At 62.5% G+C, this 228,167-nt stretch carries 211 protein-coding genes, 2 tRNA genes, 6 pseudogenes and 2 riboswitches (2 of these 221 running past the window's edge); of the genes and pseudogenes, 112 read left to right on the top strand and 107 right to left on the bottom strand.

Annotation, left to right across the window (positions count from 1 at the left end; genetic code table 11):
* The 5 genes from AB1286_RS16100 to AB1286_RS16120 form a co-directional block, all read left to right on the top strand.
* On the top strand, window positions 1-342 hold the 3' portion of the coding sequence (locus AB1286_RS16100) for a M23 family metallopeptidase (RefSeq protein ID WP_430364204.1). The gene continues 1,845 nt to the left of window position 1, outside the view; only the last 342 of its 2,187 coding nucleotides appear in the window; its start codon lies off the left edge, out of view; the stop codon is at window positions 340-342.
* A complete protein-coding gene (locus AB1286_RS16105) occupies window positions 342-911 on the top strand; it encodes a hypothetical protein (protein WP_430364205.1) in 570 nt (189 codons plus the stop codon). The genes AB1286_RS16100 and AB1286_RS16105 overlap by 1 nt, the downstream gene beginning before the upstream one ends.
* 66 nt (window positions 912-977) lie before the next feature.
* Window positions 978-1,253, top strand: coding sequence for a PAAR domain-containing protein (locus tag AB1286_RS16110; protein WP_430365088.1), 276 nt, complete (start codon window positions 978-980; stop codon window positions 1,251-1,253).
* Window positions 1,254-1,444: 191 nt separating this feature from the next.
* Window positions 1,445-1,975, top strand: coding sequence for a hypothetical protein (locus tag AB1286_RS16115; RefSeq protein ID WP_430364206.1), 531 nt, complete (start codon window positions 1,445-1,447; stop codon window positions 1,973-1,975).
* Between the two features lie 340 nt (window positions 1,976-2,315).
* On the top strand, window positions 2,316-2,822 hold the full coding sequence (locus tag AB1286_RS16120) for a hypothetical protein (protein WP_430364207.1): 507 nt from the start codon (window positions 2,316-2,318) through the stop codon (window positions 2,820-2,822).
* 340 nt (window positions 2,823-3,162) lie between these two features.
* Here the strand turns inward: AB1286_RS16120 and AB1286_RS16125 are convergent.
* From AB1286_RS16125 to ybgC, 8 genes are all read right to left on the bottom strand, one after another.
* A tRNA-Lys gene (locus tag AB1286_RS16125) sits at window positions 3,163-3,238 on the bottom strand.
* 71 nt (window positions 3,239-3,309) lie between these two features.
* A complete protein-coding gene (ybgF, locus tag AB1286_RS16130) occupies window positions 3,310-4,059 on the bottom strand; it encodes a tol-pal system protein YbgF (RefSeq protein ID WP_430364208.1) in 750 nt (249 codons plus the stop codon).
* A gap of 22 nt (window positions 4,060-4,081) precedes the next feature.
* The gene (pal, locus tag AB1286_RS16135; protein ID WP_430364209.1) at window positions 4,082-4,585 is read right to left on the bottom strand and encodes a peptidoglycan-associated lipoprotein Pal; all 504 of its coding nucleotides are present in this window, start codon (window positions 4,583-4,585) and stop codon (window positions 4,082-4,084) included.
* A 19-nt stretch (window positions 4,586-4,604) separates the two neighbouring features.
* On the bottom strand, window positions 4,605-5,897 hold the full coding sequence (gene tolB, locus AB1286_RS16140; RefSeq protein WP_430364210.1) for a Tol-Pal system beta propeller repeat protein TolB: 1,293 nt from the start codon (window positions 5,895-5,897) through the stop codon (window positions 4,605-4,607).
* A gap of 110 nt (window positions 5,898-6,007) precedes the next feature.
* Entirely contained in the window at window positions 6,008-7,003 is a 996-nt protein-coding gene (tolA, locus tag AB1286_RS16145; protein ID WP_430364211.1) for a cell envelope integrity protein TolA, read from the bottom strand.
* A complete protein-coding gene (tolR, locus tag AB1286_RS16150) occupies window positions 7,003-7,455 on the bottom strand; it encodes a protein TolR (protein ID WP_430364212.1) in 453 nt (150 codons plus the stop codon). Before tolR ends, tolA begins: the two co-directional genes overlap by 1 nt.
* 10 nt (window positions 7,456-7,465) lie before the next feature.
* Window positions 7,466-8,143 (bottom strand): protein TolQ, encoded by a 678-nt coding sequence (gene tolQ / locus AB1286_RS16155; RefSeq protein WP_102647856.1) that lies wholly within the window; start codon window positions 8,141-8,143, stop codon window positions 7,466-7,468.
* 153 nt (window positions 8,144-8,296) lie between these two features.
* Window positions 8,297-8,767: a tol-pal system-associated acyl-CoA thioesterase gene (ybgC, locus tag AB1286_RS16160; protein ID WP_430364213.1), complete on the bottom strand. Its 471-nt coding sequence runs from the start codon at window positions 8,765-8,767 to the stop codon at window positions 8,297-8,299.
* A gap of 174 nt (window positions 8,768-8,941) precedes the next feature.
* Window positions 8,942-9,041, top strand: a riboswitch (ZMP/ZTP riboswitch).
* Window positions 9,042-9,200: 159 nt separating this feature from the next.
* Here ybgC and glyA point away from each other — a divergent pair.
* From glyA to AB1286_RS16195, 7 genes are all read left to right on the top strand, one after another.
* Window positions 9,201-10,448 (top strand): serine hydroxymethyltransferase, encoded by a 1,248-nt coding sequence (glyA, locus tag AB1286_RS16165; protein ID WP_430364214.1) that lies wholly within the window; start codon window positions 9,201-9,203, stop codon window positions 10,446-10,448.
* A gap of 6 nt (window positions 10,449-10,454) precedes the next feature.
* Window positions 10,455-10,934: a transcriptional regulator NrdR gene (gene nrdR / locus AB1286_RS16170; RefSeq protein WP_430364215.1), complete on the top strand. Its 480-nt coding sequence runs from the start codon at window positions 10,455-10,457 to the stop codon at window positions 10,932-10,934.
* Window positions 10,935-11,213: 279 nt separating this feature from the next.
* Entirely contained in the window at window positions 11,214-11,717 is a 504-nt protein-coding gene (locus AB1286_RS16175) for a pilus assembly FimT family protein (RefSeq protein WP_430364216.1), read from the top strand.
* The gene (locus AB1286_RS16180) at window positions 11,714-12,139 is read left to right on the top strand and encodes a hypothetical protein (protein WP_430364217.1); all 426 of its coding nucleotides are present in this window, start codon (window positions 11,714-11,716) and stop codon (window positions 12,137-12,139) included. Before AB1286_RS16175 ends, AB1286_RS16180 begins: the two co-directional genes overlap by 4 nt.
* A complete protein-coding gene (locus AB1286_RS16185; protein WP_430364218.1) occupies window positions 12,136-13,008 on the top strand; it encodes a PilW family protein in 873 nt (290 codons plus the stop codon). The genes AB1286_RS16180 and AB1286_RS16185 overlap by 4 nt, the downstream gene beginning before the upstream one ends.
* Before the next feature lie 149 nt (window positions 13,009-13,157).
* Window positions 13,158-13,634: a pilus assembly PilX family protein gene (locus AB1286_RS16190; protein ID WP_430364219.1), complete on the top strand. Its 477-nt coding sequence runs from the start codon at window positions 13,158-13,160 to the stop codon at window positions 13,632-13,634.
* A 178-nt stretch (window positions 13,635-13,812) separates the two neighbouring features.
* A complete protein-coding gene (locus tag AB1286_RS16195) occupies window positions 13,813-14,259 on the top strand; it encodes a type IV pilin protein (protein WP_430364220.1) in 447 nt (148 codons plus the stop codon).
* A 40-nt stretch (window positions 14,260-14,299) separates the two neighbouring features.
* Here AB1286_RS16195 and AB1286_RS16200 read toward each other — a convergent pair whose 3' ends face one another.
* The 4 genes from AB1286_RS16200 to AB1286_RS16215 all read right to left on the bottom strand — a co-directional run bounded on the left by AB1286_RS16200 (window position 14,300) and on the right by AB1286_RS16215 (window position 17,169).
* On the bottom strand, window positions 14,300-14,749 hold the full coding sequence (locus AB1286_RS16200; protein ID WP_430364221.1) for a DUF3318 domain-containing protein: 450 nt from the start codon (window positions 14,747-14,749) through the stop codon (window positions 14,300-14,302).
* Window positions 14,750-14,845: 96 nt separating this feature from the next.
* Window positions 14,846-15,232, bottom strand: coding sequence for a phage holin family protein (locus AB1286_RS16205; protein WP_430364222.1), 387 nt, complete (start codon window positions 15,230-15,232; stop codon window positions 14,846-14,848).
* A gap of 137 nt (window positions 15,233-15,369) precedes the next feature.
* Window positions 15,370-15,672: a DUF883 family protein gene (locus tag AB1286_RS16210; RefSeq protein ID WP_430364223.1), complete on the bottom strand. Its 303-nt coding sequence runs from the start codon at window positions 15,670-15,672 to the stop codon at window positions 15,370-15,372.
* 306 nt (window positions 15,673-15,978) lie between these two features.
* Window positions 15,979-17,169, bottom strand: coding sequence for an acyl-CoA dehydrogenase (locus tag AB1286_RS16215; RefSeq protein ID WP_430364224.1), 1,191 nt, complete (start codon window positions 17,167-17,169; stop codon window positions 15,979-15,981).
* 83 nt (window positions 17,170-17,252) lie between these two features.
* Here AB1286_RS16215 and AB1286_RS16220 point away from each other — a divergent pair, with 83 nt between their 5' ends.
* A complete protein-coding gene (locus AB1286_RS16220; protein ID WP_430364225.1) occupies window positions 17,253-18,107 on the top strand; it encodes an IclR family transcriptional regulator in 855 nt (284 codons plus the stop codon).
* 53 nt (window positions 18,108-18,160) lie between these two features.
* Here the strand turns inward: AB1286_RS16220 and AB1286_RS16225 are convergent, their stop codons facing one another.
* Entirely contained in the window at window positions 18,161-18,976 is an 816-nt protein-coding gene (locus AB1286_RS16225) for an EAL domain-containing protein (protein ID WP_430365089.1), read from the bottom strand.
* Window positions 18,977-19,185: 209 nt separating this feature from the next.
* Between AB1286_RS16225 and AB1286_RS16230 the strand changes: the two genes are divergently transcribed.
* The 3 genes from AB1286_RS16230 to fahA are packed head-to-tail and all read left to right on the top strand — an operon-like array spanning window position 19,186 to window position 23,241.
* The gene (locus AB1286_RS16230) at window positions 19,186-20,541 is read left to right on the top strand and encodes an MFS transporter (protein ID WP_430364226.1); all 1,356 of its coding nucleotides are present in this window, start codon (window positions 19,186-19,188) and stop codon (window positions 20,539-20,541) included.
* Between the two features lie 49 nt (window positions 20,542-20,590).
* Entirely contained in the window at window positions 20,591-21,931 is a 1,341-nt protein-coding gene (hmgA, locus tag AB1286_RS16235) for a homogentisate 1,2-dioxygenase (RefSeq protein WP_430364227.1), read from the top strand.
* Between the two features lie 2 nt (window positions 21,932-21,933).
* The gene (gene fahA, locus AB1286_RS16240) at window positions 21,934-23,241 is read left to right on the top strand and encodes a fumarylacetoacetase (RefSeq protein ID WP_430364228.1); all 1,308 of its coding nucleotides are present in this window, start codon (window positions 21,934-21,936) and stop codon (window positions 23,239-23,241) included.
* Window positions 23,242-23,274: 33 nt separating this feature from the next.
* On the opposite strand, the gene AB1286_RS16245 is transcribed toward fahA, so the two are convergent.
* Entirely contained in the window at window positions 23,275-24,093 is an 819-nt protein-coding gene (locus AB1286_RS16245) for a crotonase/enoyl-CoA hydratase family protein (RefSeq protein WP_430364229.1), read from the bottom strand.
* Between the two features lie 167 nt (window positions 24,094-24,260).
* Here AB1286_RS16245 and AB1286_RS16250 point away from each other — a divergent pair, with 167 nt between their 5' ends.
* Both AB1286_RS16250 and AB1286_RS16255 read left to right on the top strand, forming a co-directional pair.
* Window positions 24,261-24,818 carry a plasmid fertility inhibition factor family protein gene (locus AB1286_RS16250; protein WP_430364230.1) on the top strand — a complete coding sequence of 186 codons (558 nt, stop codon included), beginning with the start codon at window positions 24,261-24,263 and terminating at the stop codon, window positions 24,816-24,818.
* A 109-nt stretch (window positions 24,819-24,927) separates the two neighbouring features.
* Entirely contained in the window at window positions 24,928-26,145 is a 1,218-nt protein-coding gene (locus AB1286_RS16255) for a pyridoxal-phosphate-dependent aminotransferase family protein (RefSeq protein WP_430364231.1), read from the top strand.
* Between the two features lie 29 nt (window positions 26,146-26,174).
* Here the strand turns inward: AB1286_RS16255 and AB1286_RS16260 are convergent, their stop codons facing one another.
* From AB1286_RS16260 to AB1286_RS16270, 3 genes are all read right to left on the bottom strand, one after another.
* Entirely contained in the window at window positions 26,175-26,798 is a 624-nt protein-coding gene (locus AB1286_RS16260; protein ID WP_430364232.1) for a hypothetical protein, read from the bottom strand.
* Window positions 26,799-26,865: 67 nt separating this feature from the next.
* The gene (locus AB1286_RS16265) at window positions 26,866-28,260 is read right to left on the bottom strand and encodes a selenium-binding family protein (RefSeq protein ID WP_430364233.1); all 1,395 of its coding nucleotides are present in this window, start codon (window positions 28,258-28,260) and stop codon (window positions 26,866-26,868) included.
* Between the two features lie 349 nt (window positions 28,261-28,609).
* Window positions 28,610-29,818 carry an MFS transporter gene (locus AB1286_RS16270; RefSeq protein WP_430364234.1) on the bottom strand — a complete coding sequence of 403 codons (1,209 nt, stop codon included), beginning with the start codon at window positions 29,816-29,818 and terminating at the stop codon, window positions 28,610-28,612.
* Window positions 29,819-30,089: 271 nt separating this feature from the next.
* Between AB1286_RS16270 and xdhA the strand changes: the two genes are divergently transcribed.
* The 7 genes from xdhA (at window position 30,090) to AB1286_RS16305 (ending at window position 39,357) form a co-directional block, all read left to right on the top strand.
* The gene (gene xdhA / locus AB1286_RS16275; protein WP_430364235.1) at window positions 30,090-31,637 is read left to right on the top strand and encodes a xanthine dehydrogenase small subunit; all 1,548 of its coding nucleotides are present in this window, start codon (window positions 30,090-30,092) and stop codon (window positions 31,635-31,637) included.
* 51 nt (window positions 31,638-31,688) lie between these two features.
* On the top strand, window positions 31,689-34,064 hold the full coding sequence (gene xdhB / locus AB1286_RS16280; protein ID WP_430364236.1) for a xanthine dehydrogenase molybdopterin binding subunit: 2,376 nt from the start codon (window positions 31,689-31,691) through the stop codon (window positions 34,062-34,064).
* Window positions 34,061-34,630 (top strand): xanthine dehydrogenase accessory protein XdhC, encoded by a 570-nt coding sequence (gene xdhC, locus AB1286_RS16285; RefSeq protein ID WP_430364237.1) that lies wholly within the window; start codon window positions 34,061-34,063, stop codon window positions 34,628-34,630. The genes xdhB and xdhC overlap by 4 nt, the downstream gene beginning before the upstream one ends.
* A 331-nt stretch (window positions 34,631-34,961) precedes the next feature.
* Window positions 34,962-36,077, top strand: coding sequence for an NADH:flavin oxidoreductase/NADH oxidase (locus tag AB1286_RS16290; protein WP_430364238.1), 1,116 nt, complete (start codon window positions 34,962-34,964; stop codon window positions 36,075-36,077).
* Between the two features lie 47 nt (window positions 36,078-36,124).
* Window positions 36,125-37,642, top strand: a complete 1,518-nt coding sequence (locus AB1286_RS16295; RefSeq protein ID WP_430365090.1) for a TAXI family TRAP transporter solute-binding subunit — start codon at window positions 36,125-36,127, stop codon at window positions 37,640-37,642.
* Window positions 37,643-37,726: 84 nt separating this feature from the next.
* The gene (locus AB1286_RS16300; protein ID WP_430364239.1) at window positions 37,727-38,368 is read left to right on the top strand and encodes a DsbA family protein; all 642 of its coding nucleotides are present in this window, start codon (window positions 37,727-37,729) and stop codon (window positions 38,366-38,368) included.
* 32 nt (window positions 38,369-38,400) lie between these two features.
* Window positions 38,401-39,357 carry a LysR family transcriptional regulator gene (locus AB1286_RS16305; protein ID WP_430365091.1) on the top strand — a complete coding sequence of 319 codons (957 nt, stop codon included), beginning with the start codon at window positions 38,401-38,403 and terminating at the stop codon, window positions 39,355-39,357.
* A gap of 41 nt (window positions 39,358-39,398) precedes the next feature.
* Here the strand turns inward: AB1286_RS16305 and AB1286_RS16310 are convergent, their stop codons facing one another.
* The 3 genes from AB1286_RS16310 to AB1286_RS16320 form a co-directional block, all read right to left on the bottom strand.
* Window positions 39,399-40,496 carry a helix-turn-helix domain-containing protein gene (locus AB1286_RS16310; RefSeq protein ID WP_430364240.1) on the bottom strand — a complete coding sequence of 366 codons (1,098 nt, stop codon included), beginning with the start codon at window positions 40,494-40,496 and terminating at the stop codon, window positions 39,399-39,401.
* Between the two features lie 127 nt (window positions 40,497-40,623).
* Complete coding sequence (locus AB1286_RS16315) at window positions 40,624-42,726, bottom strand: hypothetical protein (RefSeq protein WP_430364241.1); 2,103 nt, start codon at window positions 42,724-42,726, stop codon at window positions 40,624-40,626.
* 122 nt (window positions 42,727-42,848) lie between these two features.
* Window positions 42,849-44,885: a hypothetical protein gene (locus AB1286_RS16320; RefSeq protein WP_430364242.1), complete on the bottom strand. Its 2,037-nt coding sequence runs from the start codon at window positions 44,883-44,885 to the stop codon at window positions 42,849-42,851.
* A gap of 1,239 nt (window positions 44,886-46,124) precedes the next feature.
* Here AB1286_RS16320 and AB1286_RS16325 point away from each other — a divergent pair.
* The 9 genes from AB1286_RS16325 to AB1286_RS16365 all read left to right on the top strand — a co-directional run bounded on the left by AB1286_RS16325 (window position 46,125) and on the right by AB1286_RS16365 (window position 58,312).
* A complete protein-coding gene (locus AB1286_RS16325; RefSeq protein ID WP_430365092.1) occupies window positions 46,125-47,123 on the top strand; it encodes a GlxA family transcriptional regulator in 999 nt (332 codons plus the stop codon).
* A 63-nt stretch (window positions 47,124-47,186) separates the two neighbouring features.
* On the top strand, window positions 47,187-48,707 hold the full coding sequence (locus tag AB1286_RS16330) for a mannose-1-phosphate guanylyltransferase/mannose-6-phosphate isomerase (RefSeq protein ID WP_430365093.1): 1,521 nt from the start codon (window positions 47,187-47,189) through the stop codon (window positions 48,705-48,707).
* Between the two features lie 43 nt (window positions 48,708-48,750).
* Window positions 48,751-50,148: an undecaprenyl-phosphate glucose phosphotransferase gene (locus AB1286_RS16335; protein ID WP_430364243.1), complete on the top strand. Its 1,398-nt coding sequence runs from the start codon at window positions 48,751-48,753 to the stop codon at window positions 50,146-50,148.
* Between the two features lie 38 nt (window positions 50,149-50,186).
* Window positions 50,187-51,335, top strand: coding sequence for a polysaccharide biosynthesis/export family protein (locus tag AB1286_RS16340; protein WP_430364244.1), 1,149 nt, complete (start codon window positions 50,187-50,189; stop codon window positions 51,333-51,335).
* A 56-nt stretch (window positions 51,336-51,391) separates the two neighbouring features.
* Window positions 51,392-53,635 (top strand): polysaccharide biosynthesis tyrosine autokinase, encoded by a 2,244-nt coding sequence (locus AB1286_RS16345; RefSeq protein WP_430364245.1) that lies wholly within the window; start codon window positions 51,392-51,394, stop codon window positions 53,633-53,635.
* A 78-nt stretch (window positions 53,636-53,713) separates the two neighbouring features.
* A complete protein-coding gene (gmd, locus tag AB1286_RS16350; protein ID WP_430365094.1) occupies window positions 53,714-54,841 on the top strand; it encodes a GDP-mannose 4,6-dehydratase in 1,128 nt (375 codons plus the stop codon).
* Window positions 54,842-54,851: 10 nt separating this feature from the next.
* Window positions 54,852-55,805: a GDP-L-fucose synthase family protein gene (locus tag AB1286_RS16355; RefSeq protein ID WP_430364246.1), complete on the top strand. Its 954-nt coding sequence runs from the start codon at window positions 54,852-54,854 to the stop codon at window positions 55,803-55,805.
* Window positions 55,806-55,811: 6 nt separating this feature from the next.
* Window positions 55,812-57,002, top strand: a complete 1,191-nt coding sequence (locus AB1286_RS16360; protein WP_430364247.1) for a glycosyltransferase family 4 protein — start codon at window positions 55,812-55,814, stop codon at window positions 57,000-57,002.
* Entirely contained in the window at window positions 56,999-58,312 is a 1,314-nt protein-coding gene (locus AB1286_RS16365; RefSeq protein ID WP_430364248.1) for a glycosyltransferase WbuB, read from the top strand. Before AB1286_RS16360 ends, AB1286_RS16365 begins: the two co-directional genes overlap by 4 nt.
* A 7-nt stretch (window positions 58,313-58,319) precedes the next feature.
* Here AB1286_RS16365 and AB1286_RS16370 read toward each other — a convergent pair whose 3' ends face one another.
* Window positions 58,320-58,820, bottom strand: a complete 501-nt coding sequence (locus AB1286_RS16370) for a hypothetical protein (protein ID WP_430364249.1) — start codon at window positions 58,818-58,820, stop codon at window positions 58,320-58,322.
* 174 nt (window positions 58,821-58,994) lie between these two features.
* On the opposite strand from AB1286_RS16370, the gene AB1286_RS16375 reads away from it, so the two are divergent.
* Both AB1286_RS16375 and AB1286_RS16380 read left to right on the top strand, forming a co-directional pair.
* Window positions 58,995-59,570, top strand: coding sequence for a putative colanic acid biosynthesis acetyltransferase (locus tag AB1286_RS16375; RefSeq protein ID WP_430364250.1), 576 nt, complete (start codon window positions 58,995-58,997; stop codon window positions 59,568-59,570).
* 113 nt (window positions 59,571-59,683) lie between these two features.
* A complete protein-coding gene (locus AB1286_RS16380) occupies window positions 59,684-61,411 on the top strand; it encodes an FAD-dependent oxidoreductase (protein WP_430364251.1) in 1,728 nt (575 codons plus the stop codon).
* Here AB1286_RS16380 and AB1286_RS16385 read toward each other — a convergent pair.
* On the bottom strand, window positions 61,401-62,564 hold the full coding sequence (locus tag AB1286_RS16385) for a glycosyltransferase (protein ID WP_430364252.1): 1,164 nt from the start codon (window positions 62,562-62,564) through the stop codon (window positions 61,401-61,403). The two genes, AB1286_RS16380 and AB1286_RS16385, sit on opposite strands and share 11 nt — an antisense overlap.
* A complete protein-coding gene (locus AB1286_RS16390; RefSeq protein ID WP_430364253.1) occupies window positions 62,561-63,964 on the bottom strand; it encodes a hypothetical protein in 1,404 nt (467 codons plus the stop codon). The genes AB1286_RS16385 and AB1286_RS16390 overlap by 4 nt, the downstream gene beginning before the upstream one ends.
* 281 nt (window positions 63,965-64,245) lie before the next feature.
* Between AB1286_RS16390 and AB1286_RS16395 the strand changes: the two genes are divergently transcribed.
* Window positions 64,246-65,469 carry an acyltransferase family protein gene (locus tag AB1286_RS16395; protein ID WP_430364254.1) on the top strand — a complete coding sequence of 408 codons (1,224 nt, stop codon included), beginning with the start codon at window positions 64,246-64,248 and terminating at the stop codon, window positions 65,467-65,469.
* 6 nt (window positions 65,470-65,475) lie between these two features.
* Here AB1286_RS16395 and AB1286_RS16400 read toward each other — a convergent pair whose 3' ends face one another.
* A complete protein-coding gene (locus AB1286_RS16400) occupies window positions 65,476-66,798 on the bottom strand; it encodes a glycosyltransferase (protein WP_430364255.1) in 1,323 nt (440 codons plus the stop codon).
* A gap of 278 nt (window positions 66,799-67,076) precedes the next feature.
* On the opposite strand from AB1286_RS16400, the gene AB1286_RS16405 reads away from it, so the two are divergent.
* Together AB1286_RS16405 and AB1286_RS16410 are read left to right on the top strand one after the other, a co-directional pair.
* Window positions 67,077-68,291, top strand: coding sequence for an oligosaccharide flippase family protein (locus tag AB1286_RS16405; protein ID WP_430365095.1), 1,215 nt, complete (start codon window positions 67,077-67,079; stop codon window positions 68,289-68,291).
* Window positions 68,292-68,872: 581 nt separating this feature from the next.
* Window positions 68,873-70,609: a S10 family peptidase gene (locus AB1286_RS16410; protein WP_430365096.1), complete on the top strand. Its 1,737-nt coding sequence runs from the start codon at window positions 68,873-68,875 to the stop codon at window positions 70,607-70,609.
* 52 nt (window positions 70,610-70,661) lie between these two features.
* Here AB1286_RS16410 and AB1286_RS16415 read toward each other — a convergent pair whose 3' ends face one another.
* The gene (locus AB1286_RS16415) at window positions 70,662-71,444 is read right to left on the bottom strand and encodes a sulfite exporter TauE/SafE family protein (protein ID WP_430364256.1); all 783 of its coding nucleotides are present in this window, start codon (window positions 71,442-71,444) and stop codon (window positions 70,662-70,664) included.
* Between the two features lie 283 nt (window positions 71,445-71,727).
* On the opposite strand from AB1286_RS16415, the gene AB1286_RS16420 reads away from it, so the two are divergent.
* Entirely contained in the window at window positions 71,728-72,798 is a 1,071-nt protein-coding gene (locus AB1286_RS16420; protein WP_430364257.1) for a glycosyltransferase family 4 protein, read from the top strand.
* Window positions 72,799-72,801: 3 nt separating this feature from the next.
* On the opposite strand, the gene AB1286_RS16425 is transcribed toward AB1286_RS16420, so the two are convergent.
* The gene (locus AB1286_RS16425) at window positions 72,802-74,277 is read right to left on the bottom strand and encodes a sodium:solute symporter family protein (RefSeq protein ID WP_430364258.1); all 1,476 of its coding nucleotides are present in this window, start codon (window positions 74,275-74,277) and stop codon (window positions 72,802-72,804) included.
* Window positions 74,274-74,489 carry a DUF3311 domain-containing protein gene (locus AB1286_RS16430; protein ID WP_430364259.1) on the bottom strand — a complete coding sequence of 72 codons (216 nt, stop codon included), beginning with the start codon at window positions 74,487-74,489 and terminating at the stop codon, window positions 74,274-74,276. Before AB1286_RS16430 ends, AB1286_RS16425 begins: the two co-directional genes overlap by 4 nt.
* A gap of 411 nt (window positions 74,490-74,900) precedes the next feature.
* Here AB1286_RS16430 and AB1286_RS16435 point away from each other — a divergent pair, with 411 nt between their 5' ends.
* From AB1286_RS16435 to AB1286_RS16445, 3 genes are read left to right on the top strand one after another with little or no spacing between them, the layout of a single operon-like run.
* Window positions 74,901-75,494 carry an RNA polymerase sigma factor gene (locus AB1286_RS16435; protein ID WP_430364260.1) on the top strand — a complete coding sequence of 198 codons (594 nt, stop codon included), beginning with the start codon at window positions 74,901-74,903 and terminating at the stop codon, window positions 75,492-75,494.
* 29 nt (window positions 75,495-75,523) lie between these two features.
* Window positions 75,524-75,964: a hypothetical protein gene (locus tag AB1286_RS16440; RefSeq protein ID WP_430365097.1), complete on the top strand. Its 441-nt coding sequence runs from the start codon at window positions 75,524-75,526 to the stop codon at window positions 75,962-75,964.
* On the top strand, window positions 75,961-76,476 hold the full coding sequence (locus tag AB1286_RS16445) for a periplasmic heavy metal sensor (protein WP_430364261.1): 516 nt from the start codon (window positions 75,961-75,963) through the stop codon (window positions 76,474-76,476). The genes AB1286_RS16440 and AB1286_RS16445 overlap by 4 nt, the downstream gene beginning before the upstream one ends.
* Before the next feature lie 24 nt (window positions 76,477-76,500).
* Here the strand turns inward: AB1286_RS16445 and AB1286_RS16450 are convergent, their stop codons facing one another.
* Window positions 76,501-76,986 (bottom strand): aminoacyl-tRNA deacylase, encoded by a 486-nt coding sequence (locus AB1286_RS16450; protein ID WP_430364262.1) that lies wholly within the window; start codon window positions 76,984-76,986, stop codon window positions 76,501-76,503.
* 187 nt (window positions 76,987-77,173) lie between these two features.
* On the opposite strand from AB1286_RS16450, the gene AB1286_RS16455 reads away from it, so the two are divergent.
* From AB1286_RS16455 to AB1286_RS16470, 4 genes are all read left to right on the top strand, one after another.
* Complete coding sequence (locus AB1286_RS16455) at window positions 77,174-77,551, top strand: YbjQ family protein (RefSeq protein ID WP_430364263.1); 378 nt, start codon at window positions 77,174-77,176, stop codon at window positions 77,549-77,551.
* A gap of 127 nt (window positions 77,552-77,678) precedes the next feature.
* A complete protein-coding gene (locus AB1286_RS16460; RefSeq protein ID WP_430364264.1) occupies window positions 77,679-79,061 on the top strand; it encodes a DUF1800 domain-containing protein in 1,383 nt (460 codons plus the stop codon).
* A 3-nt stretch (window positions 79,062-79,064) separates the two neighbouring features.
* On the top strand, window positions 79,065-80,213 hold the full coding sequence (locus tag AB1286_RS16465) for a DUF1501 domain-containing protein (RefSeq protein ID WP_430364265.1): 1,149 nt from the start codon (window positions 79,065-79,067) through the stop codon (window positions 80,211-80,213).
* A gap of 71 nt (window positions 80,214-80,284) precedes the next feature.
* Window positions 80,285-80,518: a YXWGXW repeat-containing protein gene (locus tag AB1286_RS16470; protein ID WP_430364266.1), complete on the top strand. Its 234-nt coding sequence runs from the start codon at window positions 80,285-80,287 to the stop codon at window positions 80,516-80,518.
* A gap of 22 nt (window positions 80,519-80,540) precedes the next feature.
* Here the strand turns inward: AB1286_RS16470 and AB1286_RS16475 are convergent, their stop codons facing one another.
* From AB1286_RS16475 to AB1286_RS16490, 4 genes are all read right to left on the bottom strand, one after another.
* Complete coding sequence (locus tag AB1286_RS16475) at window positions 80,541-81,260, bottom strand: Crp/Fnr family transcriptional regulator (protein WP_430364267.1); 720 nt, start codon at window positions 81,258-81,260, stop codon at window positions 80,541-80,543.
* Complete coding sequence (locus AB1286_RS16480; RefSeq protein WP_430364268.1) at window positions 81,257-81,934, bottom strand: 2-hydroxychromene-2-carboxylate isomerase; 678 nt, start codon at window positions 81,932-81,934, stop codon at window positions 81,257-81,259. Before AB1286_RS16480 ends, AB1286_RS16475 begins: the two co-directional genes overlap by 4 nt.
* A gap of 47 nt (window positions 81,935-81,981) precedes the next feature.
* Window positions 81,982-82,662 (bottom strand): CoA-transferase, encoded by a 681-nt coding sequence (locus tag AB1286_RS16485; protein WP_430364269.1) that lies wholly within the window; start codon window positions 82,660-82,662, stop codon window positions 81,982-81,984.
* Window positions 82,663-82,744: 82 nt separating this feature from the next.
* A complete protein-coding gene (locus AB1286_RS16490; RefSeq protein WP_430364270.1) occupies window positions 82,745-83,521 on the bottom strand; it encodes a CoA transferase subunit A in 777 nt (258 codons plus the stop codon).
* A 316-nt stretch (window positions 83,522-83,837) separates the two neighbouring features.
* On the opposite strand from AB1286_RS16490, the gene AB1286_RS16495 reads away from it, so the two are divergent.
* The 4 genes from AB1286_RS16495 to AB1286_RS16510 all read left to right on the top strand — a co-directional run bounded on the left by AB1286_RS16495 (window position 83,838) and on the right by AB1286_RS16510 (window position 89,801).
* Window positions 83,838-85,043: a paraquat-inducible protein A gene (locus AB1286_RS16495; RefSeq protein WP_430364271.1), complete on the top strand. Its 1,206-nt coding sequence runs from the start codon at window positions 83,838-83,840 to the stop codon at window positions 85,041-85,043.
* The gene (locus tag AB1286_RS16500) at window positions 85,040-86,350 is read left to right on the top strand and encodes an MlaD family protein (protein ID WP_430364272.1); all 1,311 of its coding nucleotides are present in this window, start codon (window positions 85,040-85,042) and stop codon (window positions 86,348-86,350) included. The genes AB1286_RS16495 and AB1286_RS16500 overlap by 4 nt, the downstream gene beginning before the upstream one ends.
* Window positions 86,347-86,925 (top strand): PqiC family protein, encoded by a 579-nt coding sequence (locus tag AB1286_RS16505; protein ID WP_430364273.1) that lies wholly within the window; start codon window positions 86,347-86,349, stop codon window positions 86,923-86,925. The genes AB1286_RS16500 and AB1286_RS16505 overlap by 4 nt, the downstream gene beginning before the upstream one ends.
* A 179-nt stretch (window positions 86,926-87,104) precedes the next feature.
* Window positions 87,105-89,801: an ATP-binding protein gene (locus AB1286_RS16510; RefSeq protein WP_430364274.1), complete on the top strand. Its 2,697-nt coding sequence runs from the start codon at window positions 87,105-87,107 to the stop codon at window positions 89,799-89,801.
* 15 nt (window positions 89,802-89,816) lie between these two features.
* Here the strand turns inward: AB1286_RS16510 and AB1286_RS16515 are convergent, their stop codons facing one another.
* From AB1286_RS16515 to AB1286_RS16530, 4 genes are all read right to left on the bottom strand, one after another.
* Entirely contained in the window at window positions 89,817-90,782 is a 966-nt protein-coding gene (locus AB1286_RS16515; protein WP_430364275.1) for an anti-sigma factor family protein, read from the bottom strand.
* Complete coding sequence (locus AB1286_RS16520) at window positions 90,769-91,410, bottom strand: RNA polymerase sigma factor (protein WP_430364276.1); 642 nt, start codon at window positions 91,408-91,410, stop codon at window positions 90,769-90,771. The genes AB1286_RS16515 and AB1286_RS16520 overlap by 14 nt, the downstream gene beginning before the upstream one ends.
* A gap of 184 nt (window positions 91,411-91,594) precedes the next feature.
* Window positions 91,595-91,993: a cupredoxin domain-containing protein gene (locus AB1286_RS16525; protein WP_430364277.1), complete on the bottom strand. Its 399-nt coding sequence runs from the start codon at window positions 91,991-91,993 to the stop codon at window positions 91,595-91,597.
* A complete protein-coding gene (locus tag AB1286_RS16530) occupies window positions 91,990-92,955 on the bottom strand; it encodes a metallophosphoesterase family protein (RefSeq protein WP_430364278.1) in 966 nt (321 codons plus the stop codon). Before AB1286_RS16530 ends, AB1286_RS16525 begins: the two co-directional genes overlap by 4 nt.
* Before the next feature lie 228 nt (window positions 92,956-93,183).
* Between AB1286_RS16530 and AB1286_RS16535 the strand changes: the two genes are divergently transcribed.
* Window positions 93,184-93,849 (top strand): DUF2239 family protein, encoded by a 666-nt coding sequence (locus tag AB1286_RS16535; RefSeq protein WP_430364279.1) that lies wholly within the window; start codon window positions 93,184-93,186, stop codon window positions 93,847-93,849.
* Window positions 93,850-93,893: 44 nt separating this feature from the next.
* Here the strand turns inward: AB1286_RS16535 and AB1286_RS16540 are convergent, their stop codons facing one another.
* Window positions 93,894-94,151 (bottom strand): hypothetical protein, encoded by a 258-nt coding sequence (locus AB1286_RS16540; RefSeq protein ID WP_430364280.1) that lies wholly within the window; start codon window positions 94,149-94,151, stop codon window positions 93,894-93,896.
* A gap of 111 nt (window positions 94,152-94,262) precedes the next feature.
* On the bottom strand, window positions 94,263-95,255 hold the full coding sequence (locus AB1286_RS16545; protein ID WP_430365098.1) for an LLM class flavin-dependent oxidoreductase: 993 nt from the start codon (window positions 95,253-95,255) through the stop codon (window positions 94,263-94,265).
* A gap of 189 nt (window positions 95,256-95,444) precedes the next feature.
* On the opposite strand from AB1286_RS16545, the gene AB1286_RS16550 reads away from it, so the two are divergent.
* The 4 genes from AB1286_RS16550 to AB1286_RS16565 all read left to right on the top strand — a co-directional run bounded on the left by AB1286_RS16550 (window position 95,445) and on the right by AB1286_RS16565 (window position 97,958).
* On the top strand, window positions 95,445-95,861 hold the full coding sequence (locus AB1286_RS16550) for a MarR family winged helix-turn-helix transcriptional regulator (protein ID WP_430364281.1): 417 nt from the start codon (window positions 95,445-95,447) through the stop codon (window positions 95,859-95,861).
* Between the two features lie 56 nt (window positions 95,862-95,917).
* Window positions 95,918-96,169: a hypothetical protein gene (locus tag AB1286_RS16555; RefSeq protein WP_430364282.1), complete on the top strand. Its 252-nt coding sequence runs from the start codon at window positions 95,918-95,920 to the stop codon at window positions 96,167-96,169.
* Between the two features lie 175 nt (window positions 96,170-96,344).
* On the top strand, window positions 96,345-97,217 hold the full coding sequence (locus AB1286_RS16560; RefSeq protein ID WP_430364283.1) for a hypothetical protein: 873 nt from the start codon (window positions 96,345-96,347) through the stop codon (window positions 97,215-97,217).
* Window positions 97,218-97,565: 348 nt separating this feature from the next.
* Entirely contained in the window at window positions 97,566-97,958 is a 393-nt protein-coding gene (locus AB1286_RS16565; protein WP_430364284.1) for a hypothetical protein, read from the top strand.
* A gap of 199 nt (window positions 97,959-98,157) precedes the next feature.
* Here AB1286_RS16565 and AB1286_RS16570 read toward each other — a convergent pair whose 3' ends face one another.
* Window positions 98,158-99,132, bottom strand: coding sequence for an HNH endonuclease signature motif containing protein (locus AB1286_RS16570; RefSeq protein ID WP_430364285.1), 975 nt, complete (start codon window positions 99,130-99,132; stop codon window positions 98,158-98,160).
* A 1,435-nt stretch (window positions 99,133-100,567) separates the two neighbouring features.
* Between AB1286_RS16570 and AB1286_RS16575 the strand changes: the two genes are divergently transcribed.
* Together AB1286_RS16575 and AB1286_RS16580 are read left to right on the top strand one after the other, a co-directional pair.
* Window positions 100,568-100,921 carry a helix-turn-helix domain-containing protein gene (locus tag AB1286_RS16575; RefSeq protein WP_430364286.1) on the top strand — a complete coding sequence of 118 codons (354 nt, stop codon included), beginning with the start codon at window positions 100,568-100,570 and terminating at the stop codon, window positions 100,919-100,921.
* 116 nt (window positions 100,922-101,037) lie between these two features.
* The gene (locus AB1286_RS16580) at window positions 101,038-101,778 is read left to right on the top strand and encodes an ImmA/IrrE family metallo-endopeptidase (RefSeq protein WP_430365099.1); all 741 of its coding nucleotides are present in this window, start codon (window positions 101,038-101,040) and stop codon (window positions 101,776-101,778) included.
* Between the two features lie 427 nt (window positions 101,779-102,205).
* Here AB1286_RS16580 and AB1286_RS16585 read toward each other — a convergent pair whose 3' ends face one another.
* The 7 genes and pseudogenes from AB1286_RS16585 to AB1286_RS16615 form a co-directional block, all read right to left on the bottom strand.
* Window positions 102,206-103,300, bottom strand: a complete 1,095-nt coding sequence (locus AB1286_RS16585) for a Shedu immune nuclease family protein (protein ID WP_430364287.1) — start codon at window positions 103,298-103,300, stop codon at window positions 102,206-102,208.
* 93 nt (window positions 103,301-103,393) lie between these two features.
* Entirely contained in the window at window positions 103,394-104,335 is a 942-nt protein-coding gene (locus AB1286_RS16590) for a toll/interleukin-1 receptor domain-containing protein (RefSeq protein ID WP_430364288.1), read from the bottom strand.
* Between the two features lie 166 nt (window positions 104,336-104,501).
* Window positions 104,502-104,711: an antitoxin VbhA family protein gene (locus AB1286_RS16595; RefSeq protein WP_430364289.1), complete on the bottom strand. Its 210-nt coding sequence runs from the start codon at window positions 104,709-104,711 to the stop codon at window positions 104,502-104,504.
* A gap of 8 nt (window positions 104,712-104,719) precedes the next feature.
* Entirely contained in the window at window positions 104,720-105,553 is an 834-nt protein-coding gene (locus AB1286_RS16600; protein ID WP_430364290.1) for a TniQ family protein, read from the bottom strand.
* Window positions 105,546-106,037 carry a hypothetical protein gene (locus AB1286_RS16605; protein ID WP_430365144.1) on the bottom strand — a complete coding sequence of 164 codons (492 nt, stop codon included), beginning with the start codon at window positions 106,035-106,037 and terminating at the stop codon, window positions 105,546-105,548. The genes AB1286_RS16600 and AB1286_RS16605 overlap by 8 nt, the downstream gene beginning before the upstream one ends.
* Window positions 106,038-106,124: 87 nt before the next feature.
* Window positions 106,125-106,520, bottom strand: a pseudogene (locus AB1286_RS16610) (TniQ family protein); the annotation flags it as partial.
* Between the two features lie 309 nt (window positions 106,521-106,829).
* A pseudogene (locus AB1286_RS16615) lies at window positions 106,830-107,093 on the bottom strand (transposase); the annotation flags it as partial.
* A gap of 48 nt (window positions 107,094-107,141) precedes the next feature.
* On the opposite strand from AB1286_RS16615, the gene AB1286_RS16620 reads away from it, so the two are divergent.
* The gene (locus AB1286_RS16620; protein WP_430364291.1) at window positions 107,142-108,539 is read left to right on the top strand and encodes an IS30 family transposase; all 1,398 of its coding nucleotides are present in this window, start codon (window positions 107,142-107,144) and stop codon (window positions 108,537-108,539) included.
* Between the two features lie 55 nt (window positions 108,540-108,594).
* Here the strand turns inward: AB1286_RS16620 and AB1286_RS16625 are convergent.
* Together AB1286_RS16625 and AB1286_RS16630 are read right to left on the bottom strand one after the other, a co-directional pair.
* A pseudogene (locus tag AB1286_RS16625) lies at window positions 108,595-109,119 on the bottom strand (IS3 family transposase); the annotation flags it as partial.
* Window positions 109,116-109,430: a transposase gene (locus AB1286_RS16630; RefSeq protein ID WP_430364292.1), complete on the bottom strand. Its 315-nt coding sequence runs from the start codon at window positions 109,428-109,430 to the stop codon at window positions 109,116-109,118. The gene AB1286_RS16630 and the pseudogene AB1286_RS16625, both read right to left, overlap by 4 nt.
* A gap of 301 nt (window positions 109,431-109,731) precedes the next feature.
* Between AB1286_RS16630 and AB1286_RS16635 the strand changes: the two genes are divergently transcribed.
* The 4 genes from AB1286_RS16635 (at window position 109,732) to groL (ending at window position 118,330) form a co-directional block, all read left to right on the top strand.
* Window positions 109,732-114,399 (top strand): AAA domain-containing protein, encoded by a 4,668-nt coding sequence (locus tag AB1286_RS16635; protein ID WP_430364293.1) that lies wholly within the window; start codon window positions 109,732-109,734, stop codon window positions 114,397-114,399.
* A complete protein-coding gene (locus tag AB1286_RS16640) occupies window positions 114,396-115,769 on the top strand; it encodes a hypothetical protein (protein ID WP_430364294.1) in 1,374 nt (457 codons plus the stop codon). The genes AB1286_RS16635 and AB1286_RS16640 overlap by 4 nt, the downstream gene beginning before the upstream one ends.
* A gap of 583 nt (window positions 115,770-116,352) precedes the next feature.
* Window positions 116,353-116,643, top strand: a complete 291-nt coding sequence (gene groES / locus AB1286_RS16645; protein ID WP_102648303.1) for a co-chaperone GroES — start codon at window positions 116,353-116,355, stop codon at window positions 116,641-116,643.
* A 46-nt stretch (window positions 116,644-116,689) separates the two neighbouring features.
* Window positions 116,690-118,330, top strand: coding sequence for a chaperonin GroEL (gene groL / locus AB1286_RS16650; protein ID WP_430364295.1), 1,641 nt, complete (start codon window positions 116,690-116,692; stop codon window positions 118,328-118,330).
* Between the two features lie 126 nt (window positions 118,331-118,456).
* Here groL and AB1286_RS16655 read toward each other — a convergent pair whose 3' ends face one another.
* Window positions 118,457-119,323 (bottom strand): hydroxymethylpyrimidine/phosphomethylpyrimidine kinase, encoded by an 867-nt coding sequence (locus tag AB1286_RS16655; protein WP_430364296.1) that lies wholly within the window; start codon window positions 119,321-119,323, stop codon window positions 118,457-118,459.
* Between the two features lie 232 nt (window positions 119,324-119,555).
* On the opposite strand from AB1286_RS16655, the gene AB1286_RS16660 reads away from it, so the two are divergent.
* The 8 genes from AB1286_RS16660 to AB1286_RS16695 all read left to right on the top strand — a co-directional run bounded on the left by AB1286_RS16660 (window position 119,556) and on the right by AB1286_RS16695 (window position 126,302).
* On the top strand, window positions 119,556-119,726 hold the full coding sequence (locus AB1286_RS16660; protein WP_102648300.1) for a rubredoxin: 171 nt from the start codon (window positions 119,556-119,558) through the stop codon (window positions 119,724-119,726).
* A gap of 58 nt (window positions 119,727-119,784) precedes the next feature.
* Window positions 119,785-121,176 carry a hypothetical protein gene (locus tag AB1286_RS16665; RefSeq protein ID WP_430364297.1) on the top strand — a complete coding sequence of 464 codons (1,392 nt, stop codon included), beginning with the start codon at window positions 119,785-119,787 and terminating at the stop codon, window positions 121,174-121,176.
* Window positions 121,177-121,446: 270 nt separating this feature from the next.
* The gene (locus tag AB1286_RS16670) at window positions 121,447-122,025 is read left to right on the top strand and encodes a YqgE/AlgH family protein (protein WP_430364298.1); all 579 of its coding nucleotides are present in this window, start codon (window positions 121,447-121,449) and stop codon (window positions 122,023-122,025) included.
* Window positions 122,022-122,444, top strand: a complete 423-nt coding sequence (gene ruvX, locus AB1286_RS16675; RefSeq protein ID WP_430364299.1) for a Holliday junction resolvase RuvX — start codon at window positions 122,022-122,024, stop codon at window positions 122,442-122,444. The genes AB1286_RS16670 and ruvX overlap by 4 nt, the downstream gene beginning before the upstream one ends.
* Window positions 122,444-122,959: a bifunctional pyr operon transcriptional regulator/uracil phosphoribosyltransferase PyrR gene (pyrR, locus tag AB1286_RS16680; protein ID WP_430364300.1), complete on the top strand. Its 516-nt coding sequence runs from the start codon at window positions 122,444-122,446 to the stop codon at window positions 122,957-122,959. The genes ruvX and pyrR overlap by 1 nt, the downstream gene beginning before the upstream one ends.
* A gap of 83 nt (window positions 122,960-123,042) precedes the next feature.
* Window positions 123,043-124,074, top strand: a complete 1,032-nt coding sequence (locus AB1286_RS16685; protein ID WP_430364301.1) for an aspartate carbamoyltransferase catalytic subunit — start codon at window positions 123,043-123,045, stop codon at window positions 124,072-124,074.
* A 56-nt stretch (window positions 124,075-124,130) separates the two neighbouring features.
* The gene (locus AB1286_RS16690) at window positions 124,131-125,408 is read left to right on the top strand and encodes a dihydroorotase (protein WP_430364302.1); all 1,278 of its coding nucleotides are present in this window, start codon (window positions 124,131-124,133) and stop codon (window positions 125,406-125,408) included.
* 51 nt (window positions 125,409-125,459) lie between these two features.
* Window positions 125,460-126,302 (top strand): lysophospholipid acyltransferase family protein, encoded by an 843-nt coding sequence (locus AB1286_RS16695; protein ID WP_430364303.1) that lies wholly within the window; start codon window positions 125,460-125,462, stop codon window positions 126,300-126,302.
* 51 nt (window positions 126,303-126,353) lie between these two features.
* Here AB1286_RS16695 and AB1286_RS16700 read toward each other — a convergent pair whose 3' ends face one another.
* Complete coding sequence (locus AB1286_RS16700) at window positions 126,354-127,208, bottom strand: symmetrical bis(5'-nucleosyl)-tetraphosphatase (RefSeq protein WP_430364304.1); 855 nt, start codon at window positions 127,206-127,208, stop codon at window positions 126,354-126,356.
* A gap of 202 nt (window positions 127,209-127,410) precedes the next feature.
* Between AB1286_RS16700 and rfbB the strand changes: the two genes are divergently transcribed.
* The 16 genes from rfbB (at window position 127,411) to AB1286_RS16780 (ending at window position 148,443) form a co-directional block, all read left to right on the top strand.
* Window positions 127,411-128,472: a dTDP-glucose 4,6-dehydratase gene (rfbB, locus tag AB1286_RS16705; RefSeq protein ID WP_430364305.1), complete on the top strand. Its 1,062-nt coding sequence runs from the start codon at window positions 127,411-127,413 to the stop codon at window positions 128,470-128,472.
* A 12-nt stretch (window positions 128,473-128,484) separates the two neighbouring features.
* Complete coding sequence (gene rfbA / locus AB1286_RS16710) at window positions 128,485-129,366, top strand: glucose-1-phosphate thymidylyltransferase RfbA (RefSeq protein ID WP_430364306.1); 882 nt, start codon at window positions 128,485-128,487, stop codon at window positions 129,364-129,366.
* Entirely contained in the window at window positions 129,363-129,914 is a 552-nt protein-coding gene (gene rfbC, locus AB1286_RS16715; protein ID WP_430364307.1) for a dTDP-4-dehydrorhamnose 3,5-epimerase, read from the top strand. The genes rfbA and rfbC overlap by 4 nt, the downstream gene beginning before the upstream one ends.
* Complete coding sequence (rfbD, locus tag AB1286_RS16720) at window positions 129,911-130,822, top strand: dTDP-4-dehydrorhamnose reductase (RefSeq protein WP_430364308.1); 912 nt, start codon at window positions 129,911-129,913, stop codon at window positions 130,820-130,822. Before rfbC ends, rfbD begins: the two co-directional genes overlap by 4 nt.
* Before the next feature lie 439 nt (window positions 130,823-131,261).
* A complete protein-coding gene (gene tviB / locus AB1286_RS16725) occupies window positions 131,262-132,533 on the top strand; it encodes a Vi polysaccharide biosynthesis UDP-N-acetylglucosamine C-6 dehydrogenase TviB (RefSeq protein ID WP_430364309.1) in 1,272 nt (423 codons plus the stop codon).
* A 17-nt stretch (window positions 132,534-132,550) separates the two neighbouring features.
* Window positions 132,551-133,618 carry an SDR family oxidoreductase gene (locus AB1286_RS16730; protein WP_430364310.1) on the top strand — a complete coding sequence of 356 codons (1,068 nt, stop codon included), beginning with the start codon at window positions 132,551-132,553 and terminating at the stop codon, window positions 133,616-133,618.
* Between the two features lie 110 nt (window positions 133,619-133,728).
* On the top strand, window positions 133,729-135,162 hold the full coding sequence (gene murJ / locus AB1286_RS16735) for a murein biosynthesis integral membrane protein MurJ (RefSeq protein ID WP_430364311.1): 1,434 nt from the start codon (window positions 133,729-133,731) through the stop codon (window positions 135,160-135,162).
* Window positions 135,144-136,280: a glycosyltransferase family 4 protein gene (locus AB1286_RS16740; RefSeq protein ID WP_430364312.1), complete on the top strand. Its 1,137-nt coding sequence runs from the start codon at window positions 135,144-135,146 to the stop codon at window positions 136,278-136,280. Before murJ ends, AB1286_RS16740 begins: the two co-directional genes overlap by 19 nt.
* A gap of 23 nt (window positions 136,281-136,303) precedes the next feature.
* The gene (locus tag AB1286_RS16745; RefSeq protein ID WP_430364313.1) at window positions 136,304-137,464 is read left to right on the top strand and encodes a glycosyltransferase; all 1,161 of its coding nucleotides are present in this window, start codon (window positions 136,304-136,306) and stop codon (window positions 137,462-137,464) included.
* 120 nt (window positions 137,465-137,584) lie between these two features.
* A complete protein-coding gene (locus AB1286_RS16750; protein ID WP_430364314.1) occupies window positions 137,585-138,874 on the top strand; it encodes a hypothetical protein in 1,290 nt (429 codons plus the stop codon).
* Window positions 138,875-140,860, top strand: a complete 1,986-nt coding sequence (gene asnB / locus AB1286_RS16755) for an asparagine synthase (glutamine-hydrolyzing) (protein ID WP_430364315.1) — start codon at window positions 138,875-138,877, stop codon at window positions 140,858-140,860.
* 77 nt (window positions 140,861-140,937) lie between these two features.
* A complete protein-coding gene (locus AB1286_RS16760) occupies window positions 140,938-142,083 on the top strand; it encodes a glycosyltransferase family 4 protein (RefSeq protein ID WP_430364316.1) in 1,146 nt (381 codons plus the stop codon).
* A gap of 652 nt (window positions 142,084-142,735) precedes the next feature.
* Window positions 142,736-144,250 (top strand): hypothetical protein, encoded by a 1,515-nt coding sequence (locus tag AB1286_RS16765; protein WP_430364317.1) that lies wholly within the window; start codon window positions 142,736-142,738, stop codon window positions 144,248-144,250.
* 309 nt (window positions 144,251-144,559) lie between these two features.
* Entirely contained in the window at window positions 144,560-145,519 is a 960-nt protein-coding gene (locus AB1286_RS16770) for an NAD-dependent epimerase/dehydratase family protein (protein ID WP_430364318.1), read from the top strand.
* A gap of 4 nt (window positions 145,520-145,523) precedes the next feature.
* Window positions 145,524-146,540, top strand: a complete 1,017-nt coding sequence (locus AB1286_RS16775; RefSeq protein ID WP_430364319.1) for an MraY family glycosyltransferase — start codon at window positions 145,524-145,526, stop codon at window positions 146,538-146,540.
* A gap of 16 nt (window positions 146,541-146,556) precedes the next feature.
* A complete protein-coding gene (locus AB1286_RS16780) occupies window positions 146,557-148,443 on the top strand; it encodes a polysaccharide biosynthesis protein (protein ID WP_430364320.1) in 1,887 nt (628 codons plus the stop codon).
* 64 nt (window positions 148,444-148,507) lie between these two features.
* Here the strand turns inward: AB1286_RS16780 and AB1286_RS16785 are convergent, their stop codons facing one another.
* Window positions 148,508-149,611: an MraY family glycosyltransferase gene (locus AB1286_RS16785; RefSeq protein WP_430364321.1), complete on the bottom strand. Its 1,104-nt coding sequence runs from the start codon at window positions 149,609-149,611 to the stop codon at window positions 148,508-148,510.
* A gap of 247 nt (window positions 149,612-149,858) precedes the next feature.
* Between AB1286_RS16785 and AB1286_RS16790 the strand changes: the two genes are divergently transcribed.
* Window positions 149,859-150,695 carry a class I SAM-dependent methyltransferase gene (locus AB1286_RS16790; RefSeq protein ID WP_430364322.1) on the top strand — a complete coding sequence of 279 codons (837 nt, stop codon included), beginning with the start codon at window positions 149,859-149,861 and terminating at the stop codon, window positions 150,693-150,695.
* 17 nt (window positions 150,696-150,712) lie between these two features.
* Here AB1286_RS16790 and galE read toward each other — a convergent pair whose 3' ends face one another.
* The 4 genes from galE to AB1286_RS16810 are packed head-to-tail and all read right to left on the bottom strand — an operon-like array spanning window position 150,713 to window position 155,065.
* Window positions 150,713-151,750 (bottom strand): UDP-glucose 4-epimerase GalE, encoded by a 1,038-nt coding sequence (galE, locus tag AB1286_RS16795; RefSeq protein WP_430364323.1) that lies wholly within the window; start codon window positions 151,748-151,750, stop codon window positions 150,713-150,715.
* A gap of 39 nt (window positions 151,751-151,789) precedes the next feature.
* Window positions 151,790-152,974: a glycosyltransferase family 4 protein gene (locus AB1286_RS16800; RefSeq protein ID WP_430364324.1), complete on the bottom strand. Its 1,185-nt coding sequence runs from the start codon at window positions 152,972-152,974 to the stop codon at window positions 151,790-151,792.
* Between the two features lie 4 nt (window positions 152,975-152,978).
* Entirely contained in the window at window positions 152,979-153,812 is an 834-nt protein-coding gene (locus AB1286_RS16805) for a glycosyltransferase (RefSeq protein WP_430364325.1), read from the bottom strand.
* The gene (locus AB1286_RS16810) at window positions 153,809-155,065 is read right to left on the bottom strand and encodes an oligosaccharide flippase family protein (RefSeq protein ID WP_430365100.1); all 1,257 of its coding nucleotides are present in this window, start codon (window positions 155,063-155,065) and stop codon (window positions 153,809-153,811) included. The genes AB1286_RS16805 and AB1286_RS16810 overlap by 4 nt, the downstream gene beginning before the upstream one ends.
* A gap of 201 nt (window positions 155,066-155,266) precedes the next feature.
* Between AB1286_RS16810 and AB1286_RS16815 the strand changes: the two genes are divergently transcribed.
* Window positions 155,267-156,661, top strand: a complete 1,395-nt coding sequence (locus AB1286_RS16815; protein WP_430364326.1) for a phosphomannomutase/phosphoglucomutase — start codon at window positions 155,267-155,269, stop codon at window positions 156,659-156,661.
* 45 nt (window positions 156,662-156,706) lie between these two features.
* Here the strand turns inward: AB1286_RS16815 and AB1286_RS16820 are convergent, their stop codons facing one another.
* Window positions 156,707-157,624, bottom strand: a complete 918-nt coding sequence (locus tag AB1286_RS16820; RefSeq protein ID WP_430364327.1) for a DUF2242 domain-containing protein — start codon at window positions 157,622-157,624, stop codon at window positions 156,707-156,709.
* Between the two features lie 263 nt (window positions 157,625-157,887).
* Here AB1286_RS16820 and waaC point away from each other — a divergent pair, with 263 nt between their 5' ends.
* The 3 genes from waaC to waaA are packed head-to-tail and all read left to right on the top strand — an operon-like array spanning window position 157,888 to window position 161,162.
* Window positions 157,888-158,883 carry a lipopolysaccharide heptosyltransferase I gene (gene waaC / locus AB1286_RS16825; protein WP_430364328.1) on the top strand — a complete coding sequence of 332 codons (996 nt, stop codon included), beginning with the start codon at window positions 157,888-157,890 and terminating at the stop codon, window positions 158,881-158,883.
* 22 nt (window positions 158,884-158,905) lie between these two features.
* The gene (locus AB1286_RS16830) at window positions 158,906-159,790 is read left to right on the top strand and encodes a Kdo hydroxylase family protein (RefSeq protein ID WP_430364329.1); all 885 of its coding nucleotides are present in this window, start codon (window positions 158,906-158,908) and stop codon (window positions 159,788-159,790) included.
* Between the two features lie 49 nt (window positions 159,791-159,839).
* The gene (gene waaA, locus AB1286_RS16835; protein WP_430364330.1) at window positions 159,840-161,162 is read left to right on the top strand and encodes a lipid IV(A) 3-deoxy-D-manno-octulosonic acid transferase; all 1,323 of its coding nucleotides are present in this window, start codon (window positions 159,840-159,842) and stop codon (window positions 161,160-161,162) included.
* A gap of 13 nt (window positions 161,163-161,175) precedes the next feature.
* On the opposite strand, the gene ureG is transcribed toward waaA, so the two are convergent.
* From ureG to AB1286_RS16910, 15 genes are all read right to left on the bottom strand, one after another.
* Window positions 161,176-161,796, bottom strand: coding sequence for an urease accessory protein UreG (ureG, locus tag AB1286_RS16840; protein ID WP_430364331.1), 621 nt, complete (start codon window positions 161,794-161,796; stop codon window positions 161,176-161,178).
* 19 nt (window positions 161,797-161,815) lie between these two features.
* Window positions 161,816-162,496, bottom strand: coding sequence for an urease accessory protein UreF (locus tag AB1286_RS16845; RefSeq protein WP_430364332.1), 681 nt, complete (start codon window positions 162,494-162,496; stop codon window positions 161,816-161,818).
* A 3-nt stretch (window positions 162,497-162,499) separates the two neighbouring features.
* Entirely contained in the window at window positions 162,500-163,132 is a 633-nt protein-coding gene (gene ureE / locus AB1286_RS16850; RefSeq protein WP_430364333.1) for an urease accessory protein UreE, read from the bottom strand.
* A 50-nt stretch (window positions 163,133-163,182) separates the two neighbouring features.
* The gene (gene ureC / locus AB1286_RS16855; protein WP_430364334.1) at window positions 163,183-164,889 is read right to left on the bottom strand and encodes an urease subunit alpha; all 1,707 of its coding nucleotides are present in this window, start codon (window positions 164,887-164,889) and stop codon (window positions 163,183-163,185) included.
* Between the two features lie 48 nt (window positions 164,890-164,937).
* The gene (locus tag AB1286_RS16860) at window positions 164,938-165,243 is read right to left on the bottom strand and encodes an urease subunit beta (RefSeq protein WP_430364335.1); all 306 of its coding nucleotides are present in this window, start codon (window positions 165,241-165,243) and stop codon (window positions 164,938-164,940) included.
* A gap of 18 nt (window positions 165,244-165,261) precedes the next feature.
* Window positions 165,262-165,564 carry an urease subunit gamma gene (gene ureA / locus AB1286_RS16865; protein WP_430364336.1) on the bottom strand — a complete coding sequence of 101 codons (303 nt, stop codon included), beginning with the start codon at window positions 165,562-165,564 and terminating at the stop codon, window positions 165,262-165,264.
* 197 nt (window positions 165,565-165,761) lie between these two features.
* Window positions 165,762-166,664, bottom strand: coding sequence for an urease accessory protein UreD (locus AB1286_RS16870; protein WP_430364337.1), 903 nt, complete (start codon window positions 166,662-166,664; stop codon window positions 165,762-165,764).
* Window positions 166,665-166,726: 62 nt separating this feature from the next.
* Window positions 166,727-167,419, bottom strand: coding sequence for an urea ABC transporter ATP-binding subunit UrtE (gene urtE / locus AB1286_RS16875; RefSeq protein WP_430364338.1), 693 nt, complete (start codon window positions 167,417-167,419; stop codon window positions 166,727-166,729).
* Window positions 167,420-167,453: 34 nt separating this feature from the next.
* Complete coding sequence (gene urtD, locus AB1286_RS16880) at window positions 167,454-168,278, bottom strand: urea ABC transporter ATP-binding protein UrtD (RefSeq protein WP_430365101.1); 825 nt, start codon at window positions 168,276-168,278, stop codon at window positions 167,454-167,456.
* A gap of 23 nt (window positions 168,279-168,301) precedes the next feature.
* Window positions 168,302-169,492 carry an urea ABC transporter permease subunit UrtC gene (gene urtC, locus AB1286_RS16885; RefSeq protein WP_430364339.1) on the bottom strand — a complete coding sequence of 397 codons (1,191 nt, stop codon included), beginning with the start codon at window positions 169,490-169,492 and terminating at the stop codon, window positions 168,302-168,304.
* 8 nt (window positions 169,493-169,500) lie between these two features.
* Window positions 169,501-171,117, bottom strand: coding sequence for an urea ABC transporter permease subunit UrtB (urtB, locus tag AB1286_RS16890; RefSeq protein WP_430364340.1), 1,617 nt, complete (start codon window positions 171,115-171,117; stop codon window positions 169,501-169,503).
* 115 nt (window positions 171,118-171,232) lie between these two features.
* A complete protein-coding gene (gene urtA, locus AB1286_RS16895) occupies window positions 171,233-172,531 on the bottom strand; it encodes an urea ABC transporter substrate-binding protein (RefSeq protein ID WP_430364341.1) in 1,299 nt (432 codons plus the stop codon).
* Window positions 172,532-172,860: 329 nt separating this feature from the next.
* Window positions 172,861-173,184, bottom strand: a complete 324-nt coding sequence (locus AB1286_RS16900; RefSeq protein ID WP_430364342.1) for a rhodanese-like domain-containing protein — start codon at window positions 173,182-173,184, stop codon at window positions 172,861-172,863.
* 76 nt (window positions 173,185-173,260) lie between these two features.
* Window positions 173,261-173,914, bottom strand: coding sequence for a protein-L-isoaspartate O-methyltransferase family protein (locus tag AB1286_RS16905; RefSeq protein WP_430364343.1), 654 nt, complete (start codon window positions 173,912-173,914; stop codon window positions 173,261-173,263).
* An 89-nt stretch (window positions 173,915-174,003) separates the two neighbouring features.
* Window positions 174,004-174,261 (bottom strand): hypothetical protein, encoded by a 258-nt coding sequence (locus AB1286_RS16910; RefSeq protein WP_430364344.1) that lies wholly within the window; start codon window positions 174,259-174,261, stop codon window positions 174,004-174,006.
* 150 nt (window positions 174,262-174,411) lie between these two features.
* On the opposite strand from AB1286_RS16910, the gene AB1286_RS16915 reads away from it, so the two are divergent.
* The 3 genes from AB1286_RS16915 to AB1286_RS16925 all read left to right on the top strand — a co-directional run bounded on the left by AB1286_RS16915 (window position 174,412) and on the right by AB1286_RS16925 (window position 176,229).
* Window positions 174,412-174,723: a YkgJ family cysteine cluster protein gene (locus AB1286_RS16915; RefSeq protein ID WP_430365102.1), complete on the top strand. Its 312-nt coding sequence runs from the start codon at window positions 174,412-174,414 to the stop codon at window positions 174,721-174,723.
* Entirely contained in the window at window positions 174,720-175,313 is a 594-nt protein-coding gene (locus AB1286_RS16920) for a DUF1439 domain-containing protein (RefSeq protein ID WP_430364345.1), read from the top strand. The genes AB1286_RS16915 and AB1286_RS16920 overlap by 4 nt, the downstream gene beginning before the upstream one ends.
* A 79-nt stretch (window positions 175,314-175,392) precedes the next feature.
* A complete protein-coding gene (locus tag AB1286_RS16925) occupies window positions 175,393-176,229 on the top strand; it encodes an undecaprenyl-diphosphate phosphatase (protein WP_430364346.1) in 837 nt (278 codons plus the stop codon).
* A gap of 43 nt (window positions 176,230-176,272) precedes the next feature.
* Here AB1286_RS16925 and trmB read toward each other — a convergent pair whose 3' ends face one another.
* From trmB to AB1286_RS16945, 4 genes are all read right to left on the bottom strand, one after another.
* Window positions 176,273-177,004, bottom strand: coding sequence for a tRNA (guanosine(46)-N7)-methyltransferase TrmB (trmB, locus tag AB1286_RS16930; protein ID WP_430364347.1), 732 nt, complete (start codon window positions 177,002-177,004; stop codon window positions 176,273-176,275).
* A gap of 164 nt (window positions 177,005-177,168) precedes the next feature.
* Entirely contained in the window at window positions 177,169-177,375 is a 207-nt protein-coding gene (locus AB1286_RS16935; RefSeq protein ID WP_430364348.1) for a hypothetical protein, read from the bottom strand.
* 238 nt (window positions 177,376-177,613) lie between these two features.
* Window positions 177,614-178,048, bottom strand: coding sequence for a lysozyme inhibitor LprI family protein (locus AB1286_RS16940; protein WP_430364349.1), 435 nt, complete (start codon window positions 178,046-178,048; stop codon window positions 177,614-177,616).
* Between the two features lie 264 nt (window positions 178,049-178,312).
* Window positions 178,313-179,224, bottom strand: coding sequence for an AraC family transcriptional regulator (locus AB1286_RS16945; protein WP_430364350.1), 912 nt, complete (start codon window positions 179,222-179,224; stop codon window positions 178,313-178,315).
* Between AB1286_RS16945 and AB1286_RS16950 the strand changes: the two genes are divergently transcribed.
* Window positions 179,211-179,708, top strand: coding sequence for a DinB family protein (locus AB1286_RS16950; protein WP_430364351.1), 498 nt, complete (start codon window positions 179,211-179,213; stop codon window positions 179,706-179,708). The two genes, AB1286_RS16945 and AB1286_RS16950, sit on opposite strands and share 14 nt — an antisense overlap.
* A 285-nt stretch (window positions 179,709-179,993) precedes the next feature.
* Here AB1286_RS16950 and AB1286_RS16955 read toward each other — a convergent pair.
* The 9 genes and pseudogenes from AB1286_RS16955 to gstA form a co-directional block, all read right to left on the bottom strand.
* Window positions 179,994-180,068, bottom strand: a tRNA-Gly gene (locus AB1286_RS16955).
* Window positions 180,069-180,372: 304 nt separating this feature from the next.
* Complete coding sequence (locus AB1286_RS16960) at window positions 180,373-181,671, bottom strand: PD-(D/E)XK nuclease family protein (RefSeq protein ID WP_430364352.1); 1,299 nt, start codon at window positions 181,669-181,671, stop codon at window positions 180,373-180,375.
* A gap of 242 nt (window positions 181,672-181,913) precedes the next feature.
* Entirely contained in the window at window positions 181,914-182,279 is a 366-nt protein-coding gene (locus tag AB1286_RS16965; protein ID WP_430364353.1) for a DUF1493 family protein, read from the bottom strand.
* Window positions 182,279-182,425 (bottom strand): annotated as a pseudogene (locus tag AB1286_RS16970) (STM2901 family protein); the annotation flags it as partial. The gene AB1286_RS16965 and the pseudogene AB1286_RS16970, both read right to left, overlap by 1 nt.
* A gap of 94 nt (window positions 182,426-182,519) precedes the next feature.
* Complete coding sequence (locus tag AB1286_RS16975; RefSeq protein WP_430365103.1) at window positions 182,520-183,329, bottom strand: alpha/beta fold hydrolase; 810 nt, start codon at window positions 183,327-183,329, stop codon at window positions 182,520-182,522.
* A 249-nt stretch (window positions 183,330-183,578) separates the two neighbouring features.
* A complete protein-coding gene (locus AB1286_RS16980) occupies window positions 183,579-184,481 on the bottom strand; it encodes a hypothetical protein (RefSeq protein ID WP_430364354.1) in 903 nt (300 codons plus the stop codon).
* A 366-nt stretch (window positions 184,482-184,847) separates the two neighbouring features.
* Window positions 184,848-185,924, bottom strand: coding sequence for a hypothetical protein (locus AB1286_RS16985; RefSeq protein ID WP_430364355.1), 1,077 nt, complete (start codon window positions 185,922-185,924; stop codon window positions 184,848-184,850).
* Window positions 185,925-186,200: 276 nt separating this feature from the next.
* Window positions 186,201-186,887 (bottom strand): glutathione S-transferase family protein, encoded by a 687-nt coding sequence (locus AB1286_RS16990; protein ID WP_430364356.1) that lies wholly within the window; start codon window positions 186,885-186,887, stop codon window positions 186,201-186,203.
* Complete coding sequence (gene gstA, locus AB1286_RS16995; protein ID WP_430364357.1) at window positions 186,887-187,513, bottom strand: glutathione transferase GstA; 627 nt, start codon at window positions 187,511-187,513, stop codon at window positions 186,887-186,889. Before gstA ends, AB1286_RS16990 begins: the two co-directional genes overlap by 1 nt.
* 129 nt (window positions 187,514-187,642) lie before the next feature.
* On the opposite strand from gstA, the gene AB1286_RS17000 reads away from it, so the two are divergent.
* Window positions 187,643-188,563, top strand: coding sequence for a LysR family transcriptional regulator (locus AB1286_RS17000; protein ID WP_430364358.1), 921 nt, complete (start codon window positions 187,643-187,645; stop codon window positions 188,561-188,563).
* A gap of 50 nt (window positions 188,564-188,613) precedes the next feature.
* Here the strand turns inward: AB1286_RS17000 and AB1286_RS17005 are convergent, their stop codons facing one another.
* From AB1286_RS17005 to AB1286_RS17015, 3 genes are all read right to left on the bottom strand, one after another.
* Window positions 188,614-189,282 carry a PepSY-associated TM helix domain-containing protein gene (locus tag AB1286_RS17005; RefSeq protein ID WP_430365104.1) on the bottom strand — a complete coding sequence of 223 codons (669 nt, stop codon included), beginning with the start codon at window positions 189,280-189,282 and terminating at the stop codon, window positions 188,614-188,616.
* A 2-nt stretch (window positions 189,283-189,284) separates the two neighbouring features.
* Window positions 189,285-189,968 carry a Fe2+-dependent dioxygenase gene (locus AB1286_RS17010; protein ID WP_430364359.1) on the bottom strand — a complete coding sequence of 228 codons (684 nt, stop codon included), beginning with the start codon at window positions 189,966-189,968 and terminating at the stop codon, window positions 189,285-189,287.
* Window positions 189,969-190,048: 80 nt separating this feature from the next.
* Window positions 190,049-192,292, bottom strand: a complete 2,244-nt coding sequence (locus tag AB1286_RS17015; RefSeq protein ID WP_430364360.1) for a TonB-dependent receptor — start codon at window positions 192,290-192,292, stop codon at window positions 190,049-190,051.
* Between the two features lie 432 nt (window positions 192,293-192,724).
* Between AB1286_RS17015 and AB1286_RS17020 the strand changes: the two are divergent.
* The 4 genes and pseudogenes from AB1286_RS17020 to AB1286_RS17035 form a co-directional block, all read left to right on the top strand.
* Window positions 192,725-192,967, top strand: a pseudogene (locus AB1286_RS17020) (formate/nitrite transporter family protein); the annotation flags it as partial.
* Between the two features lie 141 nt (window positions 192,968-193,108).
* A complete protein-coding gene (locus AB1286_RS17025; protein ID WP_430365105.1) occupies window positions 193,109-193,804 on the top strand; it encodes a phosphatase PAP2 family protein in 696 nt (231 codons plus the stop codon).
* A gap of 88 nt (window positions 193,805-193,892) precedes the next feature.
* Window positions 193,893-193,956: riboswitch (Fluoride riboswitch) on the top strand.
* 84 nt (window positions 193,957-194,040) lie between these two features.
* The gene (gene crcB, locus AB1286_RS17030) at window positions 194,041-194,427 is read left to right on the top strand and encodes a fluoride efflux transporter CrcB (protein ID WP_430364361.1); all 387 of its coding nucleotides are present in this window, start codon (window positions 194,041-194,043) and stop codon (window positions 194,425-194,427) included.
* A 102-nt stretch (window positions 194,428-194,529) separates the two neighbouring features.
* Entirely contained in the window at window positions 194,530-194,862 is a 333-nt protein-coding gene (locus AB1286_RS17035; protein WP_430364362.1) for a DUF190 domain-containing protein, read from the top strand.
* A 33-nt stretch (window positions 194,863-194,895) separates the two neighbouring features.
* Here the strand turns inward: AB1286_RS17035 and AB1286_RS17040 are convergent, their stop codons facing one another.
* From AB1286_RS17040 to AB1286_RS17050, 3 genes are all read right to left on the bottom strand, one after another.
* Entirely contained in the window at window positions 194,896-195,459 is a 564-nt protein-coding gene (locus AB1286_RS17040) for a YggT family protein (protein WP_430364363.1), read from the bottom strand.
* 88 nt (window positions 195,460-195,547) lie between these two features.
* A complete protein-coding gene (locus AB1286_RS17045; RefSeq protein WP_430364364.1) occupies window positions 195,548-195,865 on the bottom strand; it encodes an EthD family reductase in 318 nt (105 codons plus the stop codon).
* Window positions 195,866-195,944: 79 nt separating this feature from the next.
* Entirely contained in the window at window positions 195,945-196,865 is a 921-nt protein-coding gene (locus AB1286_RS17050; protein WP_430365106.1) for a Rossmann-like and DUF2520 domain-containing protein, read from the bottom strand.
* A 258-nt stretch (window positions 196,866-197,123) separates the two neighbouring features.
* Here AB1286_RS17050 and AB1286_RS17055 point away from each other — a divergent pair, with 258 nt between their 5' ends.
* Window positions 197,124-197,285, top strand: coding sequence for a hypothetical protein (locus AB1286_RS17055; protein WP_430364365.1), 162 nt, complete (start codon window positions 197,124-197,126; stop codon window positions 197,283-197,285).
* 307 nt (window positions 197,286-197,592) lie between these two features.
* Window positions 197,593-197,880 carry a hypothetical protein gene (locus AB1286_RS17060; protein ID WP_430364366.1) on the top strand — a complete coding sequence of 96 codons (288 nt, stop codon included), beginning with the start codon at window positions 197,593-197,595 and terminating at the stop codon, window positions 197,878-197,880.
* A 131-nt stretch (window positions 197,881-198,011) separates the two neighbouring features.
* On the opposite strand, the gene AB1286_RS17065 is transcribed toward AB1286_RS17060, so the two are convergent.
* From AB1286_RS17065 to AB1286_RS17075, 3 genes are all read right to left on the bottom strand, one after another.
* On the bottom strand, window positions 198,012-198,677 hold the full coding sequence (locus tag AB1286_RS17065) for a LysE family translocator (protein WP_430364367.1): 666 nt from the start codon (window positions 198,675-198,677) through the stop codon (window positions 198,012-198,014).
* 63 nt (window positions 198,678-198,740) lie between these two features.
* Window positions 198,741-199,814 carry an asparaginase gene (locus AB1286_RS17070; protein WP_430364368.1) on the bottom strand — a complete coding sequence of 358 codons (1,074 nt, stop codon included), beginning with the start codon at window positions 199,812-199,814 and terminating at the stop codon, window positions 198,741-198,743.
* Window positions 199,815-199,861: 47 nt separating this feature from the next.
* Window positions 199,862-201,436 (bottom strand): UbiD family decarboxylase, encoded by a 1,575-nt coding sequence (locus AB1286_RS17075; RefSeq protein ID WP_430364369.1) that lies wholly within the window; start codon window positions 201,434-201,436, stop codon window positions 199,862-199,864.
* 606 nt (window positions 201,437-202,042) lie between these two features.
* Between AB1286_RS17075 and AB1286_RS17080 the strand changes: the two genes are divergently transcribed.
* Window positions 202,043-203,176 carry a transglycosylase SLT domain-containing protein gene (locus AB1286_RS17080; protein WP_430364370.1) on the top strand — a complete coding sequence of 378 codons (1,134 nt, stop codon included), beginning with the start codon at window positions 202,043-202,045 and terminating at the stop codon, window positions 203,174-203,176.
* Between the two features lie 110 nt (window positions 203,177-203,286).
* Here the strand turns inward: AB1286_RS17080 and AB1286_RS17085 are convergent, their stop codons facing one another.
* The 5 genes from AB1286_RS17085 to AB1286_RS17105 all read right to left on the bottom strand — a co-directional run bounded on the left by AB1286_RS17085 (window position 203,287) and on the right by AB1286_RS17105 (window position 207,744).
* Window positions 203,287-204,477 (bottom strand): pyridoxal phosphate-dependent aminotransferase, encoded by a 1,191-nt coding sequence (locus AB1286_RS17085; protein WP_430364371.1) that lies wholly within the window; start codon window positions 204,475-204,477, stop codon window positions 203,287-203,289.
* 77 nt (window positions 204,478-204,554) lie between these two features.
* The gene (gene nusB / locus AB1286_RS17090) at window positions 204,555-204,992 is read right to left on the bottom strand and encodes a transcription antitermination factor NusB (RefSeq protein ID WP_430364372.1); all 438 of its coding nucleotides are present in this window, start codon (window positions 204,990-204,992) and stop codon (window positions 204,555-204,557) included.
* Window positions 204,989-205,501: a 6,7-dimethyl-8-ribityllumazine synthase gene (gene ribH / locus AB1286_RS17095; protein ID WP_430364373.1), complete on the bottom strand. Its 513-nt coding sequence runs from the start codon at window positions 205,499-205,501 to the stop codon at window positions 204,989-204,991. Before ribH ends, nusB begins: the two co-directional genes overlap by 4 nt.
* A gap of 52 nt (window positions 205,502-205,553) precedes the next feature.
* The gene (gene ribBA / locus AB1286_RS17100; RefSeq protein WP_430364374.1) at window positions 205,554-206,684 is read right to left on the bottom strand and encodes a bifunctional 3,4-dihydroxy-2-butanone-4-phosphate synthase/GTP cyclohydrolase II; all 1,131 of its coding nucleotides are present in this window, start codon (window positions 206,682-206,684) and stop codon (window positions 205,554-205,556) included.
* A gap of 139 nt (window positions 206,685-206,823) precedes the next feature.
* Window positions 206,824-207,744: an alpha/beta fold hydrolase gene (locus AB1286_RS17105; RefSeq protein WP_430364375.1), complete on the bottom strand. Its 921-nt coding sequence runs from the start codon at window positions 207,742-207,744 to the stop codon at window positions 206,824-206,826.
* 203 nt (window positions 207,745-207,947) lie between these two features.
* Here AB1286_RS17105 and AB1286_RS17110 point away from each other — a divergent pair, with 203 nt between their 5' ends.
* Window positions 207,948-208,391 carry a winged helix-turn-helix transcriptional regulator gene (locus AB1286_RS17110; RefSeq protein WP_430364376.1) on the top strand — a complete coding sequence of 148 codons (444 nt, stop codon included), beginning with the start codon at window positions 207,948-207,950 and terminating at the stop codon, window positions 208,389-208,391.
* Between the two features lie 11 nt (window positions 208,392-208,402).
* Here AB1286_RS17110 and AB1286_RS17115 read toward each other — a convergent pair whose 3' ends face one another.
* The 4 genes and pseudogenes from AB1286_RS17115 to AB1286_RS17130 form a co-directional block, all read right to left on the bottom strand.
* Window positions 208,403-209,965: a tetratricopeptide repeat protein gene (locus AB1286_RS17115; RefSeq protein WP_430364377.1), complete on the bottom strand. Its 1,563-nt coding sequence runs from the start codon at window positions 209,963-209,965 to the stop codon at window positions 208,403-208,405.
* Between the two features lie 149 nt (window positions 209,966-210,114).
* A pseudogene (locus AB1286_RS17120) lies at window positions 210,115-210,264 on the bottom strand (multidrug transporter); the annotation flags it as partial.
* A 114-nt stretch (window positions 210,265-210,378) separates the two neighbouring features.
* Window positions 210,379-211,581 (bottom strand): ammonium transporter, encoded by a 1,203-nt coding sequence (locus AB1286_RS17125; RefSeq protein WP_430364378.1) that lies wholly within the window; start codon window positions 211,579-211,581, stop codon window positions 210,379-210,381.
* 216 nt (window positions 211,582-211,797) lie between these two features.
* Window positions 211,798-212,730 (bottom strand): DMT family transporter, encoded by a 933-nt coding sequence (locus AB1286_RS17130; protein WP_430364379.1) that lies wholly within the window; start codon window positions 212,728-212,730, stop codon window positions 211,798-211,800.
* A gap of 94 nt (window positions 212,731-212,824) precedes the next feature.
* On the opposite strand from AB1286_RS17130, the gene AB1286_RS17135 reads away from it, so the two are divergent.
* The 3 genes from AB1286_RS17135 to AB1286_RS17145 all read left to right on the top strand — a co-directional run bounded on the left by AB1286_RS17135 (window position 212,825) and on the right by AB1286_RS17145 (window position 217,869).
* The gene (locus AB1286_RS17135) at window positions 212,825-213,703 is read left to right on the top strand and encodes a LysR family transcriptional regulator (protein ID WP_430364380.1); all 879 of its coding nucleotides are present in this window, start codon (window positions 212,825-212,827) and stop codon (window positions 213,701-213,703) included.
* A gap of 243 nt (window positions 213,704-213,946) precedes the next feature.
* Window positions 213,947-215,635, top strand: coding sequence for a purple acid phosphatase family protein (locus AB1286_RS17140; RefSeq protein WP_430364381.1), 1,689 nt, complete (start codon window positions 213,947-213,949; stop codon window positions 215,633-215,635).
* A gap of 686 nt (window positions 215,636-216,321) precedes the next feature.
* On the top strand, window positions 216,322-217,869 hold the full coding sequence (locus AB1286_RS17145) for an alpha-L-arabinofuranosidase B (protein ID WP_430364382.1): 1,548 nt from the start codon (window positions 216,322-216,324) through the stop codon (window positions 217,867-217,869).
* 83 nt (window positions 217,870-217,952) lie between these two features.
* Here the strand turns inward: AB1286_RS17145 and AB1286_RS17150 are convergent, their stop codons facing one another.
* Window positions 217,953-218,840, bottom strand: coding sequence for a LysR family transcriptional regulator (locus AB1286_RS17150; protein ID WP_430364383.1), 888 nt, complete (start codon window positions 218,838-218,840; stop codon window positions 217,953-217,955).
* A gap of 102 nt (window positions 218,841-218,942) precedes the next feature.
* Between AB1286_RS17150 and AB1286_RS17155 the strand changes: the two genes are divergently transcribed.
* Entirely contained in the window at window positions 218,943-219,920 is a 978-nt protein-coding gene (locus tag AB1286_RS17155; protein ID WP_430364384.1) for a zinc-binding dehydrogenase, read from the top strand.
* Between the two features lie 57 nt (window positions 219,921-219,977).
* Here AB1286_RS17155 and AB1286_RS17160 read toward each other — a convergent pair whose 3' ends face one another.
* The 3 genes from AB1286_RS17160 to AB1286_RS17170 all read right to left on the bottom strand — a co-directional run bounded on the left by AB1286_RS17160 (window position 219,978) and on the right by AB1286_RS17170 (window position 222,631).
* Window positions 219,978-220,274 (bottom strand): cupin domain-containing protein, encoded by a 297-nt coding sequence (locus tag AB1286_RS17160; protein ID WP_430364385.1) that lies wholly within the window; start codon window positions 220,272-220,274, stop codon window positions 219,978-219,980.
* A gap of 276 nt (window positions 220,275-220,550) precedes the next feature.
* On the bottom strand, window positions 220,551-221,372 hold the full coding sequence (locus tag AB1286_RS17165) for a hypothetical protein (protein ID WP_430364386.1): 822 nt from the start codon (window positions 221,370-221,372) through the stop codon (window positions 220,551-220,553).
* Window positions 221,373-221,425: 53 nt separating this feature from the next.
* Complete coding sequence (locus AB1286_RS17170) at window positions 221,426-222,631, bottom strand: MFS transporter (protein WP_430364387.1); 1,206 nt, start codon at window positions 222,629-222,631, stop codon at window positions 221,426-221,428.
* A 95-nt stretch (window positions 222,632-222,726) separates the two neighbouring features.
* On the opposite strand from AB1286_RS17170, the gene AB1286_RS17175 reads away from it, so the two are divergent.
* The gene (locus tag AB1286_RS17175; RefSeq protein ID WP_430364388.1) at window positions 222,727-223,614 is read left to right on the top strand and encodes a LysR family transcriptional regulator; all 888 of its coding nucleotides are present in this window, start codon (window positions 222,727-222,729) and stop codon (window positions 223,612-223,614) included.
* 58 nt (window positions 223,615-223,672) lie between these two features.
* Here AB1286_RS17175 and AB1286_RS17180 read toward each other — a convergent pair whose 3' ends face one another.
* Window positions 223,673-225,373, bottom strand: coding sequence for an amidohydrolase (locus AB1286_RS17180; RefSeq protein WP_430364389.1), 1,701 nt, complete (start codon window positions 225,371-225,373; stop codon window positions 223,673-223,675).
* A 654-nt stretch (window positions 225,374-226,027) separates the two neighbouring features.
* Between AB1286_RS17180 and AB1286_RS17185 the strand changes: the two genes are divergently transcribed.
* Window positions 226,028-227,074 carry a methyltransferase domain-containing protein gene (locus AB1286_RS17185; protein ID WP_430364390.1) on the top strand — a complete coding sequence of 349 codons (1,047 nt, stop codon included), beginning with the start codon at window positions 226,028-226,030 and terminating at the stop codon, window positions 227,072-227,074.
* Between the two features lie 327 nt (window positions 227,075-227,401).
* Window positions 227,402-228,167, top strand: partial view of an FkbM family methyltransferase gene (locus AB1286_RS17190; RefSeq protein WP_430364391.1) — the 5' portion only. 62 nt of this gene lie beyond the right edge of the window; the window shows 766 of its 828 coding nt (coding positions 1-766); it begins with the start codon at window positions 227,402-227,404; the stop codon falls past the right edge of the window.

The following is a 228,167-nucleotide window of genomic DNA, read 5'->3' on the forward strand; positions in this document are numbered from 1 at the left end:
TATAACTACGTCGAGTATTGGGTCTATAGGGGATGGCTGGCGAGAAGCTCTTTCACCCCATTCTGGTGGAGTCGTTCGCATCCGATCAGGCCAAATATACCGAAGCCGGATATCCTCTTAACCGTTCCTTACAACACGATAGATGCCGGGGCGTGGTATTGGGAGGCTAGTCCGAATCGAGGTTTGCCGCATCTTAGGAGTACGATAAATATTGACGCAGACTACGGCGTGAATGAGGAGGTTGTTAAAGGAGTTACCAGGGCAATCAATGGTGGACTTCATGGGGAAGAGAATCGGATCTATCATACCTTGCGACTTTATAAGTTGTTGGGAGATGATTGATGTACAAAATTAATCGAGTTTTTTTGGATTTTATGTTCGTCGCCATTTGCGTGAACTGCGGGGAGAGCAGTGCTCAGGGGGCTTGCAAAGCGTTCTCCGATGAATACGTGTTATTTTATTATCCGGAAAATAGGTATTCGAAGGTGCAATTTGGAGGGGTAACTGAAGAAGGGTTTTATGCCTACTACTTGAAAGTGAAGGGTTCAGATGCAGAGGATATCCTAACTGTTTGCAAGGCGAGCCTTGATCACTGCGGTTTGGATACTGGTTCAGTCAAACCTTATTGGTATAGCGATGATGGATCCTTGATGCTGTTTAGCGCGACAACGACTGTGAAGAAAAAGGAGGTCGGTTCTGGTAAGGTTGCATACGAGGCTTTTCCTGCATGCCCGGCAACTGACAGTGAGGGACCGTCAGCCTATGGTGGCGATTGCTATGAATTGGTTGAGGCGGGGCGCAATGAGACGTTATCTATCACTTATTGGATTGGGCCAAAATCACTTCATCGATCGAAAGAAAATGCCGTCAAACGTGCGACGGTAATTTTAAAATCAGTTGTGGTGAAGTAAATTTTGTGTACTTGTAGGTATTTTAAGGTAATCATTAATTTGAAAAGGATCTTCAGATTTTCATCGGTGAGTAAAGCATCTGTCTGCCACGGTGATCCGACCACCACGGGTGGGGAGGTCATTGCAACTGCATCAACTATGTTTGATGGTGACCGGCGTATAGCGCTCGATCAAGAAATGGCTACGTGTCGTAATTGCCCCGGTGAGCACCCAATCCAAGGGACCGGCACGGACATGGAAGTGGACGGGAGAGCCAGTGTGCTAGACAATGATCCCGTACAGTGTGCATGCGGCGAAAATTACGTCAGAGCCGGCTCGGATGCTGGATGCTCGGCCAGCTGACGTTCTATGATTATCGATACCCCCTTCCTTTTCTGCGGTACAGCCACAGCAGAACGATGTGATGGCGACTGCGGACACCGGCAATTCAGTTATGCATATGGCGATGTATGCACATCAAATATGCTTGAGTGCGCCCCAGCAACAGGGCCTATCCGGTCAGCTTCAACTTTGGCTGGCATAGGGGCGCACATTTGATCGCGCTGACCGACGGCAACCAATCAGCTCCCGTACGTGCGATTGCGAATGGCAAGGCCATGCATGTGTGCGCAATTTGTTTCATCGCGTTGATGGCATTGATCGTGATGTCATCTTCGGTTCATGCTGCGGATGATGCGATTGAAATAGATCGTATCCCAGAAATTAAAGACGCCTCGCCGCGACTGATAAGGGCACTTCGCTCTTTGCACGAGCGCGTTAAGTCTGATGCGAAACGATGCATAGAAAATGTGGAAGGTATGGATAGCTCGGGGAGCTATATGGCGTCGATAGAGAAAACTATCGAAACAAAAGAAATTTTTTCTTTGCGGGTTTCCGGTGCGATGATTTGCGATAGCGTACATTCCTCTAGTTATCATTACGCCGTCGTATTTGAAAAGAAGGCCGGGGTGCGAATCGATCTGAATCGAGTTTGCGACATTGTTACGCGTCCGGGTGATCAATTATTTTTTCGAGGGAGCTTCTTGAATTTGCTAAGAAAACTTATGCTTAAAAAGCATAAATAATGCATCGTGTCGTGAGGGTGTGGAGTTGTTGGCGGGATTAATTGATTTTCCGTTGACCTTCTCGCCTAGGTCAGATGGGGCGCTTGTTCTGTATTATGCGGTGCCGGATATATCTGTGGGATGTTTCCCTGCATTGATTTTAACTGCGCGGGACATTGTGTTATATCGAAATGATAGGAGGGAAAAAATGTATGGTTTGCCGTGAAAAATATTAATTTGTTGCGCCAGATTCTGAGAGGTAGATTGACGAGTTGCCGGCATACTGCGAGAGTTGTTTTTGCCGCCGGACGGGTATAAACCAATGGAATGATTGCTCGTCCTAGCGTGGGATCGAATTTAGATGATAAAAAGTAGCTTCGGTGTGGCAACTATGCTCGCATCCTGTGTTGGATGGGCGATGCCGCCGAGCGAGAACCTGATCAGAAGTTGCCTTCGGGCGCAGTCAATTGTGCAGGCAGTCACCATCCAAAATATTGATGTGAGCGAAGTTTATCAAGAAGATGGCTACGCGGATGGATTCAATGCAAGCTATTTTTTTAAACATAACGGCGTTGATATTGGTTATGCCGAGAGAAAATTAGATCGGGCATTGATTTATCGTGAAAAGCTGTATGGGCTGTATGAGTCCGTGCCTATTGGCGATAACAGAGGGTATAAGCCAGCTGATTTCAGTCCGGCGTTGGCGCAATGGAGTCTGGCCAAGGATGGAAGTCAGCAATATTTGTGTGTTAGCTTTAATTTTGACGGAGTTGGGAGAAGTGGATCATTTCAAAGTGTGGTCGGGGGGTATATTTTGAACGAACAAACAAAAAGCCTGTATTTTGTTGTGCGGGATACTGAGAAGTGATCTGAATTCATCGACAGGTGGGCCGAGTTGTCTTACGTGCAGCCGCAAAGCTTTCCGTAGAAGTGCCGCGCCGGCTGGGATGTTAGCGGCTACTTTCATCGTTCCTGGGGCTGTTTCCCGATCGATTTCGCCGGGCCCGTGCTCTTGCTACCGAACTTGAGGATGCAGGCCAGGCCGAGGCCATGCGTCGCGGAAGATGGGATACCGCCGACATCGAGGCGACCGCGAACAGTGCCAATTGAAGTGGGACACGGCTCGCCGGTGTGTCAACGCTGTCGACACGCCATCGACAGCCGAAAAAGAAAAAGGGGTTGCGCTCACACGCAACCCCTCACTTTCTTGGTAGGCCGTACGTGACTCGAACACGTGACCAACGGATTAAAAGTCCGCTGCTCTACCAACTGAGCTAACGACCCGAAGAGGCGAGATTATAGCGACCCTTGAAAAGCTCGTCAACGCCGAGCTTCAAGATGTCCTCGACCGATCTCTACTTCGTCTGCGCAAGCTTTTGTTGCGCGGTCTGCGCAACGTCCGACCCGCTGTACTGCGAAACGATCTGCTGCAACGTCTTGCGAGCGGCCGCCTTCTGGCCTTGCTCGAGCTGGTTGTTCGCGATCGCCAGCAGCGCCTCGGGTGCGCGCGGATGCTGCGGATAGTTCTTTACGATGCCTTGCCAAATCGCCGTCGAGCCCTTGTAGTCGTGCAACGCATACAGCGCGTTGCCCAGCCAGTACTGCGCCGTCGGCTGGTAGGGACTCTGCGGATACTTGGCGACGAAGCTGCGGAATGCCGCCGCCGCGCCTTTGAAATCGCCGCTTCGAAACTGCTGCGATGCCGCGTTGAACGCATCCGTTTCACCGGGCTGCACCGTGCCTTGGACCCCGTCCACCGTCTCCGACTGCGGCTCGAGCTTCTTCAGCCGCCCATCCAGATCGGTGTAGTAGTCCTTTTGCTGCTTCTGCAAGGTGGAGACCTGGTTCGCCAGATCCTCGTTTTGTCCGCGCAGCGTCGCAATCTGCTGATTGAGCTGATCGAGGCGCCCCTGTTGATCGATCAAGGAGCGCTGCGCCGCCGACAATTGACTCGTGAGGTTGTCCGTCTTCGCTCGCAAGTCGAGGATGGCCTGTCGTGCCTGGTCGTCATCGAACAGACCGGCGTGCGCCTGCCCCGCGACGAGCGCCGAGGCGGCCACGCATACGGCTGCGGTACCGCGCAGCCAGGAGAAACGGTGCGTCATACGCGTTGTCACCTAAGACGAATTACTGATAGATGATGTCCGCGCGGCGGTTTTGCGCCCACGAAGCTTCATCATGACCCTGTGCCATCGGCTTTTCCTTACCGAGGCTCACGGCTTCCATTTGCGATGCCGGCACGCCGTCGGCTTCCAGCGCTTGCATCACAGCTTGCGCACGCTTTTGGCCCAGCGCGAGGTTGTACTCGGCCGTGCCGCGCTCATCCGTGTTCCCTTGGATCAGGATGTGGCGTTGCGGATGGCTTTGCAGATACTGCGCATGCGCTTGCAGCAGCGACGTGTATTGGCTCGAGACGTCGTACTTGTCGAAGTCGAAGTACACGCTACGCTTGGCCAGCGGGCTGTTCGGGTTGTTCAACTCGTCAACCGTGACCGGCGTAACCGTGTTGGCGCTCGGCTGCGTGCTAACCGCACCTTGCGTCGGGTTTTCGTTCAGCTTCGTGCCCGAATGGCACGCTGCCAACGCACCGACCAGCGCCACGGCACATGCGATACGAAGTTTGGACATCATTTTTTACTCTCCTTGTGTGTCATTGCATAAAAGGACCCCAAGACGGCTCGGTCACGACGCCGCCCCGAACGGACAGGATTTGCCGCGTCCGACCATCGGTCGAAACAGCAGCCAGCACGCCACGGCCGTTCACCTGTGTGGCGTAAAGAACGTACTGACCATTCGCCGCGAAGCTCGGCGATTCGTCATGTGCGGTATCGGTCAGCGCCGTCGCGACGCCGGTCTCGAGATCCTGGATATAGAGCTTGAAGGCCCCGCCCACACGCGAAATGTAGGCGAGTTCCTTGCCGTCCGGGCTCACGCGCGGGCTCGTGTTGTAGTTCCCCGTGAACGTCACGCGCTGTGCAGCGCCTGCGCTCTCGCCCTGTGCGGGCATTTTATAGATTTGCGGTTGACCGCCCCGGTCGCTCGTGAAGTAAATCCACTGGCCGTCAGGCGAATAGAAGGGCTCGGTATCGATCGACGTGCTATGCGATAGACGACGCAGACCGCCACCGTTCGCGTTGACGGAATAGATCTGCGTATTGCCCGTCAACGTCAGCGCAACGGCGACCGTGCGGCCGTCCGGCGACCACGTCGGCGCGCTGTTGCTGCCCTTCTGATCGGAGATCACGACGCGGCGCCCCGTGGGCAAGTCGTGGATATAGACGATCGGCTTGCGCTTTTCGAACGAGACGTACGCCACCTTCGTGCCGTCGGGCGACCACGCAGGCGAGATGATCGGCTCGGGGCTGGAGAGCGCAACGTGCGCGTCCTGGCCGTCCGAATCGGAAATCTGCAACTGATACCGGTTGCCGACCTTGACGACATAGGACAGCCGCGTCGCGAATGCGCCGCGCGTACCGAGCAACTTCCAGTAGATGTAATCGGCGATCTTGTGCGCCGTCAGCCGTAAGCTGTCGGCGGGCGTCGTGAACGACAAACCGCCGAGGCTTTGCCCCTTGACCGTGTCGTAGAGCCGGAAACGCACGTCGTACTGGCCGTTCGCATTGCGCTGCACGCTACCCGCGACGAACGCGTTCGCGCCTTTGACCTTCCATGCGCCCAAATCGACGGAATCGGTTTCGGAGATCGGCGACGAACCGGCGTCGATCAACGAAAACTTGCCGCTGTGCTGCAAGTCCTGGCGCACGATTTCACTGACGGATTGCGGCGCGCCGGTTTCGCCGGCGAAGTTGGCCGTGGCGATCGGAAATTGCGTCGAGCCGACGCCCGTCACAAGGACGTTGAGCTGCGCATGCGCCGAAGCGGCCGACGCGATAAGGCATGACGCCAACAAAGTCCGCAAGCCTAGTTTCGTCATCAAACTCATGCTGAAAATCCCAAAAAACGAAAAAATGGCACGACAGCCAAGAGACTCTCGGACGCACGAATCGTTCCTGACGGGGTCGGGTTCATCGAAACGTGCATCCGCGCTGCCGGTCAGCCCGCCGGCCGCAGCGTGATCAGGAACGACGCGGGCGCGCGTCCGTTCGTGTCGAGCGGCATCGGATTGGACGCATTCACGGCGTTCAACGCGGCCTGATCCCATTGGGCATTGCCGCTACCCTTTTGAATCGAAGCCGACAACACTTGACCGTCCGGCGCGCAGTGAACCGAGACGACTGTCTCGAGGCCCGCCGTTTCGCCGCCCCAAACAACGTTTGGCCGCACACGCCGGCGTACCTTGTCCGAATAGCCGGGGGACGCCGCCGTACCGCCCGAACCGCTGCCCGTGCCGCTCTTCGCGAGGCCGTTGCCGCCTTCGCTTTGACCGGCCATACCCTGCAATTGCGCGAGCCGCGCGCGCCGCTCCTGTTCGAGCTGCTGCTTTTGCTTGGCCTGCTGCTGAGCGGCCGCCTTAGCCTTCGCGGCCTTGTCCGCATCGGCCTTTTGCTGGGCCTCGAGCTGCTGTTGCTTGAGCTGGGCTTGCTTCTCCTGTTCCTGCTGCTTTTTCAGCTGCGCTTGCTTTTGCTGTTCCTGTTGCTCGCGCTGCTTTTCGGCCTGCTCTTGCTTGAGCTTTTGCGCGGCGGCCTTTTGCGCCGCGAGTTGCTCGGCCTGGCGCCGCTCCTGCTCCTGCTGCTCCTGTAGCGCCTTCTGGCGCTGCGCTTGTTCCAGTTCTGCGGCCCGTGCCGCGGCCTCTTGCTGCTTACGCTTCTTTTCTTGCAGCGCGATGTCGGCTTGTTGCTGGTCGACGGGCGGCGTCGGTTCGACGCGCACGGGCGGCGCGGGAGGAGGGGGCGGCGTCGGTGTCGGCGTGGGCGAAATATCGGTCCAGATTTCAGCCTCGGCGCCGGCCGGCGTGCTGTTTTGCCAGTGGATGCCGTGATAGAGGAACAGCCCGAGCAGCACGTGCATCACGAGCGCGAGGGCGAACGCGCGCCACGTCCCGCGCTCGCGAGGCGGTTGAAGCGGATAGACGGACTTCTTGGGGTTCATTATTGCGATTTGACGAGCAAGCCCACACGCTTGACGCCGCGCGCCTTCAAGTCGGACATCACTTTCATGACCGCGTCGTACTGCACGGTCTTGTCGGCGGCGATCACGACCGGTTGATCGGGATGCGATGCCTCGCGCTCCGTCACGAAGGTGCCCAGATCCGCGCGCGTCATCTGCTGCTCTTGCTCGGCGCCGCCCGCTTCATCCTTGTAGCGCACGGTCATCTTGCCGTCCGCGCGAATGTTGACGACGACGGGGGGCGTTTGCTGCTGGGGCGCCGCGCCGCCGACCGTAGGCAAATTCACGATCGAAGGGGCGACGAGCGGCGCCGTCACCATAAAGATGACGAGCAGTACCAGCATAACGTCGATGTACGGCACGACGTTGATGTCGGCCATCGCGCGCCGGGAACGGCCGCCGCGCATGCTGGATCGGTTGGTGGAGCCGGCCATCGCGTGCTCCTTAATGCGCCTGGCGCTGCAAGATGTTCGAGAACTCTTCGATGAACGTTTCGAAGCGGATCGCTAGGCGATCGATGTCGTGCGCGTAGCGGTTGTAGGCGACCACGGCGGGAATCGCCGCGAACAGGCCGATCGCGGTCGCCGTCAGCGCCTCGGCGATGCCGGGCGCCACGTTCGCAAGCGTCGCTTGCTGCACGTTGGCCAGACCGCGGAACGCGTTCATGATCCCCCACACCGTACCGAACAACCCGATATATGGGCTGACCGAACCCACCGATGCGAGAAAGGCGAGGTTGGCCTCGAGCACGTCCATCTCGCGCTGGAAGGCGGCGCGCATCGCGCGGCGCGCACCGTCGAGGATGGCGCCCGGATCGTTGATCCGCCGCTCCTTGCCTTTCAAGAACTCACGCATGCCCGACTCGAAAATCCGCTCGAGCCCGCCGATCGTATGCCGGTTGTTGGCTGCGCTTTGATAGAGCGCCTGCAAATCGCCGCCCGACCAGAAATCCCGCTCGAATTGTTCAGTTTGCGCTCGCGCCCGCCGGATGGCAAACCACTTGCGGAAGATGAACGTCCACGACATCAGCGAGAGCAGCAGCAGCAGCCCCATCACCGCTTGCGCGAGCACGCTCGCGTTCAGGACGAGGGAAATGATCGACAAATCTTGTGCGTTATTCATAAAAAGTGTGCTTATGCGTCAGAACGGCGAGGTCCCTGCAAGGTACGCAAAGGCTAATAGTCGGCCACTTGAAAGCGTTGATGCATCAAGGCGGAACCCCGTTTGGTATCGAGCGGCACGATACTAGTTCATCGACGTAGTCCTCAACGGAAATTAGGCGTTTGCCGTTGACACGCCCTCTGCAAATGCTCGCGGATCGCGGCGCAGCGCATCGGCAACCGAAACAGGCAACGCGACAGGCTTGAGCGTGGCGAGCTCGACGCAGCCGACCCGAATCGTGCCGACGGCGAGCGTTACGCCGTCGCGCCGCGCCTCCTGCACGAATTCGACGCTCGCCTTGCCCAGACGCTCGATGCGGTTCGCGATCGTCAGAACGTCGTCGAGCCGCGCCGGCGCGCGGTACTGCACGGCCGTCTGACTCACGATGAAGACGATGCCGTGCTCCTCGGCGAGCCTGCGTTGATCGATGCCGCACGCACGCAGCCATTCGGTGCGCGCCCGCTCGAAAAACTTCAGATAGTTCGCGAAAAAGACGATGCCGCCCGCATCGGTGTCTTCGTAATAGACGCGGATCGGCCAATCGAAGCTGAATTGCACGCCGCGATGGCTGGTTGGCTGGTTCATGGCCCGGCATTTTACCGGATGTGCCAACCGGACTCGAAATTGCTTGGACAGCCCCGCCAATCGGGCGTTTGCGTGGTGCCGCCCCGGCCGACCCGAGCGATAGACGGGCTGAGCGCGGTGCATCTCAAAGGGAGCCAATTGCCTATTGGGTGCGCTTCACATAAACTAACGCGCTCATCCCTGCGTGACTGGCGATAAAGCCCTTCGGGGTCAAGGTGGAGCGACCCACCGTGAAGCGCAGGGTGCCGTTTTGCCGTTCGCCTGGGCAGCCGAAAGATGGTGCGCCGTTGTTTGCGTCGCCAGCGGTTGTCTCGCCCACGCAACGGAATCTTCCGCCACGTCTGGGCTGGCCCACCGCCAGCAGCGCAAGCGTACGACCTGTACGTGTCCCGCGCACGATTCGGCCAACCTGTACACCCTTAACGGAACGCGTATGTTTGACAGAGCCCAAAGCACCATCGCTAACGTCGATCCTGAAATCTGGAACGCCATCCAGCAGGAAAACCACCGCCAGGAAGAGCACATCGAGCTCATCGCGTCGGAAAACTACACGAGCCCGGCCGTGATGGCCGCCCAAGGCTCGCAATTGACGAACAAGTACGCCGAGGGCTATCCCGGCAAGCGCTATTACGGCGGCTGCGAATATGTCGACGTCGTCGAACAGCTCGCGATCGATCGCGTGAAGGCGCTGTTCGGCGCCGACGCCGCGAACGTACAGCCGAATTCGGGCTCGCAGGCTAACCAAGGCGTGTTCTTCGCGATGCTCAAGCCCGGCGACACGATCATGGGGATGAGCCTGGCCGAAGGCGGCCACTTGACGCACGGCTCGCCCGTGAACATGTCGGGCAAGTGGTTCAACGTGGTCAGCTACGGGCTGAACGAGGCCGAAGACATCGATTACGACGCCGCCGAGAAGCTGGCGCAAGAACACAAGCCGAAGCTGATCGTCGCGGGCGCTTCCGCATTCGCGCTGAAGATCGACTTCGAGCGTCTGGCCAAGATCGCGAAGTCGGTCGGTGCGTATCTGATGGTCGACATGGCGCACTATGCCGGCTTGATCGCAGCGGGCGTGTACCCGAACCCGGTGCCGCACGCGGATTTCGTCACGACGACCACGCACAAGAGCCTGCGCGGCCCGCGCGGCGGCGTGATCCTGATGAAGGCCGAGTACGAAAAGCAGATCAATTCGGCCATCTTCCCGGGCATCCAAGGCGGCCCGTTGATGCACGTGATCGCCGGCAAGGCGGTGGCGTTCAAGGAAGCGGCCTCGCCGGAATTCAAGACGTATCAGCAGCAGGTCGTGGAAAACGCGCGCGTGCTGGCCGAAACGCTCGTCAAGCGCGGTTTGCGTATCGTGTCGGGCCGCACGGAAAGCCACGTGATGCTCGTCGATCTGCGCGCGAAGAAGATCACGGGCAAGGCCGCCGAGGCAGCGCTCGGCGCCGCGCACATCACCGTCAACAAGAACGCGATCCCGAACGATCCGGAAAAGCCGTTCGTGACGAGCGGTATTCGTCTGGGCTCGCCTGCAATGACGACGCGCGGCTTCGGCCCGAAGGAAGCCGAGCAAGTGGGCAACCTGATTGCCGACGTGCTCGAGAACCCGGAAGACGCGGCTACGATCGAGCGTGTGCGTGCTCAGGTGAGCGAGCTCACGAAGCGGTTCCCCGTTTACGGCTAATCGGCTATGCGCTGCCCCTTCTGCCGGCACGAAGATACGCAAGTCGTCGACTCCCGCGTATCCGAGGACGGCGCCGCCATTCGGCGGCGCCGGCGTTGCCCAGCCTGCGACAAGCGTTTTACGACGTACGAACGGGTTGAGCTGACGTTGCCGGCGGTGGTGAAGAAGGATGGCAGCCGCAGCGAGTTCGACCGCCGCAAAATTGCCGCGAGCATGCGGCTCGCATTGCGCAAGCGTCCCGTTTCCGCCGAGGCGATCGATGCGGCGGTGGCCCGCATCGAATACCAATTGCTCGGCAGCGGAGAGCGAGAGGTTCGCAGCGAGCGGCTTGGCGAACTTGTGATGAACGAGTTGCTTGCGCTCGATAAGATCGCCTACGTGCGGTTTGCTTCCGTGTACCGGCGCTTCGAAGACGTATCCGATTTCGAGGATGTGATCGAGGAGTTTCGCCGGCCGAAGCAAGACAAGCCCACGCGCAAGCGCTGATCCGTTTTCCGTTGTCCGTTTCACACACGCTCCACACGCTCATATTCCCGTTGCGAACGATGAATGCGCCATTGTCGGCCGCAGGCGCTTTCGCGCGCCATTAGGCCGAACGGACGATGGTGCGTCGATTTGAGACCCGTTAGATTGGCATGGTGCCGATGACGGGAGCGACGCAAGATGCAAGACGTATTCGGGCGTGGACGCGGGGGCGGACTTCGCTTAACGTGGCCATGCTCAACAATCCGCTGCGGCGGGTTTTCGTTTGTCGAACTTCTCGTCGTGACGGTACTCGCGGCAGCGTCCGCGATGGTTGCCGCGCCGATGTTCTCTGCTTGGCAGGCGCGCGATCGCGTGGACGGTGCGGCTAGAGCGCTGCTCGCGAGCCTCACGTTAGCGCGGGGCGAGGCGATCGCCCACGGCGGCCGCGTCGTGGTGTGTCCCGTCGACGCTACCGCTCGCTGCGTGCCGAATGCACATCCGTGCGCGCGGGGACCGCAAGGTTGGTCGTGCGGTTGGGCCGTCGTCTCGGAGCGTGGGCGCTCGGGCCGAGCGCTACGCGTCTACCCGCGTGTGTCGGGCGTGTCCATTGCCGCCGGATCGGGCCACGTCGAATTCACGCCGCCTGCGGGTCAGGTAATCGGTGGCTTCCGCAAGTTTGAACTTGCGGCGGCCGGCAACATCGCGCCAAACGATGGCGAAGGCTTGCGCCGGTGCATCCGCATCGCGGCCGGTGGGCGAGCGCGACTCGAGCGAGGAAGCTGTGACGGGCGGCGCGGCGCATGAACGCGATTCGTCGATATACACATGGCAGCACCGGGGCATCGTTGCTGGAGGTGCTCGTCGCGTTGTCGCTACTCGCCGTATCCCTGCTCGGCGTCGCCGCGGCGCAACTTGCCGCCTTGCGTGACGTCGATGCGCAGATGCGGTATGCCCATGCTACGTGGCTGACCGCATCGATCGCCGAAGGTATGCGCTTGCCCGAGGGGTCTTCGACTTTGTTCGAGTATTCCCGAGCGCAAGCAGCACAGGCCCTGAAGGGAGGGCAGGTGGACATTATCGATGAGGCTCGCGATGTCCGCGCGATCGTCGTGCATTGGCGGGAGGGCGCGTCGCAGGAGCGGCTGCCCACGGCCGGTCCCTGCGCAAAGGGCGGGGAGCAAGCGTCGACGCGCTGCGTCGCGTTTCCGTTCGTGGGCGACGAATGATCGGCGCCTCGCTCGGCCGTTCGATACACTCGCCGGGAGCGAGGCGATGCGGGTCCTGCGCGCAAGCGGGCCATGCGCTGCTGGAATGGCTGATCGCGGCTGCGCTCGGGTTGAGCGTACTGGCCGGCGCTTTGACGCTCTATCGAGGCCAGCGCGAATCGTTCGAGCGCGCGGTAGACGCTGCGCGGATGGTTGAGGCCGGAGCGACCGCGCTGCTACTTCTCGGACAGCAAATCCAAATGGCCGGGTATGCGCCTGCCGACCAGAGCGCGCTGCGCGGGCGCGTGACGCCGGGCGTATTCGGTTGTCGGTCCGCGCGGCTTGTCGTCGGGAGCGCACCCGACGAATTGGGCTGCGTGCCGGATAGCGGCGTTCGCGCCAACTCGGACGGCATCGTCGTGCGTTACGTCGACGATGCGGTGGCCACCTGGCGCGGGGCGTCGGGCGAGCCGACCGATTGTCTTGGACAAGCGGTGGCACGACAGGGGGACCACGCGACGATCGTCAATCAGTTCTATGTGGCGCAGCCGCCGCGTCGCGGCGAGCCGGAACTGTATTGCGCCGGCAACGGAGGCGCGCGTCCGCCGCAACCGGTCGTCGAAGGAATCGATCGAATCGAGATCGGCTATTGGCTGCCGGGGGCCGATGGGCCTGTGCGGGCCGGCACCGTCGCCCTCGCCCTCGCGCCGATGCAATGGTCCACTGTGGTCGCGGTCGAGCTATGTGTCGTCGCGCGCGGCCGGCGTGTAGCGGGCGCCAGGGGGTTCGTCGGCTGCGACGGCCAGTACGTGCCGAGCTACGACGGGCGGCAGAGGTTGGCCCTGACGCGCCGCGTCGTCGTGCGCAATCATCCCGAAGCGGCGCTATGACGATCGAACGAAGGCCGGCGCAACGGCGATGCAACGCGCGCGTCGAGCGCGAGGTGAAGCGCACCACCTTCGCAACAATCGCCAGCTCACGTTTATGTATCGATCCCGGCGTCGCGGCTAGTCATCGCTCGTGTGCCCGCGATCGTGGCATGGCATTGCCGAGCGCACTCATGCTTGTCTCGATGATGCTGACGACGGCGGCGGTATGGCTCGAGGCGTCGATGGCGCTAAGCCGTTTCGATGCCAACATCCATGAGCATCTGCGGGCGACACAGGCGGCGGACGGCGCACTCGTGCTATGCGTACGCGACTGGCGGGCGGGCATCGCGCCGGTGCTGCCGGCCCGATACGGAGCGCGGGCGCACTGGACGGAGAGCCGGGCCTTCGAGCACGGCGCCGCATATGAACCTGTGCCGTCTTGGCCCGGCTCGGCTCGAACGCCGCAATGCCTAATCGAAGCCGCAGCGCTAGAAAATCCTGCCGACAGGCAAGCGTATTGGATTACCGCGCGCGGATTCGGCGCGCTCGAATCGACGCAAGCGTGGCTTCAATTGACGATCGTGCAGGACGCGGGCCGCGAGGGGCAGGCTTGGCGGCGCATCGTGTCGCCGCCGGCCGTGAACTAGTACGAATAGCCGCCGACGGTATCGGCTATGAACCGATGACCGATGACCGATGACCGGCGACTAGAGTAAATGGATCAGGACGGAAATGCATAGAACGACAATCTCAGGCGCGCGATCGCCTTGCGCTGCGTATGTGCCTGTATCGAGCGCTGTCCGGCGAGCTCTGCGATCGCCGTCGATGCCGATAAACCGCACTCGGGCGAGCGGCTTCTCGATGCTGGAACTGGTTGTCGCGCTCGCAATGGTGGCCGTGCTGGCTTCCTATGCGGTACCTTCCTATCGCGCCTATGCGGCCCGAGGCCACCGGACCGACGCGGTCGTCGCTTTGCATCGCGCCGCGCAATATATCGTCGCTCGTCCGCTCTCGTTATCGACGCCCCCTCGTTTGCCACCCGTCCTCGAGCGCGTTCCAGCGCACGGGAAGGCCGTTTATCGATTGGAACTCTCGTTAGAGGGCGAAGCGAGTGGGGGATATGAACTCAAAGCGATTCCGCAAGCCGATGGCCCAATGCGAGGCGACGCTTGCGGGACGTTCGTGCTCGATGGGCTCGGCATCCGCTCGAACTTGAGCCCAGCGCTCGGAGGCGCGGCCGTCGAGCGCTGTTGGGCGGGCCGCGCGCTCTAGCACGCGGCCCAAACCAAACCTAAAGTTCCGACGCCTACGTTCAATCGTTTGCTTCGTCAGCGCCTTCGTGCTTCCGCGAGAAGTGGCTCCATGCGCGCAATCCCGCGTATGCGGCGGCGCCGAGGGCCCCCCATTTGAACAACGGCTTGGCGCCGGCCGCGACCGTCGCGCGCAACGGTTTGCGCAATAGCAGCGACGCGAGCGAGGTGGCAAGCGGATGCTGGAAGAGCCAATCGCTGATCGAGGCGTTCGCGCCACGCCCCGGTCGTTTGGCGCGCATAGCGCCCAGTCCCGGGATGAACAGCTTGATCCAACTGAGGTTCGCGAATTTCTGGTGCAACTCCGCGCGCGCTTGGATGAATTCTGCACGCTCGACCTCGGCGCGCAGCAACAGCAACTCCTTACGGACCGCGCGCATCTGCGGGGTGCTCGGGTTCCGCACGGGCGAGCGCTTGCGGTGTGCCGAGCTTGACGAGGTGGTTTGGTTCATAGGGGCGCAGTCTCTTTCATCGCAAAGGGCCGGGAATCGTCACGAGGCGCGCGGCGCGATCGGGCAGGTGAAGTCCGCTTCGCGGCACGGCATTCGTCACGGTTCGCGGAACATATCGCGGTCCTTCTCGAATTCGTGCAACGTGGCTTCGAACACGATCGGCGCCGCGTGCAATCCGCTACGTGCGCGTAGGGCGCAGATCAACGCGCCGATCGCGTACACGCCGGTAATGCCGGCAAGCACTTGCCAGCGGTAGGTGTCCCAAAAGGCAACGGCGATGAGGGCGGTCAAGCTGATGAGCGCCATCATCGCGAACATCGCGGCGACGAGCCCGAGGAAGATCACGGCGATGATGCGCTCGCGCTCCTCGGCCAGTTCGATGCCGATCAGCTCGAGGCGCGCATGAAACAGGGCGACCACCGATGCGATCATGCGGCGCAGCGGCCCATGGCCGGCATGCTGCGAATGCGTATCGTTTGGCATGGATTGGCGAAAAAGCATGCAATGCGACGGCCGGCATTGGCGGTGCCGAGCCGAGCGCTGCTTGCTCGGCCCCGACCATGCTCGGCAAAAGCCCGCTGGAAAGAAGGACGCGGGCCGCCCTTCGCGCGCGGGCGCGGTTACTTGCGGTTGATGAGCAGTCCGACCACCACGCCCACGCCCGCGGCGATGCCGATGGCCGTCCACGGATGCTCGTGGACGTAGTCGTCGGTGGCGCGAACGGCCTTCTTGCCTTTTTCGACGACGACGACTTGGACGTCGGCCGCTTTTTCCTTCGCTTGTTTCAAGCGGCCCAGCGCGGTTTCGCGCAACTCGGAAGCGCGTTCGCCTGTCGCGCTCGCCGCTTGCTTCAAAAGGTCCTCGGCGTCTGCGAGGACGGTTCTGATATCGGACATCAATCTCTCCTTGTTGACTTCTGACATTAGAGCCCCCTTGTATCGTGCACGCGTGCATCGTACCAAAGATAGGTCGATCGGCGGTGCGCCGCGGTATAGTTCGCGCTCCGCACGAATCGTTCCTGGTGTCGCGCTCATAGTATGCAGGCGCGAAGCTCCGGCAATTCGACGTAGGTCAAGAGATCGAAAGTGTCTTGGGCGCAACGCGAAATTACAAAAGCGCCACGCTCGGCTTGCCGAGGTGGCCCACTGCGGCCCAATGCGAAACCGGCCGCGCACCGATGGGGTACGCGGCCGGTCGACGCTCGATACGCGGCGTTTCGTCTGACGTGATTAGAAGAAGGCCTGAATCCCCGTTTGCGCTCGGCCGAGGATCAGCGCATGGATGTCGTGCGTGCCTTCGTAGGTGTTCACGACTTCGAGATTGACGAGATGGCGCGCAACGCCGAACTCGTCCGAAATGCCGTTACCGCCGAGCATATCGCGCGCGAGTCGCGCAATGTCGAGCGCCTTGCCGCACGAGTTGCGCTTCATGATCGAGGTGATTTCGCTCGCCGCGGTGCCTTCGTCCTTCATACGTCCAAGGCGCAGCACGCCTTGCAAGCCGAGCGTGATTTCGGTTTGCATATCGGCCAGCTTCTTTTGAATCAACTGGTTGGCCGCCAACGGCCGGCCGAATTGCTTGCGATCGAGCACGTACTGGCGCGACGTGTGCCAGCACGACTCGGCTGCTCCGAGTGCGCCCCAAGCGATCCCGTAGCGAGCCGAGTTCAAGCAAGTGAACGGGCCGCGCAGACCGCTTACGTTGGGCAGCATGTTCTCTTGCGGCACGAAGACTTCATCAAGGACGATCTCGCCCGTGATCGATGCGCGCAAGCCGACCTTGCCGTGGATGGCCGGTGCGGTGAGCCCCTTCCAGCCTTTTTCGAGGATGAAGCCTCGAATCGAATCGGTGCCGTTTTCTTCGAGCTTGGCCCAGACCACGAACACGTCGGCAATCGGCGAATTCGTGATCCACATCTTCGCGCCCGAGAGCGAGTAACCCCCGTCGACCTTACGCGCGCGCGTCACCATGCTGCCCGGATCGGAACCGTGATTCGGCTCGGTCAGCCCGAAGCAGCCGATCCATTCGCCCGTCGCCAGCTTTGGCAGATATTTCGCCTTTTGCGCCTCGGAGCCGAATTCGAAGATCGGCACCATGACGAGCGAAGACTGCACCGACATCATCGAGCGATAGCCGGAGTCGACACGTTCGACTTCGCGCGCGATCAAGCCGTAGCTGACGTAGTTCAATCCCGGACCGCCGTAGGCCTCGGGGATCGTCGGGCCGAGCAGACCGAGTTCGCCCATTTCGCGAAAGATCTCGATGTCGGTCCGCTCGTGACGGAATGCTTCAGTGACGCGCGGCAGCAATTTGTCTTGCGCATACGCGCGCGCGGCGTCGCGCACCATCCGTTCGTCTTCGCTCAACTGCTGATCGAGCAGCAGCGGGTCGTCCCATTGAAACCGGGCGGCGTCGGCCATCGTCATCTCCTTTCCACGCTTGACTAAAGTTCCGCTATGCGGAACACTGTTTTGCAATCGACGACCGAGTTTAACACCCACCGATGCGCGCATCCACCGCTGTCTCCTCTCCCGTTTCCGCCGTCGAGGTGCAACCGCTCTCGGCGGACATCGACGACCGCAAATTCGTCGTCGCGCTGGCTCGCGGGCTCGAACTGCTGCGCGCGTTCCGGCCGGGCGACACCTTGCTCGGCAATCGCGACTTCGTCGCGCGGACGGGCCTGCCCAAGGCAACCGTCAATCGGCTCGCCTATACGTTGACGGTGCTCGGTTACTTGCGTCTCGACGAAACGCTCGGCAAGTACGCGCTCGATGCGGGCGTGCTGTCGCTCGGCTTCGGTTTGCTGGCCGGCACCGATACGCTCGAGTTGGCGCGGCCGCACATGCGCGCGCTGGCGCGCGAGGTGGGGGCGGCGGTCTCGCTGGGCTGCCGCGACGGCCTCGATATGATTTATCTGGAGACGATTCGCAGCGAAACCGCGCTGACGCTGGGGCTCGCGTCGGGTTCTCGGCTCTCGATGCTCACGAGTTCGATGGGGCGCGCCTATCTGGCCGTGATCGGCGAAGAGGAGCGCGAGGCGCTGCTCGCTGAATTGCAAACGAGCGGCGCCGGGGGTGGGGCAGATGCGAGGTCCGATGCGGGCGAATCCGGGGCGCAAGCGCTAGCGGCGGCAAGGCGCGAGATCGCGGCGTTCGACCGAGATGGGTGCTGCTATTCGTTCCGTGACTGGCACGACGACGTCAACGCCGTGGCTGTGCCGTTTCGCGATCCGCGCGATGGGCGCTGGCTCGTGCTGAGTTGCAGCGGGCCGGCTTCATCGATGGGGGAGGACGTGTTTCGCGAGCGGGTCGGCCCGCGTTTGCGCGCATTGGCGCGGCGCTTGGGTCAGGCGCGCTGACACGAGCCGCACCGCGACGATCCCGTATCAATCGGAATCGATAACCGACGCCGTCAACGCGCGACGCAAGCCTTCTTCGGCTCGAACAGCGGGCCTTGCACGAAGCGGGCGCCGAATTGGGACAGCGCGTCGAATTGCGCCCCGGTCGCCACGCGATCGAAGATCAATGGAATCCCGAGCCGGTTGGCATAGGCAATCAACGGCTTGGCCATCGCATCGCGCAGCACCGCGCCGCCGTCGATCTTGATGAAGTCGAGCCGGGCCATGTCCGATACCGACAAGATGTGCCCCGCATTGGGCAGATTGCCCGCCACCTTGAAGCCATAGCGCTGGTAGCTGTTGGTCAGGTAGCCGAGGAACGTGCGATGCGCGACCGCGGCGCTCGGCAACTCGATGATCACGCGCGTCGGATTGAGCCCGAACGACATCAGCACCGACGAGAAATGCTGCCCATGATCGTACTTGACGCTCTTGAGCAGCCGCTCGTGCACGCGCAGAAACAGCATGCCGTGACGCTGGGCACCGAAGAAATTGACGGCGTGCAGCGTACGCGCGAGGCGATCGAGCGTGACGAGTTCGTGGTCGTCGCAAACGGTGTCGAACGGATCGAAAGCCTCACCGTCCGCGCGCTCGGTCAAGGCCTGAAAACCGAGTTCGTCGCCGAACCGATCGGCCTCGTCGGGGGAACTCCAAAGCGTCTGCATGCCGCTCATGCTGACATCGAAGATCGGCTGATAGGCGCTTTGAAGCCGCACGTCACGGAAGCATGCGAACGCCACCTGCTCGCGCTCGTCGAGCGACAGGTGCTCGCGCAAGGCGGGGTGATCGGCGGCTCGCGCAACGAGCGCGGGAATGGTTGGCGGGATCATCGAGGGGGAAGAAGGCACGCAGACGATAGTACCAGGCTGCGCGTCATCGGCATCAGCTCGTTACTTATATCGACAGTACCGGCCATTGTTCTATCGGGGTTTACGTTGATTTAACGATGCGTAATCCGTTTTACTATTCGTAAATTCCGTCGCGCGACGGATCGACGCGCGGCGATATCGACGCAAATACGAAAAAGGAGACGGAAACGATGAGCAGCGAGCCGGCGCAAGCCGACATCATCGAGGTCGAACGGGTGCTCGACGGGAAGCACCACCCGGGTTTTCATTTCATGCTGCTGGCCTTGACGGCGCTCGCGCTCGTCATCGACGGCTTCGACGCGCAAGCAATGGGCTATGTGGCGCCGAGCGTGATCGCCGAATGGCATGTTTCGAAGGCGGCGCTCGGGCCGGTCTTCAGCGCTAGCCTGTTCGGCATGCTGCTGGGGGCGCTCGGCTTGTCGGTGCTCGCCGATCGTATCGGCCGCCGGCCCGTACTAATTGGGGCGACGCTCGCATTTGCCGCGCTGATGCTGGCCACGCCGTTCGTCACGACGATCCCGCAGTTGATCGGGCTGCGCTTCGTCACGGGTCTGGGGCTCGGTTGCATCATGCCGAACGCGATGGCGCTCGTCGGCGAGTTTTCGCCGCAGGCGCACCGCGTGAAGCGGATGATGTTGATTTCGTGCGGATTTACAGTCGGGGCCGCACTCGGCGGATTCGTCAGCGCCGCGTTGATTCCGGGCTACGGCTGGCGATCGGTGTTCTATGTCGGCGGCGCCGTGCCGCTCGCGCTCGGCATTGCGATGCTGTTCGCGCTGCCCGAGTCGTTGCAGTTCCTCGTGCTCAAGGGACGCATGCAGCAAGCCAAGGCGTGGCTCGCGGCCTTCGATCCCGCATTGTCCATCGGGCCGGCCACACGGCTCGTCGTACTCGAACGTAACGATGGCGGCGCGCCCGTGGCGGAACTCTTTCGCGCCGGCCGCGCGCCGGTCACGCTGCTGCTGTGGGCGATCAGTTTCATGAACCTGATCGATCTGTATTTCCTCTCGAACTGGCTGCCGACCGTCATGCGCGCCGCGGGTTATAGCCCCGGCACGGCCGTGCTCGTCGGTACGACGCTGCAAACGGGCGGCGTCATCGGCACGCTGCTTTTGGGCTGGTTCATCGAGCGCTACGGTTTCGTGCGCGTGCTGTTCGTCTCGTTCGCTTGCGCCGCCGTATCGGTCGGCCTCATCGGCAGCGCGGCGCACGTGCTGCCATGGCTGCTCGTCGCGGTCTTCGCCGGCGGCTTTTGCGTCGTCGGCGGCCAGCCCGCGGTCAATGCGCTCGCGGGTCAGTATTACCCCACGGCACTGCGCTCGACAGGCATCGGGTGGAGCCTCGGCATCGGCCGCGTGGGCTCGGTACTCGGGCCGCTCGTGGGCGGGCAACTGATTGCGCTGCAATGGACGGATGCCGCGCTGTTCCGCGCCGCCGCCGTGCCCGTGCTGTGCTCCGCTTTGTTCGTCATCGCGCTTGCGGGTGCGACGCGCGCTCGGCGCGCCGGTTCGCCGGCCGCCGTCTAACCGCCGCGCGGTACTCGCATCGATTCATCGTTTAACGGAGAACCCTGTCATGCAAGACGTCTCTCGCCGCGACGCGCAGCCCGGCTATCAGTCGGGTTTCGCGAACGAATTCGCCACCGAGGCGCTGCCCGGTGCGCTGCCGGTCGGCCGCAATTCGCCGCAGCGCGCGCCTTATGGGCTTTACGCCGAGCAGCTCTCGGGCACAGCTTTTACGGCGCCGCGCGCGCATAACCGCCGCACGTGGCTCTATCGCATCCGGCCCGCCGCCGTGCATCGGCCGTTCGAGCCGTTCGTCGCGCGCAGCGGTGCGGCGCAGTCGCGGCTCGTCGCGAACTTCGCCGAGACGCCGGCCACGCCGCCCAACCAATTGCGCTGGGATCCGCTCTTGATGCCGGCCGAGCCGACCGACTTCGTCGAAGGCCTCGTCACGATGGCCGGTAACGGAGCGGCCGAGGCGATGTCCGGCTGCGCGATTCACTTGTATGCGGCGAATCGGTCGATGGTCGATCGCTTCTTCTACAACTCCGACGGCGAACTGTTGATCGTGCCGCAGGAAGGGCGGTTGCGGATCGCCACCGAAATGGGCGTGCTCGAGGTCGAGCCGTGCGAGATCGCCGTGGTGCCGCGCGGCGTGCGCTTCTCGGTGACGCTCCTCGACGGTCAGGCGCGCGGGTATGTCTGCGAGAACTTCGGTGCGTTGTTGCGGCTGCCCGATCTCGGTCCGATCGGCTCGAACGGGCTCGCCAATCCACGCGACTTCCTCACGCCGCATGCGGCCTACGAGGATCGGGAGGGGGCGTTCGAACTCGTCACGAAGCTGAACGGCAATCTGTGGCGCGCCGACATCGGCCACTCGCCGCTCGACGTCGTCGCATGGCACGGCAACTATGCGCCGTACAAGTACGATCTGCGCCGCTTCAATACGATCGGCTCGATCAGCTTCGACCATCCGGATCCGTCGATCTTTCTCGTGCTGCAATCGCAAAGCGATACGCCGGGCGTCGATGCCATCGACTTCGTGATCTTTCCGCCGCGCTGGCTCGCCGGCGAGGATACGTTCCGTCCGCCTTGGTTCCACCGCAACGTCGCGAGCGAATTCATGGGACTCGTGCACGGCTTGTACGACGCCAAGGCCGAAGGGTTCGTGCCCGGCGGCGCGAGCCTGCACAACTGCATGTCGGGACACGGCCCCGATGCCGGTACGTTCGAGAAGGCGTCGGCGATCGATACGAGCAAGCCGCAAAAGGTCGGCGATACGCTCGCATTCATGTTCGAAACGCGTGCATTGCTCAAACCTACACGCTTCGCGCTCGGCAGCGCCGAGTTGCAAGCGAACTATTTCGAGTGCTGGCAAGGCTTGGCTAAGCATTTCAATCCGGAGCGGCCATAAGCATGACCCAAGATTTTTCTAAAGCGCTCGCGCAAACGCGCGACCCCGCCAAGCGCAGTTGGCTCGAGTCGGCAAACGCCCCGGCCTGCGATTTCTCGATCCAGAATCTGCCGTTCGGCATCTTCAGCGACGTGCGTAATCCGAGGCCGCGCGCGGGCGTCGCGATCGGCGATTGGATCGTCGATCTGACGGCGCTGCGCGCAGCCGGCCGGCTCGAGATCGATGCCGACGAAGACGTCTTCTCCCGCGCATCGCTCAATGCGTTCATCGCGCTCGGGCGCGACGCCTGGCGTAGCGTACGGATCCAATTGAGCCAGTTGCTCGATGCGGCATGTCCGACGCTGCGTGACGACGCGGCGTTGCGCGAGCGCGTGTTCGTGCCGATGCAAAGTGCGACGATGCATTTGCCGGTCGACATTCCCGGCTACACCGACTTCTATTCGTCGAAGGAGCATGCGACGAACGTCGGCACGATGTTTCGCGATCCGAAGAATGCGTTGCTGCCGAATTGGTCCGAGATGCCGATCGGCTACAACGGCCGCGCTTCGTCGGTCGTCGTCAGCGGCACGAGCGTGCGCCGGCCGATGGGGCAATTGAAGCTGCCCGATGCGGAGCGTCCCGTCTTCGGCGCCTGCCGCAAGCTCGACATCGAACTCGAGACCGGTTTCATCGTGGGATGCGGCAACGCGCTGGGCGAGGCGATCGCCTGCGAAGAGGCCGAAGACCACATCTTCGGCATGGTGCTGCTCAACGATTGGAGCGCGCGCGACATCCAGCAGTGGGAGTACGTGCCGCTCGGGCCATTTAACGCCAAGACGTTCGCCACGACGATCTCGCCGTGGATCGTGACGCTCGACGCGCTCGAGCCGTTCCGCGTCGCGCAGCCCGAGCAGACGCCGGAGCCGTTGCCTTATCTCCGGCACGCCGGGGCACACGCATTCGACGTTTCGCTCGAAGTGAAGCTGCGCCCGGACGGCGCGGACGAAGCGACGACGATCGCTCGCACGAACTTCAAGCATATGTACTGGACGATGGCTCAGCAGCTTGCGCATCACACGGTGTCGGGATGCAACACGCGCGTGGGCGATCTGATGGGCTCGGGTACGATCAGCGGGCCCACACCCGATTCGTTCGGTTCGCTGCTCGAACTCACGTGGAACGGTACGCGGCCGCTGACGCTCGAGGACGGTGACACTCGCACCTTCATCGTCGACGGCGACGAACTCACGCTCGCGGGCTGGTGCCAGGGCGACGGCTATCGTGTGGGCTTCGGTACCTGCGTCGGCAAGATCCTGCCGGCCCGGGGTTAAGCGAGCGCCGAGGGCAGCGCGGCGTCTAGGCAGCTACGGTTGGCCGGCGCCGTTGCCGCCGGCCGGCTCGCCGTGGCGTCCCGCGCCCGCGGTGAAGCGGGCCGCGCCGGCGATCCCTTCGTCGACGACCGCGCGATAGCCGCCGGCGCCCTCGCGGCGCAGCGCTTCGGCCAAATCGTCCAGCGGGCTGTATTCGATGGCCGAGCGCCGGTCGGCGAGCAGCGCCGCTTGCGGCAACGCGGCCAATTGGGCGGCCAATGCCTCGGCTGCCGCGCGCGCTTCGCCTTTGCCGACCACGCGATTGGCAAGCCCGATCACAAGCGCTTCCTCGGCCTGCACGGGCCGCCCCGTCAAAATCAAATCGAGCGCGCGCGAAAGTCCGATCAAGCGCGGCAAGCGAATCGTCCCGCCGTCGATCAGCGGCACGCCGAAGCGCCGGCAAAACACGCCGAGCACGGCATCTTCCTCCACCACGCGCAGGTCGCACATGGCCGCGAGCTCTAAGCCGCCCGCCACCGCGTGACCGGCAATCGCGGCCACGACGGGCTTGGACAACATCATCCGGGTCGGCCCCATCGGGCCTGGGCCGCCGCCGTCCTCACGCACCGCGTTGCGGCGGCCTTCGTCGTTCATGGCCGTCAAATCCGCCCCTGCGCAGAACGTGCCGCCCGCGCCGAACAATACCCCGGCGCGCCATGCGGACTCGGACTCGAAACGCGCGAACGCGTCGGCGAGCGCCGCGGCGGTCGGACCGTCTACGGCGTTCTTCCGATCGGGCCGGTCGAGCACGATTGTTGCGACACCCCCGTCAGATGCTTCGATTCGGACATGTGAGCCAAAGCTTTCTCGCATCGTACTTCTCCCTTTTTGGGACCCGGGGCGGCCTAAGTTCAGACCGAAGTGTCACATTTGTCACGGCACTGTCATCATCCGAGGATAGGCTCGCGGGTTTCCTCGGCGAAACGAACGCCGATGGGGCTGGCGCCAGCGCCAGGAATGCAAACAATCATACGTTCGTCATGTCCACGTCCGCATCGATCCATGCGGTTGCTCTCGCACCTTCGGCCGGCGCCGGTCCCGTCTGGCTCGTCTCGCTTGTCAACCACCCCCACTACGATCACGCGCGGTTGAAACGCGTCTTCGAGGACGATCAGAGCCGCCACCGCGTTGTCATCGTCGACGCGCAAAAACTGCTCGAATGCGCCGCGCGCGACGATACCGATTATGTGCTGCCGCCCGTCGGCAATTGGCATAGCGGCAAGGTTAAGGGCATCCGCGATTTCCTCGACCCCGAGAACGAACGTATCCCGGCGATGCCGTACGTCACCATCGAGGCGCGCCGTGCACGCGGTATCCTCGGCTGGCTGCGGCTTAAGCGCGAGGGCGTCGTGGGATTCCGCAACGGGCAGCATCGAGCGCGATACCTGGCCCACGCGGGCGCCGTCGCGTTTCCGGTCGAGGTCCACGAGCGCGAGGCGGCCTTGCTCGAGAGCTTGTGCGGCTACGTCGCTCCGCCGGCACCGGCCGTGGACGGCTTCTCCGCGCGTCCGCCCGAATCGCCGCCGAGCATGGCCTGAGCACGAGGAGGCTGGACGGCCGGCTCGGTAGAAAATACTTGCGGCTGGTGCGAAATGAGGCAATGATCGGTTTTCTCTTCGCCGCATTGCACCAATCGAACCCAGAGCCATGTCCAGCCACGAACCCTCGATTCCTTGCCCCGACGTCGTCTCGCTCGACGCGATCCTCCCCGAAGAACCGCTATTGATGATGGGCGCCGGCCCGGTGCCGATTCCGGCGGCCGTCGCCAAAGCCAACGCCATCGTCATCAATCACCTCGGGGCGACGATGTCGAAGGTGATCGGGCAAGTGAAGGACATGGCGCGCTACGTTTTCCAAACCCGCTCCAAATGGGTCTTGGGCGTAGCCGGCCCCGGCTCGGCGGCGATGGAAATGGCGATTTCCAATCTCGCTTGGCCGGGCACGCGCGTGCTCTCGATCAAGAACGGTTTCTTCAGTGCACGGATGGCCGAAATGGCCAAGCGCTGCGGCGCGCAGGTTGCCACGCTCGAAGTGGCCGACGGTGCCGTGGCCAGTCTCGCGGACGTGGCCGATGCGCTCGCGCGCGAGCGGCCCGAGATCGTGACGATCGTTCAAGGCGAGACGTCGAATACAGTCTGGAATCACGAATTGAAGGAGATCGCGGCGCTGGCGAAGGCGGCAGGCGCGCTCGTCGTCGTGGACGCTGTCTGTACGCTGAGCACGATGCCGCTGGAAATGGACGCTTGGGGTATCGATGCGGTGATCACGGGCGGGCAAAAGGGGCTGTCGTCGATCCCCGGCGTTTCCCTCATCGCGTTTTCGGACGCGGCTTGGCACCGCATGAAGACGCGCACGCAGCCGAACGCGCACTGGTGCCTCGATGCGTCGCTCGCCGAGAATTTCTGGCATAACGCCGGCTATCACTACACGGCGCCGGTCTCGGGCGTACTGGCATTGCACGAGGCGTTGCGGCTCGTTTGCGCCGAGACGCTCGAAAAGCGCTTCGCGCGCCATCTGAAGTGTTCGCTGGCGCTGCAAGCGGGCGTGTCGGCGATGGGACTGTCGCTGTTCGCCCCCGAGCCGTGCCGATTGAATTCGGTCGTGGGTATCTCGACGCCGGCTCAACTGAGCCCGGCCGACGTCTGCGGCCACATTTCGCGCCATCACCAGGTGGAGATCTCGGGTTCGTTCGGGTTGCCGATCGTGCGAATCGGGCAAATGGGCGAGCAGTGCCGCGAGCACAACCTGTTCCGAACGCTGCACGCGCTGGGCCGCACGATGCTCGAATTGGGCGCGCGCGTGGACCTGCCGGCCGGCGTCGCGGCGCTCGAACACTCGCTGTCGGAAAACGCGCGCGGCCGTTGAACCGGGGCCGGTCGAGGTAGCGGCGCGCGCTACGCGAGTGCGAGCAGCGCCGTACCCGTCAGTGCGAGCGCGCCCGACCAGATCCAATCGAAGTTGATCCAGCCTCGCCGCAGCATACCGAGGCCCAAATACTCGTAGGCGGCGAATGCGATCGCGGCGCTCGTGACGGACGCCACGAGCGTATGAACTAGCGTGACGAGCGCCGCGGGGCCTAGCGTGCCCGTGAGGCTCGCTTGGGCCGCGGCGCCGCAGATCGGCATCAATGCGGGCACGAGCATGAGCCCCGCGCCATGCACGGTGGCGGTGGCCGCCGACCACAACGCGAGGCCGGCCGCGCCTGCCGTCATGCCGACCCGCACACGATGCCGATGGCCGTAGAGCAAGTGATAGGCGGCCCATCCGAGCAGCACGAGTCCCGCGGCGATCTTCAGCGGCCCGGCATGCACCGCGAGCCCGAGCGCCAAGGCGGACGACGTGACGACGAAGATCGAGGCGGCATGCCCGAGCGCGAGCGGCGGCAATGCCGCCACGAGTGCGGAGCGGCTTTTTCGCTGCAAGCCGAGCGCCGTGGCGAACAGCCAGCCCATGGCGGGATTCACGCCATGAAAGATGCCGCTGCCGACGACCGCGAGCCACGGCGCGGCAGCGCTCACTTGCGCGCTCCAACTCATCGTCGCGACCGGCCGGCCGTCGCGCGGCGTATCTGCTGAGTCATCGTCCTCATGGGTAGCAATACGAGTCGGACGACGCGTCGCCGCCTTCGAGGCGAATCTGATGCGGTCGATGGGATTTCGGCCATTCCAGATAAAACTCGCGATCGAACGATAGGCCGCTGCCGTCGGGGGCGTCGAGCTTGACCATCCAGCCGTCGATGCCATCCGGGTAGAACTGCTCGTCGATGGCGCCGTAAAGCGAATTGGTGAAGTAGACGCGGCGGCCGTCGCGGCTCACTTCGACCATCTGCGGGCCGCCGTTCAGGGGCTGATTGCCGCTGCGCGGATGCGGCGTGCGCTCGGCGATGCCGCCGACCCTCACTGAGCCGACGAGTTCGGGGTGATGCGGATCGGACACGTCGTAGCGGCGCATCTCGCCCGTTCCCCAACAGGCGACGTACAGGAAGCGATCGTCGAGCGAGAGCGCGATATCGGTCACGAGCGGCGGGACGGCGCTGAAGCGTTTGAGCATCGGCGGCAGCACCGCGGGATCGGCGGGTTCCGCCGGGATTTCGATCACTTTGCGCGCCGCCCAGCGATCGCCTTCGCGATACCACGTCCAGATCGATGCCGACAGGTCTTTCAAGCTGATCACGGAGTTGACGAAGCCGTGCGCTTTGGTCGGATCGTGCGCCGGCCGCAATTCGAAGACGAGTTGATTCTCTTCGCCGAAGTCGATCGTCTGTTTGTGCTTGCGCGTGTTCAAGTCCCAGAAATGCAGGCGGTGGCCGTATTTGCCGCCGAGCAGCAACTCGGGTACGAGACCGTTCTCGAACGTAGCCGGCAGGCCCCATTCGCTCGAAACGAGCGTGTCGAAGCCTAGATGCCACCAGGCGTCGTAGGCAAGCTGCTGCGGGCCGCGGTCGATTTCCCATTGCCCGCGGATGTCGAAGGTGTCGTGGTCCATCAGGAAAATGCCGCCCGGCGCATCGCCTTCGGCGTTCGCGAGGGACACGACGAAGATGCCTTGCGGACCGCAGTGGATCGTGTGCGGTCGCGTGTAGCCGGACTTGCGGGCGACCTCATCGGGTTCGAGCACGCGCACGATCTTCGGGCGGCGCGGGTCGGGTTTCGTATCGAGCACGTGAATGCGCGAGCTGCGCAATCCGGGCACGATCAGATAACGGCGTTCGGAATGCGGATGCGGCGCATTGGGACAAAGATGGGAGCTACAGGCGTTCCAGCCGAAATGATGCAATTCGTCGCCCGTATTGGGCATTGCGACGCGTTCTACGATTTTGCCGTAGTCGGGCGAACCGGGATCGAGATCGACGACCGCCAACTCGTCCGGCGCGCGCCGGGTGGGATCGAAACTCGCCACGTAGGCAAGCGTTTCCCTCGGGGCCTGCGCGGCAAGGCGCGCGGAAGGGTAGAACGTCGGATCGGGTTTCCAGGACGACATAGCCCTTTTCCTCACTTTTTGGGTTGAGGCGCATATCGTAGGAGTCGATCGAAGGAAAAAGCAAGAAAGGAATAGCAATAAGAATAAAAGAGTGGGGGTGTAATTATTTCACGTGGTTTTACCTATCAATTATGGTGGTTGTTATTTAATGAGCGCCGTGAATCGGTAGAGAATAACTGGGCGGACTCTTTTGTATTCAGAAAAAGGAAAAAGGGAAAAGGCAAAGTCGGGGGTTGGCGGCGCGATGCGCGAGCGAGTGGGTGCTGCTTCGTTGGAGCCGGATCGGGTGTGCCGGGGCCGTGCGCCGGCTACACCGATCGGAGATTGCTGGTGCGGGCCGGCGCCGGGCTCAGGCCGTAGCGGCGAGCCGCCGCCCGCGCGCGTGGCGCAGATAGAGACTCAGTGAGAGCAGCGCCGCCGCGGCTGCGGCAATCGCCGCCATGAGGAACACCGAGGGGTAGCCGAACGCCCCTGCCACATAGCCGGCGAGCGGGCCCATGATGCCGAGCGAGAGATCGAAGAACACCGAGTAAGCGGCCAGCGCGGCGCCGCGGCTAGCCGGCGGGACGAGTTCGACGGCTTCGACGCCGAGCGACGGAAAGACGAGCGCGAAGCCGAATCCCGTGACGGCCGCGCCTACGAGCGCGGCATGCGGGGCCGCCGCGAGCCAGAGGGTGAGCAGGCCCGCGCATTCGAACGCGAAGGAGACGAGGGCGACGCGGAAGCCGCCGTAAGTGCGGATCGCGTTGGCGAACAGTAGCCGGGCGCCGACGAAGCACGAGCCGAACAGGGTCAGTGCGAGCGCTGCGTGGGACCAGCCGCGCGCCGCGTAGTAAAGCGCGATGAAGGTCGCGATGGACCCGAAGCCCGCGGTACCGAGCGCGAGCCCGACGCCGTGCGGCAGCACGCGCACGAACACGCTCGCGTACCCCATCCGCTCGCCGTGCACGAGCGGGACGCCCTCGAGCCTACGCGCCAGTAGGTAGCCGATCGCGGCGAGCGCGATCGTCGCCGCGCCGAGGGCCCAGGGCCCGATCGCATGGTCGAGCGCGGCGCCCACCGGCGCGCCGATCGCGAGCGCCCCGTAGGTGGCGATGCCGTTCCACGAGATGACGCGCGCGTTATGCCCGGCGCCGACGCGCCCGATGCCCCAGAGAATCGCCCCCGTGCCGACGCAGCTTTCGCCGAAACCAAGCGCGAACCGGCTAGCGACGAGCACGATGAGGCTCACGGCCGGCCAGGCCTTGCACGCCACCGCCAGCGCCAGTAGGGCGCCGCTGCCGCAGCAGGCCATGAGTCCGATGCCCACCGTGCGCTTGGGCCCGAGCGTGTCCGAGAAGCGCCCCGCATGCGCCCGAGAAAATAGGGTCGCCGCATACTGCACGCTGACCGCCGCGCCGGCGAGGACCGAGCCCAGGCCGAGCTGGCTTTGGACGAAGCCGGGGAGCACGGGCAGCGGCAACCCGATGATTAGGTAGCAGATGAACGTGAAAGAGACGATGGGTACGATCTGGGCGGTGGCGGCGCGATCGGACAAAGCGGGCGAGGCGGCGGACATGGGCGAGCGAAATGACGACGGGGCGGCGGCGATGGTAAGGGAAAACCAGGGTTGAAGCCAAGCCGACAGTATGAAACGAAGCGAGATTGTGACATGGAACCGGTTTCTTCGCTGAACGCCGAAATCAAAGCGGCGCAAGCTGTCACCGGACATATCGGTGCAAGAGTATGAGCGGCATGCGATCCCACCTATGGGTTGCGCATATTGGCAGTGTTAGTTTTCGATCAAACGACAAACAAGCGTCTCTTTCGGTTTTTCGCATCCCACGACCATGAGCCAATCGATCCGTTTCTATCACCGCAACGCCATCCGCGAAGTCAGCGACGTGCCCGTCACGCGTACGGTTTTGCAATACCTGCGCGAAGACGTGCAATGCACCGGCACGAAAGAGGGCTGCGCCGAGGGTGACTGCGGCGCATGCACCGTCGTCGTCGCCGAGCCCGACGGGGCGGGCAGCCTGCGGTTCTCGGCCGTCAACGCCTGCATCCAGTTCTTGCCGACGCTCGACGGCAAGGCCTTGTTTACGGTCGAAGACCTGCGCCAGCCCGATGGGTCGTTGCACCCCGTGCAGCAGGCGATGGTCGATTGCCATGGTTCGCAATGCGGGTTCTGTACGCCCGGTTTCATCATGTCGATGTGGGCGCTGTACCGCAAACACGGCGGCGAAGGCGAGGCGCCGGCATGCGCCGCCAACGGCAATGCGGGCTGCGCGGGCGGTTGCGCGCCTTCACGCACGGAGATCGCCGACGCGCTAACCGGTAATCTGTGCCGCTGCACGGGCTATCGGCCGATCATCGACGCAGGCGAACGGATGTTCGAGCTGCCGGCGCCAAAAGCACCGATCGACATTCCCGCGCTCGCCCGGACCTTGGCGAGCTTGCAGCGCGACGAAACCTTCCATTACGAGCACGGCGGCGACGCGTTCGATGCGCCCCGTACGCTCGATGCCCTGGCGGCGCTCAAGGTTGAGCGGCCGGCCGCGCGCCTGCTCGCCGGCAGTACCGACGTCGGTCTGTGGGTCACCAAGCAGATGCGTGCATTGGGCGATATCGTCTATATCGGCCGCGTGGCCGAGTTGCAGCGCATCCAGACCTCGGCCGATTGGATCGAGATCGGCGCCGGCGTCACGGTGGAGCGCGCTTATGCCGAACTCGCCGGCCATTACCCCGAACTCACCGAGATGTGGAAGCGTTTCGCATCGCTGCCGATCCGCAACGCGGGCACCCTCGGCGGCAATGTCGCGAACGGTTCGCCGATCGGCGATTCGATGCCGGGCCTCATCGCGCTGGGCGCGCGTGTCGTGCTGCGCGGCGGCGAGATCGAGCGCGAGTTGGCGCTGGAAGACCTCTACCTCGCTTATCAAAAGAAGGATATGGCCGAGCACGAGTTCGTGGCCGCGCTGAAGGTGCCGACGCGCACCGGTGCGCGCGAGGCGCTGCGCTTTAGGACGTACAAGCTGTCCAAGCGATTCGATTCCGATATTTCGGCCGTGTGCGCCGCCTTCTCGTTCATCGCGGACGGCGACACCGTCCGTTCGCCGCGCATCGCATTCGGCGGCATGGCTGCCACCCCGAAGCGCGCGACGCACGCGGAAAGCGTGCTCTCCGATGCGACCTGGCACGAAGCGACGGCCCAAGCGGCAATGCAGGCGCTCGCACGCGACTATGCGCCCTTGAGCGACATGCGGGCCACGAGCGATTACCGTCTGCAAACCGCGCAAAACGTGCTTTATCGCTTCTGGCTCGAGACGCGTCCCAACGACCCGCTGCCGCCGCAAGCGCTGAACGTGCGACTGGTCGATCTCGAGACGCCCGCCTAAGCGCCAAGCGCCCTATCACGCCAGCAAGAACGACAAAAGACAGAGACAGCAATGAACCAGCAAGCCGAACCGTTTTTGACCGAGCTCGCCGAGCAAGAGCGCGATCGCGCGGCATTTCGCCAAGTGCACGTGTCGCGTCCGCATGAGTCCGCGCACTTGCACGTGAGCGGCCGCGCCACCTACACCGACGACATTCCGCTGGTAGCCGGAACGTTGCATGCCGCGCTCGGGATGTCGCCGAAGGCGCATGCCAAGATCGTATCGATGAACTTCGACGCCGTGCGCGCGACACCTGGCGTCGTCGCGATCTTCACGGCCGACGACATCCCCGGCGAAAACGAGTGCGGGCCGATCATTCACGACGACCCGGTGCTGGCCGAGGGCATCGTCCAGTACGTCGGGCAACCGATGTTCATCGTCGTCGCCACCTCGCACGATACGGCGCGCCTTGCCGCGCGGCGCGCGCAAGTCGAGTTCGAGGAATTGCCCGCGGTACTGACCGCGCAGGCGGCGCGCGCGGCCAATCAGTCCGTGCTTCCGCCGATGAAGCTTGCGCGCGGCGAGCCGGCAGCCAAGATGTCGCGCGCGGCGCATCGCGTGAGCGGCGAGCTCACGCTCGGCGGCCAGGAACAGTTTTACCTCGAAGGGCAGATCGCCTACGCGGTGCCGAAGGACGACGACGGCATGCACGTCTGGTGCTCGACGCAGCACCCCACCGAGATGCAACACCACGTCGCGCACGTGCTCGGCGTCGCCTCGCACAACGTGCTCATCGAATGCCGCCGGATGGGCGGCGGTTTCGGCGGCAAGGAATCGCAGTCGGCGTTGTTCGCCTGCTGTGCGGCGCTTGCAGCTTGGAAGCTGCTATGCCCCGTGAAGCTGCGTCCGGACCGCGACGACGACATGATGATCACGGGCAAGCGCCACGACTTCCACTACCGCTACGACGTCGGGTATAGCGACGACGGCGTCATCGACGGCGTCGCCGTCGACATGACGTCGCGCTGCGGCTTCTCGGCCGATCTGTCGGGCCCGGTGATGACGCGCGCGATCTGTCATTTCGATAACGCCTACTGGCTTCCCGATGTCGACATCGCGGGCTTTTGCGGCAAGACGAATACGCAGTCGAACACCGCGTTTCGCGGCTTCGGCGGCCCGCAAGGGGCGTTCGCCATCGAATACATCATGGATAGCGTCGCGCGCTCGCTCGGACTCGATCCGCTGGACGTGCGCCGACGCAATTTCTACGGCAAGACCGAGCGCAACGTGACGCCCTACGGGCAGACGATCGAAGACAACGTCATTCAGGAGCTCGTCGACGAACTCGTCGCCACGAGCGACTACCATCGCCGCCGCGAGCAGGCACGGGCCTTCAACGCGACGAGCCCCGTGCTCAAGAAGGGCATTGCGATTACGCCCGTGAAGTTCGGCATCGCCTTCAACGTCGCGCACTTCAATCAGGCCGGCGCGCTCGTGCATATCTACACGGACGGCTCGGTGCTCGTGAATCACGGCGGCACCGAGATGGGCCAAGGCTTGAACACGAAGGTCGCGCAAGTGGTCGCACACGAACTCGGCGTCGGCTTTGCGCGCGTTCGCGTGACGGCGACCGATACGAGCAAGGTGGCCAACACCTCGGCCACCGCGGCCTCGACCGGCTCGGATTTGAACGGCAAGGCTGCCCAAGACGCCGCACGCCAACTGCGCGAGCGTTTGGCCACGTTCGCCGCCGATCGCTTCGGCGAGGGCAACGTCAAACCGGGCGACGTCGTGTTCGCGAACGACACGATCTACGTCGGCGAGGTCGCGCTGCGGTTCGAGGAGGTCATCGCGAAGGCCTATCTCGCGCGCGTGCAGTTGTGGTCCGACGGCTTTTACGCCACCCCGAAGATCTACTGGGACCAGCAAAAGCTCCAAGGCCGCCCGTTTTACTACTACTCGTACGGCGCAGCCGTGTCCGAAGTGGTGATCGACACCCTCACGGGCGAGATGCGCGTCGTGCGCGCCGACGCCTTGCACGACGTCGGCGCCTCGCTCAATCCGGCCCTCGACATCGGTCAAGTCGAAGGGGGGTTCATCCAAGGCATGGGATGGCTTACGACCGAGGAGCTCTGGTGGAACGCGGGCGGCAAGCTCATGACGCACGCGCCCTCGACCTACAAGATCCCGACGGTCAACGACTGTCCGCCCGATTTGCGCGTGCGTCTGTTTGCCAACCGCAACGCCGAGGACAGCATTCACCGTTCGAAAGCGGTCGGCGAGCCGCCGTTGCTGTTGCCGTTCTCCGTGTTCTTCGCGATTCGCGATGCCGTCGCGAGCGTGGCCGATTACAAGGTCAACCCGCCGTTGAACGCGCCGGCCACGGCCGAAGAAATCCTAAAGGCGGTGGCGGCCGTGAGAGCGGCTCGCGTGGGGAGCGCCGCATGAAACCGTGTTCGTTCGCGCCGGGGTCCGGGCCGAGCGCGCCGCCGCTGCACGTCGTGCTGTTCGGCGCCGGCCACGTCGGCCATGCGCTCGTGACCCTATTCGGCACGCTGCCGTGCGTCGTGCAATGGGTCGACGCGCGCGACGAATGCTTTCCCGACGAGGTGCCGGCGAACGTGCAGATCGAGGCGACCGACACGCCCGAGGCCGTGATCGATGCCGCGCCGGCGGGCGCCTGTTTTCTCGTCCTGACCCACAACCACGCGCTCGACTTCGCGTTGGCCGAACAGATCATGCGCCGTCGAGACTTCACTTACTTCGGCATGATCGGCTCGAAAACCAAACGCGTGAAATTCGAGCGACGCTTGATCCAGCGCGGCGTCGAGCCGGAGCGCCTGCATCAAATGGTGTGCCCGATCGGCGTGCCGGGCATCGTCGACAAGGCGCCGTCCTCGATCGCGGTAGCCGTCTGCGCGCAACTGATGCAGGTGTATTCGAGCCGGCAACGGGCGAACGCCTCGAGCCCGGACGCCATGCCGGCACGAACCCGGCTGTCGGCAAACGCTTAGCGGTAAGCCCCACGGGCACTTAACCGCAGAACCGCAGGCTGCCTGCTGCCCGCGCGGCCGGTACCGCCTCGACGGGCCTTTATTCCGAGCGACTAGGCCGTATGCCACGCGCTGCGCCCGTGCTCGGGCCCTTTTTGCTATCGGTTTTCGATACCGTTAGCCGAGGCGAAAGGGCATCCCCGCAGCATTTTCCTTCGGCATCCCTTATGCTGCTCGGCGATGCGCTGTGCAGCGGAGTTCCGTTTGCGCCCCCGGCAGCCGGGAGCGCCGCGTCGTTCCGTGCGCCGCTTAAGCGCGTATGTCGCGCGCCGAATCGATCGAGGAACTCGCCATGAGCCGTTTGTTTGAGCCGATGACCATCGGCAAGCTTGCTTTGTCCAACCGCATCGTCATCGCCCCGATGTGCCAATACTCCGCCGAAGGGGGGAGCGCCACCGATTGGCACATGATCCACCTCGGCCAGCTTGCGCTCTCGGGCGCCGGTATGCTGATCCTCGAGGCGACCGCCGTGTCGCCCGAGGGCCGGATCTCCTCGGGCGATCTCGGTCTTTATTCGGATGAGAACGAAACGGCGCTCGCCCATGTGCTCAAAGCCGTGCGCACGTATTCGCCGATCGCGGTGGCCGTGCAACTCGGCCACGCGGGCCGCAAGGGATCGAGCCGTTCGCCGTGGGAGGGCGGTGCCCAGATCCGCTCGGACGAACCGCTCGGCTGGAAGACCGTCGCGCCGTCGCCCGTCCCGCACGCCAGCGACGAAGAAGCGCCCGTCATGCTCGACCGGGCCGGCATGGATAAGGTGCGCGACGATTTCGTGGCCGCCGCGAAGCGGGCGGCGCGACTCGGTATCGACGGTATCGAAATCCACGCCGCCCATGGCTACTTGCTGCACCAGTTCCTGTCGCCGATCGCGAATCACCGGGACGACGAGTATGGCGGCAGCCTGGAAAACCGGATGCGCTTTCCGATCGAGGTGTTCGAGGCCGTACGGGCTGCGTTTCCGGCCGATCGCCCCGTCTGGGCCCGGATCTCGGCGACGGATTGGGTGCCGGGCGGATGGGACGTCGAAGGGACCGTCGCGCTGTCGAACGCGTTGAAGGCGCGTGGCTGCGCCGCGATCCACGTGACGACGGGCGGCGTCTCGCCCGAGCAGGCGATCAAGCTCGGTCCGGGCTATCAAGTGCCGTACGCCCAGCGCGTGAAGGCCGAGGTGGGCTTGCCGACGATCGCCGTCGGCCTCATCACGGAAGCCGAGCAGGCCGAGGCGATCATCGCGAACGGCGAAGCCGACGCCGTCTCGCTCGCCCGCGCGATGCTCTACGATCCGCGTTGGCCGTGGCACGCGGCGGCCAAGCTCGGTGCCCAAGTGCATGCGCCGAAGCAGTATTGGCGTTCGCAGCCGCGCGAGCACAAGGATCTGTTCGCCGGGGCGGCCTTCGGTAAGCGATAACGATGCGGGAAGATCAAGACCCGTCGCGCAAGCCGCGACTGCCACGGATGCCGAAGGTGCTGCGCGCGCCGCGCCCGCCGCGCTTCGTCGCGCGCGTGATCGCCATCTCTTGGCGCGATCTGGCCGTCTCGATGGGGCCCATCCTCTTGATCTCGGCTGCCGCGATCTGGCTCGCCATTCGGCTGATCCAGCCCGCTCCGCCCAATACGCTCGCGATCTCGGCCGGGCCGGTCGGAAGTTCCTTCTGGAACGCCGCGCAGCAATACAAAGCGATTCTCGCGCGCAACGGGATCACGCTCGAGGTGTTGCCGTCGGCCGGGTCGCTACAGAACCTCGAACGGTTATCCGATCCGAAGCAAGCCGTCGACGTCGGGTTCGTGCAAAGCGGCGTCTCGCTGGCGTCCGCGGGCGCGCCGGCGGCGGCGAGCGCGGCGCAGGCCGAGGCGGCTTCGGCGGCGCCGTCGCGCGAGGCAAGTCCGGCGAACGCTACGAGCGCCGCAAGCGTGGCGGCCGGTTCGGGTTCGGCGGCCGGCGAGGCCCCGTCCGAGCATCTGGTCTCGCTCGGCAGCGTGTCCTATGTGCCGCTCGTCATTTTCTACGAGGGACGCGAGCGTTCGCGTCTGTCGGGGTTCGCCGGCGACAGGATCGCCATCGGCCCCGAGGGCAGCGGGACGCGCGCGTTGGCGCTCGCGCTGCTACGCGCCAACGGCATCGTGCCGGACCATGGCACGACGCTGCTGCCGCTGACGGGCGAAGCGGCGGCCCGCGCGTTGACGGAGCATCAAATCGATGCCGCCTTCCTGGCGGGCGATTCGGCGCAGCCGCCCGTCATGGCCAAATTGCTGCGTACGCCGGGCGTGCGGCTCTTTTCGTTCGCGCAGGCCCGCGCCTATGCGCGCCGCTTCCCGTATCTGACCGACATCGAATTGCCGATGGGGGCGTTCGATCTCGGCAAGAACTTGCCGCCTGCGCCGGTGCACACGGTCGCGCCGACGGCCGAGCTCGTCGCGCGCGATTCGCTGCATCCGGCGCTGTCGGATCTCTTGATCGAGGCGGCCAAGCAAGTGCATTCGCGCGCCAATCTCCTGCAAAATGCCGGCGAGTTTCCGTCGCCGGTCATGCACGATTTTCCGATCAGCGACGATGCCGCCCGCTACTACAAATCGGGGAAGAGCTTCCTCTATCGCCTGCTGCCGTTTTGGCTGGCCAGTCTCGTCGATCGCTTGATCGTGCTGATCGTGCCGATCATCGTCGTCTTGATTCCGGGCGTGAGATTGATTCCATCCTTGTACGCCTGGCGCGTGAAATCGCGCATTTACCGGTGGTACGGCGCATTGATCGCCATCGAACGCTCGGCCCTCGATGAGACGGCCAGCGAGGAGGAGCGCACCGCCTCGCTGGCCAAGCTCGTGGAGATCGAAGCGGCCGTCAATCGGCTGAAGATGCCGCTTGCGTATGCCGATCAGTTCTACGTGCTGCGCGAACACATCGGATTCGTGCGTGCACGGCTCGCGCAAGCGTGGGGCGAGCGCGCGCATACGGACACGGACGCGGGCGGCGCGTAATATGCATCAGATGCGACACAAGGCCGGCTTGCGTCCTAGGCGACGTTGCCCCACAAGCAGCAACCGGATCAACCGGAGATTGTCATGACTCAACCGATCGACGCGGCGTCGCCGCTGTGGTTCTACGATTTCGTGTCGCCGTTCTCGTACTTGCTGCTGGAGCAGCACGACAAATGGCCGAGCATGCCGTTTTCGCTCGTGCCCGTCTCCGTCTACTCGCTTTATCGGCATTGGGGCCAGCGTCCCACGAACGAGGTGCCGCAAAAGAGAACGTTCGTTTATCGGCATGCCCTGTTTCGCGCCGAACAGCTCGGCATTCCGTTCAAGATGCCGCCCGTTCATCCGTTCGATTCGACGAAGGCGTTGCTGCTCGCAGCCGCGATCGAGGCGGATGTGCCCACCGTCTGTTCGATCTTTCGATTCATTTGGCGCGACGGCCGCGACCCGTCCACGCCGGACGGCTTCGCCGATCTGTGCCAATTGCTGAACGTTCCGCACGGCGAACGGCTCATCGAGCACCCCGATACGAAAGCCCGCCTTCAGCGCAACTTCGACGACGCGCTCGCGCTCGGCGTCTTCGGCGTGCCCACGTTCCGGCTTCATCGGCAATTGTTCTGGGGTGAGGATGCGCTGCCGATGGTGCTCTATTGCGCACGCTCGCCGGGCTGGCTCGAATCGCCCGAAGTCAAACGCATCAGCGCGTTGCCGAGCGGGATGGCGACGTGATCCAATCGACGCGTCGCGAAACCGGCATCGAATTGTCGCCGAGCGAGGGGCGCGGCACCGACGCGCTCGATATCTGGCTGCTGCGCGTGTTGCGGACCTTGCTGACCGAGCGCAGCGTCACGCAGACCGCGCTGCGATTGAATCAGACGCAACCCGCGATCAGTACGGCGCTGCGCAAACTGCGCGAGACGCTGAACGATCCGATTTTGGTGCGCGGCAAAACGGGCATGGTGCCGACCGAGTTCGGTGCATCGTTGCTCGGGCCGACGCAGCGCGCGTTGCGCGACGTCGATTTCGTCGCCACGCCGCACGGCAACTTCGACCCGGTCGCGACGCGGCGCACGTTTCGGATTGCCGCGCCCGATTACTTGAACGACTTCTTCATGCCCACGCTGATCGCGCGGTTTCGCGAGGCGGCGCCGCAAGCGCGGCTCGAGATCGATTCGCTCAATCCCGGGCTCGATCACGGCGCGGCACTCGAGGCGGGCGAGCTCGATCTTGTGGTCGGCAATTGGCCGAAACCGGATGCGCGTTTCGCCCGTAGCGATTTGTTCAGCGATACCGTCGTGTGCATGATGCGGGCCGATCATCCGCTTGCTCATGAGCCGCTCACGCTCGAGCGTTATCTCACCGCGGCGCATCTCGCGCCCACGCCTTATAGCGGCGCGCGGCGCAATGCGATCGAGATCGGGCTCGCGCGAGCCGGGGCTTCGCGGCGAGTCGTGACGACGCTGCCGTACTTCGGTCTCGTGCCGCAGGTGCTGCTGCATTCCGATCTGATTTTTACGACCACGCGTCGCTTTGCGTTGCATTACGCGCGGATGCTGCCGCTTGCCGTTTGCGAGGCGCCGATTCCGTTTCCGCGCATCAAGTGCTACCAGATGTGGCACCCGCAGCCCGACCGGCCGCATGACCTCACATGGCTACGTGCGCTCGTGGACGAGGTGTCGGCTCAATTGACCGTGCGCTCGCGCAAGAGCGAAGCGTAAGCGAGGCCGGCTGCGCGGGCCGAGCGCACCGCATCGCGCATTCAGCGCTGCCTCGCGCGCCGCCGTTCGACGATCCGATACTCGGTCGGCGAAATCGACAGCCGTTTGCGGAACATCTTGGCCAAGCCGTCGCCGCTGCCTACCCCGCAGCGCCGCGCAATCTTATCGACGGGTAGATCCGTGCTGACGAGCAGCACGCAACTCGCGTCGAGCCGCGCGCGCACCAAATACTCCGACGGCGTGATGCCGATCTGCGACTTGAACCGCCGCAAAAAACTGCGTTCGCTCATCGCGGCCACCTCGGCGGCTTTGGCCACCGAAATCGGTTGGCCGTAGTTTTCACGCATCCAACGCGCCGCCGTATCGATCTTCTCGCGTGTGCCCCCGTCCTCGAGTTCGCCCAGCACGGCGCCGAGCCGGCGCCAGGCGCCCGGTACGGCCCGGTCCGCGATCGCGCGGGCGGCCTGCGCCCCGCGATCGCGTTTGACGATCGATAGCGCGCAGGCAACCGGACCTAACGGATCGTCGAGCGCGCTGGGCTGCTCCGCATGCGTGGCCGGGTGGGTCGCCTGCTTGGCGCCCAGCGCGAACGATCCATTCGATGGCTCGAGAGGCGCGATGCTTGCGGCTGCGGCGAGGATCGCGGCGCCTTCGCCGATCGCCTTCACCGTTTGCGTATGCTGCATGAGCGCACGCAAGCGGCGGATGAACGATTCGTCGGACGCGAGCCGGGCCGCGCCGCGACCGCCCGGGATGAACAGCGCGTGCAAGCCGTTCGCCGCGTGCGCGTCGAGATTGTCGGACCAGACGCGCATCGTGGCGCTGCTCGCGATGCTGCCGCCCGTATTCGACATGACGATGAGGACATAGGGATCCGCCGCCATGGCCGATGGCGGCGATGGCGGCGCTAGTATCGAGGCCGTGCCTCTCGACGACGCGCTCGATGACGCGCTCGATGACGCGCTCGCCGGCGCGGGCGCCTCGTCGACGCGCATGCGTTCGCCTTCGAGATCGTCTGCGAGCCGGAACACTTCCGCGATGGAACTCGCCTCGACGAGTGAAAACCCGTCGAACACGAGGATAGCGATGCGCTTGGCCATGTGGGGGCAGGCGTGACATGCCGCGTGCACGCGAGGCATGCGGCGCGAGTCCAATGCGTCGCATGGTATGCGCGAGCGGCGCCGGCACCATGCGCTAGTCGGAAAAACGCGAGATGTTGTCAGATGCCTTCGATACCGCGATGAGGGCCGCATCGTCCACCACCGCTCATTGACCGACGTAGCCCGCCGGCGGCGTGACGCTCGCCTTGATCGCCGGCGCGTTCGTCGAGACGACGTAGATCGGCGATTCGGTCAGCGTAAGGGCGACGCGGCCGTTGCGGTACGGTAAGCGAGCAGCGTTGCCCATCGTATCGAATACGCTGACTTGTCCCGACGTGCCGGGATCGTCGATTCGAAGCGTATACGCGACGCCGTAGCTCTCGCTGAACCCGGACGTCGCATTCCAATGCGCGTTGTCGTGCGCCCAGAGCGCCGTGACGATTTTGCCGCCGTTCAATCGCTGAAAGGCGTAGCCGTAGATCCCGGCGGGCAGATCGTTGAGATGGCCGAGCGTGGTCGTGCCGTCGATCAAGCGCGTCATCGCGCAAATGGCCAGGGCCGCCGGCTTGGGGCTGATCTCGCGTGCGCCATAGGCGCCTCTCGCATGTTCCAGATCGAAGAACAGGCCGTAGCCGGGCGGCGACTCGGGTATGTCGGACGAATAGAAAACGTAGGTCATATCGACTCCTTCGCCAAGCAAGATCAGATGCGTCCGCGCCACGACGGCGCTTTGAGCGAACAGGACGTTTTGCGTCGGAAAGTCGTTGCCGTACTGCGTGCCGATGTCGTAGCTGATCCCGGTTTCGGTGGCGAACAGCTTCGCCCCGCGCGCAAGCGTATGCGCCATCCATGCCCGCAATTGGCGTAGCGAGGCGGGCAGTGCGTTGGCGGCGACGGCCGGATCGGCGTCGGTCGCAAGACGCTCGGGCGGATGTGAGGGCGACGTGCCCGCATCGTAGTAGCCGTGAATCGTCACGCCGTCCAAGTAGCGGCCGATGTGAAGCGGCGCGAGGCGTGCGAGCCAGCGTACGTTTTCGCGCACGGAAGCATTGGTCGGACCCATCACGACGGCGTGCGGATCGGCCGCATGGATCGCCTCGTAGGTCATGCGGTACAAGTCGACGAAATGGGCATCGGTGTCGCGCCACGGCAGGCCGCCGTCGTAATCGGGTTCCCAGGTGACCTGGTAGTAGTCGTACGCTTGATTGGGAAAATAGACGGCGCGGATTCGGGCCGAATCCTCGCCGACGCGACTCAAATAGCCGGTGTAGGCGGCCTCCGACGACGGCGCGTAACTGTGCGTTGCGGCGCCGGTTGGGCTCGCCCAGCCGGGGATGCCGTCGAGTTGGATCAAGCGCATGATGTCGCCCGCCCTGAAATACGACGCGAGGGTCGCGACTCCCGGCTTGAACGTATTGGGGTGCTCGGGCTCTTCGATGTACCAATTGCGCGTGTCGTTGGCCCACGACAGTCCGAGCGCCGGATAGAGCGGACGATAGCCGTCGCCCTCGCAACATCGCTGCCCCGGGTGCAGATAGTTCGCGCCTTGGCCGCCGAACCGGTGCTGATCTTCGTGCGCAAACGAAACGGGCGGCAGCACGGACGACACGTCCGGCAACACGCCGAACGTGGCGATACCGGCCGGGCGCGTGCCGCGCCGAGGCAGCCGCTGGCCGCCGTGCACGAGCGAAGCCATCAGCGCGAAGTAACCGGCCCGCGTCGACGTGCAGCTTAGCGAGACGTGCTGGTTCCCGGCGTCTACGCGCAGATGTCCGGCGGCGCGTACGACGTTCCATGCGTCGCGAATTTGCCATTCGATCGTATCGGCTTTCGCGCTTCGCGAGGCGAGCGTGATCGCGAACGGCGCGCCGAGCGTGACGAGTCGCGTCCCGTCGCCCCCCGCTAAATCGGCGTCGATGCCGTCGCCAAGTATGCGCGCTTGCGTGTCCGAATCGGACGATACGGACGATTCGGACGCGTTCTGCGTGCAGGTCATCTGGCCCGGTGTGACCAGCGCACCCGAAACGGCGGGGGCTTCCTCGGCGCCGGCCGGCGCGGGATCGGCTCGATTGGCTTCGGGATCGGACCGTCCGCATGCCGCGAGCGAGATACACAACAGCATGAGCGCGGCGATCGCGGGGCGGGTATAGGCGCCGCGGATGCGGCAGTCTCCCCTCACGCCGGCGGCGCTCGAGCATTTCGCTGCAAGCCCCGCCGAATCGGCACCGGGAGCGTTCCGTACGTGAGCGATAGGGGCAGCGAGATGCATGAGTCGCCTCGGGCCGGTGACCCTAGAGTGCATCACGCAACGGGGCGCATCTCTGTGCTCGATCGAACGAAATCGAGCGGAACGTAGCCGGCTACCTTTGCGTTCCGCTCAGGGGCGTCTCGTCACGGGCCGACGTAGCCTGCCGGTACGGTCACGTTCGCTTTCATCGCCGTTGCATTGACGGACACGACGTAGATTGGCGATTCGGTCAGTGTCAGCGCGACCTGGCCGTTGGAGTACGGCATGGCGGCGGCATTGCCCATCGCATCGAGCACCGTGACTTGCCCGGAGGTCCCGGCGCTGTCGACTTGCAGCGTATACGGCACGCTATAGGTCGTGCTGAAGCCCGACGTCGTGTTCCAATGCGCGTTGTCGTGAGTCCAGAGCGCGGTCACGATCTGGCCGCCGCCGAGTCTTTGAAACGCGTAGCCGTAGACGCCGGCCGGCACCCCGTTCAGATAGCCGAGCGTGCGCGTACCGTCGAGGATACGCGTCATGGCCGCGACTTCCATGGCCGCCGGCTTCGGGCTGATATTGCTTGCGCCATAGGTGCCGTTCGCATCGTTCAGATCGAAGAACATGCCGTACCCGGGCGGCGAATCGGGTGTGTCCGACGAATAGAAGATGTAGCTCATATCGGCGCCTTCGCCGAGCAAGATCAGGTGCGTGCGTGCGACGACCGCACCGTGCGCGAACAGGACATTCGGCGTCGGATAACTCGGGCCGTACGCGGTCCCTTGGTCGTAGCTGATCCCCGTTTCCGTCACGAACAGCTTCGCGCCGGGATGAAGCAGGCTCGTCATCGTGCCGCGCAATTCGCGCATCGATGCCGGCAACGCGTTCGCGGCCGTCGCCGGATCGGGATCGGTCGCTAGGCGCTCGGGCGGATGCGAAGGCGAGGTGCCGGCATCGTAGTACCCGTGTATCGTCAAACCGTCGAGATACTGCGCGATGCCGAGCGGTGCGAGCCGCTTGAGCCACGCGGTGTTCGAGCGCACCATCGCCGCCGTCACGCCCATCACCACGGCATTCGGATCGGTCGAATGCAGGCCGTTGTAGGCGGCTTGATACATGGCGACGAGATTCGCGTCCGTGTCGAGCCATTGCGTCGGACCGCCGCCGTCCGGCTCCCAAGTGATCTGGTAGTAGTCGTTCGCCTGATTCGGGAAGTAGGCGGCGCGGATCTGCGCCGAATCGGTCCCGACACGGCTCGCATAGTTTTGGAAGGCCGATTCCGAGGCGGGGGCGTAGCCCTCGGTTTGCGCACCCGTGGGGCTGGCCCAGCCCGGAATGCCGTCGAGCTGAATCAGCCGCATGATGTCGCCCGCCTTCAAGTACGGCGCAAGCGTGTTCGTGCCGGGAACGAACGTATTCGGTCCGTTCGGTTCTTCGACGTACCAACTGCGCGTGTCGTTGGCCCACGACAAGCCGAGATCGGTGTCGAGCGGCCGATAGCCGTCGCCGCTGCAACAGGTTTGGCCCGGCTGCAAATAGTCGGTGCCCTGGCCGCCGAAGCGATGCTGATCTTCGCGGGCGTAGACGGGCGCCGGTAGCGAGGCCGACACGTCGGGGCGTACGCCGAACGTCGCGATGCCGCTCGGGCGCGTGCCGAGCGAGGGCAGGGCGTTCGCGGACGTCACGAGCGACGCCGCCACCGAGAAGTAACCGGCAAGCGTCGACGTACAGCTCAGCGTCACGGTTTGCGCGCCGGCGTTCACGGCGAAATGCCCGCTTGCGCGTACGACGTTCCAATCGTCGAGCACTTGCCAAGATACTGTGTCGCCGCTTGCGGCGCGAGTCGTGATGGCGAGATTGAACGCGCTGCCGAGCGCGAATGTGCGGGTGCCGTCGCTGCCGGGCGTATCGGCCTCGATCGTGGGCCCCGTGCCGGCCGCGTTCACCGGCGCCGACGGTTGGCCGCAACTGAGCGCCTGGCCGCCCGCCGCTACGATCGGCGTGACGGTACGCGATTGGCCGGCGGGCGTCGCGCCTTGCACATTGCCGCCGCTCGACGCGGAATTGGTGCTGCTTGCGGCGTTGGATGAGGGTCCGGCGCTTCCGCCCGAGCCGCCGCAGGCGGTCAACAGCGAGAGCGCGGCGGCAGCCGCGCAGCGATGCAGGTAGGCGCGGCGCGCGCGGGTGGGCAAATAATGCGTCATCGATCGTCGTATCGTGTTCGGTGCGCCGATGCTTCGCGCAGGCAAAGCGCGGCGCCGCGCATCGACGAGCGCGATGCGCGTGGTTTCGCCGAGGGCGAGGTCAATGGGGACATTGCGCGTTGCGCCCGCGCCTGTCGGCGCGATCGGTCGGCGCCGGATCGCGAGAGCGAACGGTCGGAGTCTCGTGCGAAGAATAGGGTTCTGCGCCGGCACGTTAGGTCGGACGAAAGCCTGATTTCACACGAATCGCTGCCGAGAGACTACAAGCTTTGCCGCCGTTTTAGGAGCATTCGATCTAGTCGATTTGCGCAACGTGCGGTGGCGGATTAGTACGCACGTGTAGTGCGCCGCAACGCGCCAGCATGCGCCATACGTCATATCGACCGACGTATTCGGATAGGCGCTAGGGGTAACCATTACCGCTTCGTCGCGCGTATCGAACCGTATCCGCGAAGGCCGGAAGGGACCCCACGGCGGCGTCTGCAAGCGCGAGCGTACCGTTGCGGCGAGGTCATGCTGCGCTGCGTAAGGGCGGCACCGTCCGTTCTCGAATGACCATCGGACGAAAAATCGAAATACGAACGATTGGAAATGCAATGACGCATTGATTGCGATTTTCAATCGAGCCGAATGAATCACGAATGAAACATGCGATGCAAAGATTTCAATGATTTTTTCGACGATCGGAAAAGCGAAACGAGCAATGCGACGGCGTGCCGATCGGCACCGGTATGGTTGCCAATGTGGTCTCAACAACACAGCGATCCAAACGCAACCTTTATCGTCTCCTTATGCGTTTGCGCACGCTTCGGGTCCGCTTGGTGCGTGCGCGTCGCATCCAGATAGTATCGGTGCGCAGTTGCCGTGCACCTCGCTCGATCGGCTCAATCGAAGCCGGCGTCTTCACGTAACATCCCGGCCGCACAAAACAACATCGGGGACCTTAAGCGTCGAAAGCGCGCGTCGTTCGGCATGGCTTTTGCCGGGACGGCGTGGCGTTTTTCGGCTAAATGCTGGGCAATTGAAACGGCTATCCGGGCGATTTGTCCGATTCGCCTAGACATGCGAGATGGTCTGTCGAGATCGGATAAATCGCTAGGCGGTATCCGCCGGAGCCTATCCGACAAGATGTCGCCGAATTACGTCACGCGATCCACGCTGCGTCCTGGCACTGTCTACGATGCACTGCACTACGAGGGGATCCGGGCCATGCCGGCGATGATTCGTGAGGGAAATGTCATGCCTTACGCGAGTACCGAACCCGCACTAACAGGTTGGTGGCGCGCCAGCGCGCAAAACGCCCCGAGCGCCAGCCGGCGTATCGCGATCGTCTTGTTCGACGGCTTTTCGCTGCTCGGCACCGGCCTCGTCGCCGAAGTCTTTCATGTGGCGAATGAGTTGGCCTGTACGAGTCCGCATCATTTGCAGGTCTACGACATCGCTTTTCTGTCGGCCGAAGGCGGCAACGTGCGCTGCTCCTCGTCCGTACGCGTATGGACCGACGGCCTAGACGCTCGCCACTACACCGGCTTCGATGCGTTGTTTATCGCCGGCGGCAAGGGGGCGCGTGCGGCGGCGGCAGACGAGCGGTTGATCGGCTGGCTCCGGCACGTGCAGACGAAGACGGCCAATATCCGCTCGATCGGCGAGGGCAGCTTGTTGCTCGACGCAGCCGGAATCGGCGCAATCGACAAGGTCTATCACTTCGGCTCGTATCTGCGGCAAGCGGCGCGCGAGGAAGAATCGCTCGACATGGATGAGCGGCTCGAGCCGATGAAGGGCGCCTTGACGATGGTCAAGCGCGATCTCGGTCTCGAGCTCGCGCGGGCGGTGGCCGAGCGCTTGATGCCTGGATCGAGCGCGCGACTCGTGCCGCTCCTCGGCGACGGCTGCGCAGCCAGCGCGGGCGACAAGATCCGCTCGGCCGCGCGCTGGATCCAAGACAACTGCGAGCGGCCGATTTCGATTGCCGATGCCGCGCAAGTGGCCGCCATGAGCGAGCGCAATTTCTTGCGGCGTTTCAAGCTCGAACTCGGCATGACGCCGTCGGACTATTTATTGCAAGCGCGTCTGGCCATCACTTGCAGCCTGCTGATCGATTCGGAGCTGCCCGTCGACAAAATCGCACGCCGCAGCGGAATGGGTAACGGCGATCGGCTCGCGAAGATCTTCCGCAAACGGATGATGATTTCGCCGACGGAGTTTCGCTCGCAAAGCCGCCGCGGGAACGGCGGTTAAACGGGGAGCACCGCGATGCGATTCGAGCTGCGACGATACGAGCGCGCCGGCGCGGCACCCACTATGCCGCCGCCCGCCGCCGTCGCCATGGGCGAGGTATCGAGTCGGGCGCACACGCCGTGCCGGCGGCTGGTTCCCGTCGTCCTGGCGGGCGGGGCCGGGACGCGGTTGTGGCCGATGTCGCGCGAGCACTATCCGAAGCAGCTCATCGATATCGTCGGTGCCGACACCTTGCTGCAAGCGACCGCGCATCGCATGGACGGTTTCGCGCCGGGATGGGACGTGGCCGATGCGCCGCTCGTCGTGTGCGGCGACGAGCATGGCTTCATTATCGCGGAACAGCTACGCGCCGCCGGCGTGACGCCGCGTTTGATCGTCGAGCCCGCCCGTCGCGACACGGCGCCCGCTCTGACGCTGGCCGCGGCGCTCACGTGCGAGTGCGACCGCGATGCGATCCTCGTCGTCATGCCCGCCGATCACGCGATTGCCGACGTGCCCGCGTTGCAGCGCGCGATCGCATTGGCGGCGCAGCATGCCGAGCAAGGCGAGATCGCGGCGCTCGGCGTGCCGCCGACGCGCGCCGATACCGGCTTCGGCTATATCCGTATCGGCGACGCGCTCGGCGACGGCACACACCGGATCGATCGCTTCGTCGAAAAGCCGCCTGCCGAGCTTGCCGCGCAGTATGTCGCGAACGGCGGTTACTGGTGGAATAGCGGCATCTTCGTGCTGCGCGCATCGGTCTGGCTCGACGCGCTGCGACGCGTTCGGCCCGAGATGCACGCAGCTTGTCTGGCCGCCGTCGCGCGAGGCGCGAGGCGCGATGCGCGCTTCGAACCGGAGCCCGACGCATTCGCGCGGGCCCCGGCCGATTCCATCGACTATGCGGTGATGGAGCGGATCGGCGCGCCCGACTCGCCGTGTGCGGGCGCCGTCGTGCCGCTGCAAGCGGGCTGGTCCGACCTCGGTTCCTGGGATGCGGTGTGGGATGCCCTGCACAAAGACACCGACGGCAACGTCGCGCGCGGGCGCGTCGTACTCGAGGGTGCGGTTTGCACGTTCGCGCATGCCGAGAGCCGGCTGGTCGCTTGTGTCGGTACGACTGACGTCGTGGTCGTCGAAACGCCCGATGCGGTGCTCGTCGCTCACCGCTCTCACGTGCAGCGTATCAAAGGACTTGTCGCGCGCATTAAAGCCGAGCATGCGCCCGAGGCCGAGACCCATCGCAAAGTGCGCCGTCCGTGGGGGTTTTACGACTCGATCGATCATGGCGATCGCTTTCAAGTCAAGCGCATAGTCGTCGCGCCGGGCGCGCGGCTGTCGCTGCAAATGCACCATCACCGCGCCGAGCATTGGATCGTCGTGCGCGGCACGGCGCTTGTCACACGTGGTGACGAAGAGTTTTTGCTGAGCGAGAACGAATCGACGTTCATCCCGCTCGGCGTGCGGCATCGGCTCGGCAATCCGGGCAAGTTGCCGCTCGAAATCATCGAAGTGCAGTCGGGCGCCTATTTGGGCGAGGACGACATCGTACGCTTCGAGGACAACTACGGCCGCTGTAACGACGATAGAGCAGGCCCCTGAGCGCGAGGGCGACGGGCACAACGCTTCGTTGCGGAGAACGCACATGCGAGAGATACAGGGTTTCATGACACGGTTGTCCGATGCCGGCATCGTCTTGTTGGGTGCGGCACTGGCGTCGCGCGTGCGATTCGCCGATGGGGAGCCGCACGATTTCGTCGTGCCGTTCGTCGCATTGAGCGCCGCCTGCGTGCTCGTTCTATTTCCCGCGTTCGGCGTCTACGATTCGTGGCGGGGGCGCGCCAAGCGCATGCTCGCGGGCCAGGTTGCGCTCGCGTGGGTGGTCGCGCAAGCGTGCGCGTTGACGGCAATGTTTTCGCTGCGCGAGATCGACTACGTGTCGCGGTTGTGGTTCGTCTATTGGAGCGCGCTGGCGGGCGCGCTACTGATCGGCTATCGATTGGCCGCGCACGCCGTGCTCGCGCGCTTGCGTCACGCCGGAATCAATTTGCACCGGGTCGCCATTGTCGGCGCGGGCGAGCATTGCGAGGCGATCGTACAACGCATCGAGGCCGCGCCTGCCACGGGCTTTCGCGCGACGGCCGTGTTCGATGCCCATCCTCGCGCGACCGTGCGCTTGCGTCGACCGCCGGGCGACGGCGTGCGTCGCTTCGACGACCTCGACGCATTTGCGCGTTACGTGCGGAGCAGCGATTTACACGAGGTCTGGCTCGTGCTGCCGCTCTCCGAGGAGCGCACGATTTTTCGTATCGTCGAGGAGTTTCGCGACGACTTGGTCAACATCCGCTTCATGCCCGACGTGCGCTCGCTGGCCTTGTTCGACAGCGGCGGCGTGATCGATCTGCTCGGCGTGCCGGCGATCAATCTCGTCGCCTCGCCGCTATCGCCTAGTGCATTGCTCGCGAAAGACGTCTTCGACCGCGCCTTCGCGGCCTGCGCCCTTATCGGACTCGTACCGCTGCTGGCCGTCATCGCCGCAGCCGTCAAACTGTCCTCGCCGGGACCCGTGCTGTTCAAGCAAAGACGCAAAGGCGCGGACGGGCGCGTCTTCACGATGTACAAGTTCCGCACCATGCGCGTCCATACCGAGGCGCCCGGCGTTTTGCATCAGGCGGTCCGCCATGACCCGCGCGTGACGAAGCTCGGTGCGTTCTTGAGGCACACGAGTCTCGACGAGCTGCCGCAGTTCTTCAACGTGCTCTGCGGCGACATGTCCGTTGTCGGTCCGCGCCCGCATGCGCTCGAACACGACGATCTCTATCGAAAAGTCGTGGCCGGCTATATCCATCGATATCGCATCAAGCCTGGGATCACGGGCTGGGCGCAAATCAACGGCTGCCGCGGCGAAACCGATCGCATCGAGAAGATGGAGCGGCGCGTCGCGCACGATTTGTATTACCTCGGACATTGGTCCTTCGGTCTCGATATGCGGATTATCGCGGCGACGATCGTCAAGGGATTCGTTCACGCCAACGCGTACTAAAAAGCGCTACGTCAAGCATAGCCTGCACGGAGGACGTCATGTCAGGTTCGAACCCGCGCACCCCGATAGCGGTGTCGTTAGGACTCCTTATCACGATCGCAATGCTTCCTGCCTGTTCCTTGGTGCCGGGGCAGCGCATGATAACGCCGCCCGTCGTGGCCGAATCGGGCGGCGAATACAGCACCGAGCCCAGCCAAGGCGTGCAGGTTCCGATCACCGATATCAACCTGAAGCTCATTCGCTCGATGAACGAACAGGCGCAGCAGCATCCGATCTCGGATCAAACGCAAGCGCTGTTCGGCAAGCCCACGCCCTATCGCGTCGGTCCCGGCGACGTGCTGCAAATCACGGTGTGGGACCATCCTGAGCTGGCCGCCGCGCTCGGGCAGCCGACGCCGACGACACGCACCGACGACGCGGCGCCCGGTTTCGTCGTCGACGAGGCGGGCAATCTGCAATTTCCCTATGCGGGTTCGGTGCACGTCGCGGGCGACAGCGTCGATCAAGTCCAGCGCAAGATCGTCTCGCGCATCAGCAAGGTTTTTAGAAAGCCGGAGGTGACCGTGCGTGTCGCCTCGTTCCGGGCGAAGGAAATCTATATCGACGGCGACGTGGGCAAGCCCGGTTCGATGCAGATCAACGACATTCCGATGACGCTGACGGAGGCGATCGGCCGCGCGGGCGGCTTCACGGGCGCGGCCGACCAGAGCCGCGTGACGCTCGTTCGGGACGGCAAGCGCTATCCGATCAGCTTCGCCGAGCTCGTGCGAGGGGGACATAGCCCCGCGGAAATCGTGCTGCGGCCGGGCGACATGGTGCATATCGGCTCGCGCGACGAGAACGGCGTCTACGTCATGGGCGAGGTCAACAAGCCCGCCACCGTCATGCCGATGCGCGACGGCCGCCTGACGCTGGCCGAAGCGCTTTCGCAAGCCGGCAGCCTCAATCCCGGGACGGCCGAGGCGAAGCAGTTGTTCGTGATCCGCGATTCGACGGGCGCGAACCCGCAGATCTATCACCTCGACGCCACCTCGCCCGTCTCGATGGTGCTCGCGAATCAATTCGAGCTCGAGCCGAAGGACGTCGTCTATGTCGATAACGGGGCGCTCGTGAAGTTCAACCGCGTGCTGAACCTGTTCCTGCCGGCGATCAACGCCGCGATCACGGGCGTCGTCGTGACGAAGTGATCCACCCGTGCGCCGCTGCGCAAGCGGGCGGCGCGCCTATGAGGCGAGCAACCACCATGGCTATCGATTTCGAGCATCGCTACAACGATTTCGTACCCGGCGACGAATTGCGCCTTTCCGATTATTTGCATGCGATTGCGACGAACTGGCGGCTCGTCGCGACGATTACGCTGGCGGTGACGCTGCTCGGCTCGGCCTACGCGTTCCTGGCAAGGCCCGTCTATCGGACCGACGCGATCATCCAGGTCGAGGAGAACCCGAATGCCGGCAACGGCGCGGCGAACGAGTTGCGCCAGCAGATCGAGCCGCTCTCGCGAATGTTCGAAACCAAGGCGACGACGGCCGCCCAGATCGAGTTGCTCAAGTCGCGCCTCGTCACCGAAGGCACCGTGCGCGATCTGCGCTTGGATATCGCCGCGCAACCGCGCACGCTGCCTATCGTCGGCTACTTTTCTACGGCGCTGACCACCGGCAAGTTCGGCTTTACCGTCCATCCCTTCATGAACCTCGGCGGCTTTGCCTGGGGCAACGAGCGCATCGACGTTTCGCGCTTGGATACGCCGAGTGCGCTCTTCGGCAAGACGTTCACGTTGACGGCGGGCGAGGGTGGGACCTTCACGTTGAGCGATCCCGATGGCATCGCGATCGCAAGCGGTCGCGTCGGCGAGGACGTGACAGGTGCGACGGCGGCAGGCCCTGTGCGGGTGCGCGTCGATCGACTGACGGGGCGCCCCGGCACGCGCTTCGACTTGGCGCGCGCTTCCACGCTCGACACCGTCGAACGATTGCAAAAGGCGCTAAGCGTGAAAGAGACCGCGCTGCAATCGGGCGTCATCGCGCTCACGTTGCAGGGCGCGAATCCCGTCTTGACGGCCGACGTCGTCAACGGCATTGCGCGGCACTTCATTCAGCAAGACGTCGACCGGCGTTCGGCGGAAGCGGAACATACGCTCGCCTTTCTCGATCAGCAATTGCCGCAGCTGCGACGCGAACTGGACGCGGCCGAACAGCGCTACAACACGTTCCGCAACAATCACGGCACCGTCGATTTGAGCGAGGAGAGCCGCCTGCTATTGCAACAGGTGGTGGACAACAAGACCAAGCTTGCTGACCTGCAACGCCAACGCGCGGATCTCTCGCAACGCTTCACGTCGAACCATCCGGCCGTCGCCGCGCTCGATGCGCAAATCGCTCAACTCAAAAGCGAGCAAGCGCAGATGACCAAGAGCGTGGCCGTATTGCCCGATACCGAACAGACGGCGTTGCGGTTGCTGCGCGATGTGCGCGTCGATACCGAGCTCTATACGAACATGCTGAACAGCGCGCAGCAATTGCGCGTGGCCAAGGCGGGGCAAATCGGCAATGTGCGCGTCGTGGATTTCGCGGAGGTGCCGGACAAGCCCGTCTGGCCCAAGCGTGGGATCGTGATCCTGATCGCATTCGGCGGCGGGATCGTTCTCGGCATCGTCGCGGCCTTCGTGCGCAAGTCGCTATACGGCGGCGTGGAGCGCGCCGACGAAATCGAAAGTGCGCTCGGGGTGCCGGTCTTCGCGGTGGTGCCGCGCAGCGGGTTGCAACTACGCCTTCAACAGAACGTCGTGATGCGTCGGCAAGGGCTACACGTGCTGGCCGCGCATTCGCCCGAGGATATCGCCGTGGAAGGCGTGCGCAGTCTGCGCACCTCGCTGCAAGGCTCGCTCGATCAGGCGCCGAACAACATCGTCATGCTGACGGGCTCGCGTCCCGATGCGGGCAAGTCGTTTCTGTCGGTCAATCTCGCGGCGCTGGTCGCGTCGGCGGGCAAGCGCGTATTGGTGATCGACGGCGATATGCGCCGCGGCGAAGTGCATTCGCATTTCGGCGTGCGGCACCAGCCGGGCTTATCCGATGTGCTGCGCGGCGGCGATCTCGAGAGTGCGATCCAGCGCGAGTTGCTGCCCGGTCTCGACGTTTTGACCAAGGGCTCGCTGCCGGCCCATCCGTCGGAGCTCTTGATGAGCGATCGATTCCGCGATCTCTTGCAAACGCTGGCGCGCGGATACGACCTGGTCATCATCGATACGCCGCCCGTGCTTGCCGTCACGGATTCGACGCTGATCGGCAAGCACGCGGGGACGACGTTGCTCGTCGTGCGCTACGGCCGCCATCCGATTGGCGAGATCGCCGAGACGGCCAAGCGGCTCGAGACGGGCGGCGTGAATCTGCAAGGCGTATTGCTGACCGACGTGCCTCCGGCCATGCCGCTGCTCGGCGGTTCTTATAAAGGCGGTTACTACGGCTACGAAAGTATTGCGGAGTGATTGGCCGTGTTCGACGAAAGCGACGAAAGCGACGAAAGCCGCGAAAGCGACGACAACAACCATAGCGAGGATCCGAGCATGAACCGCAAGGTTGCATTGATCACGGGCGTGACGGGGCAAGACGGTGCCTACCTAGCCGAGTTGCTGCTGGATAAGGGCTACGAAGTGCATGGGCTCAAGCGCCGCACGTCGCTCTTCAACACCGATCGCATCGACCATCTTTACCACGATCCGCACGAGATGGCCGACGGCGATCGGCAGTTGCATCTGCATCATGGCGATCTCACCGATTCGACGAGCCTCGTGCGCGTGATTCAACTCGTCGAGCCCGATGAGATCTACAACTTGGCCGCGCAAAGCCATGTCGCCGTTTCGTTCGACGAGCCCGAGTACACGGCCAATGCCGACGGGCTCGGCGCATTGCGCATCCTCGAGTCGATTCGTATGCTCGGCTGGCAGCGGCGCACGCGGTTTTACCAAGCCTCGACGTCGGAGTTGTACGGCCTCGTGCAGGAGAGCCCGCAGCGCGAGAGCACGCCGTTTTACCCGCGCAGCCCATACGCGGTGGCCAAACTGTTCGCCTATTGGACCACCGTCAACTACCGGGAGGCGCACGGCATTTACGCCTGCAACGGCATTTTGTTCAACCACGAGTCGCCGGTGCGGGGCGAGACGTTCGTCACGCGCAAGATCACGCGAGCCCTGGCGAGGATCGCAGTGGGCTTGCAGCGCGAGTTGTATCTGGGCAACTTGTCGGCGCGGCGCGACTGGGGGCATGCGCGCGACTACGTCGAGATGCAGTGGCTCATGCTGCAACAAGAGGCGCCCGACGATTTCGTCATTGCCACGGGCGAGCAATACAGCGTGCGCGAGTTCGTGCAGCGTGCGGCAGCCGAGCTCGGCATCGAGATTCGATTCGAAGGCAGCGGGCTCGACGAGGTCGGCATCGTCGAGCATGTGCACGGCCGGGAGGCGCGCATCTCGAACGGAGACGTCATCGTGCGCGTGGATCCGCGCTATTTCAGGCCGACCGAAGTCGAGACGCTGCTCGGCGATTGCTCGAAGGCACGCGAGAAGCTCGGATGGCAGCCGCGTACGTCCTTTGAGACGCTCGTGCGCGAAATGGCGCTGGCCGACTACCAAATCGCACGGCGCGACGCTCTCGTGACGATGGCCGGGTTCAAGGCGCTCGAGCATCACGAGTGAGCGTGCGACGATGAACCGGCAGCCACGCATTTTCGTCGCGGGTCATCGGGGCATGGTGGGCTCGGCGCTCGTGCGCGAGTTCGAGGCCCACGGCTACCCCGATCTCGTCACGCGAGGGCACGATGCGCTCGACTTGACCGACCAGCGCGCCGTACGCGCGTTCTTTGCCGCTGAGCATATCGATATCGTGCTGCTGGCCGCCGCGCGCGTCGGCGGGATTCTGGCGAATTCGATGTGCCCCGCCACGTTTATCTACGAGAACTTGGCGATCGAGACGAACGTGATCGATGCGGCTTATCGGGCCGGCGTCACGCGGCTTGTGTTCTTCGGCTCGTCGTGCATTTACCCCAAGCACTGTGCGCAGCCGATTCGCGAATCGGAGCTTCTGAGCGGTCCGTTGGAGCCGACGAACGAGCCTTATGCCATCGCGAAGATCGCCGGGCTCAAACTGTGCGAAGCCTATAACCGGCAGTACGGCACGCGCTATATCGCGTTGATGCCGACCAACTTATACGGCCCGAACGACAACTACGACCTATCGGGCTCCCACGTGTTGCCCGCGCTGATCCGCAAGGCATACGAGGCCGTCGTGTCCGATGCGGCCACGCTGACGGTTTGGGGCACCGGCGAGCCGCGCCGCGAGTTTTTGCACGTGGACGACCTGGCGAGTGCGACGCGTTTCGTCGTCGAACACGATCTCCTCGATGGTGTTTACAACGTCGGCATCGGCGCCGATTTGACGATCCGCGAGTTGGCTCAATGTGTCGCGACGGTGGCGGGGTTTCGCGGCGAACTCGTATTCGACCGTTCGAAGCCTGACGGCACGCCGCGCAAGTTGCTCGATGTATCGCGGCTGGCAGGGTTGGGCTGGCACGCGAAGATCGGCCTGAGCGAGGGCATTCGCTCGACCTACGCGCAATACGCCGCTCGGCCGCGCGTGCCGGATGCGGCCTCTCATGGATGAGCGAGCATGACCTGCACAGTGACGATCTTTCACAACGTCGTCTGGTCGCGCCATAAGGGAGCAGTGTTCTCGGCGCTCTACAACCTATCGGCCTCGGGCACGATCCGTTATGCGATGGTCCAGATCGCCGACACGGAGACCGACCGCATCGGCTTTTCCGACGTCGATTACTCGTTCCATCGCTACCCGATGCGCAAGCTATTCGACGGCTGTTACGAGGACGTGCCCGCTTGGAAGATGATCGTGCGGCTCACCTCGGAGGTGCTCAACAGCAAGTCCGAGCTTGTCGTATTGCCCGGCTACCATCGGCCCGAGTATTGGGCCATGCTGGCGGCGTGCATCGTGACGCGCAAGCGGCGCGCGGTTTTTTGCGATTCGACGGCGCTCGATCGTCCGCGCCGGTTGATGACGTCGATTCCGAAGCGGATTTTTTTCTCGCTGTGCGACGGCTACTTCGGCTTCGGCGAGCGTAGCCGCGAGTATTTGATGTCGCTCGGCGCCAAGCGCGAACGCATTTTCGTGCCTTGCCAAGCGGCTGCGTTGCCGCGTTCGTTCGCAGCCGGACGGGCGCTCGGCGAGCGGTTGAATGCGCGCAGACGGAGCAAGCCGGTGTTTCTTTATGTAGGCCGGTTATCGGAGGAGAAAGCGATCGATACGTTGCTCGATGCGTTTGAGCAAGCGCGTGGCGCGCTGCCTGACGCGCAGTTGCGCATCGTCGGCACGGGCGTGCTTCACGATGCGCTCGTGGCACGGGTAGCCGCGCTGACGATAGCCGATGCCGTTCGCTTTATCGGCAGCTTGCAGGACGAACCGCTCTCGCAAGAGTATTTCGGCGCGAGCTGTCTCGTGCTGCCGAGTCATAGCGAGCCCTGGGGGCTCGTGGTCAACGAGGCGTTGAGCCATGGGTGTCCTGCGGTGGTCAGCGACCGCTGCGGCTGTGTTCCGGAGCTGATCGTCGAGGGGGAGACGGGGCTGTCGTTTCCAGCGGGCGACGTCGATGCGCTCGCCGACGCGCTGACGACAGCCACGCGCGCTTTCGTCGACGTCGAACGTACGGCTCGCGCCTGCATGGCTCGGATCGCGCGGTTCGACCCGCGTTCGGCGGCGCTCAACATCGAGCGCGGCTGCGTGACGATGCTGCGCGAAGGAGGCGATAGCGGCCGCACCGCATCGACGGCGGGCGGTGCCCGGCAATGAAGCTGCTCATCTACGGTCTCAACTACGCGCCCGAGTTGACCGGCACCGGTAAATACACCGCGCAGATGGCGGAGGCGCTGGCCGCCCGGGGCCACGAGGTGCGCGTGGTTTGCGCGCCGCCTTACTACCCGGCTTGGCGCATTGCACCGGGTTGGTCGGCGTGGCGATACTCGCGGGAGACACGCGAAGGCGTGGGCGTGCGCCGCGCGCCGCTCTGGGTGCCGGCGCATCCGCGCGGCGCGACGCGCGTGGTGCATTTGGCTTCGTTCGCATTGACGTCGATTGCGCCGATGCTGGCGCAGTGGCGCTGGCGCCCCACGGTCGTCATGGCGATTGCGCCGACGCTTTTATGTGCGCCCACCGCACTGGCGCTTGCACGCGCGACGGGCGCGACCGCTTGGCTGCATGTGCAGGATTTTGAAGTGGATGCGGCGTTCGAGCTTGGGTTGCTCAAGAATGGATATGCCGCGCGTCTTGCGCATGCGTTCGAGCGAGCGATGCTGACTCGGTTCGACGTCGCGTCGTCGATTTCGCCGCGGATGGTGGAGCGGTTGATCGCGCTCGGTGTCGACCGGGCGCGCGCGCTGTGCCTGCCGAATTGGGTCGATGTGCAGACGTTGCATCCGATGGGGCGGGCGAGCCGGTATCGGGAAGAATTGGCGATCGGCGCGGGCGAGAAGGTCGTCTTATACGCGGGCAATATGGGCGCGAAGCAGGGGCTCGAGTTCCTGGTGTCGGCTGCGGCGCGGCTCGTCGGGCGTGCCGATATCCGATTCGTGTTTTGCGGCGATGGGGTGCTGCGCGAGGCGTTGGCCGCGCAATGCGCACGGCTGCCGAACTGCTCGATGATGGCGTTGCAGCCGGCGCAGCGGCTGAACGAATTGCTGAATCTGGCCGATGTTCACGTCTTGCCTCAGCGCGCCGATGCGGCGGATCTCGTGATGCCCTCGAAGTTGACGGGCATGATGGCGAGCGGGCGAGCGATCGTGGCGACGGCGTGCGAGGGAACGCAGCTTCATCGTATGCTGCGCGGGCGAGGCCTGGTGGTTCCGCCTGAAGACGAGGTCGCACTGGCGAGGGCGATCGAGAGATTGATCGGCGATGAGCGGCTGCGCGCACGACTTGGCGCGGCCGCCAGACGCTATGCGGTAAGGGAGCTGTCTCCCGACGCGGTGATCGAGCGGCTCGAGCGGCGGCTGGTTGTGGGCGCGGAACCCGCTAGGTCGGCGCCCGAGGTTGAAGCGACGCAGACCGCTGGCCCGGTGGGCGACGTCGCCGCGTCGAGCCGGGGCGTGCATCTGACCCAATAGCCCCGGGCTACCAAGGCATCCGATAAACCTGCCCCACGGCTTTGCCGACGTCGCCGGGACCGTGATAAATCGATAGCGCCGATTGCGTCGGCGATTGCGTGCCGGGGTCGGCTCGGTTCTTGTTCGCATCGCGCGCGGGCTGTGCGCCGGCGATGCCGGGCTGCGCTTCGCGCGGTCGTTGAACAGGTTGCAATGGTCGCTGCGGCTCGCGGTCGTTGCCGTCATCGCCGCCGCCGGCCAGTCCACCGCGCGGCACGCGTTGCGTGTTGCTCAACACGCGCTCTGCGGCTCGGGCCGAGTTGCCTGCCGTGCCGTAAAGGTCGCCTGGCGGCGCCGGCCCGCCCAGGAGTCCTTCCGCATCGCCGCCCAACGTCTCGACGCGATTCGTCGCCGTCGCCGTCTGCGCCCATCCATGCTCGCTTTCTTGCGCTTGACCATGCGCCGCTGCGACGACGCAGAGCCCTGCGCCGAAGCACGCGACATCTCGCCATCGACAACCGATACGCACGGCCGCCTCCGCAGTCGCATTGACATGCTTGTCATCGTCGCCCCGGCAATGGCACGCGCTCCGCCAAAACACTGGCGGCCACCGCCATCCGCTGCCGTCCGGATACGACTCGCAATCGGCCGCGCACGATAATCATGGATGCAACAGGCCTAATGCTTCGCAGTACGAATCGACATGGACCGTCCTACGCACGACATCCCGGTCATCGACCTCGGTCTGGCCGGCAAAGGCAACTACGTCGCCAAGCGCGGCGTATTCGTGCAAGCGCTGTGGTTCGTCCTCGAAGCGTGCGTCGTGAACAACAAGCTGAACCCGAGCTCCGCATTGCGCGTCGCGCTATTGCGCGCGTTCGGCGCGAAAATCGGCCGTGGTTGCCGCTTCGTCCATCCGGTGCGCGTCAAGGCCCCTTGGAACCTTGAAATCGGCGATCACTGCTGGGTCGGTGTCGACGTATGGTTCTACAACCAGGCGCCGATTCGCATCGGCTCCCATGTCTGCCTATCGCAAGGCACGTTCCTGACGACAGGCTCGCACGACGCCGCGGGGACGATGGCCTTGCGCGTCGCGCCGATCGTCATCGACGACGGCGTCTGGATCACCTCCAAATGCGTGATTCAAATGGGCGTGCACATCGGCCGCTCGGCGCTCGTCACGCCGCTTTCGGTCGTTCATCGATCGCTCCCGCCCGGTGGCATCTACGGCGGCAACCCGTGCCGCTTCTTGCGCCCTCGTTTCGCTATGCAACGTTGATCCACCGATCGCCGCGGCTTTGCGCGCTGTCGTCCGCGCGTGGCGGTAGGCGCAGACATCTTGTCGGGAAGAGGCGGCCCGTAGGCCTGAAGATTAGAGAAAAGGGAGCAGCCATGTTCATCGATACGCGTGGCATCGACGACGGCCGAGAGATCGAAACGACGGTTTGCATCGTCGGCGCGGGCGTCGCCGGGATTACGCTCGCGCTCGAACTCGACCGGTGCGGCATCGACACCTGCCTGCTCGAAAGCGGCGGCTATCGGCCCGACGACGATACGCGCGATCTGTATCGAGGCGAGAACGCCGGGTTGCCCTATGCGTTTGCCGACGGCAGCCGCAGCCGCTACTTCGGCGGCAGCAGCAATTGCTGGGGCGGCTGGTGCAGACCGCTCGACCCGTGGGATTTCGACAAACGCAGCTGGGTGCCGGGCAGCGGTTGGCCGTTCGGCCTCGACGAGCTCACGCCTTACTATGCGCGTACCCACGCGCTGCTCAAGCTCGGGCCGAACAACTTCGACCCACCGTTTTGGGAGAAAGCGATCGGGCGCGCCGACGTCAGACGCATCCCGCTCGTGACCGGTACCGTGCGCGACACGATCGCGCAATTCAGCCCGCCCGCGCGCTTCGGCAAACTCTATCGTCTCGATCTCGAGCGCTCGCCGCATATCCGCGTCTTCCTGCATGCGAATGCGGTGCATATCGATACCGATGCCGACGCGCGTCGCGTCGAACGCGTACAAGTCGCCACGCTCACGGGCCGGCACATGACCATCGTGGCCAAGCGTTTCGTGCTGGCGGCGGGCGGTATCGAGAACGCGAGGCTGCTCCTTGCATCCAATCGCGTGCAGGCGGCCGGTCTCGGCAATGCGTTCGACAACGTGGGACGGTATTTCATGGACCACCCTCGCATCATGTCGGCGAGCGTGCGCTTTGCCCCGGGATGGTCGCGCAACAAGCTTTACGACATCAAATATCACTATCAAAACGCGGCCGTCGCCGCCTACAGTACGCCCATTTCGTCGCAGTTCGCGCTCGCACCCGAGGTGCTGCGGCGAGAAAAGCTGCTCAACTCCCGCGTCTGGTTTTTTTCGGTGTTTTACGGCGAGGCCAGCGAGGGCGCGCAGGCGCTGATCCGCTGCAAGCAAGCGCTGCTGCATAAAGAGCAGCCCGGTTGGCGTTTCGGCGACGACTTGGCGACGATGCTTAGCCATCCGATCGATACCGCGGGGTTCGGATTGACGCGCCTCTTGCAGCCGCGCGTATTGATCCGCGACGTCAAATTGCAAGCGATCGTCGAACCGCAGCCGAACCGAGAGAGCCGCGTGACACTGAGCGAGCAGCGCGATCGACTCGGCATGCCGCGCGTGAAAGTCGCATGGCGGCTCACCGAGCTTGCACAGCGTACGTTCGATCGTACGTTCGAGTTGTTGGCCGCGGAGTTGCGCGCCAGCGCGGTTGCCGACGTTCGGCTCGACGGGCCGCTTGAGGGCCGTGCGTGGCCGCCGTCGCTCGAAGGCACGTGGCATCACATGGGCACGACGCGCATGCACGATTCGGCGCGGGAGGGCGTCGTCGATCGGCATTGCAAAGTCTTCGGTATCGACAATCTGTTCGTTGCCGGCAGTTCGGTGTTTCCGACGGTAGGTGCCAATTTCCCGACGATCACGATCGCCGCGCTTGCACTACGTCTTGCCGGCCATCTCGTCAAAACGCTGCATACGCCCGACGCGGTGGCCGCGCCGGCCCTGCCGTGCAACGCGGGGGAGGGTGGTTCGGCCGACGCCGCGGTGCCCGTCGCCGTGCCGTTTGCATCGGCGCTGATGCGATTCGTTAGGCATTGACGTCGCGATCCGATGCGAGGACGTCGAGCAGTCTGCGCACATGCGCATCGATTGTGAACCGCGTGGCGAAGGCGAGCCGCGCTTGTTCGCGCATCCGCTCTGTGCGAGCGCGATCGAGCGAGAGCCAGCGGCGCAAGTTTGCGGTGGTGCCGTCGACCGTATCCGCTGCGACGAACCCCGCCTCATCGGCGTCGACTTCGCGCCAGATGTTGATTTTGTCGGAGATCAGCACAGGTGTGCCGCTAGCCAGTGCCTCGGTCACGGCGATGCCGAAGTTCTCCTGATGCGAGGGGAGGACGAAGGCATCGCTCGCGGCGAAGGCGCCCCACTTGAGATCGTGTTGAAGCAAGCCCGTCCACGTGACGCGCGTGGCGACGTTCAACTCGCGCGCAAGCGTTTGCAAGTGCGACACGATTTCCGCTTCGCCCGTGCCGGCCATGACGAGGTGAAGCCGAGGGTCGGTTTGCGCCACACGAGCGAATGCCGTGAGCAGGAGGTCGCAGCCCTTTTTCGGATGAAGCCGCCCGAGAAACAGTATCAAACGCTGCGCGGCGAGCGTGGGGTAGGCGCGTAAGAAGCCGGCCCGCAGGCTCGCCGCGTCGCCGGGCGGCGCCGGCGTGCCGCAAGGCACGATGCATTCGCGTGCGCGATAGAGCCAGAACGATTGCCGCGCGAGAAGGCGTTCTTCCTCCGTCGTGAAAAGAACGGCGCGCGCATCGCGCAGGACGCGATATTCGGCCCACGGCCAATAGAGCCATTTCTTCAGATGCTTCAGCGGATACGTGCGCTTGAACCAGGGGTCGAGCATGCCGTGCGCAAAGACATAGTAAGGGACCGAAAGGCCTTGCAAAGCATGTCGTGTGGCAAAGCTGTGGTATTGCCAAAGACCGTGGACGATTACCGCATCGAATCTCGGCGCCTGCTTGCGTAGCCGAATCGATGCTTGCGGTGCAAACCGATAGTTTCCTCGACCCGCGCCGAGCGGGGTGACGTGCGCAGGCGCATCGAGTAGGAACGGCGCACCGGGTTCGTCCAACGTTGCGATCTCGATCGCGTGCCCAAGTCTCGTCAACGCAAGAGTACTTTGCCGGACGGCCTGGGCGGGTCCGCCGCTGGCCGGATCGAGCGTGGGCAGGACGTGAAGCAGTCTCATGGAGCGAGCGCGTCGGCGTTCTCGGCCGAGGCTGGCGCTCGACGCGGTCCGGCGTACATTGGCGAACGGGCCTTGCGTTGCGCCAAGTGCCTGAGCTGCGCATGCATCGCGACCATGAGTCCGAGCCCGACGCCGAAGATGAGCCCCGAGAACCGAGGGCCGAGCGGATTGCCGCCGATCGACGCCGCGGGAAGCGCTGCCGTAAGCAAGATCGCACGGCCGAGCACGGGCAGTTGCGGCGTATGAGGGGCATAGGCCCGCCAGCGTCGATAGGTGATCGTGCAGCGCGCGAGCGCATAAAGCAGGACAAGCGGAAGCGCGAGACCGAACAACAAGCCGCCCGCGAAGAATTGGTAAACCCAGAAGTTGTGGCCGGCCGCCCAGTCGCGCTCCGCGTAGAAATCCTTCTTGCTCATCTGCCCCGCGAGATCGGGTAGATAGGCGGGCGAATAGCCGTAGTCGTGGCCGTAGCCTTTCCCGACGAGTAGGGAAACCGGCGACGATAGAACCTGATCGTATTGATCGCGCATCTCGGCGAGACGCGTGATCGTCGTCGGGTCTTCCCCGGTCTTCGTGCTCGATTGAGCGAAGTCGATGCGCTGGATCCAGTGCTCGGCTACGCCGGGGAACCAGGCGGCCGCCGTGAGCGCCATGCCCGCGAGCACGCCGGCGACGAGAAGCGCGCGTACGCCCGCGTGCGCAAGCGTGCGTGTTCCGGCCGCACTCATCCAGACCGCGAGTGCGAATAGCAGGGCGGTCCCGACCAGCAGCGAGCGCGTCACGCTCAACAGTTCGATGACGACGGTTGCCATGAAGAGAACGAGCGTCAGTGCCGTATAGCGCTTGGCGACGACGAATTCGTGCAACAGGACGCCTTGCAATGCGAGGAACGTGACCGACACGATTCGATAGCGCACCTGCTCGAGGGAGCCGGCGACGATGAGCCCATAGAGGCACGTGAAAGCGAGGCTGACGACGTTCGCCCAAAAAAGCGTCTTCTCGAATTGCTCCAGGCGTGCCGCTTGCCAGGGCCTGCATGCGACGGCGAACCCGAGTTGAAACAGCAGGAAGGGAAGCAGGACGCGCACGTATTGGCCGATGCTGTTCTCTTGCAGCCACTCGGTCAGCAGGCTCGCCGGCACGGCCAATATCAGCGAACCGGTGACCCACGCGCGCAACGCGGACCGGTCCCGAACGCGCGGACCGATCAGCATGAGCGCCGCGCCCGCGATCAAGACGGGAACGACGAGGGCGATTTGCGCCCAATGGCTGTCGCTCGTCGTTGCCGCCTTGTAATCCATCGCGAGCGGAAAGACGAAGAGCGCAATCCATGGACGTGCGAACGGGTTCGTCGCCATGCGGCGCACGCCCGGTGCGAATCGGTGTCGCGTCTGTCGCATGTCGAGGCTGTTCCTATTCGTTGACGGCTCCACGCCCGGATCACGAGCCGACTATACCGCCCGCATGCGCGCCGAGACCGCGCTTGGCGGCGCTCGCCTAGCGTTAGGCGGAAGCGGGCGAATGCATCGACGAACGACTCGTGCGCCTGTGCCACGGGTCCTTTCGACCATGGCGAAGTTGTCGGCTAATGGCGCGACATTGGCGGATGTCCACGCCTTGCGCGGCCGAAGATCGAAGGGCCGAATCGACCCCGGCCGTCGCGCCGGCGAGGGATGCCACGATGATCACGAATCTGTTCGGGGATGCTAAAGCGATCGTTCGCGATCGGGCCATCGAGCTCGACTTCTTGCGCGGCATCGCAATCATCGCTGTCATGGGGTATCACTTCAGATCGGTCGATCCCGGTTTGGCGCTCGTTTCGATCGCGCAGTATCCGTTCACGCACTTCGGCCGCGAAGGCGTGAACCTATTCTTCACCTTGAGCGGGTTTCTTGTCGGCGGACTGTTACTCAGGCAGTACGCCGAGGATGGTGCGATTGACGCTCGCCGATTCATCGTACGGCGGATCTTCAAGATCTGGCCGGCCTATTACGTACTGATCGCATTTCACGCGATGACCCGGCGGCATCCGCTGGACAGCTTTCTCGTGCAGAACCTCACGCACTTGCAAAACTACCTCGGCACGTCGATTTCGCAGACATGGAGCCTCGCCGTCGAGGAACATTTTTATCTGCTCCTGCCGGCAGTACTGCTCGTTTTCTCGCGCTGGCGGATCGGTGCGCGTGCGATGCTGGCCATGCTCGGCGCGGTTTGCCTATTCGTATTGGTCATACGTTCTATTGCTGTCGGCGAGGGCCGCCTGGAAGCGGCGTTCGCTTATACCCAGTACCGTATCGATAGCTTGCTGGCAGGTGTGATGCTGGCCGTGGTCTACTGGATGAGGCCCGAACTCTATCGACGCCTCGCGCGGTGCACCCCCATGCTCGTCGCAATGGTTTTGATGTTGGCGGCGTGGCTCGGATTCGGTACGCCCTATACCGCGCTCGACGAAAGCATCGGCTATACGATTCAATCGGTCGGTTTCGTTGCACTGATCGTGCTGATGCTCGAACACGCGGGCGCGATACGCCGAATGAGGTGGTTTCGGGCGGTGGCGTGGATCGGCGTGTATTCGTACGGCATCTACCTGTGGCATTCGATCGCGCTCGCCCCGGGCGCGATCTTTATCGCGAAGGCCACGGCGGCGGGCATGCCTCGTCCGATCGTTTGGGCCGGCGCACTGGCCATGCAAGCGACGATCGCGATCGGTGTCGGATACGTTACGACGAGGGCAATCGAATTTCCGTTCCTTAAGTTGCGCAATGCCCTGTTCCCGGCTATGCGGACAGGTCGACGTACGGTTGGCGACGAGGGTGCGCCGGTATCGCGTGCGCCGTGTGCCGTCGTGGTGAGCGCGAGTGCTGCGCCTTCGCTCGACGATATTCCGCCGCCGCTTAGCCGATAGCGTGGCTTACCCGGCGCGAACCATGGCGGCGTCGCGCAGCGTGCGCTTGAACGCATCTAGCGTGTGGTGCTCCAAGAGCGAGCCGCGCGGCCCCATCGTCGGGGCATCGACAGGTCTTTGCGTCGCAAACGCTCGATCTATTGCTGTGGCGATAGATGGCGGCGACAGGTCGTCGAGCACGGGCCCGAATGCGTCTTCGGCGCAAAACCAGCCGATCAATCCCTCGGATGTCGCGATCACGCGTTTGCCGAACCGGTAGGCCTGCACGAGTACGCCGCTCATTGCATAGTGCCCCTTGTACCCGAGCCACAGCACCTCGCACGCGGAGAATAGATCGAGCTCCGTCTCGTTGTCGATGAAGCGATCGATGACGACAGGGGCCGGTGCCAGGCGCGATCCGTGCGTACGCAAGAACGCGCGAGTCGCTTCGTCTTGCTGCCCCGCGACGACAAGTGTCGGCGGCGAGGCCATCGCTTCGAGCGCGACGATGAGTTCGCGGATTCCTTTGCGTTCGGTGATCGATCCGTAGACAAGGAGGTGTGGACCAAGCGCGAGCCTCAAGCGCGCGCGTGCCTGCGCCGCGTCTGGGGCGTGCAAATCGGGGAAGGGATCGGCTAGATAGGCGATCCTGGCACCTCGCTGCGCCTGTGGCGATGCTTGTTCGCTCCACTGCATCAACGTGGGATCGATCGAGAGCAGCGTACGCAGACCGGGCGTGCGCAGCGCGCGTTGAAATAGGGTTGCCTTGATTGCATTGATGAGCGGGCGATCGGGCGTTTTCACGCCGACGTGCCGGTGATGAAACGTCGTGCGCATGGTGATGCCGATCCAGGACGTGTCGTTAAACGGCGATCCGAGAAAGGGCAACGCGTAAAGGAAATAGTCGATATAAGGAACGAGCACGAACGATATCGACGTGCGCGCTGAAACGCTCGCATAAGCCTGCGCGAAATAGCGGTGATGGCCTACGTAGGGAATGTGCTCGACATAGGCGGCGCATGGGTTCGACGGCGGGCGCTCGTCGATCAATGCGAGGCCGATCCCCGGTAGCTGTTCGCTCGCGATCGATTGTGCGAGCGGATGATGCGCATTGGCCGAGGTCGTCGCGATCACGCATCGCCGCCCGGCTTCGGTGAACGCTTGCGCGGCCCATTGTGCATAGCGCCATCGATGACCGGTGAAATCGGGCTCGACGATGAGAACGACCGGATGGGCTCGATCGATCGCAGGGGCAGGCGCCGATCGATCGAGCCCGTCACGCGTGCGCATATCGATGGCTTCGTGCAAAGGCAGGCCGGCGAGTCGCTTTGATTCGGCTGATGTTTTCATTGAGAGAAGGATCCGCCGCCTAGCCTTCGATACGTTCGCGGCATGGCGCCTCAAAACCGTACCACCGCTTTATCGCGAAGAGCCGCCAACTTCTCGTCCGTTTGCGCATGTATAGGCCATGACGGTTTCGTTGGCGGATGGCGGCTACGAGATGGCGTTTTTCGGCTGCGTCGACGCGTTACTTTGTGATTCGAGCGACGCGGGGCCTATCTATCGTGAATACAGTACGCGGCAATCGAGCGGGATCGGCCAAATCGATAGGGCTCGTCTCGCCATCGATGCGCGCGCTTTTCGCTCCCGGCGCGCCCACTTGGGTGCTCGCGCAACAATTCGCGGTGCGCGGTCTCGTGGCCGTCAAGTTTCTCGCCATCGGCCGCATTCTCGGGCCGGCCGCGATCGGCAGCGTCAGCGTGGCGCTGCTCGCGGTGGCGATCGCCGAATCGCTGTCCGATACGGGGCTTGCGCAAGCCGTGGTGCAAGGCGAGAAGGCGCCTACCCGCGACCAGCTTGCCGCCGTGCTCAATACCTTGGTCGTGCGCGGATTATGCGTTGCGCTCGTGCTCATCGTCGCGGCGCCTTTCATGGCGAGCCAGTTTCATCTGGGGCGCTCGCTGTTGATTCAAATGGCCGCGGCTTTGCCGCTCGTGCGGGGGATCGCATCGCCGAGCTACTACGTCGCGCAGCGCGAGCGCCGCTTCTCGCGCGTCGCCGCGATCGAGATCGGCGCGGCGCTCGTCGACTGTTGCGTGGGACTTGCCTTCGCGCTCTCCGGGGTCGGCGTCTATGCGGTCTTGATCGGCATGCTGCTCGGCGAAAGCCTGAAGACCGCATTGACCTGGATCGCGTTTGCGCCGCGTCCGCCGCTCGCGTTGCATTGGTCCGGCATCGGCCACTACGTCGGTTTTTCTCGTTGGATCTGGGCCGGTAGCGTGGTCAATCTGATCCTCAATCAATTCGACAAAATCGTCGTAGGAAAAATGCTTGGACCCGCGCAACTCGGGGCATACCAGATGTCTTCCCGTCTCGCGCAGTTGCTGCTGGCCGATGCGGCCATTGCGCTTGCGCAATACCTGTTTCCGACGTTCGCCGCGCGCCATCGAGCCGATGCGAACGAGGCGGCTCGGCTCGTTAAGCGTTGGCTGGTCGTTGGCGCGTGCGTGCTCGCGCTGGTAGTGCTCGCATTACGCATGCTCGCCGCGCCGTTGTTCGCTTGGGTACTCGGGCCGCAATGGCAACCGGCCGTGCCGCTGTTTCGCATTTTCGCCGTCAACATGGGGCTCGGTGCGCTCATTGCGGTGCTCGTCGCTTACTTGCGCGCGCGGGGCGACGCCCGCGCGGCGACGCAAGCATCGGCGATGCAGGTCGTCGTTCTCGTGGCCGTGGTGCCGTGGGCCGTGCGTGGATGGGGGGCGACGGGCATTGCCTGGGCGATGACGGCGGGCCTCGCGACGGCGGGCCTTTGGATGATCTATCGAACGTTCGGCCCGCGCTAGTTGGCAGTCCTTACCTTACCAAGTGCGTTCCTACCGGTTCCGCATCGATTCCGGACTACGACGATTCGTGTTTTCTCAGACGCGCTCCGATTCATATAAATCAAGAATGACGGATCGGTATATTCGATAAGATAAAATATAAACCTTTCGAATTGTCAGCGTAGAATTATTTTTCCTTTTTTTGTTGATTTTGTGTCGGCGAAATACCCCGGTCGAAGATCTCTATGTGAGTTTGGAGGGGCGCGTATAGAGCTTCGTGCCGCGTAACGGCGGAATACATCATATTAAAGATAGATATTAGGTTTTATACGGAGCGCCTAGGCTTCGGGGATTCGTATTGCCTGAATCATCGATTATCAAAGAAAAGATTTAATGGCCCGTCGATTAACGCGGATTCGAGAGCGCATCGAGTCGTGTCGGCTATGTCGAAGTCGAGCTGCACAGGCCGCGCACGAAATCGATGCGGTTAGAGATCGGAACACGCGTTTCAGGCGGTGGTATCCGAGGTGGTTCTCATAGAGGCGGTAAAAACCATGAAGAAACTTGGGTTGTCGAGAAGCGACGCGGCGTCGAACGGCGCAATGCCCGGTACGTGGGCTCCTATCGCAGCCGCGGCCCTCGCGGCGGTCTTGCTGGCCGGCTGCGGCGGCGGCGATTCCTCGCCCGCGGGCGGTGGCGCCGCGGCCAATTCCGCGAATTCGCCGGCCGCGGGCGCCGGCGCGGCTTCGAGTCCGAGCGCGGCGACGCCGCAGGCCGATCAAGCCTTGACGGACACGGACGTCTACGGCACCGGTCCTAACGATTCCGTGGCAGATTCGACTGAGGGTGTTGCCGTTTCTCACCACTCGGTGACGATCGGCGGCAAGACGATCGCCTATACGGCGCGCGCGGGGCATTTGACGACGATCGATGCATCCACGTCGCAGCCCAATGCGAAGATGTTCTACGTCGCCTATACGGCCGACAACCCGGATCCCACGAAACCCCGCCCCGTTACGTTCTTCTACAACGGCGGCCCCGGCTCTTCGTCGGTCTATCTCTTGCTGGGTTCGTTCGGGCCGAAGCGGATCCAATCGTCGTTTCCGAATTTCACGCCGCCGGCCCCGTATAAGCTGCTCGACAACCCCGACAGCTTGCTCGACCACTCCGATCTCGTGTTCATCAATCCGGTCGGCACCGGGTATTCGGCGGCGATCGCGCCGTTCAAGAACAAGGATTTCTGGGGCGTCGACCAGGACGCTCACTCGATCGATCGCTTCATTCAGCGCTACTTGACGCTCTATAACCGCTGGAACTCGCCGAAGTTCCTGTTCGGCGAGTCGTACGGCACGGCCCGCAGCGCCGTGTTGTCGTGGGTTTTGCACGAGGACGGCGTCGAGCTGAACGGGATCACGTTGCAGTCGTCGATTCTCGACTACTCGAATGCGGAGAGCGCGGTGGGCCTGTTCCCGACGTTGGCCGCCGACGCCTTCTACTACAAGAAGGACAGCATCACGCCGCCGCCGACGGACCTGAACGCCTATATGGATCAGGTCATGCAGTATGCGACGAATACATTGATCCCCCTCGAGCAAGCGCCGAATCCGGCCGACAGCGGCTTCGTCAATACGCGGCTGAACATGACGTTGCCCGTCGCGCAGCAGATGCAGCAGTACCTAGGCGTCGATCCGATTACGCTGATCCAGGAGTACGGCAACCCGGCAGGCTTCGGCAACTTCTTCGGTACGCTCGTTCCGGGCATCGCGATCGGCCAGTACGACGGTCGCGCAACGTCGATCAATACGGGGATCGGGCCGTTCATTTTGCCGAACGCGGGCAGCAACGATCCGTCGATCACCAACGTCGCGGGCGTGTATACGGTGGAGTGGAACGACTACCTGCGTAACGGCTTGAAATACACGTCGACTTCGTCGTTCGTCGATTTGAACGATCAGGTGTTCAACGGCTGGGACTTCAGCCACATCGATCCGACGGGTGCGGCCAAGGGCGGCGGCAATACGCTCTACACGGCCGGCGATCTGGCCGCGACGATGACGCTGAATCCCGACTTGAAGGTGTTCTCGGCGAATGGGTATTTCGATGCGGTCACGCCGTTCTTCCAAACGGCGCTGACGCTTGCGAGCATGCCGGTCGATCCGTCGTTGCAATCGAACATCATGACCCGGCGCTATCCGTCGGGCCACATGATCTATCTCGACAACGGATCGCGTACGGCGATGAAGGGCGACTTGGCGAAGTTCTACGACACGGTCATGGCCAATCGTCCGGCGATGATGCGTGTGCTGAACCGTCAACACCCGCCGGCCGGCGCGAAGTAACGCCGCTGGGCGCGCGGCGGCGTGGCCGATCTTTCGGCTGCGGCGCCGCGCGTCATGCCCAAGCGAGTCGAGCGCCCACCAGCACGAGCACGGCGGCCAGCAGATTGCGCAGCAGTGACTCGGGCGCGCGGGCGGAGAGGTGGCTGCCGAGCGCGATGCCCGGCAGCGAGCCGATCAATAGCGAAAGCAGCATGGCCACGTCGACCGAGCCGAGCAGCCAGTGACCCATGCCGGCCACGAGCGTGAGCGGGACGGCGTGGGCGATATCGGAGCCCACGATGCGTGTAATTGCCAAGGCAGGATAAAGCAGCAGCAAGACGGTAACGCCGATCGCGCCTGCGCCGACCGAGGTCAGCGATACGAGCGCGCCGAGCACGGCACCTGTCGCCACGGTGAGCAGTATCGTTTGCCCGGGGCCGACGCCGCGCGGCGTGCGCGTAGCGAACGCGGCGAGTTTGGGCCGAAATACGAGGGCGATCGAGGTGATCAAAAGCGCGATGCCCAAGACATGTTGAATCAACGACATCGTCGCCTGCGAATGCAGGCCGTAGTGCTGCAATAGCCACAGCGTGGCCGCGGCGGCCGGGACGCTGCCGCACGCGAGACGACCCGTCACGCGCCAATCGATCGAGCCTTTCAATCCATGCACGAGCGTGCCCGTCGCCTTGGTCACGGCGGCGTAGAGCAAGTCGGTGCCGACCGCGGTTGCCGGATGGACGCCGAAAATCAACACGAGCAACGGGGTCATCAACGAGCCGCCGCCTACACCGGTCAATCCGACGAGAAAGCCGACGCCGAGGCCGGAAGCGGAGTACATGAGGTTGATGTGGGGCATGAGCGTCGCGCGATCGAAGGCGGCGCTTAAGGCCGCGGAAGACAAGTGCCCGATTGTATGCGTGAGGGGTAAGCTTCGTTAGAATCAAAGGCCATATCGTTAGAACATTTGGCGATAACCACGTCCTGTGCGGCCGAGCGGGGCGCGCCGGCCGATAGCGACTACAAGATGGCGTACGAGGACAAGCGGGAGCGCGATACCTTTCGCTTGTTGCTTTCGTCCGTTGCTTCGTCCATTGCCGCGCCGCTCGAGTCCTGCCACTCGCGTTGCGTGGCTCATCGTCATGCGCATCCTCCAATTGTTGCTCGCGCCGCGGCTCTCCGGCGCGGAAGTGCTCGTCAAGGGGCTCGCGATCGCGCATCGGCGCGATGGCCATGCCGTCGGCATCGCCTCGTTATTGCCCGCCGAGGACGATTTCGCCGACGCGGCGCGCGAACTCGCGGCCCATTGCGTGGTATGCCGGTTTCCGGCGCGCCGGCACGAACACTTGGCGCGGCTCGCGTTCCTATACAGAACCGTCCGGGAATTCGCGCCCGATATCGTGTTCGCGCATACGACGATCCCCGCGCTCTACGCGCGCGCGTTGCCGCTTCGCGTGCCGATCGTATTCGTCATGCACTCCGGTATGAACGACTTCACCGAGAACCGCTGGCTACGCTGCGCCGAGCAGCTGCTATCGCATCGAGCGAAGGCCCTGGTCGGTGTCTCGCAGCGCAACGTGGAGCAGTACGCGGCGACCATCGGCCTGCACGGCGCATCGTTCGTCGTGCCGAACGGCGTCGACGTCGGCCGGTTTCGGCGCGCGGCGGGCGCAAGCGGCAAGGCTTTGCAACGACGCGAGCGGCGCATCGTGCAGGTGGGTCGCTATATGCCCGAGAAGGGGCAGCTTCAGACCGTGCGCGCATTCGGCGAGATGCTTGCGCGGGCGCCGGACGTGGGCTTGCATTTATGCGGCGTCGTCGAGGACCGGGATTACTACGCGCGCCTCGTCTTGCTCGTGCATGAGCTCGGGATCGGCGCGCGCGTGGAACTGGAAGGCCCGCGTTCGGACGTACCCGATCTCCTTGCGCACGCCGATGTCTTCGCGATGCCCTCGCATTTCGAAGCGCACAGTATCGGCTTTCTCGAAGGTCTCGCGTCGGGCGTGCCGATCGTTGCAAACGCGATCGAGGCCTTTGCGTTCGCGCGCGGCTATCGGGGGGTGCGTCTAGTCGATACGACCGACGCCGCGCAATACGGATGCGCGCTTGTCGATGCGCTCGGCGAGCCGCGCTCGGTCCGTCCGCTCGATGGGTTGACGCTGGATGACACGGCTGCGCGATATCTGGAGATCGCGCAGCGCGTGCTTGCTTGAACGTTACAGCGTGCGGGCTTGGGAGTGCCCGGCGGGGCGAGGCTGCGTCAGGGCGCTGACCGCGACGAGCACGACGATGTTCAGGACCAGCGCGACGAGCCCGATGTTCACGTCCTTGAGCTTGTCGGGCAGGAACGGGAACCATTGGCCGATGCTGGCGTGCGTGAGCGTCGTATAAGCGACGACGGCCACCCCCGCGACGATGCCGGCGAATGCGCCTTGCTTGGTGACCCAATTGCGCGCGGCCAGGCTCGTCAGCACGGCCGGGAACAACTGCGTGACGAAGCTGTAGCCCATCAGCAGCAGGGCCACGATCGTCTCGCCTCCGCGCAGCGTGAAGAAGACGGCGATAAGCGCGATCACGGGCACGAGCAGACGAGCCAGTTTTGCCACCGTCGCATCGGTCGCCTGCCGGTCGACCGCGCCGCGATAGACGTCGTTCGCGAGCAGCGTGGCGGCGGCGTTCAGGATCATCGAGCCCGGCACGAGAGCCGTCAGTACGCCCGCCGCGCCGATCACGCCGATGAACCAGGGGTCGAACGCTTGCAGCGACAGATGGAACAGGGACAAGTCGATATCGCTGCCCTTCAGGCCCGGCACCTTCAGCGTGGCCGCGAAGCCGACGAAGAAGACGAAGAGCAAGATCAACTGATAGAGCGGCAAGACCGCAGCGTTGCGGCGGAAAATGCGATCGTCGCGCGCCGTATAGATCGAGCCGAACGTATGCGGCCACATGAAAAAGCCGAGCGCGGTGAGCAGTACGGTCGACTGGAACCATACGACGCTCGAGCCCTTCGCGGGGAACGTCAAGAAGCCGGGCTTGGCCGTATCGATGGCATGGAACATCGGCGAGAAGCCGCCGTAGAAGTGCAGCGGCAGGTAAACGCCGAGGAAGACGACGATCGCGAGAATCATCAAATCTTTCATGACCGAATTCCAGGCCGAGCCGCGCACGCCCGAGACCGTGACGTAAAGCGTCACGACGATCGCGCCGATCCAAATCGCGGCGCTCGGCGAGATTGCACCGTAGGACGCCGTGGTGACGATGATGCCGAGTCCCTTGAATTGCAGGACGAGGTAAGGCACGAGGGCGACGACGTCGACGATGGCCACGAGCACGCCGAGCGCGGGGCTCGCGTATTTGCTCGAGAGAAAGTGCGGCTGCGAAACGAGGCGATGCGCTTTCGCGTAGCGCCAAATCGGCGGCAGCAGCCAATACGAGAGGATGTAGGCGAGCGTCGCGTACGAGAGGATGTAGTAGGCTGCGGCGCCTTTGCCGTAGGCGAAGCCGCTGCCGCCGAGGAACGTGAAGGTCGTGTAGATCTCGCCGGCCATCAACAGAAAGACGAACGCGGTGCCGAAGCTGCGTCCGCCGACCGACCACTGCTCGAGGTTCATGTCGTGGCCGCGGCGGGCACGCACGCCGAGCCCGAGGGCGACGAGCGTGACGGCGGCGATGATGAGAAGCGCGCTACTCATGACCGAGCCTCCTCGGTGCCTTGCGTACCGGCGCGATTGGTCGGGTCGAGCTTATAGATCACGGCCATGATGACGGCGCTCATGACGACCCAAAATACGATCCAAGCCAGCACGAGCGGCATGCCCATCACGAGCGGCTCGACGCGATTGACGAACGGGACGCCGAGCAAGATGCCGACGAACGGCAGCACGGCGAGTAACCGAAGAACCATGAAAGACACTCCTTCCGAGGAAACGCCGGGCCGCCCCGCGTTTGCCTCGCCCTGTCGCCTTTCTCGAGGCGACAGATCTGGGGCGTTCGCCATGCGAGGCGGTGGTGGGACTGCGGTCTAGCGATCCGACTCTATGCCGTTTCCGAGCGCGCCGTAAACAATTTCAAAAAAATGTGCGATGAATGCCGCGCATGTTGCGGTAGCCTGCCGAGCAATGCGACGAGCGCGCGACGGATTTTTGCCGCAGCGCCCGTTTAAGGATTGAACCGGTGCCAAGGCGCCGGAAAACGAAGCGTGGACGAGAACGATGAGGACGGGCGTGCAGACGGTGGATGACGAGGGCGCGACGATTTTGCGGCGGCGCCGCATCGATTCGGCGGTCGCGTGCCGCGCGAACGGAGAAAGCCTGCGTTGAGCGAGCCCGACTTCGATCCCGATGCCGAACTGATTGCACGTGTGGGGCGCGACGATGCTTCGGCGGTTCGTCAATTGGTGGCGCGCAAGTTGCCGCGCGTGCTTGCGCTTGCCGCGCGCATGCTCGGCGACCGCATGGAAGCACAGGATGTGGCTCAGGAGACGTTCGTGCGCGTTTGGAAGCAAGCGCCGCATTGGCGCGAGGGCGAAGCGCGCTTCGATACCTGGTTGCACCGTGTGGCGATGAACTTGTGCTACGACCGGTTGCGGACGCGGCGTGACACCGTCGACGAAGAGGCGGCCGATCGGTTGACCGAGGAGGCCGTGCCGTCTGCCGGCGAACCCGAGGCGGCGCTCGAAGCACGCCAGCACGGCGAGCGGGTGCGCGCCGCGCTGGCGGCGTTGCCGCCGCGTCAGCGCGAGGCGCTCGTGCTGACCTATTACCAGGAGCTTTCGAATGCGCAAGCGGCCAGCCTCATGGGCTTGAGCGTGGATGCGCTCGAAAGCTTGCTGGTCCGCGCCCGGCGCGGCGTGCGCGCCCAGTTGGCGCCGCGCGAGCCCGAAACGGCTTCCGCCCGGCGCAAACGATGAACACTAGCAAGGATCGATCGATGACGACGATGACTTCCCAACGATTCGCGCAGATCGTCGAGGCATACGGCGCCGACCCGCGCCGCTGGCCCGACGACGAACGCGGTGCGGCATGTGCATTCGTACAGGCGCATCCGGCCGAGGCGCAGCCGCGCCTTGCGGCTGCTGCCGCCCTCGACGCGGCTTTGGCCGCCGATTCGCTCGAACCGGCGAGCCGTTCGCTGCAACGCCGCATCGTGGCGTCGGCAAATGCGCCGGGCGGCCGGTTCGCACTCGGATGGCGACCCGCATGGCGTTGGCTGCCGGGGGCCGCGTTGGCGGGCGTCGGCCTGGCGGGGCTCGTGGCCGGCGCCGTGGCGATGTCGTTCCTGATGCTGGGCGGCGAGCGGCCGAGCGCCGCCCACGAACCCTCGTATTTGTCGACGGCGTTCGGATTCGACGCCGCGGGTGCCGAAGGGAGCATCGAATGACGACACGCGCGGTCAAGGCGCTTTGCGTCGGCTCTCTCGTACTGAACGTGTTTCTCGTCGGAGCCATCGCCGGCGGCACCTACCGATGGTTCATCGGCCAACGCACGGAAAGCGCGGCGACGAGCGCGCGGCCCGCCGCCCCGCAGGCGCTGCGCTTCGCGGCGCAAGGGCTTTCGCCCGAGCGCCAGCAGCAGTTTTTCGACGCATTGAAGCAGGCGCGGCGCGACGCAAAGCCGCTCGCGCAGCAGGCGCGCGAGGACAGGCGCGACGTATTGCGGCTCGTGGCGGCGCCGCAACTCGATCGGCAGGCGCTCGACGGTGCGCTGGCGAGTACGCGCCGTGCCGACGGTGCGCTGCGCGAGCGCATCGAGGCGGCCGTCGCCGATTTCGTCGCGACGCTGACGCCGGCCGAGCGCGTCACGTTCGCGCAGGGTTTGACGCTGCGCGGGCAATGGCGGCAACCGCCCGAGAAGAAACCGCGCGTGCCCGGCGAAGCTTCGGATGCCCGCTAGGAGGCGATGGCGAATTCGCCGCAGCTAGAGCGAGATGCCCTGCATCCGATGGGCGAAGCGGGCGCGCTCGGCGCGATCCATCAAGGCGAGGAATTGATCGGTCTGCATATGAATCAATTCTTCGTGATCGCCCGCCTCGAAATAAACCTCGGGCTGCTGCGCAAGGGTTTCGTCGAGGTAGGTGATCATGCCGTACTCCGTACATACAGGCGGCACGGCCCCGGGCTCGCAGTCCTTGAACAGCTCGCGCATATCGGTTTCGCTCGCGAGCGTCAGATGGCGCCCCGTCATCTCCCAAATCTCCGAGAGCCGGACGGCATGCGTCGACGGCAGGACCGCCGCGACATAGCCTTGCTCGTCTTCGAGCAAAACCGTCTTGGCCAGACGCTCGCCCGGCACGTGCGCGGCCGAGGCCGTTTCGATACTGGAATGGCTGTACGGGTGATGTAGGACGTCGTAGCGGCAGCCCTTGTTCTGTAGGCATGCCTCGAGGGTGGCAGACATCGACATGGCGGACCTCCGTAGGAGGAAAGAGCGATCGAACCGCGCTCGGCGGGTGCAAGGCACGAGGCGAGGGCGGCGTTCTCATAGAATAGGCCGTTTGCGCGCGGCTGCCCAACCTGTCGTGACCCGATGACGCAATCGCACCATGGCGCGCCGGGCGAAACGGCGGCCGGAAAAAAGGAGAACAAGCAACATGAACGATTCGCTTTCGTCTTCGCACCGCTCGCAGCGCATCGCGCGCGAGTACGTCACGACGGCGCTCGAGGTGCCCGGTTGCCGGATCGAACGCTCGCTCGGTGTCGTACGCGGCATCGTCGTGCGCTCGCGCTCCGTGATCGGTGCCGTCGGCGCATCGTTGCAGACGCTCTTCGGGGGCAACATTTCGCTCTATACGTCGCTCTGCGAACGGGCGCGGTCCGATGCCTACGAGCACATGGTCGAACACGCGGCGGAACTCGGCGCGAACGCCGTCATCGCCATGCATTACGATGCCACTGAGATTGCCGCGGGCGTGACCGAAGTCCTCTGTTACGGCACGGCGGTGCGGGTGAGACCCACGAGCGCGGGATGACGCGCGAGCGGCGGCGCGCGGGTAAGTCGCCGTTTCGCGAAAATTTTTCCCTCGCTGCGACGGGTGATGGAGCGGCGCTGCGTTTAATCAGCGTACCGATGCCAAATCGATACCCAACGAGGGGAACATGACCGATTCACCGCATCTGAGCGAGGCGGCCATTGCGCTGAACCGCTTCGGCCTCGGCGCGCGCGCCGAAGAGCCGCCGCCGCCCGACGCCAAGGCGTGGCTGCTTGCCCAATTCGATCGATACGATCCGAAGCCTGCCGCGTGGGCGCGACAGCCGGACTCCGAGTCCGTCGCGCAGGAACTCGGCGCGGCGCGTCAGCAGGTGGCGAGCGGTGCCGATCAAGACGCCAAGCTCGCGGCCAGGAAAATGTTGCGCGAAGAGGTGCGCGACACCTATCGCGATGCCGTCGACGCACGCGTGCAAAGCGCGCTGGCGACCGATACCCCCTTCGTCGAACGGCTCGTCCATTTCTGGAGTAATCACTTCGCGATTTCGACGGAGAAGCCGCAAGTGGCCGCGCTCGCGGGCGACTTCGAGACGGAGGCGATTCGCCCGCACGTCTTGGGCCGCTTCGAGGATATGCTGCTCGCCGTCGAACGGCACCCGGCCATGCAGGTGTTTCTCGACCAGGCGAACTCGGTCGGACCCGACAGCCGCGCGGCGATGCGCGCGGAGGCGAAAGGGGCGAAGCGTGGGCTGAATGAAAATCTCGCACGCGAAATCATGGAGCTGCATACGCTCGGCGTACGCACGGGCTATACGCAAAGCGACGTAACCGAGTTCGCGCGCGCCTTGACGGGCTGGAGCATCGTGGGCCCCAAGGGTGTCGGCGGCGCGCCCGGCAGCTTCGTTTTTCGCGAGCCGATGCACGAGCCCGGCGAACGCACGATCATCGGCCGCACCTACGCGCAAGACGGCGAGGCCCAAGCGCGAGCGGTACTGCACGACCTCGCGGCGGCGCCGGCCACGTCCAAGCACATCGCCACCAAACTCGCGCGGCATTTCGCCGGCGATAACCCGAGCGCCGCGCTCGTCGGGCGATTGGCGCAGGCATTCTCATCCAGCGGAGGCGATTTACCCACCGTCTACCGGGCGCTCGTCGCCTCGCCCGAGCCGTGGGCGAGCCGGCCCGTCAAATTCAAAACGCCGTGGGACTGGACGCTGTCCACGCTGCGCGGTCTCGGCGCGAACGAGATCGGCGGTGCGAAGGCAGCACCGATCTTGACCCAGCTCGGGCAACCGGTTTGGCGCCCCGGTTCCCCGGCCGGCTACGACGACATTGCCGCCAGTTGGGCCGCACCCGATGCGCTGATGCGGCGCGTGGAACTCGCGCAGCGCATTGCGGCGCGCCTCGGCGACCGTGTCGATGCACGAGTGCTTGCTCCGAAACTGTTCGCGGACTCGCTCGATCCGGCCACGGCGCTCGCGATCGCGCGCGCCGAAAGCGCTCAGACCGCACTCGCGCTGCTACTCGTGTCACCCGATTTCCAACGGAGATGAGCGATGATGTCTCGCCGTCAATTTCTTAGCGCCACGGCCGCGGGTGCCGGCGCGCTGCTCGTCGCGCCGCGGATGGTGTTCGCGAGCGTTCAATCGGATCGCCGTTTCGTGTTCATCATCCAGCGCGGGGCCGCCGACGGTTTGCATATCGTCGTGCCGTACGCCGAGCCGGCTTATGCGACGTTGCGCGGTCCGATCGCCGTCGACGCGTCGAGCGCGACGCGGCTCGATGGGACCTTCGCACTGCATCCTTCGCTCCAGCGCACCGCCCAGTTCTATGCCCAAAAGCAGGCTATGTTCGTTCACGCGGTCGCCACGCCCTACCGCGACCGCTCGCATTTCGATGGACAAAACGTGTTGGAGACCGGCGGCAACGCGCCTTATAGCCTGCGCGACGGTTGGTTGAACCGGCTCGTCGCGCTCGTCGGCCCGAGCCGCGCGCAAGCGATCGCATTTGCGCCTACTGTCCCGCTCGCGTTGCGCGGCAAGCTCGACGTGGCGTCGTATGCGCCGTCGGCATTGCCGAACGCATCGGACGACTTGCTCATGCGCGTGGGGGCCCTCTACGAGCACGATGCGCAATTGGGTCCGTTATGGCAATCCGCGATGGCGGCCCGCGACATGGCGGGCGGCGAACGCGCGCGCGGCGATGCCGCCGGCATCGGCAAAGTCGCGGCCAGCTTTCTCGCACGGCCCGACGGCCCTCGCATCGCGATGATCGAGACGCTCGGCTGGGATACGCATAGCGGGCAAGACCCGCGCTTGAAAGCGCAACTCAAAGCGCTCGACGTAATGCTAGGCGCCTTGTGCGACGGCCTCGGCCCGGCGTGGGACAAGACGACGATCGTCGTGGCGACGGAGTTCGGCCGGACCGCGGCGGTCAACGGCACGGGCGGCACCGATCACGGCACCGGCACCGCGGCGATGCTCATGGGCGGCGCGGTGCGCGGCGGACGCGTGCTGGCCGATTGGCCCGGATTGCGTCCCGCCGATCTCTACCAAGGGCGCGACCTGCGCCCGACGCTCTCGCTCGACGACCTCATCGCCGGCGCCGCGAGCGAGACGTTCGGTCTCGATCCGCATCGCACGGCAGCGACGCTTTTCCCGGAGGCGAAGGGCGCGCGGCCGGTGACCGGACTCGTCACCGCCTAACGGCCGGTGAGGGCATTCGTTTTTTTCAACCCGTTGTATCGCGTGGTTTCGCGCGTTTGGAGATGTGTTACATGACGATTCGTTTTGCGTTCCTTCGCCCACGTGCGTCGTTGGTACTCGTTGCATCGGTCGCGGCCGTCTCGCTGTCGGCCTGTGTCGTCGAGCCCGCACGGCCGCCTCGGCCCGAGCCGCTCGTCGAGGTCGCGCCGGCGGCGCCTGCGCCGGGCTATTACTGGGTGAAGGGCCACTACGTTTGGCGCCATGCGCGCTGGGAGTGGATCCGCGGCCATTGGGCGCTGGATTGACGAGGAGCGGCAACGACGGCGCTTAGGCGCCGTAGTTGCGCAACCGTTCAAGGTCGACGACGGTGATGCCGCCATATTCGAGCCGGACGACACCGTCGCGCTGTAGCGCCTTTAGCGATTGATTCGCGACTTGGCGCGTGATGCCCGACAGCAAGCCCAATTCTTCCTGGGTGATCTCCAAGTGGTCGCCGCCGCCCGGATAGAGGACAGGATTGAAAAGGGATGCGACGCAGCGTGCCAGACGCGGCGTCGCGTCGAGCATCCGGTCGTACTCGAGTAGCGCCATGAAGTGGCCGAGGCGCTCGTTCAATTGGCGTACGAGGAAGCGATTGAATACGACGCTGTGCTCGACGAGCCACATGAACGTCGCGCGGTCCATGAAGGCCATGCGCGTGTTGCGCAGCGCGACGATGTCATAGCGTCGCGGCTCGTTCTTCAGTACGGTGCCTTCGCCGAACCAGCCGCCGGCCGGTACGCCCGTGAAGGTGACGCTGCGTCCTTCGCGCGAGACGGTGCCGACTTTCACAAGACCGGCGACCACCCCGGTCCAGCTCTCGAGCACGGTGTTTTTCGGGCAGATGCAAGCGCCGCGCGCGAACGTTCTCTCGACGATGCCCGCGCAGGCCCGCTCGGCTTCGTCCTCGGGCAAATCGATCGACCACGCCGCGATATGCGCGAGCCTTGCGCGGCCGATACCCGGGCGGCCGTCGTTAGCGTCGCAATCGGTGCGGCGCGACGTCATCGGTCCACGCTTGGCACGGCGGCCGATGAGCCGCGCTGCACACCGATGGGCAACTGGCTCACGCGCCGTGCCTCGGGCGATTCGAGCCAGGCGTTCGATCCGACGCACTCGACGAACAGCGCCGTAGCGTCTTCTCCCCAAAACAAGTCACCATCCAAGGCAAAGGTCGGCACCCCGAAGACGTCGAGCGAGATCGCTCGCTCGGTATTGCGCCTGAGCGTTTCCTTGACGCTCGGCGCCTCGACGGCCTGCACGCCTTCGGGAAAACCCATCGCCTCGCACAGCGCCGCGAACCCTTCCGGCGAAGCGACGTCTCGGCCGTCGCGCCAAATGTGGCGGAAGATGCCGCGGATCACCTCGAGGGAGCCGCCCATCGCAATCGCCAGCCGCAGCGCTTTGATCGGATTGAACGGATGCGCGGGCGGCATTCGATATTCGATCCCGAGCCGCTGCGCGCGATAAAGCGCTTGCCGATAGGTGAATACGCGCTTGGCCGCGATTTCCGCCGGACCTTTTTGGCCCCAGTGATTCAACAGCGCGCCGAGCACGATCGGCTTTGGCTCGACGGTCAACGTGGCGGGGAGCGTCTCGAACTGCTCGATTTGCAAATACGCGAACGGCGAGACGAAATCGAAGAACCATTCGGCGGTGCGCCCGAGCGCTGGCGTAGACATCGATGAAATCCTCACGAATCGGTGATGGGCGGATGGACCGACAGCGGTCAGGCCGCCACGGTGCGCAGCTCGGGCGAAACGGCGAACGGTGCGGCCGTCATTGCGCGCACGTCGTCGAGTGTCGCATGCGAAATGATTTCGCGCAGCATGAGTCCGCTTTCGGCGACGTCGAACACGGCGTGTTCGGTCACGATGATCTTGACGCAGCCGCGGCCGGTCAGCGGCAGCGTACAGCGGGGCAGGATCTTGGAGCGGCCGTGTTTGTCCGTGTGCGCAAGCGCTGCGATGACTTTGGGCGTGCCGTGGCACAAGTCCATCGCGCCGCCGATGCCGGGCCACCATTTGCCGTTGCGCTCGCAGGCCCAATTGGCGAGATTGCCGAGCGCATCGACTTGCAACGCGCCGAGGATCGTCACGTCGAGATAGCCGTTGCGCATCGCGCCGAGCGAGGTCGCCAAATCCATCAGCGCGGCGCCGGGCGGCAGCACGATCGGCTCCGTGCCGGCATTCGTCATGTCGCTATCGACGTCGGCAAGCTTGGCGGCCCCGGCGAAGCCGAATGCACCGTTTTCGGTGTGCAGGATGACGCCGGCGTCGGGGTCGAGATAGTGCGCCGTCAGCGTCGGAATGCCGAGGCCGAGATTGACGACTTCGCCCGCATGCAATTCCTGCGCGCAGCGGGCGGCGATGCGATGTTTCGCCGATGCGAGGGGGGCGGGGCTCAGCATGATGTCTGCTCCAAGGCGTTGGACGCGTTCGGGCTCGTTGGCGAATCGCGCCGTTCGAAGAGAGGTAGGAGGTCGAGGGCGGCTAGGCCGGCTCGGTTGCGTCGGCATCTCGCGGCAGGCGCCCGAGTTTGGCCCATTGCGCCTGATAGAGCGCGTGCTGTGCGTTAAGCGTGAGGCCTTGCACGACGGCGTCGACGAATACGCCCGGGCAGCCCACGCGTTCGGGTGCAATCGTGCCGACATCGACGATTTCATTGACTTCGACGACGGTATAGCGGCCCGCCATCGCGATATCGCGCTGGTTTTGCAGCGACGTGCCGCGAAACTCCACGTTGCCGAACGTATCGGCCCGCCAGCCTTTGATGATCGATACGTCGGCCGTCAACGGACGCTCGATGAAGAATGCTTGGCCGTCGAGCTCGATTTTTTCTTTTGGCGCGGAACGTGCCGGGAAAACGCCTGGTTGGTCGAGGATGCCGATCCCCACGGGAATGAGCACGCCGCCTAGGCCCATCGCGCCGGCGCGGACTTTTTCCGCCCATGTTCCCATCGGAAAGAACTCGGCGACGCGTATGGCATCGGCCAAGTAGGCCGCGGTCGATTCGTCCGTGGTGCCGACATGCGTGCCGATGAACTCGCTGAGCTGCCCCGACGTGAACAGTTGCGCCTTCAAAAAGCCGCCGCGCAATCCCGGCGTATTGGCGATCAGCGTGAGATCGGCGATGCCGCTTGCCAGCAGCGCTTCGATACAGCAGGCCGCCTCGCCGGCGCCGACGAACTCGCCGAGCATGAGGCGCATGCCCGAGCGCAGCGGCTCGAGCGCGTCGTCGATCGATTTGACTTTATTCGGGTATCGCATCGCTGTCTCCGTCTCCGTCTCTTCTCGTACGTAGGTGCGGAACGAAAATACCGGCATCGCCGCTTGGCGCGCCTCTCGGCACCTATGGCGACGCGGCCTTCGCCAACCGCTGCGGCGCAGTGTAGGCGCGTGCAAGTGCGGAGGTTGTCTTCTGGATGACAGTTGCCGGCGGCCGTCGGGTACGCGGCGTGCTTACCTGGATTTGTCCTATGTCCCCGTTTTAGGGGTAACGCGTACTGACGAGGCGGGCCTGCATGATGATGGGTAGTTTCCGGCGGTTTCTTTCGGCGCGGCGCCGCTCGGCGCCCGAGACGGCATGACGATCGGCTGCCCCGAATGCGGTGCGCTTGCCGATACGTCGGCGCTGGCCAGGCGTGCGCTCGCGCGTTGCCGCGTTTGTCACTATCCGCTCGAGCGCGCCAGCGGCCGCTCGGTCGCGGCGGCCTTGGCCTGCTCGCTAACGACGTTCGTCTTATTGCTGCCGGGCAATCTGTCGCCGTTGATGACCGTGCATATGCTCGGCGCCGAGCGTTCGGCCGAACTCGGTTCGGGCATCGTCGTCATGTGGCACCAGCACTTCGAGTTGTTGGCCATCGTCTTGGGTTTGACGGGAATCGTGCTGCCGCTGGTCCGTTTTGCTGCGCTGTCGGCCGTGTTGGCGACCGTACTTTGGGGTTGGCGCCCGCGCTGGCTCGGTCGCTGTTATCGCTGGGCGTTGTGGCTCGATGCCTGGGCCATGCCCGACGTCTATTTGATCGGTTGCTTCGTCGGTTATACGCGCGTCACGCAGGAGCTCACGGGCTCGATCGATGCGGGCGGCTACTGCTTCGTCGCGGCCGCCTTCATGTCGATGCTCACGCGTGCGACGCTCGATCGCCGCACGGTCTGGCGCGCGATCGCGCCGGAGCGGCAAGTCGTGCCCGGCGAGCGCGTGCTCTCGTGCACGGCGTGCGATCGCGTCGCGCCGGTGGAGCACGCAGGGCGGCCGTGTCCGCGATGCGCGCTCAAGTTGCGCAAGCGCAAGCCCGATGCGCTTGCGCGGGCGACGGCGCTCAGCGTGGCTGCGTTCGTCCTCGCGTTTCCCGCGAACTTTTATCCGATGACGATCTCGCATCAACTCGGTCATGACGTCTCGCATCGGATCATCGACGGTGTCTCCGAGCTGTTCGAGGCGGGGCTTTGGCCGCTAGGCATCCTGATCTTCGGCACGAGCATCGCCATTCCGTTCATGAAGCTGGCGGGAATGGCATGGCTTGTCGCCTCGGTGCTGCGCCGATCCGACCGGCACTTGCGGACGAAGACATTCCTGTACCGGCTCATCGACGAGTTGGGGCGCTGGTCGAACGTCGACGTCTTCACGATCGCCGCTTTCGTCCCGCTGATCCGTTTCGACGGCTTGGCCGACGCCCGCCCGGCGGACGGCGCCACGGCATTTGCCCTCGTGGTCGTTCTGACGATGGCGGCTTCGCGTGCGTTCGACCCGCGCCTCATCTGGGATGCCGCTCAAGCGAGGCGCACGTGAACGAGCCCGTCGTGAAGCGCACCGAGGCGGCCGATCTGCGGCGCACCCGCTGGCCGGGATGGATTTGGGCCGTGCCGATTGCGGCGATCGGCGTGGCGGGCTGGCTCGGCATCCGCGCGCTCGTGCGCGGCGGAGAAGACGTGACGATCGTGTTCGACAATGCCTACGGCATGAAGGCGGACGACACGGAGGTGTCGCTGCACGGCGTCAAAGTTGGGGAGGTGAGAGATGTCGCGCTCGACCCCGACGGCCGCCATGTCGACGTCACGGCGGAAATTCGCCGCAGCGCCAAGCCTTACTTGCGTTCGGGGACGCGCTTTTGGGTCGAGGGCGCGCAGTTCGATTTCAGCGATCCGTCGTCGGCCAAGGCCTTGGTCGGTGGGCCCGAGATCGTCATGGAGCCGGGGCAGGGCGCATCGACGCGGCGATTTCAGGGGGCCGATCGTCGCTACGCGCTCGGCGCGGCGGCCGTGAAGTACGTCGTCCGGTTTCCCGGTGCCGTGGGCCAGCTCGATCAGGGGGCGGCCGTCCGGCTGCGCGGCTTCCGCGTCGGCGAGGTCGATCATGTCGCGCTGCATTACGACGCGCGCACGGGCACGCTCGACACGCCTGTGGAGATCGCGCTCGATCCGACCCAACTCGGGTTGCCCGACGGCATCAAGCCGGCCGACGGCAACTGGCGTCCCATCGTCGACGACATGCTGCGGCGTTTGATCGCCACCGGACTGCGCGCGCGCCTAACGCAAGATCCGCCGCTCGTGGGGTCGCACGTGGTCGCGCTGGATTTCGTGCAGGGCGCGCCGAGCGCGACGCTGGCCGCCCGCGACGGCGAAATGCAGATCCCGAGTGCGTCCTCGGGCGATATCGACGCAATCCTGGCGAAGACCGACGACATCATGTCGAAGGCCGATCGGGTCATGACGAAGATCGACGCTTTGCCGATCGAGCAAACGGGCGACGACATTCGCCATATCACCGCGCAGATCCGGGCCCTATCGTCTTCGCCGCAGCTCGCCGATAGCTTGAATCACCTCGACCGGTCGGTGGCGCAGGTGGATCGCACGTTGAACGAGGTGTCGCCGCAGATCGGACCGCTCGTGACGCAATTGCGGCAGACCGCGCGCGAAGCGGATAGCGCGGTAGCGGCGGCGAATCGGACGATCGGAGGCGATCCGATGCGGCAAAACGATTTTCCCGAGGCTTTGCGCGAGTTGACGGACATGGCGCGCTCCGTGCGCGCGCTCGCGGAATATCTCGATCGGCATCCCGAGGCGCTCGTGCGCGGTAAGGGAGGGAAAGGACAATGACGCCGAGAACGACGATCGCGGCTATTTGCGCGGCGGCGCTGGCCGCTTGCGGCAGCAGTCCGCCTACACGATATTTCTCGCTCGATGCAGTGGCGCCCGCCGCGCCGGTTGCCGCATCGAGCATGCCCCCCGTTCAATTGGGTGCCGTGCGCGTGCCGGCCGCGCTCGACCGGCCCGAAATCGTCGCGCAGGATGCGCGATATCAGCTCGCCATTCGCGAGAACGACCATTGGGGTGCGCCGCTCGCGCCGATGATCCGGCATACGCTCGCGCAAGATTTGCTGACGCGATTGCCGCCCGGCTCGTTTGTTTTACCGGGTGCCCCCGCGCCCCCCGGGGCGCGCGGCATTGTCGTGACCGTGCTCGACTTGCGCGCGAACGCGAACGGCCGGATGACGTTCGAGGGCAGTTGGACATTGACCGCCGGCGAACCGGCCGCAGCGGTGATGACGCAGGAAGTGTCGCTGAGCGAGCCGATGCCGTCCGCGGCGTCGCCCGAGATCGCCGATGCGCTGAGCCGAGTGCTAGGACGATTGGCCGATCGCATCGCGGCGACACTCGCCTGTGCCCGTTGAACGATAGGACGAGCACGGCCGCTCATCCTCATACGCGCTTCCTTGGGTCCGAAGCTTGCTGCCCCGGATCGTAGGGGCCGCGCCTGCGGCCTATCATCGGACGAAATGTCTCCGCTCTTACCCGGGCGGGATTTCATTCCCCCGAACGCGCGGCCATGGCGCCGCGAGGAATCGCGTTTATGGCGGTAGCCGGACATTCTTCTTATTCGCACGGTCATGTTGACGGCCACTTCGTTCGCTTCTACGAGGCTCAGTCGTCGCTAGTCGACGAAGTGGCCGAGTTTGCCGATCGTGCGCTACGCCTTGACGGGCATGCGATCGCGATAGCCAAGTCGGAGAATTTGGCCGCGCTGGCAGCGCGGCTGCGTGGGTTTGGGCGCGCCGATAGCGCGGCGGCGCAGCATTCCGGGCGGCTCGTCATGCTCGATGCCGAGCTCACGCTCTCGCGCTTCATGGTCGACGGCTGGCCCGACGAGGATCGTTTCTTGTCGTCGGTCGGCGCCGTGGTGGCTCACGCCGCGCAATCGGGCGGAGGCCCGGTCCACGCATTCGGCGAGATGGTGGGGCTGCTTTGCGAGCGCGGCGAATACGAAGCGGCGCTGCGTCTAGAGGGGCTGTGGAACGCGCTCGCCGGCCGCTATACGTTCACGCTCTTTTGCGCCTATTCGCAGGCGCTTTTTGCGGGCGCCGAACAAAGCGCCTTATTCGAACACGTATGCGCCGCGCATACCCACGTTTTGCCGAGCGAATTGCTGACAGGCACGGACGAGACGCAGGCGCACCGGCTCGTCGCGTTGTGGCGGCAGAAGGCGATGGCGCTCGAGCGCGAAGTCGAGCGGCGTGCACAAGCGGAGGCGGCGCTCGTGCAGCGCGAGCGCGAGTTGGCCGATTTCGTCGAAAACGCAGCGGAAGGTCTGCATCGCATTGCGGGCGACGGCACGATCGTCTGGGCCAACTCGGCCGAACTCGATCTGCTCGGCTACGACCGCGACGAGTACGTCGGGCACCACATCTCCGAGTTCTACGCGGAGCGAACGGCGATCGAGACCATTCTGGAGAAACTGGCGGCCGGCGAGACGATACGAGACGAACTCGTCCGGCTACGCTGCCGCGACGGCAGCATCAAGCACGTTCTGCTGCATGCCAATGCGATGTTCGATAACGGCAAGCTGCTCTATACGCGCGGCTTCACGCGCGACGCGACCGACCGGATCAAACGTCAAGCGGCCGAGCGTCAGCGCGACGCCTTGTTCATGAATGCGCCCGTTGCGGCCGCGTTGCTGAGCGGGCCGACGCATGTCTTCGAACTGGCGAATAGACGTTTTCGCGAGTTGGCGGGTTATGTCGAATTGGCGGGCCGCCGTTATGCCGATGTGTTCCCCAAAAGCCAACACGGCGGGGAAATCGGCGCACTGTTGGGCGCGGTGCTCGAACGCGGCGAGCATCGTGTGCGCGAGGACTTTCGTATCGACATGACGCGTCCCGACGGCGCGTTCGAGCCGCGCTACTTTACGTTCCATTTCGAACCGTTGCGCTTGGACGGAGACACGGTGGAAGGCGTCATCGCGGTGGCCGTCGAGGTTACCGAGCAGGTGCGGACCCGGGCGCGTTTCGAGAAATCGCATGCCGAGCGTGAACGCCTCGTGGCCGAGTTGCGCGAGGCGAGCCGAGCCAAAGACGAATTTTTGGCGATGCTCGGCCACGAGCTTCGCAATCCGCTGTCGCCGATCGTGACCGCGTTGCGGTTGATGCGCATGCGTACCGAAGGCGGTACGGTCCGCGAACAGAACATCATCGCGCGGCAAGTCGATCACCTCGTGCGGCTCGTCGACGACCTGCTCGACATCTCGCGTATCACGCGCGGCAAGATCGAACTGAAAAAGCAGACGGTGCGCGTGGCCGATGTCCTGACGAACGCCGTCGAAATGGCGAGCTTTCTGATCGAGCGGCGCGGGCATCGACTGACGCTCGAAGTCGATCCAGATCTCGTCTGGAATGCCGATGCGACGCGGCTCGCTCAAGTCGTGTCCAATCTGCTCACGAATGCGGCGCGCTACACCGCGCCGGGCGGTCATATCGAAGTGGCGGCCAAGCGCGAGCGCAGCGGGATGATCGGGGTGAGCGTTCGCGACAACGGCGTGGGTCTGGCCCCTGACGTCTTGCCCCGGGTGTTCGATTTGTTCTTCCAGGGCAAACGCAATCTCGATCGTGCCGAAGGAGGCCTCGGGATCGGCTTGGCCCTGGTGAAGAACCTTGTCGAAATGCATGGCGGTAGCGTCCATGCGACGAGCGATGGAGCGGGGCTCGGTAGCACCTTTGTGATTCGCGTGCCGGGCGGGCGTCGGGCCGTGGCAAACGCCGCGGGTGCCCCCGGCTCGCTATGCCTGACGGACGAGACTTCGGCAAACGATCCCGGCGGCCCCTCAAACCGCGCCGAGGTCCGTGCCCTCCATACGGGGTGCGAATGGGTCGCACAGCCCGAGATTGCCGGGCGGCGCGTGTTGCTCGTGGACGATAACGTCGACGGCGTGCAGGCGCTCGCGGAGCTCTTGCGTGAGTGCGGACACCGAGTCGAGGCCGTCTACGATCCGGTATCGGCGTTGCGGCTCGTGCCGCGCTTTGCGCCCGAGCTGGCCGTCGTCGATATCGGATTGCCGGGCATGGACGGCTACGAACTCGTGCGCCGGTTGCGCGCGGAGCACGCGAGCCGCGATTGCCTGTTTATCGCCTTGACCGGATACGGCCAAGATGCCGACCGCCAGCGTAGCCGCGCGGCCGGCTTCCATCACCACTTCGTCAAGCCGCTCGATCCGGCGCGCTTGCTGAAGCTCATCGATACCCTCACGCCGCGCACCGATACGAGCGCGGCATATTGAGGGCCGGCGCCATGCTTATCCGGGATTCGGCTGCGCAGACGGCGGCCGATTCAAGCGTGCCGTCAGCGTTTCGCGCAACCGCTGGAGCACGGCGGGTTCGGCGTCGCTGACGGCCCACCACGACATCCCTTGATCGCGCCAATTCGCGAGGGCGTAGCCGTCGCTCGTCAAACCGGCCGATGCCGCTCGCGCTGCCGCTGCCGTTTCCGGCATGACGTACACGTCGATGATGTGCTTGCGATAGCGGTAGACGAGCACTGCGACTCGATGGTGGCCGATGTAGTCGAGGCGGCCGCCCGTCAGTGCGAATCCTTCGTCGGCAAGGTCTTCGACCGGCGGCGCGTAGTCGATCCGGCCGTTGAACCACGGCTTGACGGTGTGCTGATCCGACGAAACCACGTCGATGTCGTGTCCCGATAGCTGCGCGCGAACATGGCTTGCGACGAGTTCGTCGACCATTATCGTGCCCGCGCTATTGGGCCGGTGCATGACCAGCGCGACCCCAGTGGCGAGCACCAGCGCGACCGCGGCAGCGGCAAGGCCCGTGGGCCAGGCGATTGCGGTGGCTCCGCCGCTCGTCCCGGGCCTCATCGGCGCGCCCCGAGGGGGGCGCCATGCGGGCCACGCCCATCCCAGTACGCCACGCCCGCGAGGCTTATCGCGCGTCGGCGCGATGGGCGCGGGGCGGCTCGGTGTTGTCGCCGCTTCCGGCGCGGCATGGTCCAGGCTTGCTTCGTCTGCCGCAAACGCCGGGGCAGACTCGACGTTCGGCAACGCGGCGAGGATGCGCTCGCGCAGTGCATTGGGCGCGCGATAGTATTCGGCGGCTCGAGTCGCGTCGCTGACCGCTCGCAGCATTTGCGTTTCGCGCCGGCACCGCGCGCACTGCGCCAGATGAGTCTCGATACGTAGCGCCTCGGCGGCCGACAGTTCGCGATCGATCGCGGCACCGAGGAGCGGGCGAGCTTCATTGCAGTCCATCAGGGCTCTCCTTGGTGGTCGTGTGCGCACCGGCGCGGCCCTCGTCGCGCAACGGTGCGAGCAATGCGGCCAGCTTGTGCCGTCCGCGTGCGAGGCGCGACATCACCGTGCCGATCGGCAAATCGGCGATGGCCGCAATGTCGCGGTAGCTCATGTCCTCCAACTCGCGCAAGATCAGCACCTCGCGAAATTCGACGGGCAACTTTTCCAATGCCTCATGCACGAGCCGCGCGTGCTCGCCTTGCAACATTAGTGTTTGCGGGTCGGCAAAGGCCGACGACGTTTCGTCGAAGATGCTGGTTTCGTCGAGATCGTCGTCGAACGGGGCGAGCTCGAGGCTGTTCGCGCGTCGACGCCATTCGGTGTACCAAGTGCGGCGGACGATGGCGAGTAGCCACGGCCGGGCGTTGTCGCCGCGGAACGAGCCGAAGAACCGAAACGCGCGTATGAACGCTTCCTGAACGATGTCGTCCGCATCGCCCGCGTTGCCGCTGAGCCAACGCGCGAGGTTATACGCCGCATCGAGATGCGGCAGCGCCAGTTGCTGAAAGCGGCGGCTCAACTCGGCCTCGCTTGGCGCGGCATGCGGCGCCGGTGCGGCGTTGGCGCGTTTTTCGGTTTCGGCCACCGGGGTCGCCTCCATGGTTGACCGCTGCGATACCGACGATGCGTCGAGTTTATTCCCGGGCGTATCGAGTCCGCGATCGCAAGCGGTCCCGGCGGGAGCGGGAGCCGGGGCGGCGTCGGCCGCCGCCCACCGCGCCGAGGCACGCCGGACGCGGGCTGCGTTCGGAGCTCTGGGCATCATGGCATCACCGCACGACGATCTTGCCGACCATCATCGGATGGATGCCGCAAAAATAGGCGTAAGTGCCCGGTTTGTCGAGGACGGTCGTGAAGGAGTCGTCCGTATCGAGCGCCTGCGACGGCTTGAACGCGCCAGCCGCGCTGACGACGGTATGCGGTTCGTCGTCGCGATTGACCCAAACGATGCGTGCGCCGGCCGGCACCGTCAACTCCTTGGGCGTGAATGCGAAGTCGTGAATCTCGATCCGATAGGTCGCGCCGTTTTTGCCCGATGCGTCGCCTGTACCGTTCGACGCGGCGAGTGCTGCCACGGGATGAACAAGCGCGGTTGCCGCAAGCGCGGCGATCGGCGCGCAGGCGAGTGCGCGCAAGAGCGAGCGGCGACGCGGTGCGAACGTCTTCATGACAGCACCTCGTCGGTCAACGCCAAGGTACGTCCCGCCTGGACATGACGCACTTCGCGCACGCCCAGATACGATGCGAGCTGGCCGGGCGGTACGTCCTTGAGCGGACCGGGCCCAGGGCCCACACCCGGTGCGGGCTGCGGATAGGCGGTCGAGCGCGCGGTATAGAAGGTGACATTGCCTTCCACCTTTTGTTGGATTTGATGGATGTGTCCGTTCAGGACAGTGACCGAGCCGAAGCGGCGCAGCATGGTGAGCGCGTCGCCCGCGTCGTCGGTGCCCCAGCCCCACGCAGGGTAGAGCGACCACAGCGGCATATGCGCGAAGACGACTATCGGCGTCTCCGACGATTGCGATGCCAAGTCCTGCTTGAGCCAAGCGAGTTGATCGGATCCGAGCGAGCCGAGTCCGCCGGCTTTGAGGTTGAGCACGTTCACGAGCGCGACGAAGTGCACGCCGCGATGATCGAAGCTGTACCAGCCGCCCTCGGTTTGTTTTTCGCCGAAGCGCTGGAAGAATGCGCGGCCGTTATCGCCTATGACGTCGTGCTCGCCCGGGACGAAGAACGCGCGGCGCGAATTGGAGCCGCGCACGAGCTGGTCCACCGTATCGAATTCGTCGGGGCGCGACAGATGGGTGAGATCGCCCGTGTGAACGAGGAAATCCGGCTGTACGCGCTGCGCGTCGATTCGCGCGAGCGCGGCTTTGAAGGTGCCGATGACGTCGGGGTTCGGTGCTTTGGTGAAGCCGATATGCGAATCGCTGACTTGCACGAAGCTGAAGGTGGCGCTTTTGAGTGCGTCGGCCGCGGACTGCGCGTCCGTCTCGCTGCCTAGCGCACGTGCTTGCAAGACGCCGGCATGCATCGTCCAAAGCGTGCCGGCACCGGCCCAAGCCATGCATTTGAGAAACCGGCGGCGCTTAATCGCCGCATGTTCGTCGCGGTCGTCATCGTGATCCATTGTGGTCTCCTCGAAGCTAACGTTGCGGGGGTGGGTCGAGTACGTCGGCAACTCGGCCCTCGGAGAGCAGTACTGGAAGCGATGAGCGGATATTCCCGGCGATGGCTTTTTTTGCGCATCATCGGCAGGCCCCGGGGAGGCGATAAATTTATCCGGGTAATATTGTGTCTTTTATTTTATCCGGGTATTATTTGTGCATCGACAAATCTGCTTTCGAAGGAGTGCTTGATGCAGCCTCGCTCTGAACCGTCTCTATTCACGGCTTTCGACGGACATCGTCATTTGGTGTCGGGGACGCTGCCCACCGTCGCGCTTGCCTGCAAGCACGCCGTTGCCAACGGCTCGCCGAGTCCGGTTCTTCTATTCAATAACGCGACAGGGCGGTCGATCGACGTCGATACGCGCGGCTCGGACGAGCAAGTGCGAGAGCGGCTAGCCCGCGAACCGGGTGCATGCGAGCCGATCGCACCGCAAGACGTGTCCGGCGATGCGACGAGCGAGACGGGCGAGGGTGTTGCGCCTCGCGGTCGAGGGCGGCCCAAGCTCGGGGTGGTTGCGCGCGAAGTGACGCTGCTGCCGAGGCACTGGGAATGGCTCGGTTCGCAGCCTGGTGGCGCGTCCGTCGTGTTGCGCAAACTCGTGGACGAGGCGCGTCGCAAAAACGCTGACCGTGACGAACGCCGGAAGGCTCAGGAGCGGGCCTATCACTTCATGTCGGCGATGGCGGGCGATTTGGTGGGCTTCGAAGAGGCGACGCGCGCACTGTTCGCCGGCGATGCGGCGACCTTCGATGCGCGTGTGGCTACTTGGCCGAGCGACATACGGCGCCATGCGCAATGGTTGGCGTTTGGGGATGCGACGCAACCGACGCCGGCGGCCGATTCGCAGCCGTAGCCGAGATGGGGGGCAATCCATCCGCATGCGGACCTGCACGGGATCTATTTCGGTTGCGTGTCGCTGGCGGGTGGGCGGCGCGCGATCGGGTCGCGTGTCGGCTTGTTCGGGCGTTTGATCGGCATATTGTCGGGATTACCGGCGCTCGCCCCGCTCGCGGGGGCTTGCGGCCGTTGAACCATCGACGCGCCGACATCCATCTGAGTCCCTTGGGCCCAAACCGGTCGGCTGCCCCATCCGACGACACCGATCAGCGCGGCCGCTACCGCCGCGCGCTTTGCCGTCTGCTCGATCGAATGCATAGCTGACTCCTACGTAAAGGCTCGCGGCAGATCCCGCTCGCCCTATGTGCGATGTCGAACTGATCGAGCAGCAATTGCAAGACCTGGCCGGCCTTGGATGTTGGCTGGGCGTCACGCCGATGCGATCGCGTCTCTAACTTGCGCGCCGATCTCGAACGATCGCACTCGTGCCGTGTGGTCGTAGATCTGAGCGGTGAGAATCAGCTCATCGGCTTGTGTTTGCGCAATGATCGATTCGAGCCCCGCGCGCACCGTGTCGGGACTGCCGACAACCGAGCAAGCGAGCGAATGGCGTACGCCCGCCAGTTCCATTTCCGATGCATCGAGCTGATCGACGGGCGGCGGCAACTGCCCCGGCGTACCGCGTCGCAACGCGATGAATTGTTGTTGCAGCGAGGTGAAAAGACGCTCGCCCTCGGCATCGGTATCGGCGGCAAACAGATTGACGCCGACCATCGCATACGGTTGCGCCAGAGCGGGCGAGGCGCGGAACTGCGAACGATAGACGTGCAACGCCGTGAGCAACTGGTCGGGCGCGAAATGCGATGCGAACGCGAACGGTAGACCCAGTGCGGCGGCCAATTGAGCCGAAAACAAAGACGAGCCGAGCAGCCAGATCGGCACGTTCAGGCCGGCGCCGGGCACGGCGCGTACGCGTTGGCCGCTGACCGGCTCGGCGAAATAGCGCTGCAATTCGACGACGTCGTCCGGGAAGCGATCGGCGCTTTCGTGCAGGTCGCGGCGCAGCGCGCGAGCCGTCGTTTGGTCCGTGCCGGGCGCGCGGCCAAGACCCAGGTCGATCCGATCCGGATAGAGCGAAGCAAGCGTACCGAACTGCTCGGCGATCACGAGCGGCGCATGGTTCGGCAGCATGACGCCGCCCGAGCCCACGCGTATCGTCTTCGTCCCGCCGGCGATATGGCCGATGACGACGGCCGTTGCGGCACTCGCGATGCCGGGCATGTTGTGGTGTTCGGCCAGCCAAAAACGCCGATAGCCCCAACGCTCGGCGTGCTGCGCGAGATCGAGCGAGTGGCAAAAGGCATCGGCGGGCGTCTGCCCGAGCGGCACGGGGGATAGGTCGAGAACCGAGAACGGAATCATCGTCGAAATGAATGGCGAAGGCGCGGGGTGCGCGTGACTTGGCACGCCTTCGTCGGTAGAAGAGAAATAGGAGAGCCGATTGTGCCAAACGGCGGATATTGGCGCTGGCGACGCGAAATAAGCCATGCGGCCGACAGGGCTTCTGATCTGATCGTTGCATAGCTAACTAAATTTGCGTACAGTGTGGCCATGTTCGACCAATGCCTTTACTTCAATACATCCGCGCTTGCACGCCGGCTCGAGCGCGAGTGGGCCGAGGCTTTCGAGCCGTTCGGGGTGACGCCGCCGCAGGGTTTCATGCTGCGCGCGGTGCTGGACCGTCCGGGCCTGTTGCAGCATGAGCTTGCGGATGTTCTATCGATCGCCCGTCCCACTGCGACGCGCGTGTTGGACGGCCTCGAGGCGCGTGGCTATATCGAGCGCCACCGGGCCCAAGGGGACGGACGCGAGGTGTCGATTGTGCCGACGGATGCCGCGCTGGCGCTGAAGCAGGCATTGAACGAGGCCAGCGGAGAAGTCACCGCGAGGCTTAAAGCGCAATTGGGCGGCCCGGCATTTGCGGATACGGTTTCGAGCATTCGAGCGGTTCGGTCGGCTTTGACGTGATCGCATTTTTTCAGACGAATAGTTGCATCCCTAATCAATGGAGAAGGAGTAACGGCATGTCCAACGCCGACTTGCGATTCGATGGTGAAACGAGACGCTCTGCAAAGTGCTCGCGCGACTGCGTCGGACAAAACCGCGGCGCGGGCGGAGGCAACGGTTACAAGTCCGAACTGGCGCGTATCGGCGCGTTTTTCGCTTCCAGTTGGCTCGCGGCCGGGGCGCTCTATCTTGGCCGGCATAGCGTGGGGCTGATCGCCGTCAGCGCGGTGTTGGTATTCGCCGGGTTCGATCTCTTTAGGCCGGAATGAGCGCGCTCGCTGCGTCTGCTCATGTTGGCTCCGGAAAGGAAATCAGTCGATTCTGATAGCCCCCGAACTGGCTTCCGGGGATATTCGCTGCCCTAGATAACTGGATCGGAGGGAAGGGCGAATGACTGTGGATGCCACGCCGAGTCGTATGGGAGCCGTTCGATGGGGGCGGTTGATGTTGAGTATGGCAGTCACCGGCGTGTTGGCGCTGAGCGTGCACGTGGTGATGCTGCAAGTGCTGCATGTGCCCTATCCGGGCGCCGCATTGCGGACGAAGCTGCCCGAGATACTCAACGGCGCCGTGATGATTTGGGCGGCGACATGGGTGTACGACGTGTTGCGGACGCGGTGGACCGGCCGCTCCGCATTGTTTTGCTTCGCGACATTATTCGTCTTGCTGGCCGGTCTGAACGAAACGCTACGCGCGGCGTTCATGAGCGGATACTGCTCGACCCAGGCGCCCGTACGCTGGCTGATTGGTCTGCTCGCGAGCTTGCGGCCTCTCGGTGCCTACGCAGTGGCCGCTGCTTTCGCGGCGGGTCTTGCCCGGTTTCGGTCGAAGCAAGCACGTCTGTGCGGTAGCGCGGTCGCGGCGGTGCTGTCGGCGTACTTGATCGCACCGGTGTTGGGTGCCGCCGATGCAGTGATCCGCACCTATGCCGAGCAGTGGATGCCTGCGGGCGGCTGGTGTGTTTTGCCGTACGGCCCGGATGTCCTGATTCCCGCCTACCTCACGTTTATCGAACCGGTTTTGTTGTGCTTCGTTTGCGCGGCTTTGGTCTGGGATCGCCTGCCGGCCGGTGCGCTGTGGCGCACAGCGGGATTCGTCTTATTGATTCTCGCGTTGAAGCGGCATGTGCTCGCTTCGTTCCTTTATGCGATCTACGCCCCCGGACCCGCGTTGACCGCGCTGGCAAGCGCGGGGCAGTTTTCTTTGGAGGCTGCCGCGCTCGGGTGGTTGACGGCGGTTAGTTGGCGCTGGGCGAGGGGCGGCGCAAGCGGCCGGGCGGCCAAGAAAGAGCGGAGCCTGTCTCCGCCCACCATTTAAAAAGTGCGGAGGTTCGAGGAACCATTTCGCAGCGGTTCTCGTCAGTGGATAGCTAAAGCGCGGCATCATCCGGTGCCGCGCAGGCCTTTCCTGTCGAGATTCATTTAAGTTTGAACTAGTCATAGCGGTGGGATAAGGCACCGGGAGCGAGCTGCTCAGCTAACCTTGAACCTGTGGTTCACTTAACTCTGAACTATCTGGAGCTTGGTTCGCTTAAGTTTGAATTTTCTGGGCGTATTCCGAACACGGCGGCCGCTATCGGTACCGCTGCACGGACATTGGTATTCGCACAGTCATAGCGATCAAGCTAGTTGAGGATGATCCGATATGGGGTAAGGGCCGCCATACATGGTAGAGGAAGTCGTGCTCGACGAAGCGGAGCTTGAAGGCGCGTACCTGTCAGACGAGGGGAAAATCCGAGCGAGCCTGGAGGAATCTCGAACCTCGGGCCATCCCGGTTACGAGCAAGAAGTCATGGGCAGAATGATGCGCGAGAAACTGGACGGCGACCGTTACCCGGGAGGTCGGCGCTTGCTGGAGTTCGATCGAGTGCGCGCTGACGGAGAAATCCCGCATCCATATGCCGCCCGCCGTGAGGGCGACCTGGATCGTGGCGCGTGGTTCATCCGGTTGTTACTGCCTTTCCGCAACGAACGGATGGAGATGATGGAATTGGAGTTCCTCGCTCTTCCGCTATCGACATCTGCCGCCGTCCGAACTCGTGCGAATCGAAAACTGTAAGCCAGAGATGCGTCCGGTTTTCTGAGGAAAACGTATTCGTAGCCAACCGGATACCGTAGCAGACTGCCGCCCGACGTTGCAGGCCGGAGTCTGCCTGAAGCAGTCTTTGGTGCCGCAGTAAAGCGGACTTTCAATACGCAAGTTTAATCTACCCATCGCGGCTCTTGTACGGGTTAGCGGAAAAGGTGTTCAGCAATCCTCAATTGCCGGTTCGGGCCAGCGTCTTGCGAGCCTCCAACCACTCGGCACGATCCCCTTTGGCCAGCGCAAGCATTTCCATAAACAATAGATTGTCCTCGCTCTGCAATATTTCTTGCTCGTGCTTCAGAATAAGTTCTCGAGAGTCATCGTAACGCCCTAATTCATCGAGTGCGCGCACTTGCCACCATAGATCATGCCGCTCCTCAGCATCCTGGAGTGCCTTTTCAAAGAGTCGTTCTACGATTTCAGAATTGGATAGTTCCTTCAAATAAAAAGCTGCCGTGAAATAGCGATTCTCGCGAAGACGATCTGAAATTCCTTCAACATAAGCGGAAGCGGATTCTAAGTGTTTGCCAATTTGATTATAAAAGCGAGCTTTTGAAAGTATCCATTTCCTGTCTTCGATCTGTTCGAGGCGCTTACTAAGAACGGCTTCTGGAATGAGATCTGTCTTATTCTGAATACTTCTGAGGTAAATGACCGTTTCTGCATCGCAGCCTCGGGTTATGGCGAGCTCAATGTATTTGTCTCTTAGTTCCGCATTTCCGATAAGATGGTAGTGACGCGCCAACGCCTCGTAGTCGCCTTCTTCTCGGTAGATCTCCGCAATGGTCGTTGCATACGTCAGATCGTGAAGTGACTCATCTTCAGGTAGTGCGTATACGTTACTGGCTCGCGAGCTGTGGACGCTGCGATACCAATCGTCTCTGTATAAAATGATTTGCTCGGAATCTAACTTGCGGCCAAATCCACCTCGTATCATTGTCAGGTCATGACAATCGAAACAAAGGACCGCCAAATTTTTCTCCGCGTGGTTACTCGGATTTTCGTCTAGGTGATGAATTTGGATTTGCTTGTTAGGTACGCGACATACACAACAGGTTCGATCCGACCAAAATTGAATTCTCGCGGCTACGTCTCGTGGAATTTCGGTTCGGTCTTTTTTTCGTTTCGTGGAGATTTTGGTGCTCATATTTTTGGATGCGATTTATGGTTGCTTCACGGTAATTCAGATGGAATAACGCCCGTTGGTGCATGCGGAGCAGCGCCTGCTGGATCCACACCAATGTACATCGAAGAGATACTCGGCGGGAGTCCTTTTGCCAAATTTCGAAAGCACAGACAGAATCCATGATCGCTTTGGAGGCGGGCTTGGAGCGGCTCTTCTTGCTCGAGGCTGTGCGAAAGCGCTGGTAGAGCGGTCGAGCCGAAAAGTTGGCTCATCCATTATCTGAGGGACCATGATCTCTGAGCTCGGCGAACTTGGCCGCCATCGTCGGGTTCCGTCCCGCCGCAGTGTCGTGTTACATCGAGATTTCGCTTATCTTCGGCGGTCGATTGCGGGCCTTCAAGAAATTAACGATGTCCTTCGATGGGGAGCGCAGGCCACCAGCCATTGCATGCATGAAGTGAAGTGCCTCCGCGATCTGATTCCGCCGTCGATCGTGAGGTTCGCAACAACGGCCGTACGGACCTCGGGAATCCTCGCAGCCGCAGCATTCGTCCGAGCGTATTTCGAGAAGACGTTCGTATGGGAATCGGACCGCTTGAGGGCCCGGCCAGCGACCGAAGACCCGGAGATGAAGGTGTCGGATTGCCCAAACCGTGTAAATGTCGAGCAATTCAACGAGCGGTTCACCCACGCGCCAGCTGCCGTCCGTTGGCTCGAATGCGCATATTGACCCGTCGGGAAAGTTGGTATGCCGCGGTCCGATCCATTCGTATCCTATCGAGTCGCTGCCCCAAAAACCCCAACTACGCAACATGGCTCGACGAAACGAAACTGCAATCGCAAAGTATGCGCGCACGGAAACCCCCGGTAGCAGCGAGCTTCTGACGAGCAACCACATGCCTTCGTCGTCTTGCCAATGCTGCGTTCCGGGGTAGGCCTTCTCGACGGCCGTCAGCTCGTTCGTGAATTTCGCCCAAAGCTCTGGGCCGACGAACGATGGGGCCGGACCGGGCGCCCCGGATCCGGCGTGTGGCCATGCCCATGTCCATGCGACTGGCCGTGGTCGGGCTGATGCCCATGCTCCTGATCCGGTTTCGGATCGCGTTTTTCCTGGTTTGTCATTTTTCAGCTCCGTGCCCAGGGTTCGAGAGGAAACGTCGGGCTCGCTGGGCACTACGATCCCGCCATTCCGCACAACAGGAAACTTCAGCGCGTCCAACTGCTCGCCGATTCGACACAATGCAGCCAGTACCTCTTCTTGCATGGGACATCCTCCGATCGAATCGAGCGTTGCGTGGCCAGCGCAAAGGCGCCTGCATGGTGGCTCGGAACGTCCACAGCGGAGTGGTCCGGATCAAGCTGCCGTGCTAAACTGAAGTTGTCGAATTCGACAAGTTTCGATGTACTCTACGCCGACTTGTCGATATCGTCAATACGAACATTTCATTTTCGACAAATGCAAGATACTAGTCGTCAGCTTTTTGCGCAACGTCTGCGGCACGTGCGCGAGGACGTCCGCAAGCTCACCCAGACGCAGCTCGGCCAGCTGTCTGGGCTTCCGGCAACCTCGATCTCTCATTTTGAGAAGGAGGATGGGGTACGAAAGCCTTCATTCGACAACCTCCGAGCCTTAGCCAGGGCTCTCGAAGTGACAACGGACTATTTGTTGGGCAGGACCGAGGATCTACACGGACACACAGCTCTTGATGAGAAGCTGTACCGTGACGTGAAATCGTTGAGCGAAGCAGACAGGTTGATTGCAGAAAATTTAATTAGACAATTGGCGGAGCGTAATCGTCCGAAGGAGTAACCGTGATCGAACGGAAGCTACGGGATGCTGAACAGATTGCCGAAAAACTGGTTCGGGACGAAGGGCTTGCGTTGCCGATCGACGTGTTATCGATTGCCGCGGGTCGGGGCATTCAAGTGGTCGCCAAGCCCGCTACCGCTGAGGGTGTGTCGGGCATGCTCATCCGTTCCGGCGAACGGTTCGCAATCGCGTACGCCACTCACATCAAGAGCGAGGGCTTCCAGCGATTCAGCATTGCGCACGAACTCGGTCATTACTTTCTCGAAGGGCATCCGGACGCGGTGTTTCGGGAAGGAGAGGTTCATCAGTCGCGGGCGGGTTTTTGCTCGGCAGATCAGTACGAACTGGAGGCGGATCATTTTGCCGCTGGTTTGTTGATGCCGCGTCATCTCTTCGACGTAGCTGCTGGCCGCTATTCGGACGGGATGGATGCCGTTAAGGGGCTGGCAGCCGACTGCAAGACATCGCTCACAGCCTCGGCGATCCGCTACAGCGAGTTGGCTGATGCGGCGATCGCGGTGGTTATTAGCCACGGCTCAACGGTTGATTACTGTTTCGCTTCAGACTCGATGCGAAGCATTCGCGGATACCGGCACCTGAAAAAGGGTGCAGTCTTGCCTCGAAACTCGCTTACTCGTGACTTCAATCAGAATGCCCAAAACGTCGGCTTCGCGAAGGAAGACAGCGACGATACCGAACTGAATCTATGGTTTCACGTCGACGATGAAGTCACGGCGGCAGAAGAGGTCATTGGTCTCGGGGACTACGGCAGGACGCTGACGGTTATTACGGCAGAAACCGTTGATGAGGATGACGATCGATTGGGTTCCGATTGGGCTCCGCCTCGTTTCAGGTAACTATGAGTCGCATAGGTCACCTGGATGCGCTTGCCGGCGTCCTCAGCAAGCGACCAAAGGGCCTTCGTGAACGTCTGAGCCTGGATCGATTGCTGAAATAGTTCCGGCTCCTCGATCGCAAGGCGGATTATCCTACCAAGTTCGGACAACTTGAGCATGGTTATCCTTCATCTGCCGAGCCTTGAGCCAATCTTGCAAGACCTAGGTTGGCCATATGAAGCCGAGCGACGAATGACAACGACAGCGGTTATAAATGACTTCAATGTATTCGAACAAGTCCGCGGCGGCCTCGCAGTGCGTCTGCTACCCTCAAGTGTTTCAAGACTTTCAGCATGTCCTCCGAAGAGGGTCCACCGCTCGGCGTATTCGTCGGCACGCGCTGACGGAATCACCGAGGTATTCGCGTCAGCACTCATGTGACTGCAAATCAAAGGCGGCGGAGCTTTCGTAGAAACGTGTCCCATGTTTCTACTTTTACGGGAGGTTTAACACTCCACTCGAAGTCGTGTCGTTGACGGCTTTCTTCCAGGTCGTCCCTGGTTCGCCCGGCAATTACCACGCAGCGAATGTTTATGTCCTTGTTAGGATCGACCTCCAGCCGCGCGTACGGGCCGACGAACGATCCGTGAAGCGTTTCGCCTGCCTCAACGCGTTGGCGGATCACGTGGAGGTTCCGTCTGAATTTTTCCATGTTCCGATACGCGATGCCTACGCGCGTCCTGATTTGTTGGATAGCTTCGTTGGTTTTGCTCGAGAAATTCTTGTATGAGCCAGTGGTTGTCAGATGAAAATCCGCCCCCTTTATTTCAATCAGGGTGACGTCCATCCTTGAGCGACCAGAGAAAATAGCGAAGTCAACAAAGCCATCCTCGACTGGAAATTCCGAAAAGCAAATATATTCATCACCTGAGTCAGCGTACACCTCAGAGAAAATCGATAAATCGTTTTTCAGAATGCGGTGTAGCTCGGCCTCTCCTGCGCCGGAGTCGACCATGCGGGAAAGTTCTTGCTTGCTGAGCATGCACGCTTCAATGTCTGCGCGTCGATTCACCACATCTGGATCTTCAAGAAAAGGTGATCCTGAAAAGGGATCGATGAGATTTCTAATTTTTTCGATCTCCGTCATCAGTCGCGAGTCTCTTTCCGTAAACAATTCGAATTCTGACTTTTCGCATTTTAGTAGCGAACAAACATCTACCAGTTTGATCGATTTCCACGAAGGACTATTGCTTGGGGAAAAGGTGACGACGTCAAAAGTTGTTCCGTGCAGCGAGAGATTTTCGTAATGCTCAATTACTATCGCATCGGCGGCCACAAACCCTTTCTCGACCAATGCCATCCGGATAACTTCCACACTGTTCGTAACGCTGGGGCCTGTGCTGCCAAATCCCACGCTTGTGAGATCCGTTAAGACGGCTGCGACCTGGGCCTCGTGTGTGATGAAAAGACGAACTCTACAGAGTCCCCGGTCTTTCATCCCACGCCCACTGTCGAATTGAAATATAAAATCACTGATTTTCATATTTTCCACATAAATTACATAGTGAAGCGGTAAGTCAATTCTATGCTGTGCGAAGAGAAGGCAGAAATTCGTATGGCGCCGATCCAAATGTCGCTATGAAAGAAGGCGATCGAGTGCTTGTAGACCTTCGGCGTCCAATAGCATCACTTGAACGAAATTCCTCCAGTTCATATCCAATGGCTCCGTGGATTTGACGAATCTCACAATTCGTTGCGCTATGATTTCACCGCCCTTGATGAGATCTCCTGTGCTCTCATCGCACTTATGCGGGAAGAACGCCGAGCAGATTGCCGCGCCCAAAGTGCACATTGATGCTCCGGGCGTCCACCAGTCCCAATGCCATATGCCATGCGCCGGGTGATACCCTTCCTGACAATCCAAGGCGCGGTATGACCAGCTTGGATCGTCATACATCCATTTTGGAGGGAGAAGTGGCCCGCCCGGGTTACAGAGCACGCGATGCGAACCGGCTTCGCCGTGGATTTCCCACGGCTGGTGCTGAAAATAAAGGCGAGCTCTCTCCCATATCTCTGCTGCCTTAAGGCGTGCGGCAATCTCGACTTTGATTTGAGATTGACTTGCGCCGAGCACGGCCGACGCTACTGTTGGACCCAGCGTTATTCCATTTTCATGGAGGGAAGTCAAATCAATATAAAGTCGGTCAGCAAGCGGTTGGGGTAACAGCCGATTGACTGATTCCTCGATAATGACGGGAATGATCTTTAAATCAGGCTCTTTGCTTCGACGGCGTAGCATTTTCAGCTCGGCATGTAATCCGGAGCCCTTTGTCATGGCCGACGCAACGTAGTCGTGATCGCAAACGCAAATTACATTGAGCGGTGTTTTGTCTAGCGCGCTCTCGATTTCTGAGAATATCGGAGTGCCAATTGGTATGCTGTCACGGTCCCAGAAAACTGAACACCCTGCGCCTTCGAGATATGTGATGATGTTGCTGCGCAGCCAATCTTTTTTGTCGTAGGGACCGCCCCATGCATAAGAGATGAAGGTCGGTATTTTTTCTTGTTCGTCGGTCATGATGTTGCCTTATAGACAGTCTTATCGTCTATTTTCGAAATAATACCATTCGTAAAATTTGACAGATCCGAAGCGCTAGATTGCGCCGTACGTATCTGCCACTGGATTGGGGGCACGAGCGAAGCGGGCCAGTACCCGCCCAAGGTGACATGCGAGCGCGCTCGATTTACCCCCTGCTGCCGTCATTTGCAGATCCTTCCGTTTGCGTTGGCTCGTGCCCATTGAGGAGCTCACTTAGCGTCAGCTCGCCGTTCACGAATCGTTTCATGCGCGCGATTTCGTCGGGCGGGATCTTGAAGCCTTCCAGCTCGACATTGGCACGGGCGAACGTGACAGCTTCGTGCCGACGCATGCGTTCCTCATCGTTGATCGTCATACTCGACCTCAGGTAGGGCAACCTTTGCTTGGGCGAAAATCCCCTCGGCGACTAGCCCGCTGCTCGTCGCGGAGTATTTGTCTTACAATGAAGCGCGTCGCATGGGTATCTGTAGCTCCACAGATTGTCGGCGCAACGTGTGGGAGATCCCACGGATAATTTTCTCGCAGCCATAGAAGGAAGCCAAGGTCGACCTGCCTGTCAAAGCCTTCGATCAGGAAATACCCGTGCAGGACTGCCGACACCAGGAAATTCTGAGCTGCCAGCTCTCGATCATCAAAGGTTGCCGAAGAGTGGGCGAGGCTGCCGCGAGCTCGCGGTTGTCCGCAATGGTAGCAGTGTGAAATGTCCGACGGGTCACCGTTAGGCGAATGGCCGAGACTTACCTTGGTGCCAATGATCGAGGAGCGGCATTCTGGGCATTGCCACGTGAGCGCAATGTGATGGACGGGGCAATAATTCCAGTCCTTGAATCGCCATTGGATTCTCAGGTATGGCACCTCATCGTGTGATAGACATAGCGCACATACTCGATAGGCCGGCCTGCCGCCGGCGTCAAAGATCAGGAGGGCCTTCAGTTCGGGAAGTTCGCGGACAGCCTTGAATACGCTCCCAAGCGAACGCAGACGTTTCTCAGCAACACGAGTGCCGTGTCCGATACGGCAAAGGTAATCGACTGGCAAGCAAACATCGGGATCGCGGCACTGCGGTATCCCAAGGTGCTCGAGCAACTCTTGGTATTTGACGGAGTGGGTCTGGCAGGTTCGGAGTATCCAGGAAGCGGGTGACTCATCTTCAATTGGCTGTGGTGCAACGAGGATGCTGGCTGGCCGGTTATTCATCCTGTTCTTCGAACAAAGGCAACTGCGGTTCAGTATCTCGCGGCGAACTGTTGCGACGGTTGGTGCGCTTGCCGCGCAGCCGAGAGTCCAGAGACTCGAGCAGTTGAACGTCGGCTAGAGATCCACAATCAAGTCGCAACGCGTCCAGCGCGACGCGATGTATGGCAACGTCTGTAGCCTGTTTCTTTGACTCGATAACTCGAATTAATCGATCATATGCGCGACAGCAAAGTGCCGCGGCTTCATTCGTGGACAACAATCGATTCGCCACGCGTGACACGTGGGGACATGCATTGGTGTCGACAGTACCGAATATCCAAAGTAGTCGGACAAACGTGTCAACCGACAGGCCATCGAACGCGCCGAGCGCTCCGTCCAACGAATGCAAACGAAAATGAGCCAGGCCGAGGAGGTAGATGATTTGGCTGCTGACCGCAAGTTCTCGCGGATCACCACCTTGAGCAGGTTGATCGATATCGGTCAAAAGACGGCCACACTCGCAAATGTCGATCGATGGACGCCTCCAGCTAACGGGGCGCCCGCAAATGCACTGATCTAGCAAACGCAACCTGTGTGTCGGGCATGCCGTAACGAGGCAGACCGACCACGCCGCAAGGGCTCGCACATGCTGCCGGATACAAGCGGGGCATAACTGAGGCCTGGTTTGCCGGAGATGGTATGGGCGAAGAAAGTCGTGCCCGAGAAAGCGAGCTCCGTGCGCCTCGCCGCGAAAGTATCGAGTGACGAAGGCACTGCGAAGTCGCACTGGTGTGCAGCCGAACATGAACGCAATTGCCCCGGAGGAATTGGCGGGAAGGTATAGATGGCCCGGCGACGCGAGTCGCCGGGCGAGTTCGTTGAACGTGATGCCGTTGAGCGTCGCCATCCGTAATGCGAAGCCGACGCCGTCTTCATCGGCGTCAATCTCGTCTTGACGTGGGTATGGAACGGTGGCCCCGACGAACATCACATTACTCGAACGGGTTCGCCGAACTGGTGTCGGCGCCGAACACACGACGGAACGCCAGGCTCAAGTGGTTCTTGGTCACCTCCCGCTCGCTTTTGTCGATCGCGATCATCGAGGACTCGATAATGAGGGACTTCTGAGATTGCCCCGCTTCAACGGACGGATTTGCAGTAGTGATCGATGTGTGATTTAACCTCCATTGAGCGGTAAGTCGCGGGTTGTCCACGGGCGGGCGGCGGGTCGCCTATCACGACCACGACGCCGCCCGGCGGTGGGCAACCCGCATCTCGGAGTGAGTTGTTTTTCGGCGTGCAACTGTTCGAATTCGAGCGGCGAACGGTAGCCGATGCTGCTGTGTAAGCGACGTACGTTGTACCACCCCTCGAGAAACCAGAACAGGCGACGCCGAGCCTGTTCATGGGTCGCGAAGTGTTCTCGCGACAGCAACTCTGCTTCGAGCGTGCCGAAGAAGGATTCACACATCGCGTTGTCGTAGGCGTCGCCGACCGAGCCCATCGACGGCTGCACGCGTGCTTCGCGGCAGCGCCGCCCAAAGGCAATGGACGTGTATTGGGCGCATTCAACCGGTCGTCGCAACACCTTTAGTCGAGGAGGTGTTGCATGGGTAGAAGTGCAGGACGCGGATATCAGTTGACGGGGCGAGGAGCGATGCACTCGCCGGGCGCGCCGTCGCTTCGGCATGAAACCGAGCGTCTATTTTGGAAGCAAATCGCCACCGGCATCACAAGCGAAAGAGCAGCAGAGGCAGTTGGCGTATCTCAGGCGGTAGGCTCGCGCTGGTTCCGCTATCGTGGCGGCATGCCACTATTTATGTCGAAACCTATATCGGGTAGGTACTTGTCATTTGCCGAACGAGAAGAGATCGCATTGCTCTCCGTCCAGGGCCTCGGGGTGCGCGAAATCGCCCGCCGCATAGAACGCAGCCCATCGACCGTGTCGAGAGAGCTCACGCGCAATGCCGCAACACGTAGTGGCTGCCTTGAGTATCGTGCTTCAGTCGCGCAGTGGAAAGCGGAACGATTCGCCAAACGACCAAAGTCGACGAAACTGGCGACCAATGTGCGGCTTCACCGCTACGTGCAGGAACGCCTGGAGGGCAAGGTGCACGACGCTGATGGCCGTGAGATTGCCGGGCCGCGACAAGCACCGTTCAAGGGGCGAAACAAACCCCATCGCGGTGATCGCAAATGGGTTAATGGCTGGTCACCCGAACAGATTGCCAATCGATTGCAAATCGACTTCCCCGATGATAAGTCCATGCGTATCTCTCACGAAGCCATTTACCAGGCCCTCTACATTCAAGGACGCGGCGCGCTCAAGCGCGAGCTGGTAGGCTGCCTGCGCACCGGCCGTGCGTTGCGCGTTCCCAGAGCCAGGGCGCAAGCCAAGGCATGGGCGCACGTGAGCGAGAACGTGATGATTTCCAGCCGCCCTGCCGAGGCGGAAGATCGGGCTGTGCCGGGCCATTGGGAGGGGGACCTGCTCATCGGCCTGAACCGATCCGCTATTGGAACGTTGGTAGAGAGATCAAGCCGTTTCACTGTGCTCGTACATCTGCCTCGTGAAAAAGACTATGGGCTGATTCCACGCACGAAAAACGGGCCCGCGCTGGCCGGCTACGGAGCTGTCACTATGGCCAACGCACTCAAGAAAACCGTGACGGACCTGCCTGCCCAGTTGTGGCGATCATTGACGTGGGATCGTGGCAAGGAACTGTCCGATCACGCCCGCTTCACAATCGAGTCTGGTGTAAAGGTCTTCTTTGCCGACCCTCACAGCCCGTGGCAGCGCGGCACGAACGAAAACACGAACGGCCTTCTACGACAATACTTCCCGAAAGGCACAGATCTATCGCGGTGGGGTGCTCGCGAGCTTCAAGCCGTCGCCAATACACTGAACAGCAGGCCGCGGAAAACGCTCGGCTGGAGGACACCTGCTGAAGCTCTGGACGAGCACCTAAAAACTGTTCAACAATTCGGTGTTGCGACGACCGGTTGAATGCGCCTTGACACCCTTGGTCCGAATGATGGATCACCCGCTCGGGCCGGCGCTGCGTGAGCGCCATGTCGAGCGCTCGCAGCATCAACTCCGTGTACAGATGGTTGGACATTGCCCAGCCCACGACACGGCGACTGAAGACATCGAGCACCACCGCTAGATACAGGAATCCTTCGTCCGTTGGAATGTAGGTGGCGTCGGCCACCCACAGGATGTTAGGCCCGTCGGCGCTGAAGTGACGACGTACCAGATCCGGAGCGCGCCGTGCTCCCGCGCGTTGACGCGTGGTCTGCTTCCAGTGCCCGCGGCTCGCTCCACATAGTCCGGCCAAGCGCATCAGACGCGCGACGCGCTTTCGTCCAACATGCACGCCCTCGCGCCCAAGCTGGATATGGATGCGCGGCGCGCCGTAGGTACCACGCGAACTCGCGTGCAACGTTCGGATGCGGCAAAGCAACTGCGCATCACTGCCTGCCTGCTTCGACGGCTCTCGTACGAGCCACGCGTAGTAGCCGCTGATGGAGACACGCAGCAGCCGCGCCATCGTGGCAATGGGCCAGCGGGCCCGGTTCGCCTTCATGAATCCGTACCCTTCGGCGGTACGACTCCGGTCTCCCGGGCGAACCAGGCAGCCGCGTGAGAGAGTATGTCGCGCTCCGTTTTCAGTTGCCGGTTTTCGCGGCGCAGACGCGTGAGTTCCTGCCTCTCGGCCGTGGTCAATCCGTCCTGGCGAACACCGGCGTCGCGATCGGCCTGTACGACCCAGTTGACGATGCTTTGCGCCGTCGGCTCGAACTCGCGAGCCAACTCCTCAGGCGTGCGTCCCGCCTTCACCAGTTCGACCATCTGTGCCCGGAATTCCGCCGGATACGCCTTCCGATGCTTGCCCATGACGGCACCTCCTCTTCAAAAGAATAGGTGTCCGTTTTTGCGGGTCAACTTCACTCCGTGTCGTACTCTCGAAAATCTTTGAACGCGTGAGTGTCCCGGCATAACCAGTCCTTTCGAGCGCATATTGGGTCATGCTGATTGCATATTAAGTATCTAATAGAGGGCATGTCGCCAGCGATTGCGCTAGTGCAAATGCGATAGAATTATCTGCCATGTGCAATCTGCCTTAAAAAAACGGCTTTGTGCGAGACGGGGGATACAAATGGTTTGTCGGGTGAGATATCTCAATAGCGCCGGCATCATGCCGCGCGAGATCAAGGGGGTGGACGCACTATCGAGAGCGTTCCCAGCAGAGTGGCTTCTTTACGTTTCGCTCAATTGCTTTCCCCGCAACCAGGATCCGATGGAAATCGATGCGGTCGTGGTGACTGACGACCAGATCCTTCTGCTCGAGATCAAGGACTGGAACGGCACGTTGACCTCCAAAGGAGACCGCTGGTTTCTCAACAAGGCACCCCGCAAGCGATCGGCTGTCATTGCCAGCGAGGAGAAGGCAAAGAAGCTCAGGTCTGTGATCAAGGGCGCAAGCTCTTTGGCGGGCGCCTTCACCGTTGAGGCCCGGGTCGTGTTCACCGGTACTGCGGGCGCTTCGAACCTGCCGCCTCAAGAGGCCGCACGGACCTTGACGCTGGCAGAAGCATGCCTGATAGGCGATCCTTCCAAGCGGTACAACTACATCCCCAAGGGCAAGATCCAGCTGAAAAAGGCCTATCACTTCGAGGCGGAATTCGAAAAGGTGTTCAACAACCCCAGACTATTCCAGCGCTCGGAAATGGACTGGTCGGGCTACGCCGTTACAGAGAAGGACGTCTTTGTGCATCCGCGCGGAGTATGGCATGACCACTTTTCGCAGCGGAAAAGTGAGCCGCGTATCAAGGGGATGGTGAGGACATGGTCGTTTGATCGTCTTCCCGTCGGGCTCAATAGCGGTGAAATGCGCAAGCTGGTGGCCTTACGAGAGACCAACGTCTTCGGGTACCTCGAAGACGTTCGGAGCGATCTCATCAGTCGAAATCATGTTCTCAAGGAGGCAGTTGCACCTGACGACGAGATCTCGACGGATCACTTCGAGGTGCGCCATCTGGGATCCGGGTGGAATCCGCTGGACCGATACCTTGTGCAGCAACGCGAGGACCTAAGCACACAGGACCGTTTGGTCATTGTCTCGAGCTTGCTCAATATCGTCGCTCACCTGCACCGCGATAACGTGACACACCGCGACATTGGCCCAAGGTCGGTCTGGATTGGAAGCCACAGCGACCTTGCGCTGACGGGATTCATGTCATGCCAGTTGCCGGACAAGAATTCAGTTATGGATTGGCTTAAGGACCTCCGTGGATATGCGCCTTTCCTTCCTGAGGACGCGACGGATGCCGTGAGCACTGGCCGTCAGCGGGACGTTTATTCGTGCACTTACCTAGCGGCACAGATCCTCCTCGGAACTGCGCCATCAGAGGGCGACCCCGAGTGGGTCATCGCGTCTTTGCCGTCTGAACTTTCAAATCTCGCCGATTGGTTTCGTCGCGGCATGGCGGCGGAGCCAGCGCAGCGGTTTCCCGACGCGATTGAGCTTGGGGATACCTTTTCGGCGCTTGTCGAGGACCGCACACCGGATGGCTTCGATGCAGCTCTTCTGGACCGGTTTGAATCAAATATTGTCCCATTTACGGCTTGGCCACCTACGTCTGCCGGGACAACCGTCGGGCTGAAACAGACCTATCCTCACGAGAAGGACGGCCGGACTCTCATGGTCAAGGTCTGGATGTCCCTGGTTAGGAATCGCTCGTTGGCAAGCGACTGTGCGCTTCTTCGACTGCTGCAAAGTGTAGACTTGTTGCGAAGCGCTCCTGTCAAGGGGCTCCCGAAGTTCATCGCATACGGCCTCTCCCCAGTCGGCTTGTTTGTGGCCTACGAGCGCTGCGAAGGTACTCCGCTAGCGGCCGTGACGGTACTCCCAGAAAACGCATCGCTGTCTCTCGCCTCAGAGTTCCTGCGTTCGGTCTCAGCATTGCATGAGCTTGGTTGCGAGCACGGTGATATATCGCCGGCCAATGTGCTGATTGATGTGGGCGCAGATTCAATTTCTCTGATCGACCCATTCGATGTGTCACCAACGGGGGATGGCACTGTCCGCACGCCTTCGATGTGCCCCAAGAATTGGGAACAGTTGAATCAGGCGGCCATCGACCGGTACGCAGCCTTAAAAGTGACGTGCATGCTGCTGGAGCTCGATCCCGGCGAGCGGGCAAAAGATCTACTTATAGAGCTCACGACTGAGCTTGATAAGCCGGTGATCGAGTCGTTGCAACTTGCCACTTCGCTGCTTGCCAAAGCGGCGGCCGCAGCGTGCGCACCGCCCGTGCGAGAGTTTGTGCTGCGCTCGTCCTCACCAAACCACAATTTTGGAAACGCGGACAGAATCTATGTGCGCCGTAAAATCGAGGATAGCGGTGTAACTACTTTCGTCCTTACGACAGTAAATGCCCAGCTGATTCTGTCCGGGGAGGGAATGCGCCTGACAAACCAGTGGTTCAGGCCAACTTACTTCACGACTCTCGCCTACGAGTCGACGTCGGGATACGACGATTTGCCATTCCATATAACGGTCGAGCATGGCACCGAGGCTGGGTTCGACGAGCTTTACGTTTACCTTTGTGGATATGAGCGCTTCGCTCTTCCGGCACGGGAATCCCTCTCGTCATCACGCCCGTCGCACTTCGATGTGGCATGGCATTGGAAGAAGCTCGTAGAGCTCGAGGAGGATGCTCGCGTCGAGATCGCCATCACGGAAATTCTGTCTCAGCGCGACCAGGCGTTGGTGTGTACGTACGAAAACTTAGGCAAGGACTTCGATTTCGATGAGGAAGACATCATCGAAGTCTACGCAGGCAATCGTCGGATTGGCCACGTCGATCTCACGGCTAGCGCATTGCCCGCAGCGATCGGCATCGTTTGTACTCGTGGTCGTGTCTCGGAAGGCGATCGGCTCAGGCTCGCCGGGCGACGTGAGCAGACGTCGATGGACCGACGTGCGCGAGCCGTTCGCCGCATTCTGGACTACCGCTCGGTCATCTCGAACCTGATCGACTACTTCGACCCCAAGAAGCAGCTCGATCCGACGGCATTTGATGTACGAATCGAGGACGATGAACTCAACTCCTATAGCCTCAATGGCGGCCAGCAACGGGCCTTCCGTCAACTTCTCGCGGCGGGACCGGTGGGGCTACTGCAGGGTCCGCCGGGGACGGGGAAGACACGATTCATCGCTTCCTTCGTCCACTGGCTTCTCACCTGCGGAGGATGTCAGCGCATCCTAATCGCTAGCCAGTCCCACGAGGCTGTCAACAACGCGGTTGATTCATTACTGCGATTGCATAAAGATCGCGGTACACGCCCCAGCCTTCTGCGCATTGGTTCGAAAGGCATTACGGAGCGGATACGGCCGTACCACTCAGTGGAATTGCGTGAACGTTATAGAGTGAAGTTCGAAACTGCCGCTAAGTTCCGATTTGGTCAACTTTCGGCGGCCCTCGGAGTTGATCGAGCCTACTCATCCGAACTGTTCGACCTAGACAAGCAGGTTGGCACGTTGGCACGCCGATGCGCGAACGTGCAAGAAACGCTGAAGGACGATGAGGCTCAACTGGCCATCGACCGAGAACGCAACCGGGTGCAGCGATCGCGCGTGGCGGACGCCTTCCGCTCTGCCTTCAAGGCATTTGCGGGGCGGGAGCCGGATGTCAATCAAGCGCTGCAAGAATACGAGCAGCTTGTCGCTGACCTTGTCAGGAAGCACCCTGAGGTCTCGCCCGCCGATGTCACAGCAGCGAGCAACGCATTGAAGCTCACCAACGACTGGCTGCATTCTCTGGGGTCGCCCGGGAGAAACTTCGAAGAGTTTCTTGCCAAAACGCGTAGCGTCGTGGCAGCGACTTGCGTTGGGGTTGGCCAGACACGGATCAGGATCGATTCGCAGGTCTTCGACTGGGTAATTGTCGACGAGGCCGCGCGGTGTACCCCCGGGGAGTTGGCAGTACCCATTCAAATGGCGCGACGCGTGCTCCTCGTCGGGGACCACCTACAGTTGCGACCTATGTTAGACAGAGAGATGTTGGATGATCTACGCTCATACAGTCCAGATGTAAGCCCCGAGGAACTGATCAGAAGCGACTTTGAGCGTGCGTTCACCTCTGACTACGGATTCGAAATCGGAGTTCGGCTTACCGAACAATACCGAATGGATCCGGCCATCTGTGCGATGGTGTCGCGATGCTTCTATGAAGCGCACGACATCCGGCTCGACACGTCCAAGGATCGCGAGCCTACTTTGAAACAATCGGACATTGAAGTGCCATGGCTCTCGACTCCAATGGTGTGGGTCAATACTCAGTGGCAACAGGGCAATGAAGAAGTGAAGCGCGATGGCGATACGACATACCACAATCCTGCCGAGGTGGATGCTGTGATGGCCGTGTTGGAGCGTCTCTCGGCAGACAAGAAACTAGTCGACGCCTTAGGGCGGCTGGATGATGAAACTCCGATCGGTGTCATCTGCATGTACAGCGGTCAGAAGCGTGAACTCGAGTCTGCATGGTCGCGTAGACCTTTCGATCCCAGATTCAGACGGCTAGTACGCATCGACACCGTGGACTCTTACCAAGGCAAGGAAAACGCGATTGTCATTCTCTCGTTGGTTCGCAGCAACCGTAGTGGTGCGACGGGCCATGTAGGCAGCGCCAACCGATGCAACGTTGCTGCCTCACGCGCTAAGGAACGGCTCGTCATCGTAGGAGACTGCAAGATGTGGGGCGAGCAAGTGCCTGCACAATCGCCGATGCGAATGGTACTCGAGTACATGCGAGAATACGCTTCGTCATCCACGGTTCTGTCTGTTCAGGAGCTGACATGAACATGGCGGCCATTGAGTCTTTCCAAACGAACACCTTCGGCTTCAATCTGCCGTGTAGACAGTTTGTCATTGCGGCAGAGCGAACGCGAGAGCGGCGACTTCCGATGGTCGATGAGTTTGTTCTTCGCACTCTGCACTCCGTTCGGTCCATCACCGCCCCACGGCTCGCGCGCTTTTTCGGGTTTGAAGGAAGAGACCTTGGTATTGTCATCTCTGACCTACAATCCCGGGGCCTCGTGGTGCTGGAAGGTGAGACTCTGACGCTGCACGCTTCTGCAAAGGAGTTGTTCCGAACGTCGGATGAGTCGGCTCCCACGATCACCGTCGCAGAACCGATGCATGCCGACGTATGGTTCGACCTCGTCACCAAGCATATGGTGGGTGGCCGTGGTTTGCGTAATGTCCCGCACCTCATCTCTCTTCAAGCTCGACAGACGCTGGACGAGAGCGAGGCTGGCGCAGCGTTCCATGACCACTTCCGAGAATACTTGCGCGTCGCGCGCGGCGACAAGAGCGCGGATGAGTGGAATCTCTATTCCATACTCGATGTTCATCCTGGCCGATACAGCTTCGTCCAAATTGGAGGCAGTGAGGTTCTCACCCTCGACCCGGCGCCAAAACTGGAGGCTCGTCTGCAACTGGACGACTACGACCGTGGGGGGCGCACAAGGCGACTGACGGAGGCTATGACTGCGGAGCTGAGCACGCGGGACCAGGCGGCTCCGAGTCAGGTGTCCTCGAACGAGTTCGCACGGCTGATCGGCAAGGACGATTTAGCTCGCTGGACGCGTGCGGACGCGACGTTCGATTTGGCAGGTTGGTATGCCCATGAACTCAGATCAGGTGCTGAAGTTGCCGCGCCGCTCGTAGGCTACCCATATGTCGAAAGAAATCGAAAGGTTATCGCAAAGCTTCTCGACGAGGCGACACTTGACGTCGGCGAAGGGGGGCGCTCAGAACTATGGTGGTTACGTCCTGGGGGATCTCGATGGGGAGCCACCGAGGATCTTCCGTCCACGCTGGAGGCGCTTCGCTCGACAGTACGGGCATGCACCAAAGGAGGTGCGCTGTTCACAACTCTGGTGTCTCCGGCGGCGGTTAGTGCTAGGGAAGCCCAAGCCTTCCAGCGGATATTTGATCGAGGTCTTCACGCGCCTGCGGGAACGGCCCCGCTTGCCCTTGAGATTTTGCTCGTGGCCGAAGCCTTGGCGGTCGTCTCGGTAATGGTTCCACTGAGCCAATCGGTTCATGTCCCGATCGGATATGTGACGATTGACGAAGATGCCGTTAAGCGCATCGCAGAGATGAGTCGGATACGTGGCTTCGCAGTTGAGGGTACTCGTTTGTGGCCAAAGGCCGAGCGAACCTAGCTCACGGGTAAAGGCGGAGGCTTTGAGACGGTGGCCCTTGATCCCGAATCGGGGCTCGGCAGGCCGTAGTGCCATCCGGCCGGGCTTAACCGACACAAATTTCCAATAATGGGGGGCGAACAAGAGCTTCCCGTGCGTCATTGGCTTGTCACGTCATCCGGTCGGGTTGCCGCAATCCTCGCCTCGATAGAGGTCGGGGATTTCCCTGGGCGAGTTCGAATGGCGTGATGCACTGGCCACTTCGTTACTTGCTGCGGGTAGCACTCGTATCCACTCAGTTCACTGGGCGCGTGACCTTCAGGTTGTGCTATCTCGTTGTTTTAATGACGAAGATGGGTGATAGGCGGCCTGCGCCTCTAGCCCCAGAGGTTCCAACTTAAGCGAGCAAAGTTCAACGTTGAGTGAATCTCGACAGGGGAGGCACCCCCAAAAATTCTCCCCCCACCCCCTTCTTGAATTTGCCAAGGTCGGTCCATATAATTAGCACTCGCTGCACTTGAGTGCTAACAAAGGTTTCGTCCGGGTCGCGCTACGCGGCCTCAACTTAAGCGTTTTTCAGTCTCAAACCAAGAGAGGAGTAAGCATGAACCTTCGTCCTTTGCACGATCGCGTCATCGTGAAGCGTTTGGATCAGGAAACCAAGACCGCCTCGGGCATCGTGATCCCTGACGCCGCCGCCGAGAAGCCGGATCAAGGCGAAGTGCTCGCGATCGGGCCGGGCAAGCGCAATGACAAGGGCGACCAAATCGCGCTCGACGTTAAGGTCGGCGATCGCGTCCTGTTCGGCAAGTACGCTGGCCAGACCGTTAAGGTCGACGGCAACGAACTGCTGGTGATGCGCGAAGAAGACATCATGGCGGTCGTTCAGAAGTAAATCCCGTCCAGGTCGATATTTCATAAAGATTTCAAGGAGTTAAAAGATGGCAGCTAAAGACGTCGTATTCGGCGACAGCGCTCGCGCCAAGATGGTTGAAGGCGTGAACATCCTTGCGAACGCAGTGAAGGTCACGCTGGGCCCGAAGGGTCGCAACGTCGTCCTCGAACGCAGCTTCGGCGGCCCGACGGTCACGAAGGATGGCGTGTCGGTCGCCAAGGAAATCGAGCTCGAAGACAAGCTCCAGAACATGGGCGCGCAAATGGTCAAGGAAGTCGCTTCCAAGACCAGCGACAACGCCGGTGACGGTACGACGACGGCCACGGTGCTGGCACAGTCGATCGTGCGCGAAGGCATGAAGTACGTCGCATCGGGCATGAACCCGATGGACCTCAAGCGCGGCATCGACAAGGCCGTGCACGCCGCCGTGGAAGAGCTGAAGAAGATCAGCAAGCCCTGCACGACGAACAAGGAAATCGCTCAGGTCGGCTCGATCTCGGCGAACAGCGACACGTCGATCGGCGATCGCATCGCTGAAGCGATGGACAAGGTCGGCAAGGAAGGCGTGATCACCGTCGAAGACGGCAAGTCGCTCGCCGACGAGCTCGAAGTCGTCGAAGGTATGCAATTCGACCGCGGCTACCTGTCGCCGTACTTCATCAACAACCCGGACAAGCAAGTCGCCGTCCTCGAAAACCCGTTCGTGCTGCTGCACGACAAGAAGGTTTCGAACATCCGCGATCTGCTGCCGGTGCTCGAGCAAGTGGCCAAGGCCGGCCGTCCGCTGCTGATCATCGCTGAAGACGTCGAAGGCGAAGCCCTCGCAACGCTCGTGGTGAACAACATCCGCGGCATCCTGAAGACCGTTGCGGTCAAGGCGCCTGGCTTCGGCGATCGTCGCAAGGCGATGCTCGAAGACATCGCGATCCTGACGGGTGGCCAAGTGGTTGCCGAAGAAACGGGCCTGACGCTCGAAAAGGCGACGCTGCAAGAGCTCGGTCAAGCCAAGCGCATCGAAGTGGGCAAGGAAAACACGACGATCATCGACGGCGCAGGCGACGCGAAGAACATCGAAGCGCGCGTGAAGCAAATTCGCACGCAAATCGAAGAAGCGACTTCGGACTACGACCGCGAAAAGCTGCAAGAGCGTGTCGCGAAGCTGGCTGGCGGCGTGGCCGTCATCAAGGTTGGCGCGGCGACCGAAGTCGAAATGAAGGAAAAGAAGGCACGTGTCGAAGACGCGCTGCACGCAACGCGTGCCGCCGTTGAAGAAGGCATCGTTCCTGGCGGCGGTGTTGCACTGATCCGCGCTCGTGCGGCGATCTCGAGCCTGAAGGGCGTGAACGCCGATCAAGACGCCGGTATCAAGATCGTGTTGCGCGCGATGGAAGAGCCGCTGCGTCAAATCGTGACGAACGGCGGCGAAGAAGCCAGCGTCGTCGTGGCAGCCGTTGCCGCAGGTAAGGGCAACCACGGCTACAACGCCGCGACCGGCGAATACGGCGACCTCGTGGAAGCCGGCGTCGTCGATCCGACGAAGGTGACGCGCACGGCGCTGCAAAACGCCGCTTCGGTCGCAGGCCTGCTGCTGACGACGGACGCAGCGGTTGCCGAACTGCCGAAGAAGGATGCTCCGATGGCTGGCGGTATGCCCGGCGGCATGGGCGGCATGGGCATGGACATGTAATTTCGGCGTGACGGCCTCGGCCGTCAGCTGGAATCGCATGATGGGCGCGCCGCAAAGCGCGTCTCTAGCCGATAAAAAAACCCCGCAGCGATGCGGGGTTTTTTTATGGCTTGCTCAAATGCGCGGTTATGCCCGCGACGGCTTATGTCGCATTGGATCGAGGCCAATCGGCGGCGGGGCCGAGGCCTCTTCGTCCTCGCGCGCCCAGAAGAAGCGATCGGGCAAATAGGCGCCCATGCCCGGCCGAAACGCTTGGCGCACCGCCTGATACAAATATTCCTGCGCCTCGCGCGCCGCTTCAGCGGGTTCTTGCCCATTTGCGAGCAACGCGGCGACAGCCGCGCCCAGCGTGTCCGTGATGCCCATTATCCGCTGCTGCGGACGATCCCACATGTCTTGCCGCAATTGACCTTCATCGCTAAACAGCGTGTTCACGAGCCGATGGGTGCCCGTTTGCGTCGACAGCACGTATTCCGCACCCTGCGATAGCAAGTGCGCGATCGCGCCGTCGAGACTTGGCGCTTCCGCGTCGCCGTCGGGTTGCGCGAGCGCGATGAGCGTCGCTTGATCGGCGATGAGGACCGTTGTTTGCGGGGCGAGCAGATCGGCGATCGATTCGCGCAGCTCGTCGGCGGCCAAAACGTGTTCGTCGTCGACGGTGAAGTCGGGCGCGAGGATCAGCGGGATATCGTCGTAATCGGACACAACCTCGGCGATTGCGCTGACGACTTCCGCTCGCGTGGCCGCGCCCACTTTGAACGCGGCAATCGGCATATCTTCGAGCAGCATGCGCGCTTGCGTGGCGACGACGTCGGGGTCGAGCCCCGTCACCTCATCGCAGGTGGCCGAATCGCGGACCGTGTAGCCCGTGAGGACCGATACCCCATGGCAGCCCATGCTGGCGAGCGTGAGCAGGTCGGCCTGTAGGCCGAAGCCGCCTGTGGGGTCGGACAGGCCGAAGGTTAGAACGATCGGAGGGGCGGCGCTTTGCATGGAATAGGGCATCGTTTTTAAGTCGCGAGCGGCGGGCCGGCCGGCCCGCCTGCGCGGTCGGTTCATTATGCGGCCTAATGCGCTTCGATGGCACGGTTGAGTACACGCTTTGCCGATAACCCGGCAATATCGTCCGGCGATACGCGCTTCACGTCGATTCCTAGCCAGGCATCCCTCAAAAACGGTACCATCATGGCTCTTTGATCAACGGATCTTTCAACGCGATACAAGAATGGAATATAAACAGTGGATGTGCCTGATTTGCGGCTGGATCTACGACGAAGAGGCTGGCCTGCCTGAAGAAGGCATTGCCCCGGGTACCCGCTGGGAAGACGTTCCGATCAATTGGACGTGCCCCGAATGCGGTGCGCGCAAGGAAGATTTCGAGATGGTCCAGCTCTGACCTGCGGCCGAGGCGGCCCGAGCTTTTCGGTTCGGGCCGCTTTGCATGCTCCCACGCCATGACAACCGTCGATTTACCGAGCCTCGAGGCCTTGCCCAATCCGCGCGGCGCCGCCGTTCCGGAGGCTGAAGCCGCGTTGGTGGAGGCTCGGCATGCCAGCGAGGCGCAACTGGCGGTCGTCGGTCCGTTGCTGCGGGCTGCGCAGGCATTGCGCCAAGCCGGTTGGCTGGCCTCGCAGCGTTTCGTCGATGCCCTCGTACTCGTTTCGCCCTATGCGAATGACGAATTCGCGCCGCGGTTTCGCTCGGCGCTGACCGATTTCCACGCGGCGCTGACGCGTCGCAATCTAAGAGAGCTGGCCTGTTCGCCCACGCTTTTTGCGCACTATCGCGAACTGAACGCGCAAGTCGCGCGGCATACGCAAGGCTACGTCGTCGCATTCGAGGATCTCGCTTTGGCGGGACGACCGATCGCTCCGGCAACGCTTCGCGCGTCGTCCGCTGCGTCTTTGGGGTTGCTGCGTGCTCGGTACGAGCAAGCGCTGCTGCCCGTGCTCAAGGGACACGAGGATGTAGGCGCGGCGCTCGACGAGCTCGACGCCTGCATGGCCGAGCTCTGCGGCGACGATACCTACGACGTATGGCGTCTGGCGGTCGCATGCGCGCACGCTTTGCGCGTGAACGGTCGCGCGCAAGCCGGCGATCCCGAGGCAAAGCGCTTTTATGCGCGATGCAATCTTTTGCTTGCCGAGCAAGGCCACGGGCTGCCACTGGCGCCGCGTTCCTTCGTCCGTTCGGCGCTCGCATTGTTGTGGCGCGATTACGCGCTATACGGCGCGGCGGCGGAAGATGCCGATGCGGTCGAGATGCTGCATGACTACGGGTTGACGGTCGATTGGCACGTCGCGGCGACGCAGGCGTCCGAGCAAGCTTGGGAACAAAGCGCGGCCGATGCCGAGACGGCGGCGGGTGGCGACACAACGGGTGGCTCGGGCGTTGCGCGCGACCTAGGCGCGCTATCGGTGAATGTCTTCGCGTATGAGGATTTCCTGCAAACGGCCGATGCCGCGATGGCTGCGCTTTCGGTCGGCACCGACGCGGCATTCGCCGCGGCGACACCCGATGCGGCCGCTGCGGAGCACGCCGGACAGGCCGCTTATCGGCTAGGCGCCGCGGCGCAGGCGCTCGGCCTCGGCCATGTTGCATTGCTGGCCGATGCGCTCGGCCTTGCTTGGCGCCGCCATGCATATGCGGCACGCATCGGATCGGCGCAATGGGCACCGGCGCGACGTCCGATGGAGCAAGCCGGCGAAGCGTTGCGCGCGATGCTTTTGCGCGTGGCAGCGGGCTTTGCTCCGCCCGATTCGGCGGTGCCGCTCGCGTTGCTCGTGCAAGCCGTCGAGCGTGCCGCTCCGGCGACCGATACGACCTCGTCGTCCTCCGTCTCTTAAGCATTCACATACTTCGCATCGCCACTCGCTTTGCATTCGCGTGCTAAGGCGCTGCCGGGTAGCCGCGTGCGGCGTGCCGTCGCGGCCGGACTCCTTGTCCGAACGGCTCGAAGGCACGGGACGCGGCGGGCATGCGTGATAGAGTGCGGGAAATATGAGGCAACCGCGGGCGGGCGCGAAGCATGCGCCGTTCACGATCTGTAGCCTGTCTTGCGTGCCGGCGCTCATACGCGGCGTCCAACGTGCACCGTCTTTGCTAAAATTCGAACCATGCCTAAGAGTAACGATCGCATCAACCTGACCAACCAGTTCCTGATCGCCATGCCCAATATGGCGGATCCCACGTTTTCAGGGACGGTGGTCTACCTTTGCGATCACAGCGAACGCGGTGCGCTCGGCCTCGTCATCAACCGGCCGACCGATATCGATCTCGAATCGCTGTTCAGTCGCATCGACCTGAAGCTCGAAATCGAGCCGCTTCTTCACGTCCCCGTCTACTTTGGCGGTCCGGTGCAAACGGAGCGCGGCTTCGTGTTGCACGAACCCGTCGAGGGAAGCGCCTACACGTCGTCGATGGCCGTCACGGGCGGGCTTGAAATGACGACGTCGAAAGACGTGTTGGAAGCCGTCGCGAGCGGGAAGGGTCCTCATCGTTTCTTGCTCACGCTAGGCCATGCGGGCTGGGGCGCGGGGCAATTGGAAGAAGAAATCTCCCGCAATGGATGGCTGACGGTCGAAGCCGATCCGAAGATCGTGTTCGACGTTCCGGCGGACCAACGTTTCGAAGCCGCGCTGGCGCTACTTGGCGTCACGCCGTCGATGCTCTCGGGCGACGCGGGTCACGCATGACACAAGCCGTTGGGCGTGAGGCGACGCTGCTTGCGTTCGACTATGGTGAAAAACGTATCGGCGTGGCGATCGGTAACGCTCTGACGCGACACGCGCGCGCACTCGCCGTCGTACCTAACCGCAATCGCGAGTTTCGCTTCGAAGCCATGGGCAAACTCATCGGCGAATGGAAGCCGGACGCGCTCGTGGTCGGCCTGCCGTGTCATCCCGACGGTACGCCGCACGAAATGACGCAGCTAGCCAAGCGCTTCGGCAATCAGTTGAATGGGCGTTTCAATTTGCCCGTTGCCTGGGTCGACGAGCGCTACAGTTCGGTTGCGGCCGATCTCGATATGCGCGACAGCGGCGTTGCAGCCGACATGCGCGATGCCGAGGCGGCACGCATCATCCTTCAACAGTACCTGGACGGGCTTTCTTGATGAGTCCCATTGATGCCGAAGCGTCTTACGCGACGCTCCTCGCCCAGATTCGCGACGCATACGGCGCATCGTTCGGCGCTGCCGACGGCCCCGTTCTCGCGGGTATTCACAGCGGCGGCGCATGGCTGGTCGAGCGTCTCGCCGCCGATCTGGGCGCCAAGTTTTTCGGGGTCGTGAACGTTGCGCTGCATCGCGACGATTACGCTAAAAAAGGGCTGCATAGCCAAGCGAGCCCGACTTCGCTGCCATTCGACGTCGACGGTCGCCGTATCGTCCTGGTCGACGACGTTTTGCATACGGGGCGGACCGTGCGTGCGGCCGTCAACGAGCTTTACGACTATGGCCGCCCGGCTGCGATCGAGCTTGCCGTGCTCGCCGAGCGTAGCGGCCGCGAGTTGCCGATCGAGGCGCGATTCGTCGGTGCACGTGCCGAGGTGCCTGCCGATATGACGCTTGTACTCGAGCGGGGCGGCGATATGCGATTCACGTTCCGCACCGAAGCGCGTGGCGATTGATCTGCCGCATTTGTTTTTCGGCGAAGCGCAGCGGCCTTCGTGCCCGCACGCGCTACGTCCTCCATGTTTGAATTAGACCGACCATGAACACCGTCACCCCGGGCCGTGCCGATCACGGCGGCGAGTCCGCATCCGCCGAGCGCTTCCGCTACGGCTTCCTCAAGGGCAACCCGCAGCTCACGAAGAACGGCGAGCTCAAGCATTTGCTGACGATCGAAGGGCTCCCGCGCTCGATCGTCACGCATATCCTCGATACCGCCGAGCAGTTCGTGAGCGTGACCGATCGCGAGGTGAAGAAGGTGCCGCTGTTGCGCGGCAAGTCGGTCTTCAACCTCTTTTTCGAAAATTCGACGCGTACGCGCACGACGTTCGAGATCGCGGCGACGCGCTTGTCGGCCGACGTGCTCAATCTGAACATCAATGCGTCCTCGACGAGCAAGGGCGAATCGCTGCTCGATACGATCAATAACTTGTCGGCCATGCACGCCGACATGTTCGTCGTGCGTCACGCATCGAGCGGCGCGCCGTACCTCATCGCCGAGCATTGCGCGCCGCACGTGCACGTGATCAACGCGGGCGACGGGCGTCATGCGCACCCGACGCAGGGTCTGCTCGACATGTACACGATTCGCCATTACAAGCGCGATTTCACGAATCTGCGCGTGGCGATCGTCGGCGATATCTTGCACTCGCGCGTGGCGCGTTCCGACATCCACGCGTTGACGACGCTCGGCGTGCCGGAAGTGCGTGCCATCGGCCCGCGCACGCTGTTGCCGGGCGGGTTGGAAGAGCTTGGCGTGCGCGTTTATCACAACCTCGACGAAGGGCTGAAAGACGTCGACGTCGTGATCATGCTGCGTCTTCAAAACGAGCGTATGAGCGGTGCGTTGCTCCCATCGGCGCAAGAGTACTTCAAGAGTTGGGGGCTGACGCCCGAGCGGCTGGCGCGTGCCAAGCCCGATGCGATCGTCATGCATCCGGGCCCGATGAACCGCGGCGTGGAAATCGATTCGCAAGTGGCCGACGGCCCGCAATCGGTGATTCTCAATCAAGTGACGTTCGGGATCGCGGTGCGCATGGCCGTGATGAGCATCGTCGCCGGCAACAACGACTGAACGGGCAGTGTCGCGACGCCAAGCGGCGGCGACGTCAAAGAGAACAAAGGCAGCGCATGAAGATTCATATCCAAGGCGGCACGGTGATCGACCCGCAAGCGGGCACCGAGCAACGGGCGGACGTTTTCGTTGCCGAGGGCAAGATCGCCGCGATCGGCGCGGCGCCCGCCGATTTCAAGGCGGACAAAACGATCGACGCGAACGGGCTTTGCGTGGCGCCGGGGTTCGTCGACTTGTCGGCGCGGCTGCGCGAACCGGGTTACGAGCACAAAGCAACGCTCGATTCCGAAATGGCTGCGGCGATGGCGGGCGGCGTGACGACGCTTGCATGCCCGCCCGATACGGATCCGGTGCTCGACGAGCCCGGCCTCGTCGAGATGCTTAAGTTTCGCGCAAGCAAGCTCAATCGCGCGAACGTGCACCCGTTGGGCGCGTTGACGGTCGGCCTGAAGGGATCGGTCATCACCGAAATGGTCGGGCTGACGGAGGCCGGTTGCGTCGGCTTCACGCAGGCCGATTCGCCGATCGTCGATACGCAAGTGCAACTGCGCGCGCTTCAATACGCGAGCACGCACGGCTATACCGTATGGTTGCGTCCGCAAGACGCGTATCTCGCCAAGGGTGGGGTGGCCGCCAGCGGTGCCGTCGCGTCGCGCCTGGGCTTATCCGGTGTCTCCGTCGCGGCGGAGACGATCGCGTTGCACACGATTTTCGAATTGATCCGCTCGACGGGTGCGCGCGTGCACTTGTCGCATTTGTCTTCGGCGGCAGGCGTGGCGCTCGTGCGCGAGGCGAAGGCCGAGGGCTTGCCGGTGTCGTGCGATGTCACCGCGAACCACATTCATCTGATCGACGTCGATATCGGCTACTTCGATTCGCAATTCCGTCTCGATCCGCCGCTGCGGACGCAGCGCGATCGCGAAGCGATTCGGGCGGGGCTCGCCGACGGCACGATCGACGCGATATGTTCGGCGCACACCCCCGTGGACGACGACGAAAAATTGTTGCCGTTCGCCGAGGCCACGCCCGGTGCGACGGGGCTCGAACTGCTGCTCTCGCTGACGATCAAGTGGGCCGACGAAGCGAAGCTGCCGCTCGCTCGGGCACTTGGGCGGATCACCTGCGAGCCCGCGAAGGTGCTGAAATTGCCCGTGGGTACGTTGCAACCGGGGACTGCGGCCGATGTCTGCGTGTTCGACCGCAATGCCTATTGGCGCGTGGAGCCGCGCGCGCTCAAGAGCCAAGGGCACAACACGCCGTTCCTCGGCTATGAACTGCCGGCGCGTGTGCGCGCGACGATCGTCGCAGGGCACGTGGCCTACGAGCAGGCATAGCGCCAGGGTGCGCGATACGTCCGTCGAACGAACTATGAACCGCCCATCGCGATGAAACTTGCTCTAGCCAAATGTCGGCTCGTTTTGCATCTGCTGCGAGGGATGTGGATCGTCGCAGTCCGTTTCCCGAGTATGTCCGATGCGAGCAAGCTCGAGATCAATCGCGCTTGGTCGCTCAAGATGCTCCGGCTCGCCGGTATGCGTCTTGTCGTGCACCATGACGAACGGCGCATCGACCACGGCGCGCTCGTCGTGGGCAATCACATTTCTTGGCTCGATATCTACGTCGTCAACGCGTGGCGGCCGACACCGTTCGTGTCCAAGGCCGAGGTGCGCGGATGGCCGGTCGTCGGCTGGCTCGCGCATCGGTTGGGAACGATCTTCATCCATCGCGAGAAGCGTCGCGACGCGCACCGCACGATGCATGAAATCGTCGAACGCATTTCGTCGGGCGGGGTGGTTTGCGTGTTCCCGGAGGGGACGACCTCGGATGGGCTCGGGCTGCTGCCGTTTCACGCGAACCTGTTTCAAGCAGCGGTGTCGGCGCAGTGTATCGTGCAGCCGATTTGCATCCTGTATGAAGATCGCGATGGGCGCCAGTCGACGGTGCCGGCTTATATCGACGACTTGTCGCTCGTGCAGTCGCTGAATGCCGTGTTGCGCGGCGGGCGGTTTACGGCGCATTTGCACGTGGGCGCGCCGATCGATCCAATGACGGATCGGCGGGCGCTATCGGCTGCGGCGCGCGATGCGGTGGGGGCTGGGTTGGCGCAATTGCAAGCGCAAGTGGCGCGGCCGCTCGATGTCGCGGGCCCCGTACCCACGGCAACCGCCGACGGTTGCGAGAGCGGCGACGATCCTGCGATCGAAGGTGCGCTTACGCCGCGTCAATGAAACGTTGCGTGGCCGTTCACAGGCCACGCTGGCCGCGATCCGAGCGCGGGTTCAGTCGCCGCGTCCCGCGCCCGAGCATTCGCCGCACTCGACCTGGATGACGGTGCGCTGCCGAGGGTCGGCGGCGAGCCGGACGGCGGAGAGCCGATTGCCCCATACGCAACCAGAATCCAGGGCGATCAGATTGTCGCGCAGCATGAGCCCAAGCGCCGCCCAATGCCCGAATACGACCGTGAGATCCCGAGTGCGGCGCTCAGGCACGTCGAACCAGGGAAGATAATTTTCCGGCGCGGAAGCGGGCCCGCCGTTCGACGCGAATTCCATCGACCCGTCGGGCGTGCAAAAGCGAATCCGCGTGAGCGCGTTGAAGGCGACGCGCATTCGATCCTTGCGTTTGAGATCGGGCGTCCAGCGGCGCGGTTCGTTGCCGTAGAGCTCCCCCAGGGTTTCCTTCCAATCGGCGGCGCGCAACGCGCGTTGCAGTTCATCGGCCAATTCCAGCGTCAACGTCAGGTCCCATTGGGGCAGTACGCCCGCATGGACCATCAGCATGCCGTTTTCATAATGGGCGAACGGACGGTGGCGGAGCCATTCGAGCAGCGCGCGCGCGTCGGGCGCCGCGAGGATGTCGGCGATCGTGTCGCTGTCCTTCATCTTGCGGATACCGGCGTGAACCGCGAGCAAATGCAGGTCGTGGTTACCGAGCACGGCATGTGCACGGGTTCCGAAACCGATCACCTCGCGCAACGTGGCGAGCGAATCGGGGCCGCGATTGATGAGGTCGCCGGCAAACCATAGCGGCGTTTCGGGCGTTGGAGGCAGCGTGTCGAGCAGCCGCCGCAGCGGGGCATGGCAGCCTTGGAGGTCGCCGAAGGCGAAGGGAGTGCGAGAGACGTGATCGTTCATCGAAGTCGGGGACGAAGGCAAGCGGTAAAGCTGGCCGAATAGCGCTGGCGGCGCCGTATAATTGGCGGCATCGAAGCGGCCGCATGGCGATTGCTTCTTGGACGGCGACGGGTAGCGCGGCTTGCGGTAGCTGCCGCAAACGGCGGGCTTGTCGGTCGCGGTCCGGCTCGTTTTTAGGCCACGCTTATCCTATAGGAACTTCATGATTCTCGTAACGGGCGGTGCCGGGTTCATCGGCGCAAATTTCGTGCTCGATTGGCTGCGCGGCGCAGACGAAGCCGTGTTGAACGTCGATAAGCTCACCTATGCGGGCAATCTGCGCACGCTCGAGTCGCTCCAAGCGGATCCAAGGCACGTCTTCGCGCGCGTGGATATCTGCGATGCGGCGGCGCTCGACACGTTGTTCTCGAAGCATCGTCCCCGCGCGGTCGTGCACTTCGCGGCCGAGAGTCACGTCGACCGTTCGATTCACGGGCCGGCGGATTTCGTCCAGACGAACGTCGTGGGCACCTTCGTGCTGCTCGAGGCCGCACGCCGCTACTGGGCGTCGCTCGACGGCGAGGCAAGCGAGGCGTTCCGCTTCCTGCACGTCTCGACCGACGAAGTCTTCGGATCGCTCTCGCCGACGGATCCGCAGTTTTCCGAAACCACGCCGTATGCGCCGAACAGTCCCTATTCCGCGACGAAAGCGGGCTCGGACCATCTCGTGCGCGCCTATTTCCATACGTACGGGCTACCGACGCTTACGACGAACTGCTCCAACAACTACGGCCCGTATCAGTTTCCGGAGAAGCTGATTCCGCTCATGATCGCCAACGCGCTGGCGGGCAAAGCACTGCCCGTGTACGGCGATGGCCGCAACGTGCGCGATTGGCTCTATGTGAGCGACCATTGCAGCGCGATTCGCGAAGTGTTGGCGCGCGGCGAGCCCGGGCAGACGTACAACATCGGCGGCTGGAACGAGAAGGCGAACATCGAGGTGGTGGAAACGCTCTGCGATTTGCTCGACGCTGCCAGCCCGAAGGCGCAAGGCTCGTATCGCGACCAAATCGCGTTCGTCAAGGATCGTCCCGGCCACGACCGGCGCTATGCTATCGACGCACGCAAGCTCGAGCGCGAGCTCCAATGGAAACCCGCGGAAACGTTCGAGACCGGGCTTGCGAAAACCGTGCGCTGGTATCTCGACAACCAAGCGTGGGTAGACGAGGTCGCCTCGGGCGAGTATCGCAAGTGGGTGGAAACCAACTACACGAAGCGCGTGTGAGGAGAGCGCCCCATGTCGCGTAAAGGCATCATTCTGGCCGGAGGCTCCGGCACTCGGCTTTATCCGATCACCAATGTCGTGTCGAAGCAGTTGCTGCCCGTCTACGACAAGCCGATGATCTACTATCCGCTGTCGACGTTGATGCTCGCGGGCATCCGCGATGTGCTCATCATCTCCACGCCGCAAGATACGCCGCGTTTTGCGGCGATGCTGGGCGACGGCAGTCATTGGGGCATGAATCTCGAGTACGCCGTGCAGCCATCGCCCGATGGGCTCGCGCAAGCATTCATCATCGGCCGCGACTTCATCGGCGGCGATCCGTCGGCGCTTATCTTGGGCGACAACATCTTCTACGGACACGATCTTGCCGGGCAGCTCGACCGAGCGAATGCGCGCGAGTCGGGTGCGACCGTGTTCGCCTATCACGTCAACGATCCCGAGCGATACGGCGTGGTCGAATTCGACAAGCGCTTCGCAGCCTTGTCGATCGAAGAGAAGCCGCTCAAGCCGCGCTCGAACTATGCCGTAACGGGGTTGTATTTCTACGATGAGCGAGTGTGCGACATTGCTTGCGACATCAAGCCCTCTGCGCGCGGCGAACTCGAAATCACCGACGTCAATTCCCGATACCTGACCGACGGGGCGCTGAACGTCGAAATCATGGGGCGCGGCTACGCGTGGCTCGATACCGGCACGCACGATTCGCTGATCGAGGCCGCGTCGTTCATCGCGACGCTGCAAAAGCGCCAGGGGCTCGTCGTGGCATGTCCGGAAGAGATCGCTTTCCGGCGCGGATGGGTGAGCGCGGAGCAGCTCGAGAAACTGGCGGCGCCGCTATCGAAGAATGCGTATGGACAATATCTTCGCAATCTCCTGACGGATCCTATCGCGTGAACATATCAGTTATCGACACGTCGTTGCCCGACGTAAAGCTCATCGAGCCGAGGGTGTTCGAGGACGCCCGCGGCTTTTTCTTCGAAAGCTTCAACGCGCGCTCGTTCGAGCAGGCCATCGATCCGAACGTGCGCTTCGTTCAAGACAATCATTCGTTTTCGCGCAAGGGCGTGCTGCGCGGCATGCACTATCAGATCGAGCACGCCCAGGGCAAGCTTGTGCGCGTGGTCAGCGGCGAAGTGTTCGACGTCGCAGTCGATATGCGCCGAGGCTCGCCGACGTTCGGGAAGTGGGCGGGCGCGCGCTTGTCGGCTGAAAACAAGCTGCAAATGTGGGTGCCACCCGGTTTCGCGCACGGTTTTTACGTGATCTCCGACGGCGCCGAATTTCTTTACAAGACGACCGACTATTGGTTTCCTCAGCACGAGCGCACGTTGCTGTGGAACGATCCGGTGCTCGGTATCGATTGGCCGCTCGAGGGTGCCCCTCAAGTGGCAGCGAAAGACGAGGCAGGGTGCCGCCTGGCCGATGCCGAGGTGTACGCATGAGGATCATGGTGACGGGTGCGAAGGGGCAGGTGGGCTGGGAGCTCACGCGGTCCCTCGCGGCGCTCGGCGAAGTGTTGCCGCATGACCGAGCGCGCGCGGACTTGTCGCAGCCGCACACGCTAAAAGCCGTCGTGGCGGCGGCTAAACCGGATGTGCTCGTCAACGCTGCCGCTTATACGGCGGTCGATAAGGCCGAAGAGGACGAGGCCGGCGCGCGGGCGGTCAATGCCGAGGCCGTCGGTGTCTTGGCCGAAGCTGCCCGCGAGGCGGGCGCACTGTTCGTGCACTACTCCACTGATTACGTTTTCGACGGCACGAAGCCGCGCCCCTACCTCGAGACCGACGCGCCGAACCCGCTCGGCGTCTACGGCGCCACCAAGCTCGAAGGCGAGCGAGCGGTTGCCGCGGCGGGCGGCGACTGGCTTGTTTTCCGGACGTCTTGGGTCTATGGGCCGAGAGGGCGCAACTTTCTACGCACGATGCTCAGACTGGCGGCGCAGCGCGAAACGCTGAACGTGGTATCGGACCAAACGGGTGCGCCGACAAGCGCTCGGGCGATCGCGCAATGGAGCGCCCATGCCATACGTCAAGCGATGGCCGAACGCGCAAGCTCGACATTCGAGCAGGGCTTATTTCATTTGACCGCCGAAGGTAGCACGAGCTGGCATGGATTCGCGTCCCGGATCGTCGAAGCGGCGCGGCGAGCGCTGGGCGACGAGGCGATCCGCGCGCGCTCGGTCGAGCCGATTGCCACGGCGCAGTATCCGACGCCGGCGCGCCGCCCCGCCAATTCGGTGCTCGACAACACCGCCTTCGAGCGGCGTTTCGGCTTGTGGCGTCAGCCCTGGGACGCGGCGATGGAAGATATCTTGGACGACGTTTTCGAGCGAATGCGCGACCCCGGCTAGCGATGGGGCGGATTTCACATCGTGGTGGCGGGGTGCGGGCGATGTGCTACCATGTTGGCCGGTCGCGAACGGGTTTCGGTGGGGGCCGCATTTGCCGAATTCGATTCTCGTTGGCCGCCGCACAAGCGAAAAAAGCTATGTGTACGCCCGCTGTAAGGGCGTGAAAGCAGGTTCGAAGAATACAGGAAAATTCAGGAGAAATGGGGCCTGGTTCTGTCTCGGGAGCGTCGGGTGCAAATAAACATCGTTTGCCCGCACCGTAGGCATTACGGGACCCATCAGTTGTCGGCGCAACTTAGATCATTCGCTCGCAAGTCGTCTTGCAGCTTCTTCAGCCGACTCATCCTTATCGTTGATTTGCCGCGGATCGATTGGCCGCGCGCATGTGATTTTGCGTCATTTACCTAATTATCTGAAGACTGGTTTGGTGGAGTTGTCGATGAATCTAGAGGATGTCAAGCTTGCCATTATCGGCCTTGGGTACGTGGGTCTGCCGTTGGCCGTCGAATTCGGCAAGCAGCGCCCCGTCGTGGGCTTCGATATCAACGCGAAGCGGATTGCCGATCTGCGTGAAGGTCACGATTTCACGCTCGAGACGACATCCGAGGAACTGGCCGATGCGCGTCACCTCGTGTACACGACCGACAAGCAAGATCTGAAGGCGTGCAACTTCTACATCGTTACGGTGCCGACGCCGATCGACGAGCATAAGCAACCCGATCTCACGCCGCTGATCAAGGCGAGCGAGACCGTCGGCAGCGTGCTGAAGAAGGGCGATATCGTCGTGTACGAATCGACGGTCTACCCCGGCTGTACCGAAGAAGACTGCGTGCCTGTGCTGGAGCGCGTATCCGGCCTGAAATTCAATGTGGATTTCTATTGCGGCTACAGCTCGGAGCGTATCAACCCGGGCGACAAGGTGCACCGCGTGACGACGATCAAGAAGGTGACCTCGGGCTCGACGCCCGAAGTCGCCGATATCGTCGATCAGGTCTACAACCTGATCGTGACGGTGGGTACGCACCGCGCAGGCAGCATCAAAGTGGCCGAAGCGGCGAAGGTCATCGAAAACACGCAGCGCGACGTGAATATCGCGCTGATCAACGAACTCGCGCTGATCTTCAACCGGATGGGCATCGACACGGAAGAAGTGCTCAAGGCCGCCGGCAGCAAGTGGAACTTCCTGCCGTTCCGTCCGGGTCTGGTGGGCGGGCACTGCATCGGCGTCGATCCGTACTACCTGACGCACAAGGCGCAGTCGATCGGCTATCACCCCGAGATCATCCTCGCCGGCCGTCGCTTGAACGACAGCATGGGCCGGTACGTCGTGAGCCAACTGATGAAGGCGCTCTCGCACCGCCGCATTCACGCGAACGGCGCACGCATTCTCGTAATGGGGCTGACGTTCAAGGAAAACTGCCCGGATCTGCGCAACACGCGCGTCGTCGATATCGTCAAGGAACTCGGCGAGTTCAACTGCACGGTCGACGTCTACGATCCGTGGGCCGATACCGCCGAAGCCGAGCACGAGTACGGGCTCAAGCTGACGACGGACCCGCAGCAAGGCGCTTACGACGGGATCATTCTCGCCGTTTCGCACGATCAATTCCGCGAAATGGGCAAGGATATTCGCAAGTTCGGCAAGGCCGAGCATGTCCTGTACGACCTCAAGTACGTCCTTGACGCAGCAGACTCGGATCTGCGCCTGTAACCCTGCGCCTGTACACGATGAACGCATACGAAGCTTTGAAGGCGTCGCTCACCGAGCGGCGCGGAACCTGGTTGGTGACCGGCTGCGCGGGTTTTGTCGGCAGCAATTTGCTCGAAACGCTGTTGCGCCTCGGGCAACGCGTGGTGGGCCTCGACAATTTCGCGACCGGGCATCAGCGCAACCTCGACGAAGTTCAGGCACTTGTTGCGCCCGAGCAATGGGCCAACTTCACCTTCATTCGCGGCGACATCCAAAACCTGGATGACTGCCGTCGCGCGATGACGTGGGCGTCCGCGGGCGAAGAGCACGGCGTCGACTATGTGCTGCATCAGGCGGCGCTCGGTTCGGTGCCGCGCAGCATCGAGGATCCGATTCGCACGAATGCGAACAACATCGACGGCTTCTTGAACATGCTCGTCGCCTCGCGCGATGCTAAGGTCAAGCGCTTCGTCTACGCGGCAAGCAGCTCGACCTACGGCGATCACCCGGGGTTGCCGAAGGTGGAAGACCGCATCGGCAAGCCGCTGTCGCCGTACGCCGTGACCAAGCTCGTGAACGAGCTGTATGCGGACGTGTTCGGCCGGGTCTACGGCCTCCAGTCGGTCGGTTTGCGTTACTTCAACATCGTGGGGCGCCGGCAGGATCCGAACGGCCCGTACGCGGCCGTCATTCCTCGATGGATCTCGGCGTTGCTCAAGAACGAGCCGGTCTTCATCAACGGCGACGGCGAAACGAGCCGCGATTTCTGCTACATCGACAACGCCGTGCAAGCGAACTTGCTCGCGGCGACGACGGAAAACCCGGAGGCGGTCAACCAGGTTTATAACGTCGCCGTCGGCGATCGCACGACGCTCAATGAGCTGTTCGAGATGATCGTCGCCAATCTTGCCGACTACGGCTGCCCCACGACGACCAAGGTCCAGTACCGCGATTTCCGCGCGGGCGACGTGCGTCACTCGATGGCGGACATCGGCAAAGCGGCCACGCTGCTCGGCTACGACCCCTCGCACCGCATCGGCGAAGGGCTGAAAGAGGCAATCGGCTGGTATGTCGCCAGTCTGGGTGCAAAGCGCAGCGACGCCTAACCGGCGTCGCCCTCGCGGAGCAACCGGGGAAGCGAATGCTCAGTAATGTACGTATGGTGACGTTGATCACCATACTTGCCCAAATCGCCGCCTTCGTTAGAACCGCCATCATGGCGGATATCTTTGGGGCCTCGAGTGTCGTCGACGCCTACAACCTCGCGCTCGTCGTCCCGGTGATGATCGCCGGGATCGTCGGCGGCTGGTTGCAGTCGGGTTTCGTCGGCCGTTATATGGAACGGCTTACGCAGTCGGCCGAAGCCGCCACGCGATTTCGTACCGCCGTGTGGCAGTTGGTCCTGCTGATCGGCGCATCCCTTGCCGCAGTGCTGGTCGTCTCGCGCGGGCTCGTGGCCGGGACGCTGGTTCCGGCGAGCACGGCCACGACGCTGCACCTGACGCAAGCGGCCATGGTCATCGCAGCGTGGTCCCTGCCGCTCACGATCGTTTCCGATTACATGGGGCTCGTTCTCAACTGTCATGGTCGCTTCGGCGCCGCGGCGGCTGCACCGGTGCTCAACGCGATCGTTTCGGCCGCCGCGCTCTGGGTGTGGCCCACGCGCGATCTCGATGCGCTCGTCATTTCGCTGCTCCTCGGCGGCGCGGTGCAATTCGGCGCGCTGCTCGTCGCGATGCGCCGGGCCCGGCTCGGGTTCGCCTGGGAGGCGCTGCATTTCACCGACGACGTGAAAGCGACGCTCAAGCTCGCGTTACCCATCATGCCTGCCGTGGTGTTCTCGAACGGCACCACGATGATCATTCAGATGACGTGCGCACGGCTCGGAGAAGGGGCCGTCGCGCTTTACGGCTATGCTTCGCGTCTGCACGGTGCCGCGACTCAAGTGCTGATCATCGGACTTAGCACGGTACTGCTGCCGCGCTTCGCCGCGCTGCTGGCCCGCAACGAGAGCGATGAGATCGTCCGTCTGCTGTGGAGAATCGGCCGCGCCTCGTTGATGGTTTGCGTCTTCGTCGCCGCGGGAGTCTGGCTGCTCGGTACGCCCGTCGTGTTGACGCTGCTCGGCCGCGGGCACTTCGATCACGCGCTAGGCGAGCGCGTCGGGCAAGCGTGGTTGCTGCTGACGCTGTCGCTGTTTCCGTTTGGCCTCGCGACGTTTTTCGCGAAGCTGTATCAAGCGAAGCTGCGCCCGCAACTGTTGTCGATGTCATCCCTGGTCGCGCTGATCGCGACGAGCGTCTTCTGCTTGATCGGCTATCGCACGTCGGGACTCTCGGCCGTATTGCTGGCGCCGCTCGGCACGCAAGTGTGCGTCCTCGTGTTCTTCCTGTTTTGCTTTAGGCGCGAATTCGGCCAGGGGGGACTCTTTCCCCGCCGAGTCGAGTCGATCGTGCGTTGCGCGCTGTGGACGCTGCCGTCGGTGGCGGCCGACCTCGCGCTTCAGCACGTTCTGCCGTCCGCCAATTCGACGCTCGCGGTGTTGCTGCGCGGCGTAGTTTTCACCGTCTTGTTCGTGGCCAGCGCAAAGCTCGGCGGCGGCGCGAGATGGGTGCTCAATACCGATCCGGCATGTCAAAGCCGCACGTAATGCTGCTGGTGTCGAGCCTCGGCGGCGGGGGCGCCGAGCGCGTCATCTCCGAGCTCGCGTCGTTCCTTTGCGACGGCGGCCACCGGGTCACGCTCACGACGCTCGAAGGCGACGGCGAAGACTTCTACGGCCTCGATCCTCGTGTGCAACGCGTGCGCGCGAACATCATGTGGAATTCGGCCTCGGCCGTCCAAAGGATCGTCAATACGTTCCGGCGTTTGTCGATCATTCGCCGCGCGGTGCGAGCGGCGAATCCGGGCGTCGTCGTCAGCTTCATCGACATGACCAACATTCGCGTGCTCGCCGCGCTGATCGGGACGTCCATTCCGGTCGTCGTATCCGAGCGCACCGATCCGCGCCACCATCGCATCGGACGCGCATGGGAACGGTTGCGCCGATGGAGCTATCCGCTCGCGGCGCGCGTCGTCGTGCAAACGGACGGGGTTTGCGAATGGGCGAAGCGTGCGATGCCGCGCGCGAAGATCGACGTCATTCCCAATGCCGTGAGAGCGTTTGCATCGGCTGACGCGACGCGCCCGGCGCAGATGCCGCAGGGGCCCGTCGTCGTTGCGATGGGGCGATTGAGCGACGAAAAAGGATTCGACCTGCTGCTCGAGGCTTTCGCGCAAGCCGAGTTGGCCCGCGACGGCTGGACGCTCGTGATTCTTGGCGAGGGCCCCAAACGCGCGGCGTTGACCGAGCAGGCTCGTGCGCTCGGCCTTGCATCGCAGGTGCTTTTGCCGGGCCGCACGCGCGAGCCGGACGCATGGTTGCGTCATGCCGACATCTTCGCGTTGTCCTCGCGCTACGAGGGCTTTCCGAACGTGCTGATCGAGGCGATGCAGTGCGGTGCGGCGAGCGTCGCGTTCGCCTGCGACAGCGGACCGTCCGCGATCGTTCGTGACGGGGTCGACGGGCTGCTCGTGCCCGACAAGGATGTTGCCGCGCTTGCGCTGGCATTGCGGCGTTTGGCTGCCGATGCACCGTTGCGCGTGCGCTTGGGCGCTGCGGCATGCGGCGTGGTCGAACGTTTTTCGCGTGAAGCGGTGTATCGCCAATGGCAGACGCTTTGCGAAGATGTCGCGGCTCGGCGCGAGCCGTCCCGTTTGCCCGGCTAGGAGCCGGTTCGCATTCTTTTCTTATGAACAAAGACAGCAAAGCGCAACGGATCACTTTCGTTATCGGTTCGATGGCCGTAGGCGGCGCGGAGACGCAGATGGCCTTGCTGGCGACCGAACTCGTGCGACGAGGATGGGACGTCTCCCTCTACGCCCTCGAAGACGGGGACCTGCGTTCGCGCTTCGAATCGGGCGGCGTGCGCGTGCTGCTGGGCGGCTACGATTCGTCGGCGCGCGGGCGGGCACGCAAGATCGCGCTGATCGCGCGCGCCCAATGGCGCCTTTTCACGCTATTGCTCCGCCAGCGGCCGCATGTGGTTCACGCATTCTTGCCGCTCACGAATTTGATGGGCGCCGTCGCGGGCAAGCTCGCGCGAATTCGTGTCGTCGTCACGTCGCGGCGCGCGTTAGGCTTGCACCAGGATCGCCATCCGTGGTGGCCCTGGTTCGATCGAATGGCGAATGCCTGCTCGACGATCGTGACCGTGAATTCGGCCGCGGTGGGCGACGATACCGTCGCACGCGACGGCATTGCCCGCGAGAAGCTCGCACTGATTTACAACGGCTTGCAGTTTTCGGTACCGGACGATATCGTCGGGCTGCGCCATCGATTGCGCGAGCAACTGTCGCTTGCGGCAGACGATATCGCGCTTGTTTGTGTCGCCAATCTGATTCCCTATAAGGGGCACGCTGAACTCATCGAGGCATTTGCCAAGTTGCGAGGCGACGGCGCCAATGTGACGTTGTGTCTCGTCGGCGACGATCGCGGCATCGGCGCGTCATTGGCGGCGCAAGCGCAGGCGCTCGGCGTGACGCAATGGGTCAAATTCTTGGGCCGGCGTTCGGATGTAAAGACACTGTTGTACGCGATGGATATCGGCGTCATGGCGTCCCATGAGGAGGGTTTTTCCAATGCGCTCCTCGAGAAGCTCGCGTCCGGTTTGCCGGTTGTCGCCACTTCGGTCGGCGGCAATCCCGAAGCGCTCGAAGGCATGCCCGACTGCTTGCTCGTCGAGTCGAAGAATTCGGGATCGCTGCTGGACGGATTGCGTCGCGCAGTGGAGCAATTGCCCGAAAGCGCGCAGCGCCGCGACGTTCGCTCGCGTATCGTTATCGATCGTTATTCCGTCGATGCGACGGTGAGTCAGCACGAAAAAATATATCGACTAAAACTCGGGGGTTGAAAGGAGCACGCTGCGGTGATGCTGACAACCTATCTACAAGGTTCATATGTTGTTCTGGTCGCGCTAACCGTAATGTTTTTTCTCCGACGTAAGCGATTCGATGCGCTTTTCGTCGGAGGCGTGGCCACGGTTATCTATTTCATGCCGGGTCTGTTCGGTTCGATCCAATTTCCCTATGGCGGGGAGGCGGGCTTTTACGTGTCGCCGGTCGTGCCGGGCACCTATGCGGTGATGTTCATGGTCCTAGCGACGCTACTCGCGGTCACGTATGGCTATGATCGACTGAGCGGCAACTTGCGCGGCGAAATCGCCGTGCCCGATCGGTGGGTGCCCGAAGTGCTCGGCGCGATCATGGTGCTCGGCGCGGCGATGTCGATCGCCACGATCGGTAAAGGGTATTTGTGCGTAGAGAAGGCCGATATGCTGGCCCGGATCAATTCCTGGTACTACGTCGCTTCGTATTCGGCGCCGTTGGCGTTCGTCAGTGCGTTGGCCGCGCGCAAATGGTGGCTCGTGGCCGCGGCCGTCGCCGTGCTGCTGTGCGACTTGTTCATCGGCTTTCGCGGCGCCACCGCGGTCGCGCTGATCGGCGCTTGCTTGACGTATGGACATGCCCTGTTCGGCCCGTGGAAGTCGCGCATCGCGTATGTCGCGGCGGTGGTCGTCGTGGCGGCCGGTCTGTTCGTGGTCAAGCAGCTCGCATGGAATATTAAATACACGGTGTCGGTCGATTGCCCGCCCTTGCCGGTTGCATCGAGCACGGCGTTTAGCGGCCGCTTCTCGGCCGAGCAGGCGCGAGAAGCGGAGCAGGCGTTGGCGGCCGCGCCGACCGAGCTCCATTTGGAGAACATGGCTCATACGGCGAATCTGCTTCGGAACGAGAACGTGTACCTCGATGCGCTTCGCTACTCCGAACCGATGGTGATCGGAGCCATTCTCAACGAAACCGTGCGGCGCGGTTTTACGATTCCGTTGAGCGATGTGGCGAAGCAGGCGCTCAGCGGCATACCCGGTGGCAAGTCCGTTTTCGGGATCGACGTGTCCGACGTGCCGTTGTTCAGCACGCGTTTCCGGCCCGTGCTATTTCCGCACGTGACGTTCGGGATGGCTAGCAACCCGTGGGCGCAGGCGTTTGCGGCCGGCGGTTTTCCGTTGGTTTTCGTGTTCGCGTTAGTTTATGCTTCTTGCCTTGCCGGCTTTGCCGCCATGGGCCGAGCCACGCCTGTCGTGACGCGTGCGCTGGTGGCCGTCGCGGTGGGGTGGTGGGGGTTTTATGTACATAGAAACGACGTGCTCATCCAAGTGGGCATCATGAAAATGACGATTTACATTGCCGTGCTGGCGATGTTGGTCGGTGCCGCGATAGGCGGCGCAGCAAAATTCAAGCAAATCGTGCTGGGACATCATTAAATGTGCGGATTCGTAGGACTTCTGAATTGGGACGGGTTGTCGGGCGAGGCTGACGGCCATGCCAGGGCGATGGCGGACGCGATCGCGCACCGTGGCCCCGACGACGAAGGGTTTTGGCGCGATCCGAACGGCTGCGTCATATTCGGCCACCGCCGGCTGGCTATCGTCGATCTATCGGCCGCCGGTCATCAGCCGATGGATTCGCGCTCGGGCCGCTGGACGATCGCCTTCAACGGCGAAATCTATAACCATGAATCGCTGCGCGCAGAGCTCGAGCGCGGCGGCTGGGCGCTCGGGTGGCGCGGCCACTCCGATACCGAGGTGATGCTGGCCGCGTTCGAGGTATGGGGCGTCGAAGGTGCGCTGCAAAAATGCGTCGGCATGTTCGCGTTCGCCTTATGGGACCGCGAGACGAAAACGTTGACGCTCGGCCGCGATCGCCTTGGCGAAAAGCCGCTTTACTACGGATGGCTACGCAATACGCTCGTGTTCGGCTCCGAGCTTGCCTCGTTCTACTGCCATCCGGACTGGCATGGCGAGATCGATCGTGGCGCACTGGCGCTATTGATGCGGCACAACTACATTCCGGCGCCTTATTCCGTTTTCAAAGGCGTGTCCAAGTTGCCGCCCGCTACGGTGGCGCGCTTTTCGAAGCGCGGCAAGGAGCCGGAGATCCGCGAGTACTGGAGTTTGCGCGAAGTGGCGGAAAACGCGGCGCGCGCGCCGTTTGCCGGGACGCCTGAGCAAGCGGTCGACGAGGTCGAGCGCCTGCTGCGTCAAGCGCTCCAAGGTCAAATGATGGCCGATGTGCCGCTCGGTGCATTCCTGTCCGGCGGTATCGATTCGTCGACGGTTGTCGCCGTCATGCAATCGTTGAGCAAGCAACCGGTGCGCACGTTCTCGATCGGCTTCGATGTGCCCGGTTATAACGAGGCCGAGCATGCGAAGGCCGTTGCCAAGCACCTGGGCACGTCGCATACGGAACTCTATGTGACGTCGCGGGAGGCACTCGACGTCGTGCCGAAGTTGCCGTCGATCTATAGCGAGCCGTTCTCCGATTCGTCGCAGATCCCGACCTACCTCGTCTCGAAGCTGGCGCGCGAGCACGTTACCGTATCGCTGTCCGGTGACGGCGGCGACGAACTGTTTTCGGGGTATTCGCGTTATGCGGTATCCGAAGCGCTGTGGGGCCGCATTTCGCTGCTGCCGGCGTCGATGCGCGCCGCCTTCGCGGCGGGCATTCGAGCGGTTCGCCCATCCGTATGGAACGGCGCCCTCGCGTTGCCGCTGCGTGCCATGCCGGCGCGCTATCAATTCAAGAACCCCGGCGACAAGCTGCACAAGTTTGCCGACCTGCTCGGGTTGAAGACGCACGACGACGTCTATCGCCGGCTCGTGTCCCATTGGCAAGCGCCCGAAACGCTTATTCCCGGCGCGAAGGAGCCGCCGACGTGGCTCACGCGACGCGATGGGGTGCCTAGCTCGATGACCGACGTCGTTCGCCGCATGATGTTCCTCGATTCGGTCAGCTATCTGCCGGACGATATCCTCGTCAAGGTCGATCGCGCATCGATGGCCGTGAGCCTCGAATCGCGGGTGCCGATGCTCGATCATCGAATCGTCGAGTTCGCGTCGACGCTGCCGATGTCGATTCTGCGCCATGAAGGTGTTGCGAAGTGGCCGCTGCGCCAAGTGCTCTATCGCTACGTACCAAAGGAATTGATCGATCGCCCGAAGATGGGCTTCGGCGTGCCGCTGGACGCGTGGTTGCGCGGGCCGCTGCGCGAGTGGGGCGAGTCGCTGATCAACGACTGCGCACGTTCCGGCGATGGCCTGTTCAATGCGGACGAGGTACGTCTTGCTTGGCAGGAGCATCAGAGCGGCGCGCGCAACTGGCAATACCAGCTCTGGGACGTGCTGATGTTCCAAGCGTGGCACTCCCAATATCGCGAGCACCAAGGCGCCCGTGCAATGGCGGGCGTTTGAAGAGAAGCGAAGGTAGCGAGGCGTCGATAGGGGCACTTGTGCGTGAGTCCCCCTTCGCCGGCAGCGACAGACAAATTATGAATGGCAATACGCCTCGACCACACATCGTCTTTTTAGTAACGGAAGACTGGTATTTCGTGTCCCATCGGCTGTCGATCGCCAAGGCGGCGCTTGCGGCCGGTTATCGCGTGACGGTCGTCACGCGTGTCGATCGCTGCGAGCAGGCGATTCGAGCAGCGGGTATCGATGTCGTTCATCTGCCCGCACAACGCGGCGGGCTCAATCCTGTCCAGCAGCTCGCCTACTGCCTAAAGGTATATCGGCTTTATCGCCGGCTGCGGCCGGACATCGTCCATCACGTGGCGATGAAGCCCGTGATTTACGGCAGCATCGCGGCGCGTCTTGCCGGCGTGCATCATGTCGTCAACGCCCTGGGCGGGCTGGGCTTCGTCTTTACGTCCGATGCGCCGAAGGCGCGCGTGTTGCGCCCGCTCGTCAATCGGCTGCTCCACGTCGCGATGGGCGGCGCTCGCACGCTGTTGATTTTGCAGAACCGCGACGACCGCCGGATGATCGTCGAGGGTGGTGTGATCGACGATACGCAGGTGAGGATGATTCGCGGCGTGGGTGTCAACGTCGAAAGCTATCCGCAGCCCGAGGCGCGGGCCGGCGAGTGTCTCGTCATCCTTCCGGCGCGGTTGCTGCGCGACAAAGGCGTGGTCGAATTCGCCGAGGCGGCGCGACGGCTGAAAGCCGAAGGTGTAGCCGCGCGCTTTGCGCTGGTGGGCGAGCCCGATGAGGAGAACCCGGCTTCGCTGTCGCCGCAGGAGATCAGCGGCTGGGTGGAAGAGGGTTTCATCGAAGCCTGGGGATGGCGCGACGATATGCCTCGCGTGGTTGCGCAGGCCGATCTCGTATGCCTGCCGTCCTATCGCGAGGGGTTGCCCAAGGCCTTGCTCGAAGCATGCGCCGCAGGCAAGGCGATCGTCACGACGGACACGCCGGGATGCCGCGAAGTGGTCGAGGACGGTTATAACGGCCTGCTTGTCCCCGTGCGTAACGTCGACGCGCTCGTCGACGCACTGCGCACGCTTATTGGCGATTCGGCGCTGCGCCATCGTTACGGGCTCAATGGGCGGCGCTTGGCGCAGACTCAATTCAGCGAGCAGGCCGCAATTGCCGCAAGCTTGGCGGTCTATCGGGAGTTGGTGCCGGCGCGGTGATGGGTACTAGCAACACCTGCTACCAGAGTTAATCGCCAATATAGTAAAATCAGGCCGCAAAAGACCGCCATTGGTGTAAATATTTCCGGCGCTTTGGCGCCGGTTTTTATTTGCGCAGCGCGGGCACTTCGCATCTGAGGCGATGCCGAGAGCCGGATTAGCGTTTGAATCAACCTTCAAATAGCTTTCCGCGTTATATAAACGAAAGGATTGGGCTACGACCCGATCGAATCGTCGCGACAGCGGATGCATGCTGCGTGAGCCAACCGATTGCTCTCTTCCGACACATCAACAATGCAGGCCCAGGGGCTCGTACGCGTGCGCGATCGCAGTTTACGAGAGGGGGCAGCGCCAAACGTTTTCCTCGCTCATTTCGGCCGCCGTTTTCATCGACGATGAATACATCGCGCTTGCAAGCGGCGTCGGGGAAGGTTAAAGAGACCAAGGTTTAAATAAAATGAATGAAAGTTTCAATCTCGAGATGGCGTACCTGGCGATGCTGGGTATTGGGGTAATTTATTTCTTCAGACGAAAAAGAAGCGATGCGCTTCTCGTCGGATTTTTTGCAAGCGTCCTATATTTCTTACCAGGAGTTTTCGGTCTAATTCGATTTCCTTACGGGGGTGATTCGGGCTATTACTCGGCGGCGATCGTGCCGGGTGCATACGCCGTCATGCTGTTGGCGGTTGGGACGTTGATTGCGGTAACTGTCTGCTATGACCGATTCGTTCCGGCAGGACGACGCTCGCTCGTCATCTATGATGGGGCGCTGCCCGAATCGTTACTGGCTGTTACGCTGATCGGCGTGGCGGCATCCGTCGCAACGATCGGCAAGGGGTATTTGTGCATTGAGAAGCAGGACATGCTCGCGCACATTAATCCCTGGTATTACGTCGCATCGTACGGTGCTCCGTTCGCGCTAGTCGCGGCCGTTGCTGCCCGCAAATGGTGGGTGGCGGGCATAGCCATGCTTGTTCTCATGGCGGATATGTTCATCGGATTCCGGGCATCCTCCTCCGTTGCGATCGTCGCGCTTTGCTTGGCGTTTGGGCAAGCGTTGTTCGAGGATCGCAAGAAGCGGACGGTGTTCATTGCCGTCGCGGTGGCGGCCGGTGCCGGTCTATTCGTCGTTAAACAGCTGGCTTGGAACATTAAGTACACAGTTTCGGTGGACTGCTCTGTCCCGCACCCGGCTGCGGCTGCACCGGTCGCTCCGGCGCTGGCCGTCGCGACGATGCCCCCGCCCCCGCCCGTGGCCAACCCCGCCGCGCCGCCGACGCAGGTGGCGCAATCCGCTAGCGTTGCGGTTCAGCGCCCGGCAACGCCAGTTTTGCCACGGACGAATGCCGTTCGAACGCATCCACACCCACGCGTGGCTTCGGCACCGAGTCCGGTTTCGACGGCGCAAGGACCATCCGCGGCGGTTGCAGCAAGTCCGGTCCCGAGCAGCGCTGTCGCGGCGAGCTCGGTTGGAAATACGCCCGCCGCTGCCGTTCCGGCTGCATCGATCCCGGCCGCGACAACAGCGAGTGCACCTACCGAGCCCGCTCCCACGCCGGTTAGCGCGAAAGTCGAGCTTCATTTAGGCAACCTCGAATACACGGCGGGCTTGTTGTCGTCGCTTGGTATGTATGTCGATGCGTTCCGTTATAGCGAGCCGATGGTGATCCAATCGATCCTGAACGAAGTCGTCAGGCGCGGTTTCCGGACGTCGCCCTCGAACCTCGTTGGGCAGGCGTTGAGCGGAGTGCCCGGCGGTAAATCGATCTTCAATATCGATGTATCCGAGGTAGCCTCCTTCAACGGCCAGTTCCAGCCCGCGCTGTTCCCCAAGGCGACGTTCGGCATGGCGAACAATCCTTGGGCGCAGGCGTTTTCGGTCGGTGGCTTTACGTTGGTATTCGTCTTTGCATTGGTTTATGCCTTCGGTCTCGCCACGTTATCCGCCCTGTCGTCGCGCGCGTCTCCGGTGACGGGTACCCTGTGCGCTGTGCTGGCGGCGTGGTGGGGCTTTTACGGCCACCGTAATGACGTGCTGACTGAAGTCGGGATCCTCAAAATGGCTGCGTACCTTGCCATTGCCGCGATGATCGTAAATTGCGTAGTAGGGGCGATCGCTAGGCGTGTGGGGGCGCAAGCCGCGGCAGCATTGACGAGCCGCACCTAACCTCTGTGTGCCCACTTCGGCGCCGTCCGATCGCGGCCGGCGCCGGCTCCACTGCTTTCCTTGCTACTCGGCTGCGACTTCCGTTCCCGAACCGGTGGACGGCCTATCGCTTTTCGCCGTGTCGCCTACGTGCCGTAGCGCGGGTGCAACAGTCCGTCAGGCGACGGGCAGGGTCGCCCACTCCGCTATAATGAGCGGTTCCCGCCAGCACGTCCATTCTTCATGATTTTTCGACCAGGCAACCCTCTTCTCCATCGCGCCCCTTCGTGCCGAGCACGGGCAGCTCTTTGTCGGGCTCGGGGTTAGCCGATGGCGGAAACGATCCTGGTAACGGGCGCGAGCGGCTTTGTCGGCAAGGCAGTTTGCCGGCAGCTCGTTCGCGAGGGGCACACGGTCATCGGCCTCGTTCGGCGGGCCGGTACGACGATCGACGGCGTGTCCGAGTGGGTCTGCGAAGGCAACGACTTCGAGAATGTCGACGAGCAATGGCCTCGGACGCTTGCCTGCGATTCAGTGATTCACCTCGCGGCGCGGGTTCATGTGATGAACGAGACGTCGGTCGATGCCTTGCCTGCTTATCGGGCGATGAACGTCGAGGGGACGATGCGCATCGCCCGCGCCGCGCAGCGCGCAGGTGCGCGTAGGTTCGTTTTTGTCAGTAGCATCAAGGCGAGTGCCGAATGCAGCGGCGGACATCCTATCAGCGAGCGCGATCGACCTACCCCGATCGATGCCTACGGTATCTCCAAGCTCGAGGCTGAGCGCAGCTTGTTCGAATTCGGTCGCCAATGCGACATGGAGATCGTGGTCGTTCGCCCCCCTCTCGTGTACGGGCCGGGCGTTCGCGCAAATTTTTTGCAACTGATGCGCGCCGTTGCGCGAGGTATTCCTCTGCCGCTTGGCGCGATCAAGGCCCGGCGCAGCATTGTTTTCGTCGAAAATCTGGCCGACGCGATCGTCCACTGCTCATCCGACCCCCGCGCTGCCGGGCAGACGTTCCATGTTGCGGACGAGCCTGATCCGTCAGTCGCCGAACTGGCAACCATGTTGGCCGAACAGCTGCGCGCGCCGCGCCGCGTTTGGCCCATTCCGCCCGCGTGGCTTCGTCTAGCTGGCCGGATGACGGGGCGCTCCGCGCAAGTGGGCCGTTTAATCGGCGAGCTTCGGCTCGACTGCTCCCATATTCGGAACACGCTCGACTGGCATCCCCCTTTCACCGTCGAGCAGGGGCTGCGCGAGACCGCAGCCTGGTACCGTTCTTCCCATTAAACGCATGGCAATCGATTTGACTTATGTAAGCCCGTTGATCCGCGTCGTTGTCTGTGCGGTGCTCGCTTGCGTCGCGTGCGTCGCAATTCTTCAAACCTTGTTGCGGACCGGCCTTGCTTGGCGTTTGGCTACCGATATTCCAAACGAGCGATCGCTGCATGAACGTCCTACGCCGCGCGTCGGCGGATGGGGAATCGTTCCGGTCGTGCTCGTTGCAATGATTCTGACCTCGGGATATTGGGTTATCGCCGGTTGCGTTGCGTTTCTCGCCGCGGTGTCGCAAATCGACGATCGTCGTGGTCTGCCGGCTCGCGTTCGCTTTGCGGCGCATGTGGCGGCGGTCGTGGTCGTACTTGCCGTTTATCGCGCGCCTGTCCTATGGTGGGTATCGATCGTCTTGGCCATTGCGCTTGTTTGGCTGATCAATCTTTACAATTTCATGGACGGTTCTGACGGCCTCGCGGGCGGCATGGCCCTGTTCGGGTTCGGCGGGTACACGATTGCAGCGTTGACGTCGTCTCATCCGGACATGACTCTGGCGCTGACATGCGCCGGGATCGCCGGCGCGGCCGCTGGCTTTTTGACGTTGAATTTCCACCCGGCACGGATTTTTCTTGGCGATGCGGGTTCGATTCCGATGGGTTTTTTGGCTGGCACGTTGGGCTACCTCGGTTGGCGTTCGGGCGTATGGCCTTTCTGGTTTCCCGTTATGGCGTTCGCGCCGTTCATAGGGGATGCCTCGGTAACTTTGGCGCGGCGTTTGGCCAGAGGCGAGAAGTTTTGGCAGGCCCACCGAGAGCACTTCTATCAGCGAATGGTGCGTTCGGGAGTTGGCCATCGGCGCACTGCGCTGCGCTGGTACGCGGTGATGCTCGTAGGCATAATACTGGCGGTCGGGGCGCTCGATCGTCCCGGTGTCGTTCAATTGAGCATCGTTGTCGTATGGGCATGTGTGCTCGCGCTGATGGGACTCGCTATCGATGCAAGATGGCGGCGGTCCGCGTCAGACGCATCCAAATAAGTTGAGAGGAGACGCCATGTTCAAACAACACAAAGCCTCATGGCTTTCGCTGTGCGCGTTTTTCTTCGATTTATGCGCGGTCGTCGGCGCGTGGTTCGCCGCTTACCTGATTCGATTCAACGGTGCGATCCCTAGCGCATTCTTCTATGGCGGCATGCGGGCATTGGTTTGGGTGCTGCCGTCCTACGCCATCATGTTCCGGGCGTTCGGGTTGTATCGCGGTATGTGGGTTTTCGCGAGCCTTCCCGATCTGGTCCGCATCTCCAAGGCGGCTATCGCCGGTGCGTTGATTGTGATGGTTGCGGCGGTGATGGCGCAGCCGGTACCGATCGTTCCTCGCTCGGTTCTCGTCGTCTCCCCGGTCCTTTTGTTCGTGATCATGGGCGGCGCGCGTGCCGTTTATCGAGCGACCAAGGAGTTCTATCTTTACGGTGCATTGGTGGCTCAAGGCAAGCCCGTGCTCGTGCTCGGCGCGGGTACGGCGGGCGCGAGCATCGCTCGCGAATTGTCCCGTTCGAGCGAATGGCGCCTTGTTGGCTTACTCGATGACGATCTCGCAAAGCGCGGCCGTGAGATGTATGGCCATAAAGTCTTAGGCACCATCGACGAGTTGGCCGAATTGGCGACGTCGCTTAGAGTACGCCACGCCATTATCGCGATTCCGTCCGCTTCGGTCGAAGCGCAACGGCACGCCGCCACGGTGTGCGTGAGAGCGGGTGTCCATGCGATGGTATTGCCCGCGTTGACGACGCTAGCGCCGGGGCAGGGCTTTATGTCGCAGGTGCGGCAAATCGACCTCGAAGATTTGCTTGGTCGCGAGCCCGTCAATATCGATACGCCTCATGTCGAAGCGTTGCTGCGCGACCATGTGGTCATGGTGACGGGGGCGGGCGGTTCCATCGGTTCGGAATTGTGCCGCCAGATCCTGCGCTTCAAGCCGGCTCAAATCGTCGCGCTCGATGCTTCCGAATTCGCGATCTATCGTTTGACCGAAGAGGTGCGCGAGCACTTTCCTGATTCGCTGGTCGTGCCGATCGTGGGCGACGTGAAGGACTCGTTGCTACTCGAGCAAGTCATGGCGCGTTATTCGCCTCATGTGCTTTATCACGCGGCAGCCTACAAGCACGTGCCGCTGATGGAGCAACTCAATAGCTGGCAGGCCGTGCGCAACAACGTATTGGGCACTTATCGCGTAGCTCGGGCGGCGATCCATAGCGGCGTGAAGCGCTTTGTGCTGATTTCCACGGACAAGGCCGTCAATCCTACCAACGTGATGGGCGCTAGCAAGCGGCTTGCGGAGATGGTCTGCCAAGCATTGCAGCAGAGCACGCAGGACACGAAGTTCGAAACCGTGCGTTTCGGTAACGTCTTGGGCAGTGCGGGCAGCGTGATCCCGAAGTTCCAGCAGCAGATCGCTCGAGGGGGGCCGGTTACGGTTACGCACCCCGAAATTACGCGGTTTTTCATGACGATTCCCGAAGCCTCGCAGCTCGTGCTCCAAGCATCGAGCATGGGGCAGGGCGGCGAAATCTTTATCCTCGATATGGGGCAACCGGTGCGGATCGTCGATCTCGCCCGTGATTTGATTCGTCTTTACGGATACCGCGAGGATGAGATTTGCATCGAGTTTTCGGGGCTTCGGCCCGGCGAGAAACTCTATGAGGAATTGCTCGCCGACGACGAAACGACGACCCGTACGCCGCACCCGAAACTGCGCATCGCACGAGCACGCGATGTGCACGCGCATTTCTTGGAAGAGCTCTTGTCGTGGCTAATGCAACGCACGGTGCTTTCCGACGATGAAGTGCGGCGCGATCTGCGCCGCTGGGTGCCGGAGTATCAACCGGCAGTGGGGCCGACGTTGCAGTCGGTTACCAGCAAATCGACGGCCGCCTCTTCTTGAGTGCCGTGGGCGTTCGCCGGACTGGCGCCGGCGAACAGCCGATGCGCCAACGCGCAATCCCACCTCAATCGCGGCGTCTGCTGCGTACGACGAGCCAACGCGGTGACTTGAACCGCACGATGCTGACGTAGAGCCACACATACGTCGCGGCAAATACGACGACGAACACGAACAAGTGAACCGTGTGCTGCCAAAAGAGCGTCGCGGGTATGACGCCGACTAGGCAAAGCAGCCATAGGTAAGGCGATGTGAAGGAGTTGCGCCGGGTCAGTTCGTGCGCGGTCTTGGCCCCTACCGCCCATCGCATGAGCCGTTTATACACGAGCATGTGCAAGTGCACGCCATCCGGAATACCGGGGGACATCCCGCGCACGAACTTCTTTCGATAGATCGAAAAGCAGGTTTCGAAGATCGGATAAATGAACAGCAGCACGGGGTACCACGCGGAGACTTCGCGGTGGCGCATGACGAGCAGAATGGCTAGTTCGGCAAGCATGAAGCCGATGAAATAAGCGCCGCCGTCGCCAAGAAAAATCAAGCCGGCCGGGAAGTTCCAGATGAAGAATCCAAGCACGGCGCCCATCATGATCAGTGACGCCGATAGGACGATCGGATCCCCTAATCTAAACGCGACGTATGCCAGAGAGGCGAACATCATCAACGCGACCATCGACGCGAGCCCGTTGAAGCCGTCGATGATGTTCACGGCGTTGGCGAGTGCCGCTACGGCCAGCACCGTGATAATGAAGGACACCGCGGCGTAGGAAAGCAAGAAATCGAGCGGGGGCACACTGATGCGCACCACGGCCGCATGCAGGGTGAAATAGGTTATCGCCGCCGCTGCCATGGTCGCGGCCAGCCTTGCGGACGGCGAGACTCGCTTGGTCAGGTCTTCGATCAGTCCGGAGGCGAACGCGGGTAGCCCGCATGCCGCAAGAATGAGAATCCCGTAGGCGACCGCAGGATAGGGGCCGATGAGCTGCAATGTCGCGCTCACGAGGCCGATCAGAATGCCCACCCCCCCAATGCGAGGCACCGGGCGCGCATGGAATTTCTGGACGCCCTCCAAATCGCTATCGATCGAGAATTTCTCATGCAGATGGGCGTAGCGCACGATCAATAGCGTGACGAGCAGCGAGACAAAAAAGCCGAGGGAAAAACTGAGCATGGTCGTGACGGATGGGCGGACGGCGAATTATACGACTCGGCTATGGGTCGTTACCGTCCGGAACGTCATTCGCCGATAGCGGGCTCGAATCGTGCTCGCGGGAAGGACGGTCGGCTTGATGTCGGTGTTCGTGCTGAGAGCCGACCAACCTTTCGCACGGTTGCCTCGCGCCGCTTGATCTCGTCCGGAAACATGGCCAGTGCGCGGCCCGACTTCATACCATCTTCGCCTAAGACCCTGGGGGTACATGACTCTCGCTCAAACGCACCAGCAGGAAATCGAGAGTGGCGAGCGGTTCTCGTTCGGCGAGAATTGGTCGCGTTTTCTAATGCTGCTCGACGAAGAACGGGTCAAGCAAGCTGAGCGCAGTCTGTGTCAGATGCTCGGAGTCGACTCGCTCGTTGGCAAAACCTTCCTCGATATTGGTAGCGGTAGCGGTCTGTTCTCGCTCGCTGCGCGAAGGCTCGGCGCAAAGGTCTTTTCCTTCGATTACGATCCGAAATCCGTGGCGTGCGGCCTCGAGCTACGTCGTCGATACTTCGACGGCGACGCCGACTGGACCATCCAAGAGGGTTCTGTGCTGGACGAGCAGTACCTCGAGCGACTGGGTAAATTCGACGTCGTGTACTCCTGGGGCGTTTTACACCACACCGGAAAAATGTGGGATGCGTTGGAGAACGCCGCGGCACTGGTTGCAGACGGCGGTAAGCTCTTTATTGCGCTCTACAACGATCAGGGTGTCCAGTCCCGCGTCTGGTGGTGGATCAAAAAGGCCTATGTCACGCTTCCGCCGGGCCTGCGTTGGGTGGTAGTGATTCCCTGCTACATTCCGCTTCGTGCGCCGATGTTCATCAAGGGCCTGTTGCGCGGAAACCCATTCAAGCCGTTTCGGACCTATAAAAGCCTACGCGGCATGTCGTTGAACCGCGATTTGGTCGATTGGGTGGGTGGTTTCCCGTTCGAAGTGGCGAAGCCGATTGACGTCACGCGGTTCTATGAGCAGCGCGGGTTTGTGAGCACCAAGACGGTGACCGTTGGTGCCAAACTCGGTTGCAATGAATTTGTCTTCCGACGCAAGACCTAACGTATCTCGATGGCAGGCTAAACTTCAAATCCTCGCGGATTGCTCTCCTGCCACCGCCAGTGGTCCTCGCACATCCGCTCGAGTCCATACTGCGCGCGCCAGCCCAGCAGTCGCTCTGCGACCTCCGTGCTCGCATAGCACGCCGCGACATCCCCCGGCCGCCGTGCGACGATCTCGTAAGGCACGGGCCGGCCCGAAGCCGCTTCGAAGGCCCGGACGACTTCTAGTACCGAGTACCCGCGCCCCGTACCGAGGTTCGCGACCAGGCTCGCATCGCGTACGGCAAGCGCGTTCAACGCCGCGATATGTCCGCGTGCCAAATCGACAACATGAATGTAATCGCGCACCCCCGTGCCGTCAGGCGTCGCGTAGTCGCCGCCGAACACGCGCAGCTTATCGCGCTTGCCCACGGCCACCTGCGCCACATAAGGCATTAGATTGTTCGGAATACCCGCCGGATCCTCTCCAATCAGCCCGCTTTCATGCGCACCCACCGGATTGAAATAACGTAGCGTCGCAATACGCCAGCTCGGATCCGCCGTTTCAACGTCGCGCAATATTTGTTCGCCAATGACTTTCGATTGGCCGTAAGGGTTGGTTGCCGATAACGGAAACGATTCGTCCACCGGGCAGTGCTCGGGCATGCCGTACACCGTTGCCGACGAGCTAAAGACGAGCGTTTTGACATCGCGCTTGCGCATCGTATCGAGCAGCACGAGCAAGCTGTCGATGTTGTTGCGGTAGTACTCGATCGGTTTGGCGACCGATTCGCCGACGGCCTTCAATGCCGCGAAATGAATGGCCGCGCTGATCTTGTGCACGTCGAACACTTCCGACAGCGCCGCTTCGTCGCACGCATCGATTTCGTAAAAGGGTACCGGGCGCCCGACGATCCGTTCGATGCGTCGCACGGCTTCGCGCTTGCTGTTGACGAGGTTGTCGACGATCACCACGTCATAGCCGCTAGACACCAATTCGACGACCGTGTGCGAGCCGATAAAACCGGCTCCCCCCGTCACGAGGATCGCTCCCTCTCGTAGCGCATGGGTTGGCATTTTATTCTCCGTGTATTGTCCGCAAGCGGCGGGCGGCGTTCATGACTCGCGTCCACGTCGCTCAAACATGCCGGCGCCCGTCAATGCGAGCAGCGTCAGCCGATAACGTTCGACGACGAGCGCTTCGTCGAATTCGCTCGTGACTTTGTCGCATCCGCGCAAGCCCATCGTGCGTCGCGCATCCGGGCTCATATCCAAGATTCGCGCGAGTGCATCCGCCAAGCTCCGGGCGTTCTTTACTTCGCATAGCAGCCCGGTGACCCCATCATCCACTACCTCCCGGCACCCCGGCACATCGGTGGCCACAACGGGCCGTCCCATGGCCGACGCTTCCATCAACGTGCGCGGCACGCCTTCGCGATAAGAGGGCAGCACGACACAATCGGCGTTTGCGATGACGGGACGCACGTCGTGCGCTTCGCCAAGATACTCGACGATCCCTTCCTTGCTCCAGCCGTCGATATCGGCTTGCGTGATCGCACTGGGATTGTCCACGCCCACGGGTCCGAGCAACTGGAACCGGGCGCCCGGGTAACGCGAACGCAGCATGCGCGCGGCTTCGACGTACTCGCCCACGCCTTTGTCCCACAGCAAACGTCCGATCAATACGAACGTTACATGCTCGGCGTCAGGCAGCGGCGCGAGCGCGAAATGATCGATGTCCACGCCTTCGCCGTGCAGTAGCTTCGCACGCTCGGGGTGTGTCAACAACCGTTCGTCGAGGAACGCTCGTTCGTCGTCGCGATTGAGAAACCATACCTCGCGCGGAAACCGGAATGCAAAGCGGTACAGCGCCTTGGCCACACGCGCCGCATGGCTCTTTTGGATAAACACGTAGCCGAGGCCGGTCGTGACCGCGATCGACGGCACGCGCGCAAGCCAAGCAGCCACGGAGCCGTAGATATTCGCCTTGATCGTGTAGTGGAATACGACGCTCGGCCGAATACGTCGATAGTGGCCGTACAGGGCTGCCAGCGTGCGCAGATCGTGGAGCGGGTTCGTGCCCTTCGAAGCAACAGGCAAGTCGATGCATTCGCAGCCCATCTGCTCGAGCAGCGGGAACGTGCGATCGCGCGGGGCGAGCACGATCACGCGCACCCCTTTCTTCACGAGCATCCGAATCAACCCTTGCCGATAGGTATAGATCGCAAAGCCGGTGTTGCACACCAGACAAATCGTGAGCGGCGCGTCGGCTACGGCACCCATGGACTTGGAAGCATTCATACGGTCAGGCTGCATACGTGGCGAAGAGCGCGCGTTTGATCTTTTTCAATGCCGTATAAGGCGTCACGAAATGCAGCAGGTTCTTTGCGAGGCCAAGCCAGTCGTAGAGATTGGCGGCATTGAAATAGCGCCATTGGAGCTTCAGCGTCGAGACGATCTGACGGCGCCGTTTGGTCGCGCTGATCCCGCCTTCGTTCAATTCGTAATACAGGCCGAGTTCGGGCAAGTTGGCGCAGTCGTAGCGCTCCATCAAGCGCAAGAACAAATCCAAGTCCTCGGCAGCGCGGTAGGCGACGCGATAATTGCCCACGGCTCGCACGGCCTCCACGCGCAGCATCATCGCGGGATGGACGAGCGAAGTACGGAAGAAGCGCAGTCGCCGCACGCTGGCCGGATCGGCTGCGGGCCGCAGCGAAAACAGCGGCGCGCCCGTGCGCGACACGACTTGCGTCCACATGCCGAGCCCGGCCACGTTGGGGTGCGCTTCGAGGTAAGCCCGCTGTTTCTCGAGCCGCCCAGGCGCCGCGAGATCGCCCGCGTCGATTCTCGCGGCGTAGCGATACCCGCGCGCGGCCAACGCTTCGATGCCGGCCTGCAATGCGCGCTCGATGCCGCCGTTTTGCGGCATGCGTACGATCTCGATGTCCATGTTCGGCAACGTGGGTGCCACGATCGGCTGCGCGCTGCCGTCGTCGACGATCAATACATGCACGGGCGCGCGCTCGTCGAACGAGGCGAGCGTGCGTTCGACGTCGGCCTGCGCGTTGTAGGCCGGCATCAACACGGCGACGTCGCCGAGCATATCCGACGGAGTGGGTCGAGCAATGGGCGTCGTCATGAAAGCAACTTCAATCGAATGTAATAGACGTTGACGGCAACGGCCGCGGCATAGCCGCCGGCAAGGCCGGCCAGCGCGCCGAACGCGCCGATGCGCGGAATGGCGAACAGATTCACCGCGAAAGCAACGGCAAGCGCAAGCAGCCATTTCGTCAGGAGTACGAACTTCGCCTGATATTTCAACAGCACGAGATTGCCGATCGCCTCGATGCCGGCCGGCACCGAAAGCCAGACGCACCAACGAAAGATCGGAATCGCATCGACGTAGTTCGGACCGAACACGCGCGTAATGACGAGCGGCGCGAGCGCGTCGAGCACGAGCGCGCCGCAGACCATCACGCCCGCTGCGAGCACCATCAAACGAATCACGTTGCGCAGCAAATGCGCGCGTTCCTGCACGCGATAGACGAATGCCGGCGCGATCGTTTGAGCGAGCATCAAAGCGAGCGCGATCCAGTTCTCGTTGATTTGCTGAGCGGCCGAGTAGCGGCCCAGATCGGCGAACGATATCGCGCGTTCGAGCATCAGGCGATCGAGCTTCAAGAACAGATACATGCAGACGAGGCCGACCCAGAACACGGTGCCGGCACTCGCGAAGTGGCGCAACAGGCTTGCGTCTACGCGCCACCCGAGCTTGCCGCCGTGACGGCGCGCATAGTAGCCGAGCAGAACGAGGCCGATCGCGGCCGCCTCCAGCGCCCAGAGCCACGCGAAATGCGGCGCGGCGAGCGTCATTCGCACGAAGAGATAAACGAGCCCGAGCTTGACGAGGGCCGTGGCCATGCTCGTCACCAACTGCGGCTTGCTGTAGGTAAGGCTTTGCAGCCACGAATTGACGACGCCGATGAACGGTTCGCGAAACAGCATCGTGACGGCAAGCCCCGCGAGCATTGCACCGACGACGGGATCGAATACGCCCGCGGCGATCGCGGCCCAAGTGCCGGCAAGGGCGAGCGCGGAAACCGAGATTCGTAAGACAAACGCGCTGCCGAGCACCGTGCCGAGTTCGCTTTCTCCGCGATGGACGATCGTGGGCACGAGAATTTCGGCGCCGCAGACCCACGTGATCGGGGCGAGCACGAGCAGCAGCGTGTTCGCATATTGCCATTTGCCGAAGACGTCCGGCCCGAAGTAGCGCGCGAGCAGACCCGCGATGGCGATCGCGACGACGATTTGCGTCAGTCGCTCGAGGCCTAGCCAGACGATATTGGCCGCGGCTTTCGCGATGTCGGGGTGGGCGATGCGCCTCAGCATGAGATAAAAGGCAGGAATCTTGCTCGCCAGACCGCTGCCGGCGTGGAAATGGCGCGCTTTTCGGCCGTGATCTCGTACGACCGTGCAGCGAAGGGGCATATGCGCATTAAAATGGGCGCGACGCGCCGATCGAAAAACCGCAATTATAAGTGGGTTGCCGGCGCCAGCATCTTTCCAATCGCAGCCAAAAGAGAGCCATCAATGATCTCGCAATCCATCTTCAAGGCGTACGACATCCGAGGCGTCATCGGCAAAACTCTCGATGAAGACGTTGCACGGCTCGTAGGCCGGGCGTTCGGCAGCGAAGTGCGCGCGCAAGGCGGCACGGGTGTCGTCGTCGCGCGCGACGGCCGTTTGTCCGGTCCTTCGCTGATCGAGGCGCTCGCCGAAGGGTTGCGCGCCGCCGGGGTCGACGTGGTCGACGTTGGCATGGTGCCCACGCCCGTCGGCTATTTCGCCGCGAGCGTTCCGCTCGCGCTCGCAGGCGGCGAGCGTCGCATCGATTCGTGCATCGTCGTGACGGGCAGCCACAATCCGCCCGACTACAACGGCTTCAAGATGGTCTTGCGCGGTGCCGCCATCTACGGCGAGCAAATTCAAGCGCTATACCGTCGCATCGAAAAGGACGATTTCGCCAGCGGCAGCGGCGGCTACGAGCAGTACGATATTGCCGATGCCTACATCGAGCGCATCGTGAGCGACGTCAAACTCGCGCGGCCGATGAAGATCGTCGTCGACGCCGGCAACGGCGTGGCCGGCGCGCTCGGGCCGCGGCTGTTCAAGGCGCTCGGGTGCGAGCTCGTCGAGCTGTTCACCGAAATCGACGGCAATTTCCCGAACCACCACCCGGATCCGGCGCACCCGGAGAACCTGCAAGACGTCATTCGCGCGTTGAAGGAGACCGATGCCGAGGTGGGCTTTGCGTTCGACGGCGACGGCGATCGTCTTGGCGTCGTGACGAAAGACGGACAGATCATCTATCCGGACCGCCAACTGATGTTGTTCGCGCAGGAAGTGCTGTCGCGCAACGCCGGCGCGCAGATCATCTATGACGTCAAATGCACGCGCAATCTGGCGAAGTGGGTGCGCGCGAAGGGCGGCGACCCCGTCATGTGGAAGACGGGCCACTCGCTCGTCAAGGCCAAGCTGCGCGAGACGGGCGCGCCGCTCGCGGGCGAAATGAGCGGCCACGTGTTCTTCAAGGACCGCTGGTACGGGTTCGACGATGGTCTCTACACCGGCGCGCGCCTGCTCGAATTGCTCTCGCGCGAACAAGACCCGAGCAAATTGCTCAACGATCTGCCCAATTCGCTGTCCACGCCCGAACTTCAACTCAAGCTCGAAGAGGGCGAGAACTTCACGTTGATCGGCCGTCTTCAGAAGGAAGCGCAGTTCACGGGCGCCGACGAAGTGATCACGATCGACGGTTTGCGCGTGGAGTATCCGGATGGATTCGGGCTCGCGCGTTCGTCGAATACGACCCCGGTCGTCGTGCTGCGCTTCGAGGCCGACACCGAAGAAGCGCTCAAGCGGATCAAAGACGACTTCCGTCGCGTGATCGTCGCAGCGAAGCCGGACGCGAAGCTCCCGTTCTAACGGCGATCCGAGCGACTTGGGCCGCCTAGCCGGCGGCCCAAGCTTTTATTGCGGCAAAACCTGGGTCGCGGCCGGAGCCGACACGGGCTGCGCCGTCGGCATCGGTAGGTCGGACGGTGCCGCAGGCGCATTCTTCACAGCCGTTGCCGGCCCGAGCGCAACCGGCAGCGGTGCGGATGCGGACACGGCCGGCGTGGCCGCCGGAACGGCGGGCGCGAGCACCGATGCCGCGGGCGCGACCACCGACGTTGCGGTCCCGGCACTCGGGATGGCCGGCGACACCGAGGCACCCGTTGCGCTCGTCGACGCAGCGCCTGCCGGGACAGGCGAGGGCGGCGGCGTTTCGATCAAGTGGGCAGTGCCCGGCAGCGTCGTCGCCGTGACGGCGGCGGTCGGCACGGGTGCGGTCTTGATGAGCGTGCTCACATAGTGGTGGACCGAATCGAAGAAGCGGTCGTAGAACGCATTCGATTGGATCGTTTCGCTCGACACCTTCACCATCGCGTCGCTATTGGAGCGGATCGGCAACGAGACCGACCCGAGAATGCTCAGGCCGACGCTGGCCGACGTATCGCTCTTTTTGAGCGCATAGCCGCTTTGGATCGCGTTCGCGTAAATAATGCTCGAGCCGTCCGCATCGACGCCCGGCGTGCAAACGACGTGAAATTCCACGGTGACGTGCGAGTCGCCGCTCGGTTGGAAATCCTTCGTCGCGTCGATCCTATCGGTTTGCGTGAGCGTCGTCAGATAGCCCTGATTGAGCAGCGCACGGCGGGCGGCCTCGCAGGCGTCGGCGTTGCCGACCTTGAACGTGCGCGAGAACGGGCTCGCGCCCGTATCGAACATCTCCTGCTGGAATTTCGGCTGCGGGGCGCTCGAGCACGCGGTCAAGGCCGTTATGGCCAAGTATGCGGCGAGCGGTAGCGTCGCGCGAACGCGAAGGGGACGAAACGAACTGGACATGATGCGGGTTAGGTGCTGCGCTCGATACGCGCGAGATTCGAACGACGAGCATTGTAGTGCCTTCCGGCGCGCGAGGCTGTGAGGCCGGCGACCGGGCCCGGGGCATCTCGGCGCCGTGCGTTTGGAGCCTGCGGCAAGGCGCGAGGCGAAAACGGGCCGCGGGCGCGGTAGAATCCCAGCCCTTCAGGCAGTGCTCGGCAACGAGGCCTTTGTCCGCCGAGCGCCGTGGCCTGTGTGGCCACACCTTTCTTTTTTCTTTCAGCGTGCAAAAGATACTGCTCGTTCGCGTGTCGTCGCTTGGCGACGTCGTTCACAACATGCCGGCCGTCGCGGACATCCGGCGCGTCTATCCCGACGCGCAGATCGACTGGCTCGTCGAAGAAAGTTTCGGCGATCTCGTCACGCTCGTGCGCGGCGTGCATCGCGCGATTCCGTTCTCGTTGCGGCGCTGGCGCAAGCGGCCCTTCTCGCCGTCGACATGGCGCGAGATCGGCGCGTTCCGGCGCGCGTTGGCGGCCGAGCGCTACGACCTCGTCATCGATTGTCAGGGCCTGATCAAGACTGCCTGGGTCGCGAGCTGGGCGCGCGGGCCGCTCGTCGGTCTCGGCAATCGCACGGACGGCGCGGGCTACGAGTGGCCCGTGCGTTTCTTCTACGACCGGCGCGTGCCGATCGAGCCCCGTACGCACGTGGTGGAACGCACACGTTTGCTCGTCGCCGAAGCGATCGGCGCGCCGCGGCCTGCGCCGACCGACGACATCGACTTCGGGCTCGATACGTCGCAAGCCGCGCTCGCATTGGCCCAGGTCGGCCTTAATCTGCCCGTACCCTATGTGGTCCTCGTCCATGCGACGTCCCGCGCCGATAAGCAATGGCCCGACGCGTCGTGGATCGAGCTGGGCCGGGCGTTGGTGACGCGCGGCGCGTCGCTCGTGCTCCCGTGGGGCAGCGAGGCCGAGCGCACGACGAGCGAACGGCTCGCCAAGGAATTCGGGGCGGCGGCGATCGTCCCGCCGCGCCTGTCGCTGCCGGCCGTCGTGGGGCTGCTCGACGGGGCGGCCGCAACGGTCGGCGTGGACACGGGATTGGTTCATATTGCCGCGGCGCTCAAACGTCCCACGGTCGAGTTGTACAATTTCGCGACCGCATGGCGCACGGGCGGCTATTGGTCGCCCCGCGTCGTCAATCTGGGCACCGCCGGCGATCCGCCGACGCTGCAACACGTGAAGACCGCACTGGCCGCATTCGGCCTGCTGTAACCGCTGGCGCTTAGACGGGACCATGAACGAATCGCAAATCCTAGAAGTTAACTGCACCGATTGGGCGGGCTCCGACCTGTCCGCCACGCGCGATACGCTGCGCATGGCGCTCGAAACGGGCAAGGTCCTCTTCTTTCCCAACCTGCGTTTCGCCATCGAAGGGGGAGAGACGGCGCTGCTCGATCCTGCGCTCGCCGATCCGAAGCGTAAGAACATTAGTCTCGATCCGAACGGCGGCACGCTGCACGGCGTGGCCGGCGATGCCGTCACCCAGTCGGCCGTGCGCGCGCTCGTCGCGCGTTATCAAACGCAGGCCCGCATGCTCGTCGATCACCTCGTGCCCGAGTATCGCGACGCTTTGCGCCCGGCGCCCACGAGCTTGCGTCTCAGGCGCGTGGAAACGCGCCATACGTCGTGGCGCAAGGACGATAGCCGGCTGCATGTCGACGCGTTCCCTTCGCGGCCCAACCGCGGCGAGCGCATCATGCGTGTGTTCGCGAACGTCAATCCGCACGGCGAGCCGCGCGTATGGCGCGTGGGCGAGCCGTTCGAGCAAATGGCCCGGCGCTTCTTGCCGAACATCAAGCGGCAAGTGCCCGGCTCGGCATGGCTGCTGAACGCGCTGCACATCACGAAGTCGCCGCGCAGCGCCTACGACCATCTGATGCTCAATCTGCATGACGGCATGAAGGCGGACCTCGACTATCAAAAGTCGTGTCAGCAAGAAACGATTCCTTTCCCTCCCGGCAGCACGTGGATCTGCTTCTCCGATCACACCTCGCATGCGGCGATGTCGGGGCAGTTCATGCTCGAGCAGACGTTTTTCCTGCCGGTTCGTGCGATGGTCCAACCCGAATGCGCGCCGCTCGGCATTCTCGAGCGGCTCGAAGGCCGCGCGTTGGTTTGATGCCGATGCGCCTGAGCGCGCGCTACGGGACGGCGAGAGGAGGGCGCGTATGCTGAGGCTCGTCTACCGTGCGCTGTGGTGGGTCGTCGCGCCGCTGGCCGTTTTGCGCTTGCTGATCCGTTCGCGTCGCGAGCGCGGTTATCGCGCGCATATCGGCGAACGTTTCGGTTTCGCACGCGGCCGGCTACCCGAGGACGATACGCCGCTGATTTGGGTGCATGCGGTGTCGGTCGGCGAGACGCGCGCGGCCCAACCGCTCATTGCCGCCTTGATGCAAGCGCGGCCCGACGCCCGCGTGCTCGTCACGCATATGACGCCGAGCGGGCGCGCCACGAGCGTGGAGTTGTTCGGCGACCGTGTGCTGCGCTGTTACCTGCCGTACGACTTGCCGCATGCGGTGCGTCGCTTCCTACGCGCCTGGCGGCCTTCGCTCGGCATCGTCATGGAGACGGAAGTCTGGCCGACACTGATCGACGAATGCCGCGCGGCCGACGTTCCGCTCGTGTTGACCAACGCACGGATGTCGGCGCGTTCGTATAAGCGCGCCGCGCGTTTCGGCACCGCTACGCGCGAGGTATTCGGCGGCTTCACGCGGGTGCTCGCGCAAAGTCCCTCCGATGCCGAGCGGCTCACGGCGCTCGGCGCGCGCAACCTCGCCGTGCTCGGCAACTTGAAATTCGACATGGCCACGCCGCCCGATATCGTTGCGCGCGGCCGCGCATGGCGCACTGCGATCGGTACCCGGCCCGTATGGGTGGCCGCAAGCACGCGCGAGGGGGAGGAAGCGCTCGTGCTCGATGCTTTCGCGGCATTGGCGCTCGACGATGCATTGCTGATCCTCGTGCCGCGTCACCCGCAGCGTTTCGACGAAGTCGCCGCGCTCGTCGACCGGCGCGGGCTGCGCGCCATGCGGCGCTCGACCTGGGGTGGGGCGCAGCAGGCGGCGGCCGCGACGGCATCCGCAGCCGGCGAGCCGTTGCCGCACGAGGTCAAGGTGCTGCTTGGCGATTCGATGGGCGAGCTTGGCGCGTACTACGCGGCATCGGACGTTGCCTTCATCGGCGGCAGCCTGTTGCCGCTCGGTGGACAGAATCTCATTGAAGCATGTGCCGTGGGCGTACCGGTGCTGATCGGCCCGCACGTGTTCAACTTCTCGCAAGCGACGGCCGATGCGGTTGCCGCAGGCGCTGCCGTACAAGTCGCCGATCCTGCCGATCTAGCGCGCGTGCTGGGCGAGCTGTTCGCCGACAAGTCGCGGCGCGTGGCGATGGGCGCCGCGGCATCGGCGTTTGCCGCGCGGCACCGGGGCGCTACCGCACGGACCGTGGAAGTCCTTACCGCGCTGCTCCCGCTGGAAGACGCGGCGGCATAGCCGTCAAGGCACGTTAGCCGACCAACAAGCCCTTGCGTTCGATGAAGGCAATAACGTCGGCCAGTCCGCTTTGCGTCTTCAAATTGCACATGACGAATGGCCGCTCGCCGCGCATCGTTTTCGCGTCGGCAGCCATGATGTCCAGATTGGCTCCGACGTGCGGCGCGAGATCGGTCTTGTTGATGACGAGAAGGTCCGACTTGGTGATGCCGGGGCCGCCCTTACGCGGAATCTTTTCCCCTCCGGCTACGTCGATGACGTAGATCGTCAAATCGGAGAGTTCTGGGCTGAACGTCGCCGCGAGGTTGTCGCCGCCCGATTCGATGAAGACGATGTCGGCGTCGGGGAATCGCTTGAGCATCCGGTCGACGGCTTCGAGATTGATCGACGCGTCTTCGCGGATTGCCGTATGCGGGCAACCGCCCGTCTCCACGCCCATGATGCGCTCGGGCGCCAGTGCGCCCGCCACGGTCAGCAGGCGCTGATCTTCCTTGGTATAGATGTCGTTCGTAATGGCGACGAGGTCGTATCGATCGCGCATCGCCTTGCACAGCATCTCGAGCAGCGTCGTTTTACCCGAGCCCACCGGGCCGCCCACGCCGACGCGCAGCGGCGGCAATTTTTTGGTTCGCATGGTTTGATGCCCTTTCGATTCAAGAACGGAAAAGCCGCGAATATTGTGTTTCGTGCCGCGCGGACAGCACGCCCAGCATCGGCGAGAACGTGTTGATACGCTCGGGCGGCGTATCGAGCGCGCGCGCACAAGCGCGCTCGATGACCGGACGCACGGCCATCAAGATTCGCTGACCCGCGAGCTGGCCGAGCGGTACCGCTTTAATGGCGGCGGCAACCTGGTTCTCGGCCCAAGCGAACGCATAAGCGGCAAGCGCCGCATCGACCGGTAACTCGTGTACCGCCGCCGCGAAGGCGAAAGCGGTCGGCTGCGAGAGCGGCGTCAACGTCTCGAGCGTGGCGCGCCGTGCCGCGTCGCCCCACTCGAGCGAGAAGGCGAGCTGCTTGAGCGACCAACCCATTTGCTCGGTTTCGCGCCTGAGTTCGGCGGCCTCGCGGCTCGCGAGGAATTGTCTATCGGCCTGCGCGAGCGCCGATGCATCGTCGTGCTGCCAGCGAGCGAACTGGTGCCCGATGAAGGCCAACTCCCCGCGCGCCAGCACGTGCAGCAAGCCGCTTTCTATCCACTCGCGTGCCGTATCGCCGTCGCGTATCCATTGCGCCTCGACCGCCGCTTCGAGCCCTTGCGAATAGCTGAATGTGCCGATCGGCAATGCGGGTGAGGCAAGGTGCAAGAGGGCGGTCAACTCGGCGATAAGCATGATTCAACGCTTCTTATTGTGGTTGTGTCCGCAACCATCATGGTGATGGTGCGCATGATCGTGATGATGGTCGTGATCGTGCCCATGTCCATGTTCATGTCCGTGCTCGTCGGCATGCCCATGATGCTGGACGAAGACCTGTTGCGCGAGGGCGTAGTCTTCGGCGAACGTGGCGTCATGACCGTGCCGATGGCCGCCGCCATAAGCGCCGGCTTCGGGGTGAAACGGCAACGTGGCGCGTTCGACTTGCGCGCCGAGGCGCGTCAACATCGCTTCGAGTACGGGGTCGGCCTCGAGCTTCAGATAGTCGGCGCCGATCTCGATGGGCGTATGGCGATTGCCGAGATGGTAGACGGCTCGCGTGAGCGTCAGCGCGTCCGAGGCGCGCACGAAAAGCACGGCCTCGGGCGCCGCAATGACGCGTACGAGCGCGCCGTCGTCGGCCACGAGTACGTCGCCGTCGGCTAGAACGGTCCCGCGCGGCATGACGAGCGCAATGTCCTCGCCGCTATCGAGCACGGCCGCGAGCCGGCTCTTGCAGCGCGCGTCGTACGCGAGCGTCAGCGTGGGCGCACGCGCGACGAGCGAGGCCGCGAGTTTGGCGGGAGGGGAAACACGTTTGTCGATGGTACGCATGAGAAGAAGGTGAGGATGACTAAGCGTTCGTCGAACGAACGCCCGGCCGATCAAAAGAGGAAATACCGCTGTGCCATCGGCAAGACCGCTGCCGGCTCGCAGGTGAGGAGCTCGCCATCGGCCACGACTTCGTACGTCTCGGGATCGACGCTGATCGCAGGCTGCCAAGCGTTGTGGATCATGTCTGCCTTCGACACCGTACGGCATCCACGCACGGGCACCACGCGCTTTTGCAGCCCATAGCGCTGCGCGACACCCGCGTCCGCTGCCATTTGCGATACGAACGTCAGCGACGTTTGTGCGAGCGCCGCGCCGCGCGTGGCGAACATTTCGCGATAGTGAACGGGCTGCGGCGTCGGAATCGACGCATTGGGATCGCCCATTTGCGCGAGTGCGATCATGCCGCCCTTGAGAATCAACGTGGGTTTCACGCCGAAAAACGCCGGCTCCCAAAATACGAGATCGGCCCATTTGCCTGCTTCGATCGAACCGACTTCATGCGCGATGCCATGCGTGAGCGCCGGATTGATCGTGTACTTCGCGACATAGCGCTTCGCCCGGAAGTTGTCGTTGCGTGCGCTGTCTTGCGCGAGCGAGCCGCGCTGCACTTTCATCTTGTGCGCCGTTTGCCAGGTGCGAATGATCACTTCGCCCACGCGCCCCATGGCTTGGGAATCGGAAGAAAGCATCGAGAGGGCGCCGAGATCGTGCAAGATATCCTCGGCCGCGATCGTCTCGCGCCGGATGCGCGATTCGGCGAACGCGAGGTCTTCGGCGATCGATGCATCCAAGTGATGACAGACCATCAACATGTCCAGATGCTCGTCGAGCGTGTTGATCGTGTAGGGGCGCGTCGGGTTCGTCGATGAGGGCAGCACGTTCGCTTCGCCGCACACCTTGATGATGTCGGGCGCATGGCCGCCGCCCGCGCCTTCGGTGTGATACGTGTGGATCGTGCGGCCTTTGAATGCATCGACCGTGGCTTCCACGAAACCGGCTTCGTTCAGCGTATCGGTATGGATGGCCACTTGCGTATCGGTGGCGTCGGCAACGCTCAGGCAGTTGTCGATCGCGGCCGGGGTGGAGCCCCAATCCTCGTGCAGTTTCAAGCCGATGGCGCCCGCGGCGATTTGCTCTTCCAGCGGCTCAGGCAAGCTCGTATTGCCCTTGCCGAGAAAGCCCAGGTTCATCGGCCAGCCGTCCGCGGCTTGCAGCATGCGTTCGAGGTGCCATGGACCGGGCGTACACGTGGTCGCGTTGGTTCCGGTCGCGGGTCCCGTTCCGCCGCCGAGCATCGTCGTCACACCCGAGGCGAGCGCTTCTTCGATTTGCTGCGGGCAGATGAAGTGAATGTGCGTGTCGATCCCGCCCGCCGTCACGATGAGACCTTCGCCCGCGATGACCTCCGTGGCCGCGCCGATCGCGATCGTCACGCCGGGTTGGATGTCCGGATTGCCGGCTTTGCCGATGGCGGCGATGCGTCCGTTCTTGATGCCGATATCGGCTTTGACGATGCCCCAGTGGTCGAGTATCACGGCATTCGTGACGACCGTGTCGGCCACCTCGCGCGCGACACGTTGCGATTGCCCCATGCCGTCGCGGATGACCTTCCCGCCGCCGAATTTCACTTCCTCGCCGTAAACGGTGAAGTCGCGCTCGATTTCTATCGTGAGCTCGGTATCGGCGAGGCGAATGCGGTCGCCTGTGGTCGGCCCGAACATTTCCGCGTAGGCGCGGCGGCTGATGCGTAAAGTCATGACGATGGGGAGTCCTAAGGATCGACTATCGACGAATGCAACGAAACTTCAGAGCGGCCCCATTACCTTGCCGTTGAAGCCGTAGACGGTGCGCGCACCGGCCAGTGCCACGAGCTCCACCGTGCGCGATTGGCCGGGCTCGAAACGCACGGCCGTGCCGGCGGCGATGTTGAGCCTGAAGCCGCGTGCTTGCTCGCGATCGAACGCCAGCGCGGCGTTCGCTTCATAGAAGTGGTAGTGCGAGCCGACCTGGACGGGCCGGTCGCCGGTATTGGCGACGCTGAGCGTGCGAGTCTCGCGGCCGGCGTTCAGTTCGATCTCGCCGTCTTCGGTCAGGATTTCACCGGGGATCATGATGGACGTGTCCCTGCATCAAGGAATCGGGTGGTGGACGGTGACGAGCTTGGTCCCGTCGGGAAACGTTGCCTCGATTTGGATCTCGGGGATCATTTCGGGCACGCCTTCCATGACGTCGTCGCGCGTGAGCAGCGTCGTGCCGTAGTGCATGACTTCGGCCACCGTCTTGCCGTCTCGCGCGGCTTCCATCAATGCGGCGGAGATGTACGCCACGGCTTCGGGATGATTCAGCTTCAGCCCGCGTGCACGGCGTCGTTCGGCAAGCAGCGCGGCGGTGAAGATGAGGAGCTTGTCTTTTTCTCTAGGCGTCAGTTTCATGGCGCGCGGCGCTCAAACGGGATGATGAAAAATCGGACGACGGTCCGCGCGATGACGGCGGATTTCGCGCAAGGGTGCGAGATCCATCCTAGCACCGCATCTTGCGGGACGGGGGCTTTGCAAGGAATTCCTTACGGACTCCTTAATATAGCCATGCAATACGGTGACATTCGATATGCGTTGTCGATTCCGACGGCTTAAGTGCTCCAAATGCGCAGCGCGCGCGCATCGACGCCGTGCACAAGCGGGCGCAGTACCTGCCAGCACTGAGCCAGTGTCTGTTGCAGCGCCTCCATCGAGTGGGCGAGCGCCCGCACGACGAGCACGCCCGGGGCGACGCACGAGACCCCCGCGCGCTGGTATTCGTCGAACGGTAAGCTCGGCGCAAGCGATTCGGCCAATGCGTCGTCGCAAGCAGGGCCGATTGCCCACAGCGTCCCGTATGCGGGATGACGGCTCAGTCCTTGCCGAGCGATGCGCAACGCGTCGTCTGCCGTCAGTTCGGCGTGCTCGAACCAAAGCAGTTCGCCTGACGCGCCGACGATGCGGGCCGTGCTCGACAGTGTTCCGGTCGACCAACGCTCGCCCGCCGCCACGCGGCCAAGCTGCGTCGCATCCCAGCCGATCGCGCTTGCGCCTTCCGCCAACGTCAGCGTGAAGTCGAGCGCGATGTGCGCGTCGTCGAAGACGATGTTGTTTTGCGGTAGCCAATCGAGCTTCGCGCCGGGGCCCACGGCGATAGCGATCTTCTGGCGTGCGAGGCGTCCGTTCGACTTGTACCATTTCGCCGCGCCCGGCGTGGTCAGCACCGCATGCGCACGTGCGCCGAGCGAGACGTCGAGCGTCAGTGCGTCGCCGCCCGCGATGCCGCCGGGAGGGTGGACGATCACCGCATGACAGATCGATTCCCCTTCGGGATAAAGCGGTTTCTGTACGCGCAGCGGGCCTTGATGCAGACGATGCGTAAGCGTGGTGCGCGCATCGCGGCGCTCGAATCCGAGCGCAAGGCTCGCTTGCCAACCGTGGGATTGGCGAAGACCGGGCTCGGAGGCGGGTATATTCGCCGCGAGCGCTGGGGCGTCTAATACGTGTGAAGACATGAAAGGCGTCGGGCGCGGGACGCGCGCGCATAAAGATGAGATCGAGCATAGCACCGCGCATGTCAGACGGCGATCATCTCGCGTACGCCGCGCGCGTCCATTTCGGTGCCTGTGCCGTTTGCGACGATCTCGCCTCGCCGCATGACCCAGTAGTGATCGGCCAGCGCTTTAGCGAAGTCGTAGTACTGCTCGACGAGCAGCACCGTCATGCCGGTTTCGTCGACGAGCTTGCGCAGCGTCCGGCCGATCTCTTGGATGATCGAGGGTTGAATACCTTCGGTGGGCTCGTCGAGGATGAGCAGTTCAGGCTCGCTCATCAGGGCACGGCCGATCGCGAGTTGCTGTTGCTGCCCGCCCGACAAATCGCCGCCGCGCCGCTTGCGCATGTCTTTCAGCACGGGAAAGAGCGTGTAAATGCGCTCGGGGACCTGCGAGACGCCGCGCTTGCTCGCCGCGCCTACGAGCAGATTCTCTTCGACGGTCAGGCGTGCAAAGATATCGCGCCCTTGCGGAACATAGGCGATGCCACGCGCGACGCGGGCCGGCGGCGCTAGCGCATCGAGCGTCTGCCCGCGCCATGCGATCGTGCCGCTCTTGGCGCGGACCACCCCCATGAGGCAGCGCATCAGCGTCGTTTTGCCCACGCCGTTGCGGCCGAGTAAGACGGTGAGCGACCCCTTGGGCACGTGCATCGTCACGTCGCGCAAGATATGGCTGCCGCCGTAGTATTGATTGAGTCCGGTTACATCGAGCATCGAAGCTGTCCTCGTCGTGTCGTCGGTACGTGCCTCAGCGGCCAAGATAGGATTCGACGACGGCCTCGTCGCGCTTCACTTCGTCGAGCGTTCCCTGCGCGAGCACGCGCCCTTCGGCCATGACCGTCACGCGTCCGTGCGACCCCGCGAGCGCGGCCACGAACTCCATGTCATGCTCGACGACGATCATTGAGCACGTGCCGCGCAACCGATCGAGCAGGGCGGCGAGCGCCATCGTTTCGTCGTCGGTCATGCCCGCGGCGGGTTCGTCGAGCAACAGCAGCGCGGGCTGCTGCGTGAGCAGCATACCGATCTCGAGACGCTGCTTCTGTCCATGCGAAAGTTCGCCCGCAGGCCGCCACGCTTGTTGTTCGAGGCCGATGGTGGCAAGCGTCTCCTCGATCCGGGACAGCGCATCGCGCCCAAGCCGCGCGCGCAGCGTCGCATGCCAGCGTTTGTCGGTCTTCATCGCGAGTTCGAGGTTTTCCCAGACGGGATGTTGCTCGAAGACCGTCGGCTTTTGAAACTTGCGGCCGATGCCCGCGCGCGCGATCGCCGGCTCGTCCATGCGCGTGAGATCGAGCGTCTGGCCGAGGAAGACGCGTCCGTGATCGGGGCGCGTGCGGCCCGTGATCACATCCATCATCGTCGTCTTGCCGGCTCCGTTCGGACCGATGACGCAACGCAATTCGCCCGCATCGAGCGTCAGCGACAGGCCGTTCAGCGCCCGAAAGCCGTCGAAGCTGACCGTCACGTCTTCGACGTAGAGGATTGTGCCGTGCGTGATATCGATGGCGCCGGGCGTGACGAGGTGCGCCATCGGTGCGTCGCCCGAGGGCGGGGTGAGAAGCGCCGCCATATCGTCCGGCGTGCGTATCGTCGTCATGCGCGTGTCCCCCGTTTGACGAGCGAGGCGGCGAGCCCCGCGAGACCGCGCGGCAATGCGAGCGGCACGACGACGAACAGTGCGCCGAGGAAGAACAGCCAATACTCGGGCAAGTAGGCCGTGAATGCGCTGCGTGCCGCGTTGACCGCGAACGCGCCGGCAATCGGCCCGAGCAACGTACCGCGTCCGCCGACGGCCACCCAAATCGCCATTTCGATCGAGTTCGCGGGCGACATCTCGCTCGGATTGATGATGCCGACTTGCGGGACGTAGAGCGCCCCCGCGATCGCGCAGAGCATGGCCGACAGCGTCCAGATGAACAGCTTGTACGCGAGCGGGCTATAGCCGAGAAACATCAAGCGCGTCTCGCTGTCGCGCATGGCCGTGACGACGCGCCCGAGTTTCGATGTGACGATGGCGCGTGCGCCGACGAATGCAAGCACCAATACGGCGAACGTCAGCAAGAACAGCGTGACGCGGGTGGCGGGATGGGCGATCGGAAAGCCGGCGATGCGTTTGAAATCGGTGAAGCCGTTGTTGCCGCCGAAGCCGGTCTCGTTTCGATAAAAGAGCAGCATCGCCGCGTACGTGAGCGCTTGCGTGATGATCGACAGATACACGCCCTGAACGCGCGAACGAAACGCGAAGAAGCCGAAGATCCACGCGAGCAGCGCGGGCACGACGAGCACGAGCGCAAGCGCGTACCCAAGATGTTCGGTGCCGTGCCAGAACCACGGCAGCGCATGCCAATTCAAAAACACCATGAAGTCCGGCAAATCGCTGCCGTATACGCCGTCGTGTCCGATCGCGCGCATGAGGTACATGCCGATTCCGTATCCGCCGAGTGCGAAGAAGAGGCCATGACCCAGGCTCAAGATCCCGCAATAGCCCCACACGAGATCGAGGGCGAGCGCGGCAATCGCGTAGCACATGAACTTGCCGCCGATCGTCAGCGTATAAGCCGACAGATGCAGCGCGCTCGACGCGGGCAACACCAGCGCGGCGATCGGTGCCCCTAAGCCGACGATCAACACAAGGGCGAGAAGCGCGGTCCATGCGGGGCGCGAGAGCAGCGGTCGCCGCTCGGGCAGGGCGAGGCCGGCGCTCGGCGTAGGCGCCGGCCGGACATGACGCGTGTCGCGCGAACTGGCTTCTTGCGCGGCCGCGGAGGAGGGAAGAGAACGCATTGCGGGCCTCATGCGCTGCGTCCTTTCAGAGCGAACAGCCCCTGCGGACGTTTTTGGATGACGAGAACGATCAACACGAGCACGGCGATTTTGGCCAATACGGCACCGGAGATCGGTTCGATCGCCTTCGTGAGGATGCCGAGGCCGAAGCTGCCGAGCACGGTGCCGGCCAGTTGCCCGACGCCGCCAAGGACGACCGCCATGAACGAATCGACGATATAGCTTTGGCCCAGATCGGGCCCGACGTTGCCGATCTGCGAGAGCGCGCAACCGCCGAGGCCGGCGATGCCCGCCCCGAATGCGAATGCGTAGGAGTCGACGAATGCGGTTTTCACGCCTACGCAGGCCGCCATCGTGCGGTTTTGGGTGACGGCGCGCACGAAGAGGCCGAGCCGCGTGCGCGTGAGCACGGCCCATGCGATCGCGACCACGGCCAGCGAGAACGCGAGGATGACGATACGGTTGTACGGCAGCACGAGGTTCTGCATGACCGTGACGCCGCCGGTCATCCAATCGGGGTTCGTCACTTGGACGTTCTGCGCACCAAAAAGCGTGCGGGTGGCTTGCATGAGGACGAGGCTCGCGCCGAAAGTCGTCAGCAAGGTTTCGAGCGGCCGGCCGTAAAGCCGTCTCAGCACGAGCCGTTCGAGCGCGATGCCGACGAGCGCCGCGGCGATGAACGAAGCGGGTACCGCCGCGAGTGGGTACCAATCGAACGCGCCTGGTGCGTAGTGGCGAAACGCGTTTTGCACGACGTAGGTCGCATAGGCGCCGATCATGAGAAATTCGCCGTGCGCCATGTTGATGACGCCGATGACGCCATAGGTGATCGCAAGGCCGAGCGCCGCGAGCAACAAGACGCTGCCCAGCGAGATGCCCGCGAACAGCGTGCCGGCGATACGGCCGTTGCGCGTGATTGCGTCGAGTGCATCGATGCCGCGTTGCGCAGCCGCACGTACGTGGGCGTCGGGTTCGACGAAGGTCCCGTCGGCGCGCTGCGCGACGAGCGGGCGCAACAACGGGTAGAGCTCCAAATCGTGCCGTGCCGCCAGCAATTGCACGGCTTCGAGCCGTTTGGTGGCGTCGGGGTCGGTTAGGGCCGTGGTGGCCCAAAGAACGTCGAGACGGCGCTTGAGCGTCGGATCGGTTTCCTTCGCGCGAGCGGCTTCGACGAGTGCTTTCATCGACGGATCGGGATTCGCAAGCAGCGCGTCCGCGGCGCGGCGGCGCACGTCGAGATCGGGCGAGGCGAGTTGCACGCCGGCCAATGCATGGGCCACTTTGTTGCGGAGGCGATTGTCGAGCATTACCGGTTGCGCGTCGCCGATCGCGACGAGCTTGCCGGAAACGGCGTCGCGCGCCTGGGTGTCGTCGGCGCTTTGCGCGATCAGTACGTTGCCCGCATCGGTCGCCAGCGCGCGGTCGTCGGCGAGCGCGCCGAGCACGGCTAATGCGGCGGGGTCGTCATGCTTGGCTGCGAGCGCGTCGATGGCGGCGGCCTTTGCGTGGAAGTCGTCACCGGCGAGCGGGGCGAGATCCGATGCCGTCACGGCGAATGCCGCGCAGTTCACCAGCGAATACGCAAGCGCGGCCGTTAGCAGCGCGCGGCTTAAGAATCGATTCATGTGTCGAGCCACGAGAAAGACGGCGATCCAGGGGCGAGCGACGGTGCCGCGAAGCGCAATCGAGCGCGCTTCGCGATACCGTGCCTCAAACGTGCATGGCTAAACGAGCCGTCGCTTAGGCGACGCGGCGCCTGCGCAAGAATTCGCCGATCGAGCTGACGACGTCGGGCTTGCCCGCGTTGCCCGCGATGAACGGGCTCCACGGTTGAGCGCGAATCGGCGCTTTGGTCTTCCAGACGATATTGAATTGCCCATCGGCGCGGATCTCGCCGATCATCACGGGCTTGTGCAGATGGTGATTGCCGTCCATCGTCAACGCGAATCCCGAAGGGGCTGCCATGCTTTGCCCGATCATCGCGGCGCGCACTTTATCGACGTCCGTGCTCTTGGCTTTCTCGACGGCTTGCTTCCACATATGGATGCCGACGAACGTGGCTTCCATCGGATCGTTCGTCACGCGTTTGGTGCCGCCGGGCAGGTTTTGCGATTTCACCCAGTCGGCCCATTGCGTCTTGAACTTCGAGTTGGCCGGGCCGCGCACGGACATGAAGTAGTTCCATGCGGCGAGGTGACCCACGAGCGGCTTCGTATCGATCCCGCGCAATTCTTCTTCGCCCACGGAGAACGCGACGACGGGCGTATCCGTCGCTTTGATGCCCTGATTGCCGAGCTCTTTATAGAAGGGGACGTTCGAGTCGCCGTTGATCGTCGAGACGACCGTGGTTTTGCCGCCTTGCGCGAATGCCTTGATGTTCGCGACGATCGTTTGATAGTCGCTGTGTCCGAAGGGCGTGTACACCTCTTGAATGTCGGCGTCCGCCACACCCTTCGAATGCAGGAAGGCGCGCAGGATCTTGTTGGTCGTGCGCGGATAGACGTAGTCGGTGCCGAGCAGGAAGAATCGCTTGGCGCCGCCGCCTTCGGCGCTCATCAGATATTCGACGGCCGGCAGCGCCTGCTGATTGGGCGCGGCTCCCGTATAAAAGACGTTGCGCGACATCTCTTCGCCTTCATATTGAACGGGGTAGTAGAGCAGGCCGTTCAATTCCTCGAATACGGGCAAGACCGATTTGCGCGAGACCGAGGTCCAGCACCCGAACACGCAGGCGACCTTTTCCTGGGTTAGCAGCTGCCGCGCTTTTTCGGCGAACAGCGGCCAATTCGATGCCGGGTCGACGACGACGGGCTCGATTTGCCGACCCATCACGCCGCCGTTCTTGTTGATGTCGGCGATCGTCATGAGCGCCGTATCTTTGAGCGAGGTTTCCGAGATCGCCATCGTGCCAGACAACGAGTGCAAGATGCCGACCTTGATGGGTCCCTTCGACGATTGCGCGCGAGCGATCGGGGCTTGCCCTGCGAGCGCAAGCGCGCCGGAGAGCGTACCGAGCTTCAACAAGCTGCGACGTTTCATGTGCTTCCCCTTGCCGGTGCTGAAATGACGTTTATTGGAGTAAGTCGCGCAGTGCGTGCATCGAGACGACTCGATAGTCGCGAGCGGACCGCCGAGCAACGCAAGGGGTATGCCAATTAAGGCCTGATAAGGGGGTGGCGGCACATCGAGGTGAATAGCGCGATGTGTCATTCCCGAGACCGGGGAAAGGCGGGATCAAGTTGGTGCGCGGCGCGCTGACTGCGAGCGTGACGCGCGATATTGGTGAACCGTCTTGGGGCGCGCGTTCGATGGGTCGAAAAAAAGCCGGCCTCGAATCGGGCCGGCTTTTTTGCGATCGATGGGACCGATCAATAAAGCGGCACTTTGGGATCGACCTGACGCGACCAAGCATCGATCCCGCCTTGCAGATTGAAGACGTTCTTAAAGCCGCGTCCTTCGAGGAACATGGCCACATTGGCGCTGCGCGCGCCGTGATGGCAGATGCAGACGATCTGCGCTTCGTCGTCGAGTTCTTCGCTGCGCGCCGGGATGTCGCGCATCGGAATATCCACGCAGCCGGCGATATGGGCAGTCGCGACTTCCCACGGTTCGCGCACGTCGAGCAGGACGGGCGCGGCGCGCGAGGTGTCGGCAAGCCATTCGGCGAGTGCGGGCGCGGTCAGGTTTTGCATGATGGCGATCGATCGGAGGAGCGGGGCGTTGGCGCGGTCGATGAGATCGAGGCCGCGCCGACGAGAACGAATGGACTTAGAACTTGAAGCGCGGCGCCTGAACGGCGTTCACGAGCGGCTCGATATACGTTTCGAAGATATCGGCCACGCGGAATTGCTTTTCGTCGACGCGCGTGATGATTTGCGCCTTCATGACGGGCGCCGTGCCGACGAATGCGGCGAGGCGGCCGCCGATCTTCAGTTGCTCGAGGATTTCTTGCGGCAGCACCGGCAGACCGCCCGAGACGCAGATGACGTCGTACGGTGCGCTTGCAGGCCAGCCGCGCGCGCCGTCGCCGGAAGCGACTTCCACGTTCGTCACGCCGTCTTCGGAGAGATTGCGCTTCGCGAGCTCAGCAAGTTCCGGTTTGATATCGACGGTCAGCACATGGCGGGCGCGGTGGGCGAGCAGCGCGGCCATATAGCCCGAGCCCGCTCCGATTTCGAGGACGGTTTCATGCTTCTTGACGGCCAGCTCTTGCAGCACGCGCGCTTCGACGCGGGGGAAGAGCATGTGCTCGCCGGCGGGCAGCGGCACTTCGAGATCGGCGAATGCGATTTCGCGGTAGGCGGCGGGGACGTAGTTTTCGCGCTTGACGACCGACAGCAGATTCAGCACGTCCTGGTCCAGCACGTCCCAGGGGCGAATTTGTTGTTCGATCATGTTGAAACGGGCTTGCTCGATGTTCATGGCGACTTGACGGACTTGGACGTAGCGGTTCGGTACGACGGAAAGAAACTTTCGGATTGTACCAAACCGGGTGCGGGCCGCCGCACTCCTTAGCGTTTGCTGCGTTTGATCTGCGCCTCGAACGCCGCGTCGAGCTTAGTGAGTTTGCGGGGTTTGGCCGGCGAAATGGCGTCGACGAAGGCAACGAATGCATCGAGCGGCAGCGGCTCGGAGAGCGGCAACTCGATGCCGCTTGCGCGATCCACCAGACGAAATAAACCGCCCGGCATGCCGATGGCGGCGTAGTGGGTATTGCCGGTGCGCTCCTTGAGCTTTTGCACCGCGAAAATGGCGCGCGTACCGCGCATGCTGCGATCCTCGTAAAATCTTGGGCGAAGCATCTACTTTACCAAGGTTGAGCGTCCTCGCGCCCGGCGCGTCGAACGTTCCCCCTTATTGCCGTTTTGATTCGAGCCATTGCATTGAACGCCCCCGGTTTCACCACTTGCTCGCCTAGCATGCCCGAGCACGCCTGCCGTCCCGGCTGCGGTGCGTGCTGCATCGCGCCCTCGATCACGAGCCCGATTCCCGGCATGCCGAACGGCAAGCCGGCCGGCGTGCCGTGCATACAACTCGATGAAGACGCGCGTTGCCGTATCTTCGGCCGTCCCGAGCGTCCGGCTTGCTGCTCGGGCTTGCAGCCGCAGCCGCAAATGTGCGGTACGACGCAGGCGCAGGCACTCGCATGGCTAACACAGCTCGAAGCGGACACATGCCCCGGCGGCGATCGCGGCGCCGAGGACACCGAAACACTAGGAGGTTTTGCATGACGTATGCCGTTGCGTCCCGCCGGCGTGGATTGTTGGGTTTGGCTTGCGCGGCGTTCGCCTGCGCGAGCATCGGCTTGTCGCTCTCGGCCTGCGCGAGTTCGACGTTTCCTTTCATCCCCGATCACTACACGTTTTCCCGTGACCAGGTGCAAGCCGCGGTCGCGCGCAAATTCCCCTATCGGCATACCGTATCGCAGCTGTTCGACGTCTCGTTGACGAACCCGGTCGTCGGCTTCGAGCCCGGTTCCAACCGAGTCACGGTCCATGTGGACGCACACGTGCAGAGCCCCTTTTTGCAGCAGAGCGTCGATGGCGGCTTTCTGCTGACGAGTGAGCTCCAGTACGACGAGCCGAGCCACGCGGTGGTGCTGCGCTCGCCGAGCGTCGAGCGGGTCGACCTCGAGGGCCAGGCCCGGGCCTACCAGCAGCAAATCGAGGCGGCCGGCGCGCTGGCGGCTGCGCAATGGCTCGACGGGTACCCGATCTATACGTTCAAGCCCGAGCAACTCCAATTCGCCGGCGTGAACTTCGAACCCGGTACAATTACGATCCTTACAAACGGCATACGCGTTCAGATCGTCGAAAAATGACGAAGGCGCGGCCGCGAGGGGCCGCGAGCACGATCGCCCGGTCCGCTTGCACTGCCACTGTTCGAGAGCGAGGGCATCGATGGATTGGGTTTTGATCGGCAAGGCGTTGATTCTCGGCGTCGTCGAAGGACTGACCGAATTTCTTCCCGTCTCGAGTACGGGACATCTGATCGTCGTCGGTAGCCTGCTCAATTTCGGCGTCGACGGCGCGAAGACATTCCACGTCGTCATTCAATTCGGCGCCATTCTGGCCGTGTGCTGGGAGTACCGGCGGCGCATCGGCCGCGTGGCGTCCGGCGTATGGGGCGACACCACGCAGCGCCGGTTCGCGCTCAATGTCGTCATCGCCACCATCCCGGCTGTCTTGCTGGGTTTATCGTTCGAAGCCGTGATCAAGGATGCGCTTTTCGCGCCGGTGCCGGTTGCGCTCGCGCTCGTCGCGGGCGGGATCGTCATCTTGTGGGCGCAAGCGCGCGAACGGCGGCGTGGCGGTGCGTCGGGGCGGATTCGTACGATCGACGAATTGCGTCCGCTCGATGCATTCAAAGTGGGGTGTGCGCAATGCTGCGCGCTGATTCCGGGCGTATCGCGCTCGGGCTCCACGATCATCGGGGCGATGCTGCTCGGCGTCGAGCGGCGCGTCGCCACCGAATTTTCGTTTTTTCTGGCGATTCCCGTGATCGGCGGCGCGACCCTTTATGAACTGATCAAACACCGCGGCACGGCATTCGTCGATATCGCCGATATTTTGACGGTCGGGACGGCCGCCGCTTTCGTGAGTGCCTTCGTCTGCGTGCGATGGCTGCTGCGCTATCTCGCCACGCACGATTTCACGGCATTCGCCTGGTATCGCATCGCGTTCGGGATGATCGTGCTCGTCATCGGCTATGGCGATGCGCTGAACTGGGGCGCGTAGCGCTTTTGCACCCCGGCCGCGCAGGCGAGCGTGAAGCGCCGGGTCAGCGGCGTTTGAAGACGAGGTCCCAGACGCCGTGGCCGAGCCGCAAGCCGCGCCGCTCGAACTTCGTGACGGGACGGTACTCGGGCCGCGGCGCGTAGTCTTGCGCGGTGTTTTCGAGCGACGGCTCCGCGCCGAGGACCTCAAGCATTTGTTCGGCGTAGTTTTGCCAATCGGTGGCGCAGTGCAGGTAAGCGCCCGGCTTCAGGCGCGACGCCAACAGCGCGACGAACCGAGGTTGAATCAGCCGGCGTTTGTGATGGCGCGCTTTATGCCACGGATCGGGGAAAAAGATGTGCACGCCGTCGAGCGTGCCGGGCTCGATCATGTGCTCGATCACCTCGACCGCGTCGTGCTGAACGATTCGGATATTCGTCAGTTCTTCTTCGCCGATCAGCTTCAAGAGCGCACCGACACCGGGCTCGTGCACTTCGACTCCGATGAAATCGTCACCGGGCCGGGCGGCGGCGATCTCGGCCGTCGTGGCGCCCATGCCGAAGCCGATTTCGAGCACGCGCGGCGCTTGCCGCCCGAACACGGCTTCCCAATTTGCGGGGGCGGGCGAGTACGGGACGACGAAACGCGGCCCCAGTTCGTCGAGTGCGCGGCGTTGCCCTGTCGATACGCGGCCGGCGCGTGTGACGAAGCTGCGAATGCGGCGCGGAAACGAGGGGGCGTCGGCGTCGCCGGGGGCATCGGGCGGCAAGCCCGTATCGTTCGGATCGTGAATCATCGTTGTCAACAGTCTGAGGCGGGCGAATGAAAAAGCCGCCAACGTGGGCGGCTTGCGTCTCGGACGCGCACCGGCGTGGGGCCGGCTTTCAATTGGTGGGCGAGATTGTAGACGAGAGCGCGGCGTGCGCGAAATCTTGCTGTCGTGCCTGTATGTCCCACGCCTCAGTCGGAGACGACGACATCGATCCGGTTCGGAAATTCGAGCCTGAACTCGCGCGTGCGTCCGATCCGAACATCCAGCAGCAGCCGCTCCACCTGCTGGATCATTTGTTGGTTGCGCTCGGCCTCATGAGGCGGCTTGTCATGCATGTCCGCGACGAGCGCTTGACGCGTATCGACGAGCAGCCCGACTGCGCTGGTGCGTGACATAAAATACCGTTCCATCTTTATCGTGGCGCAAAAGTGGGCAGGTGGCCGAACCGACCGCGGTTAGCCGAGCTTGATATCGACAGCAATGGGCGCCGGAAATTCCGCGACGGTCACAACAGTTTGCTCGAATCTCAGGGCGACGCGGAACTTGACTTGCGGAGGCACATCGTCGCGGCTCTCCCCCACGGAAATATCGTGGGGGGCGGCCCGCGATATTTCAAGGGTGAACGCGCCAGCCTTACGGGCAGCTATCGGAGGAGAGGGACTGCATCATTTGCTTCGTGCGATCGGTAGTGCACATCGCCAGTGCGGCCGATTGCATAGACCCGTCGGTCCATTGTCGCTGGGCCGATTGCCGGCACGTTTCGTCGCGCCGCCGTTGCCAAGCCGCAACCTTTTGCGCGAGCACGGCGCCGCATTTGGGCGAGGCAGCCCGCTTTTCGTCGATGAGCCGGGCCAACGTGCGTTCGGCGGCGAGTTCATCGCGCCAGGCACAGAGCTTCATACTGTTTCGGTTCGCGTCGCAGTTGGCGAGTAGCGCCGTGACTTGCGGGGCGCTTACGCCGCTGCGTTTGGCTAGCTCGTCGGTAAGCGTTTGCGCCGACGCGGCGGTGGCGACCGATAAGAAGCCCAGCAGTAGTAGGGTACGTTTCGCTGATCTTTCCGCCGACATGGCAGGCTCACGTCATCAGAGGCAACTTGCCGACTCCGAATGAGGCGCTTGCGGGACGTGCTGCCGGAAGGGGGCGGGATCGCCACCCGATCGCGATTGATTCGAGCCCCGGGAAGGGGGACGCTGAGGGCGTGCAGCGGATTGTCCAGAACAAGCCGGAGTGCAGTATAGCAACTCTGGCGGGGGCGGCTGATCGCGTGGAGAGGGCGGCCTCATTGCGGTGAGCGCAGGGCTTCGTATCGCCATCGACGATTCAAATGAGCCTTACGCCCTGTAGTGTTGCGGGGCTACGCCGACGACGCGCTTGAACATGGTGGAGAATGCGGTCGGGCTGCTATAGCCCAGGTCATAGGCCACGCGTGTGATCGAATCGCCTTGCGCGAACCGGGCGATCGCGCTTAGCAGGCACGCTTGTTCTCGCCACGCGACGAAGCTAACCCCCAACTGTTCGCGGAACATTCGAGTGAAGCTGCGGCGGCTGAGCCCTAAGCGGCGCGCCGCGTCATCGAGCCCGAGCGAGACGGTCGGAGCGGCAAGCAACGCTCGGCAGAACGCCGCTAGTCGAGGATCGTTGGGTAAAGGTGCGTTGAGCGGCAACGGCTGCATAGCGGCAATCTCGTCTATGAGCAGCGCCATTATTCGTCCTGCACGTGTCGAGGATTCGTATAACGCCGATTGCTGCACGGCCTCGGAGATGAGATTTCTGAGCAAGGCGGACGTGCTCACGACGCAGCTCTGACGCGGTAACGTCCTTGCCTGCTTTGCGGCGACGTGGACAAAGGCATTGAGCATTCGCACTTGGCCGCTCATCTGCATTTGATGCGGAACGTGGGCGGGGAGCCAGACCGCACATTGCGGCGGTACCACCCAGTTGCCCGCCTGTGTTGCGACCGTCATCACGCCTTCGGCTGCATAGGCGAACTGGCCGCGCGCGTGTGTATGGTCGGGGTGCACGAAACCCGAAGGGTAGTGACGTTCTACTGCTATGACGTCCCTGGGGACTTCTTCATAGCTCATCGGTATGGGAATTGGCATGGCCCGAACTATTGTCAGATTGACCTGATCACGAGAGCGGAACAACGCGCGGAAATCTACCATGCCGTTGATGGGCAATTGCTTTTTCCGCACCTTTTTGCGGGGCACTTTTATTCGGGAGACGTCGATGGCGCTGCGCAACGAGAAAATGTTGGCTCGATACGTTTTATGGGCGAATGAAGTGACTTATGCCGTGGTGGCTGATCTGCCCGAGGCGACGATGTCGGCGCCGCAGGACACCATGTTCGGCAGCATCTTGGGCACGTTGGGGCATAACTATGCTGTCGGTGCGATTTTTCAAGCGCACTTGGAGCGACGCGCGCATGGATTCACTGTCCGCCGAATGCCCGATACGACGACCTTCGACGAGTTGCGGGCGATGCAACGCGATCTCGATGCCTGGTACGTGGGATGGATCGATCGGATGACAGAGTGCGAACTCGATCAGTCGATCGACTTTCAGTTCGTGGATGGCGGAAAGGGTGTGATGACCCGGGGTGAAATGTTTTTCCACGTCGTCAATCACTATACGTTTCATCGCGGATTCATAGTCGATACGCTTCGTCGGATATCGGCGCCTGTGCCCGTGACGGATCTCACGGTTTATCTCCGTGACGGTGTTTGAAGATTGGCGGTGCGAGAGGAGCAGGGCGGCTCGCGGGTACCTCTGCTGGAATTGCCGAGTTCGAGGAGTTGGGATGGCCCGTACGCCTGCTTTGACGCACCCATTGCCGTGCGCGAAATACGATCGGTCGGCTGGCTCAACCCGATGACGCGCATCAAGCCTTAGTCCGTTGGTTGTCTAACACGGGGAAATCGTCCATTGGACCGGAAGGTACGTCCGGCCGTGACGGCAAAGCAGGGGGAGGGCAATGCGACAGAGCCTTATGGGACCAGGCTCGCGAATGTTTGGAGCGGGCGATGGGAATCGAACCCACGTCTCTAGCTTGGGAAGCTAGGGTAATGGCCATTATACGACGCCCGCAGAGACAGCGATTGTACTGGGTTTTTGCTGGTTTGGGGAGCGGCGTCGTTTTGGGCTGCTGGCATCGAAACTGGCATGGGTCTGTCGTGGAGAGGTGGCATCGCCACGAGAGCCCGAGATCGGCCAGGAAGCGTCATACGGCGCACTCGGATATCGGACGCTTGTGCGACTGCTTTTGAGAACCGACCGTTCGCATTCGACTGCCGGTGATACGCGCAACTCCGCAGAGAGATGCCTTAGCCAAGCGCTTTTAACTAATTCTGCGTCCGGTCAACCTTGTGGGCAACCGGACACCGAACTTGCTTCAGAGTGGGTCGTCAACCACGGGCCCAAGCGCGCTTCTTAGACGCGCATAAACTGCCTGAGCCTTGATCGGCAACCCGGACTCACTCAGGTTGGCTACTTTGCCAAGCATTCTGAACGAGGCTGATCTTCGCCCCTTCTTGAGTTCGGGGAATTCCTCCTCAAGCGCGGCCTGGACCTTTGCCCTGTAACCATCTTCGAGGTTGAGCGGTCGATACTGAATGCCTACCGCATAATTGTCTGGCCCGTGAACAGATTCACGCATTTCCCACGCGACAACGCAGACGGGCCATGACGTAGCATCCGCACCGATAAGTGGGTTCCACGCCTCGTCGAACAACCAAAAAATCCTCTTCCCGTAGTCTGTTAGAAGCTTGCGACTTGGAAGATTGGCTTTGATGCGCCTTTCGATAAACGAAAGCTTTGCCTTTGAGCCAAGACGCTCAATCAATTCCGGATAGTGATGGGCGAAAATCCACTTTTCACCCAGGTCGCCGTCCAACGTCGCCGGGGTGAGCGCACTGACGTCGAGAGTTAATGCTTTCTCGAGATCTTCAATGACCGTCCTATGTTCCATCGCAACGTCTGCGAGAACATCGTCGAGTTCCTTCTGCTCCGGCGGAACGTAGTCAGTTTGCTTCTGGCAGTAGGCAATCACGAGCGCAGCAGATTGATTTCCTCGCTTGATCTGAAGCTCCGCGCGATCAGCGCCAGCCTCAAGCCATTGGTAATCGAGAAATGCCCACCGGTTACGCGGTGCGGATCGATTATCGTCCTCGTCCCGAGCTCCGCCGTAATTCCGATCCAGGACAATATGCGCTGTCTTGTAACCTTTGAATGCGGGCCGGGCGCGTAGTACTGCCACCTCGTTGTAGTAGGTCTCAAGCTGCTCCGCTCCGAGCCGGGCACCGTGCTTGTTCTCAACCACAACGAGGAGTTGATTCACAGGGTCGATCATCAGCAGGTCCAACCGCGCCTTGCTCGGGAGCACATACTCGCGAATCGCGATCATCGAGTGGAAGCCGGTTCGGGCAATCCTGCCCGGCGTCCAGACAGCAAAGAATTCTTTGTTGCATAGAACGTTTTCGTACGAATTCCCGTAAGCAGCGGTCAGGAAATCTTTCAAAATTCCGTCACCCTGACCGTGTCCTTCTCGAGGATCAAACAACCATTTCAGTATTTCAGAATGTTGGTTTTCGTTTGGTTCGATGATGTTGAAAATATCGTTCGACCGCTTTAATCCCTCCATGGCCTTCCGCAGCCTGGGATCTGCTACAAACTCGTGAAATGCGTCGTCCATCAGAATTCCCCGTCGATCATTGGTCTTTTTGCAACTCAACTATTGTATCCGTCTGAGCTACGGAATCATTGTGCGCTGTTGGACGCAGCCACCCGACTTGCGTAGCGCGAGCGGCCGTAGTGGGGTCGAAAACCGTCCTGCTGGAGGAGGTCATGGGCGATGCTTCCTGCCGCTGATGCAAGCTTTCCGTTAGCTAAGATTTCGGCCATCGAAGCCGCGTAATAAGCGTGGCCGATATCCAACTAGCTTCGCCCGTCCGACGGTTGCCGCGATAGCGCTTGTGAATCCCACCCGCCATCAATCAGTGCCCTGTGAAGCATGCCGACCGTGAGCGTTTCGTGCTTGAACGAGTGCGGCTTTCTCAGTAATTTCATCATCAAGTGATACAGAATCCCTTCGCCTTCCATTAGGAAGTAGCGATGAAAATCGTAGTCACCCCTGTCGACGCTGAATACCTCGAAGAAGTGCTGCATGAATTCATCGGCGTCATCGCCTTGCTGGCCGAGATCGTCATCGATTGCGGATTCGGGCGTTATGGACCTCTTCGGTGACACGCACGCTTCCTTTCGGACAAACGACTCAAGGTTTTCCCAGGTATGGTTTCCCATTAAAACACCCTATCCTCAGGCGAGACAATGCCGTTGTATCGAATGACCGTGTGATACCCGATCTGAGCAACGTCGTTTGCCAGCAGAACCCAACCGACGCCTGGCAGCGTTCGACCGACGAACGTGCTGAGCCTATGAGTCAAAAGAATGTCGAGCGCAACGGCCTATGCCAACAAATGCCAGTGCAAAGCATCGGCGTCGTTGTGCCAAGGCGGTCAGGTTCGTTCCGTTCGGAATTAGTTAAATGGCGGGGTCGTCGGTTTGTACATGATGATTCTTTACCGCCTTCGCGATTCTCTCCAGGAGAATCTCAGCGTATCGCTCGGGTTGTTCGACATCAGGGAAGTGCCCGCAATCCTGAAATTGCACAACCTCAGCATGAGGTACGCTTTTGCAAAGGGAGTTTGGATCGGTCGGCTTATGAGAGCGATCCTTGGTGCCCCAAATCACGGTAATAGGTGTCGTTACATTCGATAGTGACTCTTCGTGTTCTCGACATAACCCTTGAACAACGCCTGCTAAACAAAAGCAGGCTCCGTTGTTCAGAGCATTCAATGCCTTATCTTGGAAAGGCTGGGCCCGTGTGGCCTTTGGAAGCGCGACGTTGTACCACTTATTCGCGGCTTTTTTCTGAAATAACCAGCCGACGATTTGCCCGACCACGGGAGTCTTGAGCGGCCACGGTATGATCCGATCCACCCACCTGTGCATGGCAGTGAGCGATGGCGTCTGTGATAGAACGAGATGCAAGATTCGATCCGGCGCTATTTGTGCGGCACGTAAGGCATAGAATCCATTCGCGCAGCTGAACGCTAGTGTGGTTGATTTGATGTTGAGCCCATCAAGAACACCCAAAACAGCGGCAGCGCCTTGATTCAGCGAGTGTTCATAACTGGGGCTTGGCAAGGAATGGCCGAAACCCGGCATATCGAAACATACTACGCGCAAGTGCGGCGTAAGCAGCTCTATTAGTCGATCGTAATGTTCTATGACATTAGGGCCGTCGGGAACCAAGACTACACAGGGCTTATCGGATGCGGAGTCATACACGCGTACCGAGCCAACCGGTGTCTCAATGATTCGCGTTGGGAAGGTGGTTGAAGCGCCTCTTCGTCTTTTCGATGAATGCTTTGCTAGCACGCTATCAATATACGGACTTAACATTATTTTTCTCAGTTAAATTTGTCAATGAATCGATAGCAAATAGTTGAATGCCAAAGTGCTTTCAATCCTTCGCCCCGAGCCGACCACCCGCACAGTGGTCAACACAGGGCTAAGCGGTTGACCGCAACGCAGCCTTTATTGCGTTTGTCGATCGACCGGGCCGTTCTCGAATGTGTACTGATTTGACGACGGAAATACAAAGACACTATAGGAAGCTAGCGGATCTGCCAAGACGCCCATATTTTTCCCGCTAACGCGAAGCGATAACCGACCTGACTGATCTACTTCAATATCGCCGGGCAGGCCAAGGCCTAGAACGGGAGATTTCACCCACGCAATCTTTCTTTTTGGAGGTGTACCGCCCTTCAGATCCCGCTCCAATTCGGAACGAATTTCAGAATAACCAATTCTGACCGAGGCTCGATACTGCTCGAGTTTCTCAGCTGACATCGGACCCTTTAGTGCGTCAAGCGGGAGAGTGTCGCTCAGAACATAACTGTAGATCCCAACCCATGGCTTCGAATGCTCATCCGACAAAGACCGGCTTGATTCAACACGAGCCGATACCATAGTGTTGATCCCAGACTCCTCATCCGCCACATAGAGCAAGATAAACGGTTTAACCGTTACCGTATCGCTTACGGATGCGCCGTCAGGCGTCGGCTTGGCCATCGCCCACGCCATGCGGGCCTCCGTCAGCGCATCGACCGTGTACAGGCTGGAATCCGTTCCTGATTTTCCCATTGAATCGGTAATGCGATCGATATTGACTGAGTTTGCCAAAACGCCGATCGGACCCAATAGCAATCCAACAGCCAAACTACCTCCACTGGTCTGTCGGAAAAACATTGATCGGCCAGGAATTTCATACGTTCGTGGTGCGACTTCTGCTTTTGAGGGGCGATTCGCGCTTAGTTCGATGGTTGAACCCGTCAATTGTGCTGGAAATTGTGCGGGTTTGACGGCTTGTAGATTTCCGCAGGCGGCGACGATGCACGATCCGATGATCGCCCCAATAGATTTAAGTATCTTTTTCATCTTATATGGAATGGTAATTTTTTGTATTGCCGCCGGGTGTTAGGCCGAGTTGTGTTCGACCGTCGATTCAGGCGTTATGGCCTTCTTCGGTGATACACATTCTTCCTTTCCGACGAGCGACTCGAGGCTTTCCGCGGGTCAGCGAACGAAATTTCGCTTATTCGCAGGCGGGATCGTATCAAAAAGCTTGGGGCGGTGGTTAATGCGCGTGCTTGTGGCGGCCTACGCCAAGGCCGCCGCTGCGGCACGGGAGCGCCGGCTGGCTTATCGGTACCGACTCGACGGTACAATCGGCAGCCGCGACGATTCAAGATACCTTTAAAACCGGGCCACTCGTGATGACGCCGTACCTGCTGGTTTTCCTGTTTAAGACTCGTCCGGCGTCTTGACCAGGTCGCGAAACATCTGGACTTTGGCGGGGTTGCTTGTTGCCAGGCGGTAGCGGTGGTAATCGTGGGAGGCGATGGTCGGAATGAAGACATGTCCATCCGATTTATTCTGGTAGACCATGTCGCGTCTTTCTGCGTAACTTGTCGTTTCCGAGAGCTGTGCGTCATAGCGCTTGCAGATGCCGTAGACATTTTCGAGCAGAGCGTCTCCCACTCGGGGTCTGTCTTGCGCTGCGAGATACGCGTCCACCTCCGCGCCTTTTTCCGGTCCGGCGGCTATCTTTGCCATCTCTTGGAGGGAGAATCCATTGATGGAACTCGATCCCGCGACCGTCTGCATTTTCACCGTATAAGGTTGATTTTTATACTGCGTGTTCGACCACGTCTTGACGATGGGAACGGCCTCCCAGCTATCACCCACGAGAACATCCGGTGCCTGCCTTGCATCCCGCAGGTCGCCCCACAATACGAAACCATGAGGGTTGCCGTTTAGCGCAAATGAGACGGGACGCAGGTCGCGCGTGCGGGAACTCATCCCCGCCGCGCGATCGCGCATCGAGGCTGTCAATTCCCGGCTTTCTTCCGCAACGACGGCTCTGAACAACGCATGGTTGGTGTCGGTGCAGACACCGGCCCCCGAACTCACGGTGTCGCGAACGGCCTGCATGGAATACTGTGGGGCCGGTGGGAAGGAGCTCCTGCGCATTTCATAACGTACAAAGGATTCTCCGCCTGACGCGACAATGCCGAATACATTGTTGGGTCTGTGCTCTACGAGTTTCGATACCCGCTGTTGAATCGGCTGTAGTTGCTGGATCTTCTTATAAGCCTCGTCGCTGATCCTCGTGCTGGGAGGGCTAGCCGGCGCTACCGTGCGGACCATGGCCTGTAGCGCACCGAGCGGGCCGGACGCTTGAGGTTTACCGTTTAGGGCCTCCCGCACCGGACGTTGAGCCACTGATGTGCTTTGCAGCTTCTCTCCGTCGGGGGCAACAGAGGTGTCCCAGTCGACGGTCTGGCTGTGTGGCAAGGCGAGAATGGATTCCGGCGGCATCGTCTGCCCCAATTCGACTTATGAGATTCAGGCAGACTAATGTCGGAACGACATTCGGTGCGACGCTTCCCGAAAGAATGTTTCAACATCCGAACATGCCGCGCTAGTGTCCGCGGACATCGCGTTGCCACGTCATGTCGGCCGACCGCTCAACGGGCATCGCAATCAGTACGATTGGGCGACGCCAGGATGGGACAGTAGCCACAGCACATCACTTGATCCGCTGCCTCGTACTGAGATATGGCAGCATACATGTCATATCTGAAGGCCGAAGCCCTAAACTCTAAGCAAATAAGCGTCGTGCCTAGCGAGAAACGCTCGGAGCCGCTCGCCGTAGTCAGGCGTAACCGACGCCTGAACACTGCGCCGTTCCGAGAGTGCCGTGCGCCACGCCCGAACGCGCGGAGTATCGGCAAAAACACGCGTATCGGCCAGCGCATCGAACACGTCGAAGTATCGAAAGATCGGTGCGAAAGCGGCATCGACGAGCGAGAAGCGCTCCCCTGCGAAATACGGCCCGTGACCCAACTCGGCTTCGACGCGAGCGAATTTGTCCGTCAGCGCTCGCCGCTTGAGTTCATAACGGTCGGCATCGGCAGCCGTCTCGAAGTGCCAGAGCTCCGACAAAATCGACGAAGCAAATTCGATCCAACTGCGATGCCGTGCGCGATCGAGCGGGTCTCGCGGATGAAGCGCGGGACCCACGTCCGCATCCTCGAGATACTCGCAAATCACCGCGCTCTCGAATACGACGGAGACGGGCTGCTGTTCACCCTGAACAATCAGCAGCGGGACTTTGCCGAGCGGCGAGATCGCGACGAACCAAGCCGGCTTGTCGGCCAAATCGACATAGCGCCGTTCGAAGGCCACGCCTTTCTCGGTCAGGGCGATAGCGGCGCGCTGCACGTAGGGGCACAAGGGATGGCTCACCAAGCTATAAGCCGGCGGGTTCGTCGCGTGCATTATTCGGCCACCTTCAGGCCTTCGGCTTTCATCGCTTCACGCACGGCCGGGCGTCGACCTACGCGTTCGAAGTGAGCGCGCAGAGCAGGGTAGTCCGATAGATCGACATTGACCAACTTAGACCAGCTCACGACCGTGAATAGATAGGCGTCGGCCGCCGTAAAGGACTCGCCCATCAGAAACGGTCCGCCGGCCGCCAAATGCCGATCGACGAAGGTGAGCCGATCGGCAATCTTGCCGCGGGCGACCGTTTGCGCTTGTTCGCCGTATTCGGCATGGAACAGCCAAGGGCTGTACATCTTGTGCAGCTCCGTCCCGATGAAATTGAGCCACGATTGCAATTGTGCACGCGCCAGCGTGCCGGCCGCCGGAGCCAGACCGCATTCCGGTTTCTGATCGGCCAGGTATTGCACGATGGCCGGACCCTCGGTCAGCACTTGGCCGTCGTCGAGTTCGAGCACGGGCACATAGCCGTTCGGATTAACAGCCGAAAAGGCCGCGCCCGATGCCAAGGTATGCGGCGTCTTGCCGAGATTGACGCGCACCAGTTCGAGCGCGATGCCGGCTTCGACGGCAACGATATGCGGCGACAACGAGCATGCACCGGCGGAGTAGTAGAGCTTCATGAGGTGGCCTCTGAAAGGGGGTGACCAAAAAGACAGCGGGCTCAGGATAAGGTGTGCGTTCGTGCAATGTCCATTGCGCGTTTGCCATTCATATTTGCATCGGTGCAAGCAATCGGATAGCGTTGCGCCATGAACGATTGGAACGAACTGCGTCTCGTGCTGGCGGTGCAGCGCGCGGCGAATTTGACGGTGGCCGCGGCACGGCTGAACATCGATCACTCGACGGCGTTTCGACGCCTGAAGGCGCTCGAGACGCGCCTTGGCGTGCGGCTCTTCGAGCGGCTTTCGGGCGGCGTCTATCAGGCTACGGAGGCGGGGCAGCGGATGGCCGCGGCGGCCGAGCGGATGGAGGACGAGGCGTTGGCGCTCGATCGCGATCTAACGGGCCGCGATCATCGGCTGTCCGGGCGGTTGCGGGTGACGTCGTCGGAGACGCTCGCGTACAGCCGGCTCACGCGGCACTTGGCCGCATTTCGGCAGGTTCACCCAGGGCTCGTCGTGGATTTGTCCATCGACAACCGCGTGCTCAATCTGTCGCGCCGCGAGGCCGATGTTGCATTGCGCCCGGTTCGGCCGAAGCAGGGCGATCTGTGGGGGCGCCGGCTGGCCAGCATCGCGTGGGGGCTTTATGCGACACCCGCCTATCTAGGCGCGCGCGAACGTCCATCGATGAACGCCAAGTCACTAGCTGAGCACGCGTTGATCGGATGGGATGAAGGGGTGTCGGGCATTCAAGCCGCTCAGTGGCTGGCGCAAGCGGCACCTGAGGACGCTGTCGTTTATCGAACGAACAGTCTCGTCAACCAACTCGTCGCGGCGCGTGCCGGAATCGGGCTCGCGTTGCTGCCGTGCTATCTGGGCGATACCGAGGCCGGCGTCGTGCGCGCGATGCCGGAGCCGGTGCCGGACCTGGAGGGCGAGCTCTGGATCGTGGCGCTCGCCGATCTAAAAAATACGGCGCGGGTTAGGGCGTTCTTCGACGTGGTCGGCGATGGGCTTTCGCGTGAACACGCATTGTTCGAAGGCCGCGGCGGTGTCGTCGGCGACTAGGGGGGCATTCAGCTCGCAGCGGAACAGCAATCGATAATCGAATGCCGCCCCTACGCGAGCCCCGCCCACACCGCCAACGCAATAGAGCCGAAAACCAATACGACCGCGAGCGTTTTCGTCCGGTGCAATTGTGTCCACAGCAGTACGCCCGTGAGCGATAGCAGCACGAGCGAGCCCGCAAGCGTATCGATCAGCAATACCCAGCCGATGCCGAGCCCTGCGCCCCGATGCAGGTTCGTCAGCATCGCGACGAACGAGTTCTCGCTGTGCTTGAGCGTGACGAACCCGTTGCCGATCCAGTATTCGGCCATGACGCTTTCGCGCGGCGTCGCGAACGTCATTTGCCAATGCTCGGGCTGTACGGCATCGCGATCACCCCACGCCACCTGATGTGCGGGCTCGCGCTGCACTCTGCCGAGGCGGCCAGGCAGCTTGTATTCCCGTTGCAGCCAAGTAGCGAGGGCGCGCGGTGTGTCAGGTGCGGGGGAGGGCAACGGCACCTGCACGCTCGAAACGTGCGGCGCACCGGTCGAAATCCTCAAGGGCGGCGCGCGATGGTTCAAGAGGAAGCCCGTGGTGCCGAACAGCAACCCGAGTGCCGCGCCCCAAAGCCCAACCCAGCCGTGAACGTTGCGCAGCCATTTGATAAAAGTCGCTCGCCGCCCGCGCGCGTTGCGTGCGACGGTCGCCGCGGCCAGCGGTACACGCGCCTCGGACACAGTCACGTTTCACTCCAGAGACGCAAAAGGTTGTGATAGCAGCCGACGAGATTGCGGCGCGCCAGTTCGTCGGCATCGGTCGCATTCAAGCGTTGGATGGCGTTGTCCATATCGAACAGCAGCGTGCGCTGCGCATCGCTGCGCACGAGACTTTGCACCCAGAGGAAGCTCGCGATGCGCACGCCACGCGTGACGGGCGTCACCCGGTGAACGCTGGTCGCCGGATAAAGCACCATGTCTCCAGCCGGCAACTTCACGGCATGAGTGCCGTACGTATCTTCGATCATGAGCTCGCCCCCGTCGTACTCGTCGGGAGAGGACAGGAAGAGCGTGGCCGAAACGTCGGTTCGCAGCTTGATGCCGTTCGGCAGGACCCGCACTGCGCCGTCGACATGGTTGCCGAACGTCATGCCGCCTTCGTAGCGGTTGAACAGCGGCGGGTACACCTGGTTCGGCAGAGCCGCGCTAATGAACCGTGGATTCCGTTCAAGCGCGGCGAGGACCAGGTCGCCAAGCTCACGCGCAATCGGCGTGTGTTCGGCGATCTGTTGATTGCGTTTGACCGGGGCACCGGAGTAGCCGGCCGTCGCCCGACCGTCGACCCATGCGTCGCCGGCGGCGTCGAGCCGATCACGCACGTTTCGTATCTGCTCGGCGTTCAGCACGCCGGGAATCTGTAGCAACATCTCAATGTTCCTTCAGGCCGCCCGAGCCCGGCCGCGCGCTTCGTTCCGAAGCAGTGCCGGTGCGAGCAGCGGCCATTTCATCAAAGCCGGTATTCGAATGTGGCAAGGAGCGTGCGGCCGATGCCCGGTACCGAGCGTCCACCGTCGGATTGGATAAGCGAGTCGTAATAGAACTTGTCCGTGAGGTTCAGCAAGTTAAGCCGCAAGTCCCATTTCTTCGCGTGATAAGCGGCCATCGCATCCCAACGCGTATAACCGCCAACCTGTACCAGGTTGGTATTCGCGGCATAGCGTGCCGACATATACGTCGGGCCGCCGCCGACTTCCCATTGGGGCGTGAAGTTGTATGTGGTCCAGAGCGTCAGCGTATTGCGCGGCGTATTAGCCGGCGTATGGCCCTGCGTACCGTCTCGCGCGCGCAAGATCGTCGCATCCATGTAGGTATAGCCGCCGAACAATTGCCAGTTCGGCAGTATGTGGCCCGTCACGCCCGCCTGAAACCCGCGCACACGAATGTCGCCGTCGAGTGTGTATTCGGTCGAGGACACTTGAGTGCGTGCGTTGTCCATCTCCTCTTGGAACAGCGCGGACGTAACCGACAAGTTGCCGCCAAGCAAATCCCATTTGCCGCCCACCTCATACGACTTCGTATGCTCGGGAGCGAGATTCTGCGTGAAGTTGGTGACGGTAAGCGCTTCGAGCGAAGGGTTGAACGAGGTGCCGTACGAGAAGTAGTACGACTGCCAATCGGTCGGCTGATAGATGGCGCCGGCCCGCACGCTCGTGAAGTAATTCGTCTGGGCCGTATAACCCGGCGAGTTGATCGTGTTGCTGATATGCGCTTGGAAGCGATCCCAGCGCAAGCCGCCCACCACCTTCCAATGCGAGCCGATCGAAATCGTATCGTTCAGGTACGCGGCGAGCGAGGTCGCGCCGGATTGGGCATAGTTGCCGGTCGTCTGCGTGACGTTCGACGGTGTGCTCTCGTACACGGGGTCGATCAGCGAGAGGATCGGCAGGTTATTGCGCGTGTAGCCTTGATTGCTGTAAGCCTCGTAGCCGATCTCCGCGCCGGCGATCACATCGTGGCCGATCGGACCGGTGTTGAATTTGTAGCGCACCATCGAATCGTTGCTGATCGAGCGGTTCTGAATGACGCGGTCGTGACTCTGCAACTGCACGTAAAGGTCTTGCACCGGCAGATTCGTGAAGTTGCCCGCCGTGAGCGCCGTGCTGGACGCGAGCGGACCCGTGAGCACGGCGCGCGCGGCGGTTTCGCGCGCATCGGTCATCGAATGCGAGATTTGCATCTGGCTCGACACCGAGAGCGAATCCGAGATCTTGTGATCGATGCGCGCTCGGAGCGACTGCACGTCTTGAATCGTGCGATCGTCGGTTAGACCGTAGTAGGTGTGCTTCGACGGCGCGAATGCGTGGCCGTTGATCGACTGCACACCATAGTCGGGCATGTCGTAGTTGTGTTGGATCAGCGCTGAGATCGTGATCTCGGTGGGCGTGCCGATTCCGAAGCGGATCGACGGCGCAATACCGTAATCCTTATTCTTCATCTCATCGCGCGTGGAACCGATCGACTGGCCGAAGGCGTCGACGCGAAACGCAGCCGTATCGCTCAGAGGGTGATTCAAGTCGACCGACGTCCGGTAGCGATCGCCGGTGCCGATCGTCGTCGAAATCTCGGCCGAGGGTTTGCGGTTGGGACGCTTGCTCACTTGGTTGATGACGCCGCCGGTCGAGCCGCGGCCGAACAGCATCGACGAGGGACCATACAACACGTCGATCGATTCGAGATCGAAGGTGTCGCGGTAGTACTGATTGCGATCGCGAAAGCCGTCGAGATAGATGTCGTTTTGCGCCGTGAAGCCACGCAGGTTGATGTTGTTGCCGATCTGGCCGCCCTCGGCGCCGCCGATCGTGATGCCCGGTGCGTTACGCAAGCTGTCTTGGAACGATGTGACGCCTTGCGACTGCATGAGCGCCTGATTGATCACAGTGACCGATTGCGCGATGTCGCGTTGGGCCGTGGGCACTTTGCCGCCGACGGAGGATTTATCCGTGAGGAAGTCGTCGCGCGGTTTGCTCGCGTCGATCCTTACCTCCGGCAGCGTAGCGACCGAGGCTGCCATCTGCGATCGCGCCTTCCCGGCTTGCGCGGTTTCGACCGTCGCGCTGTCCTTGGGTGCCGCCTCGTTCGGACGAGCCGGCGCCGGCGAAACCTGCGCGTGCGCGGCGAGCGGGAGCGCAGTGACATGCAGCGCGAACGCCAGTTTGAGTGAGCGCGCGAGCGGCGTCCTGGTCAACAACATGTGGAACCCCTTTGTTCATCGTGCGCCTGCCGTCCATGCGGCGGGCGCTTGGTATGCGGATAGCGTCTTCAGCGGTATCCGTGCGATTAGTAACGCAAATGAGAATGATTAGCATTACATAATAATGAGATAATTTCAAGCCTTGTGATAGACAGACCCTTTCTTTCACTCCATCCGCTAGGCGCCCGCCATCGCCCCTCCTAGGCATCGCGCTTGCACCGCGACGTCGAATCCCTGTCGCGACCACTCGCGTTTTGCGACGACCGGGAACGCGCCGGTGCATGCATCGGCTCACGCGAACATGCTTCAAAAGGAAAACGGTATGTCCGAGCCGCAAGCGGGCGCCGAGTCGCCGCATCTCGATGCTAGTCAGCGTGAACAAGCCGCCAGTCACTCGACGCCCCATCCGCTCGTCGTCCATGAGGTCGTGCGCGCCTTCTCACGATCTTGCTCGTCACCTATACGGTGGGCGTGAGCCGGCTCACGCACGTCATCGCAAGTTCCGCCGAAGCGGCCTACGCCGTGATGATCGGCTCGGTGCCGGTGGCCGATTACTTCCGCGTCTTTCTGCTGCCGACGCTGATCGGGAACGTCATCGGAGGCGTCTCGATGGTGGCGATCGTCAATCACGCCGCGATCGCACCGGAAATCATTGACGGTCGTCGTAAAGATTGAATGGACGGTTCCCTATGACAAAAGCGGGGCCGTTTTTTTAAATTTTCGTGAATATTTTTTGTGGGAGGGTGTTTGGCGCCTTGCCTGCGTCGGGATGCGACGGAGGCAGGCAAGCAAGTGAACACGGAGGAAATAGACGTAGTGAACGGCTTCGACGATGCAATTCTGACTTTTTTGACGCAACACGCGTTTCACGCTGCCTTCATCAACCGCGCGATCAGGGCGATGACCGAGTTCTACACGATCAAAGGGCTCGTGCTGATCACGGCGATCTGGTGGATATGGCTTGCGCCGAGCCAGCCCGGCAAATCGAATCGCGAGATGGTGATCGCGACGATCGCGAGCGGATTGCTCGCACTTTTGATCGGCAGATTGATGGCGCACTACCTACCCTTCCGGATCAGGCCGATCGACGACCCGAGCGTACATTTACATTTCCCCGAAGCTACCTACACGGAATCCACGCTGCGGTTCTGGAGTTCGTTTCCCAGCGATCACGCAATGATGTGGGGCGCGATCGCAACGGGCGTCTTTCTCGTCTACCGTTTCGTTGGCGTGTTGGCTCTGCTTTATACGGTCCTCTTTATTCTGCTGCCGCGCGTCTATCTGGGTTTGCATTACCCGACGGATGTCATCACCGGCTTGGTGCTCGGTGTCACGCTGACTTGTCTCATGACGCGTGCGGCGGTGCGAGAGCGGATAGCGGCGCCGATTCTGCGTCTGATCGAGCGGTTCCCCGCCCCGGGCTATACGTTTGCCTTCATCCTGTGCTTCGAAATGATCACGCAGTTCGACGATCTTCGCGTCGCCACGGAGGCGATTCGAAAGGCGCTTTGACTGCGATGGTCGAGGTTGCGAAGTACGCCTCGAACCCCTAAAGTAGCGTGTTGTCGCGCTGCGCAACGGGCCCCGCCCGTACGTTGCGGTGCGTGCGGGAGATGGCATTCCTCCTTTAACCGCCCTTCGTGGCTGATGATGCCTACCATTCCCGAGCCGGAATCGGTAGGCGTTTGCTCGCACGGCGCCGTCTGCCGGTTCGGTTGAAAAACACGATTCGAACCAGGACCTGCGCTGTGATCTACTCGATTGTCTCCATCTTTGTCGGTGCCGGCTGCGGCGCGTTGCTGCGTTGGGCGCTGAGCCTCGGTCTGAATGCCGTCTTTCCCGCGATTCCGCTCGGGACGTTGGCAGCGAATCTGATCGGTGGATTCTTGATCGGCATCGCGGTGGTATTTTTCACGGTGAAAGCGGGCTTGCCTCCCGAGTGGCGTTTGTTCGTCATCACGGGTTTCATGGGCGGCCTAACGACGTTTTCGACCTTCTCGGCGGAAATCGTCACCTCGCTCGCACAAGGTCAGCTCGGCTGGGCGCTCGCGGAGGCCGGGGTCCATCTGATCGGATCGTTCACGTTGACGGCGCTCGGCATGTGGATGGCACGCATATGGCTCATCGCCGCGTGAGGCATTCGCGCGCGGGCTGCTCGGAGAAAGTGCGCCGCCGTTGTCCCCGCGCGTGACGCGAGGCACAATCGGAACGATGCCACGTGAGCGCTAGGAGGCTTTATGCAACCCGAGCAATACGTGTTGTTGCGGTTCTATCTGCACGAAAATCATCGGCTGCACGGCAAGCTGCTCTGGGAGTGGCTGCTCGGTTGTGCGAAGGAGCTCGGCGTCATGGGCGGCTCGGCGTTTCGAGCGATGGCCGGCTTCGGCGCGCATCGCGTCTTGCACGAAGACCGGTTTTTCGAACTGCAAGGGTCGTTGACGGTAGAGGTCGAGTTCGTCGCCACCGAGGCGGAGGCGCGTCAGCTTATCCACCTCGTCTCGCAGGAAAAGGTGCGCGCCGTCTATACGGTCATTCCGGCCACGTTCGGCGTGATTGGCGTCGACGCGTGACCGGAGCGAGCAGAAGCGGAGAAACGGCTGCGATTAGATGCCGAACAGCGTCAGCGATACCGCCATCCGCGTGACGATCATGAGCAGGACCTGCACGATCACGAACAGCAGAATCGGCGAGAGGTCGATGCCGCCCAGATTCGGGATCACACGCCGCAGCGGATTCAGGAACGGGGCGGTCAGTTGATAGAGAATCGGCATCGCGGGCGAGTGCGGGTTCAGCCATGAGAGCAACGCCATCAAAATCGTCAGCCAGATGACGAGATTGAGCGCCCATTTGACGAGCGTCAGCAACGATACGACGGCGATGATCGGCGCGACCGCGAGCGGGTCGACGCCCGCGATCGCCACCATGGCGACGACGTAGACGATCGCGGCCAGCAGCGCCGCGACGATGCTTGCCACGTCCACGCGGCGCGCGCTGGGCAACGCGCGGCGAAGCGGCAGCACGAGCCAGTTCGTCGCCTGAAAAATGGCGTTCGATACGGGGTTGTACGGCGGCAGGCGAACGACCTGCATCCATGCGCGCAAAACCAACGCGGCGCCGAACAACGTGAAAACGGTATTTAGCAGAAAGCGGGCAATATCCCCGAACATCTTCGATCCTTTCCTTCTTTGAGTATCCTGCTTGGACGCGCTATATAGCGCGTCCGTCGTCTCTACACGGCAGCGAGCGCGGCGAGCGTCAAACGTTCACCACGACGTCGCTGATCAAAATCTGCGGCGTGCTGTCGGTGTAATTCGGGATGTCGGCAACGAGCTCCGCCGCCGCCGGTGCGAACACCTGCTGAAATGCTTCCACCGAATCGAACAAGAAATGCCCCGCGGCCACGAAGCTCGGTGCGGAGTTCGGTTCGCCGGCACTGATCGCTTTATCGACGGACCATCCCTTGAGCGCCGGCTCAAAATGCTTGGCCGCCAGCGTCATGTGCTTGTTGCAATAGTACTCGACGTCGAAACGAACGTTTTCTCGATACGGATAGAGGATGCTGACCTTGATCATTTTTGCGTTCTCGTCAGGTTGTTGGGCGGCGCTAAGACGGGCAGGCGGCTGTCGGCGCCGGTCGTCACCATAGCACGGCTTACGTCGCGCTTGCAGAGCGCGCCAATGCGCGTGCCAGCGTCGCTCGCGTCGCCTCGCTCATTACCTCCATGGATGGAGGCGGATGCTCGCGGCGGCTCGCGAGCGAAAGCGCACGGCGCGTCAGCAGCGCGTAGAGCATCGCATGGTCGGCGCCGAGCGCTTCGAACGAGCCGAGCTGCCGTTCGAGCAGTCCGGCATCGCCACGCGACACGGGGCCGGCCAAGGCGTCGACCAAGCCTTTCGCATGCGCGGCCTGGACGGTCCCCGCCAGCATCGGCAATAACGCACGCAGCGATTGCGCTTCGTCGAAGCCGAGCGTCCGCCAAATATCGACGGCCTCGGCCAATCCGGCCAGCGCGAAGCTAGCCGCGTAGTGGGCCGCGCCGTGATACAGCATGCGTTGCGCCCCCGCGAGCGTCAGTACCTCGCAGCCGAGCGCATGCGCGAGCGCGCCGAGAAGCGCGCCGAGTTCGGGATCCGCTTCCACGGTGATGGAGCAGCCGGCGATGCGTTCTAGGTCCGCTTCGTCGCCGCTGAATAGGTATAGCGGATGGAAGCCGCCGATTGCGGCGCCTTGGGCGTGCGCGCCGGCCAGTACGTCGACGCCGGTCGCTCCGCTGCAATGGACGAGTGCAACCGAGCCTTTGCGGTCCGTGGCGAATTCGAGACTGTTGGCGATCGTACCGATGCTGTCATCCGGAACCGCTAAAAAGATAACGTCGGATTGTTCGACGACGGCTTGGGCGTCGGCGACGGCGCGGCACGAGGGAAGGGCGGCGGCCAGTTGCGCGCTGGCGTTCGACGAGCGCGAGGTCACCGCCTCGACAGCGTAGCCCGCGCGGGCAAAACCCGCGGCAAGGCATCTGGCCAAGCGGCCGGCGCCGATGAATCCAAGTCGAGGAGTAGTTGGAAGCGGCATGGTCAAGGCGGACACGATTCGGTTGCGTTTCGTCCGACCGTAGTGACGAAGCCGCCAGTATCGCGCATCGGCGCATTTATGGCGTTATTTGATGCGCGTACATTGTCGCGTGCCGTTCCGCAACGGGGGTTCGTGCCGATTCTCGCCGATGCGTTTCGGGCGTGGTATTGAGAGGCGCGGCCGGCATGTCGCCGCCGGCACCGGAGGTACGCGCTTCGTTCTTCGCTCTTGCGTCGCAGCCATGCATGGGAGGTCACGATGAACGCTTTTTCTTACCGCAAACATTTGCGGTTTCTGAGCCGTGCTCAACGCCGGCTCTGGTGGGATCAAAAAAAACGCCTCACGCCACGCGTCAAGATAGGTGAGGCCTATGTGCCTCCGAGCATCTCGCGCGAATTTACCTACGTCAAAGTGGGATGACGGTCCTCGCACAAGTTGGCCGAACCGGGGCGGGAGCCGAACGGCGAACTCGCCCCGCGATAATTTGTAATTAAACATTACCGACGACGTTGCGACAGCGGCTCGCCAAGCGGTAAAAATTCACCCATCCCGCCTACCTGCCGGTGGCCGGCCCGCCCCTGCACGGCCGTGCAGCCGTACCCCCATTGCAATTTGCAACAATTGCCAGGCCCCTGGCCGCGGCTTTTTCGATACATTCGAAGGGTAGATTGCAGTCGTGCCACTCTGTGATTCGGTGCGCAGGCTGCGCATTCGCCAGAGGAACAGTATGAAAAAGCTCGCTTCGTTGATCGCCGTCGCAGCATTGAGCGCGGGGTTCGCCGCGACGGCACAGGCGCACGTATCGATCGGCGTGGGTATCGGCATTCCGGTCGCACCGGCTTACCCCGTTTATGCTCCGCCGCCCCCCGTTTATTACGCACCGCCGCCGCCCGTCTACTATTCGCCGCCCCCGGTCTACTATGCTCCGCCGCCGGTCGTCGTCGGTGGATATTATGGCGGCGGCTATTACCCGCACCGCTATTGGCATCATCATCCGTACTATCGCGGATGGTAACCGGCAGCTAGCGGCCGAGCGTCCGGTACTCGGATAGACGCAGAACCTTCGACGGCGTAACGCCGGCACCTCGCCGCGTTGCGCCGTCGACGTTTTAGGCGTATCTCGAAAACCGACCGAATGAGAATGAATTAGATCGACGCGCTAGCCGTGTGCACGATCAAGTCGCGATAGCCGCCCACGATCACGCTGTACGACAAGTACGCGAACAAAAGCGCCGAGACGATGTGGCATCCGCGCAGCAACGAGGCGCCCGCGCGTTTGCGGCCTTGACTGGCGAGGGTGCAGATGAATACCGTCCACGCCAGTCCGCCTAGAAAAAAGCCGCCGAGAAACAGCGAGGCGCTGCCTGTGCTCGTCGCGCCGGCTTTCGCGATCAGTGCGCCGCCGACGGCCGCGAACCACAGGATCGCCGAGGGCGACGACATCGCCAACGCCACGCCGCGCGCGAATGCGCGCATCGCACTCGCCTCCGGTTCATCGCTCATGCTTTGCGCGGCCGGCGCGGGGGAGAGCGCTTCGCGCGCCATCTTCCACGTCAAAAACAGCAGCATCGCCGCGCCGCCGATCCAAACGACCCAGCGCACCGTATCGAATCGCAGCAGTGCCGCCATGCCCGCGAGGGCCAGCGTCGCGTAGACGAGATCGCCGATGCACGAGCCGAGCCCGAGCCAAAAGCCGGGCCGGAAGCCGTGCGAAAGGGTGCGCGAGAGAATCGCGACGTTCACGATGCCGATGTCGAGACAGAGCGACAGCGAAAGAAAGAACCCGTTGGACAAAAGCGAGACCGGTTGCATGTCGAGCGGAACGTGTCGATAAGAAAGTGAGATAACGAAATCGCGAAGACGAGTCGATCGCGTTCAGGTTGCCTGGCGCGTGAGCGGAATGCTGACTTCCATTCTCCCCACCTCGAGCCCGACGGTATTTTTGATGACCGGCGCCCGGAATAGGTCGAGCCGAGCCCGTTGCGCCGGCGTGCCAATGCCGAGTTGGTGGACGAGTTCGGTGACGACGGCGGTGAGAATCGCGCCGTTGCCGTCCTCGACCTTGGCGGCAATGCCGATGGGCCCATCGACGCCCGCGACCGTATGAGCGCCCGCTCGGACGCCGAGCCCGTAGCTGCCTTCCGCGCCCACCTTGCCGACGACGTCGCCCCCGAATGCACTCATCAACGCCGTGCAAAACCGTCCCTCGCCGGCAACGAGTTCGGGGTAGGTCGTCATCGCGCGATAAATACGCGCGAGCGCGGCGTCGCGCGGCGTGGCGGGCTCACCCGACGCGGCCCGATCGGCGGCATCCGCCAGTTTCGCGAATAGGCGGGCGAGGCGGTCGAGCGCGAAGCTCGGGGTGGGCAAGTTGCAGCCGTCGATGCCCCACGCGATGTCGCCGTCGGCGAGATCGACGAGGTCCGCCAGCGTGCGCTTCACGTGCTGCTGCAACGGGTGGTCGGCGCGTTCGTAGTCTTTCGTTTGCTGCCCCATGGCGAGGGCGGCTGCAAGCATCCCGGCATGCTTGCCCGAGCAGTTGCTACAGACCGGTGTCGGTGTGAAGTCCCGCTTGATCCAGTCGCGTTGGACCGCATCCGAGATGGGCGGGTGCCCACCGCAACGCATCTCGGCTTCTGTGACGTGCGCTTTCGCGAGCATCGCCCGGGCGCGCGTCACGTGGCGCTCCTCGCTGCTATGCGAGGCGCACATCAAGGCGAGATCGGCCTCGTCGAAGCCGTAACGTTCGAGTGCGCCGGTCTCCAAGATAGCCAGCGCTTGCGCAGGCTTGACGGCCGAGCGCGGCAGCGTGAGACGTCGCGGGTCGCCGTAGGCGTAGAGCAGACGGCCGCGTGCATCGACGACGGCGACGTGCGCCACGTGCCGGTTTTCGATCGCGGGACCGCGATACGTCGTGACGGCGGCTTGGAAGGCAGGCGATGCGGTCATGATGAGCAAGCTCCTCGACGGGATATAGGGGGCGGGCCTAGATGGATTTAGCGGCCGAGCCCCAGTCGTTCGTACAGCGCGTCGATGCGCGTCTTCACGGCGGCATCCATCGCAATGGGGCGGCCCCATTCGCGATCGGTCTCGCCGGGCCACTTGTTCGTGGCATCGAGCCCCATCTTCGATCCGAGACCCGCCACCGGGGAGGCGAAGTCGAGATAGTCGATCGGCGTCCGGTCGACGAGGACCGTGTCGCGCGCGGGATCGACGCGTGTCGTAATCGCCCAGATGACTTCCTTCCAATCGCGCACGTCCACGTCTTCATCGACGACCACGATGAACTTCGTATACATGAACTGGCGCAAGAAGCTCCAAACGCCGAACATCACGCGTTTCGCGTGCCCGGCGTAGCTCTTCTTCATCTGCACGATCGCCATCCGATAGCTACAGCCTTCTGGCGGCAAATAAAAATCGGTGATCTCGGGGAACTGCCTTTGTAGCAGCGGCACGAACACTTCGTTCAGCGCCACGCCGAGCATGGCGGGTTCGTCGGGCGGTTTGCCCGTATAGGTCGAGTGATAGACGGCATCGCGGCGCATCGTGATGCGCTCGACCGTGAACACGGGGAACCACTCCTGCTCGTTGTAATAGCCCGTGTGATCGCCGTAGGGCCCTTCGAGGGCGTGCTCGTAGCGGGCGCTCGCGCTTTGCGAAGGACGCGGCGGGGCGCCGTCGGGCAGCGGACCGGGATCGCCTTCTTGCGGATGGATGAACCCTTCCAACACGATTTCCGCGCGGGCCGGCACTTGCAACGTCTCGAGGCCCGGTGTCAGGCATCGCGCGAGTTCCGTGCGTGCGCCGCGCAGCAACCCCGCGAACTGATATTCCGACAACGTGTCGGGCACCGGCGTGACGGCACCCAGCATAGTCGCGGGATCGGCGCCGAGCACGACGGCAACCGGGTAGGGCTTGCCGGGATTGGCCAGCGCGAATTCCCGAAAATCGAGCGCGCCGCCGCGATGCGCGAGCCAGCGCATGATGAGCTTGTTGCGGCCGATCAGCTGTTGACGGTAGATGCCGAGATTCTGCCGCGGCTTGTTCGGCCCGCGCGTGACCGTCAGCCCCCAGGTGACGAGCGGGGCGGCGTCGCCGGGCCAGCAGGTCTGAATCGGCAGGCGGGCCAGATCGACGTCGTTGCCTTCCCAAGCGATCTCCTGGCACGGGGGCGAGTTGACCGTCTTGGGCGCCATGTCCCAGACCGCTTTGGCGAGCGAGAGCAGCTTGCCGGCGTCTTTGAGTCCCTTCGGCGGCTCCGGCTCCTTAAGTGCGGACAGCAAACGCCCGACATCGCGCAGCGAGCGCAGCGCGGCACCTTCCTCGGCGGCCGCCGTTTCGTCGATGCCCATGCCGAGCGCGATCCGGCGCGTGGTACCGAACAGGTTGCCGAGCACCGGAAACGAATGACCCGCCGGGGCATCGAAGAGCAGCGCGGGGCCGCCGGCGCGCAGTACGCGGTCGCACAGCTCGGTCATCTCGAGCACGGGCGATACGCTTTCCGGCACGCGCCGCAACTCGCCCAGCGCCTCGAGGCGGTTCATGAAGTCCCGCAAGTCCTTGTATTTCATAAGTTCGATAGATGAGCGACCGGCGCCGCGACGATCGTGGGCGCCAAACAGCCGACGATTTTACCTGCGCGGGGCAAGGACGTTGATCGGAGGTCCACATCGCAAAACGGTGGAAACGCGCACGGGGCATGGTTATCGGCCGTTCACCCAGGTTCCTTAATTACATTTCGTTATGATTTCGACTTTTTGTAGCATTGACGATCTATAAAAGCCTGCTAGAATCCGTCCCACATTGGCTGCGGGGCCAAGTAGTTTTGAGTGAGTGTACTGTCCTCGATCCAGCCCACGACGCGAAGTGTCGCGTCACCGTTCGCCGCCCTGCACGGTGCTCCAACGGTCTATTGCTCTATTAGTTGTCATTGCCGCCGGCGTTCAAACGCCGGTTTTGCGTGAGAGCCACCGCGCGCATGTCTGACGGCATGCCGCCGGTCCTTTTGCTCCGATGTGGCTCTCCACACGGTCTACTGCCGCCGCGCGCGGTAGGGTGCCGTATCCCGGCGTCGCCGCGGTCCGACCAAGGCCCGCGATGCCTTGGCTTGCTCGATGGGCGCTTGAGTGCGTCGGTTGTCTCCATCGAGGTCGAGCCATGCTCAATGGGAGAACTGAATGAATACTTGGTTATCGTGGCGTTCCGAAGGCAGTTTAGGCGTAGCGGTGCGAGCCGCATTGCGCCGTGGGACGCGTGTCAGTCACCATCTGTTCAGCATCGTCGGCGTGTGCGCCGTATTGTGCGCGCTCGTCTTGTGGCTGTTGCCGACCGCACGCGGCACAATTGCCGCGCGCCTGATGCCGTTCATCGAAGCCGCGGTCCAGGCGGGCCCGGCACGGCTCCTGAGCGGCCATCCGCTGCCCGGATTCGGGCCGGTGGGCGCCGACGGCGCCGAAGATGCGCCCACCCTCGACACGGCCCGCTATGACGGCGCGTTCGACGGCAGCGGTGCCAGCGGCTTGACGGTCGCGGCGGCGCCCGGAACCGATCTGCATTTGCCGACGAGCATCACGCCGTCGAATCTGTTCCTACTCGCGAAAATGATCTCGTCGCAGCCGGTTTCGGCCGATGCGCGCGACGATCGCATTCTTGTCTCGGCGCGCGAACAGTCGCTCGTCACGTCGTATTTGGCGCGTCGCTATCACGTGGCTCAAGAGCCCGTCGGCGAACTCGTCAAAGCCGCGTTCGACACGGGCCGCCAAGTCGGGCTCGACCCGCTGCTGTTGCTCGCGGTGATGGCGATCGAATCGGGCTTTAATCCCTACGCCGAAAGCGGTGTAGGTGCGCAAGGGCTCATGCAGGTGATGTCGAAGGTCCACTCGGACAAATTCCAATACTTCGGCGGCACCGGCGCGGCGCTCCAGCCGCTTGCCAACATTACGGTGGGTGCGGTTGTTCTGAAGGATTGCATTGCGCGCGGCGGCTCGCTGCCGGACGGTCTGCGCTTGTACGTGGGTTCCACCTCGCCGGACGACGGCGGCTATGGCGCGAAGGTGATGGCCGAGCGCGGGCGCCTGCGAGACGTCGCTCGCGGCCGTCAAGTGCCGATCAATGCGCCGCAAGCGCCTCAGTCCCCGCAAAAGCAGGTGGTCGTGGCGGCCAAGCGCGTTCAAGTTGCGCTCGAGAGCAACCATCCCGCGGCGGTTCAGACGAAGACGGGCGCCGCGAATGCTTCGACGACGATGCCCGAGGATGATGCGACCAATACCAGCGCCGCGCACCACGGCGCCGCGACGGAACTTGGCGCCTGACAAGATCTCGCGCTGAATAAAAAAAGGCACCCTGGGGTGCCTTTTTTGTTGCTTTCTCGGCCGTCGAACGGACGAGGTGCGTGGCAATGAAGCAGTCGACAATCAGTCGATCAGCCGAAGAGTCGCGCCAGCCGTTCTACCGCTTCTTCGAGCGACTCGTAAGCCGTCGCATACGATAGACGAATGTAATCGCGCGGTGCATGCCGACCGAAGTCGAGCCCCGGAACCAGGACCACGCCGGCATCGTGCAGCATCGCCTTCGTGAGCGCCGCGCTGTCACCGGCCGCCGGATGCGAGACGCCACGGCAATCGGCGTAGACGTAAAACGCGCCGTCGGGATGAACCGGCACCTTGAACCCGAGCCGCTCGAGCGCGGGCACGATGAAATCGCGCCGGCGCTTGAACTCGAGGCGCCGCCCCTCGTAAATGGCAATCGTCTCGGGCTCGAAGCAGGCAAGGGCGGCGTGCTGTGCAAGCGCCGATGCACAAATGAACAAGTTCTGCGCGAGCTTTTCGAATGCGTCGACCATCGACAGCGGGACGACTAGCCAGCCAAGCCGCCAGCCCGTCATGTTGAAGTATTTCGAGAAGCTGTTGACGGTCACGACGTCGTCGCCGAACGACAGTGCCGATACCGGCCGCGCGTCGTATGAGAGGCCTTGATAGATCTCGTCGACGATCGTAAAGCCTGCACGGGCGCGCACCGCTTTGACGATACGTTCGAGCTCCGCGGGTTCGATCGACGTGCCGGTGGGGTTCGACGGTGACGCCAGCAGCACGCCGCGCGTTTTCTCGCCCCAGAGGCGCTCGATATCGGCGGCCGTGAGCTGAAAGCGCGCCTGCGGCCCACTCGGTACGAGCACGGGCTTGCCTTCCGTCGCCGCGACGAAGTGGCGGTTGCACGGATAGGATGGGTCGGGCATCAGCACTTCGTCGTCACGATCGACGAGGGCGGCGCAGGCAAGCAGCAACGCGGCCGAAGCGCCGGCCGTGATGACGATGCGCGCCGGATCCACGACGAGCCCGTACGTGCGCTGGTAGTGCGCGGCGATCGCTTCGCGCAGCGGCGCGATGCCGAGCGCGCCCGTGTACTGCGTGACGCCGCGACGCAGCGCCTGCGCGGCGGCTTCGACAACGGGCTCGGGTGCCGTGAAATCGGGCTCGCCGATCCCCATATGGATAATGTGGCGCCCGGCCAATTCGAGCTGGCGTGCTTCCTTGGCCAGCTCCATCACGTAGAACGGAGCGATTGCGTCCACGCGCGACGCAAGCTTCGTGAGCGGTTGTGCAGCGATGTTCATTCTAAGAGCCTGTTCTTCCGGCTTCGATCGGCGCGGCCGCGGGTAGCGCACGCGCGCGAGCGAAACGGCAGGGGGACTTACCGGTTGGTACGTCCCGCCTGCGATTCCGTGGCACGCAGCTTCAACGCGAGCTTATCGAGCACGCCGTTGACGTACTTGTAGCCGTCCGAGCCGCCGAACGTCTTCGCGAGTTCGACGGCTTCGTTGATGACGACGCGATACGGAATTTCCACGTGATGCTTGAATTCGAACGCGGCAACGAGCAGCACAGCCCGTTCGACGGGCGAAAGCTGCTCGATCGGCCGATCGAGACACGGCGTGAGCTCGGCCGACAGTTCGGCGTTTTCGCGGATCACCCCGTGCAGCAACGCATCGAGGTGCTCCTGATCGGCTTTGTCGAACCCTTGCACCCCACGCAGCTGGGCATCGATTTCACCGGCGGGCGCACCCGACAGCAGCCACTGATACAGCCCCTGCGTGGCTAGTTCGCGGGAACGTCGGCGGGCGCTCTTCATGCCTCGTCCTCTTGTTCTTCGTCTTCGTCCTCGTCTTCATCGCCGCCGAGTTGTTCGAGCGCGACGGACAGGTTCGCCATTTCGACGGCCACGCGCGCGGCGTCGCGACCCTTTTCGGTCATGCGCGCAACGGCCTGTTCGTCGGTTTCCGTCGTCAGCACGCCATTGGCGACAGGGATGCCGAAGTCGAGCGCGATGCGCGAGACACCGGCGCCGCTTTCGTTCGAGACGAGTTCGAAGTGGTACGTTTCGCCGCGGATGACCGCGCCGAGCGCGATCAGCGCATCGAACTGGCCGCTTTCGGCGAGCTTTTGCAGCGCGAGCGGAATTTCGAGCGCACCGGGCACCGTGACGAGCAGTACGTCTTCGCCCGCGACGCCGAGGCGCTCGAGCTCTTCGATACAGGCATCGGCGAGGCCGTTGCAGACGGGTTCGTTGAAGCGCGATTGCACGATGCCGACACGCAGGCCGTCACCGTCGAGGTTCGGTTGGTATTGTCCGATTTCCATAAGAGGTCCGTAGAAAGTGGGTAAGAGGCGTACGTCGAGGTGTTGCCGGCGATTATGCGCCAGGCCGCACGGGCGCGCCCGGCATCGGCACGAAACCCGTCACTTCGAGGCCGTAGCCCGACATGCTGCCTAGGCGGCGCGGATTCGACAACACCTGCATTTTGCCGACGTTCAAGTCGCGCAAAATCTGCGCGCCGACGCCGTAGGTTTTGAAGTCGACGGGCCGGCGCTTGAGCTCCGCGGCCTTGTCTTGCTCGTCGAACGCCTTGAAGACGTCGATCAAGTGATCTTTGCTGTCGCTGCAATTGAGCATGACGACGACGCCGAGATCGCGCTCGGCGATTTCCTTCATGGCAGCGTCGAGCGTCCACGAGTGCGTCGACGTGCCCACCTCGAGCAGGTCGAGCACCGATAGCGGCTCGTGTACGCGCACCGGCGTCTCGAGTTCGGGCGCGGGCGTGCCGCGCACGAGGGCGAGATGGGGCGAGCCGCTCGGCTGGTCTTGGTACAGGATCGCGCGGAACGCGCCATGCGCCGTTTGCATCGTGCGTTCGGCCACGCGCGTGACGATGCATTCCGTGCGGCTGCGGTAGTGGATCAAATCGGCAATCGTGCCGAGCTTCAGATCGTGTTGCGCCGCGAATTCCATCAAATCGGGCAGCCGCGCCATCGTGCCGTCGTCCTTGATGACTTCGCAGATCACGGCGGCCGGTGTGAGGCCGGCAAGCGCCGTCAAATCGCAGCCCGCTTCCGTATGGCCCGCGCGCACGAGTACGCCGCCGGGCTGCGCCATGATCGGAAACACGTGGCCGGGTTGTACGATGTGCTCGGCGCGCGTGTCGCGCGCGACGGCGGTCGCGATCGTGCGCGCGCGGTCGGCCGCCGAAATGCCCGTGGTGACCCCTTCGGCCGCTTCGATGCTGACCGTGAATGCCGTGCCGTACTGCGTGCCGTTGCGGTACGTCATGAGCGGCAGGTTCAATTGCTTGCAGCGCTCTTGGGTCAGCGTCAGACAAATCAGGCCGCGGCCGTAGCGAGCCATGAAATTGATCGCTTCCGGCGTGACGAAATCGGCCGCGAGCACCAGGTCGCCTTCGTTTTCGCGATCTTCTTCGTCGACGAGGATCACCATCCGGCCGGCTTTGAGCTCGGCGATGATCTCGGGAGTGGAGGCGAGAGACATGTCGTTGGGAATGTTCGGGAAAGCGCGTATTTTACGCCACGGCGAGCGGCACGGTCCGTGCATTCGTGCGCGCGCGTGCGCAAGCATGCCGGCACGCGCGCGATTTGGGAAGCGAGCGGGGCGAGGCCCCTTATCGCGCTTAGCTGCGCTCGAGGAACGAGGCGATGCGCGCGGCGATCTGCCCGGGTGCGTCTTCCAGACTGTAATGACCCGCGCCCTCGATTCGATGTACGTCGCCGTGCGGGAACGCGGCGCTAAATAGCGGGAGAAAATGCTCGGCGTTCAGCGTACGGTCCCGCATGCCCCAGATCGCGAGCGCCGGTTTGACGGCGATCGCGCGGCGAACTTCGTCGCCGGGCGCTTCGAACGTGTGCGCGCCGATCGCGAAGCCCTTGGCCCAGCCGATCGCCCCCAGGCATTGCGCGACGTTGGAAAAGCGCGAGCCGTACGCTCGCAGCCAGACGTCGTCGATCAGTCGATGGTCCTCGAAGCCGTTCAGCTTAAGCGTGCTGAGAATGTTGAACTCGAGTTCGCCCAGCACTGCTTCGAGTCGGCCTTGCGCTTGCGCCTTCACGATCCATTGGAACCAGGGGGACATTCGGGCGTTCGCGGCTAACCGGTCGCCGAGGTCCGGTTGGCCGAACGGCGTCGGTCCGTTGACGGACACGATGGCGCGAATCCGATCCGGCTGGCGTGCGGCCAGCCCCATTCCGAGGGGGCCGCCGAAGTCGTGCATCACGAGCGTGATGTCGCGCAAATCGAGACCGAGCACCAAACGCTCGAGGTTATCGACGTGATCTTGCAGCCAGTAGCTGCGCCCGGGCGGCGTCGCGCTCTTGCCGAATCCCATGTGATCGGGCACGACGACCCGGTACGTCCCGCGCAAGGCGCCGATCGAATGACGGAACAGATAACCCCAGGTCGGTTCGCCGTGCAAACACAGCACGGTCTTGCCGTCGCGCGGGCCTTCGTCGACGTAATGCATGAGAAATCCCGGCGCGTCGGAAAAGTGCGGCATGTAGGGGAAAGTGCCGTCGAAAGTCTCTTCAGCTCGAATCATCGAAGCTCCCAATCAGTGACCACGAAAGAGGTGAGTGCCTTGCCGCGGGGAGTCGGTGGAAAGACGGCGACCGGCCAACACGGCATTCAAATAGCTTATGGTTTCAAGATGAAACCATTGATTTTGTAACAGGATTGGTTTTAAATTGCAACCAGTTAATCGACGATGCGGCTAGGGCCGGTTTCGGCATAAGGACTTTTTTCATGGTCAAGCGAACGTCTCACCAAGACACGGCCTGCGGCGTGGCGCGGCCCTTGGATGTCATCGGCGATGGTTGGTCGTTGCTGATCGTGCGCGATGCGCTCGCGGGGGCGCGACGATTCGGCGAGTTTCAGTCCGGGCTTGGGCTCGCCAAGAACATTTTGGCGGCGCGTTTGCGGTCGCTGATCGAGCACGGCATCCTCGAGGCCGTGCCGGCGTCCGACGGCGGCGCCCATCAGGAGTACGTGCTGACGGAGAAAGGGCGAGGCTTGTTTCCCGTCCTCGTAGCGCTACGTCAATGGGGCGACGCGTTTTGTTTCGAGCCGAACGAGTCTCGGGCCCGCTTGCTCGATGTGGAGACGCGGCAACCGCTCAAAACGGTAGAGATTCGCTCGCAAGACGGCCGCTCGCTCGCCCCCGAAGATACCGTCGTGCAGTTGCCGTGATGTGCGTCGAGTTATCGGCTCGCGCCGGCGATGAATTCGCCGAGTGCGGATCGAACGTTGCAGATGACGGTCGGCCAGTCGCCGCGCACCGGTTGGCGGAACAAACGCGCGGTCCCATACCAAGGGCTGTCGGATCGATCCAGTAGCCATCGCCAATCCGGCATGAAGGGCAGTAGCACCCAGACGGGTTTGCCTAGCGCACCGGCCAAGTGCGCGACGGACGTGTCGACGCAAATGACGAGATCGAGTTCTGCGATGAGCGCGGCGGTCTCGGCAAACGTATCGAGTGCATCGGCGACCTGAGCGATGTGCTGCGCGCTCTGCAAAGTCGCCCGATCGCCCTCGCGCACATCCTTGACGAGCGAAACGAAGCTCGCGTCGACGTCGAAGAGCGGCGCCCAATCGGCAAGCGTCATCGAACGGGCGCGGTCGTTGACGTGCGTGCGGCTGCCGCTCCAGGCGATGCCCACACGGACTCGGGCGTGTTCGGCGGGAAGGCGTTGCCGCCAGGCGTCGCGCAGGATCGGGGCGGCATGCAGATAAGGGTCGGCCGGGATCGGGCGGCGATGCGCTTTCAACGCATGCGGCAGGCTCATCAAGGGGCAGTGATAGTCGAACGGCGGCACTTCGTCGCTCGTGCCGATGACGAGATCCGCACCCGGAAATCCCTTGAGGAGCGGCAGCAGCGGATCTTGCACGCGCAAGACGATACGGCCGCCTGTTGCCGCAAGCCACGGAACGAAGCGCACGAACTGCAACGTGTCGCCGAAGCCCTGCTCGCTGTGCACGAGCAGCGTTTTGCCGTTAAGTGGGCGCTCACCGAGCCAAGCGAGCTCGCCGAACTCGTGTCGTTGACCGCCGTCGAGCCAACGCCATTCGTATTCGCGCCAGCCATGCTCGTACTCGCCCAGCAGCAAATTCGTTTGAGCGCGATTGGTGCGCGCGCCCGCATCGTTCGGTGCGATCTGGAGCGCCTTCTTGAACGCGCCCAACGCCTCGTCGAATCGGCGTTGATCGCGTAGCGCCACGCCGAGATTGACGTACGCGGTCGCGTTGTCCGGCTTCAATTCGATGGCCTGCCGGTACTGCGCGATCTCTTCGTCGAAGCGCGCAAGCAAGCCTAACGTCCGGCCTATGTTGTAGGGAATTTGCCACGCGCGGGGATTCAGGGCGCGCGCCCGGGTCAGCAGCCGCAAGGCCTCGTCGTACTTGCCCAGTTCCGAATACGACCTACCTGCCGAAAGCAGGGCGTCGAGGTGACGCGGCGAAGCGTCCAAGAGCCGTTCGAGGAGTTCTACCGCGCGCGCATGACGTCCCGCCGCTTGATTGGCGGTTGCCGCGTTGCTCAGACGCTCTGCGCTCAGGGGCAGATGCGCCAGCGCCCGGTCGAAGTAATTGGCCGCCGTCGGCGCGTCGCCTCCATGCGCGGCAATGTACCCGAGTCCTTCGAGCGCATCGCCGTTCGACGGATCGGCGGCGACGACGTCGCGCAACAGTTGAGCCGCGGCCTCGTGCCGGCCGGCGTGGAAGTGCTGTTGCGCCGCTTCGAGCAGGGCGGCAATCGATGAACTCATCGCGTCGTTGGCAGACTGTTGAACGGTATGAAGGGCGCGCGTCGATCCGCTTCGCGCACCATGTGCCAAGCCGGGCCTGCGCCGAGGGCAGTCAGTATACCGCTCGGGATGAGCCGGCTCGGCGGCGCCGCGGCCGCGCGTCGCACCGGTCAATCGACCGCGGCGTGGGACGCGGTATCGTTCCCGGAACGCTCGCGGGGCGAGCGAATCGGAGCGAGCAGCGGGATGGCGAGCAAGGTCGCGATGAACATCAGCTTGAAGTCGTTCACGTACGCGATCATGGCGGCTTGCTGCGTGATGTCTTGGTGATCGGCTTATTGCAACGAGTGCGGAAGCACTTCGCCGCCGGTATCGGCGAAGGCAGCGAATAGCCGTGCGATGGCCGGCACCGTGAGCGGTGCCGGCGCGTTGAATCAGACAACGGTCTCGCGTTCCGGCGTCGCGCTGATCTTGTGCAGGGAAAGGTCGGCGCCGTCGAACTCGCTCTCGTCGTCGAGGCGAATGCCTACCGTTGCGCGCAGCACGCCGTAGACGATTGCGCCGCCGGCCGTGGCGACCACGATGGCCGCCAGCGTGCCGATCACTTGCGCCGCGAGCGAGACGCCGCCCGCGCCGCCGAGTGCTTTTAGGCCGAAGATGCCGGCCGCGATACCGCCCCACGCGCCGCATAGGCCGTGCAAAGGCCAGACGCCCAATACGTCGTCGATGCGCCAACGGTTTTGCACGATGGTGAACATGTAGACGAACAGTACGCCGGCGATCACGCCCGTCACGAGGGCGCCGATCGGGTGCATGATGTCGGAGCCGGCACAGACGGCAACGAGTCCGGCGAGCGGGCCGTTATAAGCGAAACCGGGATCGTTGCGCCCGGCGAGCCACGCCGCGATCGTGCCGCCCACCATGGCCATCAAAGAATTCACGGCGACGAGACCGCTGATCTTATCGATCGTTTGCGCGCTCATCACATTGAAGCCGAACCATCCCACTGCGAGGACCCATGCGCCGAGCGCGAGAAACGGGATATTCGACGGCGGATGCGCGGCGATACGCCCGTCGCGCTGATAGCGACCCCGGCGCGCGCCGAGCAGCAACACGGCGGGCAGCGCCACCCAGCCGCCGAACGCATGGACGACGACGGAGCCTGCAAAATCGTGGAACGGCGCGCCAAGCGCGGAGGTCAGCCACGTTTGCAAACCGAAACGGTCGTTCCAGGCGATACCCTCGAAAAACGGATAGACAAAGCCGACGAGGATGAATGTTGCGCACAGTTGCGGGTTGAACTTGGCCCGCTCCGCGATGCCGCCCGACACGATGGCCGGGATCGCGGCAGCGAAGGTCAGCAAGAAGAAGAATCGGACGAGGGCATAACCGTTGTGTTCGGCGAGCGTCGTGGCATTGCCGAAGAACTGGACCCCGTACGCGATCGTGTACCCGATGAAGAAGTACGCGATGGTCGATACCGCGAAATCGACGAGGATTTTCACGAGGGCATTGACTTGGTTCTTCTTGCGGACAGTGCCCAGTTCGAGAAACGCGAAGCCCGCGTGCATCGCAAGCACCATTCCGGCGCCTAGCAACAGGAACAGTGTGTCGCTGCCCGATTTCAACTCATTCATAAGATCACTTGGCGCGCAAAAATAGGCGCAAGAAGCAAGTCGCGTACCAAGTCGGTGAATCGATGTGCTTTGCTTGTGCAAAACGCCACCATGCAGGTGATCCGCGCACCAACGCGGTTCGATGCTGCGAGGCGGGATGCGAAGAGTGGCGCACATAACAGGTGCGTTCAATGCACGTTAACCGAGCGCGCGCACCTGAATCGCGCATGAGGCGAGCTAGGCAAGCTTGCGGGCGATTCGCCGCCATGCGCCGTCGCCGATCCGCCAACCGAGCGTCACGCCCAGACTGGCCGCGACGATCAAAGCGACGCCGATTGTTTGTAGCGGTGTGAGCGTGCGGCCATACACGAGCCAATCGACGAGCACCGCGGTCAACGGGTAAATGAACTGCAACACGGCGATCACAGGTAACCGTAGTTTGGGGACGGCACCATAGATCAATGCGTAGGACAGGCCCGTATGCAAGATCCCAAGTCCCGCCAACCAACCGTACTGCTGAAGGCTCACGTGCGTTAGTGACGCGATCGGCACGAGCCACGGCAGGACGATTACGCCTACGGCGCATTGGATCATCGTCAGCAGGTGCGGCTTCAGACCGCCGAGCGCCTTCGCGATTAGCGTGACACCCGCATACAGAACCGATGCCAATAGCGTGAAGCCGATGCCGGTTAGATAAGCTTGGTTTGCCGATAGGGCGCTCCATCGAATTCCCGCTGCCATTGCCAGCCCGACGAAAGCGACGACGATCCATGAAAACCGCGTCGCCCCGATTGATTCCCGGAAGATGGCGGCGCCCAGTAACAGGACCCAGAACGGTTGAACATGGAAGACGACTGTCGCCACACCGATGCCGATGCGCTGAAGCGCCCCAAAGAAAAACACCCATTGCGCTACCATCAGCACACCCGAGAGCAACGCCAGCCCGATTAAGCGGCCGCTGTAGCGTTGGCTACGAAAGTAGCCCTTCCACAAGCAGTAGGCGGCTAGGGTGGCCAGTCCGAAGACGCATCGATAAAACACCGTCGTTATCGGATCGAGCCCGGCTCGTTCGACGAATACGCCCATCGTGCCCATCAGCACAGCGGCGCCGGAAAACCCGATCACACCTTGGCGGGACGGGGATAGGCCCGAAGAAGGGACGATTTGCATGAAGGCTCCTGAATGAGCGTTCAAGTATCCGGGGCTTGATTTGTCGACTCAAGCGAATAAAACTGAGCGAACTCATCAACGTCCTTTATGAATCATGGCGCCCGATTTCGACTCGGATCTACTCAGGACTTTCATCGCCGCCGCCGAACTGGGCAGCTTCACGAAGGCGGCACAAGCCGTCTACCGCTCGCAGGCCGCGGTCAGCATGCAGATCAAGCGATTGGAAAGCGCGATGGGCACGGCTTTGTTCGTCCGCGATACGCGAAATCTGTCGCTGACGCGTGCCGGCAAAACGCTGCTCGAATACGCCCGCCGCATCTGCTCGTTGCAGCAAGAGGCGTGGGCCGCCGTGGCGCGGCCCGATATAGCCGGGCACGTCGTGCTCGGGAGCCCCGACGATTACATTTCATCGTTGCTGCCGCCCGTCTTGCATCGATTCTCGGCGATGTATCCGGCGGTCGATATCACAGTCATTTGCGCTCAGAGCACCGCGCTTGCTCCCATGCTGGCCGAGAACAAGATCGATCTGGCCTTCGTCACTCGCGATCCGAGCTTGCGGCTGAACGGCGATTTCATTCGTCGAGAGCCGGTGCATTGGGTAGGAAAGGCCGATGAGTCGCGGCTGTGGCAGGCGCGCCCGCTGCCGGTCGCGCTTTATGAGTCGGGCTGCGCGGCCCGAGCCCACACCGTCGCTGCGCTCGATCGCGCGGGTTTGCCGTATCGGGCGACCTACAGCAGCGCGAGCATGCTGGGACTACTGGCCGTAGTGGATGCGGGGTTGGCTGTCGCGGCGTTGGCGCGGTGCAGTATTCCCGATCGATTGAGTGTGCTCGGCGGTCGGTTTGGGCTCCCGGATATCGAACCGCTCGATATCGTAGTCGCCCGCAGTGCGAAGTCCAATCGCCCTACCTGCGATTTTCTCGCGGCTCAAATGCAGCAGGACCTGAGTCGGCCCGAGTTGGCTGACATCTAACGTTCACAAGCCGCCGATAGCATCCACGAGCTGCGGCGGCTCATTGCCTTACCCGCCGCGAAACGCGCGCCGGACCACGGCGCGTGAGTTCTTCCAACGTCGATTCTGGCGACGATCGCATCGCGCTTGCCAGCATTCGAGACACCCGCCCGCCATGCCAACGCCTACGTCCGCGTCGCGCTGTCCTATCGAGGCCGGCATAGGTCGAGGTATGGTTGCCATCACTTCAAAGGCCCGAACACAATGACGAAGAACATCACCGCCGATTCATCTTTGGACGCAACAAGCGCAGGGGTCTCGCGCCGCGGTTTCCTCAAGCTCGCGGGCGCGTCGGGATTTGCCGGCGCGGCTGGGGCGCTGGCCGGCGCCGCGAGAGCGGCGGATTCGAACGCCGTGGCCGACGGCACGCCCGAGCAAATCCATATGACGTGGGGTGAGGACCCCACGACGGAAGTGGTGATTTCGTGGGCATCGCAAGCCGCGGCGACGCATCCGCGCGTGACGGTCACGTCGGATCACGGTCACAGCAAGACCGTGCACGCAGTGCAGCGTACCTACACGGACGGCCTGAGTGGCGCCGTCGTCTTCGCCTACCATGCGCGTTTGCATGATTTAAAGCCGGATACGACCTACCGCTACGAAGTCACCGCCGAGAACAGCAGTGCCCTGGGCAGCCCGTTCAGCGCGACCTTCAAAACCGCGCCGCGCGGGCGCAAGCCGTTTCGCTTCACGAGCTACGGCGACCTCGCCACGCCCAACACCAATTGGGTCTTGTCCTCGCCGCAAAGCCGGTTCGCGGTGGAAGCCGTCGAGCGTTTCCAGCCGCTCTTTCACTTGCTGAACGGCGACCTGTGTTACGCCAATCTGAACCCGACGCATCAAACGGAGGTGTGGCGCGATTTCGCGAACAACGTGCAAACGTCCGCTGCCAACCGTCCCTGGATGCCGTGTCCCGGCAACCATGAACTCGAGTTCTACAACGGCGAACAAGGTCTCGATTCGTACCGGACGCGCTACACGCTTCCCGAGAACGGCACGCATTTCCCCGGGCGTTGGTACGCATTCCAAGTGAGCTCGGTCCTGTTCATTTCGCTCGATGCCGACGATATCGTCTATCAGGACGGAGCCGCTTTCGTCGCGGGCCCAGCACCGCTCGTACCGGCGGCAAGTACGGGCAATGCGCCGATCCAGCCGGGCACGTCGCTATACGTGCGCGGCTATAGCAACGGCGAGCAAACGCGCTGGCTCGAGAAGACGTTGCGCCGGGCGGCCGACTGCCGCGACATCGACTGGATCGTCGTGCAAATGCACCAGGACGCATTGAGTTCGTCGAAGACCGGCAACGGGTCGGACAAAGCGCTACGCGAGGCATGGTTGCCGCTGTTCGAGCGCTACGGCGTCGACCTCGTGCTGTGCGGGCACGATCACGACTACGAGCGCAGCTACCCGGTATGCGGCTGTTTCCGTCACATGGGAACGGACGTGAACACGGGCGAGCGCGTGGATACGCTGACGCCACGGCCGGTGCGTCACGCGCAAGTGGGCGCGAACACGTTCGATATGACGCGCGGCACGATCCACCTGATCCTCGGCGGCGGCGGTACGAGCGCGCCGCTCGATGTGTACGGCCTCGATAGCGGTACGGGCAATCCGCAAGCGAAGGTGTTCACGAAACCGAACCGCCCGGTACCGGGCTCGAAGGAGGGGACGTTTGTGCGGGCTCCGGCCGATGCTGTGGAAGACGCGGTATGGTCCGCCCAGCGCGATACGGGCACGGGCTACGGCATCGCGGTGTTCGACGTCGATCCCGGCGAGCATGGCGGTAGGACGACGATCACGATGAACTACTACCATGCGCCCGGCGCGGACCAAGCGCCGACGGGCAACTACGAACTCTTCGAGACGGTCACGCTGACGAAACATCGGCGCTAATCGGCCTTGCGCCCGCCGCGCCGCCACTTGCGCGGCGGGCGGGCTTCCTACTCGCCTCATGAGTCGATTTCGACCGCCACGGTCGCGCGCCGTATCGGTTGAATACCTTCCAATAAAAAAGCTCGACTTCTCGATTTTTCGTTCTATAGTATGACCATTCGTCGTTTCCGAGAGCGGCGATGGCGGTGGATGCGACGGATCGCTCATCTAGGCAGCGGTTCGTTCGACGACAACAATACTGGGAGATATCGATGAGCGAAATGCTTGTAGCCGACATTCTCGTATCCACGGAAATCCTTCGAGGCTATCGCCTTAACGAGTCGGCCGTATTCCCAGCGCCCTCTGCATAAACCGGCTTCATCTCCCACTTTTAATCCCGCTGTCCCGTCGAATCTTCGACCGTTTCCGAAACGAGCGATCGATCTGGCGTTGCTGTTCCCACTGAGCGAATCTGCCGTCCTATCGAAGGGCGTGTCGATTTGCGCGCTTTCGACGGATTGTGCCTCGGCCGCGCGGCGGCGATCGCGGCGGGATAAGTGTCGCCTTTCACTAGGCGACAAGCATCGATCGCCGAACGTCGTCGGCCGGAAAAAACGTAGCCGAACGTGATTTAACGATGGAGATGTTGATTAGCGATTTCTCAATACAGTCTTACTAATAACGACGTCCCTACCAGGAGGTTCAACATGAAGCATGGCGTATTACTTCGTCGCCTGTGGCTGACGGTGGTTCTCGGATTCGCTTTGTTGTTCGTAGGCCCGACGGTTTCCTTGGCGGCCGGCCTTCTACCGTGCGACATCTATGCGAACGGCGGGACCGCTTGCGTCGCCGCGCATAGCACGACGCGCGCATTGTTCGCCAATTACGACGGTCCGCTTTATCAAGTGAAGCGCGCCTCGGACGGCCAGACGAAGGACATCGGCCTGCAAGCGACGGGCGGCTACGCCAAGGCGAGCGATCAGGATGCATTTTGCGCGGGCACGAGCTGCATCATTAACGTCATCTATGACCAAACCTCGAACCACAACAACCTCACGATCGAGCCGAAAGGCGGTAACGGAGGCGCGGACAATGGGGTCCCCGCCGATGCGTTGCCGGTGACGGCAGGCGGCAGGAAGGTCTACGGCGCATCGTTTTCCGGCGTGATGGGGTATCGCAATGTCGCCACCACGGGTGTCGCACGCAACGGCAGTCCCGAAGCGATGTACATGGTCACGTCCGGCACGCACTTCAACAGCGCGTGCTGCTTCGACTACGGCAACGCGGAGACGTCGATCACCGACACCGGCAACGGCCACATGGATGCCGTCAATTTCGGGAACGAGTGCTGGTTCTCGCCCTGTAGCGGCAGCGGTCCGTGGGTTCAAGCGGACCTCGAAAACGGACTGTTCGAATCGGGCGCGGGCCCGAGTCAAGATTCGGCGAACACCGGCAATACCGAGCCGTACGTCACCGCGATGCTGAAAAACGACGGACAGAAAACCTTCGCTCTAAAGTACGGCAATGCGCAAAGCGGGGCGCTGACGACGAGCTATTCCGGGCCGCTGCCCTCGAACGGCTACCAACCCATGCATCTCGAAGGATCGATCGTGCTGGGCACGGGCGGCGACAACAGCAATGGTTCAATCGGCTCGTTCTTCGAAGGCGTGATGACGGCCGGCGTGCCGAGCGATGCGGTCGACAACGCCGTTCAAGCGAATATCGTGAGCGTGGGCTACGGCGGACCGACCGCGGCTGCCGGGACGCTCGCGCAAGATTCGACGGTCTCGTTCAATGCGACTACGCCGTGTTGCACGACGCGCTATATCAGTCAGCAAAGCGGCGGCACCGCGCAAAGCGGCACTGTCGTGACGGCCGTGGTTTCGAGCGCGAGTTCGGCTTCGGTTGCGCAAGACTCGACGTGGATCGTTCGTGCCGGTCTAGCCGATGCGAGCTGCTACTCGTTCGAATCGCGCGACTATCCCGGCGAGTTCATGCGCCACTACAACTACCACGTCTATCGACAGCCCATGGACGGCACGCAGCAATTTCGGCAAGACGCGACGTTTTGCGCCGAGGCGGGGAAGGATGGGCAAGGAACGTCGTTCCGTTCGTACAACTATCCCACCCGCTATCTGCGCCATTACAACAATACGGTCTATATCAGCAGCGACGGCGGGACGAACGATTTCGATTCCGCGAATCTGTGGGCTTACGATGTGAGTTGGCTCGTGACCACGCCTTGGGCGCAATAAGAGGCGAAGCACGCTTTGGCTAGAGGCAATCGCAGGTAGTGCAGCCGGTTGCCTCGGCCCGGCTGTGCGCTATCCGGCGCTGTTCAACGGCTGACCTCGATATCGGACAAGTAGCGCCAAAGCGCGGCGGCAACGGGGCCCGCTGGGCGATGGCGCAGGCGTGCCGCGACGATATCGAGCTTCGAGCGTTTGAAATGCCGGCCTTCGAGCGAGACGAGCTTGCCGCTGCGCAACTCCTTGTCGATCAGATGCAACGGCATATGCCCCCAACCCATACCTTGAACGATCAATTCCTTTTTCGTGTGTTGATCGGCGACGGTCCAGTTCGGCGCGTCTTCGATGACGAAGTAATCGCGCGCCGGTTGCTTCGCGGTATCCCGAATGATCACCTGCACATAGGGGCGCATCTGTTCGGGCGTGAGCGATCGGGTGACCGGAAACGCGAGAAAACCCGGTGCGGCGACGGGCACGAGCGTCACCTTCGAAACGTCGGTCCATTCGAAGCGCGTGTCGCTCTTATCGATGTGGTGGAGGATGAGATCGGCCTCTTCGGATAGCAGACGCTCCCACGGACCTCCAATGACTTCGAAGTGCAAATGCAATCGCGTTTGCGGCCACAATTTAAAGAACCGCTTCAGCAATATCAGGGCATCACGCGTGGGCGTGAGGTCGCCCACTACGACGCGCAAATCGGTTTCCTCCCCCCGAGTCAGTTGCGCGCATAGCGTCTCCAGCGACGCGGCGTGGCCCAACACCGTCGCGGCCTGACGGCGAAACGTCTCGCCGGCTGGCGTGAGCCCTACCCGATATTGGCTTCGATCGAGTAGCGTCACCCCTAAGCGGTTCTCCAGGTTTTTCACCGCCGCGTACACGGCCGGATGGGTGCGGTGCAGCTTGTCGGCCGCGGCCTGAAAGCTCCCTTCGGCAATCACCGCATCGAAACAAGCAAGCTCGTGCAAAGAGAAATTCAATGTTCGATTTCCTTACGATGATTGACTTGGATTCTTAATTTCTCCTATTGATGATAACGCTTAGCCTAGCGTCTGACATCACTCAGAGGGAGACTGGAGCAAATGAAAGCGATTGTGCGGCAGCAGTATGGCGGCCCGGAGCAACTTCACGTTTGCGACGTGCAAGAGCCCGTGGCCGGCCCGGGCGAAGTGCTCGTGCGTGTGAAGGCTTTCGGTATCAACCGCGCGGAGCAGTACTTTCGGCAGGGCCTCTGGGGCGAAGTCGCGGCGATTTCCGGCATCGAATGTGCTGGCGAGGTCATGCATGATCCGGCTGGGCGTCTTCTCACGGGCCAGCGCGTGTTTGCGCTCATGGGCGGCATGGGGCGCACGCGCAGCGGCAGCTACGCTGAGTGCGTGTCCGTGCCGGCTGCCAATGTCGTGCCCATGTGCAGTGCGCTCGATTGGGATGAGTTGGCGGCTCTGCCGGAGTCGTATGCGACGGCGTGGAGTTGTCTCTTCGATAACCTGTCGTTGAAGCGCGGCGATAGAATTTTGATTCGCGGGGCGACGTCCGCGTTAGGTTTGGCGGCGCTCAATCTGGCGCGCTATGCGCAAGCCGAAGTGATGGCGACGGTGCGACGCGCGGAGCGCGTAGCGATGGCGCGAGCCCATGGGGCCGACGAGGTCTCGATCGAAGGCGACGTGATGGCCGATGTCCTGCGCTGGGCGCCAGGCGGCGTCGATGCCGTGCTCGACCTGATCGGGACGAATACGTTACTCGAGTCGTTACGCGTGACATGCCGTGGCGGACGCGTGTGTATCGCGGGCTTTTTGGGCGGCCATGGGCATATCGGTGCGTTCGACCCGATCGAGCATTTGCCTAGCGGGCGGCAACTGAGCTTCTTCGGCAGCGCGTTCGTCTACGGTACGCCGGAGTACCCGCTGACAGACGTTCCATTTCAGCGCATCGTCGATCTGGTCGAAGCGGGCCGGATTCAAGCCAAGCCCGCCCGCGTGTTCGCATTCGACGACATTCAGGCGGCGCATCGAATGTTGGACGCGGGGATGGCCGGCGGCAAGATGGTGGTCATGTGTTAGGCGGAGGCACATGGGGCGATGCCCCTTCTCTTGTCAGGCGCGTCGGGCGCTCGCCGGTTATACGTCGACGATGACGAGGCTACCGTGGCTGCCGGGCAGGACCGCGTGGGGCGTGCCCGCGACCGCCAGGTACATTTGGCCGGATTCGACGACGACCGTTTCGTCGGCAACCTTCAGTAAAAGCTTTCCATCGATCACTATGAGCGCTTCGTTGTAGTCGTGGATTTCCTCTTCGTAGGGCTGGGCATCCATGCGCAAGATCTTGATCTTGGCGGGCCCGACCTCGCCCACGATCGACGACTTCCAAGCTTCGGTTTTTTTAGCGGCAAGCGCGTTGAAATCAATGAGGGGCATATCGGTCTCCGGAAGCGCGTTATTGTGGCGCGGCTGAGCGGAAATCGACAGATACGGTAGGCGGGTTGACTACCGTTACGGATTAGCGGTCTTTTCGATGCGAAACGGACGCGCTTCGGCTCCAACCGTCTTGGCGCCCGCGCCGTTCCGCTGGTCGTCGGCACGGTTTGGGGCGTCGTGCGGACGCTCGCCTCGCCCGTACGACGTTTTCTGACATGGCCGGCTAGTCTGTGCGACCGGGGCGAATCTGCCTTGCAAGCCCCGGCAAGTCTGGTATCAGGCGAGCGCTTGCGCGCATTCGTGCATCACGGCAGCCTTGCGGCGCAGGTAGTCCTGAAATAGCGCTTGTGCGGCCGCTTCGTTGAGCGTCACCTGCATGGCGTCGGCGAATGCCGTGACGGCTCGCACCGCATGGGCAAAATGGTTGCTCTCGGTCCCACCCGTATGCACGGTCACCCACGCGACCGTGTGGCGCACACGCTCGGCCGGAACACCGACGTGCGTATGGAACCACGTCTTGTAGAGATCGTGGATGTACTCGACTTCGCCATGGGTGTAGACCTCATGAACGAGCGTCGTGAGCAGCCCCTGGAGCAGATCGCGCTCCTTCAGGCGCTGGCGGTCGGTCCAATCCTTGAACGCTTGTGCGGAAGGCAGGCAGGCCGATTTAAGAAGCCATGCGTCGTCGCCGCACGCGGCCGTCGCCATCGTGTAGAACAGATCGGCGTGTAGTACGCCACCGAGCGCACCCAGGTCCTCGTCGGTAATGCGTTGCAGGCTTGCGCACACCTCATAGAGTCGGCTGGAGGCGACCGAGGCCGCGTCCGAGCGTGCGAGCAGCGTGATCCGATTGGCCAGTCCGGAGACGCTCGCCGCGGAATTATTCGTTTTCGACCAGCTTGCAAAGAAAGGACGAAGTGCCGACGCAGGATGCCGGCGCTCCGTCAAACGATGAAATGCATCCTCAATTTCTCGCAACGATGATTGCTCGGTCGCGAAGGCGGTGATTAGCGCTCGCTTCAGCACGCCGCACTCCATCTCGGAAAGTACGGGCATGACGATATTGAGCACCCCGGATTGCGATTGAATTGTTTCCATCTTTTTTCTCTCAGGTTCTAGTTATGATTTGAAATTAACGAATCGAACTGATTTCACACGAGCCCAGCTTGTCGCGCGCCGACTGGGGTCCCCGCCCGCCAGCCGATTAACGCGAGTGTTCCAACGATCGCCTGAGCACCGGCGACAAATGCGACACAACCGGCCCAACCCCAGTGATGCCATGCAGGCACCGGCAGGATCGAGCCGAGACTTCCACCGAAGTAGTAGAAGGAAAGGTAGACTCCGACTGCCGTCGATCGCACGCTCGGGGCCTTCAACGAAATGAAGGCGTTGGCCGACGCCTGCTCGACGAAAACCGCGGTCGAACCCAGGGCTAGGCCGCTTAGGATCACGATCACATTGTTCGACAGCGTCAGCAACGCACCGACGATCGCGAGCCCCGCGGCGGCAAGTGCAAGATCGCGCGGCCCGCGCCGGCCTGCGATGCGACCCGCGATCGGCGTGACGATGATCGCGACGAGAAACACCGTGTAGATCGCACCGATTTCGACCGTATCGAAGTTGAACGGCGCGCGTGCGAGCCGCAACCCGACGAACGTGAAGGTGGCAACTTGCGATGCAAGGACGCACATACCGAGCAAGAACGAGGCGAGCAGCGGGCCGCTTGTCAGCAGCTTGAGACGCGACTCGCCGGCGGCCTCGATATGGGAAGCGGTAGTGCCTTGCGCGTGCGCCGTGCGCGATGCCGGCAGGCAGAGATAGATCGCAACGCCCGTTGCTAGGCACAGCCAGGCGACGATATCGAGCGCATAACGCCAACCGGAGATCGACGTGAGCGTGTTCGTGACGAAGCGTCCTGCAAATCCCCCGAGCGTCGTGCCTGCAACAAAAAGCGCGCTGACTTCGGTTGCCGTACTGCGACTGAAAGTCTCGCCGATATAGGCAATGGAAATCGCGAAAATGAACGGCATTAGCATGCCCGCCGCGAAGCGGGCGGCGAGGAACGATGCGAACGTTGCCGCATGGGCGGACCACAAGACCGGGAGCGCGACCGCCGCCGCGGCGTACGAGATCACCTTGCGGCGATCGAAGCGTGCAACCAGCGTACCGACGAACGGAGCGATAATGGCAACGGCCAGCGTGGTCATACTGACGCCTTGTCCGGCACGTTCCGCACTCACGTCGAATGTCTCGCCGAGCTCGCGCAGAATGCCCTGCGTCGAATAGAGGTTGAGAAACGCTGCGAATCCACAAAGGAAAAAGGCGATTCGGATTGTCTTGCTCGTCGTATCGTTCACGGATAAAGCTCGATCGGGTTCACGCGATAGTCTGACGATGGATCGACTCCTGGGCCAATACCGTTTTCATTGCTATTGATACCGGAAGAACAACAATGCTCGACCTGCGGCGCCTTCGCTATTTCGTGACCATCGCGGATGAATTGCACTTCGGACGCGCCGCATTACGATTGCGTATCGCACAACCACCGCTGACTCGCCATATCGCTGCGCTGGAGGGCGAACTCGGCATCCGGTTGTTCGACCGCTCGACGCGTGCGGTGCATCTCACGCAGGAAGGCGCGCTGTTTCTCGAGCACGCGCGCAGCGTGATCCATGCGGTCGACGAGGCTGAAGCGACTGCGCGCAAAATAACGCACGGTCTCGTCGGCCGCATCGTAGTCGGCTATGCGAGCTCGATTCCGATGTCCGATACGTTCTCGGGGATCGTCCGCGAGGTGAGTCGCAATATGCCCGAGGTGGAATTGGCATTCCGGGAGGTGTCGACCGCCAGTCAACGCCAGCAGATCGTCGACGGCGCGATGGACGTCGGCTTCGGCTGGTCTACGGCGAAAAACGCCGACGAGCGCATCAGATCGCTCGTGGTGTCGCGCGAGCCGCTCGTCGCGGCGGTGCCCGTGCAGAGCCGGTATGCGGGTCGTGAGACGATCGCGTTCGAAGAACTTGCCGAAGAAAGTTTCGTCACGTTTCCACCGGGGTATGGTTCCGCGTTGAACGCCGCGCTGGAAGATCTCTCGGCGCGGGCCGGTGTCGCGCCCCCGATGGGCGCGACCGCATCGCAGATCACAACACTCGTGTCGTTGGTGGCTGCGGAACGTGGGGTCGCGATTGTGCCCGGCTTCACGTCGACCTTGCAACGCTCCGGCGTCACGTACGTGCCGCTGGCCGAACCCTACGTACTCGAACAGACCGTGTTTTGGAGCGAGCCGTTCTCGTCGCCCTGCGTCGAGCGCTTCATCAAGTTCGCACGGTCGCTCGCGTAAGCGCCGGACATTCGAGCGACCGTAACGTTTGCGCGTTGCGTCGCGCCTCGGAAGCGTTTCAGTCTTCCCGATCCTCGGGGCGATTCGCTCTTTTGAGCGTCCCCGCGTCATAGACGGTCTTTGCGCCGACCATAGTGAGACTTACTTGCGTATTCAATAAAGCACTTGGCGGTTGACTCAAGATATCGGTATCGAGAATGGCGATGTCTGCGAACTTTCCCGGCTCTAACGTTCCAAAGTCGTTCTCCACGCCGCCGGCGAATGCCGCGCCTTGTGTATAACCAATGAGTGCTTCCTCCATCGAAATGCACTCTTGGGGAACGAGGCCCTCGGGGTGCTTTCCGTCGATCGTTTGACGCGTGACAGCGGCATGAATACCTTCGAGAGGATGCGGGGGAGTCACGAACCAATCGCTTCCCAAAGCAAGCACCGCACCCTCGTCGAGCAAGCTACGCATCGGCCAGGAAGTCTTGAGACGCTTGAAACCTATACAGGAACATGCCCAACGACCGTCGTCCGCAAGATGCGAGGGCTGTACGGAGGCGATGATGCCAAGTTTTGCGAAACGAGCGATGTCGTCAGGTAAGAAGTGTTGCGCGTGCTCGCAACGCAATCTGCGATCCCACGCTGTCGTGGTGCGGATCAACTGTTCGAAGAGATCGAGCATTTCATGAATGCCTCGATCGCCGATGGCGTGCATCTTGATTTGAAAACCGGCAGCATCCGCTTGACGAATCAGGCTAGCAAGCGTTGACGTATCCCAGAGCAAATAACCTCGATAGCCGGGCGTGTCGTCGTAATCTTCCTGCATCGCTGCCGTATGCGTGCCGAGAGAACCATCGATCATCGCCTTGACGCTGTCGATTTTCAGCCACGCATCCCCTCGACCATACTTGTCGACGTGCTCTTTTAACAAGGCAACGGAGTTCAGCGGTAACGCTGCATGGATACGAGTGCGGAGTCTGTTTTCCGCTCGCGCTTTTTCATAGGTTGCGAGCTCCGTGTAGGCCGGTTCGAAATTTTCTTGGCCCAAGATCTCCTTGCGTGGCCACAAGCCGTCTGCGCAATCGACCGTAACCATCGTATGCACGCACGTTATCCCGCGTGCGGCGACATAGTCCATCGCGGCATCGACCGCGCTGTCGAGCACCGCTTGGCTACGTGGTGGGATATGGTCGATCACTAGGTTCATGGCATTGTCTTTAAGCAACCCTGTGAGCTCGCCGTTAGGGTAGCGTCCAATTTCACCCCCGACGACATCTTCCGTGTCTCTAGATAGGCCCGCGATGGCGAGCGCCGCCGAATTCGCTAGCGCCATATGTCCATCCATGCGGTTTAGCCAGACAGGGTGTTTGGGCGCAACGGCATCAAGCCAAGATTTGTCCGGAGCTAGCCCTCCCCAGTTGTGATGGTCCCAATCCCCACCTATGACCCAAGTGCCTTCCGGAACATTGCGCACAAATTCCGCTACACGCTGACTGAACTGTTCGCGGCTACTGACATCGCGTAATTGAACCGATAAGAGTCGCAAGCCTCCATCTAAGAAGTGACAGTGGCTGTCGGTAAAGCCAGGCATGACGAATTGCCCGTGGGCATCGATGATTTCGGTGCATTCCGTACATCGAGCTAGGATCTCTTTTGTGCCGGCAATAGCCGTTATCCGCTCGCCTTCGATGCCTATGGCGTTGATTTCGGGTTCGTGCGAGGTCAAGCCTGTCCATAATCGTTTTGCATTAATGATTGCAAGGCTGAATGACATGATGGGTTCTCCGATTATGAGTTGGCTCGGTTTTCTAGGAGCCTGGTTTGCTTAAGTCGGACTCCTTCGCGGTATTCCAAAGTCGCCGTTAGTATGCTTGCTCGGCGCCGGCCGATGGGATGCTGCCGATCGGATTGAAAGCCTCCTGTCGTTTAACGGACTGACCGATTCGAACGTAGTCGGTTTAAGCGCCGGCATATTTCGCCATGGGCTGCGCCGATGAGTCAACTCCGATTTCTACGAGCCGCTGATCATTTCGGCGGTGCGTTGGAGTACGGAGCGCCGATAAAATCGCTTTTGTCTGTCCGAATTCCAGTTTTTGGGAGAACGGGGTTCCGTAAACGTGAACTAGGGCGCCATTTAGTATCGCTTGGGCTGCGCGAGTAAGCGTTTTGACTTATGTATTGTTGCTTAACTAAGGTTAAGCAATCTTTGGGATTGCTTGGGTGATTTGTCCATTTCGTGTGGGCATGGATTAGAGAAAGAAGTTAAGCTGCAAATAATGGCTTGCGACTTCGCGAAAAGTATCGGTGAATCCCGTTGGCGGCTTTTCATTAAATTTTTGCTGCATAAGAAGTGGATGGGGATGTCCATAAGTCAATGGGTTTGACGTTATTGATGTTATCTCTCATAAATTAACTGAGGATGAACTTAATGCTGTCAAAAGACCTACTAAAGGATCCCGTGGGATCTACGGCACGAGACTCTTTGCCTAGGCTATCGATTGCCGAAACCGGCTTCAACGAGCGAGTGCAAGCTTATGGTGCCACTCCGATTCACCGGGAAATGCTGCGGGACAAAGTCAGAGTGAATGCATACGCGCATGCTCTGGAGCGGCTAGCGGCAGGCAAGGTGGTGGCGGACTTCGGGTGCGGTACCGGTATCTTGTCGATCATTGCCGCATTGAAGGGGGCGTCGCGCGTCTATGGATTGGAACTCACTCCCATTGCGGACCTTGCCAAGGAACTCGTGAGACAACACGAGTTGGAGGGTAAGGTGCAGATCATTGTCGGTGACGCAAGTCAGGTAAGCCTTCCGGAAAAAGTGGATATTTTGGTGTCGGAGTGGATGGGCGGGCTTGCAGTCGACGAGAACTTCGTGCCTGCCCTGGTTCAATGCCGCAAAGCGCATTTGAAGGACGGAGGGCTAATGATTCCTGCCCGAGCCAAGGGGTTCGCGGCGCTTGCCGAGGATCCGCTCTTGGAAGCCGGCATGGACTGCTGGTTCAATGGGTACCACGGCGTGGACCTCTCCTCGTTGGCGCATCTGCACTCAAATGAGGTTCTCAATGCGCGGCACGAGATTACGGCGGAGAGGCTGCTCACCCCGCCTGCGCCCCTGTTCGACCTCGATATGCAGATCGTCGAGGCGTCTGATGCGGACTTCGAGTTCCAAGGTGTCTGCAAGGCGGTGAGAGATGGAACCGTTTCTTGCATCGCTGCCTGGTTCGAGTGCGATATGGGCGAGGGGAGTGTGCTCACCAACGCTCCCTGGGCCCCCAAGACTCATTGGGGAAGGACGGCATTTCCGATCGGAAAGCCTTTGCGCGTGCGGGAGGGGCAGCAGTTCGTCTTCACATTGTCGTCGCGAGGCTTCGGACTAATGAAGGCGGTCCAAACGTGGTCCATTGCCGGCGACGACATCAGCCAGCGGAGCTTCTCCGGCGCCCAAGTACCTACGCATAGCCCGGGTTTTCATTAGCAACGTTTAGGCGCGCCATCCGCCAAACAATCGATTTCGTCCTGGCGATGCACGAGCGAAGTCCTCGGCTTGGTCGATGCGTCGCACCCAATCGCGGCGAGCGGCGGGTTGTCTAGCATGTATGCGCTGCCCTCGGCGATGAACGCGGGGATTGATTTCGGCGGAAGCGGTATCGGTGCGATCCGGGTCGCCTGCGTAGCAGGATCGCTACGCGGGTGGCCGATCCGGTCGGGTTTAGTGGCTGCGCATTAGACCGCGTACGGATAAACTATGCGTGACCGCGCCCGTTCTCGACGCCTCAGCCCACCAAGGTGAGTCGCTAGCCCGATGCCAGACGCCGCAGAACCCTATGTCCTAGTCGCCACGCGACACGGGACGATGCTGGCCAATCGCTTCGACGAGTATGTCGGACAAGCGTTGATCCAATATGGCGAATACGCCGAACTCGAAACGCAGTTGCTGCTGCAATGTATCGGTGGGCCGGGCACGATCGTCGAGGTCGGCGCCAATATCGGTAGCCAGACGGTGCCGCTGGCGAGAGCGGCCAAAGCGGTTGGTGCGGACGTGATCGCATTTGAGCCGCAGCCGTTCGTCTTTCAGAACCTGTGCGCGAATCTCGCACTGAACGCCATGGACAATGTCACGGCGTGGCCGTTCGCGTGCGCAGCGGACGCCGGAACGGTTTGGTTCGCGTCGCTCGATTACCGGCGGACAGGCAACTTCGGTGCGGTGTCGGCTCTCACTGAGCCGTTGAGCGATGGTATCCGGGTGCCGTGCGTGCGACTCGACGATATGACGCAGGGGCGGACCGTTCACTTGTTGAAGGTCGATGTCGAAGGGTTCGAGTTGCAAGTGCTGCAAGGCGCCCGAGATTTGATCGCAACGCAGCGCCCTCTGTTGTTCGTCGAGAACGACCGGGTCGCCAACTCCCGTGCGCTGATCGAGTACTTGTGGGCGCAACGTTACCGTCTGTGCTGGCACATCAGCCCGCTATTCAACCCGGGGAATTTTCGGGGCGAGGCGCAAAACCGCTATCCGCAACTCTATTCATTCAACATGCTCGGTGTGCCTCGGGAGTCGAGCCTCGTGCTTC

The organism is Trinickia sp. NRRL B-1857, assembly GCF_050470685.1.
Classification (GTDB): Bacteria; Pseudomonadota; Gammaproteobacteria; order Burkholderiales; family Burkholderiaceae; genus Trinickia.

Coding starts and splice junctions, on each gene's coding strand:
- AB1286_RS16105 (WP_430364205.1), top strand. CDS start 342: ATGTACAAAATTAATCGAGTTTTTTTGGATTTTATGTTCGTCGCCATT.
- AB1286_RS16120 (WP_430364207.1), top strand. CDS start 2,316: ATGATAAAAAGTAGCTTCGGTGTGGCAACTATGCTCGCATCCTGTGTT.
- ybgF (WP_430364208.1), bottom strand. CDS start 4,059: ATGACGCACCGTTTCTCCTGGCTGCGCGGTACCGCAGCCGTATGCGTG.
- pal (WP_430364209.1), bottom strand. CDS start 4,585: ATGATGTCCAAACTTCGTATCGCATGTGCCGTGGCGCTGGTCGGTGCG.
- tolB (WP_430364210.1), bottom strand. CDS start 5,897: ATGAGTTTGATGACGAAACTAGGCTTGCGGACTTTGTTGGCGTCATGC.
- tolA (WP_430364211.1), bottom strand. CDS start 7,003: ATGAACCCCAAGAAGTCCGTCTATCCGCTTCAACCGCCTCGCGAGCGC.
- tolR (WP_430364212.1), bottom strand. CDS start 7,455: ATGGCCGGCTCCACCAACCGATCCAGCATGCGCGGCGGCCGTTCCCGG.
- tolQ (WP_102647856.1), bottom strand. CDS start 8,143: ATGAATAACGCACAAGATTTGTCGATCATTTCCCTCGTCCTGAACGCG.
- ybgC (WP_430364213.1), bottom strand. CDS start 8,767: ATGAACCAGCCAACCAGCCATCGCGGCGTGCAATTCAGCTTCGATTGG.
- glyA (WP_430364214.1), top strand. CDS start 9,201: ATGTTTGACAGAGCCCAAAGCACCATCGCTAACGTCGATCCTGAAATC.
- nrdR (WP_430364215.1), top strand. CDS start 10,455: ATGCGCTGCCCCTTCTGCCGGCACGAAGATACGCAAGTCGTCGACTCC.
- AB1286_RS16180 (WP_430364217.1), top strand. CDS start 11,714: ATGAACGCGATTCGTCGATATACACATGGCAGCACCGGGGCATCGTTG.
- AB1286_RS16185 (WP_430364218.1), top strand. CDS start 12,136: ATGATCGGCGCCTCGCTCGGCCGTTCGATACACTCGCCGGGAGCGAGG.
- AB1286_RS16190 (WP_430364219.1), top strand. CDS start 13,158: ATGGCATTGCCGAGCGCACTCATGCTTGTCTCGATGATGCTGACGACG.
- AB1286_RS16195 (WP_430364220.1), top strand. CDS start 13,813: ATGCCGATAAACCGCACTCGGGCGAGCGGCTTCTCGATGCTGGAACTG.
- AB1286_RS16200 (WP_430364221.1), bottom strand. CDS start 14,749: ATGAACCAAACCACCTCGTCAAGCTCGGCACACCGCAAGCGCTCGCCC.
- AB1286_RS16205 (WP_430364222.1), bottom strand. CDS start 15,232: ATGCCAAACGATACGCATTCGCAGCATGCCGGCCATGGGCCGCTGCGC.
- AB1286_RS16210 (WP_430364223.1), bottom strand. CDS start 15,672: ATGTCAGAAGTCAACAAGGAGAGATTGATGTCCGATATCAGAACCGTC.
- AB1286_RS16215 (WP_430364224.1), bottom strand. CDS start 17,169: ATGGCCGACGCCGCCCGGTTTCAATGGGACGACCCGCTGCTGCTCGAT.
- AB1286_RS16220 (WP_430364225.1), top strand. CDS start 17,253: ATGCGCGCATCCACCGCTGTCTCCTCTCCCGTTTCCGCCGTCGAGGTG.
- AB1286_RS16225 (WP_430365089.1), bottom strand. CDS start 18,976: ATGATCCCGCCAACCATTCCCGCGCTCGTTGCGCGAGCCGCCGATCAC.
- AB1286_RS16230 (WP_430364226.1), top strand. CDS start 19,186: ATGAGCAGCGAGCCGGCGCAAGCCGACATCATCGAGGTCGAACGGGTG.
- hmgA (WP_430364227.1), top strand. CDS start 20,591: ATGCAAGACGTCTCTCGCCGCGACGCGCAGCCCGGCTATCAGTCGGGT.
- fahA (WP_430364228.1), top strand. CDS start 21,934: ATGACCCAAGATTTTTCTAAAGCGCTCGCGCAAACGCGCGACCCCGCC.
- AB1286_RS16245 (WP_430364229.1), bottom strand. CDS start 24,093: ATGCGAGAAAGCTTTGGCTCACATGTCCGAATCGAAGCATCTGACGGG.
- AB1286_RS16250 (WP_430364230.1), top strand. CDS start 24,261: ATGTCCACGTCCGCATCGATCCATGCGGTTGCTCTCGCACCTTCGGCC.
- AB1286_RS16255 (WP_430364231.1), top strand. CDS start 24,928: ATGTCCAGCCACGAACCCTCGATTCCTTGCCCCGACGTCGTCTCGCTC.
- AB1286_RS16265 (WP_430364233.1), bottom strand. CDS start 28,260: ATGTCGTCCTGGAAACCCGATCCGACGTTCTACCCTTCCGCGCGCCTT.
- AB1286_RS16270 (WP_430364234.1), bottom strand. CDS start 29,818: ATGTCCGCCGCCTCGCCCGCTTTGTCCGATCGCGCCGCCACCGCCCAG.
- xdhA (WP_430364235.1), top strand. CDS start 30,090: ATGAGCCAATCGATCCGTTTCTATCACCGCAACGCCATCCGCGAAGTC.
- xdhB (WP_430364236.1), top strand. CDS start 31,689: ATGAACCAGCAAGCCGAACCGTTTTTGACCGAGCTCGCCGAGCAAGAG.
- xdhC (WP_430364237.1), top strand. CDS start 34,061: ATGAAACCGTGTTCGTTCGCGCCGGGGTCCGGGCCGAGCGCGCCGCCG.
- AB1286_RS16290 (WP_430364238.1), top strand. CDS start 34,962: ATGAGCCGTTTGTTTGAGCCGATGACCATCGGCAAGCTTGCTTTGTCC.
- AB1286_RS16295 (WP_430365090.1), top strand. CDS start 36,125: ATGCCGAAGGTGCTGCGCGCGCCGCGCCCGCCGCGCTTCGTCGCGCGC.
- AB1286_RS16300 (WP_430364239.1), top strand. CDS start 37,727: ATGACTCAACCGATCGACGCGGCGTCGCCGCTGTGGTTCTACGATTTC.
- AB1286_RS16310 (WP_430364240.1), bottom strand. CDS start 40,496: ATGCCTCGCGTGCACGCGGCATGTCACGCCTGCCCCCACATGGCCAAG.
- AB1286_RS16315 (WP_430364241.1), bottom strand. CDS start 42,726: ATGCATCTCGCTGCCCCTATCGCTCACGTACGGAACGCTCCCGGTGCC.
- AB1286_RS16320 (WP_430364242.1), bottom strand. CDS start 44,885: ATGACGCATTATTTGCCCACCCGCGCGCGCCGCGCCTACCTGCATCGC.
- AB1286_RS16325 (WP_430365092.1), top strand. CDS start 46,125: ATGCCTTACGCGAGTACCGAACCCGCACTAACAGGTTGGTGGCGCGCC.
- AB1286_RS16330 (WP_430365093.1), top strand. CDS start 47,187: ATGCCGCCGCCCGCCGCCGTCGCCATGGGCGAGGTATCGAGTCGGGCG.
- AB1286_RS16335 (WP_430364243.1), top strand. CDS start 48,751: ATGCGAGAGATACAGGGTTTCATGACACGGTTGTCCGATGCCGGCATC.
- AB1286_RS16340 (WP_430364244.1), top strand. CDS start 50,187: ATGTCAGGTTCGAACCCGCGCACCCCGATAGCGGTGTCGTTAGGACTC.
- AB1286_RS16345 (WP_430364245.1), top strand. CDS start 51,392: ATGGCTATCGATTTCGAGCATCGCTACAACGATTTCGTACCCGGCGAC.
- gmd (WP_430365094.1), top strand. CDS start 53,714: ATGAACCGCAAGGTTGCATTGATCACGGGCGTGACGGGGCAAGACGGT.
- AB1286_RS16355 (WP_430364246.1), top strand. CDS start 54,852: ATGAACCGGCAGCCACGCATTTTCGTCGCGGGTCATCGGGGCATGGTG.
- AB1286_RS16360 (WP_430364247.1), top strand. CDS start 55,812: ATGACCTGCACAGTGACGATCTTTCACAACGTCGTCTGGTCGCGCCAT.
- AB1286_RS16365 (WP_430364248.1), top strand. CDS start 56,999: ATGAAGCTGCTCATCTACGGTCTCAACTACGCGCCCGAGTTGACCGGC.
- AB1286_RS16375 (WP_430364250.1), top strand. CDS start 58,995: ATGGACCGTCCTACGCACGACATCCCGGTCATCGACCTCGGTCTGGCC.
- AB1286_RS16380 (WP_430364251.1), top strand. CDS start 59,684: ATGTTCATCGATACGCGTGGCATCGACGACGGCCGAGAGATCGAAACG.
- AB1286_RS16385 (WP_430364252.1), bottom strand. CDS start 62,564: ATGAGACTGCTTCACGTCCTGCCCACGCTCGATCCGGCCAGCGGCGGA.
- AB1286_RS16390 (WP_430364253.1), bottom strand. CDS start 63,964: ATGCGACAGACGCGACACCGATTCGCACCGGGCGTGCGCCGCATGGCG.
- AB1286_RS16395 (WP_430364254.1), top strand. CDS start 64,246: ATGATCACGAATCTGTTCGGGGATGCTAAAGCGATCGTTCGCGATCGG.
- AB1286_RS16400 (WP_430364255.1), bottom strand. CDS start 66,798: ATGAAAACATCAGCCGAATCAAAGCGACTCGCCGGCCTGCCTTTGCAC.
- AB1286_RS16405 (WP_430365095.1), top strand. CDS start 67,077: ATGCGCGCGCTTTTCGCTCCCGGCGCGCCCACTTGGGTGCTCGCGCAA.
- AB1286_RS16410 (WP_430365096.1), top strand. CDS start 68,873: ATGCCCGGTACGTGGGCTCCTATCGCAGCCGCGGCCCTCGCGGCGGTC.
- AB1286_RS16415 (WP_430364256.1), bottom strand. CDS start 71,444: ATGCCCCACATCAACCTCATGTACTCCGCTTCCGGCCTCGGCGTCGGC.
- AB1286_RS16420 (WP_430364257.1), top strand. CDS start 71,728: ATGCGCATCCTCCAATTGTTGCTCGCGCCGCGGCTCTCCGGCGCGGAA.
- AB1286_RS16425 (WP_430364258.1), bottom strand. CDS start 74,277: ATGAGTAGCGCGCTTCTCATCATCGCCGCCGTCACGCTCGTCGCCCTC.
- AB1286_RS16430 (WP_430364259.1), bottom strand. CDS start 74,489: ATGGTTCTTCGGTTACTCGCCGTGCTGCCGTTCGTCGGCATCTTGCTC.
- AB1286_RS16440 (WP_430365097.1), top strand. CDS start 75,524: ATGACTTCCCAACGATTCGCGCAGATCGTCGAGGCATACGGCGCCGAC.
- AB1286_RS16445 (WP_430364261.1), top strand. CDS start 75,961: ATGACGACACGCGCGGTCAAGGCGCTTTGCGTCGGCTCTCTCGTACTG.
- AB1286_RS16450 (WP_430364262.1), bottom strand. CDS start 76,986: ATGTCGATGTCTGCCACCCTCGAGGCATGCCTACAGAACAAGGGCTGC.
- AB1286_RS16455 (WP_430364263.1), top strand. CDS start 77,174: ATGAACGATTCGCTTTCGTCTTCGCACCGCTCGCAGCGCATCGCGCGC.
- AB1286_RS16460 (WP_430364264.1), top strand. CDS start 77,679: ATGACCGATTCACCGCATCTGAGCGAGGCGGCCATTGCGCTGAACCGC.
- AB1286_RS16465 (WP_430364265.1), top strand. CDS start 79,065: ATGATGTCTCGCCGTCAATTTCTTAGCGCCACGGCCGCGGGTGCCGGC.
- AB1286_RS16470 (WP_430364266.1), top strand. CDS start 80,285: ATGACGATTCGTTTTGCGTTCCTTCGCCCACGTGCGTCGTTGGTACTC.
- AB1286_RS16475 (WP_430364267.1), bottom strand. CDS start 81,260: ATGACGTCGCGCCGCACCGATTGCGACGCTAACGACGGCCGCCCGGGT.
- AB1286_RS16480 (WP_430364268.1), bottom strand. CDS start 81,934: ATGTCTACGCCAGCGCTCGGGCGCACCGCCGAATGGTTCTTCGATTTC.
- AB1286_RS16485 (WP_430364269.1), bottom strand. CDS start 82,662: ATGCTGAGCCCCGCCCCCCTCGCATCGGCGAAACATCGCATCGCCGCC.
- AB1286_RS16490 (WP_430364270.1), bottom strand. CDS start 83,521: ATGCGATACCCGAATAAAGTCAAATCGATCGACGACGCGCTCGAGCCG.
- AB1286_RS16495 (WP_430364271.1), top strand. CDS start 83,838: ATGACGATCGGCTGCCCCGAATGCGGTGCGCTTGCCGATACGTCGGCG.
- AB1286_RS16505 (WP_430364273.1), top strand. CDS start 86,347: ATGACGCCGAGAACGACGATCGCGGCTATTTGCGCGGCGGCGCTGGCC.
- AB1286_RS16510 (WP_430364274.1), top strand. CDS start 87,105: ATGGCGGTAGCCGGACATTCTTCTTATTCGCACGGTCATGTTGACGGC.
- AB1286_RS16515 (WP_430364275.1), bottom strand. CDS start 90,782: ATGGACTGCAATGAAGCTCGCCCGCTCCTCGGTGCCGCGATCGATCGC.
- AB1286_RS16525 (WP_430364277.1), bottom strand. CDS start 91,993: ATGAAGACGTTCGCACCGCGTCGCCGCTCGCTCTTGCGCGCACTCGCC.
- AB1286_RS16530 (WP_430364278.1), bottom strand. CDS start 92,955: ATGGATCACGATGACGACCGCGACGAACATGCGGCGATTAAGCGCCGC.
- AB1286_RS16535 (WP_430364279.1), top strand. CDS start 93,184: ATGCAGCCTCGCTCTGAACCGTCTCTATTCACGGCTTTCGACGGACAT.
- AB1286_RS16540 (WP_430364280.1), bottom strand. CDS start 94,151: ATGCATTCGATCGAGCAGACGGCAAAGCGCGCGGCGGTAGCGGCCGCG.
- AB1286_RS16545 (WP_430365098.1), bottom strand. CDS start 95,255: ATGATTCCGTTCTCGGTTCTCGACCTATCCCCCGTGCCGCTCGGGCAG.
- AB1286_RS16550 (WP_430364281.1), top strand. CDS start 95,445: ATGTTCGACCAATGCCTTTACTTCAATACATCCGCGCTTGCACGCCGG.
- AB1286_RS16555 (WP_430364282.1), top strand. CDS start 95,918: ATGTCCAACGCCGACTTGCGATTCGATGGTGAAACGAGACGCTCTGCA.
- AB1286_RS16560 (WP_430364283.1), top strand. CDS start 96,345: ATGTTGAGTATGGCAGTCACCGGCGTGTTGGCGCTGAGCGTGCACGTG.
- AB1286_RS16565 (WP_430364284.1), top strand. CDS start 97,566: ATGGTAGAGGAAGTCGTGCTCGACGAAGCGGAGCTTGAAGGCGCGTAC.
- AB1286_RS16570 (WP_430364285.1), bottom strand. CDS start 99,132: ATGAGCACCAAAATCTCCACGAAACGAAAAAAAGACCGAACCGAAATT.
- AB1286_RS16575 (WP_430364286.1), top strand. CDS start 100,568: ATGCAAGATACTAGTCGTCAGCTTTTTGCGCAACGTCTGCGGCACGTG.
- AB1286_RS16585 (WP_430364287.1), bottom strand. CDS start 103,300: ATGAAAATCAGTGATTTTATATTTCAATTCGACAGTGGGCGTGGGATG.
- AB1286_RS16590 (WP_430364288.1), bottom strand. CDS start 104,335: ATGACCGACGAACAAGAAAAAATACCGACCTTCATCTCTTATGCATGG.
- AB1286_RS16595 (WP_430364289.1), bottom strand. CDS start 104,711: ATGACGATCAACGATGAGGAACGCATGCGTCGGCACGAAGCTGTCACG.
- AB1286_RS16600 (WP_430364290.1), bottom strand. CDS start 105,553: ATGAATAACCGGCCAGCCAGCATCCTCGTTGCACCACAGCCAATTGAA.
- AB1286_RS16620 (WP_430364291.1), top strand. CDS start 107,142: ATGGGTAGAAGTGCAGGACGCGGATATCAGTTGACGGGGCGAGGAGCG.
- AB1286_RS16630 (WP_430364292.1), bottom strand. CDS start 109,430: ATGGGCAAGCATCGGAAGGCGTATCCGGCGGAATTCCGGGCACAGATG.
- AB1286_RS16635 (WP_430364293.1), top strand. CDS start 109,732: ATGCCGCGCGAGATCAAGGGGGTGGACGCACTATCGAGAGCGTTCCCA.
- AB1286_RS16640 (WP_430364294.1), top strand. CDS start 114,396: ATGAACATGGCGGCCATTGAGTCTTTCCAAACGAACACCTTCGGCTTC.
- groES (WP_102648303.1), top strand. CDS start 116,353: ATGAACCTTCGTCCTTTGCACGATCGCGTCATCGTGAAGCGTTTGGAT.
- groL (WP_430364295.1), top strand. CDS start 116,690: ATGGCAGCTAAAGACGTCGTATTCGGCGACAGCGCTCGCGCCAAGATG.
- AB1286_RS16655 (WP_430364296.1), bottom strand. CDS start 119,323: ATGCAAAGCGCCGCCCCTCCGATCGTTCTAACCTTCGGCCTGTCCGAC.
- AB1286_RS16660 (WP_102648300.1), top strand. CDS start 119,556: ATGGAATATAAACAGTGGATGTGCCTGATTTGCGGCTGGATCTACGAC.
- AB1286_RS16665 (WP_430364297.1), top strand. CDS start 119,785: ATGACAACCGTCGATTTACCGAGCCTCGAGGCCTTGCCCAATCCGCGC.
- AB1286_RS16670 (WP_430364298.1), top strand. CDS start 121,447: ATGCCTAAGAGTAACGATCGCATCAACCTGACCAACCAGTTCCTGATC.
- ruvX (WP_430364299.1), top strand. CDS start 122,022: ATGACACAAGCCGTTGGGCGTGAGGCGACGCTGCTTGCGTTCGACTAT.
- pyrR (WP_430364300.1), top strand. CDS start 122,444: ATGAGTCCCATTGATGCCGAAGCGTCTTACGCGACGCTCCTCGCCCAG.
- AB1286_RS16685 (WP_430364301.1), top strand. CDS start 123,043: ATGAACACCGTCACCCCGGGCCGTGCCGATCACGGCGGCGAGTCCGCA.
- AB1286_RS16690 (WP_430364302.1), top strand. CDS start 124,131: ATGAAGATTCATATCCAAGGCGGCACGGTGATCGACCCGCAAGCGGGC.
- AB1286_RS16695 (WP_430364303.1), top strand. CDS start 125,460: ATGAAACTTGCTCTAGCCAAATGTCGGCTCGTTTTGCATCTGCTGCGA.
- AB1286_RS16700 (WP_430364304.1), bottom strand. CDS start 127,208: ATGAACGATCACGTCTCTCGCACTCCCTTCGCCTTCGGCGACCTCCAA.
- rfbB (WP_430364305.1), top strand. CDS start 127,411: ATGATTCTCGTAACGGGCGGTGCCGGGTTCATCGGCGCAAATTTCGTG.
- rfbA (WP_430364306.1), top strand. CDS start 128,485: ATGTCGCGTAAAGGCATCATTCTGGCCGGAGGCTCCGGCACTCGGCTT.
- rfbD (WP_430364308.1), top strand. CDS start 129,911: ATGAGGATCATGGTGACGGGTGCGAAGGGGCAGGTGGGCTGGGAGCTC.
- tviB (WP_430364309.1), top strand. CDS start 131,262: ATGAATCTAGAGGATGTCAAGCTTGCCATTATCGGCCTTGGGTACGTG.
- AB1286_RS16730 (WP_430364310.1), top strand. CDS start 132,551: ATGAACGCATACGAAGCTTTGAAGGCGTCGCTCACCGAGCGGCGCGGA.
- murJ (WP_430364311.1), top strand. CDS start 133,729: ATGGCGGATATCTTTGGGGCCTCGAGTGTCGTCGACGCCTACAACCTC.
- AB1286_RS16740 (WP_430364312.1), top strand. CDS start 135,144: ATGTCAAAGCCGCACGTAATGCTGCTGGTGTCGAGCCTCGGCGGCGGG.
- AB1286_RS16745 (WP_430364313.1), top strand. CDS start 136,304: ATGAACAAAGACAGCAAAGCGCAACGGATCACTTTCGTTATCGGTTCG.
- asnB (WP_430364315.1), top strand. CDS start 138,875: ATGTGCGGATTCGTAGGACTTCTGAATTGGGACGGGTTGTCGGGCGAG.
- AB1286_RS16760 (WP_430364316.1), top strand. CDS start 140,938: ATGAATGGCAATACGCCTCGACCACACATCGTCTTTTTAGTAACGGAA.
- AB1286_RS16770 (WP_430364318.1), top strand. CDS start 144,560: ATGGCGGAAACGATCCTGGTAACGGGCGCGAGCGGCTTTGTCGGCAAG.
- AB1286_RS16775 (WP_430364319.1), top strand. CDS start 145,524: ATGGCAATCGATTTGACTTATGTAAGCCCGTTGATCCGCGTCGTTGTC.
- AB1286_RS16780 (WP_430364320.1), top strand. CDS start 146,557: ATGTTCAAACAACACAAAGCCTCATGGCTTTCGCTGTGCGCGTTTTTC.
- AB1286_RS16785 (WP_430364321.1), bottom strand. CDS start 149,611: ATGCTCAGTTTTTCCCTCGGCTTTTTTGTCTCGCTGCTCGTCACGCTA.
- AB1286_RS16790 (WP_430364322.1), top strand. CDS start 149,859: ATGACTCTCGCTCAAACGCACCAGCAGGAAATCGAGAGTGGCGAGCGG.
- galE (WP_430364323.1), bottom strand. CDS start 151,750: ATGCCAACCCATGCGCTACGAGAGGGAGCGATCCTCGTGACGGGGGGA.
- AB1286_RS16800 (WP_430364324.1), bottom strand. CDS start 152,974: ATGAATGCTTCCAAGTCCATGGGTGCCGTAGCCGACGCGCCGCTCACG.
- AB1286_RS16805 (WP_430364325.1), bottom strand. CDS start 153,812: ATGACGACGCCCATTGCTCGACCCACTCCGTCGGATATGCTCGGCGAC.
- AB1286_RS16810 (WP_430365100.1), bottom strand. CDS start 155,065: ATGCTGAGGCGCATCGCCCACCCCGACATCGCGAAAGCCGCGGCCAAT.
- AB1286_RS16815 (WP_430364326.1), top strand. CDS start 155,267: ATGATCTCGCAATCCATCTTCAAGGCGTACGACATCCGAGGCGTCATC.
- AB1286_RS16820 (WP_430364327.1), bottom strand. CDS start 157,624: ATGTCCAGTTCGTTTCGTCCCCTTCGCGTTCGCGCGACGCTACCGCTC.
- AB1286_RS16830 (WP_430364329.1), top strand. CDS start 158,906: ATGAACGAATCGCAAATCCTAGAAGTTAACTGCACCGATTGGGCGGGC.
- waaA (WP_430364330.1), top strand. CDS start 159,840: ATGCTGAGGCTCGTCTACCGTGCGCTGTGGTGGGTCGTCGCGCCGCTG.
- ureG (WP_430364331.1), bottom strand. CDS start 161,796: ATGCGAACCAAAAAATTGCCGCCGCTGCGCGTCGGCGTGGGCGGCCCG.
- AB1286_RS16845 (WP_430364332.1), bottom strand. CDS start 162,496: ATGCTTATCGCCGAGTTGACCGCCCTCTTGCACCTTGCCTCACCCGCA.
- ureE (WP_430364333.1), bottom strand. CDS start 163,132: ATGCGTACCATCGACAAACGTGTTTCCCCTCCCGCCAAACTCGCGGCC.
- ureC (WP_430364334.1), bottom strand. CDS start 164,889: ATGACTTTACGCATCAGCCGCCGCGCCTACGCGGAAATGTTCGGGCCG.
- AB1286_RS16860 (WP_430364335.1), bottom strand. CDS start 165,243: ATGATCCCCGGTGAAATCCTGACCGAAGACGGCGAGATCGAACTGAAC.
- ureA (WP_430364336.1), bottom strand. CDS start 165,564: ATGAAACTGACGCCTAGAGAAAAAGACAAGCTCCTCATCTTCACCGCC.
- AB1286_RS16870 (WP_430364337.1), bottom strand. CDS start 166,664: ATGTCTTCACACGTATTAGACGCCCCAGCGCTCGCGGCGAATATACCC.
- urtE (WP_430364338.1), bottom strand. CDS start 167,419: ATGCTCGATGTAACCGGACTCAATCAATACTACGGCGGCAGCCATATC.
- urtD (WP_430365101.1), bottom strand. CDS start 168,278: ATGGCGGCGCTTCTCACCCCGCCCTCGGGCGACGCACCGATGGCGCAC.
- urtC (WP_430364339.1), bottom strand. CDS start 169,492: ATGCGTTCTCTTCCCTCCTCCGCGGCCGCGCAAGAAGCCAGTTCGCGC.
- urtB (WP_430364340.1), bottom strand. CDS start 171,117: ATGAATCGATTCTTAAGCCGCGCGCTGCTAACGGCCGCGCTTGCGTAT.
- urtA (WP_430364341.1), bottom strand. CDS start 172,531: ATGAAACGTCGCAGCTTGTTGAAGCTCGGTACGCTCTCCGGCGCGCTT.
- AB1286_RS16900 (WP_430364342.1), bottom strand. CDS start 173,184: ATGCAAAACCTGACCGCGCCCGCACTCGCCGAATGGCTTGCCGACACC.
- AB1286_RS16905 (WP_430364343.1), bottom strand. CDS start 173,914: ATGAACATCGAGCAAGCCCGTTTCAACATGATCGAACAACAAATTCGC.
- AB1286_RS16910 (WP_430364344.1), bottom strand. CDS start 174,261: ATGCGCGGTACGCGCGCCATTTTCGCGGTGCAAAAGCTCAAGGAGCGC.
- AB1286_RS16915 (WP_430365102.1), top strand. CDS start 174,412: ATGCCCGAGCACGCCTGCCGTCCCGGCTGCGGTGCGTGCTGCATCGCG.
- AB1286_RS16920 (WP_430364345.1), top strand. CDS start 174,720: ATGACGTATGCCGTTGCGTCCCGCCGGCGTGGATTGTTGGGTTTGGCT.
- AB1286_RS16925 (WP_430364346.1), top strand. CDS start 175,393: ATGGATTGGGTTTTGATCGGCAAGGCGTTGATTCTCGGCGTCGTCGAA.
- trmB (WP_430364347.1), bottom strand. CDS start 177,004: ATGATTCACGATCCGAACGATACGGGCTTGCCGCCCGATGCCCCCGGC.
- AB1286_RS16935 (WP_430364348.1), bottom strand. CDS start 177,375: ATGTCACGCACCAGCGCAGTCGGGCTGCTCGTCGATACGCGTCAAGCG.
- AB1286_RS16940 (WP_430364349.1), bottom strand. CDS start 178,048: ATGTCGGCGGAAAGATCAGCGAAACGTACCCTACTACTGCTGGGCTTC.
- AB1286_RS16950 (WP_430364351.1), top strand. CDS start 179,211: ATGGCGCTGCGCAACGAGAAAATGTTGGCTCGATACGTTTTATGGGCG.
- AB1286_RS16960 (WP_430364352.1), bottom strand. CDS start 181,671: ATGGACGACGCATTTCACGAGTTTGTAGCAGATCCCAGGCTGCGGAAG.
- AB1286_RS16965 (WP_430364353.1), bottom strand. CDS start 182,279: ATGGGAAACCATACCTGGGAAAACCTTGAGTCGTTTGTCCGAAAGGAA.
- AB1286_RS16980 (WP_430364354.1), bottom strand. CDS start 184,481: ATGAAAAAGATACTTAAATCTATTGGGGCGATCATCGGATCGTGCATC.
- AB1286_RS16985 (WP_430364355.1), bottom strand. CDS start 185,924: ATGCCGCCGGAATCCATTCTCGCCTTGCCACACAGCCAGACCGTCGAC.
- AB1286_RS16990 (WP_430364356.1), bottom strand. CDS start 186,887: ATGCACGCGACGAACCCGCCGGCTTATAGCTTGGTGAGCCATCCCTTG.
- gstA (WP_430364357.1), bottom strand. CDS start 187,513: ATGAAGCTCTACTACTCCGCCGGTGCATGCTCGTTGTCGCCGCATATC.
- AB1286_RS17000 (WP_430364358.1), top strand. CDS start 187,643: ATGAACGATTGGAACGAACTGCGTCTCGTGCTGGCGGTGCAGCGCGCG.
- AB1286_RS17010 (WP_430364359.1), bottom strand. CDS start 189,968: ATGTTGCTACAGATTCCCGGCGTGCTGAACGCCGAGCAGATACGAAAC.
- AB1286_RS17015 (WP_430364360.1), bottom strand. CDS start 192,292: ATGTTGTTGACCAGGACGCCGCTCGCGCGCTCACTCAAACTGGCGTTC.
- AB1286_RS17035 (WP_430364362.1), top strand. CDS start 194,530: ATGCAACCCGAGCAATACGTGTTGTTGCGGTTCTATCTGCACGAAAAT.
- AB1286_RS17040 (WP_430364363.1), bottom strand. CDS start 195,459: ATGTTCGGGGATATTGCCCGCTTTCTGCTAAATACCGTTTTCACGTTG.
- AB1286_RS17045 (WP_430364364.1), bottom strand. CDS start 195,865: ATGATCAAGGTCAGCATCCTCTATCCGTATCGAGAAAACGTTCGTTTC.
- AB1286_RS17050 (WP_430365106.1), bottom strand. CDS start 196,865: ATGCCGCTTCCAACTACTCCTCGACTTGGATTCATCGGCGCCGGCCGC.
- AB1286_RS17055 (WP_430364365.1), top strand. CDS start 197,124: ATGAACGCTTTTTCTTACCGCAAACATTTGCGGTTTCTGAGCCGTGCT.
- AB1286_RS17060 (WP_430364366.1), top strand. CDS start 197,593: ATGAAAAAGCTCGCTTCGTTGATCGCCGTCGCAGCATTGAGCGCGGGG.
- AB1286_RS17065 (WP_430364367.1), bottom strand. CDS start 198,677: ATGCAACCGGTCTCGCTTTTGTCCAACGGGTTCTTTCTTTCGCTGTCG.
- AB1286_RS17070 (WP_430364368.1), bottom strand. CDS start 199,814: ATGACCGCATCGCCTGCCTTCCAAGCCGCCGTCACGACGTATCGCGGT.
- AB1286_RS17075 (WP_430364369.1), bottom strand. CDS start 201,436: ATGAAATACAAGGACTTGCGGGACTTCATGAACCGCCTCGAGGCGCTG.
- AB1286_RS17080 (WP_430364370.1), top strand. CDS start 202,043: ATGAATACTTGGTTATCGTGGCGTTCCGAAGGCAGTTTAGGCGTAGCG.
- AB1286_RS17085 (WP_430364371.1), bottom strand. CDS start 204,477: ATGAACATCGCTGCACAACCGCTCACGAAGCTTGCGTCGCGCGTGGAC.
- nusB (WP_430364372.1), bottom strand. CDS start 204,992: ATGAAGAGCGCCCGCCGACGTTCCCGCGAACTAGCCACGCAGGGGCTG.
- ribH (WP_430364373.1), bottom strand. CDS start 205,501: ATGGAAATCGGACAATACCAACCGAACCTCGACGGTGACGGCCTGCGT.
- ribBA (WP_430364374.1), bottom strand. CDS start 206,684: ATGTCTCTCGCCTCCACTCCCGAGATCATCGCCGAGCTCAAAGCCGGC.
- AB1286_RS17105 (WP_430364375.1), bottom strand. CDS start 207,744: ATGATTCGAGCTGAAGAGACTTTCGACGGCACTTTCCCCTACATGCCG.
- AB1286_RS17110 (WP_430364376.1), top strand. CDS start 207,948: ATGGTCAAGCGAACGTCTCACCAAGACACGGCCTGCGGCGTGGCGCGG.
- AB1286_RS17115 (WP_430364377.1), bottom strand. CDS start 209,965: ATGAGTTCATCGATTGCCGCCCTGCTCGAAGCGGCGCAACAGCACTTC.
- AB1286_RS17125 (WP_430364378.1), bottom strand. CDS start 211,581: ATGAATGAGTTGAAATCGGGCAGCGACACACTGTTCCTGTTGCTAGGC.
- AB1286_RS17130 (WP_430364379.1), bottom strand. CDS start 212,730: ATGCAAATCGTCCCTTCTTCGGGCCTATCCCCGTCCCGCCAAGGTGTG.
- AB1286_RS17135 (WP_430364380.1), top strand. CDS start 212,825: ATGGCGCCCGATTTCGACTCGGATCTACTCAGGACTTTCATCGCCGCC.
- AB1286_RS17140 (WP_430364381.1), top strand. CDS start 213,947: ATGACGAAGAACATCACCGCCGATTCATCTTTGGACGCAACAAGCGCA.
- AB1286_RS17145 (WP_430364382.1), top strand. CDS start 216,322: ATGAAGCATGGCGTATTACTTCGTCGCCTGTGGCTGACGGTGGTTCTC.
- AB1286_RS17155 (WP_430364384.1), top strand. CDS start 218,943: ATGAAAGCGATTGTGCGGCAGCAGTATGGCGGCCCGGAGCAACTTCAC.
- AB1286_RS17160 (WP_430364385.1), bottom strand. CDS start 220,274: ATGCCCCTCATTGATTTCAACGCGCTTGCCGCTAAAAAAACCGAAGCT.
- AB1286_RS17165 (WP_430364386.1), bottom strand. CDS start 221,372: ATGGAAACAATTCAATCGCAATCCGGGGTGCTCAATATCGTCATGCCC.
- AB1286_RS17175 (WP_430364388.1), top strand. CDS start 222,727: ATGCTCGACCTGCGGCGCCTTCGCTATTTCGTGACCATCGCGGATGAA.
- AB1286_RS17180 (WP_430364389.1), bottom strand. CDS start 225,373: ATGTCATTCAGCCTTGCAATCATTAATGCAAAACGATTATGGACAGGC.
- AB1286_RS17185 (WP_430364390.1), top strand. CDS start 226,028: ATGCTGTCAAAAGACCTACTAAAGGATCCCGTGGGATCTACGGCACGA.